This window comes from Streptomyces sp. LX-29, from assembly GCF_029541745.1.
Lineage (GTDB): Bacteria > Actinomycetota > Actinomycetes > Streptomycetales > Streptomycetaceae > Streptomyces.
In genome coordinates, this window is sequence record NZ_CP089746.1 from 7,810,006 (window position 1) to 8,040,691 (window position 230,686).

Sequence of the window (230,686 nt, forward strand, 5' to 3'; positions counted from 1 at the left end):
AGGCCGGACCGCACCCGGCCGTCGCGGTGGGGGTCCAGGAGACGCTGGACGACCTGGGCGCCGCCGACGCCGTGGTGCTCGGCACGCTGCGCCGCGGCGAGGGAGGGATGAGCCGCTTCCTGACCTCCGTGGCACGGTACTTCGTCGCCGGCGGCCGGGTCGACTGGTCCCCGGCCGTGGGCCGGCGGGCGCGCGGCCGCGACGGCGTGCCCCTTCCGACGTACGCGTTCGAACGGAAGCGGTACTGGCTGGAGCGCCGGCCCGACGCGGCGGCGGACACCGCTCCCGGCCGGGGCGTCCACGACGGCCCGCTGTGGGCCGCGGTGCGACGCGGCGACGTGGCGGGCGTGGGTGCGCTCCTCGGCGTCGACGCGGGCGCCCCGCTGAGCGCGCTGGTTCCCGCCCTGGAGGAGTGGCGCCGGCGGAGCCACGACCGCGAGGTGATCGACAACTGGCGCTATCGCGAGGTCTGGCGGCCGACCGACGGCCTCCCCACCGGGACGCACCGCGGCGGCTGGCTGGTGGTGGAGGCAGGAGAGGCGCCGCCCGCCGTCGCCGAGGGGCTGGAGCGTGCCGGGGTGAGGCTGGCCCGGGCACGGCTCGACGACGACGGCGCGGACCCCGCGGCCCTGGCGGAGCGGCTGGCGGCCGGGCTGGGACCCGAACCGGATGTCGAACGGGTGCTGCTGGCGGTCGGTGACGGAAAGGTCGCCGCCCTGCTGCCACGGCTCACCGAGGCGCTCACACGGCTGCCGGTGGACGCCCCGCTGTGGTGTCTGACCAGCGGAGCCGTCTGCGTCGGCGGCGACGAACCGGTGTCGCCGGGGCTCGGCCGGGTGTGGGGCGCGGGCCGCCGGGCCGCGCTGGAGACGCCGGAGGTCTGGGGCGGCCTGGTCGACGTGCCGGCCGCGCTGGACCGCAGGGCCGTCGCGCGGTTGATCGGCGTGGTGCGCGGCACCGAGCCGGAATGCGCCGTCCGTACGGCGGGTGTCTTCGTACGCCGCCTGGTGCGGGCCCCCTTGGGCGGGGCGGCCCCGGAGCGACCGTGGCGGCCGCGCGGCACCGTCCTCGTCACCGGCGGCGCCGACGGCTTGGGCGCCCACACCGCCCGCTGGCTCGCCGCGCGCGGTGCCGAGCACCTCCTCCTCGTCGACACCCGCGGCACCGGGCCCGGGGCCACCGACGAACTCCTCGACGAACTGGCCGGGACGGGAGCCCGGGTGACCGCCGTGACCTGTGCCACCATCGACCGCGAGGTGCTGTCGGCACTGGTGGCTGGCGTTCCCGCGGCGTATCCGCTGCGCGCCGTCGTGCACACGGCCACGACGCCCGAAGACGGCGGCGCCGCGACGGCACGCCAGCTGCACGAACTGACCCGAGGTGCCGACCTCGACGCCTTCGTCCTCTTCACCTCGGTCGCCCCGCTGCTCGGCGCCGCGGGCGACAGCGGACACGCCGAAGCGGAGGCGCTGGTGCGCCACCGGCGCGGGCTGGGCCTGCCGGGCCTCTCGGTGGCGTGGGGCGCCTGGGGCGCCTGGGACGACGTTCCCGGCGGTTTCTGCGACGACGCCGGCCTCGACCGCGCTCGCCCCGTCGACGACGCTCGACCCGTCGACGACACCCGGCCCGTCGACGGCGCCCCGACGGCAGGAGATCCGGCGGACGACGGTGACACGCCGGGACGAGCCACCGTACGTGACGACGGCCGTGACCCCGCCGACCTCGCGGATCCGGCCGACACCGCCGCCGAGTCCGTCGAGTCCGGGGAAATCGTAGAGTCCGTCGCGTCTGCCAAGTCTGCCGAAACCGTCGAGTCCGTCGGGTCGGCCGACTCCGTCGAAAAGGCCGGCGCGGCGGCGGGCGTCGAGGCGGCGCCGCGGTCGCGGCGCCACGCCCTGCCGCCCATGAGCCCCCGCCTGGCCCTGGAGGCGCTGGCGCAGGCCCTGGACCACGGGGAGACGTGTCTGACCGTGGCCGACATCGACTGGCGACGCCTGGCGGAGACGGCGACCGGGGGCCTCGCCCCCCTCGTCGGCGAGATCCCCGAGGCGCGGGCGGCCTGGGAGGCCGCCGGCGGCGGTGCCGACGCGCCCGGCGGACCGCTCCGCGGGCGGCTCGCCGGGCTGGAACCGGCCGAGCGGCGGAAGGCGTTGGTGGAGCTGGTCCGCACGCACGCGGCCGCCGTCCTCGGCCACGACACCGCCACGGCGGTGCCACCCGAGCGGGCCTTCCGCGACCTGGGCTTCGACTCGCTGACCGCCGTGGAACTACGCAACCGGCTGAACGGCGCCACCGGACTGACGCTGCCCGCCACCGTCGTCTTCGACTACCCCAACCCCGCCGTACTCGCCGGGCGCGTCCGGCGGCTGCTGTTCGCCGAGGACGCCGCGGACGCCGAGGACGCCGCGGACGCCGCGGCCGACGCCGCCGCGCCGAGGATCCGCGAGACGGTGGGGGCGGACGAGCCGATCGCCGTCGTCGGCATGGCCTGCCGCTTCCCCGGCGGGGTCCGGTCCGCCGAGGAGTTCTGGGAACTACTGACCGCGGGGCGGGACGCGATCGCCGACTTCCCCGTCGACCGGGGCTGGAACCTGGAGTCGCTCTACGACCCGGACCCGGACCGCCCCGGCACCTCGTACGCGCGCCAGGGAGGCTTCCTCCACGACGCGGCGGACTTCGACGCCGGGTTCTTCGGGATCAGCCCGCGGGAGGCCCTGGCCATGGACCCGCAGCAGCGGCTGCTCCTGGAGACGTCCTGGGAGGCGCTGGAGCGGGCCGGCATCGACCCCGGGTCGCTGCGCGGCAGCCGCACCGGAGTCTTCGCCGGGCTCGCCCTCCAGGACTACACGGAGGTGGTGCGGCAGGGCGGACAGGAGCTCGAAGGCTACGCACTGACCGGCGTCTCGGGCAGTGTGCTCTCCGGCCGCCTCGCCTACACCTTCGGGTTCGAAGGACCCGCCGTGACGGTGGACACGGCCTGCTCGTCGTCGCTGGTGGCGTTGCACCTCGCCGGCCAGTCGCTGCGGTCGGGGGAGTGCTCGCTGGCCCTGGCGGGCGGCGCGACGGTGATGTCCACACCGGCCGCGTTCGTGGAGTTCTCCCGACAGCGCGGACTCGCCGCCGACGGCCGGTGCAAGGCGTACGCGGCCGGGGCCGACGGCGTCGGCTGGTCCGAGGGCGTGGGCGTCCTCCTGCTGGAGCGCCTCTCCGACGCGCGACGCCTGGGCCACCGGGTGCTCGCCGTGGTCCGCGGCAGCGCGGTGAACCAGGACGGGGCGAGCAACGGGCTCACCGCGCCCAACGGCCCCGCTCAGCAACGGGTGATCCGCCAGGCGCTGACCAACTCCGGCGTCACCGCCGCCGAGATCGACGCGGTGGAGGGGCACGGCACCGGGACCACGCTCGGCGACCCGATCGAGGCGCAGGCGATCCTCGCCACCTACGGACAGGGCCGTGCGGCGGACAGCCCGCTGTGGCTGGGCTCGGTGAAGTCCAACATCGGGCACACCCAGGCGGCGGCCGGAGTCGCCGGCGTGATCAAGATGGTGCTTGCCCTCCGCCACGAGCTGTTGCCGCGGAGCCTGTACGCCGCCGACCCCTCACCCCACGTGGACTGGTCCACCGGCCGGGTCCGGCTGCTCGACGAGCCCGTCCCCTGGCCGCGGAACGGGCACCCGCGGCGCGCGGGCGTCTCCTCCTTCGGCGTCAGCGGCACCAACGCCCACGTCATCCTCGAACAGGCCCCCGAAGAGCCGACCGTGGGCTTCGGGGAGGCCCCCGAGCGGGGCCGGGCGCCCGAAGAGCCGATCGGGGCCTCGGTGGAGTCGACCGTGGGCTCCGGGGCGTCGACCGTGGCCTCCACGGAGACGACCGTGGGGGCCGAACGTCCGACCGCGGTGCCGCCCCCGCTGGTCCCGTGTGAGGTCTCCGCCCGCTCCGCGAGCGCGCTGCGCGGGCAGGCACGCAGGCTGCGAGAGCTGGTCGCCGGCGACCAGCCCCTGGAACTCGTGGACGTCGCACGGGCCCTGGTCACCGAACGCTCCGCCTTCGAACGCCGTGCCGTGATCCTCGCCGAGGACCGCGAGGCGCTGGTCCGCGGCCTGGACGCCCTGGCCGAGGGCGCCCCGGCCCCCGATCTGGTCGAAGGAGACGGGCCCGCCACCCCCGAGGGCGCTTGCGCGCTGCTCTTCGCGGGCCAGGGAACCCAGCGCGCCGGCATGGGCCGCGAACTGTACGCCGCGTTCCCGGCATACGCCCGGGCGCTGGACGCCGTGCTCGCCGCCCTGGACGACCACCTGGACCGACCGCTGCGCCCGTTGATCCTCGCCGCGTCCGGCACCGAGGAGGCCGGCCTCCTGGACCACACCCGCTACACCCAACCGGCGTTGTTCGCCGTCGAAGTGGCGCTCTTCCGGCTGCTGGAGTCCTTCGGCGTCCGCCCTGACTTCCTCATCGGCCACTCCATCGGCGAACTGGCCGCCGCCCACGCGGCCGGCGTGTTCAGCCTGCCGGACGTCGCCCGCCTGGTGGCGGCCCGCGGCCGGCTCATGCAGGAGCTGCCGCCCGGCGGGGCGATGCTGGCCGTGCGCGCCACCGAGGACGAGGTCGCGGCCGCCCTCACCGGACGCGAGGCGCTGGTCTCCGTCGCGGCGGTCAACGCACCGGAGTCGGTCGTCGTCTCGGGCGAGGCGGGCGCGGTCGACGAGCTGGCCGCCGAGTTCACCGCGCGCGGCCGCAGGACCCGGCGGCTGCGCGTCGGCCATGCCTTCCACTCTCCGCTGATGGAGCCGATGCTGGACGAGTTCCGCCGCGTCGCCACCACGGTGAGCTACGCGGAGCCGGCCGTCGGCGTCGTCTCCAACGTCACGGGTCGGCTCGCCCGCCCCGGAGAGCTGACGCACCCGGACTACTGGGTGCGGCACGTCCGCCAGGCGGTGCGGTTCGGCGACGGAGTGGCCTGGCTGCGCGACCGCGGCGTCCGCACCTTTGTGGAGCTGGGCCCGGACGGCACGCTCTCGGCTCTCGTACGGGAGTGCCCGAAGCCGACGGCGGAGCCCCGGCCCATCGGCGGCTCAACGGTCTCGGCGGTCCCGGGGGTCCCAGCGGTCTCGGGGGTCCCGGCGGTCCCGGGGGTCCCGGAGCGGGACGGGGCCGTGACGGCACCGGCGCCGGACGAGACCACGGTGGCAGCAGCGCGGCACGAGAACGTGGCGGCAGCCGTGCGGGACGAGAACGTGGCGGCAGCCGCGTGGGACGAGGTGGTGGTGGCGCCGGTACTGCGCCCGGAGCGGCCCGAGGCGCACAGCCTGCTCTCCGCCGTCGCCCGCGTCCACCTCGGGGGCGTCGCCGTCGACTGGCCGGCCGTCATCGGCCCCGCCGCCGCGGGGTCCGCCGGCCGGCGGGTCGAGCTTCCGACATACGCCTTCGACCACCGCCGCTACTGGCCGCGGGCCCGACACGCCGTGACCGACCTGGCGGCCGCCGGCCTCGGCGCGGCCGACCACCCCCTCCTGGGTTCCGCCGTGGAGCTGGCCGGGACCCAGGACCTGCTCTTCACCGGCCGGCTCTCGCTGCGCACCCACTCCTGGCTGGCCGACCACGCCGTCTTCGACACCGTGCTGCTGCCCGGTACCGCCATCCTGGAGCTGGCCGTCCGCGCGGGCGACGAGGTCGGCTACGGCACCCTGGACGAACTCGCCCTCCAGGTCCCGCTGGTGCTGCCCGAGCGCGGCGCGGTCGTCGTACAGCTCCTCCTCGGCGCCCCCGACGCCGCCGGCCGACGCTCCTTCACCCTCTCCTCGCACCCCGACGACGGGGCCCCGTCGGCGGCGGAGAAGCCCTGGACCTGCCATGCCACCGGCGTGTTGGCCCGCGGCGCCGACACGCCCGACCGTGGCACGCCCGACCGCGACGCCCCCGAACCCGAACCGTCCACCACCCCGGACGCGTCCTGGCCGCCGCCGGAGGCCGAACCCGTCGACCTGACCACCTGGTACGCCGACCTGGCCGGCGTGGGTCTCGGCTACGGCCCGGCGTTCCAGGGGCTGCGGGCGGCCTGGCGGCGCGGGGACGAGTTCTTCGCCGAGGTCGCCCTGGACGAGGAACGCGCGGCGGACGCCGCACGCTACGCCCTCCACCCGGCGCTGCTCGACGCGGCGCTGCACCCGGTGGTCCTCGGACTGGACAGCGGCGCCGTCGGCGGCCCGGAAGGCCGCGGCTGGCTCCCGTTCTCGTGGAACGGGGTGACGGTCGGCGCCGCGGGCGCCTCGTCGCTGCGGGTCCGGCTGACTCCGGCCGGACCGGAGACGATCGCCCTGCGGGCCACCGACGCCACCGGCCGGATGGTGGCCGAGGCGCGGTCGTTGGTCTTCCGGCCGGTCACCGCGGAGCAGCTTCGCGGCGCCGCCACCGCCCATCACGAGGCGCTGTTCCGCCTGGACTGGTCGCCGCCGGCCGCCTGGCCCCCCGCGCCCGGCGCCGCGGGATCGGTGGCGGACACCCGCTGGGCGGTGGTCGGCCCTCGGCCGCCGTGCCTGGGCGACGCCCTGGACACGGCCGGGGCCGCCTGCCGGGTCTACCCCGACCCGGCCGCGCTCGGCGCGGCCCTCGCCGCCGGTCACCCGGTACCGGATGTCGTGGTGGTCTCCTGCCGCGTGTCCGACGCCGACCGCGGCGATCCCCTCGACCACCCCGACTGCCTGGACCACCCCGACCGCCTGGACCACCCCGACCGCGTTGACCACCTCGATCACCTGGCCCCCCTCGACCACCCCGGCTGCTTGGACGGCGCGCCCCGCACCACGGCGTCCGCGCTGCGCGAGGCGTCCACGAGTGTGCTCGGCCTGCTGCAGTGGTGGCTCGACGACGACCGCCTCGCGGACTCCCGGCTGGCCGTCGTCACGCGGGGAGCGGTCGCCGCGACGGCGGAAGACGACGTGCCCGACCTGACCCACGCCGCCGTATGGGGGCTGGTGCGCTCGGCGCAGAGCGAACACCCCGGCCGGTTCCTGCTGGCCGACACCGACGACACGGACGCCTCGGGGCGAACCCTCCCGGAAGCCCTGCTGTCCGGGGAGCCGCAGTTCGCCCTACGTGAGGGCGTCCCGCACCGGCCCCGTATGGCGCGTGTGCCCGTCACCGCGCCGGACGCGGGACCCCAGGACCACGAGGGGCCCCGGGACCGCCAAGACCGCCAGGACCGCCAGGACCGCCACGACGGTCAGGCCGCCGAGAACCGCCAGGGCTCTCAGGACTGCCAGGAGTCGGCGGTCGACGCGGATCCCGGCCGGGCCGGGGCCCGCGCGCCCCGCCCCTGGGACCCCGACGGCACGGTGCTGATCACCGGCGGCACCGGCGTCCTCGGGCGGCTGGTGGCCCGGCACCTGGTGACGGCCCACGGCGTACGGCACCTGATGCTGACCGGTCGCCGCGGACCGGACGGCGACGGAGTCCCCGAACTCCTGGCCGAGCTGGCCCGGCTGGGCGCCGAGGCCACCGTCCACGCCTGCGACATGACGGACCGTGCCGCGGTCGCGGCCCTGCTGGACGGCGTCCCCACCGGGCGCCCGCTCCGTGCGGTGATCCACATGGCGGGCGTGGTCGACGACGGCGTCCTCACCTCGCTGACGCCGGAGCGCATGGACGCGGTGCTGGGAGCGAAGGCGGTCGGCGCACTCCACCTGCACGACCTCACCAGCGGCGGCGAGCTCGACGCCTTCGTCGTCTTCTCCTCGGCCGCCGCCAGCTTCGGCAGCCCCGGCCAGGGCAACTACACCGCCGCCAACGCCTTCCTCGACGCGCTCGCCCGCCACCGGCGCGCCCGGGGCCTGCCGGGCCAGTCGCTCGCCTGGGGACTGTGGGCACAGGACAGCGGCATGACCGGTCACCTCGGCGTCACCGACCGCGCCCGCATGGCCCGCGGCGGACTGGCCCCCCTCGGCGTCGACCAGGGACTGGCCCTGCTCGACACCGCACGCACCGTCGACGAGGCGGTGCTGCTGGCCACCCCCCTGGACTTCCGGGCCCTGCACGCGCAGGCCGCGGCCGGCGGACTGCCACCCCTCCTGCACGGTCTGGTCAGGACGCCCACCCGGCGCGCGGCCGCCGAGGCCATCGCCCCCGACGCGCCCGCCGCGCTGCGCCAGCGGCTGGCCGGCCTGCCCGGTGCCGCCCGTACCGAGGTGCTCCTCGAACTGGTCCGCGTCCACGCCGCCACGGTCCTGGGCCATGGCACCGCCGACACGGTCGACGCCGCGGGCGAGTTCCGAGAGCTGGGATTCGACTCCCTCACCGCGGTGGAGCTGCGCAACCGGCTCAGCGCGGTCACCGGCCTCCGCCTCGCCACCACCCTGGTCTTCGACCATCCCAGCCCCGCGGAGCTGGCCCGGCACCTGGCGGAGCAGCTGGCCGTCGAGCCCGACGCCGCCGCGGAGGAGCCGGCCCGACCGCGCTCCCACGGCCCCCGGCACCGGGACGGAGGCGCCGAAGCGACCGTCGAGTCCCTGTTCTGGACGGGGCACGACACCGGCCGCATCCACGAGGCCGTACAACTCCTCTCGGCGGCCTCCGTCTTCCGGCCCGCCTTCGACGCCGGCTCGGCCGACGCGGTCGCCCCGCGGTTCGTGCGGCTCGCCCAGGCCGCGACGGGCGACGGCGACGACACCCCGTCCGCGGGCGCGCCGACGCCGCCCATGCTCATCTGCCTCCCCACCGTGGCCGCGATCTCCAGCGCCTACCAGTACGCGCGGTTCGCCGCCGCGCTCCAGGGACTGCGCGACGTCTGGTACGCGCCCGCGCCGGGCTTCCTCGTCGGCGAGCCGCTGCCGGCCGACGTCGACGCCGTGACCGGCATGTTCGCCGACGCCGTGCTGCGCTTCACCGACGGCGCCCCCTTCGCCCTCGCCGGTCACTCCGCGGGCGGCTGGCTCACCTGGTGTGTCACCAGCCGGCTGGAGCGCGACGGAGTCTTCCCCACGGCTGCGGTGGCCCTGGACGCCTATCTGCCCGACGAGGGGATCGCTCCCGTCGCCTCCGCGCTGACCAGCGAGATCTTCGACCGGGTCACCGAGTTCGTCGACGTGGACCACACCCGGCTCACCGCGATGGGCGGCTACTTCCGCATCTTCTCCGGCTGGACCCCGCCCCGCATCGACACCCCCGCGCTCTTCCTGAGGGGGAGGGACGGGGCACAGCAGCCGCCGGCCTGGGGCACGCCCCACACGGTCGAGGACATCGCCGGTGACCACTTCACCATGCTGGAGGGGCACGCGGAGGCCACCGCCCGATACGTCCACCGATGGCTGGAGGAGATCGCCGCCGGCCGCTGACGCCCCCACGGCCGACCCCCCCCACCCCGCCGGCGGACCATCCCCCCGCCCCCCTCCCCGGCGGGCCGGCCACCCCATGAGGAGCCCCAGAGCAGCCAGACACCCCGGAGGAACGGTGGACGCACCGACCAGCCCCCGCGCCGCCAGCGAGCGCCCCTACGACCCCATCGACCTGTCCTCTCGCGCCTTCTGGGAGCGGACCGCCGAGGAACGGGACGCCTCCTACGCCGTCCTGCGCGCCGAGCGGCCCGTCTCCTGGCATCCGCCGCTCGAGGAGAGGATGTTCCCGGACCCGGACGACTCCGGATTCTGGGCCGTCGTACGCCATGAGGACATCGTCACCGTCAGCCGTCGCCACGACCTGTTCGTCTCCGGAGCCGGGGTGCTCTTCGAGAACATCCCCGAGGAACTCGTCGACGGCTCGCAGTCCCTGCTCTCCATGGACCCGCCACGCCACACCAGGATCAGGCGGCTGGCCAGTGGCGCGTTCACCTGGCGCCAGCTGACCCGTATGGGGCAGCGGATCAGCTCCCACGCACGCCGGATCGTCGACGACCTGGCCGCGCGCCCCGACGGCCGGGCGGAGTTCGTCGCGGACTGCGCCGCACTGCTGCCGATGCGCGTCATCTCCGACGTCGTCGGCATCCCCCACGACCAGCAGGAAGCCATGGCCGCGTCGGTCGCCGAGGGGCTGAGCGCCGCCGAAGGCACCCCGGACGGCGGCACTCCGGCCGAACGTATCGTCGAAGGCAACCGCGCGCTGCGCCGCATGGCACTCGAGCTGGCCGGCCGGCGCCGCGAGCGGCCCGCCGACGACCTGATGACCTCGCTCGTCCAGGCCGAGATCGACGGGGAGCGGCTGACCGACGACGAGATCGCCGACTTCTTCCTGGTGCTGTGCATCGCCGGCAACGACAGCACCACCCAGGCCATCGCCCACGGCCTGCGGCTCCTCACCGCCCTCCCGGCACAACGCGCCTGGCTGCTGGCCGACTTCGACGCCCGCATCGACACGGCCGTGGAGGAGATCCTCCGCTACGGCACGCCCGTGATGACCTTCCGCCGCACCGCGGCGACCGACACCACGCTCGGCGGCCGGGACATCGCGGCCGGCGACAAGGTCGTGATGTTCTACGCCTCCGGCAACCGCGACGCCGCCGTCTTCCCCCGCCCGGACCGCTACGACCTCGGCCGCGCCCCCAACCCCCATCTGGCCTTCGGCGGCGGTGGCGCCCACTTCTGCCTGGCCGCCCAACTGGCCAGGGCACAACTGCGGGTCCTCTTCCGGGAACTGCTCGGCCGGCTGCCCGACATCGAGGCCGGCGAGCCGCGCTTCCTCACCGGCACCGCCATCCACGGTGTGACCCGGCTTCCCTGCCGGTTCACCCCATCGCCCCAGGGCACCGCGTGACACCTGTCGAACAGGCCCCGACGCCGCGCGCACAGGCGCACCGCGCACGGCCGCCGGGCGCGGAAAGTGCTGGGGTGGATAGGGGGTTCTTCGGGCGGAATGCCCCCTCCTAGGCTCGACTCCATTGGCAGAGACCCCGACACGGCACAGCCATGACCGTGCACGCCGCGTCGGGAATTGCTGGCCCACTCCGGGCCCCTGGGGCCCGATCCCGATAGGAGTCCCGCGATGCCTGCCCCTCTCCCCGTCCCCGACGCGCCCGGCTCCTGGCCGGCCCTGGGCCATGTGCCGCAGCTCCTCCGGCGGCCGCTCGCCTTCATGCGCTCCCTCACCGACCACGGCGACCTGGTCAGAATCCGGCTCGGCCACAAACCCGTCTACGTCGCCACCCATCCCGACCTGGTCCGGTCCATGCTGGTCACCGACGCGCACGGCTACACGCGCGGCATCGGCCACGCCAAGGCGCTCGCCTTCATCGGACCCATCCTGGTGGCGACCACCGGCGAGCCGCACCGCCGCCAGCGCCGCCTCATGCAGCCCTGCTTCCACCGGGAACGGATCGAGAGCTACGTCTCCGGAATGTGCGCCGCCGCCGAGGCGACCGCCGATTCCTGGTCCGCGAACGACGTCGTGGACATGCTGCCCACCATGACCGACCTGGCCACCGCGATGATCACGAAGTCGTTGTTCTTCTCGGACCTGGGCGCGCAGGCGGAAAAGGACCTGCGGAAGGTCGGCAGCTCCATTCTGCACGTGGCCCGCATGAGCGCCGTTCTCCCGGGAATCTACCGGCGGCTGCCGACGGCCGGAAACCGGGAACTCCCCCCGGCACAGGCCGTCATCGAACGCACCATCGCCGCGTACCGCGCGGAGGGCCGCGACCACGGCGACATGCTCTCCATGCTGCTGCGCACGACGGACGCCGCCGGCGTCGGCCTGACCGACCGGGAGATCCGCGACGAGATCATGGGGCTCGCCATCACCGGCATCGGCGGACCCGCCGCCATCGCCTCCTGGATCTTCCACGAGCTCGGTCAGCACCCCGACATCGAGCGGCGGCTGCACGAGGAGCTGGACACCGTCCTCGACGGCCGACGACCCGGCCACCAGGACCTCGCCCGGCTGACCTACACCCAGCGGCTCGTCAAGGAGGCGCTGCGCAAGTACCCGGGGTGGGTGGGCATGCGACGCGCGTGTGAGCCCGTCCGGCTGGGCGAGCACGAGCTCCCCGCCGGCACGGAGGTCATGTACAGCGCGTACGCCCTCCAGAACGACGCCCGCTGGTACCCGGACCCCGACCGGTTCGACCCCGACCGCTGGGACTCCAAGCGGAGCGTGGGGCGGGTCAAGAAGGGCGCCTGGGTGCCGTTCTCGGCAGGGGTCTACAAGTGCATCGGAGACGGCTTCACCGAGATGGAGACGGCCGTCGCGGTCGCCGTCATCGCCTCCCGCTGGCGGCTGCGCCCGGTGCCCGGGCGCGACGTCCGCGCCGTCCACCAACACACCCACGTCGTCCCGGGCCGCCTGCGCATGATCGTGGAACCCCGGAGCGCCGCCCGGAAGACCCGCGCCCCGCACCTGGCGCCGCAGGTGAGCAGGTGAGGAACGCCCGCAGACGACCGGCGCGCCGCCCGCGGGTCACGACCCCGCGCGGTTGAGGACCGGCGCGGTTGAGGACCGGCGCTCCGCCGGGGCCGCACACGCCCCCGCGGAGCGCCCAACGACCCGGAGGCGAACGCCGGACGCAGCCATCGCGCGGGAGCGGTGCGGCACGCCGGCAGGCGCGCCGCGCGACCGGCGCTCGCCTCCGCCTCCCACCCGCGCGCCGAGCCGCCACGGGTCGGCCGCGGGTCGGACCACCCCGGGCCCGACCCACTCCGACCCACCCCGGCCCGTCCCCCCGGGGCCTGACCCCTGGGCGGCCTGATCACCCCGGCCGGATGCTCGGCTCGCGGGCCCCGACCGCCCGGCCCGCCTCGACCGAGACCCGCACGGCGGATCTCTCCGCGCTCGTCCCGGTCAGGGGCGCCACGGCGGCGGGGCGACGACCTCCACGACGGCCGCGGCGATACCCAGACCGGGGCCCGAGCCCGCCAGCAGGATGCGGTCGCCCGGACCGGTCCGCCCGGTCGCGAGCAGATGCTCGAAGGAGACCAACTGGTCGCTGGCCATCAGATGCCCCACCCGCCGGCCGAAGTCCCAGGTGGACCGCTCCAGCGGGAGCCCCAGGGAGGCCAGCCAGGCGTCCACGAGGTCCCGCCCCGCGTGTGCCGGCACCACCCAGGCGAGGTCCTCGACGCCGATGCCCGCCTCGTCCAGGGTGACGGCCATCAGTTCGCGCTGCGCCTTCATCACCATCAGCATCCAGTCCGCGGGCGCCTCTCCGGTCGCCAGGAACTCCGCCTGCCGGGCGCCCAGGTCGAGGGGCAGGGCGCGGGCCGAGGCGGCCGGATCCAGCGGCTGCGCCCCCCGGTGCAGGGCCTCGAGCTCGGGCACCGCCGTGGAGTTGACCGACAGGAGCCGCGCGAAGCCCGGCTCCCGGGTCAGCACCGCGGCCGAGGCGCCGTCCCCCAGCAGATAGCCCGGGCTCGCCCGCCAGCGGTCCACCAGCGGAGGGCCCATGTTGTCGGCCGCGGTGACCAACGCCGCCTCGCCGCCGCCTCCGCGGAGATACGCCGCCGCCAGTTCAAGGGCGCCGAAGACCCCGTTGCACCCCTGCCGGACGCCGACCGCCAGCAGATCGCCGCCGACCGCCTCCCGCATCACATACGAGTGCGGCAACCAGCCGTCGGGGCCGCAACGGTAGCCGTCCGCGTAGAGCAGCAGGCCGAGCGCCGACACCTCACCGCCCCAGCGCTCCAGGGCCGACCGGACCGCCCGTACCGCCATCTCCGGCGCCGAGGTGTAACCGGCCACGGCGGCTCCCAACAGGCCGGACCGCTCCACCTCCGCGGCCTCCAGCAAGCCCGCCTCGACCGCCTCACTCACACTCACCCTGTCGGGCAGATACGTTCCCACAGCCGCGATGTGTACATCCGGGGTGCGCACCTGTGCCCCCTCCTCTCGATGCAGCGATACGTCGATACGTCGATCCATCGGTAGCGCGACGAGGACTCGCCACGGTGGTCAGTAGCCCGCCGGCGGGCGGAAGAAGTCGGGCAGTCGGTCCGGGGCGCCACCGTCCAGCAGAGAGAAGAGGATGTGCGTGCCGGTGTAGAGGCCGATGCACACGTTGGCGCCGCCCACCACCGCCAGCAGCCGCGCCCACGGCCGTACCCCCCGCGGCAGCAGTCCCGCCCCCGACTCCAGACAGGTCTCGTCCCGCGCGTTGCGGAAGTGGCGCATCGCCCCCAGCGCCGCCCCGAACAGCGCGGACGCCACCATCTGGTACAGCGGGAACTGGTACCAGGCGCCGCTCCAGAGGGTGAGCTCCGGAACCGACCGCGTCCACACGGAGATGCCCACGAAGGAGATCAGCGGCTCACAGAGGTCGAACACCATGACGAGCAGGAAGCCGAACCCGACCAGCCGCGCCACGCCCCACCGCGGCCGGCGAGCGGCGGCCATGCCGATCCCCTTGCTACAGGCCACGGCCGCGATCAGGGCGGTCATGCAGATGCTCAGCGTCGCCAACGGCAGCTCCGCCTCCCGGTGGGGTCCCGCACTCTGCCAGCCGGGCACATAGGGACCCCACGAGGCGACCGCGCCGAACACGTTGACGTTCGACGCGAGCACCGGATTGACCCAGTTCATCAGGGGGCTCTGCCAACTCGCCAGCAGCAGCCCGATGAACAGCAGGGCGTCGAAGGTCAGCCGCCGTCGGGCCCGGCACCGCCGGTACAGGTACACCGCGAGGACCAGCACGCCGAGCACCGAGGACAGCGGCACCAACACATCGGCCGGCCGCGTCGCGTCGCCACCGCCCACGGCCGCGGGCGCCTTCTCCAGCCGATAGCCGCCGTCGGCGAACCACGAGGTGAAGACGTACACCTGGAGCCCCAGCACCGCGGCGCCGACAACGGCCCACAACACCACGGGCAGGGTGCACAGCCGCAGGCCGTGAGCGGTCTCCGCCCGCCCGGCGGCGGCCGGCCGCCCTTCGTCGACGAGGTCGGTCATACCTCTCTCCTTCTGCCGCTACGAGAACCGCTACGAGAACCGCTACGAGAACCGCTACGAATGCCGCTCCGGGCGCCGGCACAGGCGCCCCTACGAGCAGGAGGGGTCCTGCTGGCCGTGCGCCAGGCCGATGAGGTCGTCGAGGTCCATCTCGTCGATCGAGCCGGACGCGATCGTGACCGGGCCCGTGCCCGGATCCGTGCCCGGATCCGCGGCGTGGACCGGCGCGGGGTCCGGGGCGCGGCCCGGGGCGCCGGGGGCGGGAGCGACCTCCGCCAGCTCCAGCAGCACCCGCAACACCCCCGCCTCCCGCAGCCGACCGAGCGGAATGGACGCCACCGCCGTCCGCAGCTCCTCCTCGCTGAGACCCCACGTCGCCGACGCCTCCACGTCGCCCCCGCCCCCGCCCTCGGCGCCGGCGTCCGATCCGGTCACCGGCAGCAGCCGGGCACGCAACTGCTCCGCCAGCGCCGCCGGGGTCGGGAAGTCGAACGCGAGGGTCGCCGGCAGCCGCAGACCGGTCGCGGCGGTCAACCGGTTGCGCAGCTCGACGGCGGTCAGCGAGTCGAAGCCCAACTCCCGGAACGCCCGATCCCCGGGGACCGCCGCCGTCCCGTCGTGGCCCAGCACCGCCGCGGCATGCGACCGCACCAGGCGCGTCAGGACCTGCGTCTGCTCCCTGGCACCGCGCCGAGCCAGGCGCTCCACGAGCGAGGCCGCGGCGCCCGGCGCGTCGTCCTCGCCGGCCGCCCCCGAACGGGCCGAGACCCGCACCAGCCCGCGGAGCATCGCCGGCACCTCGGACCCGGCGGAACGCGCCCGCAACGCGCCGAGATCGAGCCGAGCCGGAACCAGGAACGGCTCGTCCGCCGCCAACACGGCGTCGAACAGCGCCAGCCCCTCCTCCGTCGACAGTGGGACCATCCCGCCGCGATGAATCCTGGCGTGGTCGGAGCCGTCCAGATGGCGTGTCATGCCGCTGCCCCGCGCCCACAGGCCCCACGCGAGCGAGACCGCGGGCAGCCCCCGCGCCCACCGATGCTGCGCCAACGCGTCCAGCACCGCGTTGCCCGCCGCGTAGTTGCCCTGCCCCGGAGAGCCGAGCACGGCCGCCGCCGAGGAGAACAACACGAAGGCCGCCAGCTCCATCCCCCGCGTCAGCTCGTGCAGATGCAGCGCCGGAGCCACCTTGGCGCGCAGCACCGCGTCGACCCGCTCCGGCGTCAGCGAGGGGATCGTCCCGTCGTCCAGAACGCCCGCCGCGTGCACCACCGCGGTCAGCGGATGCCGATCCGGTACCCCGGCCAGCAGGCCCGCCAGGGCCTCCCGGTCGGCGACGTCACAGGCGACGACGGATACCGTCGCGCCGAGCGCCGACAACTCGGCCGCGAGCTCCCGCACACCCTCGGCCGCCTCACCCCGGCGGCCCGCCAGCAGCAGCCGCCGCACGCCGTGCGCCACGACCAGATGGCGGGCGACCAGCCCGCCCAGGACCCCGGTACCACCGGTGATCAGCACGGTGCCCTCCGGATCCAGCGCGCCCGGGGCCGTGCCGCCCGAGCCGGACCCCTCCTCCCGGACCAAGCGCTCCAGCCGCGGCACCCGTAGCTCACCCGCGCGGACGGCCAACTGGGGCTCCCCGACATCAGGCGCGGCGAACAACAGATGAGCCGAGACGTCGAGCCCGTCCCAGTCCACCAGCACGATGCGGCCCGGATTCTCGGACTGCGCCGAACGGATCAGGCCCCACACCGCGGCGCCGGGCAGATCCACCACATCCTCGTCCCGCTCGACGGCGACCGCCCCGCGCGTCGACACGACCAGTCGCGTCTCGGCGAAGCGATCGTCGGCCAGCCACGCCCGCACCACGCGCAGCGCACGATGCGCGGCCGTGTGCACGGCCGCCGCGTCGCCCTCACCACCACAGGGCAGCAGAACCACATCGGGAACCGGGTCGCCACCGCCCTCCACGGCCTCCACCAGCGCGGCCCAGTCGTCATGGCGCCGAACCCCCAGCCCGTACGGGTCCTCGCCGACGACGGCGAAGACGGCGGGGAAGGCGTCGGGAAGCGGTGGATCGGACGCGGGTGGCGACACCGGGGACCACACCGTACGGAACAGCGACTCGTGGAACTCCGAGCCGAGAGCACGCATCTCCCCGGCCGACACCGGCCGCAGCGCCAGCGCGTCGACGGAAGCCACCGGCCGCCCCACCTCGTCGAACGCCTCGATGGCCACCGCCTCACGGTCGGCGAGCGGGGAGAGCCGCACCCGCAGCGCCTCGGCGCCCGGGGCGTGCACGGTCACCCCCCGCCACACGAACGGCAGTCGCGCGGCCGGGCGCTCCTTCGGCCGTGCGACCCCCGGCACGCCGTCCCCCGCCGCGCCGAGACCCAGGCCGAGCGTGTGCAGCGCCGCGTCCAGCAACGCGGGGTGGATACCGAACCGCCCCGCCTCCTCGGCCTGCGCCTCGGGGAGCCGCACCTCCGCGAGGAGATCGGCGCCGTGGCGCCAGGCGCCACGCAACCCCTGGAACGCCGGGCCGTACGCCAGCCCCGCCTCCGCCAGCAGCTCGTAGAGCGCGTCCAGGTCGACGGCCCGAGCCCCCGCCGGCGGCCACACGCTCGCCGCCGCGCCCTCGGTCCCTCCCGTGTCGGTCACGGCGCTCAGGGTGCCCGTGGCGTGCCGCGTCCACGGACGGTCGGCGTCGTCCCCGTCCTCCGTACGGGAGGCGTCGCCGTGGACGCGGGAGTAGGCGGCGAACTCCCGACGGCCGTCGTCGTCCGGTGCCCCGACGCTGAGCTGCACATCGACCCCGCCCCGCCGCGGGAGGAGCAGGGGCGCCTGGAGGGTGAGTTCCTCGATGAGCCGACAGCCGACGTGTGCACCGGCTTGAAGGGCGAGATCGAGGAAGGCGGTGCCGGGCAGGAGCACGGTGTCGCCGAGGGCGTGGTCCGCGAGCCAGGGGTGCGTACGGAGCGAGAGCCGGCCGGTGAGCAGATGGCCGTCACCGCCCGCGATCCGGACCACTGCTGCGAGGAGTGGGTGGGTGGTTTCGTCGAGTCCGGCGGTGGTGGGGTTGGTGGTGTGGGGGTGGGAGTGGAGCCAGTAGCGCTGGTGTTGGAAGGGGTAGGTGGGGAGGTCGGTGGGGTGGGGGGTGGGGGTGTGGTGTTGGTAGTGGTGGTGCCAGTTGATGGTGTGGTGGTGGGTGTGGGCGTGGGCGAGGGCGGTGAGGAGTTGGTGGGTGTCGTTGTGGTTTCTGCGGAGGGTGCTGATGACGGTGGTGGGTGGACCGGTGTGGTCGGTGTGGTCGGTCTGATCGGTCTGGCCGGTCTGATCGCGTTCGGTGTGGGTGGTGTCGTGGAGGGCGGGGGTGAGGGTGGGGTGGGGGCTGATTTCGATGAAGGTGGTGTGGCCTTGTTGGTGGAGGGTGTGGATGGTTTCGGTGAAGCGGACGGGTTGGCGGAGGTTGCGGTACCAGTAGCGGGCGTCGAGTGTGGTTCCGTCGTGGGTTTGGTTGTCGACGGTGGAGTGGAAGGGGGTGTGGGTGGGTTGTGGGGTGATGTTTTGTAGTTGGGTGAGGAGTTGGTTTTGGAGGGGGTTGATGTGGGGGCAGTGGGAGGCGTAGTCGACGGGGATGCGTTTGGCGCGTACTTGTTCGCATGCGGTGATGGCGTGGGCGAAGACGGGTGAGGTGTGGAGGAGGTTGAGGCCCATGCCGGGCCATTGACCGCCTTGGCCGGGGAAGACGAACACGATCCGGCCTGGGGCCGTGGTCGTGGTCGTGGTGGGGGGTGTGTGGTGGAGGGTGGGGTGGGGTCGGCCGGTGGCCAGGGCGTCCAGGCCCTGGAGCAGTTCCTCGCGGTCCGAGCCGATGACCACAGCACGATGCTCGAAGACCGACCGGCGGGCGGCCAGCGAGTAGCCGATGTCGGCAAGCCTCGGCCCGGTTCCGGCGGAGGTTGCGGCCAGGTAGCGATGGAGCCGGCGCGCCTGAGCCCGCAGCGCCTCGGGCGACTTCCCGGACACCGGCCAGGGCAGCGGAACGCTGCCGGACTCCTCGCCGGAGCCCGCGCTGCCCCGCTCGACCGCGGACGCCTCAGCCGAGGGGGTGTGGGCGTCCCGCTCGGAGTCGACCGCCGACTCGGGGGGCGCCTCCTCCAGGATCACATGGGCGTTGGTGCCGCTGACGCCGAACGACGACACACCGGCCCGCCGCGGACGCCCGTTCCGCGACCAGGGCAGCGCCTCGGTCAGCAGCCGCACCGCGCCCGAGGCCCAGTCCACATGCGGCGAGGGCTCCGACACATGCAGGGTCGGCGGCAGCAGCTCGTTCCGCAGCGCCATCACCATCTTGATGACCCCGCCCACGCCGGCCGCCGCCTGCGCATGCCCGATGTTGGACTTCACCGAACCCAGCCACAGCGGCCGTCCCTCGGGCCGGTCCCGGCCGTACGCGGCCAACAGGGCCTGGGCCTCGATCGGGTCGCCGAGGACGGTACCGGTGCCATGCCCCTCGACCGCGTCGATCTCGGCGGGCGACAACGCCGCGCTGGCCAGGGCCTGTCGGATGACCCGCTGCTGCGAGGGACCGCTGGGAGCGGTGAGGCCGTTGCTGGCACCGTCCTGGTTGATCGCGCTCCCACGGACCACGGCCAGGACGCGATGGCCGTTGCGCCGTGCGTCGGAGAGTCGCTCCACGAGGATCATGCCGGCGCCCTCCGCCCAGCCGGTGCCGTCCGCGGAGGCGGAGAACGCCTTGCAGCGACCGTCGACGGACAGCCCGCGCTGGCGGGAGAACTCGATGAACGTCGCCGGAGTGGACATCACCATCACCCCGCCGACGAGCGCCAGCGAACACTCCTCCGTACGCAGCGCCTGGCAGGCCATGTGCAGGGCCACCAGGGATGACGAACAGGCGGTGTCCACCGACACCGCGGGCCCCTCCAGCCCGAAGGTGTAGGCGATACGGCCGGAGGCGACGCTCCCGGAGCTGCCCGTCAGGGCATAGCCGGCCGCGGCCGTCGGCACCTGCCGCACATGTGCCGCGAAGTCCTGCACGTTGATGCCGGCGAAGACCCCGGTCTGACTGCCGCGGAGGGTCTCCGGGGCGATTCCCGCGTGTTCGAGGGCCTCCCAGGAGACCTCCAGCAGCAGCCGCTGCTGCGGGTCCATCGCGAGCGCCTCGCGGGGACTGATCCCGAAGAAGCCGGGATCGAAATCGCCCGCGTCGTAGAGGAACCCGCCATGGCGGGTGTAGCAGGTGCCCTGGTGGTCGGGGTCCGGGTGGTAGATCCGCTCCAGGTCCCAGCCGCGGTCCGTGGGGAACTCGGTGACGGCGTCCGTACCGGCGGCGACCAACTGCCACAGGTCTTCGGCCGACCGCACTTCCCCCGGGTAGCGGCACGCCATGCCGACGATCGCGATGGGCTCGTCCGGGTCGGCCACCCGAGTCCGCGCCGGCGGCGACGTGGCCGCGCGCTCGTCGTCGCCCAGCAGCATCATGCGCAGACGGGCAGCGCAGGCGGCGGGACTCGGGTGGTCGAAGACCAGCGTCGTGGGCAGGGACAGCCCGGTGGCGGCCGAGACACGGTTGCGGAACTCGACGGCCGTCAGGGAGTCGAACCCCACGTCGCTGAAGGCGCGCTGGGCGTCGATCGACTCGGGCCCGTCATGACCGAGGACGGCGGCGGTGTGGGTGCGCACGATGTCGAGGAGAGCCCGGTGCTGCTCATCGGCCGAGCACTGCACGAGACGCTCCCGGAGGGAGTCGACCGAGGGGCGGTCGGATCCCTTGTCGAGCAACTCTCGAACCTCGGGGATGTCGTCGATGAGCGGTGCCGGCCGCCGGGCGCTGAAGGTGGCGGCGAAGTCCGGCCAGTTGACGTCCGCGGTGACGGTGGTGGTGTCGGGGCGATGAGCGAGGGTGTGGGCGAGTGCGGTGAGGGCGAGTCCGGGTGGGATGGCGGGAAGGCCGTGGCGGCGCAGCCGGTCCCGGGTGTCGCCCCCCGCCGCCATCCCCTCGCCGTCCCAAGGCCCCCAGGCGATGGAGGTGGCGGGGAGTCCCTGGGCGTGGCGGTGCTGGGCGAGGGCGTCGAGGTAGGCGTTGGCGGCGGCGTACGCGGCCTGGCCGGCACTGCCCCAGGTGCCCGCGATCGAGGAGAAGAGGACGAAGTGCTCGATCGTGTCGTGGTCCCGCAGCAGCTCGTGCAGGCGTGCCGCGCCGGCTGCCTTGGCCCCGGCCGTCGAGGCGAGGTCCGCCGTCGTCGTCTCGGCGATCGACGCCCCCAGGTTGACCCCCGCGGTGTGGATGACGGTGGTGAGGGGGTGGGTTGGGGGGATGGTGTTGAGGAGGTTGGTGAGTTGGGTGGGGTTGGTGGTGTCGCAGGGGGTGATGGTGACTTGGGTGCCGAGTTGGGTGAGGTGTTGGTGGAGTTGGGTGGCGTTGGGTGCGTGGGGTCCTTGTCGGCTGGTGAGGAGGAGGTGGCAGTGGGGGTGGTGGGTGGCGATCCAGGTGGCGATGTGGGTTCCGATGGCTCCGGTGCCGCCGGTGATGAGGACGGTGCCGTGGGGTGTCCAGGGCTGGCGGTCGTCGCGGGTGGTGGGCGTGGATGGCGTGGTGGGGGTAGTGGGGGTGGTGGTACGGATGAGGCGTCGGCTGAGGAGACCGCTGTCACGGATGGCCAGTTGGTCTTCGTTGTGGGTGGTGGTGAGGGTGTGGGTGAGGTGGGTGAGGTGTTGGGGTGTGAGGGTGGTGGGGAGGTCGATGAGTCCGCCCCAGTGGTGGGGGTGTTCGAGGGCGGTGGTGCGTCCGAGTCCCCAGATGAGGGCTTGGAGGGGGTGTTGGAGGGTGTCGGTTGGGTGGGTTGTGGTGGCGTTGTGGGTGAGGCACCACAGGGGTGCGGTGAGGGTGGGGTGGGTGGTGAGGGTTTGGATGAGGGCGAGGGTGAGGGCTGTTCCGGTGGGTACGTGGGGGTGGTCGGGGTGTGGTTCCTCGTCCAGGGCGAGGAAGGAGAGCACTCCGCTGACCTTGGACGCGTCATACCCCGCCAGAGCCGCGGAGAGCTGTTGACCGAGGGCCCGCGGTTCGGCGCGGGTCTCGTCGAGAAGCACATCGATCGTATGGGCGCCGTGATCCCTCAGAGCGCCGAGGACGGCATCCACATGCGGATGCCCGGACTGCCGAGCGGGCACGACGACCAGCCAGTCGCCTGGCGGCCTCCGACCGGCGTCCGCGAGCGTGATCGGTTTCCACATCTCGTGATAGCGCCAGTCGGCGGTGACGTCACGATCTTTGGCGGTGTTCGTGTCGAGCCAGTAGCGCTGGTGTTGGAACGGGTAGGTGGGGAGGTCGGGGAGTTCGGTTGTGGTGGGTGGTGGGTGGTGCCAGGTGGTGGGGTGTCCGTGGGTGTGGAGGTGGGCGAGGGCGGTGTGGGTGGTGTGGGTTTCAGGGTGATCGGGATGCAGGAGGGCGTGGGCTTGGATGCCGTGATCGGGGAGGTTGTGGTGGGTGAGTGCGGTGAGGGTGGAGTCGGGTCCGAGTTCGAGGTAGGCGGTGGTGCCGTGGGTGTGGAGTTGGTGGGTGGTGTGGGGGTAGTGGACGGGGTTGCGGGCTTGGTCGGCCCAGTAGTCGGGGGTGGTGGGGTCCGCGCCGCCCGGGGGTGCTGGTGATGAGGGGGGTTGGAGTGAGGGTGTGGGTGGTGTCGTGGCTCGTGGAGGAGTGGGTCCATGTGGGGGGAGAGGGAAGGCTGGCCTTGGAGTGGGGTGACCTTCCGGCCTGGGCCCTGACGATCTCCTCGACGGTGTTCCGGTCGCCGCTGATGACGAGGGAGGTGGGAGTGTTGATCGCGGCCAGGGATACCTGGTGTTCGCGTCCTGCCAGGTGTTCTTCGATTTCCTCGGTGGTGGCGTGGAGGGCGGTCATGGCGCCGGTTGGGGGGAGGGTTTGCATGAGTCGGGCGCGGGTGGTGATCAGTCGTGCGGCGTCGGGGAGGGAGAGGATGCCGGCCAGGTGGGCGGCGGTGATCTCTCCCAGGGAGTGCCCGGCGTAGAAGTGCGGGGTGAGCCCGTACCCGTCGGTGACCAGACGATGCAGGGCGACTTGCAGGGCGAAGAGGGCGGGCTGGGTGTATCCGGTCTGGTTCAGCAGCCCGGCGGTCTCATCGGATCGGCCGAAGAGGACGTCTCGTAGCGGATGCTCCAGGTAGGGGTCCAGGTGCCCACACGCCTCGTCCAGCGCCTCCGCGAACAGCGGGAACGTCTCATACAGTTCGGCACCCATGCCAGGGCGTTGCGTGCCCTGTCCGGAACACAGGAAAGCGAGCTTCCCGGCCCCTGTGGCCACACCGCGTACGACCGATGAGTCCTCTGCATCCGATGCCAGAGAGTCCAGCCCGCGCAGGAAGCCGTCCCGGTCCGGGCCCAGGAGCACGGCTCGGTGCTCGAAGAGGGCGCGACCGGTGGCGAGCGTGTGACCGATGGCGTGCAGGTCCTGCGGCTCGGGGACGTCGGGGGTGCAGGTGAGGTACTGGTGCAAGCGCCGAGCCTGGGCCCTCAAGGCCGGCTCGGACTTCGCCGACACCACCCAGGGAAGCGGCGTCGTCGGAGCTTGCTCCCGCGCAGGGCCTGCCGTCGGAGGTGCCTGCTCCACGATGACGTGCGCGTTGGTGCCGCTCACTCCGAACGAGGAGACCCCCGCCCGCCGGGGTCGCCCCGTCTCCGGCCACGACACCGTCTCCCGCAGCAGCCGCACCGCACCCGCCGACCAGTCCACGTGTGGCGACGGCTCATCCACATGCAAGGTACGCGGCAAGGTCCCGTGCTGGAGCGCCATGACCATCTTGATGACGCCCGCCACGCCGGCCGCCGCCTGCGCGTGCCCGATGTTGGACTTCACGGAGCCGAGCCACACCGGCCGGTCCATGGCGCGCCCCTGCCCGTATGTGGCGAGCAGGGCCTGGGCCTCGATCGGGTCGCCGAGCGTCGTACCCGTGCCGTGGCCCTCCACCGCGTCGACTTCGGCGGTGGTCAGACCCGCGGTGGCGAGGGCCTGTCGGATGACCCGCTGCTGGGAGGGGCCGTTGGGGGCGGTGAGTCCGTTGCTGGCGCCGTCCTGGTTGACGGCGCTGCCGCGTACCACGGCGAGGACGCGGTGCCCCAGCCGACGGGCGTCGGACAGTCGCTCGACCAGGAGGATGCCGACGCCTTCGCCCCAGCCGGTACCCTCCGCCGTGGCGGAGAAGGCCCGGCAGCGGCCGTCCGTGGACAGCCCCCTCTGCCGGGCGAACTCCACGAAGGTGGTGGGGGTGGACATGACGGTGACGCCGCCGGCCAGGGCCATGGTGCACTCACCGGACCGCAGGGCCTGGCAGGCCAGGTGCAGCGCGACCAGTGACGAGGAGCAGGCCGTGTCGACGGTGACGGCCGGGCCTTCCAGCCCGAGGGTGTAGGCGATGCGCCCCGAGGCGATGCTGCTGGAGCTCCCGGTGAGCACATAGCCCTCGACCGACTCCGACGACCGCTCCAGGTGGATGGCGTAGTCCTGGGAGTTGATGCCCGTGAAGACGCCGACGGCGCTGCCCTGGAGCGAGGGCGGTGCGATGTGTGCGCGCTCGAGTGCCTCCCAGCTGGTCTCGAGCAGGAGTCGCTGTTGCGGGTCCATGGCGAGGGCTTCGCGCGGGCTGATGCCGAAGAAGTCGGGGTCGAAGTCGGCCGCGTCGTGGAGGAATCCGCCCTGCCGTGTGTAGCAGGTGCCCTGCCGATCGGGGTCGGGGTGGAAGAGCCCGTCGAGGTCCCAGCCGCGGTCCGCGGGGAAGTCCGAGATCGCGTCCTGTTCGGCGAGGATCAGCTGCCAGAACTCCTCGGGCGTACGCACACCCCCGGGGAATCGGCATGCCATGCCGACGATCGCGATGGGCTCGTCGGCCGTGGCGCGGGGAGCGGCCATCGCCTGGGCCGGTGCGTGGCCCGTTTCCGCACCCACCAGCTGGCCGCGCAGCCACTGGGCGAGCCTGACCGGGGTGGGGTGGTCGAAGACGAGCGTGGTGGGCAGCCGGAGTTCGGTCGCGGCGGCCAACCGGTTGCGCGCCTCGACGGCCGCGAGCGAGTCGAAGCCCAACTCCCTGAAGGGGCGTTCGGCCGGGACGTCGTCCACTCTGCCGTGCCCCAGGACCGCTGCGGTGTGTGCGCGAACGAGCTGGAGCAGCATGTCCTGTTGCTCCTCGGAGCTCCGGCCGGCGAGCTGTCGGTGGAGGGCCGTGGCCGGCTCTTCGCCCGCGGCGCCCCCGGAACCCGACGTACGAGCCTCCGGGATGTCATCGAAGAGGGGCACGGACTCGCCGGTGTGGCTCAGCGTGACGCTGAGCTTGCCCCATTCGATGGCGGCGATGATCTGGTGCGGTCGTCGCCTGTCGGCCACGGCCTGCGCCAGCGCGGTGAGTGCCTGCTCGGTGGGCATCGGCGGCAGGCCCCGCCGCACCATGTGTGCGGCCTTCTCGGCATTGGCCAGGCCGCCCTGCTCCCACAGTCCCCAGGCGATGGAGGTGGCGGGGAGTCCCTGGGCGTGGCGGTGCTGGGCGAGGGCGTCGAGGTAGGCGTTGGCAGCGGCGTAGTTGGCCTGTCCAGGGCTGCCGAAGGTGGCGGCGGTGGACGAGACCAGGACGAACGCCTCAAGCGGCAGATCCCGGGTGAGGGTGTGCAGGTGATACGCGGCGCTCGCCTTAGGAGCCAGCGCTGCGGCGAGATGGCCGGAGGTCTGCGCGCTGAGCGTGGCGTCCTCGAGGACGCCCGCGGTGTGGATGACGGTGGTGAGGGGGTGGGTTGGGGGGATGGTGTTGAGGAGGTTGGTGAGTTGGGTGGGGTTGGTGGTGTCGCAGGGGGTGATGGTGACTTGGGTGCCGAGTTGGGTGAGGTGTTGGTGGAGTTGGGTGGCGTTGGGTGCGTGGGGTCCTTGTCGGCTGGTGAGGAGGAGGTGGCAGTGGGGGTGGTGGGTGGCGATCCAGGTGGCGATGTGGGTTCCGATGGCTCCGGTGCCGCCGGTGATGAGGACGGTGCCGTGGGGTGTCCAGGGCTGGCGGTTGTCGCGGATGGTTGTGGCGGGGGTGGTGGGCGTGGCGGGTGTGGTGATTCGGGTGAGGCGTCGAGCGTGCAGGCCCGTGGGGCGTAGGGCGAGCTCGGTTTCGTTGTGGGTGGTGGTGAGGGTGTGGGTGAGGTGGGTGAGGTGTTGGGGTGTGAGGGTGGTGGGGAGGTCGATGAGTCCGCCCCAGTGGTGGGGGTGTTCGAGGGCGGTGGTGCGTCCGAGTCCCCAGATGAGGGCTTGGAGGGGGTGTTGGAGGGTGTCGGTTGGGTGGGTTGTGGTGGCGTTGTGGGTGAGGCACCACAGGGGTGCGGTGAGGGTGGGGTGGGTGGTGAGGGTTTGGATGAGGGCGAGGGTGAGGGCTGTTCCGGTGGGTACGTGGGGGTGGTCGGGGTGTGGTTCCTCGTCCAGGGCGAGGAAGGAGAGCACTCCGCTGACCTTGGACGCGTCATGCCCCGCGAGGGCGTCGGCGAGTCGCTGCCCCAGGCATGCGGGATCCGCGGCAGCCAGGTCGAGAGTGAGTGTCACCGGCTCCGCGCCGCGATCGCGGAGGGCCTCGACAACGGTGCCGACGTGTGGGTGCTTGCTCTCCTGCGTCGGGACGGCGACCAGCCAGGTGCCGAGCGGCCGCGCACCTGCCTGTGGAGGAGTGAACGGCGTCCATGTCTCGCCGTAGCGCCAGGAGTCGATGACAGCCTGCTCGCGTTGCTGCGTACGCCACCGGGACAGGGCCGGAATCACCGTTGTCAACGACGCGTCCCGGTCGACCGCCAACGCGGAGGCGACCGCGTCGACGTCCTGCTGCTCCAACGACTCCAGGAAGCGGACGTCAGCGGTGTCGTGGGGCCTGATGGGGGTGGTGTCGAGCCAGTAGCGGTGGTGTTGGAAGGGGTAGGTGGGGAGGTCGGTGTGGTGGGGGGTGTGGGGGTGGTGTGTGGGGTGGTGCCAGGTGGTGGGGTGTCCGTGGGTGTGGAGGTGGGCGAGGGCGGTGTGGGTGGTGTGGGTTTCGGGGTGGTCGGGGTGGAGGAGGGCGTGGGCTTGGATGCCGTGATCGGGGAGGTTGTGGTGGGTGAGTGCGGTGAGGGTGGAGTCGGGGCCGAGTTCGAGGTAGGCGGTGGTGCCGTGGGTGTGGAGTTGGTGGGTGGTGTGGGTGTAGTGGACGGGGTTGCGGGCTTGGTCGGCCCAGTAGTGGGGGGTGGTGGGGTCACCGCCGTCGGGGTTGCTGGTGATGAGGGGGGTGTGGGGTGGGTAGTAGGTGAGGGTGTGGGTGGTGTCGTGTAGCTCGTGGAGGAGTGGGTCCATGTGGGGGGAGTGGAAGGCTGCGCTGACCTGGAGGGGGGTGACCTTCCGGCCGCGGGCCCTGAACTGTTCGGCGATCTCCTCGACCGTGTTCCGGTCGCCGCTGATGACAAGGGAGGTGGGGGTGTTGATCGCGGCGAGCGAGACGTGTTCCTCCCGGCCGGTCAGGTGCTCTGTGATCTCGTCTTCGGTGGCGTGGAGGGCGGTCATGGCGCCGGTTGGGGGGAGGGTTTGCATGAGTCGGGCGCGGGTGGTGATCAGTCGTGCGGCGTCGGGAAGGCTGAGGATGCCGGCCAGGTGGGCGGCGGTGATCTCTCCCAGGGAGTGCCCGGCGTAGAAGTGCGGGGTGAGCCCGTACCCTTCGGTGACCAGACGATGCAGGGCGACTTGCAGGGCGAAGAGGGCGGGCTGGGTGTATCGGGTCTGGTTCAGCAGCCCTGCCAGCTCATCGGATCGGCCGAAGAGGACGTCTCGTAGCGGGTGCTCCAGGTAGGGGTCCAGGTGCCCGCACGCCTCGTCCAGTGCCTCCGCGAACAGTGGGAACGTCTCATACAGTTCGGCGCCCATCCCGGGGCGTTGCGTGCCCTGTCCGGAACACAGGAAAGCGAGCTTCCCGGCCCCCGTGGCCACACCGCGTACGACCGATGAGTCCTCTGCATCCGATGCCAGAGAGTCCAGCCCGCGCAGGAAGCCGTCCCGGTCCGGGCCCAGGAGCACGGCTCGGTGCTCGAAGAGGGCGCGACCGGTGGCGAGCGTGTGACCGATGGCGTGCAGGTCCTGCGACTCGGGGACAGAGGCGAGGTACTGCCGTAACTGGCGGGCTTGGGCCTTCAGCGCTGGCTCGGACTTGGCCGACACCACCCACGGCAACACCGGCCCCGCACTCTCACCCGCACCCTCATCCGACGTGGGCTCCTCCGCCACCGGCGCCTGCTCGAGGATGGCGTGTGCGTTGGTGCCGCTCACCCCGAACGACGACACACCCGCCCGCCGGGGTCGCCCCGTCTCCGGCCACGGCACCGCCTCAGTCAGCAGCCGCACCGCACCCGCCGACCAGTCCACGTGTGGCGACGGCTCATCCACATGCAACGTGCGCGGCAGCACCCCCTGCCGCATGGCCATCACCATCTTGATGACCCCACCCACACCCGCGGCCGCCTGAGCGTGCCCGATGTTCGACTTCATCGAGCCGAGCCAGAGTGGCCGGTCCGCGGGTCGGTCCTGCCCGTACGTGGCGAGCAGGGCCTGGGCCTCGATCGGGTCGCCGAGCGTCGTCCCCGTCCCGTGCCCCTCCACCGCGTCGATCGCGTCCGGTGGCAGATCGGCATTGGCGAGTGCCTGCCGGATGACCCGCTGCTGGGAAGGTCCGTTCGGGGCCGTGAGCCCGTTGCTCGCCCCGTCCTGGTTGACGGCGGTTCCCCGTACGACGGCCAGGACCCGATGCCCCAGCCGCTGCGCGTCGGAGAGCCGCTCCACCAGGACCATGCCCACGCCCTCGCCCCAGCCGGTCCCGTCCGCAGTCGAGGAGAACGCCTTGCACCTGCCGTCCGGAGCCAGCCCGCGTTGCCGGGAGAACTCGACAAAGGCCGTGGGCATCGACATGACGGTGACGCCGCCGGCCAGGGCCATGGTGCACTCACCGGAGCGGAGCGCCTGGCAGGCCAGATGCAGCGCGACCAGCGAGGACGAGCAGGCCGTGTCCACGGTGACAGCGGGGCCTTCCAGCCCGAAGGTGTAGGCGACACGTCCCGAGGCGACACTGCCCGCGCTGCCGTGGACGATGTACCCCTCGAAGCCCTCCGGAGCGGTGGGGAAGCGCTGCGCGTAGTCGTGGTACGCCACTCCCGCGAAGATCCCGGTCCGGCTTCCGCGTACGGAAGAGGGATCGACACCGGCCCGTTCGAAGGCTTCCCAGGAGGTCTCAAGAAGGAGCCGCTGTTGGGGATCCATGGCAAGGGCTTCGCGCGGGCTGACGCCGAAGAAGTCGGCGTCGAAGTCCGCCGCATGGTGGAGGAAGCCGCCCTGCCGCGTGTACGACGTTCCGAAGTGGTCGGGATCCGGGTGGTAGAGCTCCTCCACATCCCAGCCGCGATCGGTCGGAAACCCGGAAACGGCGTCCTGACCCGATGCGAGGAGGTCCCAGAGCTGTTCCGCCGACCGCACGTCTCCCGGATAGCGGCATGCCATGCCGATGATGGCGATGGGCTCGCCCACATCGACAGCCGTTTGGGCGATATGGCTCACCGTCTCGCCGTGCGAGCCCAGGAGTTGACTCCATACATGCTCTACGAGTGCTGTGGGGTTCGGGTGGTCGAAGACGACGGTCGAGGGCAGGGCCAGGCCGGTGGTGTCGCCCAGACGATTGCGGAGTTGGACAGCGGTCAACGAGTCGAAGCCGAGTTCCTTGAACGCGCGCTCGGCGTGGATGGTCTCGGAGCCTCGATGCCCGAGAACGGCCGCGATGTGTGAGCGGACGACCTCCAGGAGGGTCTCCCGCTGCTCGTCGGGGGACAGCCTCGCCAGCTTTCCGCGGAGTGCCGTACTCGCCGACGGGCCGACGGGTGCGGGTGAAGGCATGGATTCGACCAGGCCGCCACGTGGCTCGGACGGGTGGATCCAGTAGCGGTGGTGTTGGAAGGGGTAGGTGGGGAGGTTGGTGTGGTGGGTGGTGTGGGGGTGGTGTGTGGGGTGGTGCCAGGTGGTGGGGTGTCCGTGGGTGTGGAGGTGGGCGAGGGCGGTGTGGGTGGTGTGGGTTTCGGGGTGGTCGGGGTGGAGGAGGTGGTGGGCTTGGATGTGGTGGTCGGGGAGGTTGTGGTGGGTGAGTGCGGTGAGGGTGGAGTCGGGGCCGAGTTCGAGGTAGGCGGTGGTGCCGTGGGTGTGGAGTTGGTGGGTGGTGTGGGTGTAGTGGACGGGGTTGCGGGCTTGGTGGACCCAGTAGTCGGGGGTGGTGGGGTCCGCGCCGCCGGGGTTGCCGGTGATGAGGGGGGTGTGGGGTGGGTGGTAGGTGAGGGTGTGGGTGGTGTCGTGTAGCTCGTGGAGGAGTGGGTCCATGTGGGGGGAGTGGAAGGCTGCGCTGACCTGGAGGGGGGTGACTTTCCGGCCTTGGGCCCTGAACTGTTCGGCGATCTCCTCGACGGTGTTCCGGTCGCCGCTGATGACGAGGGAGGTGGGGGTGTTGATCGCGGCCAGGGATACCTGGTCCTCCCGCCCCGCCAGATACGGGGTCACCTCCTCCGCACTCGCCTCGATAGCGGTCATGGCACCCGTGGCGGGGAGGGACTGCATGAGCCGGCCGCGGGTGGCGACCAAACGCGCGGCGTCGGGCAGGCTCAGGATCCCCGCCAGGTGGGCCGCGGTGATCTCCCCGAGCGAGTGCCCGGCGTAGAAGTGCGGGGTGAGCCCGTACCCCTCGGTGACCAGACGATGCAGGGCGACCTGCAGAGCGAACAGAGCCGGCTGGGTGTATCCGGTTTGGCTCAGCAGCCCTGCCGGCTCATCGGATCGGCCGAAGAGGACGTCTCGTAGCGGGTGCTCCAGGTACGGGTCCAGGTTCCCGCACGCCTCGTCCAGCGCCTCCGCGAACAGCGGGAACATCTCGTACAGTTGAGCACCCATGCCGGGGCGTTGCGTGCCCTGCCCGGAACACAGGAACGCCAGCTTCCCGGCACCCGTAGCCACACCACGTACGAGACCCTCGTGCTCCTCGCCGGAAGCCAGCGCCGCAAGCCCACGCAGGAACCCGTCCCGGTCCGGGCCCAGCAACACCGCACGATGAGCGAAACGTGCACGCCCGGTCTCCAACGCATGACCGACAGCCGTCAGATTCAGCTCCGGTCGTGCCAGCACATGCTCACCCAGCCGCCGCGCCTGTGCCCGCAACGCCTCTTCGGACTTCGCCGACACCACCCACGGCAACACCCACCCCACACCCGCACCCTCACCCTCGTCCGACGCGGGCTCCTCCACCACCGGCGCCTGCTCGAGGATGACGTGCGCGTTGGTGCCACTCACCCCGAACGACGACACACCCGCCCGCCGCGGCCGACCCGTCTCCGGCCACGGCACCGCCTCCGCCAACAACCGCACCGCACCCGACGACCAGTCCACGTGGGGCGATGGCTCCTCCACATGCAACGTACGCGGCAACACCCCATACCGCATCGCCATCACCATCTTGATGACCCCACCCACACCCGCAGCCGCCTGCGCATGCCCGATATTCGACTTCACCGACCCCAACCACAACGGACACCCCACCGACCGATCCCGACCATAAGTCGCCAACAACGCCTGCGCCTCGATCGGATCACCCAACACCGTCCCCGTCCCATGCCCCTCCACCACATCCACATCCCCACCACCCACCCGCGCACTGGCCAACGCCGCCCGAATCACCCGCTGCTGCGACGGACCATTCGGCGCCGTCAACCCATTACTCGCCCCGTCCTGGTTGACCGCACTCCCTCGCACCACCGCCCACACCCGATGCCCCAACCGCCGCGCATCAGACAACCGCTCCACCAACAACAAACCCACACCCTCAGACCACCCCGTACCATCCGCCCCCGCCCCGAACGCCTTACACCGCCCATCCACCGACAACCCCCGCTGCCGCGAAAACTCCACCAGGAGGCGGGGAGTGGACATGATCGCCACTCCGCCGGCCAGGGCCATAGAGCATTCGTCGGCTCGCAGCGCCTGGCAGGCCAGGTGGAGGGCGACGAGCGAGGACGAGCAGGCGGTGTCGACGGTGACCGCGGGGCCTTCCAGGCCGAAGGTGTAGGAGATGCGCCCCGAGGCGATGCTCGCGGCGCTTCCGGTGACGATGAACCCCTCCGCCGCCTCCGGGGGGCGTGGGGCGTGCCCGACGGGGTAGTCCGGCGGGTTGATGCCGGTGAACACGGCCGTCCGGCTGCCACGCAGGGAGGCCGGATCGATGCCGGCGTTCTCGAAGGTCTCCCAGGCGGCCTCCAGGAGCAGCCGCTGCTGTGGGTCCATCGCCGAGGCCTCGCGCGGCGACGTCTCGAAGAAGTCGGCGTCGAAGTCGGCGGCGTCGTAGAGGAATCCGCCCTGCCGGGTGTAGCAGGTACCGGGGTGGTCCGGATCCGGGTGGTACAGCCGCTCGGCATCCCAGCCACGGTCGGTGGGAAAGGTACCGATCGCATCCGTCTCCGACGCGATGAGGTGCCAGAAGTCCTCGGCCGAGCGCACGCCGCCGGGGAAACGACAAGCCATTCCGACGATGGCGATGGGCTCCTGCTCGCGTTCTGTGATCTCGTAAAGGCGGCGCCGAGTCCGGTCCAGATCCGCGGTCACCCGCTTCAGATAGCCGAGGAGCTCGTCTTCGTTGACCACGGGATCACTTCCTTGAGTGTCCTTGGACACGGGTGATTCGGGACAGAGGCTCAGGGGCGAGGCTCAGAACAGGGCTCAGGGCCAGCGCTCAGGGGGACAGCGCCCACGGACAGCGCTCAGGACAGACCGAGGTCGTTCCTGATGAAGTCCAGGACCTCAAGAGCCGTCGCCGAGGCCAGCCGGTCCGCGCCGTCGCTGTCCCTGTCGTTGTCGTTGTGGCTGTCGCCGGGGTGGGCGGTGCCGCCGGACTCGTTCCATCGCAGCAGCAGGGACTGCAGCCGGACGGTCACCCGGGACCGGGCGGCGTCGTCCTTGCCCACGCGGGAAAGCGCCGCTTCCAGGCGGTCCAGCTCCGCCAGCACGGGGGCTACCGTCTCCACGCCGTTGGGCACCACCTGTTCCTTGACGTACGCGGCCAGCTCGGCGGGGGTGGGGTGGTCGAAGGTGAGAGTCGCGGGGAGTCGGAGACCGGTGGCGGTGTTGAGCCGGTTCCGGAGCTCGACGGCCGTGAGGGAGTCGAAACCGAGGCTACGGAAGGGGGACTCGGGATGCACGGCCTCGGGCTCGTTGTGCCCCAGGACGACCGCGGCGTGCGAGCGGACCAGCGCGAGCAGGATCTCGAGCTGCTCCGCCGCGTCGTGGTCGCCGAGCCGGGTGCGTAGGGCCGCCGGCCCGGCGTCCGCCGTCGGCCCCGCCCGGCGCGTGGTCTGGCCGGCCAGACCGCGGTACATCGCCGGCATCGGCTGGGAGTCGGCCCGCGCACGCGCAACATCGAGACGTGCGGGGATGACGAGCGGGCGGTGATGGCCGAGGGCCGCATCGAAGAGCGCCAGCGCCTGCCCGGTGGTGAGCGGCTTGATGCCGAGGCGGCCCAGTCGGCTCTGGTCGGTGTGGTCGAGGTGGCTCGTCATTCCGCTGGCCTGTTCCCACAGCCCCCAGGCCAGGGAGATCCCCGGCAACCCACAGGCACGCCGATGCTGAGCCAGCGCATCCAGACAAGCGTTGGCCGCCGCATAGTTCCCCTGCCCCGGCGAACCGATCACACCCGCAGCGGAAGAGAACAGAACGAACGCAGCCAGATCCAAGTGACGCGTCAACTCATGCAGATGCCACGCACCATCCACCTTCACCGACAAGACCGCATCCAGATGACCGGCGGTCAACGAACCCAACGTCGCATCCTCCAACACCCCCGCCGCATGAATCACAGCAGTCAACGGACGCTCCACCGGAACCCCCGCAAGCAACTCCGCCACCGCCTCACGATCACCCACATCACACGCCGCCACCACCACCTCAGCACCCATCTCCCTCAGCTCAGCCACCAACTCCTCCACACCAGGCGCCTCCACACCACGACGACTCACCAACAACAGCCGCCGCCCCTGCCCCGTAGCCACCACATGCCGCGCCACAGCCCCACCCAGCACCCCCGTACCACCCGTAATCAACACCGTCCCCTCCACATCCCACCCCACCGGCAACATCAACACGTTCTTTCCCACATGCCGCGCCCGCTGAAGATGACGAAACACCTCCGGAGCCCGACGAACATCCCAACAAGTCAACGGCAACGGCTCCAACACCCCATCCTCGAACAACCCCAACACCACCCGCACAATCTCCCCCACCCGCCCCGGCCCCGCCTCCAACAGGTCAAACGCCCGATACACCACCCCCGGACACTCCCGCCCCACCACCCCCGCATCACGAACATCCGTCTTCCCCAACTCCAAGAACCGACCACCACCACCCCCAGCCACCAACCGCAACGACGCATCCACGAACTCCCCCGCCAAACAGTTGAGGACCACGTCGATCCCACAGCCGCCACCCGCCGACGCGAAACGCTCCTCGAACTCCAACGTACGAGAAGAAGCAATACGGTCATCCGGGATGCCCTGAGACCGCAGCACATGCCACTTCCCGGGACTGGCCGTCGCGTACACCTCGGCTCCCAGATGCCGCGCCAGCTGCACAGCCGCCATGCCCACCCCGCCGGCCGCCGCATGCACCAGCACCGACTCGCCCGGCTCCAACCCCGCCAGATCCACCAACCCGTAGTACGCCGTCGCGAAGACCACGGGGACCGCCGCAGCCTCCGCGAACGACCACCCCTCGGGCACCCGCACCAACGACGCCCGCTCGGCCACCGCCACCGGGCCGAACGCGTCACCGAACACCCCCATCACCCGATCCCCCACACGCAGATCGGACACCCCCGACCCCACCTCGAGTACGACCCCCGCACCCTCACTGCCCAATCCCCACTGACCCGCCACCATCCCCAAACCGACCAGCACATCACGGAAGTTGACCCCGGCGGCCCGTACCGCCAACCGCACCTCCGACGCTCCCAACCCCACACCACCCGCGTCACACCCCACCGCGGAGAGACCGTCCAGGCTGGCCGAGCCGCGGCACGCCAGCCGCCAGCCGTCCGGCTGCCGCGGCAGGGTGAGGACACCGTCGGCGCCGTCCCCCAGCCGCACCAGGCGCGGGGCCAGGGCACGGCCGTCGCGCAGGGCCAGCTGCGGCTCGTCGAGACCGAGCGCGGCCAGGAGGGCGGCACGGGACTCCTCGGACCCATCCACGTCCAGCAGGGTGAAGCAGTCCGGCTGCTCCGTCTGGCCCGCGCGCACCAGCCCCCAGACGGCCGCGGCGGCCGGGTCCGTCACCTCCTCGACGGGACCGGCGGCCACCGCGCCGGAGGTGACCAGCACCAGCCGCACGCCCGCCAGCCGTTCCTCGCCCAGCCACCGCTGGAGCAGCTCCAGAGCCTGCCGGGTCCCCGCCCGTACGGTCCTGGCCGTGTCCGCGGTGGCGATCGCGCAGGACGCCCTGCCGAGGGCCGGGCGTTCGACCTCGGTGCGTTGGCCCACGGGCCGGGAGTCGACCGGGCCTGCGGCGGTGGCCGGCACATGGGGGCAGACCGCGATGACCACGTCCGGTACGGGTTCGCCCGCGTCCACCGCCCGCAGCAGGTCGTCCAGGTCGGCGAAGCGGGCGAGGTCCGCCGGTTCCGTGAGGTCCGTGGAGTTCGCGGGGTCCGCGAAGCCCGTCCGACCGGCGACGGCCGAGGCCTCGTCCCCGGGCCGGTCGGCGGGAGAGCCGCCGAGACCCGGGCGGTCGGCGGGAGGGCCGCCGACATCCGGCCTGTCTTGGGGGGAACCGATGCCCTTCGGCCGATGGAGGGCCGAGCCGTTGACGCCCGACCGCCGTTCTTCGCTCGGTTGCCCGGTGACGCCCGTTGGCCCGTTGACGCCCGTTGGCCCCTTGCCGGAGCTTGTCGCCGCGAGCGCGGGGACCAGTCCGAGGGCGTCCGCCCCGATCAGCACGCACCGTCCCGCCGTCGGCGTCGGTGTCGGTGTCGGTGTCGGCAGCGGGATGTCGACCCAGTCCACGCCGAACAGCGCGTCGCGTACGGCGGCGTCGGGCGACCGCAGGGCCTCCCGTGGCACCGGCCGCATGGTGAGCGAGTCCACCGAGGCCACCGGGTGGCCGCTCTCGTCGGCGACGGTGACGGCGACCGTCTCCGGGCCGAGCCGCCGCAGCCGGACCCGCAGTGCCGCCGGACCGGCCGCCCGCAGGGAGACCCCCTGCCAGGCGAACGGGAGCCCGCGCTCCGGTCCGCCCGGGGCGGCGGCCTCCGTGCCCAGCGGTGGCACCAGCCACATGGTCTGCAGTGCCGCGTCGAGCAGGGCCGGGTGCAGCGCGAACCGGGACGCGTCCCCGGCCGGCTGTTCCGGCAGACAGACCTCCGCCAGTGTCTCGTCGCCGTACCGCCAGGCGGCGCGCAGCCCCTGGAAGGCCGGTCCGTAGACGAAGCCCGCCTCGGTGAACCGTTCGTACAGCTCGGAGACGTCCAGGGGCTCCGCCCCCACCGGCGGCCAGGCTCCGGTGCCCGCCGCACCGAGGACCGCGTCGTCCGCCAGGCCGATGTGGTCCTCGGCGTGCGCACCGGTCGCGCGGTCGGCGCCGCCGGCAGCGGTCACGGTGCCGCTGGCAGCAGTCACGGTGCCGCTGGCGTGCCGTGTCCACCGGTCGGCCGTCGGCGCACCCGCCTCGCCCCCGGTGTCGTCGGCCGGGCGGGCGTGGATGCTCAGCTCATGGCGCCCGGAGTCGTCGGACGCGCCCACCGTCACCTGGAGCACCACCTCACCGCTGTCGGAGAGGGGGAGCGGGGCGTGCAGGGTCAGCTCCTCCAGCCGGTCGCAGCCGACCTGGGCCGCCGCCCGCAGCGCCAGTTCCACGAAGGCGGTGCCGGGCAGCAGAAGGACATCGCCGATGGTGTGGTCGGCCAGCCAGGGGTGCGTGCGCGGCGAGAGCCGTCCCGTGAGCAGCCAGCCCGCACCTTCGGCGAGACCGATCGCGGCCCCGAGCAGCGGGTGCTCCGCCGCGTCCAGCCCCGCGCCGGTCACATCGCCGCTCGTGGCCGGGGCCGGAAGCCAGAAGCGTCGGCGCTGGAAGGGGTAGGTGGGCAACTCGACCTGACGCGCCGCCGGCTGGGGTCGTCGGTCGTAGTGGCGGTGCCAGGACACACGCGCGCCGTGGGCGTGGACGGTGGCGAGCGCGGTCAGGGCGCTGCGCGACTCGCACCGCTCCGGGTGGAGGAGCGCGGCGACGGTGGGGGAGTGGTCGGCGAGGTTGTGGTGGACGAGGGTGGTGAGGGTGGTGTCGGGACCGAGCTCGAGGAACGTCGTCACACCTCGGGCGTGGAGTCGTTCGACGGCCCGTGCGAAGTGCACGGTACGCCGGGCCTGGAGGGCCCAGTACGCGGCCGTCCACGGAGCCTCGTCCCGGCCGTCGGCGCCAGCGTCGACCCGGTCGTCCTCGTCGTCCTCCGCCCCGGTGACGAGAGGTGTGTGCGGCCGGTGGTACGCGAGGGTCTCGGCGATGCGCTCCATCTCCGGACGGAGGGCGTCCATGTGGGGGGAGTGGAAGGCGCCGCTGACCTGGAGCGGGGTGACCTTCCGCCGCTGGGCGCGGAAGGACTCGGCGAGGTCGTGGACGGCGGTGCGGTCACCGGTGACGACCAGGGAGGAGGGGGAGTTGACGGCGGCGATGTCGACCCGGTCCGCCAGGCCCGCCAGCCGCGGCCGCACCTCCGCCTCGGTTGCCTGGACGGCGATCATGGCACCGGTGGTGGGAAGGCCCTGCATGGCGCGGGCGCGGGCCGCGACGAGCGCCGCGGTGTCGGGCAGGTCGAGGATGCCCGCCAGGTGGGCGGCGGTGAGCTCCCCCAGCGAGTGGCCGGCCAGGTAGTCCGGGGTCAGCCCGAACTCCTCGGCGACGAACCGGTGCAGCGCGGTCTGCACCGCGAAGAGTGCCGGTTGGGTGTACACCGTCTGGTGGAGCAGCGCCGACGCCTCACTCGTCTCGTCGGCGAACAGCACCTCCAGCAGCGGGCGATCCAGGTACGGGTCCAGATGGGCGCACACCTCGTCCAGCGCTCGGGCGAAGACCGTCGACGTACGGTAGAGGCCCAGGCCCATGCCCGGCCGTTGGGTGCCCTGGCCCGAGCAGACGAACGCCAGCTTCCCCCGTCCGGTGGCCGTGCCCCGGACGACCCCGCCGTGCGGCTCACCTGTCGCCAGGGCGTCGAGGGCGCGCAGGAGGTCGTCGCGGCCGGCGCCGAGGAGTACGGCCCGGTGCTCGAACAGCGCCCGGCCCGTGGCGAGGGAGCACCCCACGTCGGCGACGTCGAGGTCGGGGCGGTCCGCCAGATGGGCGCGCAGCCGCCGGGCCTGAGCCCGCAGCGCCTCCTCGGACCTGGCGGACAGGGCCCAGGGAAGGGGCAGCGGATCGGAGGAGGCGACGGGGTGCGCGGCCGCGGCCGCATCCGTGCCTGTCTCTGCGGCCGCATCCGTGCTCGTATCCGTGCCTGTCTCCGCAGCCGCATCCGTGCTCGTATCCGTACCTGCCTCTGCGGCCGTGGACGGGGCCGCGGCCGTGGTGGCCACCGTGCGTGAGTCGGCCCACGCCGGGGCCTGCTCCAGGATGAGGTGGGCGTTGGTGCCGCTCACCCCGAACGAGGAGACGCCCGCTCGTCGCGGTCGCCCCGTGTCCGGCCACGGCCGGTCCTCGGTCAGCAGCCGCACCGCCCCCGACGACCAGTCCACATGCGGGGAGGGCTCGGACACATGCAGGGTGCTCGGCAGCAGCCCGTGCTGGAGCGCTGCCACCATCTTGAGGACCCCGGCGATCCCGGCCGCCGACTGGGTGTGACCGATGTTGGACTTGACCGTGCCCAGCCACAGCGGTCGGTCCGCCGGGCGGTCCTGTCCGTACGTGGCCAGCAGGGCCTGCGCCTCGATGGGGTCGCCGAGCGTCGTCCCTGTCCCGTGGGCCTCGACCGCGTCCACCTCGGCGGCCGTGACTCCGGCGCCGGCCAGGGCGGCACGGATCACCCGCTGCTGCGCCGGTCCGTTCGGGGCGGTCAGGCCGTTGCTGGCGCCGTCCTGGTTGACCGCGCTGCCGCGGATCACCGCCAGTACCCGATGGCCGTTGCGCCGGGCGTCGGACAGCCGCTCGACCAGCACGATGCCCACGCCCTCGCCCCAGCCGGTGCCGTCGGCGGTGCCGGAGAACGCCTTGCACCGGCCGTCCGGCGCCAGTCCTCGCTGACGGGAGAACTCGACGAAGTTGAACGGAGTGGTCATCACGGTGACCCCGCCCGCCAGCGCCAGCGAGCACTCGCCGGCTCGTAGCGCCTGACACGCCAGATGGAGCGCCACCAGAGAGGACGAGCAGGCGGTGTCGACGGTGACCGCCGGACCCTCCAGCCCGAGGACGTACGAGACGCGTCCCGAGGCCACGCTGTTGTTGCTGCCCGTCAGGGCGTAGCCCTCCGACAGCCCCGGCGGCGCCTGCCGCAGCTGCGCGGTGAAGTCCTGCGCGTTGCTGCCGGTGAACACGCCGGTCGGGCTCGATCGCAGGTCCTGCGGGTTGATTCCGGCCCGTTCGAGGGCCTCCCAGGACGTCTCCAGGAGCAGCCGCTGCTGCGGATCCATGGCGAGCGCCTCGCGGGGGCTGATGCCGAAGAACTCGGGGTCGAAGTCTCCCGCGTCGTGGAGGAAGGCGCCCTGCCGGCTGTACGAGGTGCCCGGCCGGTCGGGGTCCGGGTCGAAGAGCCTCTCCAGGTCCCAGCCACGGTCGGTGGGGAAGTCCCCGACGGCGTCCCGGTGCGCGGTGATGAACGCCCACAGATCCTCGGGGGAGCGGACGCCGCCCGGGTAGCGGCAGGCACAGCCGATGATCGCGATGGAGCCCTCGAGCGTTCCGTCCGTGCGGAGGGCGCCGGATCCGTCGACCGTGCCGGTGCCCGCCACGTCGAGCGTGCCGGGCTTTGCGAGCGTCCCGCCGCCGGCCGCGACGAGCGTGCCGATGCCGCCCGCGTCGGGCGCGTCCGGTTCCGCCAAGAGGCCGCGTTCATCGGTCGCGGCTGGGCCGTCGCCGGTGATCGCGCCGCCCCGCCGCGCACCCGGCCCGCCGCCGTCGACGGCCGCGGCCGCTGGGGAGGCCGCCGCGCCGGCCGCGCCCTCGGGAGCCGGTGCGGTCAACTCCGCGAGCAGATGTGTCGCGAGCCGGTCGGGCGTCGGATGGTCGAAGGCCAGCGTGGTCGGCAGCCGCAGGCCGGTGGCGGCGGTCAGCCGGTTGCGCAGCTCGATCGAGGTGACGGAGGTGAAGCCGAGATCCCGGAACGCCCGGTCCGTCGCCATCGCCTCCGCGGAATCGGAGTGCCCGAGGACGGCGGCCGTATGGGAGCCGACGAGGTTCAGGAGCGTATGGCGCCGCTCGGTGGAACTCTGGCCGGCGAGCCGGGCACGCAGCTGGGCGACGGGATCGGAGACACCGTCGACCACACCGTCACCGGAGGCGCCGGCCGTCCGCGGCGTGGACCCGCCCGGCACGAGGTCGCGGGTGTGCGGGGCGGGCGGGAACCTCCGCCAGTCGACGTCGGCGACGACCAGTTGGGCGTGGGGCGAGACGACGGCCCTGTCCAGAGCCGCCAGCGCCAGCCGCGGCGCCATGGGGAGAAACCCCCGCTTGCGCAGGTACGCCTGTGCCGTGTCGGTGCTCGCCAGTCCCTCGCCGTCCCAGTTGCCCCAGGCGATGGCGGTCGCGGCGAGCCCCAGCGCCCGGCGGTGCTGGGCGAGGGCGTCGAGATAGGCGTTGGCGGCGGCGTAGTTGGCCTGGCCCGCGGCGCCGAACGGCGCCGCGACCGAGGAGAAGAGGACGAAGGCGTCGAGGGGGAGGTCCCGGGTGAGGGCGTGCAGATGGTACGCGGCACGCGACTTGGGACCGAGGACCGTCGTGAGGTGGCGCGGGCTCTGCGCGCTGAGCGTGTTGTCGTCGAGGACGCCGGCGCTGTGGATAACCGCGGTCAGGGGGCGTTCCGGGGGGATACTGGTGAGGAGGTCGGCGAGGGCCTCGGGATCCGCGGTGTCGCACGCGGCGAGGGTGGAGGCGGCGCCGAGGGCGGTGATCCGCTCGCGCAGCGCCTCCGCTCCGGGCGCGGCGGCGCCGCGGCGGCTCACCAGCAGCAGATGACAGTGGGGGTGATGCTCGGCGATCCGCAGAGCGAGCTGGGAACCGATGGCTCCGGTGCCGCCGGTGACGAGGACGGTGCCGCGAGGCGTCCAGGAACGGGTGCCGCCCGCCGCGGCGACCGAGGTGATGCTCCTGGCGGCGCGGATGGTGCGGCGGGTGCGGAAGCCCGTGCGGCGCAGGGCGAGCTCGTTCTCGCCGTGGTGGGTGGACAGGGCTGCGGCGAGGTGGCGCAGGCTCGGTTCGGTGAGGGTGGCGGGCAGGTCGATGAGTCCGCCCCACAGCTCGGGGTGTTCGAGGGCGGTGGTGCGTCCCAGGCCCCAGACCATGGCTTGCAGGGGGTGATCGAGGCGGTCGCCGGGGCCGGTGGCGACCGCGTCCCGGGTGAGGCACCACAGCCGTGCCGCTCCGTCATCGCGGTTGATCAGGGCCTGGATCAGCGCGAGAGTCAGCGCGGTGCCGGCCGGGACCTCCGGATGGAGCGGATGCGGGGTCTCGTCGAGCGCCAGCAGCGAGAGCACACCTTCGACAGGGATGTTCCCGTCGGCGAGCGCCCTGGCGAGCCGCCGGCCGAGGAGCGCGGGGTCGACGTCCGTGTCGTCGAGGAGGAACGGGGTGGTGGAGAGTCCCTGGCGGGACAAGCCGTCGAGGAGGCCGCGGACGAGCGGGTCGTCGGCCTGACGTGTCGGTACGGTGACCAACCAATTGCCGCCCGGTGACAGTGGACGGGTGCCGGACAGGCTGACCGGCTTCCAGAGATCGCGGTAGGTCCAGCCGTCGGTGACGGCCTGGTCGCGCCGTTCAGCGCGCCACGCCGAAAGGGCCGGCACCAGCACGTCGAGCGAGGCGCCCGGATCGACGCCGAGCAGGGCGGCCACGGTGTCGGGGTCCCCGCCCTCGACGGCCTGCCAGAAGTGGCCGGTCGTGACGTCCCTGTCCGGGCTCTGGGCAGGTGCCTTGGCCTCGGCGGCGCCACGCTCGACACCGCCGTCGCCGTGCAGCCAGAAGCGTTGCCGTTGGAAGGCGTAGGTGGGGAGGTCGACGGGGTGCGCAGTGGACGTGTGATGGTGCTGGCGGTAGTGGTGGCGCCAGTCGACGGTGTGGTGGTGCACGTGGGCCTGGGCGAGGGCCGTGAGGAGCTGACGGGTGTCGTCCTCGTTCCTGCGGAGGGTGCTGATCACAACGGCTGGCACGAGCCTGTCGGCGCTCTCGGCGGGGTCGACGCCCTCGGCGCCCTCGGCGACGTCAGCGTGTTCGGCTGCGTGGGAGTCGGTGCCGGTGGCGCGTTCGGTGGTGTCGTGGAGGGCGGGGGTGAGGGTGGGGTGGGGGCTGATCTCGATGAAGGTGCCGTGGCCCTGATGGTGGAGGGCGCGGACGGCGTCGGTGAAGCGGACGGGATTCCGCAGGTTCCGGTACCAGTACGCGCCGTCCAGCTCCGTCCCTTCCAGGGGCCGGTTGTCGACGGTGGAGTGGAAGGGGATCCGGTGCGGCTGAGGGGTGATGGTGGCGAGCTGGGCCCGAAGTTGGTCCTCGACGGCGTCGATGTGGGGGCAGTGCGAGGCGTAGTCGACCGGAATCCGCCTGGTCCGCACGCCGTCACCCTGGAAGTGCCGGAGGGCCGCGTCGAGCGCGTCGGTGTCGCCGGAGATGACGGTGGTGCCCGGTCCGTTGAAGGCGGCGACCCACAGCCGGCCGGGCCAGCGTCGGGCCAGGACCTGGGCGACCGTATCCGCGGGTTGGAGGATGGAGGCCATGCCGCCTTTGCCGCGCAGCGCCTGGAGCGTCCGGGAGCGGAGGGCGACGACGGCGGCGGCGTCGTCGAGGGTGAGGACCCCCGCGACATGGGCGGCGGCGATCTCCCCTTGGGAGTGTCCGACGACAGCGTCAGGCGTCAGGCCGTAGGACTGGTAGGTCCTGGCGAGGGAGACCATGAGGGAGAACAGGACCGGCTGGACCACGTCCGCGCGGTCCCACACCGGATCGTCGGCCGGCCGGTGCAGGACGTCGATCAGGCCGCGGTCGACATGCGGCGCCAGCGCCTGCTCACACGCGGCGATGGACTCGGCGAAGACGGTGGAGGTCTCCAGCAGTCGCAGCCCCATCCCGGGCCACTGACCGCCCTGGCCGGGGAAGACGAACACCACCCGCCCCCCGGCGTCGGTCGATCCACCGGCCGGACCGGCCCCGGCCGCGGCGTCGGGCATGGCGGTGACCACGCTGGCGGTCGGCTCTCCGGAGGCGAGGGCGTCCAGACCGTGCAGGAGGTCGGAGCGGTCCCGGCCGATGATCACGGCACGGTGTTCGAGGGCGGATCGACCCGCGGCCAGTGTGTGGCCCACGTCCGCCGGATCCAGGTCGGGGGTGCCGGCCAGGAAGGCGCGCAGCTTACGCGCCTGAGCATGCAGCGCCGCGCGCGACCCGGCCGAGACCACCCACGGCAGGGTGCGCGGAGTGGTCGGCTCCTGCGCGGCGGTCTCCTCGGGGGGGGCCTGTTCGAGGATGACATGGGCGTTGGTGCCGCTCACACCGAAGGAGGACACGCCCGCGCGCCGGGGGCGTCCCGTCTCCGGCCACGGTTCCGCCTCCGTCAGCAGCCGTACCGCCCCCGTCGACCAGTCCACGTACTCGGAGGGCTTGTCCACGTGCAGCGTGCGCGGCAGGACGCCGTGCCGGATGGCCTGCACCATCTTGATGACCCCGATGACACCCGCGGCCCACTGGGTGTGCCCGATGTTCGACTTGACGGACCCGAGCAGCAGCGGCCGGTCCGGCGGTCGGTCCTGCCCGTACGTCGCGAGCAGCGCCTGGGCCTCGATCGGATCGCCCAGCCTGGTGCCCGTGCCGTGGCCTTCCACCGCGTCGACATCGGCGGTCGACAGTCGGGCGTCGGCCAGGGCGGCCCGGATGACGCGCTGCTGCGAGGGGCCGTTGGGGGCGGTGAGACCGTTGCTGGCGCCGTCCTGGTTGACGGCGGAGCCGCGCACCACGGCCAGGACGCGATGCCCCAGCCGGCGGGCGTCGGAGAGCCGCTCCAGCAGCAGCATCCCCGCGCCCTCCGACCACCCCGTGCCGTCCGCCCCGGCGGCGTACGCCTTGCAGCGGCCGTCCGCCGACAGGGCGCGCTGCCGCGAGAACTCGATGAACATGCCGGGCGTCGACAGCACCGTGGCCCCGCCGGCCAGAGCCAGCGAGCATTCCCCCGACCGCAGCGCCCGGGCCGCCAGGTGCAGCGCGACCAGGGACGAGGAGCAGGCCGTGTCCACCGACAGCGCCGGCCCCTCCAGGCCGAAGACGTAGGAGATCCGGCCGGACGCGGCGGCGCCGAGGTTGCCGGTCAGCAGATAGCCCTCCAGCTCCTGCGACGCCTGGTGCAGACGGGGGCTGTAGTCGAGCGGGGCGACGCCGACGAACACCCCGGTGCGGCTCCCGCGCAACGACCGGGGGTCGATGCCCGCCCGCTCGAAGACCTCCCACGTGGTCTCCAACAGCAGTCGGTGCTGCGGATCCATCGCCACGGCCTCACGTGGGGCGATCCCGAAGAACTCGGCGTCGAACCGGTCGGCGGCGTGCAGGAAACCGGCTTCGCGCTGATAGTGCCTTCCGTGCCGCGCCGGGTCCGGGTGGTAGAACTCCGCCGGGTCCCACCCGCGGTCGGTGGGGAAGGGAGAGAGCGCGTCGGTGCCCTCGACCACCAGGTCCCACAGCTCCTCGGGAGTGTCCGCGCCCCCGGGGAAGCGACCGGCCAAGCCGATGACGGCGATCGGGTCCTCCGTCGCCTCCGCGGCATCCCCGCCCGGCGGGCCGCCCTGACCGGCCGCGTCCCCGTCGAGGACGCTCTGCCGCCCGAAGAGCGCGTCGTGCAGGTGGTCGGCGACCGCGGCGGGGGTGGGGCGGTCGAAGGCGAGGGTGAAGGGCAGGACGAGTCCGGTGGCGTCGTTGAGCCGGTTCCGCAGACCCACCGCGGCCACGGAGTCGAAACCCGAGGCGATGAAGGTCTCGTCGTCCGCGATGACGGGAGCGACCGCGGACCCGGACTCGCCCGCGCGCCCCAGCACCCGGGTCGCCTGCGCGCGGACCAGTTCGCGCAACCGCCGCTTCCGCTCCGCGACGGGGAGCGGGGCCAGCTCGTCCACCAGAGCGCGCTGGTCGAACTCCTCGGCTTTCGCGGCGGCCGAGGCACCCGCGGAGCGGGTGGCGCCGTCGCGGCCGTGGGAGCCGCCGGCCCCCGCCGCCTCGCCGGATCCCGCGGCCGCGGGCAGGTCGACGCGCCGACCGCCCGGCACCGAGAAGGCCGCCGCGGGGTCATCCAGGGCGCCCCGCACATACAGTTCGGCCAGCGCGGTGTGGAAGCCGTCCATGCCGGTGCGGTCGCGATGCAGCGTCGGGGCGATGACGACACGCTCACCGCCGACCACCTCCTCGGCGATGGCCTGTATGGACATGGCCAGCGTCGGGTGCGGGCTCAGCTCCACGAAACAGCGCTTCCCCTGCCGCAGCACCTCCGCCATCGCGCTCGCGAACCGGACCGTCGAGGCGATGTTGCGGTGCCAGTACGCCGCGTCCAGGCCCGTCGTCTCCAGCGGCCCCCCGGTGACGGAGGAGTGGAAGGGCACCCGTGCGGGCCCCGCGGTCACGGAGCCCAGCAGGCCGAGGATGTCGTCCCTGAGACAGTCGACGAACGGAGAGTGCGCGGCGATGTCGATCGCCACCCCGCGAGCCCGGACCCCTGCCCGTGTGAGCTCCTCCCTCAGCTCCTCCGTCGCCTGCCGATCCCCGGAGACGACAGTCGCCATGGGGCCGTTGACGGCGGCGATCGCGAGCCTGCCGGGCCAGCGCCGCAGCAGGGGGGCGAGCTGATCCTCGGGCCAGGCGACCGCGAGCAGGGTGCCCGAGCCCGCCATCGTCGTCTGCGCCCGACCGCATCCGATCACCACGCGTGCAGCGTCGGGCAGCGACAGGGCGCCGGCCACGTGCGCGGCGGCCATCTCCCCGATGCAGTGCCCCACGACCGCCGACGGCTCGACGCCATACGACCGCCACATGGCGGCCAGCCCCACCATGACGGCGAACAGCGTCGGCTGCACCACGTCGGTCCCCTCCAGCGGCGGCGCGCCCGGCGCGCCCCGCAGCACCGCCTCCGGTGTCCAGTCCACGTGCGGCGCGAACGCCTCGGCGCAGGCGTCCATGGACCGCCGGAAGGCGGGGGAGGTCGTCAGCAGGTCCGCCGCCATGCCGGGCCACTGGGTGCCCTGCCCCGGGAAGACGAACACCACGCCGCCGGCCACCGCGGTCGCCGTGCCCCGGATGACCCCGGGGTGCTCCTCGTCGCGGGCCACCGCGTAGAGCCCCCGCAGGAGGCTCTCCCGGTCCGGCCCGAGCACCGCCGCACGGTGCTCCGCCGCCGGGCCGGCCGTCGCCAGCGTGTGACCGATGTCCTCGGGCCGCAGCAGCGGATGAGTGGTGACGTGATCGTGGAGCCGCCGCGCCCACGCCCGCAGGGCGGCGCCGGTATGCCCGGAGAGGATCCAGGGGGAGCCGACGACTGCGACATCACTCTGGGGCTCAGGCAACGGGACCGTCTCCAAATCGACAGAGGAATCAGAGGAAGCAGTCGGATAATCAACAAAGAGAGCACATGCGCCGGCTTCGGATTTCCGCTCCGTGATCGCACCGCGACGGAACCCAAGGATTTATACGCCAGCGAACTGGATATCGGCTCGCCCCCGACTCGACGGCACCTCAGGCGCCGGTGGAGCCCGCATGTTCCCCGACTGATCCCGTTGTGCCGAGCCGTGACGCCCGCTACACCTGGAAGCCCTTGTGACGTTCGCGGGTATGGTCGCCTTCCCGCTGCCCTGCGCGGGGAGGCGCGGTGGACTTCGACTGGAGTGCCGAACAACACGACCTCTACACATCCGTCCTGGCCGGGGCGCGGACGGCCTTCCCCGAGGACACGGCCCGCGCGGACACGGCGTACACCCGTGCGCAGTGGTCGCGACTGGCCCCGCTCGGACTGCTCGGAGCGAGTGTGCCGGAAGACCGGGGCGGCCGCGGGCTCGGGGCGCTGGACAGTGCGCTGGCCTTCGAAGCCGCCGGCCGGGGCTGCGTGAACACCGGCATTCTGTTCGCGGCCGCCGCGCATCTGTTCTCCTGCGCCATGCCGATCCTCGAATTCGCCACCCCCGGAACGTGCCGGCGGCTGCTGCCCGACATGTGCTCGGGGGCACTGATCGCGGGGAACGCGATGACCGAGCCGGACTCCGGATCGGACGTGTCACGGCTCGCCGTGACGGCGCGGCGGGTCGCCGACGGATTCCTGCTCAGCGGCACCAAGAGCTTTGTGAGCAACGGCCCCACAGCCGACCTCTATGTGACCTACGCGACCACCGACCCGAGGGCCGGCCACCTGGGAATCACCGCATTCGTCGTCGACCGCGCGGCACCGGGCGTGGCGGCGGGGGAGCCGCTGGACAAGATGGGCCTGCTGTCATGCCCGGCCGGACCGGTGACGTTCGATCGCTGCTTCGTACCGGACGAGCAGGTCCTCGGCGTCCCCGGACAGGGCGGAGCGATCTTCCAGCACTCCATGCGCTGGGAACGGTCCTGCCTCTTCGCCGTCTACCTCGGGGTACAGCAGCGGCTCCTCGACCGGTGCGTGGAACACGTACGCCGCCGCCGGCAGTCCGGCCGCCCGCTGGCCGAGTTCCAGTCCGTGGCCAATCGCGTCGTCGACATGAAGCTGCGGCTGGAGAGCGGCCGGCTGCTGCTCTACCGGGCCTGCGACGCCCTCGACCGCGACGACCAGGACGCCGCGTTGTGGGTGTCCCTGTCCAAACTGGCCGTTTCCGAAGCGGCCGTGGCCAGCGCGCTGGACGCCGTCCAACTGCTCGGTGGGCGCGGCTATCTGCGGGACGAAGGCATCGAGGCCGCGCTCCGGGACGCCGTGCCGACCACCATCTTCTCCGGCACCTCGGAGATTCAGCGCCAACTGATCGCGAGGGCGATGGGACTGTGAACCTGCACCGACTGGTGGCCGAAGCGGCCGCCCGCACCCCTGAGGCCCCGGCGATCCGCGACATGACCGGGAGCATCAGCTACTACCAACTCGACGCGCTGGCCGACCAGTACGCCGCCGCGCTCCTCGACCACGGGATCCGGACCGGGGACCGGGTGCTGCTGTGGACCGGCAAGAGCGCCGACGTGGTCGCCGTCATGCAGGCGGCACTGCGCATCGGCGCCGTCTACGTCCCCGTCGCCTCATCGAACCCGATCGGCCGGGTGCGCCGCATCGCCGCCGACTGCCGCCCCGCGCTGCTGGTGACCGAGCTCGACGCCCCGCCGGACACCGCGACGCTGGAAAGCCTCGGCGTGCCCGTGGCCGACTGCGCCGCGCTACGCGCCGTCGCCGAACCCGGGCGCCGCCCCGAGCACCACCGCGGCGCCCCCGACGACCCCGCGTACATCCTCTACACCTCCGGCTCCACCGGCGAGCCCAAAGGAGTCTGCCTGAGCCACCGCAACGCCCTGGCCTTCGTCGACTGGGCCGCCGCCGAGCTGCGGCTGCGGCCCGAGGACCGGCTGGCCAACCACGCGCCGTTCAACTTCGACCTCTCCGTCTTCGACCTCTACGGCGCCTTCCGCGCCGGGGCCTCGACCCATCTCGTCCCCGACACCCTGGCCTACGCCCCCGACCAGCTCACCGAACTGCTCGACCGCCGGCGGATCACGATCTGGTACTCGGTGCCGTCCGCGCTGCTGCTGATGATGCGCGAGGCCCGGCTGCTCGAGTGGGGCCCACTGTCCCTCCGCGCCTGCGTCTTCGCCGGCGAGCCCTTCCCTCTGGAGGACGCCCGGCGGCTGCGCGCCGCCTGGCCGCAGGTCCGGCTGCTCAACTGGTACGGCCCGACCGAGACCAACGTCTGCACCTCGTACGAGCTCACCGCCGCCGACCTCGACCGCACCACCCCGCTGCCGATCGGCACCGCGTGCTGCGGAGACGACGTGCGGCTGGAGCCCCGGCCGGACGGGACGGAGGAGATCGTCGTGGACGGGCCGACCGTGATGCTGGGCTACTGGGGTCGCCCCCCGCACCACGGACCGTACCGGACCGGCGACCTGGGGCGGCGCGACCCGCACGGCACCCTGGAGTACCTGGGCCGATACGACGACCTGGTGAAGGTGCGCGGCCACCGGGTCGAGCCCGGCGAGGTGGAGGCCGCCCTGTCGTCCCACCCCGCGATCGACAGCGCCGTGGTGCTGGTCTCGGGAGCCGGCGGCCACGAGGCGCGCATCCACGCCGTCGTCGTCCCCCGACCCGGACACCACCCGGAGCTGCTCGACATCAAGCGGCACTGCGCGGCACTCCTACCCCGATACATGATCGTCGACACGGTCCATGTGGTGGCGCGCCTGCCCCGCAACCCCCACGGCAAGACCGACCGACGAGCACTCGTCGAAGCGCTGCTGGCCGACACGCTCAAGCGAGACTCAGGAACGGTCGGAGAGAATGGCCGCGTCTGACGGTCCCACAGCAGCTCCCGACCCCACCCGGCGTATCAGGAGACACAGGTGCCCGACAGCGATCGCACAACCCTGCTGAACCAGCTCTTCGCCTACGTCAGGGACGAACTGGTGGGCGACGCGACCCTCACACCGAAAATCACCCCCCAGACCCCGCTGCTCGAATGGGGAATCCTGGACTCGGTGCGCACCGCGCGCCTGCTGGCCCATCTGCGCGACAACCTCGATGTCCGGGTGCCACCCACCCACATGACGGGGCACCACTTCAAGGACGTGGCGAGCATCGCCGACCTCGTCTGGTCGCTCCGCTCCCAGCCCGCCTGACCCGTCGACGGAGCCCGCATGCACGTCACCGACGATATCGACATCGGCATCATCGGCGGTGGCCCCGCCGGCTCGACCGCCGCCTCCTACCTCGCCCGGGCCGGGCTGTCCGTCGCCGTCTTCGAAAGCGAGCTCTTCCCCCGGGAGCACGTCGGAGAGTCCCTGGTCCCGGCCACCACACCGGTCCTCCTGGACATCGGCGCCATGGAGAAGATCGAGGCGGCCGGCTTCCCGAAGAAGTACGGGGCCGCGTGGACCGCGGCGGGGACACAGGGCGTCGACCCGCTGGACTTCCGAGTGGAGGGCCACGGCCTGGGCGTCGCCCAGGTGCTGTTCAACGAGCGGGAACAGCTGGGCGTCGACCGCGACCACACCTTCCACGTGGACCGCGGCGAGTTCGACCTCATCCTGCTCAAGCACGCCCAGAGTCTCGGCGCCAAGGTCTTCACCGGGGTCCGGGTCCGCGAGGTCGACTTCGCCGACCCCGACCACCCGGTGCTGCGTGTCGCGATCGGCCCGGCGCGAACCGACATCCCCGTGCGCATGGTCGTCGACGCCAGCGGACGCGGCACCCTGCTCGGCCGACAGCTCAAGGTCAAGGTTCCCGACCCGGTGTTCAACCAATACGCCGTGCACACCTGGTTCGAAGGACTCGACCGACGGGCACTGGCCGAGAGCCGGCAGCAGACCGACTTCATCTTCATCCACTTCCTGCCCCTCGCCGACACCTGGGTGTGGCAGATCCCCATCACCGAAACCATCACCTCAGTCGGCGTGGTCACCCAGAGAGCGCGCTTCAGGGCCGCCAAGGACGACCTGGAGGGCTTCTTCTGGGACTCGGTGGCCAGCCGCCCCGAACTGGAGCGCGCCCTGCGACCCACCCGGCGGGTGCGCCCCTTCAAGGCCGAGGGCGACTACAGCTACGGCATGCGCCAGGTCGCCGGCGACGGGATGGTGATGATCGGCGACGCGGCCCGGTTCGTCGATCCGATCTTCTCCAGCGGCGTCAGCGTCGCGATGAACAGCGCCCGACTGGCCTGCAAGGACATCATCGCCGCCGCGGCCGCCGGCGACTTCCGCGCCCCACGGTTCGACACCTACGTGAACACCCTGCGGCGCGGCGTCTCCAACTGGTACGAGTTCATCTCGATCTACTACCGGCTCAACATCCTCTTCACCGCCTTCGTACAGGACCCCCGCTACCGCATCGACGTCCTGAAACTGCTTCAGGGCGACGTCTACAACGACGCGGAGCCCGCGGCGCTGCTCGCGATGCGCGAGTTCGTGGCGGCGGTGGAGGACGACCCCACACACCTGTGGCACGACCGACTCGGCAACCTCAAGGTCTCCCCCGAGGCCAAGTGCCTGTTCTGAGGTTGGCGCAGCCCGCCGCCGGACATCCCCGGCGGCGGGCTGCGTCGTAGCACCGACTGCGCCGTACCGGCAGTGGAGGGAAGGACACCCCACGGCTGGTACGGAGACACGTCAGTACGCGGCGGGAGGACGGAAGAAGTCCGGCAGGTCAGTGGGCGGGCTGCCGTGGTTCCAGGCGAACAGCATATGACCCACCGCGTACGCGACGTAGGCCACATTGGTGACTCCGGCCACCGCCAGCAGCCGCAGCCATGTGGTGCGCCGCCACGACAGCTCGCCGACCCCACGCTCCGCCAGCGTCTCGCCCCGCTCGTTCACGGCCAGCCGCAACATGGCCAGCGCGGCGAAGTACGTGCCGGCCGTGACGAGTTCGTACACGGGGAACTGGTACCAGGTGCCGCTGAAGAGCGTGAGCTCGGGCGTCGCACCCGACCAGATGAAGAACCCCAGCGCCGGAAGGAACGGCTCCGAGGTGGCGGTGAGCACCATCCCCAGCAGAACGGCGAATCCCATCAGGCGGATCGGCCGGATCCCTGGACGGCGCTTCGCCAGCCACTGCACGCCGGCGCCCACGACGATGGCCGACAGAGCCGTCCCCAGACCCGCGACCAGCGCATGCCACGGCATCTCCGCCTGCTGATGCTCCCCCGGCCCCTGCCACCCCGGGACGTACGGAGCCCAGGAACTCGTCGCCATGAACTGATTGGTGTTCACGGTGATCACCGGGTGGAACCAGTTCAGCAGGGGATCCTGCCAGGCGCTCAGCACACAACCGATGACCAGCAGGAGGTCGAAGGTGGCCCGCCGTTGGGCACGGGACTCCCGCACGAACTTGACGGTCAGCACCACCACGGGCACCACCGTCAGGAGCGGGACCAACACACCGATCACTTCCATGGTGGTGCCGAAGCCGGAAGACTCGGGCGCCTTGTCGATGTGTGTGCCGTCGACCAGCCAACTGACCAGGACGTACGTCTGCAACACCACGAAGAACGCGCCCAGACACGCCCAGACCACGACAGGCGGCACCCGTCGACCACGGCGACCCGGCGCGGCAGGCGAGGGGCCGGCATCCGCCCGCACCACCCTCTGCCCCGGCGGAGAGGGCGACTGCGTCTCGGTCGTTGCGTCTCCCGCGTCCGGTACGGAAGCCTGATGGCTGCTCATACTTGTCCTCTCCTTGATGACGACGCTGCCTCGAGCTTTCGGCCCTCTTCTGAGCTCAGAACGTCGAGTCGAGCCAGCAGTCCACCGACTCGGCCGTGGCGAAGGCGTGTTCCTGCATGATGGTGAAGTGGTCGCCGGCGACATCCATGGGTGTGTGAGGGAACTCCCACATGGGTCGCCACTCCTCCTGACTCGAGACCTCCGACATCTCGTCGGCCACCCGGTCGACACCCCGTAGGCACAAGGTGGGCATGGAGGTCGCCTGCGGCACATGGTTCGCGAAGAGCCGCAGATAGCAGCCCATGGCGGTCAGCCGTGTGTCGTCCATCCGCAGCCCGAAGATCCGCTCCGTCTCGAACATGCCGTTGGCGAGCTCTCGGGCGAGAGTCACCATCGACGCGCTTCCGTACGCATAGGTGTCGATCAGGACCAAGGCCGCCGGGGGCCTTCCGATGGCTTCGAGGTGAACGGCCAGCGCATGTGCGACCAGCCCACCACCGGAGTGACCGACGAGGACGAAGGGCGTGTCACCGACACAGTCGAGTGCGAGCTTGGACTCGAACTCCATCAACGCTTCCATGGACGCGGGGGTGCTCTCCTCCGCGGCGAAACCAGGCAGCGGAAGGAACCACATGTCTCGCACCCCACGGAAATAAGATGCGAAGCGCGCGTACTGGTTCGGGCTGGCCACGGCGGCCACGGTGGGAAGGCAGAGCAGGGACGGCTGCACCGCCCCCCGCGCCAGCCGCAGGGGGCTGGGCGCTGGCCCCATGTCCGCCACGGATGCGAACCCGGGGCGGAAGTAGGAGGCAGCACGCATGAGCTGCATGCCGCGCGGCACTTCGTCGAGGTCGTGGGCACGCCGGAAGAGCGAAGCCAAGGAGTGCGGCAGAATCTCCGCCGACTCCGATGGCGATGCCCCGGCCGAGAGGTTCGCCTCGGCCCCGCGCACCGGCCCCGTGGCGCTCTCAGCCGTGCCTTCACCGCCTGGATCGGCCGCCGTCCCGGAGACATCGAGTACGGCCTGGAGGTGGCGTGCGAACGCCGTGGGGGTCGAGTGGTCGAAGACCAGGGTCGCTGGCAGACGCAGTCCGGTCTCTCCGGCCATCCGCTTGCACAGCTCCAGGACGGTCAGGGAATCGAAGCCCGCTTCCATGAACCCCACGCTGGGGTTGATCGCTTCATAGGAAGCATGCCCGAGTGCGACCGCCGCATGGGTGCGGACCAAGTGGAGCAGCGTTTCGGTCTGCTCAGAGGCAGCCATCCCGGCCAGCTTGCGCCGAAGGCGAGCGGGTGCCTCGTGCCTGTCGGTTGGTGTGTCGGGGTTGGTGGTTTCGGTGGCCGCCGCGATGGCTTCGGGGATGTCGGTGATGAGTGGGCTGTGGCGGATGGAGGTGAATGTTTCGGTGAAGCGTTGCCAGTCGATGTGGGTGATGGTGAGGAAGGTTTCGTCGTGGTCGAGTGCTTGTTGGAGGGCGGTGATGGCGAGTTGGGGGTCCATCGCTCGTACGCCGCGGCGGTTGAGTTGTCGGGTGGAGGTTTCTTCGGCTGCCATGCCGGTGTCGGCCCAGGCTCCCCAGGCGAGGGAGGTGGCGGGGAGTCCTGTGGCGCGTCGGTGGTGGGCGAGTGCGTCGAGGTAGGCGTTGGCGGCGGCGTAGCCTCCTTGGTCGCCTCCGCCCCATACGCCTGCTCCGGAGGAGAAGAGGACGAAGGCGGTGAGGGGGGTGTCGCGGGTGAGTTCGTGGAGGTGTTGGGCTGCTTGGACTTTGGGGCGGGTGACGTGGGCGAGGTCGGTGAGGGTGGTGTGGGTGAGGGGTGCGTAGTGGGCGGTGCCGGCGGTGTGGATGACGGCGGTGAGGGGGTGTTCGGGTGGGATGGTGGTGAGGAGTTCGGTGAGGGCGTGGCGGTCGGTGGTGTCGCAGGCGGTGATGGTGACGTGGGCGCCGAGTTCGGTGAGTTCGGTGTGGAGTTCGGTGGCGCCGGGTGCGTGGGGTCCGCGGCGGCTGGTCAACAGCAGGTGGGGGGTGTACGGCGAGTTGGTCTTCGCCCTTCCACGGGCCCTGATCACCGGGTGGAGTGCTGGTGAGGTGGGTGTGGGCGGTCTGGCCCGTGGTTGGGGTGGGTGTTGCTGGTGGGTGTGGTGGTGGGGATGTCGATGAGGCCGCCCCAGCGGTGGGGTGTTCGGGGTGACGCGGCCCAGTCTCCAGTCCAGGGCGAGGAGCGACAGCACGCCGACGGTGGGGTGTTCGGTGGTGTGGGTGCGGAGGTGTTGGGCGAGTGCTTCCCGGTCGGTGGTGTGGGGGTCGATGTGGGTGGCGTGGGTGGGGGTGCCGAGCTGGTCGAGGGAGCTCAGGCAGGCGGTGACCGCGTCGTGGTCGGCCTGGGCGGTGGGGATGATGACGAGCCAGGTGCCGTCGACCGCGTCAGTGGTGTGTGGGGTGGTGGGGGGTGGTGTGGGGAGGGGTTTCCAGGTGATCTTGTAGCGCCAGGTGTCGAGGGTGTGGCGTTCGCGTTGGCGTTGGTGCCAGCCGGAGAGCATCGGTAGAACGGCGCTGAGGGAGTCGTGTTCCTGGTCTGTCACGTTCAGGGTCTGGGCCACAGCGGTCAGGTCCTGGCGTTCGACCGCCTCCCAGAACCGGGCCTCCACACCATTCCCTTCCGCATCCACGCGAGTGGACGCGGCCGCGCTCGCAAGCCAGTACCGCTCACGCTGGAACGGGTAGGTGGGCAGATCTACCCGTTGTGCTGTGGTGCTGTTGAAGAGATGGCTCCAGGTCACTTGGAGGCCGTGAGCGTATGCCTCGGCGACAGAGGTCAGGAAACGCTGCGGACCATCCTCATCACGCCACAAGGTGCCGACGATGATGGGTCGGACAGCATCATCGGAAGCGGGTGTTGCCGTGACGACGTCGTGGATGGTGTGGGTGAGAACGGGGTGCGGGCTGGCTTCGATGAAGGTGTGGTGTCCCTGGGCTGCCAGGGTGTGGAGGGCGTCGGCGAGCCGGACGGGTTGGCGGAGGTTGCGGTACCAGTAGCCCGCGTCCATCTCCCGCCCCGTGATCCACTGGCCGGTAACGGTGGACAGCAGAGGGATGGTGGGTACGACCGGGGTGATAGCGGTCAGGGCGTCGCGGATCTCGTCCTCGACCGCTTCCACCTGCGGGCCGTGGGAGGCGTAGTCGACGGGGATACGCCGGGCCCGAATATCCTGCTTCGCGCAATCGGCCAGGAGTTCCTCTACCGCTTCCGGCTCGCCGGAGATCACGATGTTGTGGGGGCCGTTGATGGCGGCGATGGCCAGTCGGCCGGTCCACGCCGTCAGTCGTTCCTCGACTTCTGTCTCTGGTAGGGATACGGAGGCCATGGCGCCGTGGCCGGCCAGGCGGGCGAGGGCGCGGCTGCGGAGGGCGACCACGGCTGCGGCGTCGTGGAGGGTGAGTGCGCCGGCGATGTGGGCTGCGGCGATCTCTCCTTGGCTGTGGCCGATGACGGCGTCGGGGTGGATGCCGCATGCCTGCCACATGCGTGCCAGGCCCACCATGACCGCGAACAGCACCGGCTGGACGACATCCACCCGCTCCAGCGAGGCCGCGCCATCCGCCTGCCGCAACACCTCACCCAGCGACCAGTCCACATGAGGCGCCAGAGCCTCCTCACACGCTTCGATGTGCTCGCGGAACACCGAGGAGGAGTCGAGCAGGTCGGCGGTCATGCCCGCCCATTGGGAGCCTTGGCCGGGGAAGACGAACACCGTCTTGCCCGCGGGGCCGACCACCCCGCTGATCACCTTCTTGGCTGGTTCCCCGGAAGCGAGTCGCTGGAGTCCGGCGAGGAGCTCCTCGCGGCCTTGCCCGAGAACCACGCCACGGTGCTCGAACACTGTCCGGGTGGTGGCCAGAGACCATCCGATGTCCGCCGGAGCGAGCTCAGGATCCCGTAGAACATGCTCTCGCAGCCGGGCCGCTTGGTCCCGTACCGCGCCCTCGCTCCGTCCGGAGACAAGCCAGGGCACCATGTCCGCTCGCAGTACTGGACTCCGCTGCGCGTCTTCTCGGCCGGCTGGTGCTCGGCCGCTTGGCTGCGGTGGTACGGGGGGTTCTTCGAGGATGAGGTGGGCGTTGGTGCCGCTGATGCCGAAGGAGGAGATCGCGGCACGGCGGATGCGGTCGGAGCAGGGCCAGGGCCGTGCTTTGGTGAGCAGGGACACGGCTCCGGCGGACCAGTCGACATGGGGGGTGAGTGCGTCGACGTGAAGGGTCTGGGGCAGCGTCTCGTGGCGCAGGGCCATGACCATTTTGATCACTCCGGCGACACCGGCGGCGGCCTGGGTGTGCCCGATGTTCGACTTCAGCGACCCCAGCCACAGGGGCTGTCCCACGGGTCGGTTCTCGCCGTAGGTGGCAAGCAGGGCCTGCGCCTCGATCGGGTCCCCGAGGGTGGTGCCGGTGCCGTGGGCTTCCACGGCGTCCACTTCGAGCTCCGTCAGGCCGGCGTTGACCAGGGCCTGGCGGATGACCCGCTGCTGGGACGGGCCGTTCGGTGCGGTCAGACCGTTGCTGGCCCCGTCCTGGTTGACCGCGCTACCTCGTACGACCGCCAGGATCGGATGGCCGTTGCGCTCAGCCTGGGACAGTGGCTCAAGGAGGAGCATGCCCGCGCCCTCGGACCATCCGGTGCCGTCCGCGCAGGCGGCGAACGCCTTGCACCGGCCGTCGGTGGACAGTCCGCGCTGTCGGCTGAACTCCACCAGTCCGAACGGTGTGGACATCACCGTCACACCGCCGGCCAGCGCCATGGAGCACTCACCGGCCCGCAACGCCTGACACGCCAGATGCAGGGCGACCAAGGAGGATGAGCATGCGGTGTCGATGGTGACGGCCGGGCCCTCCAGGCCCAAGGTGTAGGACAGCCGGCCAGAGGCGATACTGCCAGCGGTTCCGTTGCCGACATAACCCTTGAGGTTCTCCGGAATGGTCTGTGGGAGCGCGGCATAGTCGTGGTAGATCACTCCGGTGAAGACACCCGTGGAACTGTTCTTGAGCGAGGTCGGGTCGATACCCGCGCGTTCCACGGCCTCCCAGGAGGTCTCCAGTAGCAGTCGCTGCTGTGGATCCATTGCCAGCGCCTCGCGTGGGGAAATACCGAAGAACGCCGCGTCGAACTCGGCCGCGTCATGCAGGAAGCCGCTTTCACGGACGTAGAGCGTGCCGGGGCGCTCGGGATCGGGGTCGTAGAGGCCGTCCAGGTCCCAGCCGCGATCCGTGGGAAATCCCGAGATGGCGTCGGCACCCGCCGCGACCAGTTCCCACAACGCCTCGGGAGACGAGGCTCCGCCTGGAAAGCGACAGGCCATTCCCACGATCGCGATCGGCTCCTGCTGTTTCGACTCGACTTTCATGAGACGTTGCCGGGTCTCGTGAAGGTCGGCCGTCACCCACTTGAGATACTCGACGAGCTTTTCGTCATTCGCCATCTGAAATCAACCCCACTCCGGGTGTCAGGTGCGTCGAGGGATCAGCTGCTGGTTCGGCGGAATTCCTTGTCGATGAATTCGAGAACCTCGGTGGCAGAAGCCGAGTGAATCCTTTCCGAAACGGCGCTCGCCTGAGTGTGCTGGTGATGGCCGGCCAGCTTCGAAAGGATTCCTTGAAGCCGGATCCGTACCTTCGTCCGGACGTCCTCTTCTGTGTCGGGTGACGTCGCGACTTCTTCCAACTGGTCGAGTTGGTCGAGCACCAACGCTGAGGTCTCCGCGGACTCGGGGAAGAGCTCTGTGCACAGGTGGTCGGCGAGCGTGGTCGGGGTGGGGTGGTCGAAGAGGAGGGTGGAGGGCAGGCGGAGTCCGGTGGCTGTGCTGAGTCGGTTGCGTAGTTCGACTGCGGTGAGCGAGTCGAAACCGGACTCGGTGAAAGCGCGGCTCTTGTCGATCGCTTCGGGGTGCGGATGACCGAGAACCGCGGCGGCATGGGTGCATACGGTGTCGAGCAGCGCGGCGACGCGTCGGGGAGGGGCGAGCTCCGCCAACGACTGATACATCGCGGAGGCCGTGCCGCCTTGATCAGCAATGGCCGCTGTTCGGCGGGGTGTGTTGATGAGTTTGTGGAGGAGTGGGGGGAGGGTGCCTGTGGTGGCTTGTTGTCGGAGGGTTGGTGTGTGGAGGTGGATGGGGAGGAGGAGTGGTTGGTTGGTTTGGGTGGCGGTGTCGAGGAGGGTGAGTGCTTGTTGGTCGGTGAGGGGGTTGATGCCGGAGCGGTTGATGCGGGTGTGGTCGGTGGTGTCGAGTTGGCTGGTCATGCCGCTGGTGGTGGCCCACAGGCCCCAGGCGAGGGAGTGGGCGGGGAGGTGGTGGGTGTGGCGGTGGTGGGCGAGGGCGTCGAGGAAGGTGTTGGCGGTGGCGTAGTTGGCTTGGCCTGGTGCTCCGAAGACGCCGGAGGCGGAGGAGAAGAGGGTGAAGTGGGTGAGGTTGGTGTGGTGGGTGAGGTGGTGGAGGTTGAGGGTGGCGTCGACTTTGGCGCGGAGGACGGTGTCGAGGCGGTGGGGGGTGAGGCTGGTGAGGATGCCGTCGTCGAGGGTGCCGGCGGTGTGGATGATGCTGGTGAGGGGGTGTTCGGGCGGGATGGTGGCGAGGAGTTGGGAGAGGGCGTGGGGGTCGGCGGTGTCGCAGGCCGCGATGGTGACGTGGGCGCCGAGTTCGGTGAGTTCGGTGTGGAGTTCGGCGGCGCCGGGCGCGTCGGGTCCGCGGCGGCTGGTCAACAGCAGATGCGAGGCTTGGCGGTGGGTGGCGAGGTGACGGGCGACGAGAGATCCGAGGGTGCCGGTTCCGCCCGTGATGAGGGTTGTTCCTGCGGGGGTGGCCTGTGATGAGGGGGCAGGTGGCAGGGTGAGGACCACCTTGCCGATGTGGCGGGCCTGACTCAGGTGTCGGAACGCTTCGATTCCGCGACGGACGTCCCAGGTCCTGGTCGGTAGCAGCGTCAGCGCCCCGTCCTCGAAGAGCGACAGGATCTCGTTGAGCATGTGTTGTAGTCGTTCGGGGGTGGCTTCGCCGAGGTCGAAGGGGCGGTAGGTGATGTTGGGGTGTGTGGTGGTGAGGTGTTGGGGGTCTCGGAGGTCGGTTCGGCCCATCTCCAGGAAGTGGCCGCCGTGGGGGAGGAGGTCGAGTGAGGCGTCGATGAGGTCGGTGGTGAGGGCGTTGAGGATGATGTCGACGCCGTGGCCTTGGGTGGTGGTGAGGAAGTGGTCGCGGAAGTCGGTGGTGCGGGAGGAGGCGATGTGGGCGTTGTCCAGTCCCATGGTGTGGAGGGTGTGCCATTTGGTGGGGCTGGCGGTGGCGAAGACTTCGGCGCCGAGGTGTTGGGCGAGTTGGATGGCGGCCATGCCGACGCCGCCGGTTCCGGCGTGGATGAGGATGGATTGGCCTGGGCGTAGGTGGGCGAGGTCGATGAGGGCGTAGTAGGCGGTGAGGAAGACGATGGGGATGGAGGCTGCTTGGGGGTAGGTGAGGGTGGTGGGGATGGGGGTGATGGTGTGGCGTTGGGTGATGGTGGTGGGTCCGAAGGCTGCGGGGAGGAGGCCCATGACGCGGTCGCCGGGGTTCAGGTCGGTGATGTCGGGTGCGGTTTCCAGGACGGTGCCGGCGCCTTCGACGCCGATGGGTCCGGCGCCGGGGATCATGCCCAGGGTGTTGAGGACGTCGCGGAAGTTCACTCCGGCGGCGTGGACGGCGATGCGGACCTGGCCGGGGGTGAGGGGTTGGGTGGCTTCGGGGAAGGGGATGAGGGCGAGGTTGTCCAGGGATCCCTTCGCGGTGCTCTCCAACCGCCATGGCGTGTCGGCGGGTGGGGTGAGGAGCCCTGCCTGGGTGCTGCGGATCAGCCGCGGGGCGTGGAGGGTGCCGTGTCGCAACGCCAGTTGAGGTTCGGTGGTGGTGAACAGGGCGGTGGGGATACGGCTGGTGGAGGCGGGATGGGTATCGAGGTCGAGGAGTTGGAAACGGTCGGGGTGCTCGGCCTGCGCGGAACGGATCAAACCCCACACCGGTGCGTGGGCCAGGTCGGGGGCAGGCTCATCGGGCCCGGTGGTGATCGCGCCTTGGGTCACGATGACCAGCCGCGTAGCAGCCAACCGCGGCTCGGCCAACCACGCCTGCACCCAGCCAAGCAACCGATACACCACCGCCCGAACCTGCCCGGCCGTCTCCCGCGCCGCGACCGCCCACCCCGGCAGACCACCACCAGCATCACCGTTGTCGTTGTCGCCACCGGTGTCGGGGCTGGTGTGGGGCTCGGTGGTGGTGTGGTGCCAGTCGTGGACGGTGAGGATGGCGGTAGAGGGCGGGGTGGCGCCGGTGTCCAGGGCGTGGAGGAGGGTGGGCATGTCCTGGTAGGTGTCGACGGGGACGCCCCCTGTGCCGGGCAGGGCGGTGGCCAGGCCCAACGAGTCATCACCGACAACAACACAGTGCCCCTGCCCAGAAGTGGCCACCCCTGTGGAGGGCAACGCGGTCCACTCCACCTGATAGAGATGATCACGCGAGGTGGCAGGTCGGGCCGCCTGGAGCTGCTCGGGAGTGATCACACGAGTGACCAACGTGGCAACCGACACCACCACAGCACCCGCGGCATCGGTCATCGTCAACGACACCGCATCCGCAGCCGTCGGAGTCACCCGCACCCGCACAGCCCCAGCCCCAGCCCCAGCCCCAGCAGCGTGCAACGACACCCGCTGCCAGGAGAACGGCAACCGACTACCCCCCACACCCCCCGACACCCCCACCGGAACCAACAACCCCATCGCATGCAACGCCGCATCAAACAACGCCGGATGCACCCCAAAACCACCCACAAGCTGCGCCTGGTCCTCGGGGAGAACGACCTCAGCGAACACCTCATCACCCACACGCCAAGCAGCCCGCAAACCCCGAAACGCAGCGCCGTACTGAAGGCCATGACCGGCGAGACGGTCGTAAAGATCGGTGACGGGGAGGGGCTCGGCGTCGCGCGGCGGCCATGTTCCGTCCAGCGGCGCGCAGGTGGAGGCGACCACGGGGGTCTCACTGGCGAGAGTCCCGGTGGCGTGGCGGACCCATGGCAGGCTCTCATCGACATTCTCACCGCTGACCGGATGCACCCGCGAGTGGATGGTGAGCGTGCGTCGCCCGTCGTCGTCGGGTGGATCCAGGGTGAGCTGGAGTTGCACACCCGCCTGATCAGGGAGAACGAGCGGAGCGTGGAGGGTGAGCTCCTCCAGATGGGGGCAACCACTCTCGCCACCGGCGTGCAGCGCCAGCTCGACAAAGGCCGTGCCCGGCAGCAGGACCGTGTCCATCACCGCGTGATCAGCCAACCACGGATGCGTGGCCAACGACAGACGCCCGGTGAACACAAACCCATCGGACCCCGCCAACTGGACAGCCGCACCCAACAGCGGGTGCCCCGACTCCTCCAGACCCGCCGCAGACACATCCCCCTTCTCCGCAGGAACATCCAGCCAGTAGCGCTGGCGCTGGAAGGGGTAGGTGGGTAGGTCGACCCGCTGGACCTTGGTGCCGGTGTAGAGGTGTTCCCAGGTGGTGGGCAGGCCGTGGGTGTGGGCTTGGGCGAGGGAGGTGAGGAAGCGGCGGGGGCCGTCCTCGTCACGGCGCAGGGTGCCGATGACCAGGGGCTCGACAGCATCGGTGGCGTGGGTGGGGTCGAGGGTGTCGTGGATGGTGTGGGTGAGGACGGGGTGGGGGCTGGTTTCGATGAAGGTGTGGTGTCCCTCGGCTGCCAGGGTGTGGAGGGCGTCGACGAGCCGAACGGGTTGGCGCAGGTTGCGGTACCAGTAGCCCGCGTCCATGTCCGGCCCCGTGATCCACCGGCCGGTGACGGTGGACAGGAGAGGGATGCTGGGCGAGGTCGGGGTGATGGACGCCAGGGTGTCGCGGATCTCGTTCTCGACTGCTTCCACCTGGGGGCCGTGGGAGGCGTAGTCGACGGGGATGCGGCGGGCGCGGGTGTCCTGCTTGGCGCACTCGGCGAGGAGTTCTTCCACCGCTTCCGGTTCGCCGGAGACGATCACGGTGTGGGGGCCGTTGATGGCGGCGATGGCCAGTCGCCCCTGCCAGGCGGCCAGTCGTTCCTCGGCCTCGTCAACTGACAGGGATACGGAGGCCATGGCGCCGTGGCCGGCCAGGCGGGCGAGGGCGCGGCTGCGGAGGGCCACCACCGCCGCGGCGTCGGCCAGGGACAGTGCACCGGCTACATGGGCTGCGGCGATCTCTCCTTGGCTGTGGCCGATGACGGCGTCGGGGTGGATGCCGCATGCCTGCCACATGCGGGCCAGGCCCACCATGACCGCGAACAGCACCGGCTGGACCACATCCACCCGCTCCAACGACGCCGCACCATCCGTCTGCCGCAACACCTCACCCAGCGACCAGTCCACATGAGGCGCCAGAGCTTCTTCACACGCTTCGATCTGCTCGCGGAAGACCACTGAGGAGTCCAGCAGGTCGATGGCCATGCCCGCCCATTGGGAGCCCTGGCCGGGGAAGACGAACACCGTCTTGCCCGATCCAGTGCCGCTGCTACCACTGATCACATGTCCGGCCGGTTCCGCGACGCTCAGCTTCTCGAGGCCGTCGAGCAGCTCCTCCCGGTCGCGGCCGAGGACGACGGCGCGGCGTTCGAAGGTGGTGCGGGTGGTGGCCAGGGACCAGCCGATATCCATCGGGTCCAACTCAGGGCGTTCCTGTACGTGGGCCCGTAGCCGCGCTGCCTGGTCCTGTACCGCGCTTTCGCTCCGTCCGGAGATCAGCCAGGGCACCACCTCCGATACCAGCACCCGCACGGGCTTCTGCCGCTCACCTCCCCGCTCGGGTGGTGTGGAGTCGGTCGGCTTCTCGGAGGTGGGGGGTTGTTCGAGGATGAGGTGGGCGTTGGTGCCGCTGACGCCGAAGGAGGAGACGCCCGCTCGGCGTGGCCGGTCGGTGCGGGGCCAGGGCCGGTCCTCGGTGAGCAGCGACACGGCTCCGGCGGACCAGTCCACGTGCGGGGTGGGCGCGTCCACGTGCAGCGTCTTCGGCAGCAGCTCATGGCGCATGGCCATGATCATCTTGATGACGCCCGCCACACCGGCCGCGGCCTGGGTGTGACCGATGTTGGACTTCAGCGAACCGAGCCATAGTGGCTGCTCGGTGGGGCGGTCTTGACCGTAGGTGGCCAGCAGGGCCTGGGCCTCGATCGGGTCCCCGAGGGTGGTGCCGGTGCCGTGGGCCTCGACGGCGTCGACGTCGGCCGGCGTGAGGCCGGCGTTGGCCAGGGCCTGGCGGATGACCCGCTGCTGGGATGGGCCGTTCGGTGCGGTCAGACCGTTGCTGGCCCCGTCCTGGTTGACCGCGCTGCCTCGTACGACCGCCAGGATCTGATGGCCGTTGCGCTGAGCCTGGGACAGCGGTTCTAGGAGGAGCATGCCCGCGCCCTCGGACCATCCGGTGCCGTCCGCACCCGCTGCGAACGCCCTGCATCGCCCATCCACTGACAGTGCTCGCTGCCGACTGAACTCGATCAGCCCCAGAGGTGTGGACATCACCGTCACGCCGCCGGCCAGTGCCATGGAGCACTCACCGGCCCGCAACGCCTGACACGCCAGATGCAACGCCATCAGAGACGACGAACAGGCGGTGTCGATGGTGACGGCCGGACCCTCCAAGCCCATGGTGTACGCGACGCGGCCGGAGGCGATGCTGCCGGAGGTGCCGCTTCCCACGTACCCTTCGAGCTCCTCGGGGATGGTCCGGATGCGTGCGGCGTAGTCGTGATGGATCACTCCCGCGAACACGCCTGTCGAGCTGCCCTTGAGCGTGGTCGGGTCGATGCCGGCTCGCTCGATCGCCTCCCAGGACGTCTCCAGCAGCAGTCGCTGCTGAGGGTCCATCGCCAGTGCCTCGCGCGGGGAAACCCCGAAGAACGCCGGATCGAACTCGGCCGCGTCGTGGAGGAACCCGCCTCCGCGAACATAGAACGTGCCAGGCTTATCGGGATCGGGGTCATACAGTTTCTCGAGGTCCCAGCCGCGATCGGTCGGGAACCCTGCGATCCCGTCGCCGCCCGTCGCCACCAGGTCCCACAAGGCCTCGGGAGACGTTGCGCCCTGCGGAAAGCGGCAAGCCATACCCACAACCGCGATCGGTTCCTCCGCGGACGCGGAGGTACTCACCACCGGGGCCGTCACACGCTGGGCCCCCAACAGTTCCGTGCAGAGGTGGTCGGCGAGCGTGTGAGGGGTGGGGTGGTCGAAGAGGAGGGTGGAGGGCAGGCGAAGTCCGGTGGCTGTGCTGAGTCGGTTGCGGAGTTCGACTGCGGTGAGCGAGTCGAAACCCGACTCGGTGAAGGCACGGTCCGGCTCCACGCTCTGGGGGCTCGAATGGCCCAGTACGGCTGCCGCGTGCCCACGTACGACTTCCAGAAGTGTGCTGACGCGCTTGGGGTGAGTGAGGCCCGTCAGACGTTGGTGGAGTGCGGAGGATGAGGTGCCGCTGATTGCTGTGGCCGCTGTTCGGCGGGGTGTGTTGATGAGTTTGTGGAGGAGTGGGGGGAGGGTGCCTGTGGTGGCTTGTTGTCGGAGGGTTGGTGTGTGGAGGTGGATGGGGAGGAGGAGTGGTTGGTTGGTTTGGGTGGCGGTGTCGAGGAGGGTGAGTGCTTGTTGGTCGGTGAGGGGGTTGATGCCGGAGCGGTTGATGCGGGTGTGGTCGGTGGTGTCGAGTTGGCTGGTCATGCCGCTGGTGGTGGCCCACAGGCCCCAGGCGAGGGAGTGGGCGGGGAGGTGGTGGGTGTGGCGGTGGTGGGCGAGGGCGTCGAGGAAGGTGTTGGCGGTGGCGTAGTTGGCTTGGCCTGGTGCTCCGAAGACGCCGGAGGCGGAGGAGAAGAGGGTGAAGTGGGTGAGGTTGGTGTGGTGGGTGAGGTGGTGGAGGTTGAGGGTGGCGTCGACTTTGGCGCGGAGGACGGTGTCGAGGCGGTGGGGGGTGAGGCTGGTGAGGATGCCGTCGTCGAGGGTGCCGGCGGTGTGGATGATGCTGGTGAGGGGGTGTTCGGGCGGGATGGTGGCGAGGAGTTGAGAGAGGGCGTGGGGGTCGGCGGTGTCGCAGGCCGCGATGGTGACCTGAGCGCCGAGTTCGGTGAGTTCGGTGCGGAGTTCGGCGGCGCCGGGCGCGTCGGGTCCGCGGCGGCTGGTCAACAGCAGATGCGAGGCCTGGTGGTGGGTGGCGAGATGGCGTGCGACGAGGGAGCCGAGGGTGCCGGTTCCGCCCGTGATGAGGGTTGTTCCTGCGGGGGTGGCCTGTGATGAGGGGGCAGGTGGCAGGGTGAGGACCACCTTGCCGATGTGGCGGGCCTGACTCAGGTGTCGGAATGCTTCAATGCCGCGACGGACGTCCCATGTGGTGATGGGCAGGGGTTGGAGAGCGCCGTCGTGGAAGAGCGACAGGATCTCGTTGAGCATGTGTTGTAGTCGTTCGGGGGTGGCTTCGCCGAGGTCGAAGGGGCGGTAGGTGATGTTGGGGTGTGTGGTGGTGAGGTGTTGGGGGTCTCGGAGGTCGGTTCGGCCCATCTCCAGGAAGTGGCCGCCGTGGGGGAGGAGGTCGAGTGAGGCGTCGATGAGGTCGGTGGTGAGGGCGTTGAGGATGATGTCGACGCCGTGGCCTTGGGTGGTGGTGAGGAAGTGGTCGCGGAAGTCGGTGGTGCGGGAGGAGGCGATGTGGGCGTTGTCCAGTCCCATGGTGTGGAGGGTGTGCCATTTGGTGGGGCTGGCGGTGGCGAAGACTTCGGCGCCGAGGTGTTGGGCGAGTTGGATGGCGGCCATGCCGACGCCGCCGGTTCCGGCGTGGATGAGGATGGATTGGCCTGGGCGTAGGTGGGCGAGGTCGATGAGGGCGTAGTAGGCGGTGAGGAAGACGATGGGGATGGAGGCTGCTTGGGGGTAGGTGAGGGTGGTGGGGATGGGGGTGATGGTGTGGCGTTGGGTGATGGTGGTGGGTCCGAAGGCTGCGGGGAGGAGGCCCATGACGCGGTCGCCGGGGTTCAGGTCGGTGATGTCGGGTGCGGTTTCCAGGACGGTGCCGGCGCCTTCGACGCCGATGGGTCCGGCGCCGGGGATCATGCCCAGGGTGTTGAGGACGTCGCGGAAGTTCACTCCGGCGGCGTGGACGGCGATGCGGACCTGGCCGGGGGTGAGGGGTTGGGTGGCTTCGGGGAAGGGGATGAGGGCGAGGTTGTCCAGGGATCCCTTCGTGGTGCTCTCCAACCGCCATGGCGTGTCGGCGGGTGGGGTGAGGAGCCCTGCCTGGGTGTTGCGGATCAGCCGCGGGGCGTGGAGGGTGCCGTGTCGCAAGGCCAGTTGGGGTTCGGTGGTGGTGGACAGGGCGGTGGGGATGCGGCTGGTGGAGGCGGGGTGGGTGTCGAGGTCGAGGAGTTGGAATCGGTCGGGGTGTTCGGCCTGCGCGGAGCGGATCAAACCCCACACCGGTGCGTGGGCCAGGTCGGGGGCCGGCTCGTCGGGCCCGGTGGTGATCGCGCCTTGGGTCACGATGACCAGCCGCGTGTCAGCCAACCGCGGCTCGGCCAACCACGCCTGGACCCAGGCAAGCAACCGATACGCCACCGCCCGAACCTGAACTGCGGTTTGCTGTGCGGCTTGCAGCGGTGTGGTGTTGGCGAGGTCGCTGGTGGTGCTGGGGTCATGCCAGTGGTGGACGGTGAGGATGGCGGTGTCGGGTGGTGTCGCGCCGGAGTCGAGGGCGTGGGTCAGGGCGGTGAGGTCGGTGTGGGTGTCGACGCGTGTTCCGCCGGCGTTCAACACGGTGGCCAGGTCTAGGGGGTCGTCACCGACGATGGCCCACTGCCCGGTCGGGGCGATGGGAGCTTGTGTGGAGGGGAGGCTGGCCCACTCCACTTGGTACAGGTGATCGTGGGCCGAGACGGGGCGGGCCGCGTGGAGTTGTTCTGATGTGACAGGTCGGGTGACGAGCGCTTGGACGGTGGCCACTGGCGCCCCGGTGGGATCCGCGACCGTCACCGCTACGGCGTCCCCGGCGGCGGGGCTCACCCGTACGCGCAGTGCGGTGGCTCCTGTGGTGTGCACGCGGACGTGCTGCCAGGAGAAGGGCAACCGACTGCGTTGGCCGGGCTCCGTGCCGGGTGAGAGGGTGAAGCCGACGGCATGCAGGGCGGCGTCCAGCAGCGCCGGGTGCACGGCGTAGTGGTCGGCATGGTGGGTGTGCTCTTCGGGCAGGGCGACCTCAGCGAGGATCTCCTGTCCTCGCCGCCAGGCGGCTTGCAGACCCCGGAAGACCGGACCGTATGTGAAGCCTCCGTCGGCCAAGCGCTCGTAGAAGTCGGCAGTCGGCAGGCACACGGCATCGGCCGGAGGCCAGCTACCCGTCATCCCACTATCGATGACGTCCTGCTCTGAGCCGTCGTTGACCACGATGCCGGCCGCGTGGTGGACCCAGGTGCCCTGGTCGGATGTGTCGCCGGAGCCCGACACCCGTGAATGGATGGTGAGGGCGCGTCGCCCGTCGTCGTCGGGTGGGTCGAGAGTGAGCTGCACCTGGACGCCCGCCTGCTCGGGCAGCAGAAGAGGGGCGTGCAGGGTGAGCTCTTCCAGGTGGGGGCAACCGACCTCGGCCCCGGCGTGCAGGGCGAGTTCGACGAAGGCTGTGCCGGCAAGGAGGACGGTGTCCATGACGGCATGGTCCGCCAGCCAGGGGTGGGTACTGACGGAGAGCCGCCCGGTGAAGACGTACCTGTCGCTGTCGGCGAGTTGGACCGCCGCCCCCAACAGCGGATGACTGGTGCTCCGCATCCCTGCCGCTGACACATCCCCCGCGAGGGGGGCGCTCTCCAGCCAGTAGCGCTGGCGCTGGAAGGGGTAGGTGGGTAGGTCGACCCGCTGGACCTTGATGCCGGTGTAGAGGTGTTCCCAGGTGGTGGGCAGGCCGTGGGTGTGGGCTTCAGCGAGGGAGGTGAGGAAGCGGCGGGGGCCGTCCTCATCGCGGCGCAGGGTGCCGATGACGATCGGCTCGGTGGCGTGGGTGGGGTCGAGGGTGTCGTGGATGGTGTGGGTGAGGACGGGATGGGGGCTGGTTTCGATGAAGGTGTGGTGTCCCTCGGCCGCCAGGGTGTGGAGGGCGTCGACGAGCCGGACGGGTTCGCGGAGGTTGTGGTACCAGTAGCCGGCGTCCATCTCCCGCCCCGTGATCCACCGGCCGGTGACGGTCGACAGCAGCGGAATGCTGGGAGCGGCTGGGGTGATGGACGCCAAGGCGTCGCGGATCTCGTCCTCGACCGCTTCCACCTGCGGACCGTGGGAGGCGTAGTCGACGGGGATACGCCGGGCCCGAATATCCTGCTTGGCGCACTCGGCCAGGAGTTCTTCCACCGCTTCCGGCTCACCGGAGATCACGATGTTGTGGGGGCCGTTGACGGCGGCGATGGCCAGTCGGCCGGTCCACGCCGTCAGTCGTTCCTCGACTTCTGTCTCTGGTAGGGAGACGGAGGCCATGGCGCCGTGGCCGGCCAGACGTGACAGGGCACGGCTGCGGAGGGCGACCACCGCCGCGGCGTCGGCCAGGGACAATGCACCGGCGACGTGGGCTGCGGCGATTTCGCCTTGGCTGTGGCCGATGACGGCGTCGGGGTGGATGCCGCATGCCTGCCACATGCGGGCCAGGCCCACCATGACCGCGAACAGCACCGGCTGGATGACATCGTCTCCTTCGAGGGAGGGCGCGCCGTCGGTCTGCCGTAGGACCTGGCTCAGCGACCAGTTCAGGTGAGGCGCGAAAGCCTCTTCACAGGCATCGATCTGCTCCGCGAAGACCGCCGAGGTTTCGAGCAGATCGGCCGCCATGCCCGCCCACTGCGAACCCTGTCCGGGGAAGACGAAGACCGTCTTGCCTACCGCGGCGGTAGCGCTGCCGGTGACGACCTGACTTGTGGGGTCACCAGTGGCCAGCGCGTGAAGTCCGTCGAGCAGTTCGTCGCGATTCCGACCGAGGATGACGGCGCGGTGCTCGAACACCGCGCGGGTGGTGGCCAGGGACCAGCCGACGTCGAGCGGTTCAAGGTCCAGGCGGTTCTGCAGATGGGCCCGTAGCCGGCTCGCCTGTTCGCGCACCGCCCGCTCGCCACGTCCGGAGACGAGCCAGGGCACCACTACGGGGGCCAGCACCGGCTTGTGCCCCTCGTCGCCCTGGCTGGGAGGTGCGTGGTCTGCGCGGTCTTGCTGTGTGGGCGGTTGCTCGATGATGACGTGGGCGTTGGTGCCGCTGACGCCGAAGGACGAGACGCCCGCCCGGCGCGGCCGGCCGGCGGGGGACCACGGTCGTGCTTCAGCGAGCAGGGAAACGGCTCCGGACGACCAGTCCACGTGGGGGGAGGGCGCGTCCACGTGCAGCGTCTTGGGGAGCGTCTCATGCCGTAGTGCCAGGACCATTTTGATCACGCTGGCCACCCCGGCGGCGGCTTGGGTATGACCGATGTTCGACTTCACCGACCCCAGCCACAAGGGCTGCTCGGCGGGGCGGTCGGCGCCATAGGTGGCCAGCAGGGCGTGTGCCTCGATCGGGTCGCCCAGCGTGGTGCCGGTGCCGTGCGCTTCGACGGCGTCGACATCGGCGGCGGTGAGTCCGGCGTTGGCGAGGGCCTGGCGGATGACGCGCTGCTGGGACGGGCCGTTCGGGGCGGTCAGCCCGCTGCTGGCTCCGTCCTGATTGACCGCGGTGCCCCGTACCACCGCCAATACCGGGTGGCCGTTGCGCTGCGCCTGGGACAACCGTTCCAGGAGCAGCATGCCCGCACCCTCCGCCCAGCCGGTGCCGTCGGCGCTCGCGGCGAACGCCTTGCACCGCCCATCGGGAGCCAACCCCCGCTGTCGACTGAACTCGACGAAACGGAAGGGCGCCGACATCACCGTCGCTCCGCCGGCCAGGGCCAGGGAGCACTCGCGAGCCCGCAACGCCTGACACGCCAGATGCAGGGCCACCAGGGAGGAGGAACAGGCGGTGTCCACCGTGACCGCCGGCCCTTCCAGCCCCAGGGTGTAGGCCACCCGGCCGGAGGCGACACTGCTCGCGCTGCCGGTTCCCAGGTAGCCTTCGAGGCCGTCCGGGACGCTCTGGATCCGTGTGGCGTAGTCATGCCCCGCATAGCCGACGAAGGCACCTGTTCGGCTGCCTTTGAGGGAGGCCGGGGAGATCCCGGCTCGTTCGATCGCCTCCCAGGACGTTTCCAGAAGCAGCCGTTGCTGTGGGTCGGTGGCCAGTGCTTCGCGTGGAGAGAGGCCGAAGAATGCTGGATCGAAGTCGGGCGCTTCGTGGAGGAACCCGCCCTCTCGGACGTAGGACTTACCCGGCTGATCCGGATCAGGGTCATAAAGTCCCTCGAGGTCCCAGCCGCGATCGGTCGGGAACCCGGAGACCGCGTCCCGGCCGGCTGCCAGCAGCTCCCAGAACGCTTCAGGGGAGGACGCCCCGCCGGGGTAGCGGCAGGACATGCCCACGATGGCGATCGGTTCGGTTGAGGCCGCGATCAGGTTCTGGTTTCTGCGGCGAAGCCTGTCGATCTCCTTGAGGGATGCCCGCAGGGCATCGGCGACCTTCTCACCGGATGAAGTCACCATGATTAGAACTCCCCCTCCGCATCAGAATGAGGTGTCTCAAGCGCCATTTCGACGAGGCTGTCGAGGTCCATCGCGTCGAGCGTTTCCGTCTGGTCATGGCTGGCCTGGGCGCGTGCTTCCCTGCGTTTGTCGACGAGTTCCAGCAGGGGTGCCAGCAAGCCTGCCTCCCTCAACGTCTCCAGGGGGAGTGACGCCATGGCTTCGCGAACGTCGGACTCCGTGCCCGCGGACAGGGGATCGGCGTCGTGAAGGTGGTCGTTGTCCTTCCCGGCGTTCGGGCAGAGGTCCGGGAAAGCGGCGGTCATGACGTGGTGGGCGAGGGCGTTCGGGGTGGGGTAGTCGAAGATCAAGGTCGTGGGCAGCTGGAGCCCCGTGGCCGCGGCCAGTCGATTCCTTAGATCCACTGCGGTCAGCGAGTCGAACCCTGACTCCAGGAAGCCGCGGTCGCCTGGCACCGCTTCCGGATGAGGAAGTCCGAGTGTGGTGGCGGCGTGGGTTTGGATGAGGTTGAGGAGGGTGGGGTGTCGTTTGGTGGGTGGGAGGGTGGTGAGTTGTTGGTGGAGGGTGGTGGGTGTGGTGGGTTGGTTGGTGTGTGGGGTGGGTGGGTTGGTGTGTGGGTTGTGTTGGTGTGTTTCGGGGATGTCGGTGATGAGGGGGTTGGGGTGGGTGGTGGTGAGGGTGGGGGTGAGTTGGTTCCAGTTGATGTTGGCGATGGTGGTGATGGTGTTGGGGGGTGTGTGGGTGAGTGCTGTGGTGGCGAGGTGGGGTGGGAGTGGGGTGAGTCCGTGGCGTTGGAGGTGTTGTTGGGTGGTGGGGTTGGCTGCCATGCCGGTGTGGGCCCAGGGTCCCCAGGCGATGGAGGTGGCGGGGAGGTTGTGGGTGTGGCGGTGGTGGGCGAGGGCGTCGAGGTAGGCGTTGGCGGCGGCGTAGTGGGCTTGTCCGGGGCTGCCCAAGGTGGCGGCGGCGGAGGAGAAGAGGATGAAGGTGGTGATGGGGTGGTTTTGGGTGAGGTGGTGGAGGTTGTGGGCGGTTTGTTTTTTGGCGTGGAGGGTGGTGTTGAGTTGGTGGGGGGTGAGGTTGGTGAGGGTGGCGTCGTTGAGGGTGGCGGCGGTGTGGATGACGGTGGTGAGGGGGTGTTGGGGTGGGATGGTGTTGAGGAGTTGGGTGAGGTCTTGGGGGTTGGCGGTGTCGCAGGCGGTGATGGTGACGTGTGCGCCGAGTTCGGTGAGTTTGGCGTGGAGTTGGGTGGCGCCGGGTGCGTTGGGTCCGCGTCGGCTGGCCAGCAGTAGGTGGGGGGCGGTGTGGTGGGTGGCGATGTGGTGGGCGATGTGGGTGGCGAGGGCTCCGGTGCCGCCGGTGATGAGGGTGGTGCCGTGGGGGTTCCAGGGTGGTGTGGTGTGGGTGGGTGGTGGTGTGGCGTGTTGGAGTCGGGGGGTGTGGAGTCCGTTGGGTCGGATGGCGAGTTGGTTTTGTTTGTGGGGGTGGTTGGTGGGTGTGGTGATGTGTTGGAGGGTGGTGGTGATGTGGTGGTGGGGGTAGTTGGGGGTGGTGGGGTGGTCGATGAGGCCGCCCCAGTTGTGGGGGTGTTCGAGGGCTGTGGTGTGGCCGAGTCCCCAGATGAGGGCTTGGGTGGGGTTGTTGAGGGGGTCGTGTGGTCCGGTGGTGGTGGCGCTTTGGGTGATGCACCACAGGGGGGTGTTGGGGTGTGTGGTGTTGAGGGTTTGGATGAGGGTGAGGGTGGTGTGGGTGCCGTTGGGTGTGGCGGTGTGGGTGGGGTGGGGGTTTTCGTCGAGTGCGAGGAAGGAGAGGATGTGGGTGGGGGTTGGGGTGGTGTGGGTGAGTTGTTGGGTGAGGGTTTGGGTGTTGGTTGTGGTGGGGTTGATGGTGATGGTGTGGTGGGGGATGTTGTGGTGGTTGAGGGTGTTGGTCCAGGTGGTGATGGGTTCGGTGGTGGTGGGGTTGGTGGGTGTGATGAGGAGGATGTGGTGGTTGGTGGTGAGGGGTGTGGGGGGTGGTGGTGCGGGTTTCCAGGTGGTGGTGTAGCGCCAGGTGTTGATGATGGTGTGGTCGCGTTGTTGGCGGTGCCATTGGGCGAGGGTGGGGAGGAGGGTGTTGAGGCTGGTGTGGTGTTCGGTGTTGTGGAGTTGGAGGGTTTGGGTGAGGGTGGGGAGGTCTTGTTCTTCGATGGCTTGCCAGAAGCGGGAGTCGATCCCACCCCCAACAGCGGTGAGCTCCTGACCTGTCGCCGACACATCTCCCTTCTCCGCAGAACCTTTCAGCCAATAGCGCTGGCGTTGGAAGGGGTAGGTGGGGAGGTCGACCCGTTGGGGTTCGGTGTCTGTGAAGGCTTGTTCCCAGGTGATGGGTAGGCCGTGGGTGTGGGCTTGGGCGAGGGCGGTCATGAGGGTGTCGGTTTCGGGCCGGTCGCGTCGCAAGGTGGGTGCGATGACAGTCGCCTTGAGTGCCTGTTCCTCGTGGTCCACATCTGTGTTGTGGAGGGTGGTGTGGGCGAGGGTGGTCAGGACGGCGTCGGGTCCCAGTTCGAGATAGGTGCTGGTGTCGTGCTCGGCGAGCCATTGGAGTCCGTCGTGGAATCGGACGGTGGCTCGGGCTTGTTCGGCCCAGTACTGGGGTGAGCAGGCTTGTTCGTCGGTGAGAGGCCGGCCGGTGAGGTTGGAGACCACCGGTAGCCTGGGCGGCTGGAACGACACCCGCTCCAAGGTGGTTTCGAACTCGTGGAGCATGGGGTCGATGTGGTGGGAGTGGAAGGCGTGGCTCACCCGCAGGGGCGTCGTCCGACAGCCGGCCTCACGCCAAGTGTGGCGTAGCGTGTCGATGGCGTCTGTGTCGCCGGAGACCACCATGGCGGTCGGCCCGTTGACCGCCGCCAGCGACACCCGCCCCTCAAAGCCTTCGTGCTCCAGGGCTTGGCGTACGGTCTCCTCACGGGCCTCGACCGCCAGCATCGCTCCACCGGCCGGCAGGTCCTGCATCAGCCGGCCGCGGGCGGAGACCACGGTGCACGCGTCGGGCAGGGACCACACCCCGGCCACATACGCGGCCGCCACCTCACCCACCGAATGACCCAGCAGGTAGTGCGGGGCCAGGCCCCATGCTTCCAGCAGGCGGAACAGCGACACCTCCAACGCGAACAACCCCGCCTGCGTATACACCGTCTCATCCACCAACCCCGAGCCACCCACCCCCGGCCCACAATCACCGGACCCGGATCCACCGACCTCCGGGTCGGTGAAGACCACCTCCCGCAACGGACGCTCCAAGCCTGCGTCCAGGAACCCGCACACCTCGTCCCACGCCCGCGCGAAGACAGGGAACCGCTCATACAGCTCCCGCCCCATCCCCACCCGCTGCGCGCCCTGTCCCGTGAACAACAACGCCAGCCGCCCACCCCCACCCACACTCGTGCCCGAAGCGCCACCGCTTGAGGTGGCGGCGATGGCGGTGGCGGTGGCGGTGGGGACGCTGCCGGTGATGACACGATCGGCCGGCTCGCCAGTCGCCAGCTGATGGAGGCCTTCCAGCAGCTCCTCCCGGTCCCGGCCCAGGACCACGGCGCGGTGCTCGAACGACGATCGGGTGGTGGTCAGTGACCAGCCCACATCGGCTGGTTCCAGGTGGGGCTGTGTTTGGAGGTGGCCGCGCAGCCGTAGTGCCTGGTCTCGCACTGCGCTCTGACTTCGTGCGGAGAGCAGCCAGGGAATCACCGTCGGGGCCGACCCTGTTTCCCGGCCTGTCACGCGGTCGGTCGTCGGCTCGTCTTCTTTCGGTTTGGTGGGCTGGGGTTCTGTGGGGGTGGGGGGTTGTTCGAGGATGAGGTGGGCGTTGGTGCCGCTGACGCCGAAGGCGGAGATGCCGGCCCGGCGGGGTCGTTCGGCGCGTGGCCAGGGCTGTGCTTCGGTGAGCAGGGATACGGCTCCTGCGGACCAGTCCACATGCGAGGTGGGGGTCTCCACGTGCAGGGTCTTGGGGAGCAGCTCATGGCGCATCGCCATGACCATTTTGATCACTCCGCCGACACCGGCGGCGGCCTGGGCGTGGCCGATGTTGGACTTCAACGATCCCAGCCACAAAGGCCGGTCGACGGGCCGGTCCTGGCCGTAGGTGGCCAGCACGGCCTGTGCCTCGATCGGGTCTCCCAGCGTGGTGCCGGTGCCGTGCGCCTCCACCACATCGACGTCGGTTGCCTCAAGGCGCGCGTTGGCCAGGGCCTGGCGGATCACCCGCTGCTGAGACGGACCATTCGGCGCGGTCAGACCGTTGCTCGCCCCGTCCTGATTGACCGCACTCCCCCGCACCACCGCCAAGACCGGATGACCATGACGCACCGCCTGCGACAACGGCTCCAGGAGGAGCATGCCGACGCCCTCTCCCATCCCGGTCCCGTCCGCACTTTCGGCGAACGCCTTACACCGCCCGTCCGCGGCCAACCCCCGCTGCCGACTGAAGCCGATGAACACGCCTGGCGTGGAGATCACCGTCACACCGCCGGCCAGGGCCATGGAGCACTCGCCGGCCCGCAACGCCTGGCACGCCAAGTGCAACGCCACCAACGACGACGAACATGCGGTGTCCACCGTGACCGCCGGACCCTCCAGGCCCAGGGCGTAAGCCACCCGGCCCGACACCACACTGGCGAGGTTTCCGGTCATGAGGTGTCCTTCGGAGACCTCCGGCGTCGTGGGCCATCCGGCCGCGTAGTCATTGCCGGTCGAGCCTGTGAAGACACCAGTCTGGCTGCCCTTGAGCGAGGTCGGGTCGATGCCCGCGCGTTCCACGGCTTCCCAGGAGGTCTCCAGCAGCAGCCGCTGCTGCGGATCCATAGCCAGCGCCTCGCGCGGCGAGATCCCGAAGAACGCCGGATCGAACTCGCCCACGTCACAGACGAAGCCGCCGGTACGCGCATAGGACTTACCCGGCTGCTCCGGATCCGGGTCGTAAAGCCCCTCCAGATCCCACCCGCGATCGCTGGGGAACCCGGAGATCGCATCAGCGCCGGCAGCCAACACTTCCCACAACGCCTCCGGAGATGTCGCGCCCCCTGGGTAGCGGCAGGCCATCCCCACGACCGCGATGGGCTCCGTCGACGTGGTGGTTTCCGCCGCGGTCCTGGTGAGCGTGGTCTGAGCCTGTTCGGGCGCATCGCCCATCGCCTTCGACAGTTCAGTCGCCAGATGGCCGGCGAGAGCGCTTGGGTTGGGGTAGTCGAAGACGAGAGTCGCAGAAAGGCGGAGGCCGGTGGCTGAGCCCAGTCGGTTGCGTAGTTCCACTGCGGTGAGTGAATCGAAACCCGATTCCGTGAACGCCCGCTCCACGTCCACGGCTTCGGGTTGCGGGTGTCCGAGCACGGCCGCGGCGTGCGTCCGCACCACGTCCAGGACGGCAGCCGTACGGTCGGGACCCGGCAGCTCAGCCAGTTGCTGACGCAGCGCGGAGAGTGCGCCACCGGCGTCGGCGCGCGTGGTCGTGGCGCGGCGAGGAACGGACACCAGCTTCCGGAGCAGTGGTGGCAGGGCGCCGGCTGCGGCCTGTGTCCGCAGCATGGCCGTATCGAGACGCAGAGGCAGCAGCAGCGCTTCGTCGGTCCGAGTCGCGGCATCGAACAGGGACAGACTCTGGTCGACGGACATGGGGGTGATACCCGCGCGCGCCGTCCGGGCCACATCGGCTCGGGCCAACCGGGCCGCCATACCCTCGGGCTGCTCCCACACGCCCCAAGCCAGTGAAACGGCGGGCAGACCAGCGCTTCGTCGATGCTGTGCGAGTGCGTCGAGGAAGACGTTCGCCGTTGAGTAATTGGCGATGCCCGGCCCGCCGAAGACGCCGGAGGCGGAGGAGAAGAGGGTGAAGTGGGTGAGGTTGGTGTGGTGGGTGAGGTGGTGGAGGTTGAGGGCGGCGTCGACTTTGGCGCGGAGGACGGTGTCGAGGCGGTCGGGGGTGAGGCTGGTGAGGATGCCGTCGTCGAGGGTGCCGGCGGTGTGGATGATGCCGGTGAGGGGGTGTTCGGGTGGGATGGTGGCGAGGAGTTCGGAGAGGGCGTGAGGGTCGGCGGTGTCGCAGGCCGCGATGGTGACCTGGGCGCCGAGTTCGGTGAGTTCGGTGTGGAGTTCGGCGGCGCCGGGCGCGTCGGGTCCGCGGCGGCTGGTCAACAGCAGGTGGGGGGTGTGGTGGTGGGTGGCGAGGTGACGGGCGACGAGGGAACCGAGCGCTCCCGTACCGCCGGTGATCAGTACCGTGCCCTCAGCGGTGTCCGACGGGCCCGAGGTGCCGTCCGCTTCCGTCTGGCCATCCGCGCCGTGGTGCGGAAGACGGGTGAGTCGGGGGGCGTGGAGTGTGCTGTGGCGGAGGGCGAGTTGGGGCTCTGTGGTGTTGAGGGCGGCTGTGGGGGCGTGGGTGGTGGAGGTGGGGTGGGTGTCGAGGTCGAGGAGGTGGAAGCGGTCGGGGTGTTCGGCTTGGGCGGAGCGGATCAGTCCCCATACGGGTGCGTGGGCGAGGTCGGGGGCGGGGTCGTCGGGGCCGGTGGTGACGGCGCCTTGGGTCACGATGACCAGTCGGGTTCCGGTCAGGCGGGGTTCGGCCAGCCATGCCTGTACCCAGGTGAGGAGGCGGTGTGCCACCGTGCGGACCTGCTCGGCTGTCTCTTGAGCTGCCACGGCCCACTCGGGCGGATCCCCATCGCCGCGGGTGGCGGTGGCGATGTCGGCACCGGTCTCGTTTTGGGGGTGGCGGGTGTGGGTGTGGGTGTGCCAGTGGTGGACGGTGAGGATGGCGGTGTCGGGGGGTGCCGCGCCGGAGTCGAGAGTGTGGATCAGGGCGGTGAGGTCGGTGTGGGTGTCGACGGGGGTTCCGGTGGCGGTCAGCGCGGCGCTCAGGTCGAGGGGGTCGTCATCGATGACGGCCCACTGCCCGGTGAGGGTGGTGGTGGGCGGTGCGGAGGGAACGGCGGCCCATTCCAGTTGGTACAGATGATCGTGGGTCGGGACGGGGCGGGCGATCCTGATCTGCTCGGGGCTGACCGGGCGAGAGACCAGGCCATCGACGGTGGCCACCGCGGTCCCCATGCCATCGCTGATGATCAACGCCATCGCATCCGGCGCCACGGGCGTCAGACGCACGCGCAAGGTGTCCGCACCGGCCGTTCGCAACCTCACCTGGCGCCAGAGGAAGGGCATCCTCGCGGGCATCGACAGGTCCGGAGGTTCGCCGCCGCTCGCCTTCCCGGCCGGAATAGCAGCATGGAGAGCGGCGTCGAGCAACACCGGATGGAGCTGGAACTGGTGCGCCTCCGTATGCCCCGCGGGGAGGGAGACCTCGGCGAAGATGTCATCACCACACCGCCAAGCGGCCTTGAGCCCCTGGAACGCGGGGCCGTACGTGAAGCCCCGGCCGGCCAGGCGCTCGTACAGGTCGGCCGTCGGCATCCGTTCGGCGCCGGCGGGGGGCCATGGTTCGTTCGTGCCGGTGCCAGCGAGGCCGCTGTCGGGGCTCTCGACGGACAGGATTCCGGTCGCGTGCTGAAGCCAGGCCCCTTGTTCGGACGTATCGCCCGGGCGCTGCACTCGAGAGTGAATGGTGAGTGTACGTCGGTCGTCGTCGTTAACCGCGCTGACAACGAGCTGGAGTTGGACGCCCGAGTCCTCGGGGACGACGAGAGGGGCGTGGAGGGTGAGTTCCTCCAGCTCGACGCAGCCGGTTTCGGCTCCAACATGCAGCGCGAGTTCGACAAACGCTGTGCCAGGGAGAAGGACCGTGTCCATGACGCAGTGGTCGGCCAGCCAGGGGTGGGCGCTCAGGGAGAGCCGCCCTGTGAAGACGTACCCACCGTTTTCGGCGAGCTGCACCCCAGCCCCCAGCAGTGGGTGACCGGCCTCCTCCAGACCTGCGGCTGAGACATCCCCCGCGGGGGTGGCGCTCTCCAGCCAGTAGCGCTGGCGTTGGAAGGGGTAGGTGGGTAGGTCGACTTGTTGGGGTTCGGTGCCTGTGTAGAGGTGTTGCCAGGTGATGGGGAGGCCGTGGGTGTGGGCTTGAGCGAGGGAGGTGAGGAAGCGGCGGGGGCCGTCTTCGTCGCGGCGTAGGGTGCCGATGACCAGGGGTTCGATGGTGTCGGTGGTGGCAGGGTCGGAATCGGTGGGGTCGAGGGTGTCGTGGATGGTGTGGGTGAGGACGGGGTGGGGGCTGGTTTCGATGAAGGTGTGGTGTCCGTCGGCTGCCAGGGTGTGGAGGGCGTCGGCGAGCCGGACGGGTTGGCGGAGGTTGTGGTACCAGTAGCCAGCGTCCATGTCCGGTCCTGTGATCCACTGGCCGGTGACGGTGGACAGCAGCGGAATGCTGGGAGCGGCTGGCGTGATGGACGCCAGGCTGTTACGGATTTCGTCCTCGACCGCTTCCACCTGGGGGCCGTGGGAGGCGTAGTCGACGGGGATACGGCGGGCCCGAATGTCCTGCTTGGCGCACTCGGCGAGGAGTTCCTCCACCGCTTCCGGTTCTCCGGAGACGATCACGGTGTGGGGGCCGTTGATGGCGGCGATGGCCAGCCGGTCCTGCCAGGCGGCCAGTCGTTCCTCGGCCTCGTTCACTGGTAGGGATACGGAGGCCATGGCGCCGTGGCCGGCCAGGCGGGCGAGGGCGCGGCTGCGGAGGGCGACCACCGCCGCGGCGTCGTGGAGGGTGAGTGCGCCGGCGATGTGGGCTGCGGCGATTTCGCCTTGGCTGTGGCCGATGACGGCGTCGGGGTGGATGCCGCATGCCTGCCACATGCGTGCCAGGCCCACCATGACCGCGAACAGTACCGGCTGGATGACATCCACCCGCTCCAGCGAGGCCGCGCCATCCGCCTGCCGCAACACCTCCCCCAGCGACCAGTCCACATGAGGCGCCAGAGCCTCCTCACACGCTTCGATGTGCTCACGGAACACCGAGGAGGAGTGGAGTAGGTCGGCGGCCATGCCGGCCCATTGGGAGCCTTGGCCGGGGAAGACGAATACGGTTTTGCCGGTGGGGGTTGTGGTGTTGCCGGTGATGACGTGTGGGGCGGGTTCGGGGGTGGTGAGGGTGTGGAGTCCGTTGAGGAGTTCGTCGCGGTCGCGGCCGAGGATGACGGTGCGGTTTTCGAAGCTGGTGCGGGTGGTGGCGAGTGACCAGCCCACGTCGACCGGGTCCAGCTCCGGCCGGTCTTGGAGGTGGTGCCGTAGTCGTACCGCGAGATCCCGTACCGCTGCCTCACCCCGCCCGGAGATCAACCACGGCACCACGGCCGACTCCAGCACCGGCACCGGAGGGTCCGCTTTGTTGGGTTCCTCGGGCTCGTTGGCCTCTTCTCGTACCGTGCTGTCCGGAGCTTGTTCGAGGATGAGGTGGGCGTTGGTGCCGCTGACACCGAAGGAGGAGACGCCCGCCCGACGTGGGCGTCCGGTGCGGGGCCAGGGCCGGGCCTCGGTCAGCAGCGATACGGCCCCGGCGGACCAGTCCACATGCGGGGTAGGGGCGTCCACGTGCAAGGTCTTGGGCAGCAACTCATGCCGCATGGCCATGACCATCTTGATCACCCCAGCCACACCGGCCGCGGTGCCCGTATGGCCGATGTTCGACTTCACGGAGCCAAGCCATAGTGGCTGCTCGGTGGGGCGCTCTCGGCCGTAGGTGGCCAGCAGGGCCTGGGCCTCGATCGGGTCTCCGAGGGTGGTGCCGGTGCCGTGGGCTTCGACGGCGTCGATGTCGGCCGGCGTGAGTCCGGCGTTGGCCAGGGCCTGGCGGATGACGCGTTGCTGGGACGGGCCGTTCGGCGCGGTGAGGCCGTTACTCGCCCCGTCCTGGTTGATGGCGCTGCCGCGGACGACTGCCAGGATCGGATGGCCGTTGCGCTGGGCCTGGGACAGCGGTTCCAGGAGCAGCATTCCCCCGCCCTCGGCCCAGCTGGTCCCGTCCGCCCCAGCCGCGAACGCCTTGCACCGCCCGTCAGCAGCAAGCCCTCGCTGTCGGCTGAACTCCACGAACACACCCGGTGTGGCGATCACCGTCGCTCCGCCGGCCAGCGCCATGGTGCACTCGCCGGCCCGCAGCGCCTGGCATGCCCAGTGCAATGCCACGAGCGAGGAAGAGCATGCCGTCTCCACGGTGACCGCCGGCCCCTCCAGGCCCAGGGTGTAGGCCACGCGGCCAGAGGCGACACTGGTCATGCTGCCGGTCAGCAGGTAGCCCTCGACACTCTGCGGCGCCACATCGAGGCGCGGGGCGTACTCCTGCGCCGCGATACCCGCGAACACGCCGATCTGACTGCCCTTGAGCGAGGTCGGGTCGATGCCCGCGCGTTCTACGGCTTCCCAGGAGGTCTCCAGCAGCAGCCGCTGCTGCGGATCCATCGCCAGCGCCTCTCGCGGCGAGATCCCGAAGAAGGCAGGGTCGAACTCGGCCGCGTCATGGAGGAACCCGCCCTCACGTACATAGGACATTCCAGGCTGGCCTGGAGTCGGGTCGTACAGCCGCTCGATGTCCCAGCCACGATCGCTCGGGAACTCCGAAATGGCGTCTGCACCCGCCGCCGTCAACTTCCACAACGCCTCCGGAGACGACGCTCCACCCGGGAAACGACACGCCATGCCGACCACCGCGATCGGCTCCTCGGTGCCGGTCGCCGACGTGCCACGTGTGGGACGGTCCACATCGGTATGCGTGCCATGAAGTTCGGCCTCAAGATGCTCCGCGAGGGTGGTGGGGTTGGGGTAGTCGAAGATCAGGGTGGTGGGCAGCGCGAGTCCGGTGGCTGTGCGAAGCCGATTGCGCAGGTCCACGGCCGCGACGGAGTCGAATCCCAGCTCCTTGAAGGCACGGCCTGGCTGTACCGACTTGGAGCTGCTGTGTCCGAGCGTGGCCGCCGCATGGCGGCACACCAGTTCCGTGAGCATGCGCTGCTGCTCAGCCTTGGAAGCGCCTGACAAGTGTTGCTGCAGTTCGAGAAAGGCGTCAGAGGTGGTGGTGCCTTCCTGAGCGGCTTGCAGCATCTGCTGCGCTGCCTCGGGCACGCCGCTGATCAGCGGGCTGGGCCGAACAGAGGACACCCGAGAAGCGAACTGTTGCCAGTCCAGATCCGTCACGACCACAGCGGTCTCGTCATGACTCACAGCCTGTTGCATGGCACTCAACGCGAGCTCGGGATCCATGCGCGGCGTGCCCAGCTGACTCAGCTGCTCCTCTGAACCGCCGTGGTCCTCGCTTCCCCTTGTCGCCGTCCACTTGCCCCAGGCGATGGAGGTAGCGGGAAGCCCGGACGCCCGCCAGCAGTGGGCCAGCGCATCCGTGTAGGCGCTGACTGCAGCGGACGGTGCGTGATCCGTACCTCCGAAGATCCCGACGGTCGAGGAGAAGAGGACGAAGGCGGTGAGGGGGGTGTCGCGGGTGAGTTCGTGGAGGTGTTGGGCTGCTTGGACTTTGGGGCGGGTGACGTGGGCGAGGTCGGTGAGGGTGGTGTGGGTGAGGGGTGCGTAGTGGGCGGTGCCGGCGGTGTGGATGACGGCGGTGAGGGGGTGTTCGGCGGGGATGGTGGCGAGGAGTTCGGTGAGGGCGTGGCGGTCGGTGGTGTCGCAGGCGGTGATGGTGACGTGGGCGCCGAGTTCGGTGAGTTCCGCCTGTAGCTCGGTGGCGCCGGGTGCGTCGGGTCCGCGGCGGCTGGTCAACAGCAGGTGGGGGGTGTGGTGGTGGGTGGCGAGGTGGCGGGCGATGTGGGTGCCGAGGGCGCCGGTGCCTCCGGTGATGAGGATGGTGCCGTTGGGGTTCCAGGGTTGTGGTGTGGGGGTGGGGTGGGGGGGGGGGGGGGCGGGTGAGGCGGGCGGCGAGGACGCCTCGGGGGCGTACGGGGGGTGGTGGGGGGAGGGGTTTCCAGGTGATCTTGTAGCGCCAGGTGTCGAGGGTGTGGCGTTCGCGTTGGCGTTGGTGCCAGCCGGAGAGCATCGGTAGGACGGCGCTGAGGGAGTCGTGTTCCTGGTCTGTCACGTTCAGGGTCTGGGCCACAGCGGTCAGGTCCTGGCGTTCGACCGCCTCCCAGAACCGGGCCTCCACACCATCCCGCTCCCCATCCACCCGAGTGGAGTGGAAGCCGCCGCGCTCGCAAGCCAGTACCGCTCACGCTGGAACGGATAGGTGGGTAGGTCGACTCGTTGAGCTTGAGTCCCTGTGTAGAGGTGTTCCCAGGTGATGGGGAGGCCGTGGGTGTGGGCTTGGGCGAGGGAGGTGAGGAAGCGGCGGGGGCCGTCCTCATCGCGGCGCAGAGTCCCGATGACCAGGGGTTCGATGGTGTCGTTGGTGGCGGGGTCGGAATCGGTGGGGTCGAGGGTGTCGTGGATGGTGTGGGTGAGGACGGGGTGGGGGCTGGTTTCGATGAAGGTGTGGTGTCCGTCGGCTGCCAGGGTGTGGAGGGCGTCGGCGAGTCGGACGGGTTGGCGGAGGTTGTGGTACCAGTAGCCGGCGTCCATGTCCGGTCCTGTGATCCACTGGCCGGTGACGGTGGACAGGAGAGGGATGCTGGGAGCGGCTGGCGTGATGGACGCCAGGCTGTTACGGATTTCGTCCTCGACCGCTTCCACCTGGGGGCCGTGTGAGGCGTAGTCGACGGGGATACGCCGGGCCCGAATGTCCTGCTTCGCGCACTCGGCCAGGAGTTCCTCCACCGCCTCCGACTCGCCAGAGACGATCACGGTGCGGGGGCCGTTGATGGCGGCGATGGCCAGTCGCCCCTGCCAGGCGGCCAGTCGTTCCTCGGCCTCGTCCACTGACAGGGATACGGAGGCCATGGCGCCGTGGCCGGCCAGGCGGGCGAGGGCGCGGCTGCGGAGGGCGACCACCGCCGCGGCGTCGTGGAGGGTGAGTGCGCCGGCGATGTGGGCTGCGGCGATCTCGCCTTGGCTGTGGCCGATGACGGCGTCGGGGTGGATGCCGCAGGCCTGCCACATGCGGGCCAGGCCCACCATGACCGCGAACAGTACCGGCTGGATGACATCCACCCGCTCCAGCGACGCCGCGCCATCCGCCTGCCGCAACACCTCCCCCAGCGACCAGTCCACGTAAGGTGCCAGAGCCTCCTCACACGCTTCGATGTGTTCGCGGAAGACCACTGAGGAGTCCAACAGATCGGCCGCCATGCCGGCCCATTGGGAGCCTTGGCCGGGGAAGACGAATACGGTCTTGCCGGTGGGGGTTGTGGTGTTGCCGGTGATGACGTGTGGGGCGGGGTCGGGGGTGGTGAGGGTGTGGAGTCCGTTGAGGAGTTCGTCGCGGTCGCGGCCGAGGATGACGGTGCGGTTTTCGAAGCTGGTGCGGGTGGTGGCGAGTGACCAGCCCACGTCGACCGGGTCCAGGTCCGGCCGGTCCTGGAGGTGGTGCCGTAGTCGTACCGCGAGATCCCGTACCGCTGCCTCACCCCGCCCGGAGATCAACCACGGCACGACCCCGGATTCCAAGACCCGCTCGCGTCCTTCATTGCCCATGTCGGAAGGCGTGCCGCCGGCTGGTTCTTCGACCTGAGATGGCTCCTCGAGGATGAGGTGGGCGTTGGTGCCGCTGACGCCGAAGGAGGAGACGCCCGCGCGGCGGAGCCGGTCGGTGCGGGGCCAGGGCCGGGCCTTGGTCAGAAGCGACACGGCCCCGGCGGACCAGTCCACATGCGAGGTGGGCGCGTCCACGTGCAGCGTCTTGGGCAGCAGCTCATGCCGCATCGCCATGACCATCTTGATCACCCCGGCCACACCGGCCGCGGCCTGGGTATGGCCGATGTTCGACTTCAACGACCCCAACCACAAAGGCCGGTCCGCGGAGCGATCGCTGCCGTAGGTGGCCAGCACCGCCTGGGCCTCGATGGGATCGCCGAGGGTGGTGCCCGTGCCGTGAGCTTCGACAGCGTCTACATCGGCTGCCCTCAGATCCGCGTTGGCCAGGGCCTGGCGGATGACGCGTTGCTGGGACGGGCCGTTCGGCGCGGTGAGACCGTTGCTGGCCCCGTCCTGATTGACCGCGCTGCCCCGCACGACCGCCAGCACCGGGTGGCCGTTGCGGCGGGCTTGCGACAGTGGTTCAAGGAGCAGCATCCCCGCGCCCTCGGCCCACCCCGTGCCGTCCGCGCTCTCGGCGAATGCCTTGCACCGCCCGTCCTCCGCCAGCGCACGTTGTCGGCTGAACTCCACGAAGCTGAAGGGGCTCGACATCACCGTCACGCCGCCGGCCAGGGCCAGGGAGCACTCGCCGGAGCGCAGGGCCTGGCAGGCCAGATGCAGGGCTACCAGCGACGACGAACAGGCGGTGTCGATGGTGACGGCCGGGCCCTCCAGGCCGAACGTGTAGGACAAGCGGCCTGACATGACACTGGTCGCGTTGCCCGTCACGACATAGCCTTCGACGCCGTCGGCGGCCTCATGGAGACGTGGGGCGTACTCCTGCGCCGCGGCACCTACGAAGACACCGATCTGCTTCCCGTGCAGCGAGGTCGGGTCGATGCCCGCCCGTTCCACGGCTTCCCAGGAGGTCTCCAGCAGCAGTCGCTGCTGCGGGTCCATCGCCAGCGCCTCGCGCGGAGAGAGACCGAAGAAGGCAGGGTCGAACTCGGCCGCGTCGTGCAGGAAACCCCCCTCGCGCACATAGGACTTGCCCGGCTGGTCAGGGTCGGCGCTATAGAGCTTGAGGAGGTCCCAGCCACGGTCGGTCGGAAAGCCCGAGACGGCGTCGCCGCCCGCGGCCACCAGGTCCCACAGAGCCTCCGGAGACGACACGCCCCCCGGGTAGCGGCATGCCATCCCGACGACCGCAATCGGTTCGTCCGGTGAGGAGAAGGTCACGGCGAGCGGTGAAGCCGGGCTGCTGTGGGTGTCGAGAAGCTCAGCACACAGATAGTCGGCCAGAGCGGTAGGCGTCGGATAGTCGAAAACCAAAGAGGTAGGTAGCTGGAGGCCGGTGGCCGCGGCCAGCCGGTTGCGTAGTTGCATGGCTGTGAGTGAGTCGAAGCCGAGCTGGCTGAAGGCACGGTCGCCGCGTACCGCTTGGGAGTTGGGGTGCCCGAGTGTGGTGGCGGCGTGGGTTTGGATGAGGTTGAGGAGGGTGGGGTGTCGTTTGGTGGGTGGGAGGGTGGTGAGTTGTTGGTGGAGGGTGGTGGGTGTGGTGGGTTGGTTGGTGTGTGGGGTGGGTGGGTTGGTGTGTGGGTTGTGTTGGTGTGTTTCGGGGATGTCGGTGATGAGGGGGTTGGGGTGGGTGGTGGTGAGGGTGGGGGTGAGTTGGTTCCAGTTGATGTTGGCGATGGTGGTGATGGTGTTGGGGGGTGTGTGGGTGAGTGCTGTGGTGGCGAGGTGGGGTGGGAGTGGGGTGAGTCCGTGGCGTTGGAGGTGTTGTTGGGTGGTGGGGTTGGCTGCCATGCCGGTGTGGGCCCAGGGTCCCCAGGCGATGGAGGTGGCGGGGAGGTTGTGGGTGTGGCGGTGGTGGGCGAGGGCGTCGAGGTAGGCGTTGGCGGCGGCGTAGTGGGCTTGTCCGGGGCTGCCCAAGGTGGCGGCGGCGGAGGAGAAGAGGATGAAGGTGGTGATGGGGTGGTTTTGGGTGAGGTGGTGGAGGTTGTGGGCGGTTTGTTTTTTGGCGTGGAGGGTGGTGTTGAGTTGGTGGGGGGTGAGGTTGGTGAGGGTGGCGTCGTTGAGGGTGGCGGCGGTGTGGATGACGGTGGTGAGGGGGTGTTGGGGTGGGATGGTGTTGAGGAGTTGGGTGAGGTCTTGGGGGTTGGCGGTGTCGCAGGCGGTGATGGTGACGTGTGCGCCGAGTTCGGTGAGTTTGGCGTGGAGTTGGGTGGCGCCGGGTGCGTTGGGTCCGCGTCGGCTGGCCAGCAGTAGGTGGGGGGCGGTGTGGTGGGTGGCGATGTGGTGGGCGATGTGGGTGGCGAGGGCTCCGGTGCCGCCGGTGATGAGGGTGGTGCCGTGGGGGTTCCAGGGTGGTGTGGTGTGGGTGGGTGGTGGTGTGGCGTGTTGGAGTCGGGGGGTGTGGAGTCCGTTGGGTCGGATGGCGAGTTGGTTTTGTTTGTGGGGGTGGTTGGTGGGTGTGGTGATGTGTTGGAGGGTGGTGGTGATGTGGTGGTGGGGGTAGTTGGGGGTGGTGGGGTGGTCGATGAGGCCGCCCCAGTTGTGGGGGTGTTCGAGGGCTGTGGTGTGGCCGAGTCCCCAGATGAGGGCTTGGGTGGGGTTGTTGAGGGGGTCGTGTGGTCCGGTGGTGGTGGCGCTTTGGGTGATGCACCACAGGGGGGTGTTGGGGTGTGTGGTGTTGAGGGTTTGGATGAGGGTGAGGGTGGTGTGGGTGCCGTTGGGTGTGGCGGTGTGGGTGGGGTGGGGGTTTTCGTCGAGTGCGAGGAAGGAGAGGATGTGGGTGGGGGTTGGGGTGGTGTGGGTGAGTTGTTGGGTGAGGGTTTGGGTGTTGGTTGTGGTGGGGTTGATGGTGATGGTGTGGTGGGGGATGTTGTGGTGGTTGAGGGTGTTGGTCCAGGTGGTGATGGGTTCGGTGGTGGTGGGGTTGGTGGGTGTGATGAGGAGGATGTGGTGGTTGGTGGTGAGGGGTGTGGGGGGTGGTGGTGCGGGTTTCCAGGTGGTGGTGTAGCGCCAGGTGTTGATGATGGTGTGGTCGCGTTGTTGGCGGTGCCATTGGGCGAGGGTGGGGAGGAGGGTGTTGAGGCTGGTGTGGTGTTCGGTGTTGTGGAGTTGGAGGGTTTGGGTGAGGGTGGGGAGGTCTTGTTCTTCGATGGCTTGCCAGAAGCGGGAGTCGATCCCACCCCCAACAGCGGTGAGCTCCTGACCTGTCGCCGACACATCTCCCTTCTCCGCAGAACCTTTCAGCCAATAGCGCTGGCGTTGGAAGGGGTAGGTGGGGAGGTCGACCCGTTGGGGTTCGGTGTCTGTGAAGGCTTGTTCCCAGGTGATGGGTAGGCCGTGGGTGTGGGCTTGGGCGAGGGCGGTCATGAGGGTGTCGGTTTCGGGCCGGTCGCGTCGCAAGGTGGGTGCGATGACAGTCGCCTTGAGTGCCTGTTCCTCGTGGTCCACATCTGTGTTGTGGAGGGTGGTGTGGGCGAGGGTGGTCAGGACGGCGTCGGGTCCCAGTTCGAGATAGGTGCTGGTGTCGTGCTCGGCGAGCCATTGGAGTCCGTCGTGGAATCGGACGGTGGCTCGGGCTTGTTCGGCCCAGTACTGGGGTGAGCAGGCTTGTTCGTCGGTGAGAGGCCGGCCGGTGAGGTTGGAGACCACCGGTAGCCTGGGCGGCTGGAACGACACCCGCTCCAAGGTGGTTTCGAACTCGTGGAGCATGGGGTCGATGTGGTGGGAGTGGAAGGCGTGGCTCACCCGCAGGGGCGTCGTCCGACAGCCGGCCTCACGCCAAGTGTGGCGTAGCGTGTCGATGGCGTCTGTGTCGCCGGAGACCACCATGGCGGTCGGCCCGTTGACCGCTGCCAGCGACACCCGCCCCTCAAAGCCTTCGTGCTCCAGGGCTTGGCGTACGGTCTCCTCCTGGGCCTCGACCGCGAGCATCGCTCCACCGGCCGGCAGGTTCTGCATCAGCCGGCCGCGGGCGGTGACCACGGTGCACGCGTCGGGTAGGGACCACACCCCGGCCACATACGCGGCCGCCACCTCACCCACCGAATGACCCAGCAGATAGTGCGGGGCCAGGCCCCATGTTTCCAGCAGGCGGAACAGCGACACCTCCAACGCGAACAACCCCGCCTGCGTATACACCGTCTCATCCACCAACCCCGAGCCACCCACCCCCGGCCCACAGTCACCGGACCCGGATCCACCGACCCCCGGATCGGTGAAGACCACCTCCCGCAACGGACGCTCCAAGCCCGCGTCCAGGAACCCGCACACCTCGTCCCATGCCCGCGCGAAGACAGGGAACCGCTCATACAGCTCCCGCCCCATCCCCACGCGCTGCGCGCCCTGTCCCGTGAACAAGAACGCCAGCCGCCCACCCCCACCCACACTCGTGCCCGAAGCGCCACCGCTTGAGGTGGCGGCGGTGGCGGTGGGGACGCTGCCGGTGATGACCCGGTCGGCCGGTTCGCTGGTCGCCAGCTGGTGGAGGCCTTCCAGCAGCTCCTCCCGGTCTCGGCCCAGGACCACGGCGCGGTGCTCGAACGACGATCGGGTGGTGGCCAGCGACCAGCCCACATCCGCCGGCCGAAGCTCCGGACATGCTTGGGTATGCGTCCGCAACCGCACCGCCTGCTCCCGCACGGCGCCCTCATCGCGTCCGGAGAGCAGCCAGGGAATCATCGTGGGGGCTCGCACCGGGTCCACCGCACGCTTCGGATCGGTGGCCGTTGGTTCGGTCGTGTCCGGATCCGACGCTTCCGAGGGCAGTTCATCGGAAGCTGGAGGTTGCTCGAGAATGAGGTGCGCGTTGGTGCCGCTGACGCCGAAGGAGGAGACCCCGGCGCGACGAGGCTGATCTGTAGAGGGCCAGGGCTTCGCTTCGGTGAGCAGGGATACGGCTCCTGCGGACCAGTCCACGTGTGGGGTGGGCGCGTCGACATGCAGCGTCTTGGGCAGCAGCTCATGGCGCATCGCCATGACCATTTTGATCACCCCGGCCACGCCGGCGGCGGCCTGCGTGTGGCCGATGTTGGACTTCACCGACCCCACCCACAGAGGTCGCTGCGCGGGGCGGTGCCGACCGTATGTCGCCAGCAGGGCCTGGGCCTCGATGGGATCCCCGAGAGTGGTGCCGGTGCCGTGGGCCTCCACCGCGTCGACATCGTCCGCGACGAGACCCGCGTTGGCCAGGGCCTGGCGGATCACCCGCTGCTGGGACGGGCCGTTCGGCGCGGTCAGCCGACTACTGGCCCCGTCCTGATTGACCGCGCTGCCCCGCAGCACCGCCAGGACCTGATGGCCGTGGCGTCGAGCGTCCGACAGCCGTTCCAGTACGAGCATTCCGGCGCCTTCGCCCCAGCCGGTGCCGTCCGCACTGGCGGCGAACGCCTTGCACCGTCCGTCCGCGGCCAGTCCTCGCTGCCGACTGAACTCCAGAAAGACGCCTGGCGTGGACATCACCGCCACGCCGCCGGCCAGCGCCATCGAGCACTCGTCGGCCCGCAGTGCCTGGCATGCCAGGTGCAGAGCCACCAAGGAGGAGGAACACGCGGTGTCCACCGTGATGGCCGGGCCCACCAGCCCCAGGGTGTAGGCCACCCGGCCCGACACCACACTGGTCGCGTTGCCCGCGAGTAGATAGCCCTCGACTTCCTCGGGCGCCTCACTCGAATTCGGGGCATAGCCCTGGGAACCGGCTCCGGCGAAGACACCGGTCTGGCTGCCCTTGAGTGAGGCCGGATCGATGCCCGCCCGCTCCAGGGCCTCCCAGGCCGTCTCCAGCAACAGCCGCTGCTGCGGATCCATCGCCAGCGCCTCACGCGGCGAGATCCCGAAGAACGCCGGATCGAACTCGCCCACGTCATAGACGAAGCCACCGGTACGCGCATAGGACTTACCCGGCTGCTCCGGATCCGGGTCGTAAAGCCCCTCCAGATCCCATCCGCGATCGGTTGGAAACCCGGAAATCGCATCGGTGCCGGCGGCCACGACCTCCCACAACGCCTCAGGAGAGGTTGCTCCTCCTGGAAAGCGGCAGGCCATCCCCACCACGGCAATCGGCTCGGTCGACGCGGTGACAAGCTGTTGGTTCTGCTGCCGAAGCTTCTCGTTCTCCTTGAGAGACGCTCGTAGTGCTTCGACGACCTTGTCACCAGATGAAGTCACCGTGATCTCCAAAAATCCGAATCCGCGCCATATGGGAGTGGCAGATTTCCGATAGTCGGGATTTGAATATCGATGGGGGATCGCTTGTTCTGGCCGGTTCGGCCGGCGTTCAATGGTGAGTAGTGGAACCGGTGGTGAGCAGGCTCTCGGCATGAGGGCGTGCGAATGCCGTCACCGAGCGATGGATTGCCTCTTCAGGTTGGCGGGAGCACAGAGAACTGGCAACCCCTAAGATCCTTGAGAATTCCTAGAACTGCGTGAACGGCCCCTTCGGGAGATGTGGCCATGACGATATGATCCCGCGCGTTCATGGCTCCGCGGATATGAACGCATGTGCGTTCACTCGTCGACTTGAGGTTCCGTGGTAACAGGTATTGAGGTAGGGGGGATTAAGGGGTTGAGGCGGTCAAACCGCGTCGATACCGTCAAGGCCCTGTGCCCGCCTGTGAATACGTAGTTCATGCTGACGGTGAGCCTCATGAAGTCGGATATCTTGCGCCAGAGCCTCATTACTCGGACGACTGTGCTCGCCTCCGCATCTGTGACACCTGTGAACGCTCATGAAGTGAGCATGCGTGCATGTGAGTTCCATGGATACCGAGGTGCTCTCTATGGGTGATGCTGACGTGGTAGCGAGTGAGATCCACGGGCTGGCGGACGAGGCCATCGCCGTCGTCGGACTGTCTTGTCGGCTTCCCCAAGCACCGGATCCGGCCGCTTTCTGGCGAATGCTCACAGCCGGTGAGGACGGCATCGTGCAGGCACCAGAGGGCAGGTGGCACGCGGAGGCACTCCTCGACGGAGACGTGTCCGCGGCCGGCCCGGGAAACATGCGGCGAGGTGGCTTCCTGGACCGGATCGACGAGTTCGATTCCCGATTCTTCGGCATCTCGTCACACGAGGCCGCCGCAATGGATCCGCAGCAGCGCCTGGCCCTGGAGCTGAGCTGGGAGGCGTTGGAGAACGCGGCAATCGTCCCTGAGACTCTCAAAGGTCGCCCCGTGGGCGTGTTCATGGGGGTGATCTGGGACGATCACGCCACCCTGCTACACGGGGAGGGCGCGTGGGCGCCTTCCCTCCCCGCCGCCACCACGCTGCGGCGCAGCGTGACGGCCAACCGTGTGGCCCACACCCTGGGAACGACGGGCCCGAGCTTCACTGTGGACGCGGCTCAGTCGTCATCGCTTGTCGCAGTCCATATGGCCTGTGAAAGCCTGCGCAGGGGAGAGGCGACACACGCGATCGCGGGCGGCGTGCACCTCATGCCCCGTTCGGAGAACGCCACCCTCGGCATGGCCGAGTGCGGAGGTCTGTCACCAGACGGCCGTTGCTACACCTTCGATGCCCGAGCCAACGGCCACGTGCTGGGCGAGGGCGGCGGCATGGTCGTACTCAAACCACTCTCCCAGGCGCTCGCGGACGGAGACCGCATCTGGTGTGTGATCCTTGGCGGCGCGGTGGACAACGACGGCCATGGCCCTTCAGCCGCACGCCCCGCGTCGGCCCAGCAGGGTGTGCTGCGTACAGCCTGTCGGCGCGCCGGCATCGATCCCACCGATGTGCAGTACGTGGAGCTACACGGCACGGGCACCCAAGCCGGTGATCTGGCCGAGGCAACCGCTCTCGGCGCCGTCATGGGCACCGCGAGGCCAGCGGAACGCCCCCTGCTGGTCGGGGCGGCCACCACCAACGTAGGTCACCTGGAGGGGGCGGCAGGCATCGTCGGCCTGCTGAAGACCGCCCTGTGTATCAGACACCGGCAACTCCCACCGAGCCTCAACTACGAGTCGTCGAACCCGCGGATCCCGATGGACGACCTGCGACTGCGGGTGCAGACGCAGCTGAGCCCGTGGCCGGATGAGTTGCGACCGCTGCTGGCCGGAGTCAGCTCCTTCGGCATGGGCGGGACCAACTGCCATGTCGTGGTGTCCGACCGGATTCCGACGTGTGTACCGAGTGCCCGGGTGACCGGTGCACGGGCTCAGGCTGCCCTTGATGACAAGGACGGGAGCCGCCAGGGGCACGAGGAGCACCAGAGGGCGGGGAAAGGAGAAGGGCAGCAGGAGTCGGAGAGCCCTCGTGTGCTTGAGACGGGGCCGGTGCCGTGGCTGGTCTCCGGGCGCGGCCAGAAGGCGTTGCGCGACCAGGCCCTCCGACTGCGTGCCCATGTGCAGGCTCGTCCCGAGCTACGGCCGGCGGACGTGGGCTGGTCCCTGGCCACCACCCGGACGCATTTCGAGGACCGAGCCGTGATCCTCGGCCAGAGCCAGGACGAGCTGGCTGATGGACTGCGAACCCTCAGCGTCGGCGAAGCGTCCACTGACCTGATCACCGGGACCGCTCGTGCCGTCGTGGACAAGACCGTCTTCGTCTTCCCAGGGCACGGTTCGCAGTGGGCGGGTATGGCTGCTGACCTGCTTGAGTCGTCTGAGGTGTTCACCGGGCAGATGGACGCCTGTGAGGAGGCTCTGGCGCCGTATACGGACTGGTCGTTGCGGCAGGTGCTACGGCAGGCGGACGGTGCGGCGTCGCTGGAGCGGGTGGACGTGGCCCAGCCCGCGTTGTTCGCGGTCATGGTGGGTCTGGCACGGATGTGGCAGGCGAGTGGGGTCCAACCCGCCGCCGTCATCGGCCACGGCCCAGGTGAGATCGCGGCGGCACACATCGCAGGTGCGCTGACCCTACGGGATGCCGCGGCGGCGGTCACCCTGCGCGGCCGGGCCCTGGCACGACGGGCGCGTGGCGGCGCGACGGCCTCACTGTCTCATCCGGTGGCAGAGGTCGAGCGTGAGCTCCGCGACGGCCTGGCGCTCCTGGCCCCGGAGACCCCGGACATTCCCCTGTTGTCGACGGTGACGGGGGAGTGGGTCAGCGGACCGGTCATGGACGCCGCGTACTGGCAACGCAATCTTCGCCAGCCGATGCGGTTCTCCGATGCGGTACGCACACTGGCCGCTGATGGATACCACGCCTTCGTGGAAGTCAGCCCCGACTCCGTCCTCGCGGACAGCATCCTCGACGCTCTCGCCGACCGCCACACTGAGCAACCCGACCCCGACCCCGACTCCGACCCGGGCCCCGGCTCCGGGGGCGACTTCGGCCCCAATCCTGGCGTCGGCTCCGACTCCCACCTCGACTCCGGCGGCGCCGTGCGACCGCTGGTCATCGGCACTCCGCGCCGGCACGAGGACGGGTCCCGTCGCTTTCTGACCTCGCTGGCCCGGGCGCATGCCCACGGCGTCCCCGTCGCCTGGGACCGCGTCATCTCCGGAGCCACGGAATCCCGGGTGGAACTGCCCACGTACGCCTTCCAACGCCAGCGCCACCGGCTCGATCCGCTCGCCCTGGATACCAGCGTCTCTGGGCCCGGTAGTGAAGCCGATACGAGCGCCGCCGAAACCGGCACCGACGCTGCGGGGGACCGGTCTGCCGACGGAAGTGTCACCGCTGTCTCGTCCTTGCAAGAACGGCTGCGCGCCGCGTCGGCGGCCGAGCAACACCGGATTCTGCTGGACGTGGTCGTCACCGAGGTGGCCGACATCCTCCTGTACGACCGTCCGGGTGAAGTGGATGAGAACCTCACGTTCAACGAGTTGGGCATCGATTCGCTGACAGCAGTAGCCCTGCGTGACCGCGTGGGAGACACCACAGGGCTGCGGCTGCCCGCCAACCTGGCCTTCGACTACCCCACCCCCACCGCGCTGGCCGACCGTCTGCGGGTGGAACTGATGGGTGCTGAGGACGAGGCGATGCCGCACGCGGAAGCGTCCGCGCCGCCGGCCGATGAGCCGATCGCGGTGGTGGGGATGGCGTGCCGCTATCCCGGCGGGCTGTCCTCTCCCGAGGCGTTGTGGGATCTGGTGGCGGCGGGAGGCGACGCGATTTCGGGGTTCCCGACCGATCGCGGCTGGGACCTGGAGGGACTGTACGACCCGGAGCCGGGGCAGCCGGGCAAGTCCTATGTACGCGAGGGAGGGTGCCTGCACGACGCGGCCGAGTTCGATCCTGCCTTCTTCGGAATCTCCCCGCGCGAAGCGATCTCGATGGACCCCCAGCAGCGGCTGGTCATGGAAGTCGCCTGGGAGGCGCTGGAGCGCGCGGGTGTCGATCCGGCCTCGCTCAAGGGCAGCGAGACCGGTGTCTTCGTGGGTGCCGCGGCACAGGAGTACGCCCCGCGTCTCCACGAAGCCGAGGACGGCATCGGGGGCTATCTGCTGACCGGCAACATGATCAGTGTTGCCTCCGGCCGGGTGGCTTACACCCTGGGCTTGGAGGGCCCGGCGGTCACCGTGGAGACGGCGTGTTCGTCGTCGTTGGTGGCGTTGCATTTGGCGTGTCAGGCGTTGCGGGCTGGTGAGTGTTCGTTGGCGTTGGCGGGTGGGGTGGCGGTGATGTCCACTCCGGGGGTGTTTGTGGAGTTCAGTCGGCAGCGGGGGTTGGCTGCTGATGGGCGGTGTAAGGCGTTTGCTGAGGGTGCGGATGGGACCGGGTGGGCTGAGGGTGCGGGTGTGCTGTTGTTGGAGCCGTTGTCGCGGGCGGTGCGTCATGGTCATCCGGTCTTGGCGGTGGTGCGGGGGAGCGCGGTCAATCAGGACGGGGCGAGCAACGGTCTGACCGCGCCGAACGGTCCGTCTCAGCAGCGGGTGATCCGCCAGGCCCTGAGGCACGCGGGTCTGTCCCCGCGGGATGTCGATGTGGTGGAGGCCCATGGCACCGGCACGACGCTGGGAGACCCGATCGAGGCGCACGCCATCCTGGCTACTTACGGTCAGGGCCGGCCCGTCGACCGGCCTTTGTGGTTGGGGTCGTTGAAGTCGAACATCGGTCATACCCAGGCCGCGGCCGGTGTGGCCGGGGTGATCAAGATGGTCATGGCGATGCGCCATGAGCTGCTGCCCAAAACGCTGCACGTGGACGCGCCCACCTCCCATGTGGACTGGTCCGCCGGAGCGGTATCGCTGCTGACGGAGGCCCGGCCCTGGCCCCGCACCGGACGCCCACGTCGGGCGGGAGTCTCATCCTTCGGCGTCAGCGGAACCAACGCCCACGTCATCATCGAGGAGCCATCCATGCGCGAAACACGAGCCGGCGGCACGCCTTCCGATGAGGGTAAGGAAGAGCACGAGCCGGTATTGGAATCCGGGGTCGTGCCGTGGTTTATCTCCGGGCGGGGCGAGGGCGCGTTGCGGGACCAGGCGATGCGACTACCGGCGCATGTGCAGGAGCATCCGGAGCTGAAGCCGCTTGATGTGGGCTGGTCCCTGGCCACTACGCGCACGGCTTTCGAGCATCGTGCGGTCGTCCTAGGCCGCGACCGCGAGGAGCTGATCGAGGGGCTTCGACGACTGGCGGCGGGCGACCCCACTGGGCAGGTGGTTACGGGCAGCGCCACGGCTTCGGCGGGTAAGACGGTGTTCGTCTTCCCCGGCCAGGGCTCCCAATGGGCGGGCATGGCGGCCGATCTGTTGGACTCCTCTGCGGTCTTCCGTGAGCAGGTCGAAGCGTGTGAGGAGGCTCTGGCGCCTCATGTGGACTGGTCGCTGGGTGAGGTGTTGCGGCAGGCGGATGGCGCGGCGTCGCTGGAGCGGGTGGATGTCGTCCAGCCGGTACTGTTCGCGGTCATGGTGGGCCTGGCCCGCATGTGGCAGGCATGCGGCATCCACCCCGACGCCGTCATCGGCCACAGCCAAGGCGAGATCGCGGCGGCCCATGTAGCGGGTGCTCTGTCGCTGCCCGACGCCGCGGCGGTGGTGGCCCTCCGCAGCCGTGCCCTGTGCCGTCTGGCCGGCCACGGCGCTATGGCCTCCGTGTCGCTGTCGGTGGACGAGGCCGAGGAACGACTGGCTGCCTGGCAGGACCGGCTGGCCATCGCCGCCATCAACGGCCCCCGCACCGTGATCGTCTCCGGAGAACCGGAGGCGGTGGAGGAACTCCTCGCCGAGTGCGCCAAGCAGGACACCCGCGCCCGCCGCATCCCCGTCGACTACGCCTCCCACGGCCCCCAGGTGGAAGCGGTCGAGGACGAGATCCGCGATGCCCTGGCGTCCATCACCCCGGTCGTACCCACCATCCCTCTGCTGTCCACCGTCACCGGCCGGTGGCTCACGGGGCCGGACATGGACGCCGGCTACTGGTACCGCAACCTCCGTGAACCCGTTCGGCTCGTCGACGCCCTCCACACCCTGGCAGCCGACGGACACCACACCTTCATTGAAGCCAGCCCCCACCCCGTCCTCACCCACACCATCCACGACACGCTCGACCCCGCCCACGCCACCGATGGTGTCGAGCCCCTGGTCATCGGGACTCTGCGCCGTGATGAGGATGGTCCGCAACGTTTCCTGACCTCCGTCGCCGAGGCATACGCTCACGGCCTCCAAGTGACCTGGAGCCATCTCTTCAACAGCACCACAGCACAGCGGGTGGATCTGCCCACCTATCCGTTCCAGCGTGAGCGGTACTGGCTTGCGAGCGCGGCGGCTTCCACTCGGGTGGATGGGGAGCGGGATGGTGTGGAGGCCCGGTTCTGGGAGGCGGTCGAGCGCCAGGACCTGACCGCTGTGGCCCAGACCCTGAACGTGACAGATCAGGAACACGACTCCCTCAGCGCCGTCCTACCGATGCTCTCCGGCTGGCACCAACGCCAACGCGAACGCCACACCCTCGACACCTGGCGCTACAAGATCACCTGGAAACCCCTCCCCACACCACCCCCCACCACTAACACGGTCGACGGCACCTGGCTCGTCATCATCCCCACAAACCAGGCCGACCACGACGCGGTCACCGCCTGCTTGAACTCGCTCGACCAGCTCAGCACCCCCACCCACGTCACCCACATCGACCCCCACACCACCGACCGGGAAGCACTCGCCCAACACCTCCGCAACCACACCGCCGAGCACACGATCACCGGTGTGTTGTCGCTCCTCGCCCTGGACGAGACGCCTCACCCCGACGAGCCGGACGTGCCCGCGGGAACAGCCGTAACCCTCGCCCTCATCCAAGCCCTCACCGACACCGACACCACCGCCCCCCTGTGGTGCGTCACCACCAACGCCGTCACCACCGACCCCACCGACGCCCTCACCCACCCCACCCAAGCACTCATCTGGGGACTCGGTCGCGTCACCGCCCTCGAACACCCCCACCGCTGGGGCGGCCTCATCGACATCCCCACCACCCACACCCAAACCCCAACCACCGGGCAGACGGCCCACACCCACCTCACCACCGCACTCCACCACGCCACCAACACCAAGACCGCTGATCAGGACCCGTGGAAGGGCGAAGACCAACTCGCCGTACGCCCCCGAGGCGTCCTCGCCGCCCGCCTCACCCGCGCCCCCCTCCCCAACCACCCCACACCACAACCCTGGAACCCCAACGGCACCATCCTCATCACCGGCGGCACCGGCGCCCTCGGCACCCACCCATCGCCCCACCTCGCCACCCCACCACCACACCCCCCACCTGCTGCTGTTGACCAGCCGCCGCGGACCCCACGCACCCGGCCACCGAACTCCACACCGAACTCACCGAACTCGGTGCTCAGGTCACCATCACCGCCTGCCACACACCGCCGCTCGACCGACCTCGCCGCCACCCGCGACCTCCCCCTCACCGCCTTCGTCCTCTTCTCCTCCGGAGCAGGCGTATGGGGCGGAGGCGACCAAGGAGGCTACGCCGCCGCCAACGCCTACCTCGACGCCCTCGCCCACCACCGACGCGCCACAGGACTCCCCGCCACCTCCCTCGCCTGGGGAGCCTGGGCCGACACCGGCATGGCAGCCGAAGAAACCTCCACCCGACAACTCAACCGCCGCGGCGTACGAGCAATGGACCCCCAACTCGCCATCACCGCCCTCCAACAAGCCCTCGACCACGACGAAACCTTCCTCACCATCACCCACATGGACTGGCAACGCTTCACCGAAACATTCACCTCCATCCGCCACAGCCCACTCATCACCGACATCCCCGAAGCCATCACGGCGGCCACCGAAACCACCAACCCCGACACACCGACCGACAGCCAGAGCGTCGCCTCGGACCAACTGTGTCGACGCCTAGCGGAACTGTCGGCCCCCGAACAGCTCGAAACACTCCTGGACCTGGTGCGGACCCACGCCGCCGCCACCCTGGGCCACTCGTCCCACGAGGGGATCGAGGCGGGGCGCGCGTTCAGGGACATGGGCTTCGACTCGCTCACCGCCGTGGAACTGCGCAACCGACTGCGCACGGCAACCGGACTCGCGCTGCCCACCACCCTGATCTTCGACTACCCCAACCCCACCACCCTCGGCAATCACCTGCGCGATGAGCTCCTGGGACGACGGCCTGCCGTCACCGCGCCCGCCTTGCTCACTCCGGTCATCGATGAACCGATCGCCGTGGTGGGGATGGCGTGTCGGTACCCCGGGGGTATCTCCTCGCCCGAGACGCTGTGGGATCTGGTGGCGGCCGGGACCGACGCGATCTCCGGGTTCCCCAGCGATCGCGGATGGGACTTGGAGGGGCTGTACGATCCCGACCCGGACAGCTTGGGTACGTCCTACGCGCGTGAGGGTGGGTTCCTCTACGACGCGGGCGAGTTCGATCCGGCGTTCTTCGGGATCTCTCCGCGTGAGGCGTTGGCGATGGACCCGCAGCAGCGGCTGCTGCTGGAGACGGCCTGGGAGGCATTGGAGCGGGCGGGCATCGATCCGGCCTCACTCAAGGGCAGCCAGACCGGTGTCTTCGCTGGTTCCAGCAGCGGTGACTACGCAACAACCCTGAGCAAGGCACCGGCTGAAGTCGAGGGCTATCTGCTCGCGGGCAACGCGACGAGCGTGGTGTCGGGCCGGGTGGCTTACACCCTGGGCTTGGAGGGCCCGGCGGTCACGGTGGACACCGCGTGTTCGTCGTCGTTGGTGGCGTTGCATTTGGCGTGTCAGGCGTTGCGGGCTGGTGAGTGCTCTATGGCCCTGGCGGGTGGGGTGGCGGTGATGTCGACGCCGGGGGTGTTTGTGGAGTTCAGTCGGCAGCGGGGGTTGGCTGCTGATGGGCGGTGTAAGGCGTTTGCTGAGGGTGCGGATGGGACTGGGTGGGCTGAGGGTGCGGGTGTGTTGTTGTTGGAGCCGTTGTCGCGGGCGGTGCGTCTTGGTCATCCGGTCTTGGCGGTGGTGCGGGGGAGTGCGGTCAATCAGGACGGGGCGAGTAACGGGCTGACCGCGCCGAATGGTCCGTCTCAGCAGCGGGTGATCCGCCAGGCCCTGGCCAACGCGCGCCTTGATGCAACCGACGTCGATGTGGTGGAGGCGCACGGCACCGGCACCACGCTGGGAGACCCGATCGAGGCACAGGCCGTGCTGGCCACCTTCGGCCAGGACCGGCCCGTCGACCGGCCTTTGTGGCTGGGATCGTTGAAGTCCAACATCGGCCACGCCCAGGCCGCCGCCGGTGTCGGTGGAGTGATCAAAATGGTCATGGCGATGCGCCATGAGCTGCTGCCCAAGACCCTGCACGTCGACGCGCCCACCTCGCATGTGGACTGGTCCGCAGGAGCCGTGTCCCTGCTCACCGAAGCACAGCCCTGGCCACGCGCCGAACGACCCCGCCGGGCCGGCATCTCCGCCTTCGGCGTCAGCGGCACCAACGCCCACCTCATCCTCGAACAACCCCCCACCCCCACAGAACCCCAGCCCACCAAACCGGAAGAAGACGAGCCGACGACCGACCGCGTGACAGGTCGGGAAACCGGGTCGGCCCCGACGGTGATTCCCTGGCTGCTGTCCGCACGAAGTCAGAGCGCAGTGCGGGACCAGGCACTACGGCTGCGCGGCCACCTCCAAACACAGCCCCACCTGGAACCAGCCGATGTGGGCTGGTCACTGACCACCACCCGATCGTCGTTCGAGCACCGCGCCGTGGTCCTGGGCCGGGACCGGGAGGAGCTGCTGGAAGGCCTCCATCAGCTGGCGACTGGCGAGCCGGCCGATCGTGTCATCACCGGCAGCGTCCCCACCGCCACCGCCACCGCCATCGCCGCCACCTCAAGCGGTGGCGCTTCGGGCACGAGTGTGGGTGGGGGTGGGCGGCTGGCGTTGTTGTTCACGGGACAGGGCGCGCAGCGGGTGGGGATGGGGCGGGAGCTGTATGAGCGGTTCCCTGTCTTCGCGCGGGCGTGGGACGAGGTGTGCGGGTTCCTGGACGCAGGCTTGGAGCGTCCGTTGCGGGAGGTGGTCTTCACCGACCCGGAGGTCGGTGGATCCGGGTCCGGTGATTGTGGGCCGGGGGTGGGTGGCTCGGGGTTGGTGGATGAGACGGTGTATACGCAGGCGGGGTTGTTCGCGTTGGAGGTGTCGCTGTTCCGCCTGCTGGAAGCATGGGGCCTGGCCCCGCACTACCTGCTGGGTCATTCGGTGGGTGAGGTGGCGGCCGCGTATGTGGCCGGGGTGTGGTCCCTGCCCGACGCGTGCACCGTGGTCTCCGCCCGCGGCCGGCTGATGCAGGACCTGCCGGCCGGTGGAGCGATGCTGGCGGTCGAGGCCCGTGAGGAGACCGTACGCCAAGCCCTGGAGCACGAAGGCTTTGAGGGGCGGGTGTCGCTGGCGGCGGTCAACGGGCCGACCGCCATGGTGGTCTCCGGCGACACAGACGCCATCGACACGCTACGCCACACTTGGCGTGAGGCCGGCTGTCGGACGACGCCCCTGCGGGTGAGCCACGCCTTCCACTCCCACCACATCGACCCCATGCTCCACGAGTTCGAAACCACCTTGGAGCGGGTGTCGTTCCAGCCGCCCAGGCTACCGGTGGTCTCCAACCTCACCGGCCGGCCTCTCACCGACGAACAAGCCTGCTCACCCCAGTACTGGGCCGAACAAGCCCGAGCCACCGTCCGATTCCACGACGGACTCCAATGGCTCGCCGAGCACGACACCAGCACCTATCTCGAACTGGGACCCGACGCCGTCCTGACCACCCTCGCCCACACCACCCTCCACAACACAGATGTGGACCACGAGGAACAGGCACTCAAGGCGACTGTCATCGCACCCACCTTGCGACGCGACCGGCCCGAAACCGACACCCTCTTGATCGCCCTCGCCCAAGCCCACACCCACGGCCTGCCCATCACCTGGGAACAAGCCTTCACAGACACCGAACCCCAACGGGTCGATCTCCCCACCTACCCCTTCCAGCGCCAGCGGTATTGGCTGAATGGTTCTGCGGGGCTGGGGGATGTGTCTGCGGCGGGTCTTGAGGTGTCGGGGCATCCGTTGTTGGGTGCGGCTGTTCAGTTGGCGGGGTCCGATGGGTTTGTGTTCACTGGGCGTCTATCGTTGGCCACGCATCCGTGGTTGGCTGATCACGCGGTGATGGACACGGTCCTGCTGCCTGGCACGGCCTTTGTCGAGCTGGCGCTGCACGCCGGTGCCGAGAGTGGTTGCCCCCATCTGGAGGAACTCACCCTCCACGCTCCGCTCGTCCTGCCAGATCAGGCGGGTGTGCAACTCCAGCTCACCCTGGATCCCCCCGACGACGACGGGCGACGCACGCTCACCATCCACTCACGCGTCGAGCTGCCCCGGGACGGCATTCTGGAGGAGACGAGCGGGTGGGTCCGCCATGCCACGGGAGTTCTCACCACAACCGCCCAGAATGCTGCGCCGGTCCGGGCACCGCTGGACGGGATGTGGCCCCCTTCTGACGCCGAACCCATCGATCTGACCGGCCTCTATACCGGCCTGGCCGAAGCCGGATTCGACTATGGCCCCGGCTTCCAATGCCTCCAAGCCGCCTGGCGGCGCGGTACGACAGTCTTCGCCGAGGCCACCCTGGCCGAAGATCACGCCCACGAGGCCGGCCAGTACGCCCTGCATCCGACACTCCTGGCCGCCGCCCTGCACGCCGCCACCTTCGCCGCCGCCCCCGAGAGCCGGTCGACGTCCGAACGCCACGACCGGCTGCCGTCTTCTTGGCGGCGTGTTTCCTTGCATGCGAAGGGCATGGGCGCCTTGCGCATGTGTCTGACTCCCAGCGGACCGGACACGGTCGCCGTAACTGTCACTGATGGCCGCGGCGCACCAGTGGCCGAAGTCGCTGGCCTTGTTACTCACCCCGTCACTTCCGAACAGCTCTTGGCTACCTGCCCTGCCACCACGCACGATCATCTGTACCAACTGGAATGGACCGCCGTTCCCTCCGCACCGCCCACCACCACCCTCACCGGGCAGTGGGCCGTCATCGATGACGACCCCCTCGACCTGAGCGCCGCGCTGACCGCCACCGGAACCCCCGTCGACACCCACACCGACCTCACCGCCCTGATCCACACTCTCGACTCCGGCGCGGCACCCCCCGACACCGCCATCCTCACCGTCCACCACTGGCACACCCACACCCACACCCGCCACCCCCAAAACGAGACCGGTGCCGACATCGCCACCGCCACCCGCGGCGATGGGGATCCGCCCGAGTGGGCCGTGGCAGCTCAAGAGACAGCCGAGCAGGTCCGCACGGTGGCACACCGCCTCCTCACCTGGGTACAGGCATGGCTGGCCGAACCCCGCCTGACCGGAACCCGACTGGTCATCGTGACCCAAGGCGCCGTCACCACCGGCCCCGACGACCCCGCCCCCGACCTCGCCCACGCACCCGTATGGGGACTGATCCGCTCCGCCCAAGCCGAACACCCCGACCGCTTCCACCTCCTCGACCTCGACACCCACCCCACCTCCACCACCCACGCCCCCACAGCCGCCCTCAACACCACAGAGCCCCAACTCGCCCTCCGCCACAGCACACTCCACGCCCCCCGACTCACCCGCACCTCACAAGTGAGCGGGCAGACCGAGGCGGGTTGGTCGGCCGGGTCTCAAGGCACCGTGCTGATCACCAACGGCACCGGCACCGGCACTGTTGGATCCCTGCTTGCGCGCCATCTCGTGGCCCACCACGACGTACGCCATGTGCTGCTCCTGAACACCGACAGCGAGCGGGCCTGCGACGCCGCAGAACTACAGGCTGAACTGACTGATGCGGGCGCTCACGTCACTATCAGCACCTGCGACGCCACCGACGCCCATGCCCTGGCCGACCTTCTCGCCACTGTCCCCGTAGAGCACCCGATCACCGCGGTCATCCACACCGCGGACGCGGCCGATGTCGTTGGTGCGCTGGAGGGCGGTGGCCTCAATGACCTGACCTGCGAGGGCCTGGACGCTGTCCTGCGGGCGAAAGTCGACGCCGCGCTCAACCTGCACCACCTCACACGCCACGCAGACCTCGCCCACTTCACCCTCTTCTCCTCCGCCTCCGGCGTCTTCGGGGCACCGGGCAAGGCCGATTGCGCCGCCGCCAACACCTTCCTCGACGCCCTCGCCCACCACCGCCACACCCACCACCTGCCCGCCCGTTCCCTCGCCTGGGGACTCTGGGCCACCACCAGCGGCACGATCAACCAACTCGACACCACCGGCCCAACCCACCTCAACCGCTCCGGCATCCACCCCCTCAGCGACCAACAGGCACTCACGCTCTTCGACACCGCCCACACGACCCCGCACCCCTTCCTCCTGCCCATCCACCTCGACTCCGCGGGCCTACGCGACCGAGCGACTCAGATCGCCCTCCATCCCCTGCTCCGGAGTCTCGTCCCCACTCGACGTGGCTCCGCCGCTCCAGCCCGACCCACCGCCGCCAACGCCGACAGCCTTCGTGTCAGCCTCGCCCCCCTTGCCGCACCGGAACAGCACGAGCTCCTCCTGGACATCGTCCGCACGCACGCCGCCAACACCCTCGGGTACGCGTCACCCCATGACCTTCAGGCGAGTCGTGCCTTCGCTGACCTGGGCTTCGATTCCTTCACCGCCGTCCAGCTCCGCAATCGGCTGAGCGACGTCACCGGGCTGCGGCTGCCCGCCGGCCTGCTCTTCGACCACCCCACCCCGGAGGCGCTGGCCGTTCACCTATGTGTCGAGCTTCTGGGGGACCGAGGCGAGAAGGCTCCGCTGGTTCCCGAGGTCGCCGCGGTGGTGGCGGAACCGATCGCAGTGGTCGGCATGGCATGCCGCTTCCCAGGGGGAGCCTCGTCTCCCGATGCGTTGTGGGACCTGGTGGCCGCCGGAGCCGATGCGATCTCGGGCTTCCCCGTCGATCGCGGCTGGGATGTCGAACGACTCTATGACCCAGACCCCGGGCGGCCTGGCAAGTCCTATGTACGCGAGGGCGGATTCCTCCATGAGGCGCCTGAGTTCGACGCGGCCTTCTTCGGGATCTCGCCGCGTGAGGCGCTGGCGATGGATCCACAGCAGCGACTGCTGCTGGAGACCTCCTGGGAAGCCGTGGAACGCGCGGGCATCGACCCGACCTCGCTGAAGGGCAGCCAGGTCGGTGTGTTCGCGGGGGTCGCGTCCCAGGAGTACGCCCCACGTATCCAAGAGGCGCCGGACAGCGTCGAGGGCTACTTGTTGATGGGCAATGTGACCAGTGTCGCCTCTGGTCGCGTGGCGTACACCCTGGGCTTGGAGGGCCCGGCGGTCACGGTGGAAACAGCGTGTTCGTCATCGCTGGTGGCCCTGCATCTGGCCTGCCAGGCCCTACGTACTGGCGAGTGCTCCATGGCCCTGGCCGGCGGTGTCACGGTGATGTCGACGCCGGGCGGATTCGTGGAGTTCAGCCGGCAGCGAGGACTCGCCGCCAATGGGCGGTGCAAACCGTTCTCCGCGAGCGCGGACGGGACCAGCTGGTCCGAAGGCGCGGGCATGCTCCTGTTGGAGCCGTTGTCTCAGGCTGAGCGTAACGGCCACCCGATTCTGGCAGTCGTACGGGGGAGTGCGGTCAACCAGGACGGGGCCAGCAACGGTCTGACCGCGCCGAATGGTCCGTCTCAGCAGCGGGTGATCCGCCAGGCCCTGACCAACGCCGGTCTGGCGACGAGCGATATCGACGCGGTGGAGGCCCACGGCACGGGCACCGCGCTGGGGGACCCGATCGAGGCGCACGCCCTGCTGGCCACATACGGTCAGGACCGCCCCGCCGAGCGGCCCCTTCGACTGGGGTCGCTGAAGTCGAACATCGGTCACAGCCAGGCTGCCGCCGGTGTGGCCGGGGTGATCAAGATGGTCATGGCACTGCGGCGAGAGGTGTTGCCGAAGACCCTGCACGTCGATGCGCCCACGCCGCATGTGGACTGGTCCGCCGGAGCGGTGAGCCTGCTCACCGAAGCGCAGCCCTGGCCACGGACCGATCGGCCCCGTCGCGCGGGGATCTCCTCCTTCGGCGTCAGCGGGACCAACGCCCACCTCATTCTGGAACAGTCTCCCACCTCCGTCGAGCCACCTGGGTGGGCTTCTGACCAGGCAGGCGAGGGGGACACAGGGGCGGAGTCGGCGCGGGAGCCCTCCTCGGAGCCGATGGTGGTCCCGTGGCTGATCTCCGGACGCGATGAGGGTGCCGTGCGGGAGCAGGCGGTGCGGTTGCGGGCGCATGCGCAAGCATGTCCGGAGCTTCGGCCGGCGGATGTGGGCTGGTCGCTGGCCACCACCCGGTCGTCGTTCGAGCACCGCGCCGTGGTCCTGGGCCGAGACCGGGAGGAGCTGCTGGAAGGCCTCCACCAGCTGGCCACCGGCGAACCGGCCGACCGGGTCATCACCGGCAGCGTCCCCACCGCCACCGCCGCCACCTCAAGCGGTGGCGCTTCGGGCACGGGTGTGGGTGGGCGGCTGGCGTTGTTGTTCACGGGACAGGGCGCGCAGCGGGTGGGGATGGGTCGGGAGCTGTATGAGCGGTTCCCTGTCTTCGCGCGGGTGTGGGACGAGGTGTGCGGGTTCCTGGACGCGGGCTTGGAGCGTCCGTTGCGGGAGGTGGTCTTCACCGACCCGGAGGCCGGTGACTCGGGGTTGGTGGATGAGACGGTGTATACGCAGGCGGGGTTGTTCGCGTTGGAGGTGTCGCTGTTCCGCCTGCTGGAAACATGGGGCCTGGCCCCGCACTACCTGCTCGGCCACTCGGTGGGTGAGGTAGCGGCCGCGTACGTGGCCGGGGTGTGGTCCCTACCCGACGCGTGCACCGTGGTCACCGCCCGCGGCCGGCTCATGCAGAACCTGCCGGCCGGTGGAGCGATGCTCGCGGTCGAGGCCCAGGAGGAGACCGTACGCCAAGCCCTGGAGCACGAAGGCTTTGAGGGGCGGGTGTCGCTGGCAGCGGTCAACGGGCCGACCGCCATGGTGGTCTCCGGCGACACAGACGCCATCGACACGCTACGCCACACTTGGCGCGAGGCCGGCTGTCGGACGACGCCCCTGCGGGTGAGTCACGCCTTCCACTCCCATCACATCGACCCCATGCTTCACGAGTTCGAAGCCGTCTTGGAGCGGGTGTCGTTCCAGCCGCCCAGGCTGCCGGTGGTCTCCAATCTCACCGGCCGGCCTCTCACCGACGAGCAAGCCTGCTCACCCCGGTACTGGGCTGAACAAGCCCGAGCCACCGTCCGATTCCACGACGGACTCCAATGGCTCGCCGAGCACGACACCAGCACCTACCTCGAACTGGGACCCGACGCCGTCCTGACCACCCTCGCCCACACCACCCTCCACAACACAGATGTGGACCACGAGGAACACGCGCTCAAGGCGACTGTCATCGCACCCACCTTGCGACGCGACCGGCCCGAAACCGACACCCTCATGACCGCCCTCGCCCAAGCCCACACCCACGGCCTGCCCATCACCTGGGAACAAGCCTTCACAGACACCAAACCCCAACGGGTCGACCTACCCACCTACCCCTTCCAACGCCAGCGCTATTGGCTGAATGGTTCTGCGGGGCTGGGGGATGTGTCGGCGGCGGGTCTTGAGGTGTCGGGGCATCCGTTGTTGGGTGCGGCTGTTCAGTTGGCGGGGTCCGATGGGTTTGTGTTCACTGGGCGTCTGTCGTTGGCCACGCATCCGTGGTTGGCTGATCACGCGGTGATGGACACGGTCTTGTTGCCGGGGACGGCCTTTGTCGAGCTGGCGCTGCACGCCGGTGCTGAGAGTGGTTGCCCCCATCTGGAGGAACTCACCCTCCACGCTCCGCTCGTCCTGCCTGATCAGGCGGGTGTGCAACTCCAGCTCACCCTGGATCCCCCCGACGAAGGCGGGCGACGCACGCTCACCATCCACTCGCGGGTGCAGGGCTCCGACGACGCATCCGAGCAGGGCACCTGGCTTCAGCATGCCGCTGGGGTTCTGACCGCCGACAGTTTTGGTGACCACGCGGCTGAGGCCGGCGAGGACTCGTCATGGCCCCCGGCTGATGCCGAGCGGATTCCGACTGACGACTTCTACCAGCAGTTGGCCGACCTCGGGTTCGGCTATGGCGCTGCGTTTCGGGGTTTGCGGGCTGCTTGGCGTGTGGGTGATGAGGTGTTCGCTGAGGTCGTTCTCCCCGAGGACCAGGCGCAGCTTGTGGGTGGTTTTGGGGTGCATCCGGCGTTGTTTGATGCGGCGTTGCATGCGATGGGGTTGTTGGTTCCGGTGGGGGTTTCGGGGGGTGAGGGGGGTAGTCGGTTGCCGTTCTCCTGGCAGCGGGTGTCGTTGCACGCTGCTGGGGCTGGTGCTGTGCGGGTGCGGGTGACTCCGACGGCTGCGGATGCGGTGTCGTTGACGATGACCGATGCCGCGGGTGCTCTGGTGGTGTCGGTTGCCACGCTGGTCACTCGTGTGATCACTCCCGAGCAGCTCCAGGCGGCCCGACCTGCCACGTCGCGTGATCATCTCTATCAGGTGGAGTGGACCGCGTTGCCCTCCACAGGGGTGGCCACTTTGGGGCAGGGGCACTGCGTTGTTGTCGGTGATGACTCGTTGGGCCTGGCCACCGCCCTGCCCGGCACGGGTGGCGTCCCCGTCGACACCTACCAGGACATGCCCACCCTCCTCCACGCCCTGGACACCGGCACTACCCCGCCCTCTACCGCCATCCTCACCGTCCACCACTGGCACCACACCAGCACCGACACCAGCGGCGACAACGACGACGGTGATGCTGGTGGTGGTCTGCCGGGGTGGGCGGTCGCGGCGCGGGAGACGGCCGGGCAGGTTCGGGCGGTGGCGTATCGGTTGCTTGGCTGGGTGCAGGCGTGGTTGGCCGAGCCGCGGTTGGCTGACACGCGGCTGGTCATCGTGACCCAAGGCGCGATCACCACCGGACCCGACGAGCCGGCCCCCGACCTCGCTCACGCACCGGTGTGGGGTTTGATCCGCTCCGCGCAGGCCGAACACCCCGACCGTTTCCAACTCCTCGACCTCGACACCCACCCCGCCTCCACCAGCCGCATCCCCACCGCCCTGTTCACCACCACCGAACCCCAACTGGCCTTGCGACACGGCACCCTCCACGCCCCGCGGCTGATCCGCAACACCCAGGCAGGGCTCCTCACCCCACCCGCCGACACGCCATGGCGGTTGGAGAGCACCACGAAGGGATCCCTGGACAACCTCGCCCTCATCCCCTTCCCCGAAGCCACCCAACCCCTCACCCCCGGCCAGGTCCGCATCGCCGTCCACGCCGCCGGAGTGAACTTCCGCGACGTCCTCAACACCCTGGGCATGATCCCCGGCGCCGGACCCATCGGCGTCGAAGGCGCCGGCACCGTCCTGGAAACCGCACCCGACATCACCGACCTGAACCCCGGCGACCGCGTCATGGGCCTCCTCCCCGCAGCCTTCGGACCCACCACCATCACCCAACGCCACACCATCACCCCCATCCCCACCACCCTCACCTACCCCCAAGCAGCCTCCATCCCCATCGTCTTCCTCACCGCCTACTACGCCCTCATCGACCTCGCCCACCTACGCCCAGGCCAATCCATCCTCATCCACGCCGGAACCGGCGGCGTCGGCATGGCCGCCATCCAACTCGCCCAACACCTCGGCGCCGAAGTCTTCGCCACCGCCAGCCCCACCAAATGGCACACCCTCCACACCATGGGACTGGACAACGCCCACATCGCCTCCTCCCGCACCACCGACTTCCGCGACCACTTCCTCACCACCACCCAAGGCCACGGCGTCGACATCATCCTCAACGCCCTCACCACCAACCTCATCGACGCCTCACTCGACCTCCTCCCCCACGGCGGCCACTTCCTCGAAATGGGGAAGACGGACATTCGGGAAGCAGACCGGCTGGCCGTCACCCATCCGGGGGTCATCTATCGCGCCTTCGACCTGAGCGAGGCTGCGCCTGAGCGGCTGCAGCAGATGCTCAACGACGTCCTGTCGCTCTTCGAGGACGGGGCGCTGACGCTGCTGCCGACCAGGACCTGGGACGTCCGTCGCGGCATCGAAGCGTTCCGACACCTCGGCCAAGCCCGCCACATCGGCAAGGTGGTCCTCACCCTGCCACCCACCACACCCACGGCCGCCCAGGCACACGGCACGGTCCTGGTCACCGGTGGCACCGGCACCCTCGGTTCCCTCGTCGCCCGTCACCTCGCCACCCACCACCACACCCCCCACCTGCTGTTGACCAGCCGCCGCGGACCCGACGCACCCGGCGCCACCGAACTCCACACCGAACTCACCGAACTCGGCGCCCAGGTCACCATCGCGGCATGCGACACCGCCGACCCCCACGCCCTCTCCGAACTCCTCGCCACCATCCCGCCCGAACACCCCCTCACCGGCATCATCCACACCGCCGGCACCCTCGACGACGGCATCCTCACCAGCCTCACCCCCGACCGCCTCGACACCGTCCTCCGCGCCAAAGTCGACGCCGCCCTCAACCTCCACCACCTCACCCACCACACCAACCTCACCCACTTCACCCTCTTCTCCTCCGCCTCCGGCGTCTTCGGAGCACCAGGCCAAGCCAACTACGCCACCGCCAACACCTTCCTCGACGCCCTCGCCCACCACCGCCACACCCACCACCTCCCCGCCCACTCCCTCGCCTGGGGACTCTGGGCCACCACCAGCAACATGACCAGCCAACTCGACACCACCGACCACACCCGCATCAACCGCTCCGGCATCAACCCCCTCACCGACGAGCAGGGGCTCACACTCCTCGACGCGGCTCACACCACGCCCCACCCCCTCCTCCTTCCGCTCCACATCAACTTCACCGCACTACGTCGACTGGCCAGCCCCCACCCTCTGCTCCGTCACCTCCTCCCGACCCGTCGGGCATCCGCCACAACCGGGGACAGCTCCAACTCCGAGAGTCTCCAGAGCCAGCTCGCCACCCTCCCGCCGGCCCAACAGCGTCAGGCCCTGCTCGATCTCGTCCGTACTCATGCGGCCAACACCCTCGGACACACCTCGCGCCAAACCGTCCAGGAGGACCAGCCCTTCACACAGCTCGGTTTCGACTCGCTCACCGCCGTCGAGCTGCGTAACCGGCTCACCACAGCCACCGGGCTGCGGCTGCCCGCCACTCTCCTCTTCGACCACCCCACTCCGGCGGCACTGGCCGACCATCTGGGCACCGAGCTCCTGGAGACACGCACTGATACGGCCCTGCCGGTGCCGCGCGCGGCCGTGTCGGAGGAGGAGCCCATCGCGGTGGTCGGTATGGCCTGCCGCTTCCCGGGGGAAGCCTCGTCTCCCGAGGGCTTGTGGGAGCTGGTGGCGACTGGCGGGGACGCGATCTCAGGATTCCCGACCGACCGTGGCTGGGACCTCGACGGGCTGTATGACCCCGACCCTGACAGGCCAGGGACGTACTACGTCCGCGGCGGCGGATTCCTGTACGAGGCGGCTGCGTTCGACCCGACCTTCTTCGGGATCTCTCCGCGTGAGGCGCTGGCGATGGATCCACAGCAGCGACTGCTGCTGGAGACCTCCTGGGAAGCCGTGGAACGGGCAGGCATCGACGCCACTTCGCTCAAGGGCAGCCAGACCGGCGTCTTCACCGGAGTCGCCTACCACGACTACGCCACAGGACTGCGCGCCATTCCCGAGAATCTCGAGGGATATCTGGGGAATGGCACCGCGGGCAGTATCGCCTCGGGCCGCGTGTCCTACACGCTGGGGTTGGAGGGCCCGGCCGTCACCATCGACACCGCCTGTTCGTCGTCGATGGTGGCGCTGCATCTGGCCTGCCAGGCCCTGCGCTCCGGCGAGTGTTCCCTGGCCCTGGCCGGTGGCGTGACAGTGATGTCCACGCCCTTCGGTTTCGTGGAGTTCAGCCGGCAACGTGCGCTGGCGGAGGACGGGCGGTGCAAGGCGTTCGCGGCTGGGGCGGACGGGACCAGCTGGGCCGAGGGCGCGGGAATGCTGCTCCTGGAACCGCTGTCCCAGGCCCAGCGCAACGGCCATCCGATCCTGGCGGTCATCCGCGGGAGTGCGGTCAATCAGGACGGGGCGAGTAACGGCCTGACCGCGCCGAATGGTCCGTCTCAGCAGCGGGTGATCCGCCAGGCCCTGGCCAACGCAGGTCTCACGCCGGCCGACATCGACGCCGTGGAGGCCCACGGCACCGGCACCGCCCTCGGGGACCCGATCGAGGCCCAGGCCCTGCTGGCCACCTACGGCAGCGATCGGTCCGTGGACCGGCCTTTGTGGTTGGGGTCGTTGAAGTCGAACATCGGTCATACCCAGGCCGCGGCCGGTGTGGCCGGGGTGATCAAGATGATTATGGCGATGCGGCATGAGTTGCTGCCCAAGACCTTGCACGTGGACGCCCCTACCCCGCATGTGGACTGGTCCGCCGGGGCCGTGTCGCTTCTGACCGAGGCCCGGCCCTGGCCCCGCACCGACCGACCCCGCCGCGCGGGCGTCTCCTCCTTCGGTGTCAGCGGCACCAACGCCCACCTCATCCTCGAACAAGCTCCGGACAGCACGGTACGAGAAGAGGCCAACGGGCACGAGGAACCCAACAAAGCGGACCCTCCGGTGCCGGTGCTGGAGTCGGCCGTGGTGCCGTGGTTGATCTCCGGGCGGGGTGAGGCAGCGGTACGGGATCTCGCGGTACGACTACGGCACCACCTCCAGGACCGGCCGGACCTGGACCCGGTCGACGTGGGCTGGTCACTCGCCACCACCCGCACCAGCTTCGAAAACCGCACCGTCATCCTCGGCCGCGACCGCGACGAACTCCTCAACGGACTCCACACCCTCACCACCCCCGACCCCGCCCCACACGTCATCACCGGCAACACCACAACCCCCACCGGCAAAACGGCATTCGTCTTCCCCGGCCAAGGCTCGCAATGGGCCGGCATGGCGGCCGATCTGTTGGACTCCTCTGCGGTCTTCCGTGAGCAGGTCGAAGCGTGTGAGGAGGCTCTGGCGCCTCATGTGGACTGGTCGCTGGGGGAGGTGTTGCGGCAGGCGGATGGTGCGGCGTCGTTGGAGCGGGTGGATGTGGTCCAGCCGGTGCTGTTCGCGGTCATGGTGGGCCTGGCCCGCATGTGGCAGGCATGCGGCATCCACCCCGACGCCGTCATCGGCCACAGCCAAGGCGAAATCGCCGCAGCCCACATCGCCGGCGCACTCACCCTCCACGACGCCGCGGCGGTGGTCGCCCTCCGCAGCCGCGCCCTCGCCCGCCTGGCCGGCCACGGCGCCATGGCCTCCGTATCCCTGTCAGTCAACGAGGCCGAGGAACGACTGACTGCCTGGCAGGACCGGCTGGCCATCGCCGCCATCAACGGCCCCCGCACCGTGATCGTCTCCGGAGAACCGGAGGCGGTGGAGGAACTCCTGGCCGAGTGCGCCACGCGCGATATCCGCGCCCGGCGTATCCCCGTCGACTACGCCTCCCACGGCCCCCAGGTGGAAGCAGTCGAGAACGAAATCCGCGACGCCCTGGCGTCCATCACCCCCACCTCGCCCAGCATCCCTCTGCTGTCCACCGTCACCGGCCAGTGGGTCACAGGACCGGACATGGACGCTGGCTACTGGTACCGCAACCTCCGCCAACCCGTCCGGCTCGCCGACGCCCTCCGCACCCTGGCAGCCGAGGGACACCACACCTTCATCGAAACCAGCCCCCACCCCGTCCTCGCCCACACCATCCACGACACCCTCGACCCCACCGATTCCGACCCTGCCACCACCGACACCATCGAACCCCTGGTCATCGGCACCCTACGCCGCGACGAAGACGGCCCCCGCCGCTTCCTCACCTCCCTCGCCCAAGCCCACACCCACGGCCTCCCCATCACCTGGCAACACCTCTACACAGGCACCGAACCTCAACAAGTCGACCTACCCACCTACCCCTTCCAGCGTGAGCGGTACTGGCTTGCCAGCGCGGTCGCTTCCACTCGTGGGGATGGGGAGCGGGATGGTGTGGAGGCCCGGTTCTGGGAGGCGGTCGAACGCCAGGACCTGACCGCTGTGGCCCAGACCCTGAACGTGACAGACCAGGAACACGACTCCCTCAGCGCCGTCCTACCGATGCTCTCCGGCTGGCATCAACGCCAACGCGAACGCCATACCCTCGACACCTGGCGCTACAAGATCACCTGGAAACCCCTCCCCACACCACCCCACACCACTAACACGGTCGACGGCACCTGGCTCGTCATCATCCCCACAAACCAGGCCGACCACGACGCGGTGACCGCTTGCTTGCACTCGCTCGACCAGCTCGGCACCCCCACTCACGTCACCCACATCGACCCCCACACCGCCGACCGGGAAGCACTCGCCCAACACCTGCGCACCCACAGCACCGAACACCCCACCGTCGGTGTGTTGTCGCTCCTCGCCCTGGACGAGACACCTCACCCCGACGAGCCGGACGTGCCCGCGGGAACAGCCGCGACCCTCGCCCTCATCCAAGCCCTCACCGACACCGACACCACCGCACCCCTGTGGTGCGTCACCACCAACGCGGTGACCACCGACCCCACCGACACCCTCACCCACCCCACCCAAGCACTCATCTGGGGACTCGGCCGCGTCACCGCCCTCGAACACCCCCACCGCTGGGGCGGCCTCATCGACATCCCCACCACACCCATCGGCAACACCCACACCACCGGGCAGACCGCCCACACCCACCTCACCACCGCACTCCACCACGCCACCAACACCACCCGCACCACCAACGACAGCCGGGACCCGTGGAAGGGCGAAGACCAACTCGCCGTACGCCCTCGAGGCGTCCTCGCCGCCCGCCTCACCCGCGCCCCCCTCCCCAACCACCCCACACCACAACCCTGGAACCCCAACGGCACCATCCTCATCACCGGCGGCACCGGCGCCCTCGGCACCCATATCGCCCGCCACCTCGCCACCCACCAGCCCACCCCCCACCTCCTCCTCACCAGCCGCCGCGGACCCCACGCACCCGGCGCCACCGAACTCCACGCCGAACTCACCGAACTCGGCGCCCAGGTCACCATCACCGCCTGCGACACCACCGACCGCCACGCCCTCACCGAACTCCTCGCCACCATCCCCGCCGAACACCCCCTCACCGCTGTCATCCACACCGCCGGCACCGCCCACTACGCACCCCTCACCCACACCACCCTCACCGACCTCGCCCACGTCACCCGCCCCAAAGTCCAAGCAGCCCAACACCTCCACGAACTCACCCGCCACCTCCCCCTCACCGCCTTCGTCCTCTTCTCCTCCGGAGCAGGCGTGTGGGGCGGAGGCGACCAAGGAGGCTACGCCGCCGCCAACGCCTACCTCGACGCACTCGCCCACCACCGACGCGCCACAGGACTCCCCGCCACCTCCCTCGCCTGGGGAGCATGGGCTGACACCGGCATGGCGGTCGAGGAAACCTCCGCGCGGCAACTCAACCGGCGTGGTGTGCGGGCGATGGACCCCCGGCTGGCCATCACCGCCCTTCAACAAGCACTCGACCACGACGAGACGTTCCTCACCATCACCCACATGGACTGGCAACGCTTCACCGAAACATTCACCTCCATCCGCCACAGCCCACTCATCACCGACATCCCCGAAGCCATCGCGACCACCGAAACCACCAACCCCGACACACCGACCGACAGCCAGAGCGACGCCTCGGACCAACTGCGTCGACGCCTAGCGGAACTGTCGGCCCCCGAACAGCTCGAAACACTCCTGGACCTGGTGCGGACCCACGCCGCCGCCACCCTGGGCCACTCGTCTCCCGAAGCCGTGGCGGTCGAGCGGGGCTTCCTTGAATCGGGATTCGACTCGCTCACCGCCGTGGAACTGCGCAACCGACTGCGCACGGCAACGGGACTCGCGCTGCCCACCACCCTGATCTTCGACTACCCCAACCCCACCACCCTCGCCCACTATCTGCGGGGGGAGTTTTCGGATCTCGACGACTCCGCTTCTGGACGATCGGGCTCGCGCTCCATGCCGGATTCCGGAGCCTCGGGTGAGGAAAACGAGCTTCGCGCGGCTGTGGCCTCCATTCCCGTGTCCACACTTCGGCGGGCAGGTCTGCTGGAAGCCCTGCTGGGACTCGCTGACAACGAAAAGAAGAATCTCGCTCCGCGCTGGAAGGGAAAGTCGGAGGTGATCGATTCCATGGACGTCGACAGTCTCATCCAGATCGCCATGGGAGACTCCGAATCGTGATCCGTCCCGGAGAGAAGAGTCGGATCAGTGCGCCCCCGGAGGGAAACGGCGGCCGGGTCCTTCGCACCGTTCGCCGCTGACATTCCCATCAGAACTCAAGTCGGAAGTCAAGTCGGAACTCAAGTCACGGACGAGCGGGTTCTCGCAGTATGTCTGCGTACCCCGGCCACATGGATGATCGAGGAGATCGATGTGACGCACAGGAATTCTCCCGGTGGAGCCGAAGTCGGCGCCATGTACGACCAGCTGCAGTCCTTTTCCGAGCGCCTCTACGCGGGGAAGAACATTCACTTCGGATACTGGACGGACTCGCAGGATCGCAGCAGCGCTCTGGAAGCCCAGGACAGGCTCACCGACATGATGGTGGAACGAGTGCCGCTCACCTCGGCCGGTCGCTTCCTGGACGTCGGATGTGGCGTGGGCGGCCCGGCGGTGCGCTATGTGCGGGCCACGGGGGCCTACCTCGCCGGCGTGAACGTCAGCGCCGGCCAGATCGCGGCGTGCGAGGAGCTGGCGCGCAGTGAACAACTACAGGAACGCATGGAATTCCACCTGGCGGACGCCACAGAGAAGCTGCCGTTCGACGATGCGTCGTTCGACGCCGCCTGGGCTCTGGAAAGCTTCCCGCACATGGACCGGGCCGCCGCGCTGCGGGAGATCTCCCGTGTGCTGCGCCCCGGATCCCGGTTGGCTCTGACGGACATTCTCCGGCCGCGGGAGAGCGCCGCGGGGCTCGACGACGTCATGAAGGAAGTGCGGCGACAGTGGATGATCACCCTTGTCAGCCAAGGGGAGCTGCTGGGACTTCTGGACGACGCGGGGTTCGATCTCGTGGAGCTGCTCGACATCCAGGCGAACACCGAACGGAATGGCGAACTCGTCGCCCAGCAACTCCGAGAGACCTATGGCGAGGAAGCGATGGAGGACCTGCCGGGTGCCGCAGACGTACCCGGCGTCTATGTGATGGTCACCGCTGTCAAACGATGAGGTGTGCTCTCGACGGGATCCGACGACGCCATCTCTACGAGCGGTACGAAGCTGGAAAGCTGAAAAGTGAGAAGGCAAGGAGGAGTGCAGGCGCGATGGTGCAGCGAACCGGTGTCATACCCCCTGTGTTGTGGATGCTCTCGGCCGCGGACCAGAACGCGCTGGCAGCCCGGGCGAGTCGTCTCGAGCGGTATCTCACCCACGAGCCGGACTGGCGGCCGGAGGACGTGGGACGCACCCTCGCCAGGACCCCGCTCGACGGAGGAACACGCGCCGCGCTGGTCGCGGACGACCGCGAGGGCTTCCTGGAACGGCTGGCGGCGCTCGCCGAGGGCCGCGGGGCCCCCGGACTGGTCGAGGGTGAGGGAGCCGGAGGCTCGGTGGCGTTCGTGTTCCCCGGGCAGGGCGCCCAGTGGCCGGGCATGGGGGAGGAACTGCTCGGCTTCTCGAAGGTGTTCCGTGGCCGGATGGACGACTGCGCCCAGGCGCTTGAGGCGTTCACCGACTGGTCGCTGATGGACGTGGTGCGTGGCGCGCCCGGCGCACCGGGCATGGAGCGGGCGGATGTCGTCCAGCCCGTGCTGTTCGCCGTGATGGTGTCCCTGGCTGCGCTGTGGGAGGACTACGGCGTTCGGCCGGACGCGGTGCTCGGCCACAGCATGGGTGAGGTGGCCGCGGCCGCCGTCTCCGGCGCCCTCTCGCTGGAGGACTCCGCCCGGGTGGTCGCGCTGTGGAGCCAGGCACAGGCGACGCTGGCGGGGCGCGGGGAGATGATCTCGGTTCTGGCGCCCGCCGACGAGGTCGAGCCGCTGCTGGACCGCTGGGGCGGTCGCCTGGTGATCGCCGCCGTCAACGGCCCCGGCTCGCTGATCGTCTCCGGTGACGCCACCGCCGCCGAGGAACTGCTGTCGGAGCTCCCCGCCGTGGGCGTGCGTGCCCGGAAGATCGCGGTGGGGCTCGCCGCGCACTCCCCGCAGGTCGACGACATCGTCCCGCGGCTGCGCGCGGACCTGGAGCCGATCCGCTCGCGTACGGCGAAGCTCCCGTACTACTCGGCCCTCAATGGCGAGCTGCTCCCGGCCCCGCGGCTCGACGCCGACTACTGGTGTCGCAACCTGCGTGGCACCGTACGGTTCGAGCAGGCCACCCAGGCCGTGCTGCGGGACGGGTACGCGTTCCTGCTGGAGGTCAGCCCGCACACCGTGCTCACCTCCGCCATGCAGGCGTGCGTCGAGGCGCGCGGCGGCCGCGCCCTGGTCTGTGGGACGCTGCGCCGCGACCAGGGCGGCGCCGCGCGGTTTCTCACCTCTCTCGGCGAACTCTGCGCCCACGGTGTCGCCGCCGACTGGGAAGCGGTCCTCGCCGAACACGGCGGATGCGCCGTCGAGCTGCCCCTCGAGCCGGGCGCGGCGAGCGAGCCCACGAGCGGGCCGGCCGGGACTCCGCCGCGGGACCGGCTGGCCGGGTTGTCGGCGCGCGAGCGGCGCGCGGCGCTCCGGGCGCTGGTGGGGCGGGAGGTGGCGGCGGTGCTGGGTCGGCCGGGCGCGGTGCGCGAGGGCCGGTGGTCCATCTCCTTCGCCGAGCTGGGCCTGGACTCCGTGACGGCGGTGGAACTGCGGAACCGGATCGGCGCGGCGGCGGGTCTGCCGCTGCCGGCCACGGTGGTCTTCGACCATCCGACTCCGGAGACGCTGGCGGACTTCCTCTGTGCCGAACTGACCGGCGTCGGCCCGGACCCCGTCAGGGAGCCGGTGCGGGCGGTCGTCACCGAGACGGCTGATCCGGTGGCGATCGTGGGGATGGCGTGCCGCTACCCCGGAGGTGTGTCCAGCCCCGAGGAGCTGTGGCGGCTGGTCGCCGACGGCACGGACGCCGTGACGGCGTTCCCGGACAACCGCGGCTGGGACGTCGCCGGGGCGTACCACCCAGAACCGACCGCCCAGGGGCGCTACTACCAGCGGGAAGCGGGGTTACTGCACGACGTGGACCAGTTCGACGCCGCGTTCTTCGGCATCTCACCGCGGGAGGCGTTGGCGATGGACCCGCAGCAGCGGCTGCTGCTGGAGACCTCCTGGGAGGCGATCGAGCGGGCGGGGATCGACGTGCCGTCGCTGCGGGGCAGCCGGACCGGGGTGTTCGTCGGCGCGATGACCATGGACTACGGCCCCCGTCTGGACGAGGGCTCCGACGCCGGCGGCCATCTGCTGACCGGCAACACCGGCAGCGTCGCGTCCGGCCGGCTGGCCTTCACCCTGGGGCTGGAGGGGGCGGCGATCACCGTCGACACCGCGTGCTCCTCGTCCCTGGTGGGACTGCACCTGGCCGTCCAGGCCCTGCGACGGGGCGAGTGCGGGCTGGCGCTCGCCGGAGGGGCGACCGTCATGTCCACGCTGGGCATGTTCGTGGAGTTCTCCCGGCAGGGCGCTTTGGCCCCCGACGGCCGGTGCAAGGCGTTCGGTGCCGGAGCCGATGGCTTCGGCCTCGCCGAGGGCGTGGGGATGCTGCTGCTGGAACGGCTGTCCGACGCCCGGCGCAACGGCCATCCGGTGCTCGCGCTGGTGCGGGGATCGGCCGTCAACCAGGATGGTGCCAGCAATGGTCTGTCGGCGCCCAACGGGCCGTCGCAGCGGAGGGTGATCCAGGAGGCGTTGTCGAATGCGGGGGTGTCAGCTGCGGACGTCGATGTGGTGGAGGCGCACGGGACCGGCACCAGGCTGGGCGACCCGATCGAGGCGCAGGCGCTGCTGTCGGCTTACGGGCAGGGCCGCCCCGCCGACCGGCCGCTGTGGCTGGGGTCGCTGAAGTCCAACATCGGCCACACCCAGGCCGCGGCCGGTGTGGCCGGTGTGATCAAGATGGTGGAGGCGCTCCGCCGTGGGGCGCTCCCGCGGACGCTGCACGCCGACGATCCCTCACCGTACGTGGACTGGTCCTCCGGCGCGGTCAGGCTGCTCGACGAACCGAGGGCCTGGCCGCGGAACGGACGGGTGCGCAGGGCCGGGGTGTCGTCCTTCGGCATCAGCGGCACCAACGCCCACGTGATCCTGGAGCAGGCGCCGCCGGAGCCCGACGCCCCCGCGGTCGAGGAAACGGACCGTGCGGTGGTGCTCGCTCCGGACGTGCTGCCGTGGGTGCTCTCCGCGAAGACGGAGGAGGCACTCCGGGAGCAGGCCCGCCGGCTCCTCCGCACCATGCTGGCCGAGTCCACGCCGCGCCCCGAGGCGGTGGCACGCTCCCATGCCACCACACCGACACGGAACCACCACGGTGCGGAGGTGGGCGGGGACGGGGGCGCCTGAACGGTCGGGCGGGCGGCGGACGGAAGCAGAGGGCGGAGGCGGAGTCGGAGGACAGAAGCGGAGGGCGGAGGGCTGCGGCCACGGGCGGGCAGCCCGGCCGCCGCCGACCCCGACCCGCGGCGCGCTGTCGCGGGTCCGTATGACAGGAGCCGGTTCGCCGGCTCCTGTCATCGTGTCGGCCGTCGTTTCGGCTGCCGTTTCGGCCGCTGTTTCGGTCGTTGTTTCGGTCGTTGCTTCGGTCGTTGTTTCGGTCGTGGGAGGGGGGAGTGCCCACGGGTTCCCTGGTTCCCTTCGGCCATGGCGAACGGCCCGCTCACCGCCGAGAGAGACGCGGCGGTGAGCGAGCCGTTAGCGGGTCCTGGGCGGTGTCGGGCCAGGGGAGAGTGGTGGGGGTCAGCGCTCGTTCCGTGCGGCGGGCGCGTCATGACGGGCGCGTCCGTTGCTTCCCGTGGGAGTGATCGGGGCTGCGGCGGCGCGTCGTGTTCCCGCGCGTTCCGGTGTGCCCCCCAGGTCAGCGTCGGCGGACTCGTAGAACTGCTGGGCCCAGCGTCGGATGAGCATGATGGGGCCGTCGCCCGTCGCGATCTTCGGGCGTTCGATCGGACGTCGGTTCGCCCAGATCTCATAGTCCTGCTTCACCTGCCTCTTGGTGATGAAGCGGACCAGGTGGGAGAGGGCCGGCGCGAGGGCCGCCCCCATACGCGATTCGATGCGAGCGGAGGTCGCCAGCCTGAGATGCATCCGACCGGGGTCTTCCGGTGTGAGCGCCGCGACCTGCGCCAGCTGGACGCCGAGTTCCGGAACCGACACCAGAGAGGAGACGATCCCGACGCCGCTGCAGGTGAACTCCGCTTGCCCACGGATGTCCTTGAGCGACCCGAGCCGGTGCAGGCCCCGCTCCTTGAAGAACCCGAGCTCCTCGACTCCCGACAAGTCCACGGCCACCCTCACGAACGGGCCCTCGGGTTCCGTCGACACCAGGTTGATCTTCGTGTTGTGCACGGGCCCGAAGTGCCCGACGTCGATGAGGTTCTCGACGAGGTCGTGCGGGTGGCCCGAGGAGGTGATCTGGAACGTGGTCGGTTTGGTGAACCCCTCACTGGGGAGCGTCACGGGCTCCCAGGTCGGAGCGGAACCGCTCTCGTGGTGCCACGCGAAGACCAGACCGTTGGCTTCGATGACGGGGACGTGGGTCAGGGAGGCCCGGGGCGGAGGCTGCCCGTAGGGCGTTCGCACGCAATTGCCCGCAGGGCCGAAGGAGAAGCCGTGGAAGGGACAGACGATCGTCTCGCCCTCCACGCGCCCACCGTGCCCGAGGTGGGCGCCAAGGTGCGGACAGTACGGGTGGACGGCGCGCAGTCGGCCGCGGCGCGTGCGGTAGACGACGACGTCCTCACCGGCGAGCCGTCCGGTGAAGATCCGACCGGGTGTCACCTCGTCGCCGCAGGCGACGGGGAACCAGCCGTTGGGGTAGCGATGGGTCGCGGTCGGCATCGGCTTCATGACTCTTCCTTCCTCCGGCCATGTGTCACGCCGGGAGCGAGTGGCCACGAAGCCGCGCTTCCGCACGTCGTCACCTCTGCCGGGTGAAGTGGTGGCAGGCCGGGGGTGCCGGACGCGAAGGGCACGGTCCGTGACACGTGCCCTTCCGGCACGTGCCCTTCCATGACACGTTCAGCGGCCTTATGGGGCAACACGATCGTCACGAGCGCTTGGAGCACACCACCGGTCCCCGGTGCGTAGGTTCCGCGGGCGTCGGCGTTCCCCGCCTCCGTCCGCCCCCCATCGCACCCCTACCGAAGACGGTGTCCCGGCGGAGGAGAGAGAGGCCACCCGTGCGTACTCGCACGTCGGATGTCATGGTCGACGGCGGCCGAATCGCGCGCGGTCGTCGGGTTGTTAGGGTTCCTTGATCGTGTCGCGTCGGACCCTCCGGCGCGACCCGTACGGTGAGGGGATCCGACGTGTTATTCCGCAAGACGCTGCTCGACTCGCACGGTTTCGGCGCCGGTCGCGTCGAGAGGACACTGGACGGCGACGGGCACGACCGCGCCCGGTTCGCCCGGTGACGCGGGCACGGTTCCGGGTCGTGGCGACGGACCTGGACGGCACCCTGCTGCGGTCTGACCGGACCGTTTCGACGCGCACTCGAGCCGCGCTCGCGCTGGCCGTCGGAGCCGGTGCGCGCCATCTGGTGGTCACCGGGCGCTCCGCCGCCTCCTGCCGTCCGGTCTTCACCGCGATCGGGTACCAGGGTCTCGCCGTGTGCGGTCAGGGCGCACAGTTGTACGACGCCACCGCCGACCGGATCCTCACCAGCGCCGCGCTCGACCGGGGTCTGGCGCGCTCGGTGGTGGACCGGACCGAGGAGGCACTCGGCGGGGCACGACTGGAACTGGCGGTGGTCACCGCCGCGCCCGTCAATCGCTTCGTCGTCACCCCGAACTTCGCCGACACGGTCCGGCCCGGCTGGGGAACGGTGCGGCATCGCGACGAACTGTGGGCCGGGCCCATCGAGAAGGTGTTGTTGCGCCACCGGGAGCTGCCGGATGAGGTGGTGGCCGCGACGGCACGGCGGATCGGCGGCGCCGAGGTGTCGGTCACCCACTCGGAGAAGGGGCTGATCGAGGTGCTGCCCGCCGGAACCACCAAGGCGTCCGGGCTGCAGAAGGCCGCCGAGCGGCTGGGCTTCGGACCGTCGGAGACCGTCGCCTTCGGCGACATGCCGAACGACATCCCGCTGCTGACCTGGGCCGGGTACGGCGTGGCGATGGGCAACGCCCACCCCGACCTGCGCGACGTCGCGCACGAGGTGGCGCCGTGCAACGACGAGGACGGGGTGGCCGTGGTCCTGGAGCGGCTGTTCGCGGGGCGGGACGACGGCGTGGCCGTGCCGGACGCCGTCGTAGCCCCTCGGACCCTCGCCGGGTAGCGGGGCGGGGCCCTGAGGGCGGCGGGTCCCCGTCCCTCAGGCCCCGAACGCGAAGTCCTCGCGGGCCCCTCGCCCGGTGGGCGAGGGCCCCCGTGGTCGACGGCGTGTCAGTTCTTCGCCGAGACTGAGGCCGCGGCCGAGGCCGGGGCCTGGGCCGGGTTCTGCGCCGCGTCCTGCGCCGCGTCCTGCGCTGCATCCTGCGCCGAGTCCTGGGACGGGTCCTGGGACGAGTCCTGGGACGGGATGGAGCCGAGGACTCCACCGTCGATGACCAGGTCCTGACCGGTGATGTAGGAGGCGTCGGACGAGGCCAGGAAGGCCACGGCGGACGCGACCTCGTCGGCGTGGCCGAGGGCACCCAGCGGGATGTCGGCGACGATGCGGGCCTCCGCCTCGGGGTCGGAGTTGAACTCGCGGTACATCTCGGTGTCGATGTAGCCAGGGCTCACCGAGTTGATCCGGATGCCGCGCGGGGCGAGTTCGGCGCCCATGGTGCGGGCGAGATTGTGCACTGCGGCCTTGCTGGCGGCGTAGACGGATGCGACGGGCAGCCCGCGGTGCAGCGTCCAGGAGGCGTTGAGGACGATGGAAGCGCGGTCCCGCAGCAGCGGCAGCGCCTTGGTGACGGTGAAGAAGACGCCCTTGAGGTTGACGTCGATGGTGTGGTCGAAGTCGGCCTCGGTCATCTCCTCGCTCGGCTTGAAGACCCCGACCCCGGCGTTGGCGAACACCGCGTCGAGGCCGCCGCGCCAGGCGCCGACGCGCTCCATGAGCCTGTCGAGATCGGCGAGGGAGGCCACGTCCGCGCGGACCGCGAGGACTCGATCCGGCGCGGCGTCGAGGCGGGCCACGGCCGCGTCCAGGCGCGCTTCATGGCGTCCGGTGATGACGACGTACGCGCCCTCGTCGAGGAGTCGGCGGGCGGTGGCGAACCCGATGCCGCTGGTGCCACCGGTGATCAGGACGGTCTTGTCTGCGAATCGCTTCATGTCGTGATCTTCGAACGCGCCCGGCGTCGCTGACAGGGCCGGCTACTCCTGGTTGTGTCACCACCACCTTCGGCGGCGCGCGCCCAGCCTGACACCGGGCCCGCGCCGCCGTGCCCGTTGAGCCGGCGCCGTCGCGCACGGGGTTCGAGCTGCCGTGCCTGTCGAGCCGGCGCCGTCGCGCACGAGGTTCGAGCTGCCGTGCCTGCCGAGCACGCGCCGTCGCGCACCGCCGTGCCCGTTGACCCAGCGCCGTCGCGCACCCGGCCCGTGCCGCCGTCGCCCGTCCGCTGAGCGTGTGTCTCCGGCGGGCACCGGATCCCGCCGTCGACCACCGGACCCGCCGCACGGCTAGCCGGCCGCTGTCCGCCACTCAGAGGCCAGGAGGGACCACACCGCCAGGTCCTGGCGCTCCCCGTGCAGCGGGAACACCTCGCGCAGCACTCCCTCACGGGTCATGCCCAGGCGCTCGGCGACGACGTTGCTTCGCAGGTTGTGCGGCGCGGCCCGCCACTCGACGCGGGCCATGCCGCGCACCCCGAAGGCCCAGTCGATCATCCGCCGGGCGGCGGCCGTGACCAGCCCGCGGCCCTGGGCCTCGGGGGCGATCCACACCCCCAGTTCACAGACGCCCGACGGCACGTCGAAGATGCGGAAGACGGTGCCTCCGATCAGGGCGCCGTCGAGCCGGATGGCGAAGAGCCTGCCCTCGTCGTTCCGCTGCGCGTCGGCGTACCGCTGGAGGAAGTGACGGGCGCCGTCCACGTCGGTGATGGAGGTCGCCCAGGGCAGCCACGGGGCCAGGTGGGCGCGGTGGCGGTCGATGAAGGTGGCGAACTCCGCGGCCTGCCAGGGCTCCAGGGAGCACAGTTCCGCGCCGGCGGTGAGGGGCGAGCTGAGCACAACACACTCCGATCGTGGGAAACGCGACACGGGGCCGTAGCGTCGGCGTAGTGCATGCCAAACGTTTGTTACGTACCCTGGGTGGCACTATAGGCGGCACCACTCCGAGGAGGAAACGCATATGCCGGCACGCGGCGACCACGAGGCCAGACGCCGAGACGTCTCGGAGGCGGTGTGGCGGGTGCTCGGTGAGCGGGGCTTCGACGGGCTGACGTTGCGTGCCGTCGCCGCCGAGCTGGGCGCCTCGACCGGCCTGGTCAGCCACTACTTCCCGAGCAAGCGCGCGCTGATGGAACATGCCTTGGAGGTCGCTGAGGACCGCACCGCCCACCGTCCCCGGCGGACCCCGCCCAGCCCCGGACTGCCCGCGCTGCGCGCCGCCCTGCTCGACGTGCTGCCGCTGACCGAGGAGATGACGCGGATGAGCCGGGCCTGGGTCAGCTCCTGGGACGCCGCCCTCGCCGACCCGGACCTGGGTGCCGGTCAGGCCGCACGCCACCGACGGTGGCGCGCGGCCCTCCGCGAGCACATCGAGACCGCGCAGCGGCTCGGCGAACTCCCCACGGCCGGCGACCCCGAGGACCTGGCCGCCACCGCGGCGGCCTTCGCGCACGGGCTCGTCGTCCACGCCCTGTTCGAACCCGGGCGCTACCCGCCGGAGCGCCAGACGGCGCTGCTCGACCGCTTTCTCGACGGCTTCTCGCGATGAGGGATCTCCCGATGAGGGCTTTCACGCGATGACGGCTTCCCTCGATCAGGGCGTCACCCGGTGGCGACACGGGTAACGAAGGACGCACGCGGAAGGACGCACACGGAAGAGGCGCACGCGGAAGTGAGCCGCGGCTGGTGTGCCTTGCCGCCGCGCCGCTCCGGGTGCGTCAGGCGTCGAGTGGCTTGGTGGCCGTTCGCGAGGACGTAGTCCAGGCCCTCCAGTCCCGGCGCAGCGTCTGCGGGTCGCTCCAGGCCCTCGCGTGGGGCGTCGAGACGTCCGCCCCATGCCCCACTCGCGCATGACGCCGAGTCGCGCGGGGCGCGAGTCCCAGGTCACCGGGGGCTGAGAGGGCGGGGAGGCCGTGGGGTAGAGTCCCTGACCCACTGGGGGAAGTGGCCATGCCAAGTCGGCGATCGGCATGACTTTCATCAGTTTCTGTCATCCGGCCGATGCCGAGAGGTCTCCGGACGACGGGGGTCGAACGGCAGTGGGCGAGGAAACGACATCATGCACAGGGACAACGCATACACACCCGACCTGGTGACCGCGGCGCAGGCCGGAGACCAGCGGGCGCGGGAGCGGCTGGTGGCCGAGTACCTCCCGCTCGTCTACAACATCGTCGGCCGGGCTCTGGACGGCCACGCCGACGTGGACGACGTGGTGCAGGAGACGATGTTCCGCGCGCTCGACGGACTCGCCGGCCTGCGCGAGCCGTCCAGCTTCCGGTCCTGGCTGGTCGCGATAGCGATGAACCAGATACGCCGTCGCTGGGCCGACCGACAGCAGGTGGCCGCCGCCTCCCTCGACAAGGTGACGGAGACCCCCGACCCCACCGGCGACTTCGTCGACCTGACGATCCTCCGACTCGGCCTGTCCGGCCAGCGCCGCGAGGTCGCCGAGGCCACCCGCTGGCTGGACAAGGACGACCGCGACCTGCTGGCGCTGTGGTGGCAGGAGGCGGCGGGCGGGCTGACCCGCACGGAGCTGGCGGTGGCCCTGGGCGTCACCCCACAGCACACCGCCGTACGCGTCAAACGCATGAAGTCCCAGCTCGAAGTGGGCAGGGTGGTGGTACGCGCGCTCGCCACCGAGCCCCGCTGCGCCGAACTGGCCTCCCTGATCGCTCCCTGGGACGGCCGCCCCCAGCCGGTATGGCGTAAACGCATCGCGCGTCACGCCCGCGCCTGCATAGCCTGCTCCGGACACTGGTCCAACCTCGTCCCCGCCGAGGGGCTGTTGGTGGGCATGGCGCTGGTCGTCCCGGTCACCGGCCTCGGTTTCGGCTTCCCACCCGGCCTGTCCGACCCGACCGCGCTGGCTGCCGCGCAGACGACGCTGCCGTCGGCGGACCTCGCGGGCGCCCCCGTCCCGGCCGGAGCTCCGGCCCCGGCCCACGCCGGGCCCACGACCGACGGGGCGACGCCCGCCGGGCCCGCGACCGACGCCGGGCCCGCGACGGATGCCACCCCGCCCGCCGGACCCGCCACCGACGGGGCGTCACCCACCGGGGCATCACCCACCGGGGCCACACCCGACGGAGTCCCGGCCGTCCACGCCGCGTCCGGTAGCAGCCGGCTCAAGGCGTCCGCGGTGGTCGTCGGCGGCGGAGTGATCGGCGGCGTGCTGCTCGCTCTGCTGTGGCCGGTCAACGAGCGCCCCGCCGAACGCGCCCCGGTGGCGGCTCCGCAGCCCTCCGCGACACCGGCCAGGACCACGGCCGCCAAACCCAGCCCCAGTCCGCGCCCCTCCAAGACCGCGACCCCCAAGCCGAAGCCCACACCGGCCGCGACGAAGGCGAAGGCCAGTCCCCGCCCCACCCCGACCCCGAAGCCCACCCCCGCCTCCGCGGAAGAGCGGCTCACCAGCCTGGTCAACGCCCGGCGGGCGCAGGCCGGTTGTGGCCCGCTGCGCATCGACCCGCAGCTGAGCGAGGCCGCCCGTAAACACGCGCGCGACATGGTGGACCGCGGTTACTTCGACCATGTGAGCCCTGAGGGCACCCAGCCCGACGCGCGGATCTCGGCGGCCGGGTACGCATGGTCGTCCTGGGCCGAGAACCTGGCCCAGGGCAGTCCCGAGCCGGCCGCGGCCGTCGAGCAGTGGATGGACGGCTCGTACCACCAGGAGAACATGCTGAACTGCCGCTACCGGGACACCGGTGTCGCCGCCGTGTCCGGCCCCGACGGCACGGTGTGGGTCCAGGACCTGGCCGGACCGGCCTGAGCCCACACCGCCGCCGCACGGATCACGGGACGTCGGCCCCGTCGCCGGTCACAGCTTCGTGGCGAAGTTCTGCACCCACCAGGGGCCGTTGCCGCTGAGGTTCACCCCGACGCCGAAGTCCTTGTACCCGCAGTTGAGTATGTTGGCGCGGTGACCGGGGCTCTTCATCCAGTCCCGCATGGCCGTGTCGGGGTCCTTCGGGCCCTTGTGGATGTTCTCGCCCCATGCGCCGGGGCGGTAGCCGGCCCGCTTCATCCGATCGCCGGCGCTGGTGCCGTCCGGGCTGGTGTGGTCGTAGTAGTTGCGGGCCGCCATGTCGTCGGCGTGCGCCTGGGCAGCCGCCTGCACCCGGCTGTTGACGCGCAGCGGGGAGCACCCGGCCTTCGCCCGCTCGGCGTTGGCGAGCGTGACGATCCGCTGCACATATCGCGCGGCCTTGCCCGCGGGCGGCCGGCTCGAGCTCGTGGGGCGGGGTGCCGGAGTCTTCTTCTTACGCTGCGAGGTGTCGGGGGAGCCGCTGCCGCCGGCGCCGCCTCGCGTGGTGTCACGGGTCCGCGCGACCGTGGGCGCGGCCGCGGTCGGGGAGGGTGTGGCCGGAGCGCTCGCCGAGGGCTTCCTCGACGGCTTCCCCGACGGCTTCTTCGGCTTCTTCGTCGCCTTGCGGGTGGCCGAGGCCGACGGCGAGGGCTTCGCGGAGGGGGCGGTGGCCGTCGCCGAGGGGCGCCCGGCGGCCGGGAGTCCGGTGGAGGCGTCCCGTACGGAGGCCGCGGCCGGGCTCTCGTCGTCCGAGCCGCCCGTGCCGCTCACCGCGTAGGCGCCGCCCCCGACGGCGGCGAGCGCCAGGGCCCCGGCCACCATCGGCCCGAGCCCCAGCCGGCGCCCGCCCCGACGCCCGCGCCGGCCGCCCGCGCCCGTGGCCCGCCGCCGGCCGCCCGTCCCGGCCGAAGCGGTGTCGGGGCCCGCCACCGGCTCCAGGAACCGGGTGTGCTCGTCGTGATCGTTGTGGTCGTGATGCAACGCTGCTCCGCTCTCCGCCGTACGGGGTTGTCCGTACGGGTCCTGCGTGCGGCTGAGCCCGCACGGCGCCGGTCGGTCCGGCGTATGGGAGAGCGGGTGGGTGTGCGTTGATAACACTTTTCCGCAGAGAAATCGGCGAACGTCAGCGGGCGAGCGGATCCTGACGGGGCGCGGTGGCCGCGGTGGCCGCGGTGGACTGCCGTGGACCGCGGTGGAACGCCGTGGGGCTGGCGGACGGGCCGGGAGGCCGCGCCGGGAGCGTCCCGGCGCGGCCCCACGGACATGGCGGCCCCACGGACATGGCGGCCCTACGGACATGGCGGCCCTACGGACATGGCGGCCCTACGGACACGGCTGACCGCGGACCGGCGGACCCGCTAACGGGGCGGACCCGCGGACCCGTGGACCGCGAACCCGTGGACATGACGGCCCATGAACATGGCGGCCCGTGAACATGGTGGACCGGCGGACCCGCCCGCGTGGGGCCCCGTCAGACCACCGCGCCCGAACCCGCGCGGGACCGCCGGCGCGGTGCGGGCGGGGTCGGGGCCGGGCCCGGGTGGTGTGACTCCAGGGCCACGGCGATCGGCGTGGCCGTCATGACGGTCGAGCACACCCCGAACACCACCCCGGCGAGCAGCGCCAGCGAGAAGTCGGCGAGCGAGTCGCCGCCGAGGACGGCGAGCGCGGCGAGGACGAACAGGACGCCCATACCGGTGTTGACGGTACGCGGCAGAGTCTGCAGGATCGCGCCGTCGGCGGCGGCCTCCAGCGCGCCGACGCTGTCCCGCGTGCCGGCGGACCTCAAACCGCCGGCGGCTTCGCCCGCGGCGGTGGAACGGTGCCCGTCGGTGGTACGCGTGCCGGCGGACCCCGGCCCGCCGTTGGCCTCGCCCGCGGCGGCGGAACCGTGCCCGTCGGTGGTTGCCCGCGTGACGCCGGAGTCCTGCGGGCCAGCGGCACCCCTCCCGCCCGTGGAGCCCTCAGCCCCGGCCGGCTTCCGTGCCGCGGCGGCGCGCCGTGTCTCGCGGATGCGGTCGAAGACGACGACGGTGTCGTTGACGGAGTAACCGACGATCGTCAGCAGCGCCGCGAGGAAGACGCTGTCGGCGGGCTTGCCCAACCAGGCGAAGAGACCGACCACCAACAGGACGTCCTGGACCATCGCCAGCACCGCCGCCGCGGCGAAGGTCCAACGGAAGCGCACGCTGAGGTAGACGAGCTGGGCCGCGACCGCGACGCCCAGCGCGATGAGTGCCTTGTCGCGCAGCTCGCTGCCCAGACTGGGCCCGATCCGCTCGTCGCGCTCGACCGTGACCTCTCCGCCGTGCGTCGCGAGGGACGTCTCGATCCGCTGCCGCTCGCGGTCGGTGATCTCGCCGGTGCGGACGATGATGTCGCCGTCGCCGGACGTCTGGACGACGGCCCGCGGGAAGCCGGCACCGCTGACGGCGGCACGGGCCCGGTCCACGTCCACGGGACGACTGGTGGCGTACTCGACCATGCGACCGCCGGTGAACTCGACGCCGAGCTGAAGTCCGCGCACGCCGATGCCGGCCGCGGCGAGCGCCAGCAGACAACCGCTCAGGGCCAGCCAGCGGCGCCTGTGGCGTGTCGGACGCGGCCCACGGCGGGCGAGGAAGGCCCGCACCCGCCCGGTCGAGGCGAGGCCGGCCAGACCGCCCGGCCGGCGCCGAACGGCGTCGTGCCGCAGCGCCCAGTCGGCGAGCACCCGCGTGATGACCAGCGCGGAGACCATGGACGCCAGCACCCCGATGGAGAGGGTGACGCCGAATCCACGCACCGGGCCGGTGGCGAAGAAGAACAGAAGCCCGGCGGCGAGGAGCGTGGTGACGTTGGAGTCGAGGACCGCGTTCCATGCCTTGTCGAAGCCCCGGTGTAGCGGGCCGCGCAGATCCGGCAGCCCCCGCGAGCGGGCGGCCCGCCGCGCGTACTCCTCCCGGGTCCGCTCGAAGACGAGGACGTTGGCGTCCACGGCCATGCCGATGGCGAGCACGAAGCCGGCCAGGCCGGGGAGGGTGAGCGTGGCCCCCACGGCCACCAGGGCGGCGTACGAGATCAACCCGTACAGGGCGAGCGCCACGGTGGCCAGCGCGCCGAGCAGCCGGTAGACCGCCGTGACGAACACCGCCGTGCAGACGAGGCCGATGACCGCCGCGGTCGCACTGGCCCGGATCGCCTCGGCGCCGAGCGTCGGGCCGACGGTGCGCTGTTCGACGACCTCGACCGGGACCGGCAGCGCCCCGCCCTTGATGAGCGCCGCCAGCTCGCGGGCCTCGCCGCCGCCGAAGCCGCCGGTGATCTGGGTACCGCCGCCGCGGATCCCGGTCTCGCACGGGACGCTCCGCTGCATGGCCGGTGCCGAGATGACCCGGTCGTCGAGGACGATGGCGACCCGCCGGGCGGGGTCGCCGGGCGCGGCACACGCGGCCTCACCCGTCACCCGGGCCCAGCTCCGCTCGCCGGAGCCACGGAAGGCGAGGTCGATCGTCCAGCCGTTGCCGCCCTGGGCGTCGTAGCCGGCCTCGGCGTCCTTCACGTCCTTGCCCGTGAGCGCCGCGGGGCCCAGTCGCAGCAGCCTCCCCGGGGCGTCGGGGTCGGGCAGGGAGCGTGCACCGGCGGGCGCGGCCGCCTCCCGGCCGGTCGCGCCCGCTTGTCCGCCGGGGGCGTTCCGCGCTCCACCGTCGGCGTCCGGGGCGGAGCCGACCACCGGATGGAAGGTCAGCCGGGCGGTGCGCCCGATGACCTCGACCGCCTTCTCGGGGTCCCGTACACCGGGCAGTTCGACGACGATACGGCGCTCTCCGGAGCGGGCCAGCGAGGGTTCGGCCACCCCCAGCGCGTCGACCCGCTGGCGCAGCACCTCCAGAGTGCGGTCGGTGGCCGCGGAGTCGGCGTGGGAGTCCGGAGCGTCCCGGGTCTCCAACATGATCTGGGTGCCCCCGCGCAGATCGAGGCCGAGGCGGGCGGGCGTGGTCAGGGCGAAGTACAAGGACGCGGCGACGACGGCGAGCGCGACCAGCGCACGCCACAACGGGGCGCGTGATGACATGGGTTCTCCACTTCACGACATACGGAGGCGGAGCGTTCGGCCACCGGTACGCGCCGGCGGCCCGGCGGCGCACGGTCGTGCGCCGCCGGGCGGGCCGGAGGGCGGAGGCCGACGCTCGGGGCGTCAACTGCTCCGCGTGAAGGGAGGGCCGCGGGGGCGGCGGGGGGAGAAGGGTGCGGCGGGCGGCGCCCGTTCCCGGCGCGGCCCGACGACCTCGCCGCGCACCAGCGGGAACGGCACGGCACGCGCCACCGGCCCCGGCAGCGTCGCCGGCGGACCGGTCGGCCGCTGGTGTTGGGCGGTCAGATGCGCGTCGACGGCCGAAGCCCGCGGGTGTTCCGACGACGAGGAGCGGGCGTGCGAGGGCCGAGCGTGCGAGGACCGGTCGTGCGGCGGCGCGGGATCGGCGACGCGGAGAACCGGGGAGAGCGGGGAGGCGGGGGAGGTCGGAGAGAGCGGGGAGGTCGGGGCTGACGCGGCGCCGGCCGCCGTGCCCGGCGTCGCTCCGGTCAACAGCAACACCAGGGCCCACACCCCGGCCAGCGCCAGGGAGACGAGCCGCGGAGGGGTCCGCCGGGTGCGGTCGCTCACCCGGCCTCCCGTCCCCTGGCGCGTCCGGTCCGCGCGTCTGTCGTATGCCTGCAGTCAGTCTGCCGTATGTGTGCCGTCTGCGTGCCGTGCCGCTGTGCCCGCTCGGCGCGAGCGCGCGGCCGAGGAGGTCGCGCGATCGATCGGCCCACGGTGTGGCCCTGGCCCAGCTTAGCGCCGACACGCCGGGTGCCCGTGCGATGCCGGAAGCGGCACCGTACGGGCACCTCGTCGGGGGCGGGAGGTCGGCCCGGAGGCCCGACCCCGGGGACGTCAGCAGACGAAGTCCGGGCTGTTGGCCCAGAACGCCAGGTGGGACCAGGTCTGCGCACCGATGACGCCGTCGACCGTGATATCCGCGCAGGTCTGGAATCGGTGCGTGGCTTGCTCGGTGACCGGCCCGAATACCCCGTCGGTGGCGAGGTTCGTGTTCGTCAGTGAATTGTTCAAATAACACTGCGCCTGCATGACGGCTGGACCGGAGGAGCCCCGCTTTATCGTGGGGCGGGTTTTGGTGTGGTTGCAGATTTCGGTGGCCACGGCGATCGATCTCCGATTCTCGGTGAATGACGCTGTCGTCCGGTGACGTCGCATGGAGCGGTCGCCGCTCCCGCCGCCTCACGCCGCCTTGGCGTCGAAGTACGGGTACGGCACGCGCAGCTTGTCCCAGGACGTCCGTCCGGGCCAGCCGTCCGCGTCCGCGCCCGAGTAGCCCAGCTTCCGCTGCCACAGGGAGTAGGACTTGCGGTGTTCCTCGTTCCACTGGGTCTGGCCGCCGTACGGACCGTAGGCGGAGCATCCCTCTTCGATCAGCCGAGTGGCCATCATGCCGATGATCGGGCTGTTCGGTAGACCCTTGAACCAGTCCCCGCCGGGGAAGGGTATGAAGCCGGTGGACGCCTTTCTGACCAGGAGGCGCTGGCCCACCTTGATGACGTTCGGATTAGGGATGTTGTTCCAGGCCTGCAGCTGTTCCACGGTGGTTCCGTACTGCTGCGCGATGCCCCAGAGCGTGTCACCCGTCTTGACGGTGTAATAGGTGTCTTGATTGCTCATACTCTGAGACTAGGCGCCCCTAATGAGGTCCGCACGTTCACGTATTCGGGTTACTCGCGGCAGGGAGGACCGATGACGACAAAGGACGGCGCATCGGAATACGAGGTCCAGAGAACCCGTGCGTGGGCCGGGTTTCTCGTGGTGGCGCTCGGCGATCTGGCCATCGCGGTCGCCGCGATCTGGGGGGTCGACAATGTCGACAGCGCACAGTCCGTGGCCATCCTCAGCAGCGCGTTCACCGCGATCAGCACCATGACCACGGCCTACTTCGGCATCCGGGCCGTGACCAACGCCGCACAGGCGCATGCGAAGGCGCCCCCTGCGGCTCCTCCGGAGGCCGCTCCCGTGGAGGTCGCTCCGCCGGCGGAGGGGCGCAGGTCGTCCGGCGACTCCTCCTGACCGCCGTGAGTTCCTCCGTGCCGCGGGGTACTGACCGCCGTCAGTCCTCCGCGCCGCGGGGTTCGATACGGAAGCCGAAGGCGGCGGTGCCGGGGTCCAGCGCCGTCACCCCGCCGTCGACGGTGAGCACCGCGCCGTTCACGAAGGACGCGGCGGGGGAGAGCAGCCAGGAGATCGCCTCGGCGACCTCCTCCGGCTCGCCGGGGCGGCGCGCCGGGAGCAGCCGGGTCGCCTCCTCGTACGCCGCCTCGACCCCGTCGTCCGCCCGGCCGGTCTCCGCCGCGAAGCGGGCCATGCGCCGGTCGGCCATCTCGGTGCGCACCCAGCTGGGACAGACGGTGTTGGCCCGCAGGCCCCGCGGCCCGTAGTCGACGGCGAGCGAGCGGCACAGCTGGAGCAGCGCGGCCTTGGACGTCGCGTACGCCGCGTTGCCCACGCCGTTGCGCAGCGCGGAGACGGAGGCGACGGCGACGACCGAGCCGCGCGCCTCCAACAGGTGCGGAAGCGCGGCGCGCAGCAGCAGGAAGGGGCCGGTGAGGTTGGTCCGCAGCACCGTCTCCCAGTCCTCGTCCGTCAGGTCGCCCACCGCCCCGCCGCGGCCGACGCCCGCGTTGAGCACGACTCCGTCCAGCCGCCCGTAGGCGGCGACGGCCGCGTCCACGAGCCCGGCGACCGCCGCGGGGTCGCCGGCGTCGGCGGGGTGCGCCAGCGCCCCTGTCTCCTCGGCGATCTGTCGCAGCGGCTCCGGCCGCCTCCCGGACACCACGACGCGGTGCCCGGCCGCCGACAACAGCCGCGCGGTGGCGGCCCCGATGCCGGTTCCACCGCCGGTGACGAGGAAGACTCGCTGCTCCGTCATGGTCGTTCGGCCTCCGAGGTGATCGCGTACGGACCCTGTGATGGTACGTCCGGCCCGCCGCGGGGTGGAGGCGGCCTCGCGGGCTCGGTGGCCCGGTCGGCCGCGGCTGTCCGCGGCGACGCGAACTACGGCGTGACAGGCACCGGTTGCAGCACCTACGGACAACCCGACCCGCGCATCGCGGAGTTCATCTCCCGGGCCCTCGGCAACGCTCACACGGTGGTCAACGTGGGTGCCGGCGCGGGCGCTTACGAGTCGCACGGACACGAGTCGCACGGACCGGCCGGGCGGCAGATCACCGCCGTGGAGCCCTCGGCTTCCATGCGCGCCCAACGGCCCGCCCAAACGGCTCGCCCACCTTCCGCCCGGCCGCCCCGCACCCGCGCACCGCACCGGCCCCGGCCGCTCCGCCGGGTGGTCGGAGTAGCATGGCCGTCCATGACCGAACCCGACTTCCTCCGCACGGCCCAGACCTTCTACGACACCGTGGCGACCGACTACGCCGACCACTTCCGGGACGTCCTGGCCGCCAGGCCCCTGGAGCGGGCGCTGCTCGCCGCCTTCGCCGAGCTCGTACGGGCCGCGGGCGGGGGCCAGGTCGCCGACGTCGGATGCGGTCCAGGCCTGGTGACGGGGCATCTGCACGGGCTGGGGCTGAACACCTTCGGGATAGACCTGTCGCCGCGGATGGTCGCGCTCGCCCGACAGGCCCACCCGGAGCTGCGCTTCGAGCAGGGCTCGATGACGGCGCTGGACCTGCCGGACGAGACCCTCGACGGCCTCGTGGCGTGGTATTCGATCATCCACGTCCCGCTGGACCGGCTCCCGGAGGTGTTCGCGGAGTTCCATCGCGTACTGGCTCCCGGCGGACGGCTGCTGCTCGCCTTCCAGATCGGCGACGAACCCCTCCATCTGGAGCGGCCGTTCGGCCACCCCGTGGCGCTCGACTTCCACCGGCGGCAACCGGACCACATCGCCGAGCTGCTGCACCGGTCCGGGCTGACGGTGTTCGCCCGGCAGCGGCGCGAGCTCGACGAGACGATCGGCGACACCGCCCCGCAGGGCTTCCTGCTCGCCCGCAAGCCCGTCGCCGACGACCGACGATAGGTTCCAGGCATGGAGCGCATGCGAAGGACACTGAGGTCGGACGAGGTCGTGGAGCGGATCCGCGACGACATCGCCGAGGGACGGTACGGGCCGGGCGACCGGCTGCCCCACCCCGAGAGCCTCGCCGAGGAGCTACGGAAGCTCACCAAGGCCGTCGAGGCCGCGTACCGGCGGCTGGTCGAGGAAGGGGTGCTGGTCGAGGGACTGCTGGAGCCGGGCTACTTCGTCGCGGATCCGGAGCTGGACCCCGACGTCCACGCCACCATGCGAGCGGTGCGCTCCGTCCAGCTCCAGCTGGGGCGGCTCGACCGGCGGCTGACCGAACTCACCGAGCGGGTGGAAGCGGTGGAGCAGGGCCTGCGTGAACGGCGCCGTGCCGGCGACGGGCGCCCCTCCGACCCGCTGTACTGAGCGGCCGGGCGGGCGGGAGCGGCGCCGCGCCCAGGCGTGCTCGGACATGAGTGGTGTTCGGGCATGGGTGGTGTTCGGACATGGGTGGTGTTCTGACATGGGTGGTGTTCGGGTGCGGACGTCGTGTCGGGCCGCCGGGAACGGGTCCCGGCGGCCCGAGGCTCAGCGGCCCGACCGACGCCGCGGTCAGAGCTCCAGCATCGCGGCGATCACCGAGCGCCAGTCCTCACCCGGCCGTGCCACCAGCTCCTCGGCGAGCGCCTCGGCGCGGTAGCGGTGCCGGTGCAGCAGTCCCGGCGCCGGCTCGGGCGCGGGCACGATCCGGCTCGGGCTGTCCAGCAGACGGATCAGCTCGTGCGCGAACTCCGCCCAGTCGACGTGCCCGCCGATGGCGTTGACGGTGCCGTGCGCGGGCCGTTCGACACAGCTCACCAGGGCCCGCGCCAGCGCGGCGGCGTGCACCCACGGCGCCCCGGACCAGGTGTGGCCCGAGGCGGGCACCGCCCCGGCGGCGGGCAGCACCACCGGATCCCCGGCCCGGGCCGCCTGGAAGAGCGTGCCGGTCGCGCCCCAGCGCAGCTGGTCGCGCAGCCGGGGGTGGGCACCCCACACGATGGGCGCGCGCACCACGCTCGCCCCACCTCGGCCACCCGTGCCCGCGGCTTCCCACAGCATCCGCTCGCACTCCAGCTTCGCCCGCCCGTACGCGCTGAGCGGCTCCTCCGAGGGGGTGTCCTCGGCCACCTCCACGACCGACGGCCGACCGTACGCGTCCACGCTGCTGACGAAGACGAACGCACCGCGCCGCCAGCCGTCCAGCAGTGCCCGCATCGCCGCGACGTCCACCTCCGGGGAGGTGAAGGTGCAGGCGGCGTGGATGACGGAGTCCACGCCGTCGACCGCGGCGCGCAGGCTCCCGAGGTCGGCGAGGTCGCCCTGGACCACCTCGACCCCCTCGGCCGCCACCAGGTGCGCCGACTCCGGCCGCGCCAGCGCCCGGACGGGCCGCCCGCGGGCGGCCAGCTCCCGCAGGACGAACGCCCCCACCCCGCCGGTGCCGCCGGTGACCAGGACCGTGCCGGCGCGGGCGGGCGCGGTGGACGCGGTGGTACGTTCGGCCGCGCGCTCGACCGCTGGCCGAGCCCGTCCGTCCAGGAGCGCGCCGAGGGCCCGCGGTGTGCGGTGCTCCAGCACGTCGAGACCGGTCAGCGGTGCCCGCAGCCGCTCCCGGAGCCGTTCGGCCACCCGCACCGCGAGCAGGGAATGGCCGCCGAGCAGGAAGAAGTCCCCGTCGGGGCCGGGGCGTTCGCCCAGCAGCTCGCCGAAGACCTCCGCCACGACGGAGACCGAGGGGCTCGGCTCCCCGTCCCGGGCCGACGCCTTCGCCGATGCCGATGCCGATGCCGATGCCGATGCCGGTTCCGGTTCCGGTGCCCGGTCCGGTGCGTGCGGCTCGTCCGGGCCCACGGGTTCCGGCGCCCCGACGGTACGCGACAGCCGGCGCCCCGGATCCTCCGCCGCCGACTCCAGCAGCCCCGCGAAACGACCCAACAGCGCCCCCGCGGCGGCCGCGTCGAGCCGACCCCGGTCGTACCGCACCAGGCAGCGCGGCCCGGTGCCGTCCGTGCCCTCGTCGACATAGAGACCCAGGCCGAACTTGGCCCCCTCCAGCTCGATGTCGAGCGGCGTGCACACGGCGTCGGCCAGCCGCAGCCCACAGGGTGGCCCGAGGAGGTCGACGGTCACCCCCACCAGCGGCTCTCCGGTGCTGTCGCGGACGGCGGCGCCGAGCCGCTCCACCATGAGGTCGAAGGGGACGTGGCGGTGTTGCTGCGCCTCCAGCAGCGCGTCCCGTACCCGTGACAGCAGGGTGGAGAAGTCGGCGGCGCCCGACAGGTCGGGGCGGATGGGCAGGGTGTTGACACACAGCCCCACCAGGTCGCGCGCCCCCGCGAGATCGCGGTGGCTGCTGGCACAGCCGATGACCAGGTCCTCTTCGCCGGTCGCCTCCAGCAGCGTGGCGAAGGCCGCGGCGAGCACCACCGTGAACAGTGTGGCGCGGTGCGCACGGCCCGTCGCGCGCAGTCCGTCCAGGGCCGCCGCCCCCAGCGGCGCGGCGAGCACCCGCGCCTCGCCCCGGCCGTCGGCCGCCGCGCGGGGCAGTGGGACGGGCCGGGCGCCCGCGAGCCGCTCCGCCCAGTACGCCAGTCCGGTCTCCAGCGCGGGTGAGCCGGCCCGCTCGCGCCGGGCGAAGTCGGCGTAGCGCGGTGCCGTGCGCGCGGCCGCGTCCCCACCGCCACGGGCCTCCGAAGCCCCATGGACCTCGGCGCGACCGTGAGCCTCGGCGCGACCGCGAGTCTCGGCCCTGCCGTGGGCCTCCGCACTCCCGTGGGCGGCGCCGGTCCCCGCGTCGGCCGCGGGCCGCTCCCGCTCCGCGCGGTAGCGCTCGTCGAGCTCGCGGGCGATGATCTCCACCGAGCCGCCGTCCACCGCGATGTGGTGGAACGTCAGCAGCACGGTGTGGTCGTCGTCGGCGTGCCGCAGGTGCAGGACCCGCGGCAGCGGGCCCGCGGCCAGATCGAAGGGGCGCGCCGCCTCCTCGCGCAGCAGCCGCTCCGCCGTGTCCCCGGAGGTCGTCACCGTCCGTACCGGCACCGGTCGTGCGGCGGTGACCTCCTGGTACGGCTCGCCGTCCGGCCCCTGGCCGTAGCGCGTCCGCAGCACCTCGTGGTGCCGCACCAGCCCGGTCACCGCCCGGGCGAACGCCTCGGCGTCGAAGGGGCCGCGCACCCGTGTGGCCAGCGGCACGTTGTAGACGGCGCCGCCCTGACCGAGGCGCTCCATCAGCCACATCCGGTGCTGTGCGTGGGAGAGCGGCGCGATGCCGGGCGCGGATCCGCCCGGGGCCGTCGGCGCCGCGGCCGGATCCGTCGTCCGCGCCGGGGCGTCGTTCGCCTGTGCCGCGCCGTCGTTCGTCAGCCGCGCCCGGGCGTCGGCGCTCCGCCGACGGGCCAGCCGGAGCAGCGCCTCCTGTCGGGAGGTCTCGGCGGCGGTGCCGCTCATCGTGCGTCTCCCGTCACGTCCGCGGCGACCGGCGCCTGCTCCTCGGCGGCTTCCGCCTCCGCCCCGTACGCCCCGATCAGTTCCCGCTCCACCAGCACCGCGTGTGCGGCCACGGTCGGCGCCGCGAAGAAGGCGGCGAGGGTCAGTTCGACGCCCAGCTCCTGGCGCAGGTCGTCGACGACGCCGAGCGCCAGCAGCGAGTGTCCGCCCAGGTCGAGGAAGTCGGCGGCGGGACTGGTGACCTCGCACCCCAGCGCCCGGCCCCAGGCGTCGGCCACGGCCTGCTGCACGGGGGTGAGCTCCTCCCACACGGACGGCGGGCCGGGGTCCTCGGCCGGCTGCGCGGAGCCGGGCACCGCGCGCTCGGCGAGGGCCTGCCGGTCCACCTTCCCCCCGCCGGACAGCGGCAGGGCGTCCACGACGGACCACGTGTTGGGGATCAGATGGGCCGGCAGCCGGGCGGCCAGGTGGGCGCGCAGCTCCGTCGCGGCCGGACGCCCGGAGCCGGCGGGACCCTCCAGCCCGTCGGGCAGGGCGGGCACCACGAAGGCCACCAGGCGGGCGTCGTCGTCGCTGGGCCGCGCCACCGCCACGGCGGCGTCCGCCACACCCGGGTGGGTGCGCAGGGCGTGCTCGATCTCACCGGGCTCGATCCGGAACCCACGGATCTTGACCTGCTCGTCGACGCGCCCGTGGAAGTCCAGCGTGCCGTCCGGGCGCGCCGAGACCAGGTCTCCGGTGCGGTAGAGCCGGCCGGCGGAGGCGTGCGCGACGAAGCGCTCGGCCGTGCGCTCGGGCTGCCCGAGATAGCCCGCCGCGACGCGGGGGCCGCCGACCCACAGCTCACCCCGGACGCCCGGGGGCACCGGCTCGCCGCGCTCGTCCAGCACCCGCGCCGTGGCACCGGCCACCGGGCGGCCGATCGGCGGCGGGGCGTCACAGTCCGCGTCGCGCACCCGATGGCCGGTGGCGAAGGTCGTGGTCTCGGTCGGTCCGTAGGCGTTGACCAGCTCCAGCCAGGGGTGGGCGCGCAGGACGGCACGCGCGTGGCGGGCGGCCATGGCCTCGCCGCCGACGACCACCGCGCGGAGGACACCGAAGACCGACGAGCGGCGAGCGGCCAGATGGTGGAAGAGCGCGGTGGTCAGGAACGCCACGGTGACGCCCAGTCGTTCCACATCCCGCGCCAGGCGTTCCAACGACTGCCGGCCGCCGGTGGAGACGGCCACCGCGGCGCCGTTGGCCAGCGGCATCCACAGCTCGAAGGACGAGCCGTCGAAGGTCAGCGCCGAGTGGCAGAGCACCCGGTCGCGTACGCCGACCGTCAGCCCGCCGGGCGCGGAGGCCAGCCACGCCGCGCCCCGCTGGGTGATCGCCACGCCCTTGGGACGGCCGGTCGAACCAGAGGTGTACATCACGTAGGCGAGCGCGTCGGGGTCGGTCGTGACCGGGGTCGGGAGATCGTCGGACGCGAGGTCGGGCTCGTCGTCCGCCCGCGCCCCGTCCGCCGACCGCTCTTCCGCCGACCCGTCCTCCGGCACCCCGTACGCCGTCAGCACCAGCGCCTCGGCGGCCGGTATGCCCGCCCCCTCCAGCAGCTCCTTGTGGCCCACGGTCAGGGCGACCCCGGCGTCCGCGCGCATCGCGTCCGTACGGGACCGCGGGTACGCCGCGTCCAGCGGCACATAGTGGCCGCCGGCCCACCACACGGCGAGACCGGCCACGACCACGCCCACCGAGTGCGGCAGCAGGAGGCCGACGGCGGTGCCCGGCCCCACGCCGCGCGAGCGCAGCGCCCCGGCCAGCCGGCGGGCGGCGGAGGCCAGTTCCGCGTAGGTCATGGTCACCTCGCCGTCGGTGACCGCCAGCGCGGACGGCGTCGTGCCGGCGTGGTCGAGCACCCGGGCGAGCACTCCGCGCGGCTCGGGTGAGGCCGCAGCGGCGCCGCGAACGTCCGCGACCGCGACCGCGCCCGCGGCCTCCCGGACGGGCGTCGACGCATCGACTCCCCGCGCGGTCGGCATCGGCGCCTCCGCGCCGTCCCGGTCCTCCCGGCGGGGCTCCACCCGGGAGTCCACCAGGGCCGCCAGGCCGCGCAGATCGGGCTGGCGCAGCACCTGCGGGGCGCGCAGCCGCACCCCGAACCGCTCCTCCAGAGCGACCAGGAGCCGGCCGGCGGTGAGCGAGTCGCCCCCCGAGGCCAGGAAGTTGTCGCCGGGACCCAGCTCCGGCCTGCCGAGCAGGGTCCGACAGACCTCGACGACCACCGCTTCGGTGCCCGTGCTCGCACCGGCTCCGGCTGCGGCCGCCGGAGCGGACTCCCGCTCCGGCCGCTGCCCGGCCAGCAGCGCCGCCCGGTCCACCTTGCCGTTGGCGTCGAGCGGGAAGGCGTCGACGAACCGGACGGCCGACGGCTGCGCCTGCTCGGGCAGCCGACCGCGCACCGCGTCCAGCAGCTCCGCCGCGGTCGGCGGCTCGGCGCCGGGCACCGGCCGTACGAAGGCGATCAGCCGGGTGTCGCCGCCCGCCGGAGTCTCGGCCGCGACGACCGCGCGCAGCACCCGCGGGTCCTCCTCGAACGCGGCCTCCGTCTCGGCCGGTTCGATCCGAGCGCCGCGCACCTTCACCTGGTCGTCCAGGCGGCCCAGGAACTCCAGCACGCCGTCCGGCCGCATCCGCACCCGGTCCCCGGTGCGGTAGACGCGGTCGGTGCCGGTCACCTCCGCCGGCGCGGCCACGAAGCGGCGGGCCGTCAGCTCGGGATCCAGATAGCCGGTCGCCAGCCCCACGCCGCCGATGCGCAGCTCGCCCGGCTCACCGCGCGGGACGACCCGCCCGGCGGGGTCGGTGACGCAGACGACGGTGTCGTCCAACGGCGCGCCGATCGGCGGGGCGCTGACGGCCGCCGCCCCGTCCGCGGGCTCCACGGCGTGCGTGGTCGCGACCACGCACGCCTCCGCGGGGCCGTAGGCGTTGTCGACGCGCGCGGTGACATCCCGGCCGGGCCGGCGGCGCAACCGGTCCCCGCCGATGGTGAGGTGACGCAGCGCCGGGAGCTCCGGCCAGGGACGCTCCAGCACGATCTCCGCCAACGGGGTGGGCAGGATCGCCACGCTCACCCCGGCCCGGCGCCACCAGGAGGTCAGGGTCTGCGGGTCCCAGCGGACCTCGTCCGGGGCGACGGCCAGCGTGGCTCCGCTGGTCAGCGCGGTCCACAGCTCCAGGATGTGCGGGTCGAAGGAGACGCCGACCAGGAGGCTGTGCCGGTCCCCGGGCCGGCAGCCGGTGCGCGCCGCGTACCAGCGGATCCGGGCGGCGAGCGCCGTCCCCGGCACCGCGACGGCCTTGGGCACTCCGGTCGAACCCGAGGTGAGCATCGCGTAGAGGGTGCCCTCGGGCACCGCGGGACGCTCGGCACCGGACGCGGCGGGGTCGGTGGCGCGGCCCGCGGCCGGGTCGGTGGCCGCGATCGTGGCGGGGCCCCCGGTCGCGGAGGCCGGGGCGGGGTCGGCGGCGGGGACGTGGGCCGGGAAGGCGGCGACGACCTCCGCCGCCGCGTTGGCGCCGGCCGTGGGCAGCGGCAGGGCCAGTCGGGCCCCGGTCGCGTACCCCTCGGGGAGCGTGTCGGGCGCCGTGACCAGGCAGGCGACGCGGAGCCCACCGGTCACCACGGCCAGCCGGCGCTCACCGGGGCGCGGCCCCAGCGGAAGGTAGACGGCGCCCAGTCGGGCCACGGCGACGGCCGTGGCGACCAGCGCGGCGGAACGGTCCAGACAGACGGCCACCAGGTCGCCGGGGCGCACCCGGCCGCGCAGCGCGTCGGCCGTCCGCTCGGCCAGGACGTCGAGTTCGGCGAAGGTCCAGCTCAGGGCGCCGTCTTCGACGGCGGGCGCGTGCGGGGCGCGCTGGACCCAGTGGGTGTACCGGGCCAGGACGTCGTCCCAGCCGTCCGCGGGGGCGGAGCCGCCGTACGCCACGGAGGCCAGGGGGGTGTGCGGTGAAGTGGTCATGATTCCTCTATGGGCGACGCCGGAAGGCGGCGTCGAAGGGTGAGGCCGGGAAAAGGAGGGGGCGGCGTCGCGAGGGCGCGACACCGGAGACGACGGGGCGTCGGACGGCGCGTGGGACCGGGTGCGGGTTCGGCCCGGGCCCACGGGCTCGGCTCATGAAGGCAGCGGCGCCCGTGACACGGGCGCGGCCCATGTCCCTGGCGCGGGCTCAGCCCAGGCCCATGGCGCAGGCTCAGCCCAGGACTGCCCAGGGCACGAGCTCAGCCCAGGCCCATGGCGCGGGCGATGATCACCTTCTGGATCTCCGAGGTGCCCTCGATGATCGTCATCATCCGGACGTACCGGTACAGGAACTCCAGCGGATGGCCGCGCACCCACCCCGTCGCCCCGTGCACGCGCAGCGACCGGTCCACGATGCGGACGGCGGTCTCGGAGGAGGTCAGCTTGGCCAGCGCGGCGTTCTCCGGAACCTCCGCGCCCTCGTCCACCAACCGCGCGCACGCCATCGTCAGCAGCTTGGCCGCCTCGACCTCGGCGCGGCTGGTCACCAGGTGCTCCTGCACATGCTGGTAGGCGCCGATGCGCTCCCCGAAGGCCCGCCGCTCCCGCGCGTACCCGACCCCCAGCTCCAGGGCGTACTCGGCGAGGCCGTTGCACATGGCGGCCACCACCAGCCGGCCGCGCGAGAGGCTGTCGATGCCGTGGCCGAGCGCGGCGCCGACCCCGGCAGGCCCCCCGATGACGGCCTCGGCCGGCAGCCGCACCTCGTCCAGCACCAGCTCGAACAGCTCCTCACCGGACATGCCGTCGTAGCGCTGGCCGATCCGCAGCCGGGGGTGGTCCATGTCGACGACGAACGCCGTCGGCCCGCCGGGCGCGGCGGCGTCGTCCGCGCGCGCCACGACGATGGCGAAGTCCGCGTGTCCGGCGTTGCTCACGAAGGTCTTGCGGCCCGAGAGCACCCAACCGCCGTCCGGCTGACGGGTGGCGGTGGTGGTGAGGTGGAAGGCGTCCGACCCGGCGTTCGGTTCGGTCAGCGCCAGGCAGCGGGTGGCCTCGCCCCGCACCAGTGGCTTCAGATAACGCTCGATCTGGTCCGGGGTGCCCTGGCGCAGCAGCGGGCTCGGGCCGTCGGACCCGGCCAGCGCGTACGGGGCCAGCGGGCAGCCGCTGCGGCCGGCGGCGTGGTGCAGCTGCACCACGGCGCTGAACGGCATGCCCGCACCGCCGAGTTCCTCGGGGTGGTCACCGGCGTAGAAGCCCAGCTTCGCCGAGCGGCGGCGGACATAGCCGCGCAGATCGGCGGGGGGAAGGTCGCCGCTCTCCGGCAGCTCGGCCGCCAGCGGCACCAGCTCGCGGCGGACGAACGCCGTGAAGGCGTCGACGATCTCACGGTGCTCCGTCTCCAGGACGGACGAGGGCGTGGTGCTGGTCAGGCTCATCGGGTCGTCTCCGTGAGGGCGCGGGCCTGGTCGGCGAGGACGGGGTTCTGGAACAGCAGCCGCAGCGGGGGACGGACGCCCAGCCGGGGCTCCAGCCACGCGGCGAGCTGGGCGGCCAGCAGGGAGTGCCCGCCGACCTGGAAGAAGTGCGACGACGTCGAGAACCGGTCATGGCCCAGCACATCCCGCCAGCCCTCACTCAGCAGCGCGACGGCCGGGTCCGCGGGACCGCCGTCGGAGCCGTCGGCGGCCGACGCCGATCCGCCGTCCCCCGTGCCCTCCGTGCGTGCCTCGGCGGCGAGGCGGGTCAGCGCGCCGCGGTTCGGCTTGCCGCCCGGGAGCAGCGGCATGGTCTCCAACCGGATCCAGCGCGCGGGAACGAGCGCCGCGGGCAGCCGCGCGGACAGCGTCTTGTGCAGCAGCGCCTGGTCGGGCTCCGCGCCGCCGTCGAGGAAGCCGGTCAGGCAGGGGCCGCCGGCCGCGTCCCGGTCGAGGACCACCGCGCAGGACCGGCCGCCGAACTCGGTGGAGGCCGCGGCCTCGATCTCCTCCAGCTCGATGCGGTACCCGCGCAGCTTGATCTGGTGGTCCCGGCGGCCCAGGAACCACAGCAGGCCGTCACGGTCCCGGTAGCCGAGGTCGCCGGTGAGGTAGACCCGCTCACCGCCGAGCGCCGGCACCGCGACGAACCGGGCCGCGGTGGCCTCGGCCGCCTCGGCGCCGCCCAGGTAGCCCCGGGCGAGCCCGGCCCCGGACACGGCGAGTTCGCCGACCGCGCCCGGCGGCAGCGGGCGCAGCCCCGCGTCCAGGACGTGCACCGTCATGCCCGGCAGCTCGGTGCCCAACGGGACCTCGGCCTCCGCCCCGGCCTCGACCGCCGCGGCGGAGACCTCGTGCACGGTGGAGGTGATGGTCGCCTCGGTCACCCCGTAGGCGTTGAGCACCGCCGCGTCCGTGGCGGCCAGCACCTCGCGCAGCGCCGCGGCGGGCAGCCGCTCACCGCCCACGACCAGCAGCCGCGGCTCCCACAGTCCGTCGGCGAGCGCCTCGCACAGCTCCTCGCGGACGGCGAGCAGATAGCTCGTGGGCAGGTTGGCCACGGTGACCCGGCGGGCCGCCAGCACGGCGATCAGCTCGGCCGCCGTCGGGACCTCGCGCTGCGGGACCACCAGGCACGCCCCCGCCAGCAGCGACGGCAGCACCTCCTCCAGGGCCACGTCGAAGGAGGGCTGGGCGAACAGCAGCACCCTGTCCCCAGGGCTCAGCGCGAACCGCCCGGCCACGGTCGTGGCGTGGTGGGCCAGCGCGGCCCGGCCGACGGCGACGGCCTTCGGCAGCCCCGTGGAGCCGGAGGTGTGGATGACGTACGCGGCGCCGTCGACGCGCTCCACGGCGTCGGCGGGCGCGGCCGCGGGGAAGGCGCCGTCCGCGTCGAGCAGCGCGACCGGCACCGGCCCCTCGGCGGGGAGGGAGAGCGCGCTCTGCCGGTCGGTCAGGACCAGTGCCGGGCGCAGCCGGCGCAGCAGCGTCTCCAGCCGGTTCGTCGGGTCGTTCGGCGACAGCGGGCTGTAGACCGCCCCGGTGCGCAGACAGGCGAGCAGCGACACCACCGTGTCCACCCCGCGCGGCAGCACCGCCGCCACGGGCTGTCCGGCGCGCACGCCCGCGGCACGCAGCCGCCCGGCCAACTCCTCGACGAGTCGGTCCAGTTCACCGTAGGTGATCTTCCGGGCGCCGCTGAGCAGGGCGACGAGACCGGGCTCGGCCCGGGCGGCCGGGTCGAGGACCGCTTCCACCTCCGGCGTCGTGTCGACGTCGGCTGCCGTGTCGTTCTCCGACGCCGTGGCGGCGTACGGGCCCGTGGCGGCGACGCTCGTGACAGGGGCCGAGGCGTCCCGCGGGGCGACCGGCGCCGGGGCGAGGCCGGCCAACGGCGCGGTGGGGGAGTCCAGATAGGCGCCCAGGAGATCGAGGAAGCGCTCCGAGAGCAGCCGGGTGGCGCCCTCGTCGAACAGATCCCGGTCGTAGTCCCAGACCAGCGTCATGCCGGCGACGCCCCGGCGCGGGCCGACCGTACGGCGGTCGTCGGGGATGAGGACGAGGTCCAGGTCGAAGCGGGTCGTCCCGGTGTTGAACCCCTCGAACAGCGAGACGTCCAGCCCCGGCACCTCGATCTCCGGCAACGCCGCGTCATGGGCGCTGAACATCACGCTGAACAGGGGGTTGTCCGCGCCCGTGGTGTGCAGGCCCAGCTCGCGGGTGAGCAGCTGCACGGGCACGTCCTGGTGCGGCAGCCCGCGGATGAGGCCGTCGGTGACCTCGTCCACCGCCTCGTCGGCGCCGGCCGCCGGGTCCAGCCGCAGCCGCAGCGGGATGGTGTTGACGAACATGCCGGCGGTCTGCTCGAACCCTTCGGGGCGGTTGCCCACGGCCGTGCCCACGACGAGGTCGGCGCGTCCGCTGTGGCGGCGCAGTAGTTCGGCGAAGAGCGTCAGCAGCGTCGAGAAGGGCGTGTGGCCCTGGGCGCGGCTGTGGGCGCGCAGCCGCTCGGCGAGCTCCGCGTCGATGGTCTGCCGCAGTTGGCCGCCCGCGTGCCGGCGGCGCGCCCCCGGTCGGGCGAGGCCCGGCAGCGGCAGGTCGAACGAGGCGTCGGCCAGCTCGCGCCGCCAGTGCGCGAGGCCGGCCTCCCGGCGCGCCGCGCGGTCGCCGCCGTCGGCGGCCGCGACGTGGTCGCTGTACGAGGGGGCGGACGGCAGGGCGACCGACTCGTTGAGGACGCGCCCGCGGTAGACGGTGAACACGTCCCGGAGCAGGATCGCGAAGGAGTGCCCGTCGTGGACGAGGTGGTGCTCGACGTGGATGAGCCGGTGGTGCTCGGGGCCGAGGCGGACCAGGCACCAGCGCAGCAGCGGCGCTTCGTAGGTGTCCAGCGGCGTCTCGGCCTCGGAGCGCAGCAGCTCGGCGAAGGCGGCCTCGGGGTCCTCGGCGTCACCGAGGTCGAGCGTGCGCAGCCGGGGCGCGCAGTTCTCCCGGACCCGCTGGCCGGGCAGTCCGCTCGGGGAGTCGACGAGCTCCAGGCGCAGCCCGGGGTGTCGGTCCAGCGAGGCCGCCAGTCCGTCCCGGAGCGCGGCCTCGTCGAGGGCGCCCCGCAGATCGATGGTGGCGGTGAAGTTGTAGGCGCGGCTGCCGGGGAGCATCTGCTCGTGCAGCCAGACGATCTCCTGGGATGTGGAGAGTCCGAACATGGTCAACCTTTCCGATCGGTAGGTCGTCGGTGGGGGTTCCGGACGCCGCGCGTCGGTCGGACGGCACGGGCCGGAGGGGCGGTGCGGCGAGTGGGCCGGTGGGCTCAGTTCGGCCGCGTCGGTGCGGCGGCCGCCAGGGGCGCCGCAGTGGTACGGGGGTCGGAGGGATCGGGTTCACGGCCAGAGGCGGGGGCGGGGGCGGCGCCGGGGGAGGGGGACGGCGGAGCCGCGCGGTCGTCGCGCGGCGCCGGGTCGCGGCGCTCGGGAGCCCCGTCCCCGTGCTCGCCCAGCGCGGCGACCAGCGCCTCGAAGGCGTCCTCCGCGCGGTGGTCGGGGACGACCGCCCGGTCCCAGGCCATGCGGACCAGCAGGTCGGCTCCGTAGGAGACGGACACGGCGAACGGAGCCTGGAGGGGGCGCCCGTCGAGGTGGATCTCGCGCCCGACGACGCCGCCGAGCCGCAGCGGCGGCCGGCGGTGCAGGTCCTCGAAGGTGACGAGCCCGTCGAGCCGCCCCGACCAGGGCACCCGGGCCCGCCGGGCCGCGTGGACCACCTCGTCGAACGGGGCGTCGGCGTGGTCGAGGTCGTCCCACCAGACGGAGGCGCGTGCGGTCCGGTCCAGGTCGTCGGCCGGGTGGGGGACGGTGTTGAGGAAGCAGCCGAGCACCGGCGGCGCCGCGGCCGGCCGCCCGCCCCACGGATAGCCCAGGGCCGGCACCGAACGCCGTCCGTGGAGCGTCCGCGCGGCGGAGACGCAGGCGTCGAGCACGGTGGGGAAGGCCGCGGCCCGAGCGTCGCCGCCGAGCGCCAGCCTGCGCCCCGCGGCCCCGGTGACCGCGGGGCCGCCCGAGCTCACGGGCGCGGCCCCCTGGACCGGGAGCGGGTCCGACGGCGGTTGGAGCGCTGCCAGGCGCTCGGCCCAGTACCCGAGGGAGGCCGCCGCGGACGCCCGCTCCTCGGCGGCGAGTTGGAGCCGCACGGCCTCGGCGTACGCGGACACCCCGTCGGCCAGCGTCTCGGCGGACACGTCCCGCGGCCCGAGGCGGTCGCGGTAGGCGGCACCCAGGTCCGCCATGATCTGGCCCAGCGACTGTTCGTCGCAGACGGTGTGGTCCATGACGATCGCCAGGATCTCCCGCCCCCGGCCGCCGTCGCCGGCTTCGGTCTCGACGCCGGTGCCGGCGGCTCCGGCTCCGGCACCGGCGGCTCCGGCCCCGGCCCCGGTGGTTTCGGCGTCGGCGGCGAGGAAGAGCCGCAGCGGGGGCCCCGCCGCGGGCCAGTCGCCCAGGGCGGACAGCAGTGCGTCGGCGGCACCTTCCCCGGGGCGCGGCCGCACCCGGCGCACCTCGGCGGCGGGTGTGCCGATCACCTGGACCGGCACCCCGCGGCGCACCAGCGGGCGGGCCCGCAGCGCCGGGTGTGTGGCGGCCAGGTGCCCGGCGGCCGCGTGCAGCCGTTCCGGGTCGACCGTCCCCGCCGGGAAGGTGAAGAACAGCGGGACCAGGGTGGGGCGGCCCTGCGGGTGGAGCCGCTGGGCCAGGACGAATCGCCGCTGTGCGCCGGTGACCGGCAGCGGCGTGCCGTCGAAGGCGCCGGCGCCCCGATCGAGGGCCTCGAAGCGGGTGAGATAGGACGAAGTGATGCTCGTGGGCTGCACGATGACCTCCCGCGCGCCGGATGGCGCGACGGCTCGTGGACAGAAGAAGGACGCGAGGGGGGCGAGACGTGACATGCGTGAGGGGCGAGCGGACGGGCACCCGCGTGAGGGGCAGGGGCGCTCGCGAAGCGGTGGACCGCCGAGGGGGAGAGGAGATCGTGGGAGGAGAGTCGCGGTGACGGGCACCTCAGCCCGTCGCGGCGGCCGGGGCCGCCGGCAGGTCGCGCAGCCGGCGCAGCGGCGACAGCAGGAGGGGCACCGGGACCAGCAGGATCCCCGTGGCGCAGACCCAGACGGCGGAGCGCGGCCCGGCCGTCTCGGCGATGGCGCCGCCGGCGAGGGCGCCCAGCGGCATCGTGCCCCAGACCACGAAGCGCAGGGTGGCGTTCATCCGGCCGAGCAGCTCGTCGGGGCAGAGCAGTTGCCGGAAGCTGACCTGGGCGACGTTGTAGACGACGGCGCCGAAGAAGACGACCGCGGAGCCGAGCGCGAACCAGATGGCGGCGGCGCCCCGGCCGGCCAGCGGCCACAGTAGGGCGAACGGCCCGCTGAGGACGGTCGACAGCCAGATGACGCGTGCCTGCCCGACCGCGCGGGCCAGGGCGCCCGCGCACAGCGCGCCGGCCAGTCCGCCCACCGCCGAGACGGACATCATCAGCCCCATGGCGCCCGGCGCGAGTTCCAGCACGCGCACCAGGAACACCGTCTGGACGGCGACGAGCATCGCGGTGAAGAAGTTGGCGACCGCGGTGGCACAGGCGATCATGCGCAGCACCGGATGCCGGAAGACGAAGGCCAGCCCCTCGACGATCTGGGCGCGCAACGACGCCTGCGCGGCGGGTGCGGGCGCCGCCTCACGGGTGCGGATGCCCCGGAGGAAGAGGGCGGAGGCCAGATAGCCGAGGGCGTCGGCCAGCAGGGCGAACGGCGCCCCGAGGAGCTGTACCAGACCGCCGCCCAGCCCCGGACCCGCCACCTGCGACGCCGAACGCGCGGCCTCCAGCGCCCCGTTGCCCGCCACCAGCTGCTCGCGCGGCAGCAGCGTCGGCAGGTAGCTCTGGTGCGCGACGTCGAAGAAGACGGTGGCCACACCGGTCACCAGGGCGACCAGGTACAGCTGCGTCATGGTCAGGGCCCCGGCCCAGGCGGCGAGCGGCAGGCTGGCCATCGCCAGGGCCCGGACGACATCCGCGCGCAGGAGCACCGGCAGCCGCCGCACGCGGTCCACCCAGGCCCCCGCCACCAACCCGACCAGCAGAAACGCGGCCGTCTCGGAGGCGGTCAGCAGCCCGGCCTCCATCGGGGAGGCGTCGAGTTCGACCACGGCGACCAGCGGCAGCGCCACAAGGGTCACCTGGGCGCCGATCTGACTCACCGCGGCGCCTGCCAGCAACAACCGGAAGTCGAAGCGCCGTAAGGGGCTGCCGTCCCGAGGCTTTATTAACAACACTTGACAGACATTTGGGGATGACGCCCGGACCAGTCAAAAATGACGGATATTTTTGGTCATTTACGCCCGCGATCCAGGCAACTTCGGTCGACCGAAAAGCGAACCGCACACACCTGTAACGTTAACGTCACCCGCAGTGATTCGCGGCTCACGAGTCCTTCGGCGTCTCAAACGACTCAATCCGGCGATCTGGGGGCGGTTGCTTGATTGTCCGATAATCGGTGCCCATGGGTCGCTGAACGATCACCGCGCGGGCTCTCTCGGCGGCACTCGGCGCCCGCGGCCGGGCGTCCGTGGGCGCCGGAATCACCCGCGAGCGCGGGTGTCGCGTCACTCCGCGGTGGAGCGGCCGCTGCCCGCCAGCCCCGCGGCCCGTGTCGCGTGACCGTCGGTGATCTCATGTGCGCCGAGTCCGAAGGCCACCAGTCCGGCCGACACCTCGCGGATCACGTGCTCGGCCTCGCTGTACGGCGGCTGGAAGGAGGAGCCGCACTCGATGGTGAACCCGAACACCTTGGTGGCGCCGGGGTTGGCGATGTGTCGGCTGAACGCGTAGTCGTCGCTGGTGCCGGAGGTGGGGTAGAGGCCGTACGCCTGCTCCACGCCGTAGTCCACCGAGCGCACCGCGAACACCGCGTCGTTGATCCGCTTCCCCAGGCGGCCGAGGATGTCGAGGTTCTGCGCGGTGAGGTACTCGCCGATGCCGTCGTTCGGCCGGCCGCGGACCCCGTCGAGGGCCGGGTTGGTGAAGTTGTCGCCGGGCGTGGTGCTCTGGTTCTGGTCGTCACCCCATATGTGCAGGATGACCGGGACCGCGCTGTGGACGTCGATCAGCCACCGGATGCGCGGGAAGGCGTCGAGCGCCCAGCCGACGTTCTGCGTCTCGGGCTCCGAGCCGGCCGAAGGGCCCCGGTAGACCTGGGGATCGCAGGGGTCGGCCGAGGTCCGGACGCCCGAGTCGGCGGCGAACTTCGCCGAGTGGTCCCACAGGAAATCGAAGTTCCGGTTGAGGTCGACCCCCACGCAGGAGGGGGCCGTGTGCCCGGCGGGGGCGGGCCGGCGGTTCTTCCGCCACATCCCCACCGTGGTCTGGCTGTGCGCCCGGCCGTCGGGGTTGACGCAGGGGAAGAAGAACAGGTTGAGGGTGTCCAGCAACCCCTCGATCTGCCCCGCCGTGAACGACGACCCGCCGTAGGAGAGCCCCGTGCCGTTCGCCCGCGCTTCCAGCAGGTCGGCGGCGAGTGAGACCAGCGCGTCGGGCGGCACCCATTCACGGGCGTGCACCCCACCGAGCACCAGCACGCCGTCCACCGCTTCGGCGGCGTGCGCTCCGACGCGCAGGAGCGAGGTCGTGCGTCCCTCATGCGTGGGGTACGGCGGGACGACGATCTCCGCCATCCCGGGGTAGGCGCCCTCCAGGCTGGTGAGGGCCGACTCGATCTCGGCCACGTTGAGATACACCGCTCACTCCTTTCGTCCCAGGCCGTGCGGAACCGCCCCGCGGCTCGCGTAGCGGTCGCCGTGGCCGACCTCCCCCTTGCGGGCGGTCCAGTTCTCGGTGACGTTCTCCACCGGCATGATGGTCACGGCCGGCGCCGACCGGGCCGAGCGGGCCCGGTCGAGCTGACCCTGCTTCAGATAGAGGTCGATGCCGACGCCCTCTCCCGAGGGCCGGGCGACGGCCCGGCAGCCGACGTCGGGCCCCACCTCGTCGATGAACGCCCGGAGCTCCTCCGTGGTCCGGGCCACCACATGGCATCGCAGGACCGGCTCCTCCGCCGGAGGTTCTTCGCTCATGGTCATGTCCCTGTGTGCATTCGTCGGCGAGCTCGACTACGGGGGCGCGCCCGCCACGCCGCGGCGGTGCGCGTCCCCCGTCACACGGCCGTGGCGGCGAGCAGCACGGCTTCGCCCGCGTTCACGCGGCCGAAGCCGTAGTCGTCGTTGTGCCCGGCCGGGTAGGCCACCCCGCCGATCTGGTCGGCGGAGTCGCGCATGATCGCGCGCAGCTGGTCTCGGGTCAGCTCGGGATTGACCGACAGCGCCAGCGCCGCGCAGCCCGCCGCGCACGGCGCGGCGTAGCTGGTGCCCGTGTCGGCGGCGTAGGCGTCGCCCGACTCGGTGCTGAACACGCCGACCCCGGGGGCGATCAGTTCGACCTCCGGGCCTCGGGCGGCGTTGTCCTCGAGGTCCTTGCGGGTGGACCGCACCACGGCGATCACATCGGGATGCGAGACGACCTCGTCCTTCATGACGTCGACGTTCCTGCCGTTGCTCGCCGCCCAGAAGATCGCCAACCCCTTCCCCTGGCGGCCGCCCGCGGCGGCGCCCTCGAGGGCGAGCTCCAGCGTGCTGGTCAGGTCCCAGTCCGCGCCGTTCGGTCCCAGGCTGCAGACGAGGACGTCCGCCCCGTCCGCCGGGTCGGCCTCGGGGAGCTCCATCGCGGGGTTCGCCGCGTAGGCCACCGCGCGGGCGAGCGTGGTCTGGGTGTCGACCTGGTCCTCCAGGCACGCCAGCAGCGTCAGCTCGCAGTCGGGGGCCGCGCCGACGCCGCCGAGTCCGTTGTCGCGCCGCGCCCCGACCATGCCGGCGCAGAAGGTGCCGTGGTCGCTGTCCGGCATGCCCGCGGTGCCCTGCCGGAAGGTCGCTCCCGCCACTCCGCTGCGGTAGAAGCCGGACATCGAACCCACTCCGGCGGCGAGGTCCTCGTGCCCGGTGTCGAAGCCGGTGTCGATGACCGCGACGCGGAGGCCGGCTCCGGAGGTGCGGTCCCAGGCCGGCTCGATGTTGACGTCCGCCCCGGCGGTGCCGCCCGCGGCTCCGGTGTTGTGCCACTGCCACTGCTCCGGGTACCGGGGGTCGGTCGGGGCCGACCGCGGCGGCACATGCTCCACGAAGGAGGGCTCGGCGAAGACGAAACTCCCGTTCTCGTGCAGGGCGGTCGACGCCGCGAGCGCGTCCTCGGCCGTCGTGGTGCGCACCTCGTAGAGGTTCTCCGCGAAACCGAGCTTGTTCACCACCCGGAGGCCGGCCGCCTCCAGCTCCCGCTCCGCCTCGGCCGGCGAGAGCGAGGGGACCAGTTGGACGTTCAACAGGTCGGTGGCGATGCCGACCCTGCCGTTGGGGCGCCGGATCACCTTACCGACCGCCGTCGCCCCGGGCAGGCCCTCGCCGGCGGCCAGCGTCTCGCGGGCGCGCGCACTGGGGGTGATGAACTGCCAGCGGGCCCGCGCGAAGGCCGCGGTGGTCTCCTCGTCGATGTGGGCCTCGCGCAGCGCTCCGCGGGCGCTCGTCCCCAGGTCCGCCCCGGGGGCGGCGGCTCCGCGGGCATCTCCGTCGACGCGGACCGCGATCACGTCGTCCAGTTGTTCCACCTCGACCAGACGGTCACGGTGGTAGTACCGGCGCATCATGCCCACCTCACTGGTGCTTGGTAGTTGAAAATACGGCAAAGTGATTGAAAAATACGGCAAATTGGCCTAAATGCCTTCTCTTCCAATGTGCTCGCCGTCCAGGCCGGGGTCAACCCCGACCCCCGGGGTCGTACCCCGGACCCCGGCCCCGACCGCCCGGGATGCCCTGGCTGTCGTCGGTCGCCGTCGACCGCCGGTCACGGCCGCGGCCAACCGCCGGTCACCGCGGCCGGGCCGCCTCGACCCGGTGCGGATGGACGAGGATGTCGTACGAGCGGGCCAGGGCGGTCACGGGGTCCTCGGGCGACAGCTCATCGAGGCGGGCCCTCGGTGGCGTCGTGGGCGGCCGGGGGTGACGCCGTCGCCCCGGGTCCGGCACGCCCGCCGTCTGCCGCGGTCATCGACAACTCCGGCCGGGAGCGGCTCACTTCCCGTCATCGCGGAGACCGTCGTGCCGTAACACCGGCGGCCGGGCGTCGGCTGTTACGGCGCCGTCGATAGCCGGGCCCCGCCGTTGGCGGACCTCGACGGTTCCGGTCGCGGCGTTTCCCCGTATCGCCGTCCACGCCCGCGGCCGACCCGGTTGATCGTCGGGGGTTTTCGGCCATGTCTGTCATGATTCGTCCCCTCGGCGTGATCTCATCTCCTCACGGAGGTGGCCAGGTGAGCAGTGGAGACCGACAGCGGGACGCCGATGCCCGGAGGTTCGCTTCGCGGCGGTGGGTGGTGGCCGCCGCCCTGGCGCCGGTGGCGGCCGGGGCCGCGGCCGGGACGGCCCTGTCGTCCCGGGCGGACGCGGGCGATTCGGCTGGAGCGCGCCGTCGCAAGCTGATCGAGCCCGTGCCGACCACCGACGCCGACTGGAGGGGCGTCGCCGGCGCGTTGGGCCGGGTCGGCAACATGATGCGCGGCACCGTCTACCACACGGGCTTCCCCCGGCGGGACCTCAGCGTGGCCTCCCATGGCGTCCCCGTCGCGCCGGCGCTCGCCCTCGGAACCCATGTGGGCTTCGTGCGCTACGCCGACGGCCACACCCTGATGATGGGCGACGTGGTGGTCGAGGAGGGAGAGCTGCAAGAGGTGACCGCGGCCCTCCAGGAGCACGGGATCGAGCAGACCGCGATCCACAAGCACCTGCTCTCCCAGGCGCCCGACGTCTGGTGGACCCATGTCCACGCCCACGGCGGCGACCCGCTGGTCCTGGCCCGCGGGCTGCGCGCGGCCCTCGACCGCACCGCCACCCCGCCGCCGCTCCCCGGGGAGCCCTCGGCCCGCGTGGACCTGGACCGCGAGGGGATCGACGCGGCACTGGAGGCCAAGGGCTACGCCGAGGACGGCATCTACAAGTGCCTCTTCGTCCGGCGCGAGCAGATCACCGACAACGGCATGGTGCTGCCACCCGGGTTGGGCTCGACCACGGCCTTCAACTTCCAGCCCCTGGGCGGCGGCCGCGCCGCGCTCAACGGTGACTTCGCCATGGTCGCCAAGGAGGTCCAGAGCGTCCTCAAGGCCCTGACCCAGGGCGGCGTCAACGTCGTCGAACTCCACAACCACGGACTGACGGACGAGCCGCGTCTGTTCTTCGTCCACATCTGGGCGGTGGACGACGCCGTCAGGCTGGCCCGGGTGCTGCGCGGCGCCGTGCGGCTCACCAACGTCGTGCACGCCGGCGACCTCCCCGTCGCCGCCATGTGAGCGGAGCCTTCGGGGCCTGGTGAGCGGGGCCCGTCAGGGGAGATGGGGGTGCGGGGTCTCCGGCCCGCTCCGGTCGTCGCAGACCAGCAGCAGTACGGCGGCGCGCTCGGCGCTCAGCGAGCGGACCTTGTGCGGGGCCGTGGCCCGGAAATAGACGGAGTCCCCCGGCCCGAGCTCGATCGAGCGTGAGGGGAAGAGCAGCTCGGCCCGGCCCTCGTGAACGAAGAGGAACTCCTCGCCGGGGTGGTCCCGGAACGGCACGGGGCCGGCGTCGTGCGGGGGCCGCAGCATGAACGGCGTCATGCGCTTGTTGCTGGCCTGGAGCGCGATGCCCTCGTAGTGGGAGCCGGCCTCCTGGTCGGGGGTGAGCGGCCGGCGTTCGTGCGCCCGGGTCACCGTGACGTCGGTGAGCTCCTCGGCGTCGGCGAACAGGGTGTCGAGGGGGACGTCCAGGGCGCGTGCCAGCGCGGCGCTGATGGCGATGGAGGGCGTGCTCTGGCCGCGCTCGACCTTGGACAGATAGCTCTTGGTCACTCCGGCGCGCTCCGCGAGGACTTCGAGGGTCATCAGCCGTTCCTTGCGCAGCTGTCGTACCCGATTGATCACCGCGTCGTCCCTTCGTGCCAGCCCGCTGCCCCGCCGCCCCGTCGGCGGTGAGCGGTCAGGCGTGCATCCTAACCGCCCTCTTCCGGTCGTTTCCGGGCCCGAACGTCGGGGGAGTGGTGACCGTTCACCCGAGGAGGCGACCTTCCTTCAGGAAACCTTGTGTCATATAGTGATGCAAGTTTCCTGCCCGGTGGTGGCGCCGTGGAGCGTGCCGCCGGCCGACGGGGCCGCCGGAGGACCGGCGCCCGGAAGTGGAGGAGCAGACCATGGCGACGACACTGCGAGAGGCGAAGGCCGCGCTCGTCGGCCGCGCCGAGCGACAGATGCGCGAGCACTTCGCCGACTCGACCCTGACCACCCGTCAGAAGCTGGCCCTGACCTGCCGCATCCTGTTCGACGGCGGTCATGACTCGGGGCTCGCCGGCCAGATCACCGGCCGCGGTACGGAGCGCGGAACGTACTACACCCAGCGGCTCGGCCTCGGCTTCGACGAGATCACCGAGGACAACCTGCTGCTGGTGGACGAGGACCTGAACGTCCTGGAGGGGAAGGGCATGCCCAACCCCGCCAACCGCTTCCACTCCTGGATCTACCGCGTGCGCGAGGACGTCGACTGCGTCGTGCACACCCACTCGCTGCACACGGCCGCCCTCGCCATGTTGGAGGTCCCGCTGGAGATCTCCCAGATGGACACCACGCCGCTGTACGACGACTGCGCCTTCCTGAAGGACTGGCCGGGCGTCCCCGTGGGCAACGAGGAAGGTGAGATCATCTCGGCGGCCCTCGGCGACAAGCGGGCCATCCTCCTCGCCCACCACGGCCAGCTCGTCGTCGGCCGCACCGTGGAAGAGGCGTGCAACCTGGCGATCCTCATCGAACGCGCCGCCCGGCTGCAACTCCTGGCCATGGCGGCGGGGACGATCCGACCCCTGCCGCCGGCGCTGGCGCGCGAGGCACACGACTGGACCTCCACCGACCGCCGGAACCAGGCGAACTTCGCCTACTACGCGCGCCGCGCCCTGCGCAACCACCCCGACTGCCTGACCGAAGGGACGGCCGTGTGATGTCCGTGCCCCCGCTCGCAGGGATCATCTCCTACCCCGTCACCCCCTTCCGCCCCGACACCGGCGAACTCGACCTGCCGGCACTGCGCGGGCTCGTCGACCACCTCGTCGACGCGGGCAGCCATGCCGTCGCCCCCCTCGGCAGCACCGGCGAGAGCGCCTACCTTCGGGAGGGCGAGTGGGACGCGGTCTGCGAGACCACCCTCCAGGCCGTGGCCGGCCGGGTGCCGACGCTCGTCGGTGTCGCGCACTGGAGCACCGAGACCACCGTGCGCCGCGCCCGCGTCGCCGCCCGCAACGGTGCCAGCGCGCTCATGGTGCTGGCCCCGACCTACTGGAAGCTGACCGACGCCGAACTCGAACGGCACTTCGCGACGGTGGCTGCCGCCACCGACCTGCCGGTGATGCTCTACAACAACCCCGGCACCAGCGGCGTCGACCTGCTGCCGCACACCATCGTCGCGATCGCGGAGAAGATCCCCAATCTCACCATGGTGAAGGAGAGTTCCGGCGACGCCGCCCGCATCCGCGCCATCCGAGAGCTGTCCGGCGATGCCCTCTCCGTCTACAACGGCAGCAACACCCTCGCCCTCGACGCGTTCCGAGCCGGCGCCGTCGGCTGGTGCACCGCCGCACCCTGTCTGCTGCCCCGATGGTGTCTGGAGCTCCACGCCGCGGAGCGCGGAGGCGCGGCGGACCGGGCCGACGCCCTGTGGGTGGCCCAACTGCCCTTCCTGAGGTTCATCGTCCGTCACGGCCTGCCCCGGGCCGTCAAGGCGGGGCTCGAACTCCAGGGCCGCCCCGCCGGTCCGCCGCGACCCCCGCTGCTGCCCCTCGAGTCGGGGGACCGGGAGCACCTCCGCGAGCTGCTGGAGCGGCTGGCCTCCCACCCGCTGTTGGAGAGCGCGGCCTGAGTCGAGCGTGGTAATCTCCCGCCGCGGGGCGGCTCCGCAATGTGCTTCCTTCTCACTTCTTCTCCTAAAAGAATCCGAGCGCATTCACTTCCCGCCCCGCACCGTGTCGTCCTGACGCCCCGACGGGTGCACAGGCCCCCCCGACCATCACCGCGTGCGGCCGGACCCCGCCACGAGTCCGTCTCCCCGCACGGACAAACGCGCGTGCGGCCGTCCGTTCGACTTGGTACCTTGCGCGTCGCGAGTGGTCGACCGTCGGCTCCCCTCCCACATGAGGCGACCACCCCACCCTCGCCCCGCACCGCGCGGTTCGTACGGCCCGGAGCCGCCGACCTCGCGCCACCCCTCGGCGGACCGCCGGGACCAGGAAGGGAAGGCCATGACGGCAGCGACCGCCTCGACCCGTACCACCGGCGCCCGCCGCGGCCTCGCGGCCACGCTGCTCGCCCGCCGCGGCGCCGTCTACCTGCCCGCGGCCGCCGGCCCACGGCCGGGCACCGAGCCCCACCCCCTCGTCGCCGCCGGGGTCACGCTGCTGGAGGTCGAACTCCTCGACCGCGGCTGGCTGACCGCCCCCGGACTGCGCCACGCCCTCACCGCGCTGGACCCCGAGACCCTGGCCGCCGAGGGCCGCGCCCTGCTCGCCGACCTCGACCACGCCCTGGGTGCGGACCGCGACCACACCCCGCTCTTCCGGGACTTCCCGGAGTCCACGCCCGCGGACACGGTGGCCTTCTACGCCGACCGCGTGCGTTCCCTCCTCCTCCAGGCCCCCGAGCAGCCCTGCGTGCACTGCGGCGCCGAGACCACCGTCCGCGCCCTGTCGCCGTGCGCACACCTGGTGTGCGCCGCGTGCTTCGACGGCGCCGACTTCTCCGCCTGCCCCCTGTGCCACCGCCGCCTCGACGCCCGGGACCCCTTTCTGCGTCCGGAGCGCACCCGCCGCCCCGCCCACCCGGACCGCGCCCTGCCGGCCCGGCTGCGCGTCCTCCACCACGGCGGCGACCACACCGCCCGGACGGCCGACGCGGGCCGCGAACTGGCCACCCTGCTGGGCCGCACCGGGGCACTGAGCCCCCAGGACACCGACGACCTGCACGCGCTGCTGACCACCCGGGAGCGCACCGAACTCTCCTGGCTGCCCACCGCCGTTCCGGCCCGCGAGACCAAGGCCCGCGTCCTCGCCTGGCTGCTCGCCGACCCGGCCGCGCACCCGGTGACCATCCCCGCGGCCACCGCGCTCATCGACACGGCCACCGACATCCTGCGACTGGCGGTCGCCCTCTCCGGAGGAGACGCCGGCCTGGTCGCGGTGGGTCGCTTCGGCCCGATCGCCCGCCCCCTGCGCCGGGCACTCCTGGCAGCCCTCGACCGACTCGACCCGACGCTGGCCGTCGAGGACATGCGCCGCCACCCACGGGAGTGGAAGCACCTCGCGGAGCGGCTCCACGCCTTCGAGTACGCACGGCGCTACCCCCAAGCGACCCTCGCCGTCGCGGCGCTGCGCGACACACGCCTCACCGACGACGCCCTCTCCGCCCGACTGCGCGCCACCGCCGCGCACACCCCGTCGGCCCGCGCGGACGGGGACCGGCTGCGCCTCCCGCACTGGCCCGCCCGGGTCGAGGCCGCCCTTGCCGCGGCGGACGTCGACACCGCCGTCGCGTTGCTGACCCTGCGCCCCGGACAGCTGCTGCGCCGTCTGGACCACCTGCTGCGGCTGGCGGACGAGGACGGCGTCGAGACCGTGCTGACCGCCGTGCGGGAGGTGGCCGGCCGGGTCTCCCCGGCGGTGCTGCTGTCCGCCCTCGGCGCGCTCCGTACCCGCGCCCGAAAGGGCGACGAGCGCGTCTTCTTCCCCAAGGGCGGCCGCGCGCAGACGCATATCGTCCCCGACGAGCGGGCTCCTCTGCCCGCCGAGGCGGTGGCCCGCGCGGTCGACACCCTGACCGCGGAGGTGCTCCGACGCGCCGGCACGCTGCCCCCCGTCGAGCTCGCCGTCGTCGACGCCGCCCTGGACGGCCTGGTCGCGCCCTTCGCGGAGCGCACCGCCTCCCGCGCCCTGGTGACGCTGCCCCGCGGCAGCGAACTGCCGATCCCCGCCGGCCGCACCCTGCGGCTCTTCCTCCACTGGACGGAGAGCGACACCTCCGGCGTCACCGACCTCGACCTCTCCGTCGCGCTGTTCGACGCCGCCTGGAAGCACGTCGGGACCTGCGACTACTCCAGCCTCCGGTACGCCGACGACGCCGCCGTGCACTCCGGCGACCTCACCAGCGCCCCCGCGCCCGACGGCTCCACCGAGTTCGTCGACCTGGACCTCGACAAGCTCGCCGCGGCCGGCGTCCGCTACCTGGTCACCGTGGTCTTCTCGTACAACAGCGTGCCGTTCGACCTCCTCGCCGACGCCTTCGCCGGGCTCATGGTCCGCGACGAACCCGGCGCGACCGGGCCGGCGTTCGACCCCCGCCAGGTCGAGCAGCGCTTCGACCTGACCAGCCCGTCCAACGCCAGCGTCCCCATGGTCGTCGACGTGGCCGGCCGCACCATGCGATGGCTCGACGTCGCCAGCGGCGTCACCGGCGACCACCACGCGGTGCACCGGCACGCCGACGAGCTGACGACCCTCGGCCACGGCCTCACCGGCCTGTTCACCTCCGGCGCCCGCGTCGGCCTCGGCGAGATCGCCACCTGGCAGGCCGCGGCCCGCGCGCGCACGGTCGTCGTCCGGCACCTCGACGGATCGCGGAGCGTCTACCGGCGGCGCGCCGCCGAGGACCCCGCCGCCTTCGCCGCCCGCATCGGCACACCCGCCACCGACGAGACGCCCGCCCCGGACCTCGCCACCGCCCACCTCGCCTACCTGCTGCGCGGCGACGTCCCGCTTCCGCGGGGCGCCGAGGCATACGCCCTCCACCCGGCCGACCTGGACCCGCGCACGGTGCGCCTGCTGGCCGCCTCCGACCTCGTGACGGCGCTCTCCGCGGGCTAGTTGAGAGGCAGGCCGCAGGCCGGAGCGCCGCCGACCGGTCCGAACATCGGTTTGGCCTCCGGCGGCTGTGGGCAGGGTGGAGACGACACCGCGACGCGCGACGGGGGCCGCCGGGTGGAGTCGACACGGGGGCGCGCCATGACGGCTGCGTGGAGCGAACCGCCGCGGCCCGAGCGGCGGCCGGAGCTGGACGCGATCCGCGTCCTGGTGGTGGTCGGGCTGGTGTTCTTCCACTCGGCACTGGTGTTCGACACGCGCGACGACTTCTACGTGAAGAACTCCGAGACCACCGACGCCACCATGGTCCTCGCGGGACTCGGCGTGGTGTGGGCGATGCCCATGCTCTTCCTGATCGCGGGGTTCGGCTCGTGGCACTCGCTGCGCCGGCGCGGCCCGGCGGGGTTCGTGGTGGAGCGACTGCGGCGGCTCGGGGTGCCGTTGGTGTTCGCCACGCTCACGATCATCCCGGTGCCGCAGTGGCTGCGGCTCCGCGCCGCCGACCCCGGGTACCACGAGTCCTACCTCGACTTCCTGCCGGACTTCTACGACGTGCGGCCGGACCCGGCCGACGCTCCCTTCCTCCTGGAGGGCGCGTACTTCGAGACCGGACACCTCTGGTTCGTCGTGCTGCTGCTCGCTTTCTCGCTGGCGGTGGTGCCGCTGGCGCACTGGCTCGCGCACGGCCGCCGGCGGCGGATCGTCGAGTGGCTGGCCACCGCGGCACAGCGGCGCGGCTCGACGCTGCCGCCGGCCGCGCCCCTGGCCGTCATCAGCGCCTTCGTCGGCCTGGAGGAGGCCTACGCGGGCTGGAGCCGTTGGGCGTACCTGCTGTTCTTCGGCTACGGGCTCGTGCTCGCCGCCGACGAACGGTTTCGGGCGGCGATGCGCCACGACGCGCGGGCCGCGGCGGTGCTCGGCGCGGCCCTGTTCCTCGGCGGTCTGCCCGGGTTCCTGTCGGCCGACGACCCCTTCACCGACATGACCGGTACGGCGATCGGCGCCCGCGCCCTGTACGGCGCCGCGGGCTGGTGCTTGCTGGTGGCGATCCTGGGCTCGCTCGACCGCCGCCGCCTGGCACGGGCACGGGAGCGGGCTGCGGGCTCGGCGGTGACCCAGCCGGCCGGCCGGGGCCGCAGGCTGTACGGCTATCTGTCGGCCGCGGTGCTGCCCCTGTACGTCCTTCACCAACCGATCGTGGTGGCGGTCGCCTACGGCGTGGTCGGCTGGGACGCGCCGATCGCGGTCGAGTACACCGTGATCGTCGCGTCCTCGTCGGCCTTGACCCTGGCCGCGTACGACCTGCTGGTCCGTCGGACCAGGGTGACCCGGTTCCTGTTCGGGATGCGGGAGCCTGGCCCTCGGCTCTACCCGAGGAAGGCGGCCTCGCCGCACGGCCGGCAGGGGAAGACGTAGCCATGGCCCCCGCCGCCGACGTTCGCCGAGGTGGCGAACTCGTCCCCCTCTTCGAGCTCGGCCGTGAGGGTCATGCGGGCGGCACAGGAAGGAGCCGGGGGTCTCACCGGCGAACAGGAAGGCGCGGTGGGCGCCGGACGTGGGGTCCCAGCCGTCGCACATGCCGGGGTCGTTCCGGCAGCAGAACACCGTGACCACGCCCGCGTCGACGGGCAGCTGGGCGAAGCAGCATGGTCACACCCTGGGCGCCCCCCGATCACCTCGGCCGGCCACCCGACGAGGGCGGTGTGATCGCCGACCGCACCCGCGGTCACTGGATGTTCAGGCGGATGGCGTGGGCCGGGTCGGTCGGGCAGACGAAGACGCGGAGCTCGCCGAAGCGTCCCACGGTGACCTCCGGGCCGTCGTGGCTGCTGTCGACCGTGAGGAACAGCCGCATCCGGGCGCCGCAGGAGCCGCAGTCGATGGGCGTGAGGTCGGTGAGGTGCCAGCTGGGCCAGCCGCCGAGCTTCCAGCCGGGCCGGCAGGCCAGACCGCGGTCGTACTCGACGCCGCGCGCCTCCGCCCAGTGGCAGCCCGCGTCGTACAGCTCCTCGGGAAGCTCGTCCACGTCCGGCAGGTCGGCGACCTCCATCGGGTCGAGAAGACAAGGGCGCGGCAGATAGCCGTCGTGGGCGCGGTCCGGTCGCGGTGGGGCCGGCACCGCGTCGACGCCGGACGACGACCGGTAGCGCAGCTCGACGGTGGGCCCCCAGTAGCGCGGCTGGCCCGGCGGCTCGCTGTGGTCGTTCGGGCACCACAGCAACTGGAGGACGTCCGCCCCGCCCGGCCAGTGGGCGCCCGGCACGTCCCGGGCGTGCAGCTGGAGCACGGGCACCATCGGCACACCGGGGCCCGAGGCGTCCTCCACGTAACGCGTCCGCTCCCAGGTGATGAGGTCGAGCCCCGACGCGCCGGCCATGATCTCCCGCTGGACGCGGGCCTCCTCCTCGGTGACCTGGTAGGACCGCCCCGGATTGCGGCGACGCCACTCCTTCCTGCCCCGGTCGATACGCTGCCAGGTCTCGCGCTCCTCCTCCGTCAGCTTCTCGCGCACCAATACCAGATGGGGGGCGCGGCACAGCGGCCACGGCTCGTCCTCGGGCCACAGCAGCGGACCGCCCACGGAGCTGTCCCGGAGGCCGGGGGTGCCCTCCGTGGGCCGGAGCAGCGTCGCCGATCGCACATACGGGGCGAAGGCGGGTATGGCGGCGGTCAGGGACGCGACGGACGCGGACAAGGGCGCACCTCTCTCCGGTGGTTCTCGGGCGGGATCAGATCATGCCGGAGGGGTGTGACGGCCGCGGACCCGCCTCGCCCGGACCGACGGGCGAGTCGGGGGTGTCACAGGGAAGCCGTGAGAGGGGAGTCGTGAGGAGGGTTGTCACAGGGAAGCCGTGAGGAGGGTCTCCGCGACCGCCGTACGGGCGTAGAGGACCGAGCGGCCGGCCCGGTGGGCGCTGACCATGCCGGCGCCGCGCAGCGCGGCCAGGTGCTGGGAGACGCCGGCCGTGGAGATGCCGGTGCGGCCGGCCAGTTCGGTGGTGGAGGCGGGGGCCTCCAACTCGGTCAGCAGTCGGGTCCGGGAACGGCCGAGGACGGCGCTGATCGCGTCGACCCGGGGCATCGGCCGGCGCTCCCACAGGGTGCCGGTGCCGCGCGCGGGGTAGGCGAGCTGCGGCGGGTTGGGCGGGCTGGTCCAGGTCAGGATCCGGCCGACGAAGACCGAGGGGATGAGCAGCAGTCCGGTCCCCACGGTCTCCCGGGAGATGCCGCAGTGCCGGCGGGCCATCCGGAGCGTGTTGTCGTCCCAGCTCACCGTGGAGTGCAGGTCGTTGAAGAGCTGTCCCGCCCCCTGCTCGGCGACCTGCCGGGCGCGGTGGAAGACCTCGGCGTCGAGCACCGCCCGGATCCTCGCCCAGTAGGGCGCGAGGGCGAGCTCCCAGTAGGTCTCGATCTCCTCCGTCACCCGGGCCAGCCCGGCCTCCGGATCGGCGCGCAGGGCCGCGCACGGCGCGGTGGCGCGGCCCAGCGTGTCCAGATCGGCCCGCACCCGCTCGGCCGGGGTGGCGCGGATCGCGGCCAACTCCGCGGCGAGCGTCGGGGTCGGCTCGGTCGGGAAGGGGGTGAGGAAGTCGCAGAGATAGCGGTCCGGCGGGATGAGCTCGGACAGCCAGCCGGAGTCCAACCCGGCCGCGGCCACCCGGGGCCGCACCTGCTCGACCCAGCCGCGGTGCACCGGGTGGGCCACGCCGGAGACGAGCAGCCGGAAGCTGGTCGCCACCTCCCACATCGGCGAGATCGCAAAGCGGGTGAGTGCCAGATCGTCAGCGGAAAAGGCCAGTTCGGAGAACACCGACAACCCCCGTCATCCGGTTTGATTAAGGTGCAGCTTAATCAATGGTCCGCTGTTCGCGGCGGGCGCAGGATCGCGCCATGCTCTCCACCTTCAGCGGACTTCCGCGCACCGCCTGGATCGTCTTCGCCGGGACCGTGGTCAACCGACTCGGCTACCTGGTCACCCCGTTCCTCGTCTTCTACCTGGGCTCGCGCGGACTCTCCACCGCGCAGATCCCCTACGTCCTGGGCGCGTTGGGTGCCGGAAACCTCATCGGCCCCATGGTCGGCGGCCTGCTCGCCGACCGACTGGGCCGCCGGCGCACCATGCTGGTCGGGCTGGTCGGGACCGCCGCCGCACACGGCCTGCTCTTCGCCGCCCCGAACATCGCCCTGCTGGCGGCCGCGGCCGTGCTCCTCAGCGCCGCCGGCACCATGGTCGGCCCGGCGGCCGGCGCGCTGCTGACCGACGCCGTCGAACCGGAGCGCCGCCGCTCGGCGTTCTCGCTGTTCCACTGGGCGATCAACATCGGCACCGCGGTGGCCGGAATGCTCGGCGGGTTCCTCGCGGAGCGCGGCTACTGGCTGCTGTTCGCGGTGGACGTGGTGACTTCGCTGAGCTACGCCCTGATCGTCGCCCTCCTGCTGCCGGCCGAGCGCGAGGCGCCGGCCCGCGCCCAGGGCGGGGCCGCCGAAGGAAAGGGAAACGGCGGTGGATACGGGGTGGTCCTCCGGGACCCGCTGATGCGGGCCCTGCTGCCGCTCCTCTACGTCGGAATGGTGATCTACACGCTCACCGAGGTCGCGCTGCCGCTGGCCATCCGCGACCACGGCCTCCCCACCACCGCGCTGGGGCTGATGGCCACGCTCAACGCGGTGCTCGTCGTCGCCCTCCAGCCGGTCGCCACCACCCTGCTGGGCCGCTTTCCCCAGCTCTCCGTGCAGATGTGCGGCAGCGTCCTCGTCGCGCTCGGCGTGGCCCTGACCGGTGTCGCCTCCACCGTGTGGGCGTACGCGGGAACCGTCGTGCTCTGGTCGCTCGGTGAGGCGATGGTCGGCGGCGTCGCCGGCTCGATTGTGGCGAGCCTGGCCCCGGAGGACGCCCGCGGCCGCTACCAGGGCAGCTACCAGTGGACGTGGGGCGCCGCCCGGTTTACCGCGCTGGCGCTCGGCACGACCGTCTACGCGACGGTGGGCCCGGCCGTCGTGTGGTGGTTCAGCGCCGTCGCCGGAGTGGCGGCCGCCCTCGCCCTCGGCGCCCTGGCACCCGCCGTCGCCCGGCGCACCGCCGTCCCCGGAGCGCCGGCTGCCGCCGCGGCACCCGCCGCCGACGAGGTGGTCGAGGTGCCCGCGACCCTTGCGCCCCCCGCGACTGCCGCGATCACCGCGACCGCTGGAGCCTCTTCCGCCGAGCCGGCCCGTGCCGCCTGCTGAAAGACGCGCTCACGCGGCCGGGACACGGCGCCCGTCCGGATCGCGCGCGGACCGGGGCCCCCTCCCGCCGGGCGTCGGCCCACGACGCCGGGCCACCCGTACGGGTGTGGCGGGGTGCCGGCGGCGGGAGCGGGGTGGAGGCTGGCCTCATGACCGCCAAGCTGGTCGTCTACCCACCCGACGAGAACGGGCGGCGCCGGGTGCGCTACGAGGGAAGCGACGTCGGGGTGGCCCAACGCCCCTCCGATGTCACCGCCTTCGCGGCCGCCGCCGGGAGGACGGGCGTGGAGCACCTGGACCTCACCGACCCGAGGTGTGTGGAGTGGCGGGGAGGCGGCCCGGAGACGTGGGCGAAGGCGCCGAGGTGAGCCCCCGCGACGCTCCGGAGAGCCCTGGACGCTCCCTGACAGGCGGGTCCTGACAGGCGGGCCCTGGACGAGCGGGCCTACGGACGGCCCCTGACGGACGAGCCATGGACGGAGAGGCCCCGGACGAGCAGGCCCTCACGCCCCGGACGAGCAGGCCCTGACACCCCGGACGGGCAGTGGCTGACGCCCCGGACCCTCCCCGTACCGCACGGTCCTGACTAACGGCCGGCGGTCTCCGTCGCCGGCTCTTCGGCCGACGGTGACCCGTCCGACGGCGCCTCGTCCGACGGCGCCTCGTCCGACCGCACCCCGCCTGACGGTGACCCACCCGAGGCCGGCCCCTCCGACGGGGGCTCCGCCGCGGCCGTCACCGGACCGCCGAGCCGCGCGTGGTCCCGCTCCGCCCAGCGCACCACCGGCCCCGTCGCCAGCCCGGCCGCCAGGAACAGCGCCCCGAGCAGCAGCCAGCCCGCGACTCCCCAGGCCACCAGCAGCGTGGTGAGGAGCAGCGGTCCCAGGGTGCGCGCCACCGGGACGCCCGTACCGAAGAAGCCCTGGTACTGGCCGACCTGGTGAGCCGGCGCCAGGTCGAAGCTGATCTGCCAGGAGCCGGCCGACTGGAGCATCTCGGCCACGAGTTGGAGCACCGCGGCCGCGACCAGCACCACGGCGGCCGCCCACACCGGCATCCCCGCGGCGGTCAGCGCGAAGACGCCACACGACACCAGCATGATCAGGCTGGACCGCCACACGGCCCGGGAGGCGGTGCGCAGGTCGGTCACCGCCTGGGCGGTACGGACCTGGAAGAGCATCACGCCGAGGGTGTTGAGGATGAACAGCGCCGAGACCAACCAGCTCGGCGCCTCGGTGCGTTCCACGATCCACAGCGGGATGCCCAGGCTGAGCAGCGGCATCCGCAGCAACAGAACGGCGTTGAGGACGGTCAGCGTGGCGTACGGGCGGTCCCGCACCACCGCGAACAGCGGCTCGCCGCCCGTACGGGCCGGGACCGGGGCGACGGCCGGCAGCCGGAGCAGCACCGCCGCACAGAGCAGGAAGGCCACCGCGTCCAGGGCGAAGACCGTGAGATAGGCCCGCCGGGTGCCCTCGTGCAGGGCCAGACCGCCCAGGGCCGCGCCGACGGCCAACCCGGCGTTGAGCGTCGACTGGAGGTGGGCGAGGGCACCGGTGCGGGCCGAGCGTTCCACGAGCCCGGCGAGCAGCGCCTGGCGGGCCGCGGCCAGACCGCACTGCGCGGTGGCGTACAGACAGACGGCGACGAGGAACGGCACGAAGGACCGGATGAAGAGGAACGAGGCGACGGAGGCGCTGGTGGCGAGCGCGAACAGCACCGCCGTTCCGCGCGGTCCCCGGCGGTCGGCGAGCGCGCCCAGCGGTACCCCCGCCACGGAGCCGACCGCCCACGCCAGGGTCAGACCGAGGCCGATCTGGGTGGCCGAGAGGCCCACCACGCGGGTGAAGTAGAGCGCCGAGCACACGTAGAAGGCGCCGTCGCCGATGGAGTTGGCCAGCTGCGCCGCGGCGAGGACGCGCGGCGCGCCGGCGGGCGGCAGGAAGCGTAGCGACACAGAAGAACCCCCGAGCGCGGCGGCCGTGTGGCCGCCGCTTCACTGACTGATGATCAACAACCTTATGGAGTCGATGATCTGGTGAACAGGTCCGTGTCGGCGGGTGGTGACGAGACGAGACGTCTTGCGTGAAGCGTGGGCAGGGGGTAGTGTTGCCACTCGTGAACAAGACGGATCGTCTCGTCTCGCTCACCTTCCCCGTTCCCTAGCGAAGGAGCGCGCTCTTGCGCACTGCCCCTGCCGGTACCCAGATCGTTCTGACCGACGTCACCAAGCGATACGACGACCGCGTCGTCCTCGATCGCGTCATCTGCGGCGTGCGGCCCGGCGAACGGGTCGGCGTGGTCGGTGACAACGGCTCCGGCAAGTCGACGCTGCTCCGGCTCCTCGCCGGTCGCGAGCTTCCGGACAACGGCACGGTCACCGTCCGCACCCCCGGCGGTCTGGGCCACCTCGCCCAGACCCTGGACCTCCCCGGCACCGCCCTGGTCCGGGACGCGATCGATCTCGCGCTCGCCGAGCTCCGCGCGATGGAGCGCCAAATCCGGGCGGCCGAGACCCGACTGCACCTGGCCGGGGCGGCGGAGGTCGACGCGTACGGGGCGCTCGTCGCCGCGTACGAGGCGCGCGGCGGCCGCGACGCCGACCGCGGCGTGCGGGCCCTCCTGCACCGGCTCGGCGAACGCCGTGCCCTCGAGCTCGACCGGCCGCTGGGCACGCTCTCCGGCGGACAGCGCTCCCGGCTGGCGCTCGCGGCCACCCTGGCCGCCGACCCCGAACTGCTGTTGCTGGACGAGCCGACCAACGACCTCGACGACGAGGCCGTGGCCTGGCTGGAGGAGCGCCTGCGGGCCCACCGCGGCACGGTCGTGGCCGTCACACACGACCGGGCCTTCCTGGACCGGATCACCACCGCCATCCTGGAGGTCGACGGCGATCTGCGCACCGTCCACCGCTATGGGAACGGCTACGCCGGATATCTCACGGCCAAGGCGGCGGCCCGAGCCCGCTGGGCGCGGGAGCACGAGGAGTGGCAGGCCGAGACGGCCCGCGCGGAGCGGCTCGCGGACGGCGCCATCGGGCGGCTGTCCGAGATTCCGCGCAAGGCGCCCGCGGCCTTCAGCGGGGCAGGGGCCTTCCGGGCGCGCTCGCGGGCGCACGGCGCGATGAGCCGCGTCCGCAACGCCCGGGAACGCCTCCAGCGCCTCACCGAGAACCCGGTTCCGCCGCCCCCACGTCCGCTGCGCTTCGCGGGTCGGTTCGAGGCCGCCGGGACGAACACGGCGGTGGAGCTGGCGGGGGTGCGGGTCTCCGGCCGGCTGGCGCTCGACCGCCTCCGCGTCGAGCAGGGACGACGGCTGCTCGTCACCGGCCCCAACGGCGCCGGCAAGTCCACCCTGCTGCGGGTGCTGGCCGGCGAACTCGCCCCCGACTCCGGGACGGTGAGCGCCCCGCGCCGGGTCGGCCTGCTGCGTCAGGACGACCGGGGCTGGGTGGAGCGACGGTCCGTCGTGGAGGCGTACGGAGAGGCGTACGCCGAACGGGTCGTGGCCCTGGGCCTGCTCGCCCCCGCGGACCTGACCCGGCCCGTCCGCACCCTCTCGGCCGGCCAGCGCCGCAAGGTGGAACTGGCCCGGCTGGCGGCCCTGCCGCTGGACCTGCTGCTGTTGGACGAGCCGACCAACCACCTCGCCCCGGCGTTGGTGGAGGAGGTGGAGGCCGCCCTGGCGCGCTACCCGGGCACGGTGGTGCTGGTCACCCACGACCGACGGCTGCGCGCCGCCTTCAGCGGGCAGCGGCTGGAGCTCGCCCCTCCCGGGTCCATGCGCTCGGAGTCGGGCATCGGTGCCGGCCCGCGCGGCTGGTCGGCGCCTCGGCACTCCTGATCGGTATCGACTCCAGAAGTCTCTTCCTGCTCAACATGAGGAAAATCGCGCCCGAATTGAGGCAACCTCTGGCGTTCGTTCCCCGTCATCGGGGACGCGGGGGAGCGCCCAGGGATCCCTGGGGTTCCTGAGCAAGGCAGAAAGCAAGGAGAACGATTGTGATCCGTGTCCCGCGCTTGGTGACCGCCGGTACGGCGGCACTCGCGCTGGCCGTGGGTTTGCCGGTGCTCGCGTACGCGCAGCCATCGGCCGAGCCCATATCGTCCACCCCCCAGGCACACTCCGACGACAGGCTCCCGGAAGGCTGGCAGCTCACCGGCAGCGGCGCCGACAAGCAGTTGGTGTGGCGCTCGTCCGACCGGGTGCCCATGGGCGACGCCCGTGTCGAGTTCCACGCCGGGGGCAAACTCCTCGGCCGACCGACGGCGGACAAGGACGGGCGCACCTTCCGGCTGCCGCTCGCCGAGGCCCCCACCGGGTCGATGACGGAGCTTCAGGTCCTCGCCGGAGGGCGCCGCCTCGACGCGGCCGCCACCGACGCGGCCCCCGGCGGTCCGCGCCCGATCGCGCCCGCCGCTCCCGCGGCCCCGCTGCCGGCGAACAAGGTCGACCCCGGCAAGCCGGGCAAGTACCGCACCGCCGGCGGCGAGTACGGACTGAAGTCCGTGCGACTCCCCGGCTTCCCGGCCCCGGTGGAGATGCGCGCCACGGTGGTCGGCCCCGTCGACGCCCCCGGCCGCCGCCCGGTCGCGCTGTTCCTGCACGGCCGCCACTACACCTGCTACAACGCCAAGGGTGAGATCGAGGGCGGGTGGCCCTGCAGGACCGGTATGAAGTCGGTGCCCAGCTACCGCGGCTACCTGCACGACCAGAAGCTCCTGGCGTCCCAGGGCTATGTGACGGTGTCCATCTCCGCCAACGGCATCAACGGGCAGGACGACAACGCCGAGGACGGCGGCGCACAGGCCCGCTCGTCCCTGGTGCGGCAGCACCTCGGCGACTGGGCCGAGTGGGCGGCCGACCGCTCCAAGGCCCCGGCCGTCGTCCGCAAGGTGGCACCGGCCGACATGGACCGGGTGCTGCTCGTCGGACACTCCCGCGGCGGCGAGGGCGTCAACCGGGCGGCGCTGGACAGCCTCGCCCAGCCGCCCGCCGGCGAGGACGGGTACAAGGGCCCGGTGCGCTGGAAGGTCCGCGGCACCGTCCTGATCGGGCCCACCATCTTCGGTCAGAACCCCGTCCCCGACGTGCCCTCCACGACCATCCTGCCGGGCTGCGACGGCGACGTCTCCGACCTCCAGGGCCAGATCTTCGCCGACGGCACGCGCGGCGTCAGCAGCGGCACCGCCCTGCACAGCTCGGTCTACATGGTCGGCGCCAACCACAACTACTTCAACACCGAGTGGACCCCGGGGCAGGCGCAGGCGCCCGCGGACGACGACTTCTGGGCCGGTGACAAGCCGGACTCGCTGTGCTCCGCGGGCAAGAAGACCCGGCTGACGGCCAAGCAGCAGCAGAAGGCCGGTTCCACCTACATCGCCGCCGCGGCCCGGCTGTTCGTCGCGGGCGACGACAAGGTGCGCCCGCTGCTGGACGGCTCGAACCTGCGCGCGCCCTCGGCCGATCCCGCGCGGGTGTACACCCACGCCGTCGGCGCGAACCGCATGCCCCTGGTCGTGCCGGACCCCTCCGCCGCCTCCGTCACCGGCGGCAAGATGTGCCTGCAGGTGGACCACTCGCCGGCGGCCTGCCTGCCGCCGACCACGAAGGGCGCGTCGCCGCACTTCGCCGGCTGGGCGATGTCGCCCGAGCCGGGCCGCCACGCGATCGCCATGGGCTGGCCGAAGGCGGGCTCCACGACGCGGGTGAGCCCGAACCGCCCGGTCTCCGTGAAGGGCGCCCAGTCCCTCGCCCTGCGGGTGATCGTGCCGCCCAACACCAGCGGCACCGAGCTGGAGGTCGCGATCACCGACGCCTCCGACCGACGGGCGAAGCTGGGCAAGGTGCGCGTCGACGGTCTGCCCGGCACCGACCGGACCGCGTCCTACTGGGCGCGCGAGGTCCGGGTGCCGCTGACCGCCGCGGTCCGCGCCAAGCTGGACCTGAAGCAGGTCAAGACCCTTGAGCTGACCTCGCGGGGCGGCAAGGGGAAGGCGTGGCTGATGGACGCCTGGGGCTGGCGCCCCGGCACCCCCGCCGTGCGCCCGGCCGCGCTGCCGCGCGTCGACCTCGGCCGGCTGAAGGTCAAGGAGGGTGACTCCGGGACCCAGACCCACCGGATCCCGGTCCGGGTCTCCGGCAAGGGCAGCGGCACGATCCGCCTGTCCGTCATCGACGCGAAGACGGGCAAGGCCACCTCCCGCGTCGTGACGGTCGAGGCCGGCAGCCACGACGTCGACGTGCCGATCACCGTGCCGGGCAACACCCGCTACGGCTCCGAGGCCACGCACAGCGTCTTCGCCAAGGCGGTGCGGGGCGCCGTGGTCGGCTCCTACGCGGGCGGACTGACCGTCCAGAACGACGACCCCATGCCCAAGATCACCGTGGAGCCCGTCGCGGACCGCGTCACCGAGGGGCAGAAGCTGAGCTGGCGGGTGAAGCTGTCCCAGGCCGCCGACCTGGAGATCGAGGGCGGGTTCAGCGTCCTGCCGGTCAAGGGCGGCACCGAGCTGTCCACCGTGGACGTCGACAAGACCTGGCTGGAGACGGCCCTCGACCAGAAGCCGAACCCGGCCCGGCCGCTGTCCAAGGCGGGCGACGACCCGACCCTGCGGATGTCCATCCCCGCCGGCAAGCTGAGCACCGTGGTGTCCGTACCCACCGTCAAGGACAAGCTGACTGAGAAGGACGAGTCGCTGCGGCTGCGGCTGTTCACCTTCGACGAGCACTGGGAGACGCACCCGGGCGTCGAGGTGACCGGCACGGTGCGGAACGTGAAGTGAGGCGCGCCGGCCCGTCCCTGAACACCGGACGCGCCCCACACCTCTGACGAACGATGCCACCGGTCCCCGAGGGACCGGTGGCATCGGCGTGTCACCGCGCCGTGCGAGCGGCCGCCTCCGCGGGCCGGGCACCCCCCACGGTCCCCGAGGGGCGCGTCCCGTCACGGCCCCGAGGGGGCGCGTCCCGTCTGGAACCGAACGCGGCGCCCCGACGTCCCTTGCCCGCGAGCAAGTGATCACAGCGAACGGTGGTCACCTGAGTGGTCACATGAGTGGACGGGTGGGAACCGCGGATGCGCGCGAACCGGAACACGAACCGACGTCGGTCGGGCACACGGATGCGGCTGGCGACCGTCGCGGCGCTGGGCGTGGTGCTGCTCTCCGGATGCCTCGGGGACGACACCGGCGGTGGCGCGCCCGAGACGTCCTCGGCACCCGAGCCCCGCACCCTCCACGACGCCGGGGGCGACGGAGTGCCGCGCTTCCGCGTCGCGCTGCCCGCCGGCCTCCGGATCGAGGACGGCTTCTCCCCGCCGGCGGCACCCGGCACCCCGGCCGCCTGCCGCAAGGCGCCCCGGCGAGCCATGGACGGGAACACCCCGCAGCTGTCCTGGTTCTCGGTGCCCACCGACTGCGAGATCGACGCGCAGGCCAATCGGAACCCCGCCAACGGGCGGCACCCGCGCTACCGGACCGTCGCCGACATCCCACCCGCGGTGGACAAGACCGCCCGCACGGTGCGGACCCCGCTGGGACCCGCCCGGGTCTTCACCCAGCGGTACACCCGGTGCACCCAGACGTGCGACCACTTCGACGAGCCCCTCGCGGTCATCACCCTGGACAAGCCCGCCGATCCCCGGCACCCCGCGCTCGTCTTCACCTCGGAGCACGGCGAGTTCTCCGAACGCGACCTCGTCCAGCTCATCAGCCGGAACATCACACCGCGATAGCACGTCAGTCTTCCCCAGCCCCCCATTCAGGCGCCGCTGCGCCCATTGCTTGCGCCGCGCATCCGGAGTGTGAGTAACATCCCGCACCAACAACGGCAACCGGAAGGTGAGGCGTCGTGCCAGAACCCACCACGTTGAAGGAGCAGTACGCGGCCCAGGTCGCGGCAGACATCACACGCAACGAGGAGGAACGGGAGCGCCTCAGCGCGGAGATCGCCGCGCTTCAGGACCAACTGGGGGCCCTCCAGAAGGACCACGACGTGTTGGTGAGCATGCAGCGCACCCTCACGGGTGGTTCGCCGATTCCGTCGAAGTCCCGACCGACCGGCACCGCCAAGGGGCGGGTGGCGAAGGTCCCGCAGGCGAAGGCCCCCCAGGCGAAGACGCCGGCGACGAAGGGCAAGCGCGCCAAGGCGGCCGTCCCCAAGGCCCGTTCCGCCAAGAACCCCGGCCGGGCGCGGTCCAACGGCTCGGGGAGCGACGGGCCCCGGGCCACGCTGGGCGAACTCGTCACCGCCCATCTGACCGAACGGGTCGAACCGCAGTCGGTCGCCGAGATCACCAACGCGCTGGCCGAGAGCCACGCGGAACGCAAGGTGCACGCCACGGTGGTGCGCAACACCCTGGAGTCGCTCGTCGCCCAGGGCAAGGCGGAGCGCAGCAAGCAGAAGCGGTCGGTCTTCTACACCCTGGTCCGGGAACCCGCCGTGCGGCAGCACCAGCCGGAGGGTGAGCAGAGCGGCGAGGAGAAGCCCACCGAGCAGCCCGCCGCCGCCCACTGACCGAGCCACCTCCCGGGCCGGTTCCTCGCCGTCATGCGCCCTCGGGCATCATGAACCGCCATGACACGGGCGAGTGAACTGTCGGAGCTGCTGGGCCGTGCCGGACTGGATGTGATCGGCGACGCGAGGGACGAGGGCGTCATCCCGCCTTCGGCCGCCTGGCGCCCGATCATCGCCGTCACGGCCGAGCCGACGGTGGCCGTCCGGAGGGACCGGCCCGACCTGGTCGCCGAGCTCAACGCGGAGTGGCACCGGCTCGCCGTCGCGCACCGGATCATCGACGACGACGGTGCCTTCCTCATCAGCGTCGCCGGCGACTGGCCGGGCCGGTCCTCCCCGTACTGGACCCGGGTGCGACTCACCGCGCGCTGGGACCTCGCCGGTGTCCTCGGAGACCGCCCCGGGAAGCCGGAGTTCGTCACCGCCGCCCCCGACGGGGAGGCCCTGCTGGGGGCCACCACCGAGGAGTACGAGACCTGGCTCGTCGTCGTGGACCGGGTCACCGAACGCCGGGAGGCGGCCGCGCGGGCCGCCGCCCGGGAGACCCCGGAGCAGCGGGCCGCGGCCTGGGCGGTCCTCTCCCGAGGGCCGCGCCCCCGTGGACGCCTGCGCGAGGCGTGGGCCAACGGACTCGGGGGCCATGCCGCCGCCCCCGACGACGTCCGACACGACCTGCTGGGCCTCAGCCACCGCCTGCTGTGGCGACCCCTGCCGGCCCCCCTCGTGGACGCCGCCATCGACCACCCCGACGCGAAGGTGCGCGAGCTGACGGCCGAGGTCCAGCCGAACCTCGACGCCCGACAGTGGGCCCGACTGATCCTCGGCGAGGCCGACCCCCGGCGCCGCTGGATCCTCACCCTCCACGCGGCGGACCGGCGCGCGGCGCTGCCCGAGACCGCCCATGTGACGCTCGCCGCCGACCCGTCCGCCCGGGTCCGCGAGGAGACCGCCCGCCTCCCCGGCCTGCCCGTCGAGTCGCTGGCCACCCTGGCCGCCGACCCCGACCCGGCCGTCCGGGCCTCGGCCTGCGGGAACGGCTGGGCGCGGCTGCCCGAGCCACACCGGCGCACGCTGCTCTCCGACCCCGACGACCGGGTCCGCGCCACGGCCCTGTTGCTCCACCACCGCGACCATCCGATGTCGCGACCGGTCTTCGACACCCTGGACCACCGCGACCGGGCCGCCGAGTCCTGCCGGCTGGAGCGCGGACTCGCCGAGCACCTGTGCGCGCACGAGGAACCCGCGCTGCGCGCCGCTCTCGCGGCCAACCCGCACCTCGCGCCCGACCTGCTGGCCCGCCTGGCCCACGACACGGATCACGGCGTCCGCTTCGTCGTGTCCCTGCGTCCCGACCTCACCGAGGAACAGCGCGCCGCCATCCCGGTCGACGTCGACCCCCACGGGCTCCGGCACGCACTGCCCTGGGTCGTGGCGCTCCACCACGACCCGCGGGCCATGCGCCGGCTGGCCGCCTCATCGCATCCGCTGGTGCGCGGCAGCGTCGCCCGCGCCAGGCACCTGCCACCGGACGTGGTGGAACGCCTCGCGCGCGACGAGGACCGTGTCGTGCGGCTCTTCCTCACCGAATCCTGCGACGACGCCCCCGCGGACCTGCTCCTGGAGGTGTGGCGCTGGTGGAACGGGAGCCTCAGCCACCCCGGCCGCCCGCGCACCCACCCGAACTTCCCCCGCCGCGGACTCCTGCGGTACGCCGAGGATCCGAACCCCCGCATGCGGCAGTTGGCCCTGGACGACCCGGACGCGACCGCCGAGCTGGTGGAGCGCTTCAGCCGCGATCCCCACCGGGAGGTGCGGCTGCGCGCCGCGACCGATCCCCGGCTGACCCCCGCCTCCGCGGTACGGCTCCTCGACGATCCGCGCCTCGAGGTGCGCCGCGCCGCCGCCCGCCATCCTCGACTGCCGGCCGGGGTGCTGGCACGGCTGCTGTGGAACGTCGACCTCGCGGAGGACGCGGCCCGGAACCCGGCGCTGCCGGTCTCCGCCATGCGGCGGATGGTCCACCGGCTGCGGACGGAAACCGGCGCGGGCGCCCAGCCGTGAGCCGGGACGGCGAACCCACCGGGGCGTGGAGGGTGCCCGACCTGGTGGAGCGCCCGCGCGTCCGCCGGCTCACTCGTCCTCCGGCATGGGGGCGGGCCGGGCCTCTCGCATGCGTTCGGGTGTCCAATAGCCCTCGGACGTGCCGGGGTCCGGCCGCACGTCGCTGCTGGTGGAGCCCGGAGCCGGCGGAGGCTGCGGAGGTTTGGGCGCGGCCGCCGCGGTGCGCCAGGCGACCAGCGCGACCACGGCGGCGAGCACGGCGGCGGCCGTGCCCCACCACGGCAACCGGTTCGCCCTGCCGCGGCCGCGGCCGCGGTCGTGGAGTCGGGCGGGTGTGGCGTGGTGGGGCCGGCTCATGGCACTGTCTCCTCGTCGGAGGGTCAGGTGACGCTACCCTGCGCGTCGACCATCGCCTTCACCGCGTCGTCGAAGTACGGGGTCCGGTTCCAGCCGTCCGTGGCGAGCGTGCTCATCACGCCGTTGACGGAGCCCAGCCCGGTGAGCGGGTTGTAGTCCCGCAGCCAGGGGCCGCCGCTGGAGCCGCCACCGAAGTTGCACTGCATCTCGCGCCGGCCGTCGGTGACCGGACGGGTGACGCCCGTGCACCACGACTGCACCTCTCCGTCGGAGAAGTTGCCCGGGTAGCCGAGGATCGTGATGGCCTGGTCGGTGGGGAAGTTCCAGCTCAGCCCGTGACCGCCGGTCACGTCGACGACCTTGCTCCCGTTGAGCGTGAAGGTCGTCACCACCGCCACGTCCCGGCGCAGGTCGGAGTCGTTGATCCAGGCGTCGAAGGTGCGGAACTGCTGGGCGGAGAAGAGCCCGAACGGGGTCACGCCCTCACGGTAGCGCGGCGCGTAGGTCCAGTTGGTCATCCAGGTGCCGCCGCCGCCCTGGTGCACACAGTGGCCCGCGGTGATGAGCATCTGCCGCGACGGGCTGCTGAGGGCGCTGGCCGAGCACACGTAGTCGAGCCCGTCCCCGGGGTCGGTGAAGAACACCTTGCCGACCGCGGCCGATTCGGTGAGCTGCGCCGCGGCCTGTGCCTGTGCCTGGGGCTTGGCCTGGTCCTGCTTCTGGGTCTTCGGCTTGGCCTGTGCCTGGGGCTTGGCCTGGTCCTGCTTCTGGGTCTTCGGCTTGGCCTGTGCCTGGGGCTTGGCCTGCTCCTGCTTCTGGGTCTTCGGCTTCGCCTGTGCCTGGGGCTTGGCCTGGCCCTGCTTCTGGGTCTTCGGCTTGGCCTGGGGCTTGGCCTGGCCCTTCTCCTGGGGCTTCGGCTTGGGCTTGGCCTCCCTCTGGGGCTCCGCCGCTGCCGGGGGCGCGCTCGCGTCGGTACTGCCCTGCCGTGCGTCGGCGGGCGGCGTCGACTCGGCCTTCGCGCTCTGGCCCGACGCGCCCGGCGCCATGTCGACGCGGTCGAGCGGTATGGCGTTCTTCATCCGCTCGGGCGTCCAGTAGCGCTGCAGCGCCTCGGCGGCGGTCGGTGAGTCGATCACCTCGCCATTGGCCATCCGCGGGGCGGGGCTGGCCGTGGTCTCGAGGGGCGGCACGGGGTCGGTCGGGTCGGGCGTGGCCCAGGCGGTCGCCGGACCGGTGAGCGCCAGGATGGCGGCCGTCGCCAGCGGAAGGACCGCGAGTCTGATACTTCGCACGGGTTTTGCTCCTTTGATCGAGGAGGGCAACGCGCGGCGGAATGGACCCGCACACCCCGTCGCGTCCTGCGGGCCTGCCCGGGGCGCCGATCAATGCGGACGTCCCCGGCGCGGGCTCGAGTTCCGAGGGCGCGGGTCGAACGGGCATGAACCACGTTCACTGCCGGTGTGCCGCGTTGCGGGAGCACGTTGCGCGCGACACGAGAGCGCTACAACGTGACACACCGACATCATGTGATCGCGCACGGTGGCCCGGCTTGGTGGGCTGCTCCGGACGAGTGATCGCGGCCTCCCGCGCGCCGGCTGCCGGCACCGGGCGTCCCGGGCCGCCGCGGTGCGCCCCGTCCCGGGAAACGCCTGGTGGGGGCGTGGTACGCGCCGTCGCCCGGGACGGTCGCAGGAGTGGTGTGCGGTGCCCGGGGGCGCGCCGAGGGGCCGGGAGCGGCTGCCGGCTCGTCCACGCGGCGGCCGCGGCCGGTCGGCGACCGGCCGGCCGGGTGGTGGGTGGTCGGCCGCGTCCCCGTCGTGGGCGCGCATCGACACCCCCGCGACCGGGCAGGGATGTACCGCCGCGGCGGCCGAACGGGAGGCTCTTGGTGGGTACGGACCGGCACGGACAGACGATGACCCGCACCGGCGCCGACGCGGCGCGCCACTACGAGAGCGCGCTGGACCATCTGCTCTTCTTCCGCGAGGAGGTGGACGCGGAGGTGCGTGCGGTGCTCCGCGACTCGCCCCGTTCGGTCATGGGCAACGTCTTCGCCGCCTACCTCGGACTGCTGGGCACGGAGGAGACCGCCGCGGCCGACGCCCGCGGCGCGTTCGAGGCGTTCCGGCGGGAGGTGGACCCCGCGCGACTCACCTCTCGGGAGCGCGGGCACCTGGAGGCCGCGTCCTCCTGGCTCGCGGGCGACATCCACCGCGCTGGCCGCCTCCTGGCCGAGGTGAGCGTGGCCTGCCCGCGGGACGCGCTCGCCCTCGCCGTGGGCCATCAGATCGACTTCTTCACCGGCGACGCCGTGCTGCTGCGCGACCGCATCGGCGGCGCCCTCTCCGCCTGGGACGCGGACGATCCGCACTACGGGCCGCTGCTCGGCTGTTACGCCTTCGGCCTGGAGGAGTCCGGCCACTACCAACGGGCCGAGCAGGTGGGCTTGGAGGCCGTGCAGCGCAACGCCCGCGACGTGTGGGGCATCCACGCCGTGGTGCACGCCTACGAGATGCAGGGGCGCTTCGAGGACGGCATCCGCTACCTGGACGCCCGCGCCCGGAACTGGGCGGACGGCAACTACCTCACCGTGCACAACTGGTGGCACTACGCCCTCTACCTTCTGGAGTCCGGGCGCACCGACCGCGTGCTGGAGGTCTACGACACCGCCGTGCACCACGAGGACTCGTCCGACGCGGCGATGGAGCTGCTGGACGCGGCCTCGCTGCTGTGGCGCCTGCACCTGGCCGGCGTCGACACCGGCGACCGGTGGAGCACCCTGGCCGACGCCTGGGCGCGGCGGCGGGACGGCGCGTACTACGCCTTCAACGACGCCCACGCCGTCATGGCCTACGTGGGCGCCGGCCGCCTCTCCGACGCCGAGGCCCTCGTCCGGGACCGGCAGGACTGGGTTCGGCGCGCCGACCCGGGCCTGTCCAACGTCTCCATGACCGTCGACATCGGCCTGCCGGTGTGCCGGGCCCTGGTCGACTACGGGCGCGGCCGCTACGACGAGGTCACCGAGCTGCTGCTTCCGCTGCGCCGCCGCCTCCACGCCTTCGGCGGCAGCCACGCCCAGCGGGACGCGCTGCAGCGCACCCTGGTCGAGGCCACCCTGCGGGGCAGCCGTCCCGACCTGGCCCGGACCCTGCTGAGCGAACGCGTCAGCCTGCGCCCGCGGTGCCGCTACGACCGGCAGGCCCAGACCCGCCTCGCCGGCCGGCTGGGCGGATGACCGGCGGCGCCGCGTCGGCCGGCTCCGACACCCAGGGCGACGTCCGTGCCGGCGCTCAGGGCGCCGTCGGCCGGTTCGGCTGGATCAGGTCCCAGCGGTTTCCGTACAGGTCCCGGAAGACGGCCACCGTGCCGTACGGCTCGCGCCGGGGAGCCTCCTCGAACACGACCCCGGCCGCCCGCATCCGCTCGTAGTCGCGGTCGAAGGCGTCGGTGTTCAGGAACCAGCCGACCCGGCCACCGGTCTGGTCGCCGACCCGGGCCGCCTGTTCGCCGTTCGCGGCCCTGGCCAGGAGCACCGCCGCCTCCCGCGCTCCGGGCGGAGCGACGACCACCCACCGCTTCGCGTCGTCGATCCGGGTGTCCTGCAGGAGCTCGAAGCCGAGGACGTCCCGATAGAAGGCGATCGCCGCGTCGTAGTCGCGCACGACCACGGTCACCAGTCCGAGATGAGGCATCCGGCGATGATGTCAGTGCGTCGGCCGCACGCGCCACCAGGCCCGGGGGGGCGATGGTGCGCGAGCACGGCGCCGGACCCGGCCGTCAGTCGAACCGAATGTGCCTGATCCCCGTCCAGGCGCGTCGCAGCCGTCCGCGCAGCTCTCCGTCCGAGTTCGGGCTCAGCGCCAGACCCGCCGAGGCGGCGACGCGCTCGGCGACCTGCGGGACCGTCAGCCGATCGGTCCACAGATGCTCGGCGAACTCCTCCCCGCGCAGGCGCTCCAGACAGACGTCGAGCTTGGACACCGCGAAGCTCTCCCGACGCAGCGCGGTGTCCTTGCCGGCGACGAGCCCGATCGCGTGTCCGAGGCCGCGCTCACGCAGTCGGCGCAGCACCGTCTCCCGCTCGGCGAGCAGGGCGAAGTGCCTGACCTCGTGGCCGCATTCGCGCAGCCGGCCGACGGTCTCCTGGAAGTACTTCGGCTCCACGACCGTCATCGGCACGATCACCACCCCGTCGTGCCGGCGCAGTGTCAGGTCCAGCACCTCGAAGACCCCCTGCCGCCACGCCGCGAGGTCCTGGAAGTCCCCGCGCAGGCTCCGCGGCAGCGTCCGGTGGAGTCCGAATCCGACGTGTTCGGGATCGCAGACGATGCTGCCGGGGAGCCGGCGCCGGATCTCGTACGTGGTCTGCGTCTTGCCGCCCCCGAAGGGGCCGTTGATCCATAAGAGCATGGTCCGATCCTACGGGGGCACGCGGGCCGAGCCCGCGGCCGTCGAGGGGGTGGGCGGAAAGTAGGGTGGATCGCCCCCGTCGACGCGGCGGGGTGGAAACGGGGGAGGGGCGAGATTGGACATCCTGAGCGAGGCGCTGAGCTCGATGCGGACCGGGCAACCCACGTCGGTGCGCACCGAAGGCCGAGCGCCGTGGGGCCTGCGGCTCCCCAAGGTGGCGGGGGCCGGTTTCCACGTGGTGCTGCACGGCAGGTGCTGGCTGGTCCCCCTCGACGACACACGACACCTCGCGCCGCTCGACCTGAGCACGGGTGACGTGGTCTTCCTGCGGGACGGCCGGGACCACATCCTCGCCGACCACCCCGACACGCCGGCCGAGGCGGAGCAGCCCCACCACTACCGTCCGGGATCCCCCCTGGGCACGGTGAGCCTCGGCGGCGACGGGCCGCTCACCCGTCTGCTGTGCGGGAACTACCACCTGGACCAGGGGCGCCCCCACCCCCTGGTGCGTCAACTCCCGGAGGTCGTCCACCTCAGGACCGGGCAGGGCCGCCACCCCGAGTTGAACGCCGCGATCGGCCTGCTCGCCGCGGAGTTGGAGAACCCGCGCATCGGGTCGGCCGGCATCGTCCCCACACTCATCGACTCGCTGCTGCTCTACATCCTGCGGGGCTGGCTGGAGGAGCAGCCACCCGCGACGGCCAGGGGCTGGGCCGCCGCCCTGGGCGACTCGGCGGTGGCGCCGGCCCTGGCGGCCATCCATGCGGACCCTTCCGTCCCGTGGACGGTCGAGTCACTGGCCGAACGGGTGGGCCTGTCCCGCGCGGCCTTCGCGCGGCGCTTCACCACGCTGGTCGGCGAGCCGCCCATGGCCTATCTGACCCGCTGGCGCATGACGACCGCCGCCAGGCTCCTCCGGGAGTCCAAGGCCCCGCTCACCGCGGTGGCCGCCCGGACCGGATACGGCTCGGAGTACGCCTTCGCCAAAGCGTTCAAGCGCGAGTTCGGGCAGGCTCCCGGCGGCTACCGCCGACAGTCCCGGGCCGCCGCCTGAGGAGCCCGAGGTCCGGTCTGCCGCCGGAGAGCGGGAGGCCGGCCTCCGCATGACGGTCCGTCACCGTGGGCGTCACCGCGAGCCGCATCACGTGCCACCGCGGGCGCACGGAAGGTTCTCCCGGGGCGTTGTCAGTGGTCGATGTCATGATCGGTCGAGTGGAGGTCAGTTCATGACCTGACCCGGGAACGAGGCAGAGGAGCGTTTCGGTGCGCATCGTGATCAGTGAGTTCATGAGCCTGGACGGCGTCGTGCAGGCGCCGGGCGGCCCGGAGGAGGACACCGACGGCGGGTTCGCCCACGGCGGCTGGTCGCACCCGTTCTTCGACCCGGAGGTGGTGGGCGGCGCCTTCGACGACGCGTTGCGCACGGCCGAGGGGCTGCTCTTCGGACGCCGCACCTGGCGGACGATGGCCGCGGCGTGGCCGGAGCGGGCCGGCGACCCCTTCGCCGACCGGATGAACGCACTCCCGAAGTACGTCGTCTCCGGCACCCTCGGCGACGACGAGGTGAGGGCGTGGGAGAACACCACCCGCATCCCCGGCGACGAGGCCGTCGCCCGGCTGCGGAGGCTGCGCGCGGCCGACGGCGGAGACCTGCTGGTCATGGGCAGCCCCACGCTGGTGCGCACCCTGCTCGAAGAGGGCCTGGTCGACGAGCTCCGACTCATGATCATGCCGGTGCTGCTGGGCGGCGGAAAGACGATCTTCCCGGGCGACGGTGGGCTGCGCACGCTGGAGCTGGTCTCCACGGTCGCCAGCGGCGCGGGTGTGCAGGTGTGCACCTACCGCCCGGTGGCCCAGGCGTCGGCCTGACACTCCGGCGGGCGGCCCCGACGGAGCGCGTACGACGCGCATGCGGGGCGGACCGGTAGCGGCCGCGCATGACGCACGTGAGGCGGCCCGGCGGCGGCCCCGACGAAGCGCGCATGGCGCATGCGGGGCGGCCCGCCGGCGGCCCGGGGGTCTCAGCCGCGTCGGATGCGACGGACCAGCCGGGACAGCATGAAGTACAGCACCGTGACGACCGCCCAGCCTGCCAGGAACTGCATGGCCAGGGGCTTGTCGCCCTCGCTCCACAGGATGGCCGTCAACCCCGGGCCGCCGATCCACCAGAGGAACACGATGATGGCGACGACCGCCCCGGCGACGGATTCGGCCAGTTCGCCGAGGACCTCCTTGACCCAGTCCAACATGACTACCTACCCCCGTGCGGATGAAGTGGTTTCTTGATCAACTGTAGGAGTGTAAAGGCAGGTGTCGGCGCCTCCGAGCGGCCCGGATCCGCCCATGAAGATCACTGAGGCGACCCGCCGCCGGTAGGGTGGCCCGTCGTGGACGCAGCCATGGGAAACGAGATGGTCGCCGTGCCTCCGGGGCGGGTGACGCTGTCCGACCGACGGACACGGCGCGGTTGGTCGGTCGACGTCGCGCCCTACCGGCTGTCGGCGTTCCCGGTCACCCAGGCGTGGTACGCGCGGGTCACCGGCGAGCGGCCGAGCGCCGCCCACGGGGACCTGCTGCCCGTCGAGGGGGTGTCCTGGTGGGACGCGGTCCGTTTCTGCAACGAGCTCTCCCGCCAGGAGGGGTTGACGCCCGCGTATCGCCTGCGCCCCGCCGCCGAGGAGATCGAGTGGGACGCCTCCGCCGACGGATACCGGCTGCCGACCGAGGCCGAATGGGAGCACGCGTGCCGTGCCGGAAGCACCGGCCCACGGTACGGGGAGCTCGACGACATCGCATGGCACCGGGACAACGCCGACGACCGGATCCACGCCGTGGGCGGCAAGCGCCCCAACGCGTGGGGCTTCCACGACATGTTGGGCAATGTCTGGGACTGGTGCTGGGACGTCTACGACGCCGAGGTCTACGGCAGCTACCGGGTGCTCCGCGGCGGCGGTTGGTCCGACCCGCACTGGAGCTGCCGGGCCTCGGTGCGGCGTCGCAGCCATCCGACCTTCCGGATCGACGACGTGGGGTTCCGCGTGGCGCGCTCCGCGCCCCCCGCCCGACCGTAGCCGCCGCACCGACAGGGCGCGGGACCCGGACGTCCGGGTGCCGCCTTCGACCACCCCGCCGCGCCGGCTCCCCGCCGGCCGCCGCGTGGGCGGCGACCCACCCTGTCCGAACATCGCCACGCGGCCTCCCCTCGACGCCGGACCCCGCCCATCATGAGGGGCGCTGTGTCCTGAGACGTGCACCAGGGAGGGGAAGCCCGTGCGGGACGAAACGCACGACTACATCGTGGTGGGGGCGGGATCGGCGGGCTGCGTCCTGGCCGCGAGGCTCAGCGAGGACCCCGGCGTCCGCGTCCTGCTGCTGGAGGCCGGTCCCACCGACGACGCCCCGGAGATCCGCATACCGGCCGCGTTCGGAAAGCTGTTGCGCACCGGGTACGACTGGGACTACACCACCGAGCCCGAGCCGGGGCTGGACGGCCGCCGCCGCTACCTCCCGCGCGGTCGGATGCTCGGCGGCTCGTCGTCCATGAACGCGATGATCTACATACGCGGCAACCACCGCGACTACGACGCCTGGTCCGACGCCGGCGCCAAGGGATGGAGCTGGGACGAGGTCTTCCCCTACTTCCTCCGGGCGGAGGACCACCACGCCGGCCCGTCCCGCTGGCACGCGGCCGGTGGTCCGCTCACCGTCAGCGAGGGCCGCTCCCGCAGCCCGCTCATGGCGGCGTACGTGGAGGCCGCGCGGGAGGCCGGCCACCGGTTCAACCCCGACTTCAACGGGGCCGAGCAGGACGGCGTCGGCTTCTACGAACTCACCCAGCGCGACGGGCTGCGCCACAGCACGGCCGACGCCTATCTGCGCCCCGCCATGGAGCGGCCGAACCTCACGGTGCTCACGGGGACCTGCTGCACCCGCCTGCTCTTCGCCCGGGAGCGCGTCGTGGGCGTGGCGGCCGAGCGCTACGGGAGCCCGCTGGAGCTCCACGCCGAGCGTGAGGTGGTCCTCGCGGCGGGCGCCTACAACTCCCCGCAGCTGTTGATGCTCTCCGGTATCGGGGTGGCCTCGGAGCTGGCGGCCGTCGGCATCACCCCCCGCGTCGACCTGCCCGTCGGCGAGAACCTCCAGGACCACCCCCACCTGCCCCTCATCCACCTCACCGACACCGAGTCGCTGCTGACCGCGGAGTCGCCGGAGAACGTCGCCCTGCTGGAGTCCGAGGCCCGCGGCCCGCTCACCTCGAACGTGGGGGAGGCGGGCGGTTTCGTCCGCACCGTCGACGGGCTCGACGCGCCGGACGTGCAGCTCCACGCGCTTCCGGCCATGTTCCACGAGGAGGGCCTCGGCGCTCCCCGTATGCACGGTTTCCACCACGGCGCGGTGCTGCTGAACACCACCAGCCGCGGCAGGGTGACCCTGCGCTCCACCCTGCCCAGCGCCAAGCCGCGCGTCCTGCACAACTACCTCACCACGGAGGAGGACCGCGCGGCGGCGGTGCGGGCCCTGCGGCTGCTGCTCGACATCGCCGGCCGACCGGCCCTGCGGGCGCACCGACGAGCCGACTTCCTGGTGCCGCGCTCGGACGGCGACTCCGACCTCCTCGACTTCGCCCGACGCGAGCTGCACAGCCTCTACCACCCGGCGGGCACCTGCGCCATGGGCACGGTGGTCGACGAGGCGCTGCGGGTCGACGGGGTGAGCGGGCTACGGGTGGCCGACGCCTCGATCATGCCGACCCTCGTGCGCGGCAACACCAACGCGCCCACCATCATGATCGCGGAGAAGGCCGCCGATCTGATCCGCGGCAGGGCCGCCCCCGTCGCCCCGGCGCCGCGGTAACTCATTGAGTGAGCGTCATATCCCGCTGTCCACGGGGTGGTTCGTCGACCTTCCGCCGGGCCGCGTCCGGTCGTGACCCGGCCACTCGGCCATGGGGATCGGCCACTCGGGCGGGCATGATGACCGCATGAATGATCGTGAAGAACTGCCGATGGCGGTGGACGCGGAAACGCTGCTCACCCTGGCCGACGAGTACCACGACCGCACGGGCCGGGCCTGGGGGACCCGCGAGGTCGGCGGACACCTGGTGAAGGTGTACTCCCTGGAGGCCCCGGGCCGCACGGTCACGGAGCGGGACGCGGCCGAGGCGCTGCGGATCGCCGCGGGCCATCTCGAACTGGGGCGCGCCCGCGGGTCGCTCGGACTCGCCGTCGTGATCCTGCACGCGGGCGGCGACGGCGACTACGTCCTCGTCCACACCTGGATCGAGGGGTACATGTCCGACCTGGCCGTCTTCACCGGCCCGGCCGCGCGGCCCGACCTGCTCCGCCCGGGCCGCGCCGGCCTCGCTCCCTGTGTCTGGGAGGCGGCCGTGCTGGCTCATGAACGGGACGCCTTCGCCCGTCACATCCTCGGCGGAGGCGGCGCGCTCCCGGACCGACTGGTCGCCTGGGGGGCGGACACCCTGAGCGGAAGCGTGCGCTGACGGAACGGTGGGCGGGAGCGGCGGCTGACGTCACCGTGCCCGCCCGCCCTGTGAACGCACCCTTCTCGCATGGTTTGCACTAGTGCAAATAAAGATTGAAGCTAGTTCAAAAACTGGCTAGGGTTCTGGCCATGGCTGCGAACATCACTGCGAAGACCCCTGCGCCGACCACCCTGACGGGTCGTCACGTACGTCTCGTTCCCCTGACCATGGACCACCTCCCCGACCTCTTCGTGGCGGGCGGCGGCGACGACGAGGTGTGGCGATGGCAGGGTGGTCCCACCCCACAGACGCAAGAAGAGCTCGGCGCGAAGCTCGCCGAGCTCCTCGAGCAGTCGGAGCGGGGTGAGTTCGTCCCCTTCGCCGTCATCCACCGCGACAGTGGTCGGACCGTCGGCTGGACCACCTACACGGCGATCGACACGGTCCATCGGGGGCTGGAGATCGGCTGGACCTGGTACGGGCGCGCGTACTGGCGCACGGCGGTCAACACCGAGACGAAGCTCCTGCTGCTGGACCACGCCTTCGAGGAGCTGGGCATGGAACGCGTGCAGTTGAAGACCGACCACATGAACCACCGCTCACAGGCCGCCATCGCCCGTCTCGGCGCCCAGCGCGAAGGGGTGTTGCGGCGGCACCGTCTCCGCCCGGACGGCACCTGGCGGGACAGCGTCTACTTCTCCCTCGTCAGGGAGGAGTGGCCGGCCGCTCGGGCGCGCCTCGCCGCCCGGCTCGACGCCTGACACCGTCGGACCGCGCGCCGTCCGTGACGGGCTGGCGCGGCCGATCGACCCGGTACAGATAGTGGGTGCGGTCGTCGACGGGGTTGTCCGGCTCCAGCTCCCCTTCCGCGACGCGCCGCAGCCCCGCCTTCTCCAGTGCCCGCCACGACGCCCGGTTGGCCGCGACCACCGGCACCAGCACGCACCGGCCGCCGGGAGCTCCACCCAGGTGCGCTCGACCATCGAGCGGATCATCGTCGTCCCGATGCCCCGACCGACGTGCTGCCGATCGCCGATCAGGTAGTCGATGGTGACCGCCTCGTCGGGCACCGGGGCGAGGGCCGCCAAGTCGGCCAGGTAGTCGGGGTGGTCGGCCAGTCGGCACCGCTGGACCAGGCCGATCGGTCGACCGTCGAGCAGGACCAACAGATCCTCGGAGGGTTCCTCGCCCCTGGCGGCGGGGCCGAAGTCGCGGGCCACCGCCTCCGCCGAGGTCTCGTGGTTCCACCACCGCGCCACATGCGGCTGTGCCAACCATCGCCTCAGCAGCGGGAAGTCCCGCTCCTCCAGTCGACGGAACGAGATCGTCGGCGGACACCCGCGATTCCCCATCACCGACCTCCCCACAAGATCCCGCGTCGCCTCCGGTGTCGCGTCTCGTAAGATCACGAGGGAGACACTCCGTCACCATACCGACGGAGCACAGCGGGGGAATGCGAAGAGATGAACGAGAAGGACTTCCTGGCCGAGCGCTTCGAGGAGCACCGTAGCCACCTGCGCGCGGTCGCCCACCGGATCCTCGGCTCGTCGAACGAGGCCGACGACGCCGTCCAGGAGGCATGGCTCCGACTGAGCCGCGGCGACAGCGGCGACATCGCCAACCTGGGCGGCTGGCTGACCACCGTCGTCGGTCGGATCTGCCTGGACATGCTGCGCTCGCGCACCTCGCGCCGTGAGGACTCGCTGCCGGATCACGAGTCCGCCGACCCGCTCCCGAGGAGCGAGGAGGCCCCGGTCAATCCCGAGCAGGAGGCGCTGCTGGCCGACTCCGTCGGCTCCGCGCTGTTCGTCGTCCTCGACACGCTGACCCCCGCCGAGCGGCTGGCCTTCGTGCTGCACGACCTGTTCGCCGTGCCCTTCGACGACATCGCCCTCATCCTGGACCGCACCCCCGCGTCGACACGCCAGCTGGCGAGCCGGGCCCGCCGCCGGGTTCAGGGAAGGCCGGTCGACGCGGCCGCCGAGACCGACCACACCCATCGCCGCGCGGTCGTCGACGCCTTCCTCACCGCCGCCCGCGGCGGCGACTTCGACGCCCTGCTCGCCGTCCTCGACCCCGAGGTCGTCGTCCGCGCCGACCGGGCCGTTCCGCTCCTCGGCGGGGCCGACGAACTCCGCGGCCGCTCCTCCGTACTCAACGCCTTCCTGGGTCGGGCCCAGGAAGCGCGCACTGCCGTGCTGGACGGCTCCGTGGACGCCGCCTTCGTCCCCGGCGGCCAGGTGCGCGGCGCCCTCCACTTCACCATCGTGGACGGCAGGATCACCGCCATCGACCTCGTCGGCGACCCCGCCCGACTGGGCCGCCTCGCGGTGCAGTTGCTCGACGCCTGACCCCTGTCGATCGGACGCCCGACCCCTGCCGCCCTCGGGCGGCAGGGGCCTCTCCACGGCGGATGCGGGGACGCGTCGTCGGGGCGGCATCCCGCGGTCCCTGCGCCGCGCTCGCGCCTCGCGCCTCGCGTCGCCCGCGCTCGCGCCTCGCCGCCCCGGCATGCGACCCCGCCCCGGGCCTCGTGCCGAAGAACCGGCGGCGCGACGGAAGTCGGCGCGGATCACCGACCGTCGCCGCGGTGTCGATCGCTCCCGCCCGTCGCCGTGGTGACACGCCCGCCCGGATCTATCCCGCCTCGGGCTTCCGCAGCGCCGCCGCGACCAGTCCCTGGATCTCCTCCCGCGGCACATGTCCGCCGCTTACCAGACGGTCGAAGACCAGCCCGTCGACGCAGGCCAGCAGGGTGAGGGCGCGGCCCTCGACGTCGGTCACGCCGTGCGCCGCCAGGAACTCCCGCACGGCGGTGTGCGCCGCGTTGTCCCTCGGCAGCAGGATCTCCCGCAGCTCGGGCTGATGCACGCTCTCGACGGCGCAGGCGTACCGGGCGAGGGAGCGTCGGCGTCCCGAATCGGTGAGCCGCCGCTCGGTGAAGGCGGCGATCCCGTCGATCAGTTCGTCGGCGTTCCGCGGCGTCGGCATCGCCTCCCCGATCGCCTGGAGTTCGGACTGGTCGCGTTCGACAAGCCGCCGCACCAGCGCGGTGAGAAGCGCCTTGCGAGTGCGGAAGTAGGCCGATGTGGTGCCGGACGGGAGGTCGGCCTCCCGGTCGACGGCGCGATGGGTCAGGCCCCGCATCCCGTGGTCGGCGAGCACGGTGATCGCCGCGTCGGCGAGAACGGTCCGTCGGTCTGTGGTCACCCCCCATTTCTACACCGGTAGAAGCCGCGCGTTACTCTCCTTCTACAGCTGTAGATTCTACAGCTGTAGAAAACGCGGGTCATGGCAGGGGAAAGGGGCCACGGCATGGGCACCAACGCGGTAGTGATCGGTGGCGGCATCGGCGGGCTGGCGACCGCGATCGGCTTGCGGCGCATCGGCTGGCGGACGACGGTCCTGGAACGCGCCCACGTCCTCGACGACGCGGGCGCCGGCATCTCCCTGGCGGCCAACGGCATCCACGCCCTGGACGCCCTCGGCGTCGGCGAGGTGGTGCGCGAGGCCGCCCGCCACCAGTACACCGGTGGCACACGCACCCCCGACGGCCGCTGGCTGGCGAGGATGGACGGCGTCGCACTGGAGCGCGAGCTCGGCACGTCGATCGTCGGCATACCCCGCGCCACGCTGCACCGACTGCTGCGCGCGGCCCTGCCCGAGGAGTCCCTCCGCGCGGGAGCCGAGGCCACCTCCCTCGACCGCTCCGACCCCGAGCGGGTGCGCGTGGTCTGCGGCGACACCGTCCTCGACGCGGATCTGGTCGTGGCCGCCGACGGAGTCGGCAGCCGGATGCGCACCCTCCTCTTCCCCGATCACCCGGGCCCCGCCTACAGCGGGTCGACCGTGCTGCGCGCCATCACCGAGCACCCCGTCGACCTGCGGACCGACTTCGAACTGACCTGGGGGCGCGGCGCCGAGTTCGGCCACCTCGCGTTCGCCGACGGCCGGGCCGAATGGCACGCCGTCCTCAACGCGCCCGCGGGCGTGCGCCACCCGGACCCGCTCGCCGAGGTGCGCTGGCGGTTCGCCGGCTGGCACCACCCCATCCCCGCGCTGCTCGCGGCGACGCGGCCCGAAGCCGTCCTGCACCACGACGTCAACGAGCTGGCCACGCCCTTGCCCCGCTACGCCGTGGGCCGGGTCGCCCTGCTCGGCGACGCGGCCCACGCCATGATGCCGAACCTCGGCCAAGGCGCCTGCCAGGCGCTGGAGGACGCGGTCACGCTCACCGCCGCGCTCACCGCGGAGCCCACGGTCGCCTCCGCCCTGAGCCGCTACGACGCCGAGCGGCGCCCCCGCAGCCAGGCGATCGCCCGCGCCGCTCGGCAAGCCGGCCGACTGGGACAGCAGCTCGACCATCCGTTCGCCGTCGCCGTCCGCAACGCCGCGATCAGGATGACCCCCTCCCGCGTCACGGTCCGCGCGATCCTGCGCCACGCCGCATGGACGCCCCCACGGCTCGGCTGACGGCCCCTGAAGCCTCCGCACGGCGCCGAAGGCGGCTCGGCTGACGGCGTCCGGAGCCTCCCTCCGTGCGACGCCGACGCTCGGCTCGACCCGACCGCCCGCTCCGCGCCAAGCGGACGGGTGGGGACCGTCGCCATGTGCCGCGCGCGGCCGCACGACCGTCGTGAGTTCCGTGCGGCCGAACGATCACCCCCATGTTTCGGCGCGCGGCCGAACGGCCGTCGCCATGGGCCGCGCGCGGCCGCACGACCGTCTTCACGTTCCATGCGGCCGAACGATAACCCCCACGTTTCGGCGCGCGGCCGCACGGCGGGACGAGGAGGTGCCTCGCCGACCGCCCCGGCGACGCGTCGGTCCCCGCGGTGGCCCGTCGACCCCGCGCCATGCGGCGTGCCGCGCCAGGCATGATCCTGGTGGCATGGGTGATGGGTCCGGCGGCGAGCGCGCGGGCGGACAGCGCCTGTGGCCGGGGTTCCCCGCGCGGTACGCCGGAGCGGCCCGCCGGGCGGCCCGGGTCACCGTCGCCGCCACCAGCGGGTTCTACCTGTTCCTGTACGGCCTGGAGCTGCCGGTCGCCGCCCCGTACGCGCTCTTCGGGGCCGTCGCGATGGCCGGGCTGTCCCGGATCCCCGGGACCGGGCGGCAACGGGCCGCACTGCTGCTGCGGCTCCTGCCGGCGGCGTGGCTGCTGGTCGCCGCCGGCACCTTCCTCGCGGTACGGACCTGGAGCGCGGTCGCCGGGATGCTCGTGATCGGCTTCGCCCTGGCCTTCGTGGCCGTCGGCGGCCCCCGGCTGGGTGGCGCGGCGCCCGGCATGCAACTGCTGTACATCCTGCCGTCGTTCCCGCCGTACGCTCCGGAGACGCTGCCCGAACGACTGATCGGCACCACCGTGGGGCTGGCGCTGCTGATCGCCGCGGAGGCCGTGCTCTTCCCCGACCCGCCCACCGTGCCCTACCGCGAGCTCGCCGCCCGGGCCGCCGCGACCGCCGCACGCTGCGCGGACCAGCTGGCCACGGCCCCGTACGCGCTGAGCGGAGCCGCTGAGCGGGACGCCCTGAGCGCGATCCGGTCGCTTCGGCCCTCCCACGTGCCGGAGGCCGAGCGGCCCGCCGGGCCCGGGGTTCGGGAACGGGCACTGGCCCAGACCGGGCTGGCCACCCGCGCCCTGCTGGAGCGGCTGCGACGGCTTCCCGGCGGTGGCAGGCCGCATGGGCCGCCGGGGCCCGAGCGGCCACCGGTGCTCGCCCAACCCCCGGTGCTCGCGCAGGTGGAGCGGGCCGCCGCCGAGATGGTGGCCCTGCTGCGCGGCACGCTGCCCGCCCGGTCACCCCGCCGGGCCCATGAGTCGCTGCTGCGCACCAGAAGGGAACTGGCCACCGTCGACCCGGGCCCGGGCACGCCGGCGATGCTGCGCCGACACGCCGCCCTGTTGGAGATCGCGGACGCCGCGCTGGCCGCGTCGACGGCCGCGGACCTCTCGGTACGAGGCCGGGCCGCGGCCCAGGGACTCCCGCCGGACCGCTTCTGGTACGCGCGGATGCGCACGCCGCACCTGTGGTGGCGCCGCCTGGTGGGGCACGCGGGCCAGCGCTCCGTGTTCTTCCAGAACGCGGTCCGGATCAGTCTGGCCCTGGCCGCGGCCCGGACGGTCGCCGGCCTCGACACCCTGCCCCACGGCTTCTGGGCGATGCTGGCGACCCTGACGCTGACCCGGACCACCGTGGTGGAGACGCGGCACACCATCCAGCGGGCGCTGGCCGGCACGCTGATCGGCGCGGTCGTGACGGCCGGACTGCTGACGCTGGTGGGCGCCGACACCGTCGTGTACGCGGCGACACTGCCGCCGTTGCTGCTGGTCACCTTCACGCTCGGCCCGGTTCGCGGGGTGGGGTGGGCGCAGGGCCTGTTCACGGTCGTGGTGGCCCTGGTGTTCGCCCAGTTGGTGCCGGTGACATGGCAGCTCGCCGAGGTCCGGTTGCTGGACGTGCTCATCGGGAGCGCGATCGGCGCCGTCCTGGGACTGCTGGCGTGGCCGCGCGGCGCACACGAGGAGATGCGGCGCTCGGTGGCCGTCCTGCTGCGGGGCACGGCCGAGGCCGTGGTGACGACGACGGCCGCGGTGGCGGTGGGCGGGGTGCGCGAGCCGTTGGCGGCGCCCGGTCAGCGCTCGCTGCAGCACTTCCTGATCCTGGCCGAGTCGGCATTCGCCCAGCTCCAGAGCGAGCCGCACGACCACACCGGCGTAGGCGGACCCGCGGGCTCCGGACAGCCCGCGGTGGCGTCTCGGTCGCCGACCGAGTCCGGGCGGTTCGCGGCCCCTGTTCCGACAGAGACAGAGACGCAGCCAAAGGCCCGGCCTGGGACAGATACGGAAACAGGGCCCCGGACAGAGACAGAGCTCGGGACAGGGACAGGCGCCGGCGTCGGGACAGAGACGAAGGCCGGGGTCGGGGCCGACGAACCGAGCGCGCCGCTCCAGCCGGTCGAGGCGCCGCTGTCGCCGGACTGGCAGGCCGCGCTGATGGCCGGACACCACACCCTCTGGGGCGCGCAACGCCTGCTGGAGCCTTCGACCCCGCTCGACGGCGCGGCGCCGCCGTGGGTGGCGCCCCCGCTGGACCCGGAGTCCGCGGCGGCCGTGACCCGCCTCGGCGACCGGGTCGCGGCGCGGATGCTCCTCGTGTCGGCGGCCCTCGACCCGGGTGGCGACACCCCGTCCGCACCGGCCGCGGCGATACGCGACGCCACGGACCCCCGCGACACGGACCCCGCCGACGCGCCACGGGTCTACTACGCGACGGTGTCGTGGCTGGACTCCCTCTCCGCGGACCTGAAGCGCATCGGCCGGGGCGGGCGCGGTTGAGCGCAGGAGCTCGCCCGCGCGGCCCCCGACCGCGCCCGGTCAGGTGCCGGCGTAGCGGCGGGGGACGTTCGGGCCGGCTGGATGAGAGACGTCCACGGCGACGTCAGACGTCTTGAGCGACCACAGCGCACAACCACGGAGACCGGAGCGAAAACCGTTCGACAGACGGGGCAGGGAGGCACTGTGATGGCTCTCCCGCCTGCCACACGGAGCAGGCCCACCAAGGGAGTTGCCCGTTGGCGACCGAAAGCACCCGGGAAGCGTGTCCACCGATCGACGGCGCGCTGGCCCGGCGCCTGATCGACACGCGGTTCCCGCGGTGGGCCGGGCTACCGCTGCGGCCGGTCGAACCCGCCGGCTCGGACCATGTGATCTACCGTCTGGGGCGGGAGCTGTCGGTCCGCCTGCCCCGTCACGAGGGCGCGGCCGGGCAGGCCGAGAAGGAGTTCCGGTGGCTGCCCCGACTCGCCCCGCGGCTGCCGTTGGCGATACCGATTCCGGTGGCCGTGGGGGAGCCCGCGTTCGGCTACCCGTGGCCCTGGGCGGTGTCCCGCTGGCTGGACGGCGAGACCGCCACCGCCACGGCGCTCGGCGACTCCGTCGAGACCGCCGAGGACCTGGCGAACTTCCTCACCGCCCTGCAAGGGCTCGCGCCGGAGGGCGCACCCGACGAGCTGGCCGGACGCCCGCTGGCCGACCGGGACCACGCCACCCGGGCCGCCATCGCGACGTGCGCCCACGCGTTCGACGCCCGGGCCATGACCGCTCTGTGGGAGGCGGCGCTCCAAGCGCCCGCATGGCACCGGCCCCCCGTCTGGTTCCACGGCGACTTCCACACCGGCAACCTGCTCACCGTCGACGGGCGCCTGAGCGCGGTCATCGACTTCGGCGAACTCGGCTTCGGCGACCCGGCGCGCGATCTGACCATCGCGTACACCCTCATGTCGGCGAGGAGCAGGGCCGCGTTCCGCGCCGCGCTCGACGTCGACGACGCCACCTGGACCCGCGGCCGCGGCTGGGCCCTGTCCACCGGCTTGAACGCCCACGTCCACTACGCCGACGTCAATCCCCGGGTCGCCGCACAGACCACACGCCAGATCGAACAGGCCCTCATCGGCTAGTGACCTGAGTCAGAGATTCTTCGGCAGTAGGCGGCGACTTTGTCGAGGATCTCGTCGGCGGTCTTGGTCCAGACGAACGGCCGTGGGTGGTCGTTCCAGTCGGCGAGCCAGGCCCGGATGTCGCGTTCCAGTGCCTGGACGGAGCGGTGGACGCCCCGCTTGAGCTTCTTCTGCGTGAGCTCGGCGAACCACCGCTCCACCAGGTTCAGCCACGAGGAACTGGTGGGCGTGAAGTGCAGGTGGAAGCGCGGGTGGGCCAGCAGCCACTTCTTGACCGCGGGTGTCTTGTGGGTGACGTAGTTGTCCAGGATGAGATGGACCTCGAGGTCCGCGGGCACCTCCTTGTCGAGCTTGGCCAGGAACTTCTTGAACTCAACGGCCCTGTGCCGGCGGTGGAGAGAGCCGATCACCTTGCCGGTGGCGACCTCAAGAGCGGCGAACAGGGTGGTGGTGCCGGCGCGGACGTAGTCGTGACTGCGGCGCTCAGGGACTCCGGGCACCATCGGCAGAACGGGCTGAGACCGGTCCAGGGCCTGGATCTGCGACTTCTCGTCCACGCACAGAACCAGGGCCTTCTCCGGCGGATCGAGGTAGAGGCCCACGACATCGCGGACCTTGTCGATGAACAGGGGATCTGTGGAGAGCTTGAACGTCTGCGACCGGTGAGGCGCCAGCGCGAATGCGCGCCAGATCCGCGAGATCGCCGACTGCGACATCCCTGTGGCCGCCGCCATGGACCTGGTCGACCAGTGGGTGGCGTTCTTCGGTGTCTCTTCCAGCGTTTTGACGATGACCCGCTCGACGTCCGCGTCGGTGATCTTCCGTGGGACACCAGGCCGGGGCTCGTCGGACAGTCCATCCAGGCCACGTTCGAGGAAGCGTCGCCGCCAGGTGCGGACCGTGTCCGGAGTGACCTGCAGTCGACGGGAGACCTCCATGATCGAGTGCCCTTCGGCGCACTCCAGCACGATCCGCGACCGCTGGGCCAGCGCTTGAGCCGTCGTGCGGCGACGCACCCAGCCTTCCAGCACAACCCGCTGGGCATCGGTCACCGACAACGGCGGAATCTTCGGACCCGGACGACTCATACCAAACCAACGACGAATCTCCGACTCAGGTCACTAGCCGGGGAGCGACGAAGGCGACCGCCGGTCACCAGAGCTTGTCGATCTCACCCGGGTACACCTCGATGCGGCTGTCGTGGAACGAGGCCCGGGCCTGCCGGGCCGCCGGCGAGAAGAAGTCGGCCATGGTCACCTTGTCGAAGCCGGGCTGATCGCTGGGGAACGGGGTGTGCGGTGTCCCGCCGACGAGCACCGCGCCGGGCAGGGCCTGCCAACCCGCGCTTTCGTAGAACGCCTGGAGCGGGCGGTCGCAGGTGAACAGCCCCAGGTCCAGGCCCCGGGAGCGCATCGCCTCCCGGGCCGCCGCCACCAGGCGCCGGCCGTGCCCGCGACCCCGTGCCTCGCGCCGCGTCACCACGGTGCTCAGCCCACCGGCGGCGAAGCGCTCGCCCGCGTGCACCAGCTCCTTGGCCAGGATGTCCAGCGCCGCCAGCACCGTCCCCTCGTCCACGAGCAGCATCGACCAGGGCCGCAGCGCGGGATCGTGCACCGTCGCGTCGACGGCGACCGACTCGCCCGGCGCGGACGGCCACGCCTGCTCCTGTATCTCCCGCACCTGCACGCGCAGTTCGGACGGGGTCGCCTCCTCGGCGAACGAGAGAATGTGCATGCGCCGATTATTCCGGCCACCCGTCAGATGAGCGCAACCGACCCCGCACCGCCTCCACGCGGCGACGACCGCCCCGGCTGCACCGCCGCCCGTCCACCCACCGGCCGCGCGCCGAGGAGTGATCGCCCCATGCCGCGCGCCCACGCAGGGCTGGCTCATCTCGGGGCCGCCCCTCGCGCCCGACCCCCCCCCGTGTGGTCGGCTGATCCCGTGGAAACCATCTGGACGAGTGTCGTCGCGGTGATAGGTACGTTGTCGGGTTCGGTGATCACGCACGCCTTCCAGGGCCGCGCGTCCCGACGTAGCGAGCTGTTCGCACGCTCTGAGGCGCTTCGGCAGGAACGCATCGCCACGTACAGCGCGTTCGCGGCGGCGGCGGAGGAGTACCGGCGCGGTCAGGCCGAGCGGTGGTACCACAAGCTCGAGGACCCCGGCGGGGAGGCGTTCCTCAGGGCGCGCGACGAGGCACACCGCCTTCGCACCCTGACACGACAGGCGCTGTACCGGGTCAGGCTGCTCACCGACGACCAGGACGTGGTCCTCGCGGCTGAACGGGCCTACGCGCGCACCACGGAGGTGTCCAACGCACAGGATCAGACGGACCGGGACACGCGGGACACCCGGGCGAGGGAGGCCATCGAGGCGTTCGTGTCCCGCGCCTCGCCCCTGCTGCGCTGAAGGCGCGCGACGTCACACGGTCGTCGTTCGCCGTGGTTCCGGTCAGTCCGGGCCGGCGGTCTCTCCGCGCGCGGCGTCCCCGGCGTGCCGGTTCGGGCGGCCGTAGTCGAGCCAGGCACGTTCCCACTGGCGGGTCAGTGCCGGGTAGACGATGAGGTACCGGAACGGAAGGATGGCGGCCATGTAGAGCCGTCCGAACAGTCCGTTGGGTTTGACCAGCGCCGCCATGCGCAGTTCGTATCCACCGTCGTCGGTCGGCACCCAGCCCAGGTGCATGATGTCGTGGACGGTTTTGTTGCCCAGCTCGCGGGCCGCTTCGTCGTCGAGCTGGTACACCTCGGAGAACGGGTCGGTGCAGGGGACGGCGTCGTTCGCGGTCTGGGCGAGGTCGAGCGGGAGGCGGTCGCACAGTGAGGCGACCCGCCCACCCAGGCCGGCCTGGGGGGTGTCCCAGCCGAGCAGGGCACCGAGCTTCCAGCGCACCGCGAACAGGAACCGGACCGCGGCGGGATCCTTTCGGGTGTCGTAAGCCGTCTTCAGCGCTTCGACCATCACCGGGAAGTCGTCGGGCCCGGCGTCGGGCGCGCGGAAGGACCACACGTCCTCGATCCGGAAGTCGTGGGTGAACTCGTGGATCCGCCACGGCTGTGCGGTGTGGGCGGCTTTCGGGATTCGCATCGGTCATTCCTTCCGAGCCGGTGTTCCCTGTCGGTCGGGCCGGGTGGGGCCGGGACCCGGCGGTGATCGTCGCCGGCCGTCCGCGCATCGATCTCGCGGCGGATCGACGCGGACGGGCGCGCCAGCTCGCGGCCGCACCAGAGAACACGGAACCGCTAGTTCTGGAACCGTTGGTTTCGATACTTCTGGTTCCGTATGATGCACCCATGTCTGCTCGCAAGCAAGCTCGCAACCAGGGGGGCCGCCCCCGAGACAGCCGCGTCGACGAGGCCATCGCCTCCGCCGTTCGAGAGCTGCTGACCGAGGTGGGATACGCGCGGCTCACGATGGCCGAGGTGGCCGCGCGAGCCGGCGTGGGCAAGGCGGCGATCTACCGGCGCCACGCCACCAAACAGGAGATGATCTTCGACGTCCTCGTGCCGGATCGGTTCCTGGCCGTGGCGCCCGACCGCGGATCGCTCCGCGCCGACCTGGCCGCCGTGCTCGCCGAGATCGCGGCCACCATGGCCTCGCCGCCACAGGGGACGGTCCCCGGCCTGCTGGCCGATGTCCACGCCGACCCCGCACTACGCGACCGGTTCGACGAGAAATACCTGGGAGCCCAGCGCCAGACCCTCACGGAGATCCTGGACCGCGCTGCCGCACGCGGCGAACTCGCCACCCGCCCCGACCCGGCCACCCTCAACGCCCTCCTTGTCGGACCTGTCTTCGCCTGGCTGTTCCTGCTGTCCGAATCCCCCGACCGACTCCCCGCCCTGACCTCCGCACTTCTCGACGCGACACTCGCCCTCACCAGCCCCGGATCCCCCGGCGCCCCAGACACCTCCGGCAGTGAGATCGCGACGCGTCCAGGTCCGCGAACGTGAGCGCTCCACGGCCGGCCACGCGGCAGGCTGGTCGTACGCCGCCCACCCCTTGGCTGCCACCTTCACCTGCTGCGCCGTAGCGCTACTCGGCACTTCGCGGCAGCGCGGCTCCAAGCGGCCCGCTCCGCCGTCCCGAAGGAGCGGGGAGAGACCAGGGTGCGGTGCGTCGGCCGCTGAAGGTCCCCTGTCAGTGCCTCGCTTTAGGCTGCCGGGCATGGGCAGTTCGGGCCGCGACCGCATGAGCACCTCGGTGTTCCACGGGCGTGCCCGACGTCTCACGGATCTGATCGACGAGTCCCCATTCGATCCACACCTGTAGCATCCACGCCGTCCGCTGAAGACCCACCCGTGACAGAAGGCAGAGATACCCACCGTGTTCCAGGAAACCCCGATCTACGTTCGGCTCGTCGCCGAACGAGGCGACGTCCCAGCCGAGGTGCGCAACGAGGCCGAGCGGATACACCGGGACCTGGCCCGGGTGATCGTCCTCTCGGCTCCGCCCGGAGCGGGCGTGCCACCGCATGGCGCACCCCTGCGATAGTCCCCGCCACCCTCCCCGCAGTCCCCCCACTCGCGTGCATGTGCAGACCGCCTGACGCTGTTCGCCGGAGAGCCGAACCCCACGATCTCCGTTCCCGTAGCCGCGTCGCGCACAACCGCACACCCCGGCTGGTCCCCACCCCGCCGGGGGAGTCGGGAGGGCGGGCACGAGCCGCCGCGCCTGGGGTGAGGCCCGGTCAGCACGCCGCCGCATGCCGGGAGGAGCCGCCGCCGATGACCGTCACGGCAAGCAGTCCTCGTGCAGCTCCCCGCCGAAGGCGTTCCGCGCGTGCGTGTGCATGCGCCGGCCGTACGTCCGGTCCTCGGCCAGGGCGGAGTAGCCGCGGCCCTGACATGTGATCAGTCCGGCGGTGTCCGCCAGGTAGACGTCCAGTCCCGGATACATCAGCTCGATGCAGGGGATGTCGTCGACGTCCAGGGCGAAGACCGGGTACTCCCCGTGATCGTCGGGCTCACCGGTGGCCAGGACGCGACGGGAGTCGGACCCGCCCGGCAGGAGGAAGCACTCGTCGAAGCGAGCCGACAGCGCGTCATAGACCCCTCCCCAGCCGTCGCCGAGGGTGTCGCGCGCGAGCCGTCCGAGCGGGCGCGGCGTGAAACGGCGGTCGGGACCGATCCAGCCGAACCGACGGAAGAACCCGCCGTCGAACGCCAGCCAGCGACGGAGGCTGGGCGGCAACGGCCGCCCGCTGGGGAACGTGGCGGTGGCCAGCACATCGGCGGGCACCGGCTCCGGCGGCCCGTCCAGCCACGGCCCCGCCCACGGGGCGTAGTCGAGGATCAGTCGGTGCGGTTCCGCCTCGACGGAGGCGATGACGCGCTCGGTGAGGGCGGCGCCATGGTCGACGGTAGGGGTTGTCATGCTCTGTGCCGTCCCGTTCGCGGGTTGTCCACCAGTACTCGGTCGGCCCGACTGTACGAGCCGGCACCGACAGCGGGACGTCGTCGGTCCGCACCGCCGAGGCCGGCCCGTAGCCGACCGGGAGCCCCCGGTCGGCCGCTGACGGCGTGTCGGCCGTGTCCGCCGGGCGGCACCCTCGATCCCGCGCACCGGCACCGGCACCGGCGCCAGTGGGCACCCGGGCCGGTACCGGTGCTCCGCGTGGGCGAAACCTGCGTGAGTCGTGGCGTGTCGGGCAACCGAGATCTCGTAGTCTCCGGGCAGAGAGGTGTTGGGTCCGATGCGAAGCGTGGGCGTGGAGGAAGAGCTGCTGCTGGTCCACCCGGAGACCGGGGAACCACAGGCCGTGTCCGGCGCCATTCTGGAGGCCACCGCCCGGGACGTCGCCTTCGCGGCGGAGCTGCAGCGCGAGCAGCTGGAGTTCGCGACCGAACCGCACCGGGCCATGGCGGACCTGGCAGTGGACGTACGACGCCGGCGGCAGGCGGCGGCCGAACGGGCCCGGGAGGTCGGGGCACAGGTGGCGGCCCTGGCCACCTCGCCGTTGGAGGTGGCGCCCACCGTCGGGGAGGGCGAGCGCTATCAGTGGCTGGCGAGGGAGTTCGGCCTGACCACGCAGGAGCAGCTGACCTGCGGCTGTCACATCCATGTGAGTGTCGAGTCGGACGAGGAGGGTGTCGCGATCATCGACCGGATCCGCCCCTGGCTGCCGCCGCTGCTCGCCCTGAGCGCCAACTCCCCGTTCTGGCAGGGGATGGACAGCGGATACAGCAGCTATCGCAGCCAGGTGTGGAGCCGCTGGCCGTCGGCCGGCCCGACGGAGGCATTCGGGTCCGCCGAGAGGTATCACCGGCGGGTAGAGGCGATGCTCGCCACCGGCACTCTGCTGGACAAGGGAATGCTCTACTTCGACGCGCGCCTCTCCCACCGCTATCCGACCGTCGAGGTGCGGGTGTCCGACGTGTGCATGGAGGTGGACGACACCGTGCTCGTCGCGGCGCTGGTGCGCGGCCTGGTGGAGACGGCCGCTCGCGGCCGACTGGCCGGGGAGCCCGCGCAGGAGATCGGTGTCGGGGAACTTCGGCTGGCCTCGTGGCGCGCCGGGCGCTCGGGGCTCAGCGGTGACCTGGTGGATCCACGGACCGGGAGGCCCTGCCCGGCCGGAACCGTGCTCCAGGCACTGCTGGACCACACGGTGGACGCGCTCGAGGACATCGGCGATCTGGAACTCGTCCGGGACCGCCTCGGAGAGGTGCTGTCCCGGGGCAACGGGGCCCAGCGGCAGCGCGACACCTTCGGCCGCACGGGCGACCCGCGGGCCGTCGTGGCGGACGCGGTGCGGCGGACGTCGGCCTGACGGCCGCAGGCGCGGGACGGACCACTGACCGGCGGGACCGAAACCGGGGGAGGGGCCGGCAAACTCAGCGGCGACGTCCGAAGGGCGGGGGCGGGCGGTACGGGGCGCTCGGCGGTGGTGGCACAGGGGGGTTAACACCACCGTGCGGCAGGGGGGTAACAGCATTCCCCCGCATCGGCCGCTCAGCGATGCTGGTCCCACAGACCGGTCGCCCCCACCAGCCCGCCCTGAGCTGGTGGTCTCCCACCACCAGTCCGCCCCGAGCCTCAGTGGTCTCCCACCACCAGCCCGCCCCGAGCAGGTGCCTCCCGTCACCAGAGCGCCCCTCAGCCGGTCGCCTCTCCCGCCAGCCCGCCCTGGGCCGGTGGCCTCCCACCAACCCAACCCGCAGGAGATAGGTCGTGTACGAGCACGAAAGCCGCAGGTTCCGCTTCTTACGGCGGCAGCACGGCCCCCGGCGTACCGCGAGATCGGTCACCGGCGCACGAGGGGCGAACGAGCGGCCCGACAGGCCGAGGACGGAGCTGCCGCGCGCGCCACGACGCGCCGCCGCCGCCGTCCGGCCGGTCGGGGGCGTCGTGGCGGCGCTGACGGCCACCCTGCTGACGACGGCCCTCGCGACGCCCGCCTCCGCCACCGTCACCGCGACCGAGCCGAGGACGGCCCCGCAGGGCGAGCACCGGGCCACCCAGCGGGCCATCGACGCGGAGGTCGGGAACGGGGTGCTCGGGGTGATCGCGGTGGCTCGGAAGGGGCGCGACACCTGGACCGGACAGGCCGGCACAGCCGACCTGCAGAGCGGTGCGCCACGGCGGTCCGAGGACCGGTATCGGGTCGGCTCGATCACCAAGACCTTCGTCGCCACGGTGATGCTCCAGCTGGAGGCGGAGGGGAGGCTTGGCCTGGACGACACCGTCGACCGCTGGCTGCCCGGCCTGGTCCGCGGCAACGGGCACGACGGTCGCCAGATCACGCTGCGTCAGATCCTCGGCCACACCAGCGGGATATCCAGCTACACCGAGGATCCGGATTTCCAACGGAGCGCGTTCGGCACCGACTTCCTCCGACACCGCTACGACACCTGGACACCGCGGAAGATCGTCGAGCTCGCGATGACCCACCGGCCGGACTTCCCGCCTGGATCCGGCTGGCACTACTCGGACACCAACTACATCCTCGCCGGCATGGTGATCAACAAGGCTACCGGTCATTCCTACGCCCAGGAGATCGAGCGCCGCATCCTGCGCCCGCTGCGTCTGAACGCCACCGAACTGCCGGGAACCGAGACTCGAATACCCAAGCCCAGCGGCCGCGCGTACTCGAAACTGACCGGAACCCTCGGCGGGCGTCCGGAGCCGGGCAGCGTGACGTACGACGTCACCGACCTCAACCCCTCCCTCGCGGGCGCGGCGGGCGAGATCGTCGCCACCGCCGAGGATCTCAACCGGTTCTACCGGGCTCTGCTCTTGGGAAAGCTCCTCGGGCCGCGCCAACTGAAGGAGATGACCACGACCGTGCCCGTCGGCGCGGGATCGAACGTCTCCTACGGCCTCGGTCTGATGAAGCTGACGACGCCCTGCGGCGACCTGTGGGGCCACAGCGGAGGAATCCAGGGCTCCTCCTCGCAGACCCTGACGACCGCGAACGGCGAGCACGCGCTGTCGATCAACTTCAACAGCGACTGGAGTGGCACCTTCGACCACATCGTCGAGGCTGAGTTCTGCGGGACGTGACCCCGAGTGCGGCCTCCTCGGGATCGCGGTGCCTCCCCCGTGCCCGGGTCGCCTGCCCGGCCGGGCAGGCCGCCGCCGGTGGCGACGAGATCGGTGGCTCGGCTGGCGACGAGGGCACCGGACGAGGGCACCGGGGGAGGGGGTGGAATCCGATGGGCCGCGGCTATGCGAGGTGGGACGATGGAGCCATGCGGTCTGATGGAGCCATGCGGTCCGATGTCTCGCTTCACCCCCTAATGGGCAGTGATGCGGGGCACCGCCAGGCCCACCCCGGCCCATCGAGGCCCTGAAAGAGACTGCGGGCCCCGCATCACTTTCTCGTGACGGTGGTCGGTTCCGGAGAAGCCGTACACACCCCCTGGGACTGGATCCCTTGGTCAAGAGCCGGCCTCCGGGACCGTCCACTGTCACGAGTTCACGCCTCCACCGCATCCGGTCCGATGATCGGATCGTTGAGGTTTGTGGTCCGAGCCGCCCACAGGGGTCACCTCTCATCACGCCTGGAGTCACCGAGCTCTGGAGCAGACCGAGGGCCCTGATGGCCGCTGGGGTCACGAACGGCTGATCGGATGCAGGGCCATCGAGCCCTTCCATTAGGGAGACGCGTGCCCCCGCACGGCTGCGACCAGCAGCACGCCCCCCGACCGAGAGGACGAACACGACACGATGACCGTCACCTGCGGAATCGACTGGGCCAGCGACCACCACGACGTCGCCCTGGTCGACCACGAGGGAACCCTGTTGGCAAGGGCCCGGATCACCGACGACTTCGACGGCCTGCACCAGCTCCTCGAACTCCTCACCACCCACGGCGACACCGCCAACGCCCCAGTCCCCGTCGCGATCGAGACCTCCCGCGGCCTCCTCGTCGCCTGCCTCCGCGCGACCGGCCGGCCCATCTACGCGATCAACCCGATGGCCGCCGCCCGCTACAGAGACCGCCATGCGGTCACCCGCAAGAAGTCCGACCACCTCGACGCCATGGTGCTCGGGAACATCCTGCGCACGGACAGGGCCGCCCACCGGCCTCTGCCCGACGACAGCGAGCTCGCCCAAGCGATCGCCGTCCTGGCCCGCGCCCAGCAGGACGCGGTCTGGGACCGCACCCAGGCGGGCAACAAACTTCGCTCCCACCTGCGTGAATACTTCCCCGGCTTCCTCGCGGCCTTCCAGCACAACCGCGAAGGGATCAGCAGCAGCGTCGCCCGCGCCGTGCTGGCCGCGGCCCCCACTCCCGACCAGGCAGCCAAGCTCACCCGCGCCCAGCTGCGCGCGCTGCTGAAGAAGGCCGGCCGCCAGCGCGGCATCGAGGCAGAAGCCGAACGACTGCGAGACGCCCTGCGCATCACGCAGATGCGCCAGCCCCACCAGGTCGAGCAAGCCATGGGACGCCAGGCCATCGCCCTGCTCAGACAGCTTGATGCCGCCTGCATCAGCGTCGACGACCTTGCCGAAGCGACGGTGGAGTCTTTTGATGCGCACCCGGACGCCGAGATCATCACCAGCTTTCCAGGGCTCGGGTCACTCACCGGCGCCCGGGTGCTCGCCGAGATCGGCGACGACCGATCCCGATTCACCGACGCGAAAGGCCTGAAAGCCTTCGCCGGAGCCGCACCGGTCACCCGGGCGTCCGGCAGAAGCCTCGCGGTCATGGCCCGCAGGGTCAAGAACCAGCGTCTGGCCTCGGTCGGCTACGTCTGGGCGTTCGCCAGCCTGACTGCCTCCCCAGGCGCCCGCGCCCACTACGACCGGCGACGAGCCGACGGAGACCGCCACACAGCCGCCCAGCGCAACCTCTTCAACCGCATGCTCGGCTGCCTCCACCACTGCCTCACCAAGCGCACCCCCTACGACGAACTCACCGCGTTCCCCACCCCGCCGACCCCACAACTCACCATCGCTGCTTGACAGATCAACTGCATCGGATGTCTTGACCGGGCTCTTCTCGAGGAGTTGCGGCACGTCGCCGTGGCGGATGCCGATCCCCGCGAGGTGATGCCGCCGGTCGGCGGGCCGGATGGCTGGACGCTCGAACGTCAGGCCGCGTTTCTGCGGTTTCATGAGTCGAGAGCGCTGGCTGTCGAGCCTGTGGAGACCACCTTCGCCGTCGTCGTGGGCGAGCGGGTGGTCGGAGCCGCCCGGCTGTGCCCCATGGAGGAGCCGGCCGGGGCGGTGGAGGCCGGGGTGTGGATCGGCCGTTCCCATCGTGGCGCCGGCGTGGGCGGCGCTGTCCTCAAGCAGCTTCTGGACCGGGCCCGCGCGGAGGGGATCGGTACGGTGTGCGTGAGCACGGCACCGGAGAACACGGCTGTCAGACAGCTGATGGCCCGCATGGGTGTGGAGCTCGTCCGTGAGGGAGACGTGCTCACGGGGTGGATGGACCCGTCCGCGGTGGTCCAGCCGTAGCTCGGGTGAACCACGGGAGCGCGCCCGGTGGCTGGCCGGAGGCCGGGGGCGCCGGGACGGTTCCGTCGTCGACGCGCACAGCCCTGCCACACCACCTTGAGTAAAGGTACTGGGTACAGTGCATTACTGAATTCCGCGATCGAAAGCGGTTGAGTATGGCGGTGGTGCGAATGGCCGGCATTCTGAGGGCGGCGGTCGACGACGATGCCGAGACGTGTGCTGGGGAATACGCGTGATGGCGGCACCGTCGGCCGCGACGGAAAAGGCCGCTGAACCTCTCGTCTCGCCGGTCAGCTCGCACAACGAGTGGGACCCGCTGGAGGAGGTCATCGTCGGGCGCCTCGACGGCGCGACGATCCCCTCCAAGCATCCGGTCGTGGCCTGCAACCTCCCACCCTGGGCGGCGCGATTGCAGGGCCTCGCCGCCAGTTGCAGGTATCCGCGCAAGATGGTCGAGGAGGCCCAGCGCGAACTCGATCAGTTCATCGCCCTCCTGCGGTCCCTCGGCATCACGGTCAGGCGCCCGGACGCGGTCGACCACGGGCAGCGCTTCGGCACCCCCGACTGGTCGTCGCACGGTTTCTGCAACACCTGTCCGCGTGACAGCATGCTCGTGATCGGCGACGAGATCATCGAGACCCCGATGGCATGGCCGTGCCGCTATTTCGAGACCCACTCCTATCGCACGCTCCTCAAGGACTACTTCCGGCGCGGAGCGCGCTGGACGGCGGCTCCCAGGCCGCAGCTCACGGACGCACTGTTCGAGGCGGATTTCACCGTCCCCGCGGACGGCGAGCCCATGCGCTATATCCTCACCGAGTTCGAGCCCGTATTCGACGCCGCGGATTTCGTGCGCGCCGGGCGGGACCTGTTCGTGACGCGCAGCAACGTCACCAACGAGATGGGCATCTCCTGGCTGCGCCGCCATCTCGGACCGGGATATCGCATCCATGAGATCGAGAGCCGTTGCCGCGCGCCGATGCACATCGACACGACGTTCATCCCGCTCTCGCCCGGCAAGGCACTGATCAACCCCGAGTACATCGACGTCGACCGCCTGCCCGACATCCTGAAGTCCTGGGACATCCTGGTCGCTCCCGAGCCCAACCCGATCGACGAGCGCGTGCTGAGGATCACCTCCATGTGCGGCAAATGGCTCAACATGAACGTTCTCATGGTCGACGAGAAACGGGTGATCGTGGAGCGGCACCACACCGATATGCTGCGCGCCCTCGAGAGATGGGGATTCGAACCGATCCCGTGCGACCTGATGCACTACGCGCCGTTCGGCGGCTCGTTCCACTGCGCGACGCTCGACATCCGTCGCCGCGGCACGCTCGAGTCCTATTTCCCTTGATCCGCCCCGTGCTCGCCGACCGCGGTCGGAACGACAGCAGGCACACGAGGTCAAGCCCGGGACGGACCCGGGTTCGGGTCCGGGATGCCGTCCCGTTTGCGGCGGAACTCGGCGGCGTCGGCGTGGTTGCCGAGGGCTGCCAGGATGTCGGCGAGGACGGTCAGGGCCCGCTTCAGCACCGGTATGTAGACCGGCTGACGTTCGGCCACCGACCAGTACGTGTCCACGGCGCCGACGGCCGCCTCCGACGCCGACGACAGGTCGACCGTCGCGCGCAGCCGCATCTCGGCGTAGCGGAGCTGCCGGCGGGTGAGCTCGGCCAGATGGGCCTCCGGATCCGACGCGGCCAGCGGCCCCAGGAGATCAAGGCTCTCCTGGCTGGCCGCGAGCATCTCGCCGACACGGCCCAGCGCCGCGAGCTGCTCGGCGGCGGCGCCCAGGGACATCGCCAACTGTGCGCCGTACGCGGCCGAGCCGCCCACGACGACCAGCTGTCGGTACCGGCCGACGGCCTCCCCGAGCAGCTCCAGCGCCTCGGCGGGCCGCCCCAGGGCGGAGTGGCGCAGACCCGTGTTGAAGAGGGAGGCCGCGAGGAGGGGGATGTACGCGCGGGGGTTCTCCTGGGCGAGCCGGCGGTGGAGCTCCAGCGACTCCCGGGCGGGAGCGACGGCGTCGGCGGGCCGGAGCGCCTCGGCGAACCGGGCACCCAGGTCGTTCAGGGAGACGGCAAGGACGGGCACGTACGCGGGCTCGTCCCCGGCGAGCTCCCGGAGGATGTCGACGGCCTCCTGCCGTGGCGATATCGCCTCCTCCCGTCGGCCACCCGCCGACAGCAGGTCGGAGACGCGGGCGAGGACGTCGGCCAGCCGGGGGAGGTGTCGGTCGGGGTCGTCGGCCGCGAGCCGACGGTGCAGCGCGAGCGCCTCCTGAGTGACGGCGAGCGCCTCGCTCCGCCGGGAGAGGCTCTCCAACCGCCGGCCGAGGTTGCTCAGCGCGTCCCCGAGGTGCGGGCGGAACACGGCGGGATTCGCCTTCTCCAGCCCGCGGTACAGCTCGACGCACTCCAGGCTGGGCGCCAGGGCCTCCTCGTCGCGGCCGAGCCGGGCCAGGGTGAGGCCGATTCCGCTGAGCGTCGCGGCCAGCCCGGGAAGTTCGGTCTCCGGGGCGGCCGCGACGAGGGCGCGGCCGTACTCCAGGGAGCCCTCGTACAGCCGCAGCGCGTCCTCGGGTCGGCCCTGCTCGGAGAGGAGGGAGGCGAGCCGCCGCGCCGCCGCCGTGTAGTTCGGCAGGTGTCGCGCCGTCCGCTCGGCGTGGCCGCTCCTGACGGCCTCCTGGTACAGGAGGAAGGCCGATTCGGCGTGTTCGAGGGCCTGGTCCGGCCGGCCCAGGCGCTCCAGCAGGGCGGAGAGTGTGCCGGTGGCGTGGGCGAAGGGGGCGAGATAGCGGTCCCGGTCGCCCTGGGCCAGGCTGCGGAGCACCCGCACCGCCGTGACGGCGGGCTCGGTCGCCTCCTCCAGCCGTCCCGCGTCCGCGAGCAGCTCACTGAGGTGGCTCAGGGAGACGGCGTGGTTGTGCAGGTCGACATCGGTCGGCTGACCGGTCGTCACGGCCGCACGGCCGTACTCCACCGCCGTGGTCTCGACGTCGACGGCCTCCCGCCCGCGCCCCGCGTACGACAGCCGGATGGCCAGGGTGTGCAGGGCCTCGGCCCGTTCGCGCGGGTCGCCGGTGGCGGCGAGCCGGCGCCGGGTGACGCGCTCGGTGAGCACCGCGTACCCCGCGTCGATCTCGACGTGCCGGGTGTTCCCGGTGACGGACCTGAACCTTCGCTCGATGCCCTCGACCATGTCGAAATCGAGCGTGTCGATCCCCGCGAGCGAGGTCAGCGCGCCGCTCCCCGCGTCGAGCGCGAGCTCCGGATCCCCCCTCAGCACCGGGAAGAGATGCCCCTGCCCCACGTGTGGCCACCGGCCGGCCGCCTCCGCGAGGAAGGTCACGGCACGCGGCGTCCAGGGCGCCGCGGCCCCGTCTCCGCCGCGGGCCAGCAGCGAGGTCACCCCGGAGGCGGCCCAGGGGTCGGTGGCGTATCCGGTGACGGGGCTGCCGGGCAGGGTGAGCGCGAGGAAGTCCTCGGCGAGACGGTCGGGCAGCAGGGGGTGGAGGACATGGGAGCGGCTCGGGTCGGTGGGCGGATAGCAGACCGCGTGGTCGCCCAGCAGTTCGTCGGCCGCCATGTCCGGCACCAGCCCGGCGAGCACGGCACGGCCGACGTGCCGGGTCACCGGCCCGGTGAGGACGGCCGTGAACACGGCCCGCGCCATGAGGCGGTCGGGGGTGCGATGGGGCAGCCCCGAGTCCGCGTTCTCATGGAGCTGCCGCCAGTTCTCGTGCTCGCGGTCGAGCAGGTACGCGGTCAGTCCGACCATGTCGCCGGGCGCCCGACACCCCCGCGCCCGCGCGTCCACGGCGACCAGCGCGGCCATCTGCACGGCGAGCGTCAGCCCGAAGTCGTCGTGGCCGAGCGGCCCCGGCGGAGCGATGGACCCGACGTCGGGGAGTTCGGGGTAGCGCGCGGCGAAGCAGTCCCGGGCGGTGGTGAACATGCGACCGCGCTCGTCCCCCTCCACGGGCAGCGGGCGCAGCGGCTGATCGGAGGTGTCGATGTTCTCGCGCAGCCGGTTCAGCTGTCCGCGCACGGCCGGCCAGCCGTGCGCGGACCGGCCGATCAGCAGGATCCGGGCCGGGACGCCCTGGCGTAGCAGCCGGTTGTGGAACAGCCAGCTCAGATGCGAGGCGGGCCACCGGTCGGCGTAGTCGACGAGGACGAGAACGCCGGTGTGCCCGTCCAGCCGCAGGTCCTGGCTGCCCTCCGCGGGCGGGGCGGTGTCGGTGCCGTGCACGGCGGTGACGACCTTCCAACCGGCCGCCTCGGAGTCGGCGGCGAGTCGTGTCGCCAACCGGGTCTTGCCCTGCCCGCCGGGCCCGTGCAGCCAACGGACCGCTTTGTGGGAGCGCTGCTCACGCCAGGCGATCAGGTCGCCCAGCTCGGCGTCCCGGCCGGTGAAGTCGACGACTTCGGCTCGCGCGTCGAGCATGCGGCTGGGCTGGGCCCGGAGCCACTCGCCGTCGAGGCCGGGAACCCTCTGATGCGCGAACAGCAGATAGACCGGGGTGCCGGTGCCGAAGACGTGGATGTCCGCGCCGATGGCCCCGTACGCGTGCCCGTTCTCCGCCCGGATCTCCTGCCGCATGGACACGGGTCCCTCAGCCTCGGTCACCGCTTCCCCCTCATATCCGCCCGGTGACCCGCGTGCCCCGCCTCCCGGGTGACGGCGCGGCCACCGGTGTGGCGGCCCCGACCACCACCAGCCCCCTGGTGACGCAGTCTCCCTGACGCCCCACCACCGTTCAAGATCAGTGACTGTCAGTGGGCTCGTGCATCATCGTTCCCATGACACAGAGCACCGTCGACCCGTTGCACACCCTCGCCCGCGAGCATCTGCCCGAAGAGGTCGCCGAGCGGTGGGTCGGCCTGCTGCGGCCGGGCCTGCGCCTGGAGAAGGCCGCGGGTGCGGGGCCGGGGCGGGGTACGGGCACGGCCGGGGAGACGAGTCCGGTCGTCGGCCGGCTCGGCGGGTTGCCGGAGCTGCCCGAGGGCGAGACGTGGCCCGTGTGGGAGGGGCACGGCCCGCTGGCCTTCGTCGCTTCGCTCGACTGCGCCTCGCTGCCCTCCACCGCCCTCGACATCGCCCTGCCCGCCGACGGCACGCTGGCCTTCTTCCACTTCGACGGGCAGGTGGACGGCGGCCGCGCGATGGTGGCACCCGACCACCCCGACAGCTGGGCGGGCGCGCGCGTGCTGTACGTGCCGGCGGGCGTCCCCGTCGCCGAGCGGGCGGCACCGGAGGGCATCCGGCCCTACCCCGTGGTGCCGCTGACGGCGCGGATGGAGACGACGGCGCCGTGCGCCTGGCACCCGGTGGTCTCCCAGGAGTTCGCGCCGATGTCCGAGGACCACCCGGTGTGGGACGAGGACTTCCAGGACGCCCTGGCGGAGCGGCTCGAGGGCACGGAGCACCGCATCGGCGGCCACGCGCACCCCGTGCAGGGCGCGGTGGAGTACGAGGTCGCCCGTGGCGCCCTGGGCAGCCCGCCGTGGGACGACCCCCGCATCCAGGAGGAGGCCCTGCGCTGGGTGCTGCTCGCCCAGTTCGACACCGATGACGACGCCGACATGATGTGGGGCGACTGCGGCGCCCTCTACTGGCTGATACGCCCCGAAGACCTGGTCGAACGCCGCTTCGACCGCGCGATGTTCACCTGGCAGTGCTGCTGACCGCGGACGGCGTCCCCCCGTCGGTCGGGAGCCGGGACCGTCGGCCGGACCCTGTGCCGGCGGGTGCCGGTGCGGCACCGGTGTGCCGGTCCGGTCCCGTCGCCATCGTCCAGCAGAGTGCGCGGTCCGGGGCAGGCGGCCGACTCCGACCCGGCAGAGTGCTATATCCACTTTTGCATGGATAGTCTATGACGTGTGATCAAGTCTGGACGGCAACGGCTCCGTCGTGGCCACGGCCGGCGACGGCTCATCCTGCTGTCACCGGTCATCCTGACCATTGTCATCGCCAGCCTGGCGTACACCACTCCCCGAAGCATGGCCTTCAGCCGCCTCCTGCCGGCGGCGCCCGCTCTCGCCGCCGCCATGTGGCCCGTTCTCCCCACCGTCCTGCTGGGGACGGTCTGCCTCTTCCTCATGATCGGCCTCGGCATCGTCTTCCCCGACCTGGGGACGGGGTACACGGCGGCAGGGATCGTCGCGGTCACCGTGGCGGCCGCGTACGGGAGCCATGTCCGGCTCCAGCGGGAGCGGACCCTCTTCCAGGTCCGGCTCGTCGCCGACGCGGCGCAGCAGGTGGTTCTGAGCCCTATGCCGCGCCGCTTCGGGGCCGTCGAGATCGAGGCGCTGTACCTCGCGGCCGCGGCGGAGGCCCGCATCGGCGGCGACTTCTACGAGGTGGTCGACACGCGGTACGGCGTCCGGCTGCTCGTCGGCGATGTGCGGGGCAAGGGCCTCCCGGCGGTGGGGGCGGCAGCGGCGATCGTCAACGCCTTCCGGGAGGCCGCCTACGACGAGGCCGACCTCGTCAGCATCGCGCGCCGGCTGGAGGCCAGCAGCACCCGCTACAGCGCGGCCTTCGCCCGCGAGGGCCTGTTGGAGCGCTTCGCCACCGCCCTGCTCGTCGAGATCCCTCCGGAGGGCGGCCGTATCGACATCCTCAACTGCGGACACCCGCCGCCGCTGCTCCTGGACCGTGCGGAACTCCGTGTGCTGCGGCCCACCGCACCCTCGCCGCTGCTCAATCTCGCGGACCTGATCGGCGATCACTACAGCATCGACACCTTCGATTTCGGCCCCGGCGACCTGCTGCTGCTCTACACCGACGGGGTCGTCGAGGCCCGTGGCCGCGACGGCGGCTTCTTCTCTCTGGAGACCTGGATGGCCGGGTGGGCCTCCGCCCGGCCCCGCGAACTGCTCGACGCTCTCCACCGCGACCTCGTCCACTTCAGCGGAGGAAACCTGAACGACGACATCGCGGCCCTCGCCGTGCGCCTGGACGAAGCTCCGGAGCCGCGTCACGGTGAGCGGGATCAGTCCGCGTGACCGCGCCCCCTCGCCCCTTCGTCGTCCGACCGGAGCGCGATCGAACCGGGACGCTCACGCCGACCCGCCGCCGCGGCGTGGCGGGAACAGCGGCAAGGCCCCCTACGGGTGGCGGAGCGGCCGCGGCTCGATGGCACCCGCCTGATCGGTGAGGAGCACCACCGAGGGGGTGCCATGTCTCACGGAGCCCGCCGCACGCCGGGGACGACCGCGTAGGCACGGACGGGGAAGGTGCCGAAGCCTCTGACCCGGGGCGCGGCCGCGTGCAGCCGAGCGCCGTGGCGTGGGAGGTGGTCCAGACGGGTGAGGTGCTCCAGCACCGGGATGCCCGCGTCGAGCAGGACGGAGTGCGCCGGGCGTGCGTCGCCCCGCATGTCGTCGATGTTGGCGCTGTCGATGCCCACCAGTCGGGCGTCGGCTTCGGCGAGCGCCCGCGCGCCGTCTCCGGTGAGGTAAGGCGCGTCCCGGCCGTACGCCTCGGTGCCGAAGTGCCGGTCCCAGCCGGTGTGCAGCAGGACCGCCGCACCGGCCACCTCGACGCCGTCGAACGCGTCCGGGCCGATCCCGCGTTCGCCGTTCGGCGGCCCGGGCACCACGACGACCGGCAGGTCGGCGACGGCGTCCAGCGGCAGGTCGGCGAGGTCCGCCCGGTCGGGGTAGCGATGGAAGGGACTGTCGAGGTAGGTGCCGGTGTTGCCGACCATGCTGATCCGGTCGATCGCGAACTCCGTGCCCGCCTCGTAGTGGGCGCGGGACGCCTTTCGCGTCAGATGCGGGGTGATGACCGGGCCGGGCAGCCCGGGGAGGGTGACCATGCCTTCGGTGATCACATGGCTCAGGTCCACCAGTCGGGAGGGCGCCCGGACCTCGCGGTCCCGTTCGGCGGCCGCGGTGCCGGGGCACAGGCGCACGCGGTCGGCCGGCCCCAACCGGAGGGCCGCCACGAGCAGTTCGACGACCTGCCGCTCCGGCAGGTCGGAGCGCGGAACGTCCAGCGGGAAGCCCCGCACCCGCAGGGAGCCGCCGTCGGCCAGGGTCACATCGGCGTCGATCAAGGTGGAGTGGTCGGTCATGACCCTCATCCTGTGTCGACCGCGCGTCGAGCGCCATCGAGTCCTTCTTCAGTCGATGTGTAGCGTCACTGCATGCAGATCGATCCACGGCGGCTGGCCGTGCTCCGCGCGGTGGCCGACTCCGGCGGCGTACTGGCGGCGGCGAGCATCCTCCATCTGACCCCGTCCGCCGTCTCGCAGCACATCGCGCGACTGGAGGCGGAGACGGGTGTGACCCTGCTGGACCGGTCACGGCTCGGCGGGCGCCGGACCGTCGGGCTCACCGCCGCCGGACGCCTGCTGGCCGGCCACGCCCGGCGGCTGACCGAGGTACTGGCCGACGCCGAGCGGGACCTCAGCGCCCTGACCGGGCAGGTGACCGGCCCGGTCGCGGTCGGGGCCTTCGTGACGGTACTGGAGAACCTGGTCGCCCCGGCGGCGGCCTCCCTCGCCGCCACCCACCCGCGGATCGAGGTCCGCATCCGGCAGATCGAGCCGGAGCCGGGGCAGAGCGCCCTGCGCTCGGGCGCCCTGGACCTGCTGATCGTCGAGAGCGACGCCGCGGATGGCCCCGCCGAGGTCTCCGGAGCGCGCGCGGTGCACCTCCTCGACGACCCCTACCGCATCGCCGCCCCCGCCTCCTGGGGCCCGGTGGCGGACCTTCAGGCGCTCCTGGACCGGCCCTGGCTGAGCGGGCCGCCGGGCTCGGTCGCGCGGCGAGCCCTCGACCGGGTCGCCGCGCAGCACCGCACGCCGCTCAGGCGCGTCCACGAATGCCTCGACTTCTCCGCCACGCTGGCGGTCGTGGCATCGGGCCTGGCGGCGGCCGTGGTTCCGGCGCTGGCCCTGGCGCGCCGCGACGAGGGCGCCTTTCAGCTGCTGGACGCTCCGATGCTCGGTGCACGCCGCCTGGACCTGCTGCACCGCCCGGACCGCCATGAACCCAGCCCGGCCGCGCGCCTGGTCATCCAGGCCATTCGCGCCGTACGCTGACCGCGCTCCGAGCCCCTCGGTCGGTCGGGATCGCCACATCGCCGGGCGATCCGCGGCCCCGGCGCGACGGCGTGGCCGCCGCCGCGGTGGGCCCACCGGGGCTCGGACTCCCGCGCTCAGTCCGCGGCGTGACCCTCGCACACCGCACGACCGGACCCGGCGTGACCCCGGCCCCCTCCGCCTCCACGGCTCGCCCTCACTGCCGGTACCCGCTCAGGAAGCGCCCGATCCGGCTGATCGCCGCGTCCAGGTCGTCGGCGTAGGGGAGGGTCAGGATCCGGAAGTGGTCGGGGCGCGGCCAACTGAAGCCGGTGCCCTGGACGACCTGGATCTTCTCCCGAAGCAGCAGGTCGAGCACGAACTTCTCATCGTCGTGGATCGGGTGCACCTTCGGGTCGATGCGCGGGAACGCGTACAGCGCGCCCTTCGGCTTCACACACGACACGCCGGGGATCTCGTTCAACTTCTCCCAGGCGCGGTCGCGCTGTTCGAGGAGGCGGCCGCCCGGGGCGGTCAGCTCCTTGATGGACTGGCGGCCGCCGAGCGCGGCCTGGATGGCGTACTGGGCCGGGGCGTTGGCGCACAGCCGCATGGAGGCGAGCATGGTCAGCCCCTCCAGATAGCTGCGCGCGTGCTGCCGGGGCCCGGACACCACCAGCCAGCCGGAGCGGAAACCCGCCACCCGGTGCGTCTTCGACAGCCCGCAGAACGTGAGCACGACCAGGTCGGGGGCGAGGGTCGCGGCGGAGTGGTGCACGGCGTCGTCGTACAGGATCTGGTCGTAGATCTCGTCCGCGAAGACCATCAGCTGGTGGCGGCGGGCGAGTTCGAGGATGCCTTCCAGGATCTCCTTGGGGTAGACCGCGCCCGTCGGATTGTTGGGGTTGATGATGACCACGGCCTTGGTGCGATCCGTGATCTTGGAGGCCATGTCGTCGAGGTCCGGATACCAGTCGGCCGACTCGTCGCAGACGTAGTGCACGGCCTTGCCGCCGGCGAGGGTGGTGACGGCGGTCCAGAGCGGGAAGTCGGGGGCGGGGATGAGAACTTCGTCCCCGTCCTCGAGAAGGGCCTGCACGGCCATGGAGACCAGCTCGGAGACGCCGTTGCCGAGGAAGACGTCGTCCACCGTGACATCCGTCAGGCCGATCGCCTGGTAGCGCTGGGCGACGGCGCGGCGAGCGGAGAGCACCCCGCGCGAGTCGGTGTAACCGTGCGCCTTGGGGAGCATCCGGATCATGTCCTGGACGATCTCCTCGGGGGCCTCGAAGCCGAACAGGGCCGGGTTCCCGGTGTTCAGGCGCAGCACGCTGTGGCCCGCCTCCTCCAGCGCGTTGGCGTGCTCGATCACCGGGCCCCGGATCTCGTAGCAGACCTCGCTGAGTTTGCTCGACTGCCGGAACTCCATGCCGTGCCCTCCTTGGTCCCGGGTCCCCGCTTCTCGGGTCCCACGGGCCTCGTCCGTACCTCAACCGTGATGCTTGGTTTTACCAAGTGTGAGCTTGGAAAGTCCAACATCTTGTCTAGACTGCGCTGTATGCCGCCACGTCAGCCACGCCGTCGAAGCTACGACCAGTACTGCGCCCTTGCCCGCACCCTGGACGCCGTCGGGGACCGCTGGACCCTGCTGATCATCCGGGAGCTGCTGGCCGGACCGCGCCGGTACACCGACCTCCACGCCGACCTTCCCGGCGTCTCCACGGACGTGCTCGCCACGCGACTCAAGGACATGGAGGCGCAGGGGCTCGCGACGCGCCGAAAGCTCCCGCCGCCCGGAGCCGCGACGGTGTACGCGCTCACTCCGCGTGGGGCCGAGTTGCTGCCCGTGCTGACCGCGCTCGCCGAATGGGGCACGCCCGATCTCGCCGAACGCCGGGCCACCGACGCGCTGCGTGCGCACTGGTTCGCCCTGCCCCTCCGGCGCCGCCTTCCGGCGACCGAGGTCCCGGCCGTTGTCGACGTGGCCCTGGACGAGGGCGTGTTCCATGTGCGCCTCGGAGGCGAGGGGCCGGCGTACGGCGACGGGCCCGCCGAAACGCCGGCCGCCCGCCTCGTGCTCGACGCCGACACCTGCCACGAACTCTGCGAGGGGGCGCTCAGCGTGGAGCAGGGCGTCAAGGCGGGCCGGATCGAGGTGCTCGGCGACGGGCCGGTCGCCGCCGCGCTGCGCGGCGAGTGATCCGAACCGCGCGGGCGCGCCCTGGTGCCCCCACCCGCCTCGGCCGCTCAGCGCGTCGCGAGGTCCACGATGCGCTGGATCAGGTCCGGATAGGTCCAGCCGGACCCGGTCGCGGCGAGGGGCAACAGGCTCGTCGCCGTCAGCCCCGGGAGCGCGTTCACCTCGAGGCACCTCGGCGCACCGCCGGCGTCGCAGCGGAAATCCGTGCGCGAGTAGGTGCCTCCACCGAAGCCCAGGGCCCGGTGCGCGCGGAGGGCCGTCTCCTGCAGTCGGGAGGCGAAGTCCCCGGGGACCCGGGCCGGACACACCTCGCTGACCGCTCCGGGCTGGTACTTCGCCGTGTAGTCGAACAACGGCGTCGTCAGCTCGATCTCGACCACGGGGAGCGCCTGACCGCCGACCACGGCCACGGTGAACTCCCGCCCCGAGAGGAACGGCTCCACCATCAGCTCGACGTCATCGGAGCGGGGGTGCCCCTCGGTCGCGATCCGCGTCAGCTCGGCGAGCGAGTCGACCCGGTGGACCGACACGCTCGAACCGTCCGCGACCGGCTTGACCACCGCCGGGCCGGCCGCCACCAGCCGCCGCACCTCACCCGGGACCTCACCCGCCGCAGGCCGCCACAGCACCCGCTCGGTCACCGGCACCCCCGCCGCATCCAGCACCGCCTGCGCCCGCCCCTTGTGCCAGGCCGCCGCGCAGACCGCGCTGCCCGCACCCGTGAACCGCACGCCGGCCATCTCCAGCAGCGCCTGCACATGCCCGTCCTCGCCCCAGCCGCCGTGCAGCGCCAGGAAGACCAGCTCCGCGCCGCGCAGCAGCTCCAGGACCGGACCGCCGGTCAGCGCGGCGTGCATGCGCTGCCGCATCCGATGCCGGTCCGGGAGGGACGGCGGCTCCTTTCCCACCGCCACCCCGTCGACCGCGTCCCCGGGGCGTAGCGGCCCGGCCAGGACCGGCACCGCCGCGGCCGGGTCGACCAGCACCACCTCGTGTCCCCGCTCCAGCAGGGCGCGGGTCACCGACCAGCCCGAGGCCAGGGAGACGTCGCGCTCCGGACTCTCTCCACCGCACAAGATCACAACACGCATACCGATTTCGTCACCTGTCTCCGGCCTGGTTCGCGGCTGCCTCTGGGCCGGCCGGTCGGCTCAGACGCTGCGTGGAGGGGGCGGTCAACCGGTCGTCACACCGGTCTCATCCCGCCGAGTTCAAGATCATCAGCTTGTCCGGGTTCGGGAGGGCCACGAAGCCGACCTTCGCGTAGACCGCGTGGGCGTCGAGCGTGGAGAGCATGACGCGATTGAGGTGGTAGGGCGCGAGGTGGTCGCGTACGGCGCCCGCCAGCCAGGTGCCGAGCCCCCTCCCGCGGTGCGCGGGGGCGACGTAGACGTCGCACAGCCAGGCGAAGGTCGCCGAGTCGGTGACGACGCGCGCGTAGGCGACCTGAGGGCCGGCGGCGTCGTGGACGGCGAAGTTGAGAGAGCCCCGCACCGACTGCTCGACGGCTTCCCGACTGCGCCCCAGCGCCCAGTACGTGTCCGTCGAGAGCCAGTGGTGCACCAGGTCGATGTCGATACGGCTCGGATCCGTGGAGAGCTCGTAGCCGTCTTCCCTGCTAGTGATCATGCTCAGGAAGCGTACACGGCGTTACTTGGATATTCCAAGCAATGACTTGGAATATCCAAGTAGATATCTCCTGGATGGTCCGCGTCCTGGTCAGCCGGCGTGCGACAGGTCGCGCCGGGTGACCACGAGGATGGCCATGTCGTCCTCGTGTTCGCCCTCGGTCCAGCGGCCGACATCGTCGGTGAGGGCGTCCACCAGCGCGTCGGGGTCCCTGAACCGCCGGCGCATGCGGCGCGAGGCGACCGGGTCGTAGAAGGTCCCCCGCCTGTCCCGCGCCTCGGTGACGCCGTCCGTCACCAGCAGCAGCGACGCCCCCGGAGGCAGCCGCACCACATCGGCGGCAACGGGGTCGGCAGGCGCGATATCGCCCAGCCCCACCCCGAGAGGCAACTGCGGGACGGTCGGGTCGAGCCGTACGAGCCGGCCGTCGTGCGCCAGATACGGGGGGGGATGCCCCCGGTTCACCAGGCTCACCACCTCACCGTCGGCGGACACCTCGGCCAGCACGGCGGTGGTGAAGCCCTCCGTGGAGATCACCGGGCCGCCCTGGGCCGCCGCCCTGGCCATCGCCTCGTCCATCCGCCGCCCCAGGGTGTCCACCGTGGGAGCGTGTTCGGCCTCCTGGCGGAACGCGCCGATCGCGACCGCCACCGCCGCGACGGCCGCGATGCCCTTGCCCCGCACATCCCCGATGATCATCCGCACCCCGAACGGCGTCTCCTGCACCGCGAAGAGATCGCCGCCGATCCGCGCCTCGGCATGCGCCGCCGTATACCCCGCGGCCACGGCCAGCGGCCCGACCACCCGCGGCGGGTCCGGAAGCACCGCCCGCTGGGCCGCCTCCGCCACATCCCTGGCAAGCGCCAGATCACGGCCTTGCCGCGCGATGAGCCGGTTGACCGCGAGCGCCAGTACGCCGATCGTGCCGACCACGGCCAGATCGACGAGCAACGGCGTCGCCGGGCGTCCGCGCTCGATGTCCACCGCCACCGAGACCACACACGTGACACACACGACGGCGAGCGCGGAGCGGAAGGAGAGCATGGCACCCGCGACGAGCGGGGCGGCGGCCAGCAGCGGAAGTCCCGTGTACGGCTGGGGCGCGAAAAGGTTCAGCAGCACGCCGACCACGAGGACCAGCGCCGCGAGCACCCACGGCACCTTCGTGAGCGTGGGGTGCAGGACTTTCACAGTGCATCTCCTGCTGCCGAGCCGCGCTCACGACCAGAAGAAACGGAGCCGACCGCACGGTCTGCCCTTACCACACCACTTTCACACTTCCGATGACTTCACATATACGCCTCGCGAGCCGAACGCGCGCGTCGCCGGCACCCCCCCCCGTGTCGACGACATGACCCGCGCCGACAGGTGGGGGACGATCCCACCGACGGCACGCCCCACCGGAGATGCCTGGACGTGCCGCCTTTCGTACACCCGGTGTTCACCGCGCAACCGTGTTCCGGTCCGGTGAGTCTCACCTTCCAGATCACGCGAACCACGCTCCGTGCGTCATCACGCGAACCACGCTCCACGCGTCCTGGGAGGAACCATGCGCATCCGTGCGCTCTGTACCACCGCCGTCAGCCTCGCCGCCGTACTGACCGGCGGCGTCGCCACCGCCGTGGACGGCCCGCGGCCGAACGCGGACGGCGCCCGGCCCCACGCGGCCAAGGCGCCGGCGTCCGTGCGGGAGGACTTCGACGGCGACGGCTACCAGGACCTCGTCACCGCCGCCCCGGGCGGCGCCGTCGCCGGGCGCGCCGAGGCCGGCTACATCGTCGTCAGCTACGGGTCGGCGACCGGTCTCAAGGCCGCGCGCACCACCGTGATCAGCCAGAACACCGCGGGGGTGCCCGACGCCGCGGAGAGCCAGGACCACTTCGGCCAGCGGCTGGCCGCCCGTGACCTCGACGGGGACGGCCTCACCGACCTCGCCGTGGCCTCGGACGAGCGACTGGACGGCATCGGCAACCACGGCTCCGTGACGGTGCTGTGGGGCCGCCGGGGCGGCCTCAGCGGCAAGGGCGCCGCGGCCGTCCAGGCACCGGCCGGCTCCAGCGGCTGGTGGGTCGGCGACGACCTCACCGCGGGCGACTTCGACGGCGACGGCCGCTCCGACCTGTTCATGCGGCACGGCGCCGACGGCGAGCAGCGCTCCGTGCTCTTCGGCCCGTTCGACCGGTCCGGGGCGCCCGCCAGGGAACAGCGGCTCAACATGTTCTTCTCCGACAACGACCTGTGGATGGTCACCGCGGGCGACATGACCGGCGACGGCATCGACGACCTCGCCACCTTCTACGCGTTCGAGGAGCACGCCGAGGGCGGCAGGTTCTGGCGCGGCACCCCCTCGGGCCTCTCCACGGAGCCCACCCCGCTCGGCTCGGCGGCGGCCGCCACGGTCGGCGACTTCGACCGCGACGGCAAGGGCGACCTGGCGACCCGGGTGGTCCCGGGCGGCATCCTGGAGGACCTGCCCTACGACGCCGGCACCGTCAAGATCTATTACGGGACGTCCAGCGGCCCCAGCAGGACCCGGACCACCACCATCACCCAGAACACCGCCGGCGTTCCGGGAACCAGCGAGAAGGGCGACCAGTTCGGCGCCCGACTGGACGCCGGCGACGTCACCGGCGACGGCTACGCGGACCTCGCCGTCGGCGTGCCCTTCGAGGCTGTCGGGAGCAAGTCGGCGGCCGGTTCGGTGGTGCTGCTCAAGGGTGGCCGCGGCGGTCTCCGCGGCACCGGCGCACAGGCATTCGACCAGGACACGCGAGGCGTTCCGGGTGTCGCCGAGGCCGGTGACCGCTTCGGCGGCGCCGTTCGGCTGCTGGATGTGACCAAGGACGGCAAGGCCGAGCTGGCCGTCTCCGCCCCCCGTGAGAACCGCACCGGATCCGTGTGGTCGCTGCGCGGCACCGCCGCCGGCCTCACCGCGACCGGCTCCGTCGCCCTGAGCCCCGCGGACGTGCACGCCCCCACCGGGACCGGCGACTTCGGTTCCCGCTTCGCCAACGAGAACGACGTCTTCCTCTACCCGCCGAGCTCCTGAGCCCGGGCTCACCGGGTGAGCGACCCGAAGCCGCTCACCCGGTGAGGGCCGGACACCGCTCACCCGGTGAGTACCCGGAACCGCTCACCGGGTGAGCACCCGACACCACTCACCCGGTGAGCCCACACCACGACCCGCCTCCTGCCTTCCACCCCCGCCTTCGCGGTGGCCCGCCGAGGGCACCCCGCGAAGCGACCCCGGCAGTACGCTGATCATCTCGCCGTAGTGCGAAGTGGAAACCGTTCTACGTTCACTCAGTTGGGGGTTGGTTGTCATGGCGGACACGCTTACGTCCGCGGTTCCGGGTGCGGGGGGCGTCGCGGATCGGAGCCGTCTGGAGGTGCTGGCGTCGGTCGAACGGCGCGTGCTGTGGCTGTCGACGGCGATCATCGACCACGCCAATCGGGTGCGCCCCAACCCGGACGGGCTGAAGGTCGGTGGTCACCAGGCGTCCTCCGCGTCGATGGTCTCCATCATGACGTCGCTGTGGTTCCACGACCTCGACGCGCGGGACCGCGTGTCGGTCAAACCGCACGCCTCGCCGGTGCTGCACGCGATCAACTACCTGCTGGGCGAGTTGGACGAGCGCTACCTGACCACGCTGCGGTCCTTCGGCGGCCTGCAGAGCTACCCCAGCCGCCTCAAGGACCCCGACCCGGCGGACTATTCCACCGGGTCGGTCGGCATCGGCGCCACCGCGCCGATCTGGGGAGCCATCGCCCGCCGCTATGTGGAGGGCCACTTCGGCGGAGCGGGGACCGGGCGGCAGTACTCCCTGATCGGTGACGCCGAACTGGACGAGGGCGCCTGCTGGGAGGCGCTGCAGGACCCGGCGGTCGCGGGGCTGGGGGAGGTGGTGTGGATCGTCGACCTCAACCGGCAGTCCCTGGACCGCGTCGTTCCCGAGATCGCCGCGGGCCGGCTGGAGGGGATGTTCACCGCCGCCGGCTGGCAGGTGATCACGCTCAAGTACGGACGACTGCTGCAGGAGCTGTTCACCCGCCCGGGCGGTGCCGAGCTGCGCACCCGGCTGGACACCATGGGAAACCCCGAGTACCAGCGGCTGCTGCGCTGCACGCCCGAGCAGTTGCGCGAGCGCCTGCCCGGCACCGGTACGACGGCCGAGCCCATCGCCCGGCTCCTGTCCGCACTCGACGACGCGACGCTGCACGCGGCGCTGCGCAACCTCGGAGGCCATGACCTCCAGGCCCTGCTCCATGCGTACGACGGCATCGACGACACCCGCCCCACCGTCATCTTCGCCTACACCGTGAAGGGGCACGGCCTGCACAGCGAGGGCCATCCGCAGAACCACTCCTCGCTGATGTCGGCCGAGCAGATGCGGGAGCTCGCCGCCCGCCTGGGCACCGACCTCGACGCCCCGTGGACCGCCTTCCCGGCGGACAGCCCGGAGGCCGAGCTGTGCGCCCGCACCGCCGCACGGCTGCGCCGCCCCGCCTTCCCGCCCCGGGAGCCGCCGGCCGTGCCCACCGACATCGGTCGCACCCCCACCGGCACCGGCAACACCCAGCAGGCGCTGGGCCGTGTCCTGCTCGACCTCACCCGCCAGGCCCCCGAGGCGGCCGGGCGCATCGTCACGGTGAGCCCGGATGTCAGCTCCTCCACCAACCTGGGCGGCTGGCTCAACAAGATCAAGGTGTGGTCCCCCACGGAGCGGCCGGACTGGTTCGCCGACGACGCTGAGACCATCCTGCACTGGCGGGAACACCCCACCGGACAGCACATAGAGCTGGGCATCGCCGAGACCAACCTCGTCGGACTGCTCGGAGAGCTGGGCACCACCTGGAGCCGCTGGAGTCAGCCACTGCTGCCCATCGGTGTCCTGTACGACCCCTTCGTCAACCGGGCCCTGGAGCCGTGGTCCTTCGGCATCTACGCCGGAGGCCAGTCGATCCTGGTCGGCACCCCCTCCGGGGTGACCCTCGCCCCCGAGGGTGGCGCGCACCAGTCCATCACCACCCCGTCGCTGGGCATCGAGCAGCCCGGGTGCGTCAGCTACGAACCCGCCTTCGTCATCGACACCGAGTGGTGCCTGCTCGCCTCCCTCGCCCAGCTGGGCCGCCCCGACGGGCAGTCGGCGTATCTGCGCCTGTCCACCCGCCCCGTCGACCAGCAGCTCGCCGCGGTACCCGCCGACCCCGCCGCCCGCGAGCGCCGCCGCCGTCAGAGCGTCGCCGGCGCCTACGCCCTCCGCCGCCGCTCCCGGCCGGTGCTGACCATCGCGGCGATGGGGGCCACCGTCCCCGAGGCGCTCGCCGCGGCCGAGCGCCTCGACGCCCTCGGCCACCCGACGGACGTCGTCTGCGTCACCAGCCCGGATCTGCTCTTCCGTGCGACGCGGGCGCGGCGAGGGCGTGAGGAGGGCCCGTCCTGGATCCTCGACCAGGTCTTCCCCGCCGACCGGGCCACCCCGCTGGTCACCGTCGTGGACGGCCACCCGCACACCCTGGCCTTCCTCGGCACGGTCAACAACGTGCCGGTGCAGACACTGGGTGTGTCGCGCTTCGGCCAGAGCGGCACCATCGACGACGTCTACCGCTACCACGGCATCGACGCCGACTCCATCGTCGGCGCCGCCCTGGACCTCGCCGACCTCTGACCGTACGCCTCCGGTGCCGGATCGGCGCCTCGTCCCGTCCGCGGGTACGGGACGCCGATCCCGCCGTCGCCGGGGCGACGCCAGCCGGCCGCCGCCAGGCACTCGCCGGTCACCCGCGGGGTTCCCGCCGTGTCAAGTCGAGACGGCACGCATTGCTCCATACGGGGTGAATGCGCATATCTGTCCGCTGAGCGGATGACGCGCCCCCGAGGCGGCGACAGAGTGGCCTTGAGGGGGCGCGACCCGCTCCGAAGTCGGGCCGCGGCTTTCCGACCATGACGGAGGCGGCACATGTCCGAGAATCAGCGGGAAGGCCAGCCTGGCGCCCTGTCCACCCCCGACTGCGGCGACAAGGACGACGGCGACAGGTTCTACCTCTGGCTCAAGGTGAAGAACTGGTCGCAGAAGCCGCTCGGCTCCTGCAACCCCATCATGAGGCTTTACGGGAAACCGGAGTGCGCCGTGATGAGCGGCGGAGCGGACGACGACCTCCTGCTGGTCCCCACCGCGCGCGTCAAGGGAATCGAGTGCCGCGACGTCTGGAACACTCCCGACCTTCACTACTGGAACACCGCGTGGGAATACGTGGAACTCAAGATGAGCGCCGCCGGAACCGGCCTGGGGATCAACTCGGCGGCCGACCGAACCGAGGACCAACTGCACATCCACATGGTCGCGTTCAACCCCTACGCACGGGACCATCTGGAGAAGAACGTGAGCAAGCTCGCCACCAAACCGGATGACTGGGCGAACAAGGTTCTCCTCGTGCCGGGCCACGACCCCAAGGGATCACAGGATCGCTCCTATCGGGGGCTCTACATCAAGGAGTCCATCCCCGAGAAGGACAACCTCTTCTACCTTCTGGCCAAGCACGTGCCCGGCGCGGCCAACCGCATGGCAGGACAAACGCTGATCGTGATTCCGGGATCGCAGAATCCCGGATTCTACGTGCTGAACAGCGAGCCGACCCTGAGCCCCGGCCCCGGAACCGGCACCTGCGACTACATCCTCAGGTGCAAGTAGCCGCACCCGCCGCGGCAGCGGGCGCATGCTCCCGGGCGTTCGGTTGAGGGCGCCTCCTAGCGCGGTGTTCCGGGCCGGGGTCGGGTGAGCAGGTTGTGGTCGAGGGCCTTGATGACGGCGTGGGTGCGGTCGTTGACATCGAGTTTGGCGTAGACGCGAAGCAGGTGGGTCTTGACGGTCGCTTCGCCGATGGTGAGCCGGGTGGCGATCCGGGTGTTGGTGAGGCCGTCGGCGACGGCGTGCAGGATGTCGGTTTCGCGCGGGGTCAGCGCGGGGGGCGTGGGTTGGCGTATACGGGCCGTGAGGCGTTGGGCGACGCGGGGGGCGAGCACGGTTTCGCCGCGGGCCGCGGAGTGCACGGCGTCGGTGAGTTGTTCGCGTGTGGTGTCCTTGAGGAGGTAGACGATGGCCCCCGCCTCCACGGCACGTTCGATTTCGACGTCGGTCTCATACGTGGTCAGGATCAGCACCCGAGTGCCGGCGTCCCCGGCGACGATCTCGGCGGTGGCGGATGTTCCGTCGAGCACGGGCATCCGCAGGTCGAGGGGGCCACGTCGGGTCGTAGCCGCTGAACGAGCTCGACACCGGCGCGACCGTCGCCGGCCTCGCCGACGATGTCGATGCTGGGCTCCGAGGCGAGGAGGGCGATGACGCCGGCGCGCATGACGGTGTGGTCGTCGACGACGACGATGCGGACGGTGTCTCGTGCGGAGTCCCGCGTCGTGTCTGCCATGTCATTCCCGGCCCTTCGTGGGGAGGTGGGCGAGGAGGCGGGTGCCTTCGCCGGGGGAGCCGCCGGTCTCCTCGATCCGCAGACGGGGGTGGGCGGCCTGGGCCTCGGCCGTCTGCGCGCGCAGCGGCTCGACGTGCTTCTTGCCGTCCAACTCGGGGCCCTTCAAGGTCACATCGACCCGCATCGCCGTGCCGTCGGCGGAGCGCACCGGCGCGGCCACCGAGAGGACTTCAGGCAGGCCCCGCATGCGCTGGGACACCTCGTGTGCGGCGGCCCGGGCGGCGGCCTGATCCAGGCGCCCGGTGCCGGGCCTGGCAGTGATCAGTACCCGTTCCAGCGGCTTCTGCTCCAGACCCCCCTCGGCCGCCATGGCCTCGCCCCGACCCGCCTCGCCGATGCGGAAGTCCTCACTGCTCGCCGCGTTGACACCGGCGCTCATCCCGGCGCCGAGGCACAGAGCGACGAAGAGGAACCAGCCGGCGATGGCGCGCCAGGGATGTCCAGCGCTCCATCGGGCCATGCGTACAAGGAGATTGGTCATGCGTTCATGCTGGTCGGCGGGGTGCCGCGGCCGACAGCCTAGACCGGTGGAACCTGTTGTCCACCGATCGGTGGACCCGACCATGAAGCGGAAGCGCCGTCCGCCGGACCGGAGGTCTCGGAGCCTACTCTCGCCGCCGCGGCCAGGTAGGCCAGCACCAGGGGCCGCTCGTCGTCCCGGCGGGCGGCCACCGCCAGATGGGAGGGGGAGATGCCGCGGACCGGTACGGCGATCACATGGTCTCGGACGAGCAGTGGAGCGTTACCGGTGGCCAGCAGCGCCACACCCTGGCCGTTGGCGACGGCCTCATGGGTCTCTTCGGCGCTGGCCACCACGCCGCCTATCCGTGGCGCGTGGCCACCTCGGGCGTCCAGGGCCAGCCAGTAGTCCCGCAGCGGGCCGGCCTCCGGGGGAAGGGCGAGGAAGGGCTCGTTGAGGAGATCGGCGAAGTCCACCGCTCCCTCGCGATCGGCCGCGGCCCGCTCCGCCAGGGGGTGCCCCAGCGGGAGCGCCACCAGGCGTGGTTCCCGGGCAACGACGACGTACCGGTAGCGGTGGCCGTCGGGGAGGGGAAGCCAGACGAAGGCGACATCGCTGGAACCGTCCGCCAGCCCGGCGCCGGGGTCGGCCCAGTTGACCTGCCGCAGGACGGGGCGTGCGTCCGGGTGCTGGGAGACCAGCCGGGTCCTCAGGGCGGGCAGCAGCCCGCGGCCTGGGCTGGTGGACATGCCGATCACCAGCGTGTGGCGCTCGGCGGCCCTGGCCTCCTCCACCGCCGCCGCGGCGGCCTCCCACGCGGCCAGTACGCCGCGGGCGTGCGGCAGCAGGGCTTCCCCTACCGCGGTCAGCCGCACCGCCCTCCGGTCCCGGTGGAACAGCCTCGCGTCCAACTGCTTCTCCAGCATCCGTATCTGCTTGCTGAGCGCGGGCTGGGAGACGAACAGCCGCTCGGCCGCCCGCGTGAAGCTCAACTCCTCGGCGATCGCGGCGAAGTAGCGCAGATCGCGTCCATGGACATCCATAACTCATGGCTATCACAACAGATCTTGGACGCGATCGTTGATCACGACGAAGGATGGGGGCTGTCGGCGGGGAGGTCCCGGACGACGGTGGACGAGGGAGACGAAGAGATGACCGAGAACAGCAAGGTCTGGCTGGTCACCGGCGCGAGCAGCGGTTTCGGGCGAGCCATCGCCGAGGCCGCCCTCGCCGCCGGTGACACGGTGATCGGTACGGCCCGACGGCCCGAGGCGCTGGCCGACCTGGTCGCCGCGCACCCCGACCGGGTGGAGGCGATCAGCCTGGATGTCACCGACGGCGAGCGGATCGACGCGGTGGCCGGTGACGTTCTGGCTCGCTACGGGAGGGTGGACGTGCTGGTGAACAACGCCGGCCGCACCCAGGTGGGTGCCTTCGAGGAGACCACCGACCAGGAGCTCCGCGACCTGTTCGAGCTGCACGTTTTCGGACCGGCACGGCTGACGAGGGCGTTGCTGCCGCAGATGCGCGAGCGGGGCAGCGGATCGATCGTCAACATCAGCAGCTTCGGCGGACAGATGTCCTTCGCCGGCTTCTCCGCGTACAGCGCCACCAAGGCGGCGCTGGAGCAACTGTCGGAGGGCCTGGCCGACGAGGTGGCCCCGTTCGGCATCAGGGTGCTCATCGTGGAGCCCGGGGCGTTCCGCACCAACCTGTTCGGCAAGGGCGCGGCCTACTTCTCCCAGGAACACCCGGCGTACGCGGAGAAGGTCGGCGCCACCCGGAAGCTGGTGCAGGGCGGCGACGGCACCCAGCCCGGAGACCCGGCGAAGGCCGCCGCGGCGATCCGGCTGGCCTTGGACGCCGAGAACACGCC

The 230,686-nt window shown here is 71.7% G+C and carries 103 protein-coding genes and 3 pseudogenes (2 of these 106 running past the window's edge); 54 read left to right on the forward strand and 52 right to left on the reverse strand.

Annotated elements, in window-relative coordinates; translation table 11 throughout:
• The 3 genes from LRS74_RS32125 to LRS74_RS32135 all read left to right on the forward strand — a co-directional run.
• Window positions 1-9,326, forward strand: the 3' portion of a protein-coding gene (locus LRS74_RS32125; RefSeq protein ID WP_277744305.1) for a type I polyketide synthase. It extends 7,468 nt beyond the left edge of the window; only the last 9,326 of its 16,794 coding nucleotides appear in the window; its start codon lies off the left edge, out of view; the stop codon is at window positions 9,324-9,326.
• A gap of 115 nt (window positions 9,327-9,441) precedes the next feature.
• Window positions 9,442-10,737, forward strand: a complete 1,296-nt coding sequence (locus tag LRS74_RS32130; protein WP_277744306.1) for a cytochrome P450 — start codon at window positions 9,442-9,444, stop codon at window positions 10,735-10,737.
• 228 nt (window positions 10,738-10,965) lie between these two features.
• The gene (locus LRS74_RS32135; protein WP_277744307.1) at window positions 10,966-12,339 is read left to right on the forward strand and encodes a cytochrome P450; all 1,374 of its coding nucleotides are present in this window, start codon (window positions 10,966-10,968) and stop codon (window positions 12,337-12,339) included.
• Window positions 12,340-12,756: 417 nt separating this feature from the next.
• Here the strand turns inward: LRS74_RS32135 and LRS74_RS32140 are convergent, their stop codons facing one another.
• From LRS74_RS32140 to LRS74_RS32160, 5 genes are all read right to left on the reverse strand, one after another.
• A complete protein-coding gene (locus LRS74_RS32140; protein ID WP_277744308.1) occupies window positions 12,757-13,725 on the reverse strand; it encodes a ketoacyl-ACP synthase III family protein in 969 nt (322 codons plus the stop codon).
• A 138-nt stretch (window positions 13,726-13,863) separates the two neighbouring features.
• The gene (locus LRS74_RS32145; protein ID WP_277744309.1) at window positions 13,864-14,856 is read right to left on the reverse strand and encodes a spirocyclase AveC family protein; all 993 of its coding nucleotides are present in this window, start codon (window positions 14,854-14,856) and stop codon (window positions 13,864-13,866) included.
• Window positions 14,857-14,946: 90 nt separating this feature from the next.
• A complete protein-coding gene (locus tag LRS74_RS32150) occupies window positions 14,947-21,969 on the reverse strand; it encodes a type I polyketide synthase (RefSeq protein ID WP_277744310.1) in 7,023 nt (2,340 codons plus the stop codon).
• A 334-nt stretch (window positions 21,970-22,303) separates the two neighbouring features.
• Window positions 22,304-32,584, reverse strand: a complete 10,281-nt coding sequence (locus LRS74_RS32155; protein ID WP_277744311.1) for a type I polyketide synthase — start codon at window positions 32,582-32,584, stop codon at window positions 22,304-22,306.
• 116 nt (window positions 32,585-32,700) lie between these two features.
• The gene (locus LRS74_RS32160) at window positions 32,701-46,704 is read right to left on the reverse strand and encodes a type I polyketide synthase (protein ID WP_277744312.1); all 14,004 of its coding nucleotides are present in this window, start codon (window positions 46,702-46,704) and stop codon (window positions 32,701-32,703) included.
• A 302-nt stretch (window positions 46,705-47,006) separates the two neighbouring features.
• Between LRS74_RS32160 and LRS74_RS32165 the strand changes: the two genes are divergently transcribed.
• From LRS74_RS32165 to LRS74_RS32180, 4 genes are read left to right on the forward strand one after another with little or no spacing between them, the layout of a single operon-like run.
• Window positions 47,007-48,149, forward strand: coding sequence for an acyl-CoA dehydrogenase family protein (locus tag LRS74_RS32165; protein WP_277744313.1), 1,143 nt, complete (start codon window positions 47,007-47,009; stop codon window positions 48,147-48,149).
• Window positions 48,146-49,654, forward strand: coding sequence for an amino acid adenylation domain-containing protein (locus LRS74_RS32170; RefSeq protein ID WP_277744314.1), 1,509 nt, complete (start codon window positions 48,146-48,148; stop codon window positions 49,652-49,654). The genes LRS74_RS32165 and LRS74_RS32170 overlap by 4 nt, the downstream gene beginning before the upstream one ends.
• A gap of 48 nt (window positions 49,655-49,702) precedes the next feature.
• A complete protein-coding gene (locus LRS74_RS32175) occupies window positions 49,703-49,978 on the forward strand; it encodes an acyl carrier protein (RefSeq protein ID WP_277744315.1) in 276 nt (91 codons plus the stop codon).
• A gap of 18 nt (window positions 49,979-49,996) precedes the next feature.
• Entirely contained in the window at window positions 49,997-51,352 is a 1,356-nt protein-coding gene (locus tag LRS74_RS32180) for an NAD(P)/FAD-dependent oxidoreductase (protein ID WP_277744316.1), read from the forward strand.
• A 111-nt stretch (window positions 51,353-51,463) separates the two neighbouring features.
• On the opposite strand, the gene LRS74_RS32185 is transcribed toward LRS74_RS32180, so the two are convergent.
• The 5 genes from LRS74_RS32185 to LRS74_RS32205 form a co-directional block, all read right to left on the reverse strand.
• Window positions 51,464-52,381, reverse strand: a complete 918-nt coding sequence (locus tag LRS74_RS32185) for a spirocyclase AveC family protein (RefSeq protein ID WP_277744317.1) — start codon at window positions 52,379-52,381, stop codon at window positions 51,464-51,466.
• A gap of 193 nt (window positions 52,382-52,574) precedes the next feature.
• Entirely contained in the window at window positions 52,575-57,992 is a 5,418-nt protein-coding gene (locus LRS74_RS32190; protein WP_277744318.1) for a type I polyketide synthase, read from the reverse strand.
• Between the two features lie 41 nt (window positions 57,993-58,033).
• A complete protein-coding gene (locus tag LRS74_RS32195) occupies window positions 58,034-71,176 on the reverse strand; it encodes a type I polyketide synthase (RefSeq protein ID WP_277744319.1) in 13,143 nt (4,380 codons plus the stop codon).
• A 2-nt stretch (window positions 71,177-71,178) separates the two neighbouring features.
• Window positions 71,179-82,947, reverse strand: a complete 11,769-nt coding sequence (locus LRS74_RS32200; RefSeq protein ID WP_347178204.1) for a type I polyketide synthase — start codon at window positions 82,945-82,947, stop codon at window positions 71,179-71,181.
• Window positions 82,948-83,202: 255 nt separating this feature from the next.
• Window positions 83,203-90,951, reverse strand: a complete 7,749-nt coding sequence (locus LRS74_RS32205) for a type I polyketide synthase (RefSeq protein WP_277744320.1) — start codon at window positions 90,949-90,951, stop codon at window positions 83,203-83,205.
• Between the two features lie 611 nt (window positions 90,952-91,562).
• Here LRS74_RS32205 and LRS74_RS32210 point away from each other — a divergent pair.
• The 3 genes from LRS74_RS32210 to LRS74_RS32220 all read left to right on the forward strand — a co-directional run bounded on the left by LRS74_RS32210 (window position 91,563) and on the right by LRS74_RS32220 (window position 120,754).
• A complete protein-coding gene (locus LRS74_RS32210) occupies window positions 91,563-116,468 on the forward strand; it encodes a type I polyketide synthase (protein ID WP_277744321.1) in 24,906 nt (8,301 codons plus the stop codon).
• A 174-nt stretch (window positions 116,469-116,642) separates the two neighbouring features.
• A complete protein-coding gene (locus tag LRS74_RS32215; protein WP_277744322.1) occupies window positions 116,643-117,455 on the forward strand; it encodes a methyltransferase domain-containing protein in 813 nt (270 codons plus the stop codon).
• Window positions 117,456-117,550: 95 nt separating this feature from the next.
• The gene (locus LRS74_RS32220; RefSeq protein WP_277744323.1) at window positions 117,551-120,754 is read left to right on the forward strand and encodes a beta-ketoacyl synthase N-terminal-like domain-containing protein; all 3,204 of its coding nucleotides are present in this window, start codon (window positions 117,551-117,553) and stop codon (window positions 120,752-120,754) included.
• 393 nt (window positions 120,755-121,147) lie between these two features.
• Here the strand turns inward: LRS74_RS32220 and LRS74_RS32225 are convergent, their stop codons facing one another.
• On the reverse strand, window positions 121,148-122,257 hold the full coding sequence (locus tag LRS74_RS32225; RefSeq protein ID WP_277744324.1) for an aromatic ring-hydroxylating dioxygenase subunit alpha: 1,110 nt from the start codon (window positions 122,255-122,257) through the stop codon (window positions 121,148-121,150).
• 586 nt (window positions 122,258-122,843) lie between these two features.
• On the opposite strand from LRS74_RS32225, the gene LRS74_RS32230 reads away from it, so the two are divergent.
• A complete protein-coding gene (locus LRS74_RS32230; RefSeq protein ID WP_277744325.1) occupies window positions 122,844-123,686 on the forward strand; it encodes an HAD family hydrolase in 843 nt (280 codons plus the stop codon).
• 107 nt (window positions 123,687-123,793) lie between these two features.
• Here LRS74_RS32230 and LRS74_RS32235 read toward each other — a convergent pair whose 3' ends face one another.
• Window positions 123,794-124,675, reverse strand: a complete 882-nt coding sequence (locus tag LRS74_RS32235; RefSeq protein ID WP_347178180.1) for a glucose 1-dehydrogenase — start codon at window positions 124,673-124,675, stop codon at window positions 123,794-123,796.
• Between the two features lie 348 nt (window positions 124,676-125,023).
• Complete coding sequence (locus LRS74_RS32240) at window positions 125,024-125,575, reverse strand: GNAT family protein (protein WP_277744326.1); 552 nt, start codon at window positions 125,573-125,575, stop codon at window positions 125,024-125,026.
• Window positions 125,576-125,696: 121 nt separating this feature from the next.
• Here LRS74_RS32240 and LRS74_RS32245 point away from each other — a divergent pair, with 121 nt between their 5' ends.
• Complete coding sequence (locus LRS74_RS32245; protein ID WP_277744327.1) at window positions 125,697-126,284, forward strand: TetR/AcrR family transcriptional regulator; 588 nt, start codon at window positions 125,697-125,699, stop codon at window positions 126,282-126,284.
• Between the two features lie 510 nt (window positions 126,285-126,794).
• Complete coding sequence (locus tag LRS74_RS32250; protein WP_277744328.1) at window positions 126,795-128,510, forward strand: sigma-70 family RNA polymerase sigma factor; 1,716 nt, start codon at window positions 126,795-126,797, stop codon at window positions 128,508-128,510.
• 48 nt (window positions 128,511-128,558) lie between these two features.
• Here the strand turns inward: LRS74_RS32250 and LRS74_RS32255 are convergent, their stop codons facing one another.
• The 5 genes from LRS74_RS32255 to LRS74_RS32275 all read right to left on the reverse strand — a co-directional run bounded on the left by LRS74_RS32255 (window position 128,559) and on the right by LRS74_RS32275 (window position 134,244).
• On the reverse strand, window positions 128,559-129,527 hold the full coding sequence (locus LRS74_RS32255) for a CAP domain-containing protein (protein WP_277744329.1): 969 nt from the start codon (window positions 129,525-129,527) through the stop codon (window positions 128,559-128,561).
• A gap of 490 nt (window positions 129,528-130,017) precedes the next feature.
• Window positions 130,018-132,600, reverse strand: a complete 2,583-nt coding sequence (gene secD, locus LRS74_RS32260; RefSeq protein WP_277744330.1) for a protein translocase subunit SecD — start codon at window positions 132,598-132,600, stop codon at window positions 130,018-130,020.
• Between the two features lie 123 nt (window positions 132,601-132,723).
• A complete protein-coding gene (locus LRS74_RS32265; protein WP_277744331.1) occupies window positions 132,724-133,191 on the reverse strand; it encodes a hypothetical protein in 468 nt (155 codons plus the stop codon).
• A 270-nt stretch (window positions 133,192-133,461) separates the two neighbouring features.
• Entirely contained in the window at window positions 133,462-133,728 is a 267-nt protein-coding gene (locus LRS74_RS32270; RefSeq protein ID WP_277744332.1) for a peptidoglycan-binding domain-containing protein, read from the reverse strand.
• 78 nt (window positions 133,729-133,806) lie between these two features.
• Window positions 133,807-134,244: a peptidoglycan-binding protein gene (locus tag LRS74_RS32275; RefSeq protein ID WP_277744333.1), complete on the reverse strand. Its 438-nt coding sequence runs from the start codon at window positions 134,242-134,244 to the stop codon at window positions 133,807-133,809.
• A gap of 72 nt (window positions 134,245-134,316) precedes the next feature.
• Between LRS74_RS32275 and LRS74_RS32280 the strand changes: the two genes are divergently transcribed.
• Entirely contained in the window at window positions 134,317-134,643 is a 327-nt protein-coding gene (locus LRS74_RS32280; protein WP_277744334.1) for a hypothetical protein, read from the forward strand.
• Between the two features lie 40 nt (window positions 134,644-134,683).
• On the opposite strand, the gene LRS74_RS32285 is transcribed toward LRS74_RS32280, so the two are convergent.
• The gene (locus tag LRS74_RS32285) at window positions 134,684-135,502 is read right to left on the reverse strand and encodes an SDR family oxidoreductase (protein ID WP_277744335.1); all 819 of its coding nucleotides are present in this window, start codon (window positions 135,500-135,502) and stop codon (window positions 134,684-134,686) included.
• 438 nt (window positions 135,503-135,940) lie between these two features.
• Here LRS74_RS32285 and LRS74_RS32290 point away from each other — a divergent pair, with 438 nt between their 5' ends.
• Both LRS74_RS32290 and LRS74_RS32295 read left to right on the forward strand, forming a co-directional pair.
• Complete coding sequence (locus LRS74_RS32290; RefSeq protein ID WP_277744336.1) at window positions 135,941-136,609, forward strand: class I SAM-dependent methyltransferase; 669 nt, start codon at window positions 135,941-135,943, stop codon at window positions 136,607-136,609.
• A 9-nt stretch (window positions 136,610-136,618) separates the two neighbouring features.
• Complete coding sequence (locus tag LRS74_RS32295; protein WP_277744337.1) at window positions 136,619-137,020, forward strand: GntR family transcriptional regulator; 402 nt, start codon at window positions 136,619-136,621, stop codon at window positions 137,018-137,020.
• Window positions 137,021-137,206: 186 nt separating this feature from the next.
• Here the strand turns inward: LRS74_RS32295 and LRS74_RS32300 are convergent, their stop codons facing one another.
• The 9 genes from LRS74_RS32300 to LRS74_RS32340 all read right to left on the reverse strand — a co-directional run bounded on the left by LRS74_RS32300 (window position 137,207) and on the right by LRS74_RS32340 (window position 155,301).
• Window positions 137,207-140,083 (reverse strand): condensation domain-containing protein, encoded by a 2,877-nt coding sequence (locus LRS74_RS32300; protein ID WP_277744338.1) that lies wholly within the window; start codon window positions 140,081-140,083, stop codon window positions 137,207-137,209.
• Window positions 140,080-144,093: an amino acid adenylation domain-containing protein gene (locus tag LRS74_RS32305; RefSeq protein WP_277744339.1), complete on the reverse strand. Its 4,014-nt coding sequence runs from the start codon at window positions 144,091-144,093 to the stop codon at window positions 140,080-140,082. The genes LRS74_RS32300 and LRS74_RS32305 overlap by 4 nt, the downstream gene beginning before the upstream one ends.
• Before the next feature lie 260 nt (window positions 144,094-144,353).
• Window positions 144,354-145,535: an acyl-CoA dehydrogenase family protein gene (locus LRS74_RS32310; protein ID WP_277744340.1), complete on the reverse strand. Its 1,182-nt coding sequence runs from the start codon at window positions 145,533-145,535 to the stop codon at window positions 144,354-144,356.
• Window positions 145,532-148,780, reverse strand: a complete 3,249-nt coding sequence (locus LRS74_RS32315; RefSeq protein ID WP_277744341.1) for an amino acid adenylation domain-containing protein — start codon at window positions 148,778-148,780, stop codon at window positions 145,532-145,534. Before LRS74_RS32315 ends, LRS74_RS32310 begins: the two co-directional genes overlap by 4 nt.
• Window positions 148,781-148,884: 104 nt before the next feature.
• On the reverse strand, window positions 148,885-150,438 hold the full coding sequence (locus LRS74_RS32320; protein WP_277744342.1) for a non-ribosomal peptide synthetase: 1,554 nt from the start codon (window positions 150,436-150,438) through the stop codon (window positions 148,885-148,887).
• 187 nt (window positions 150,439-150,625) lie between these two features.
• Window positions 150,626-151,888, reverse strand: a complete 1,263-nt coding sequence (locus LRS74_RS32325) for an MFS transporter (protein WP_347178181.1) — start codon at window positions 151,886-151,888, stop codon at window positions 150,626-150,628.
• 330 nt (window positions 151,889-152,218) lie between these two features.
• Window positions 152,219-153,349, reverse strand: a complete 1,131-nt coding sequence (locus tag LRS74_RS32330; RefSeq protein ID WP_277744343.1) for a M14 family metallopeptidase — start codon at window positions 153,347-153,349, stop codon at window positions 152,219-152,221.
• A 3-nt stretch (window positions 153,350-153,352) separates the two neighbouring features.
• Window positions 153,353-153,685: a hypothetical protein gene (locus LRS74_RS32335; protein ID WP_277744344.1), complete on the reverse strand. Its 333-nt coding sequence runs from the start codon at window positions 153,683-153,685 to the stop codon at window positions 153,353-153,355.
• Window positions 153,686-153,765: 80 nt separating this feature from the next.
• Window positions 153,766-155,301, reverse strand: a complete 1,536-nt coding sequence (locus LRS74_RS32340; RefSeq protein WP_277744345.1) for a S8 family serine peptidase — start codon at window positions 155,299-155,301, stop codon at window positions 153,766-153,768.
• Between the two features lie 663 nt (window positions 155,302-155,964).
• On the opposite strand from LRS74_RS32340, the gene LRS74_RS32345 reads away from it, so the two are divergent.
• Window positions 155,965-156,996: a DUF1259 domain-containing protein gene (locus LRS74_RS32345; RefSeq protein WP_277744346.1), complete on the forward strand. Its 1,032-nt coding sequence runs from the start codon at window positions 155,965-155,967 to the stop codon at window positions 156,994-156,996.
• A 33-nt stretch (window positions 156,997-157,029) separates the two neighbouring features.
• Here LRS74_RS32345 and LRS74_RS32350 read toward each other — a convergent pair whose 3' ends face one another.
• Window positions 157,030-157,602, reverse strand: coding sequence for an XRE family transcriptional regulator (locus LRS74_RS32350; protein ID WP_277744347.1), 573 nt, complete (start codon window positions 157,600-157,602; stop codon window positions 157,030-157,032).
• A gap of 266 nt (window positions 157,603-157,868) precedes the next feature.
• Here LRS74_RS32350 and LRS74_RS32355 point away from each other — a divergent pair, with 266 nt between their 5' ends.
• The 4 genes from LRS74_RS32355 to LRS74_RS32370 all read left to right on the forward strand — a co-directional run bounded on the left by LRS74_RS32355 (window position 157,869) and on the right by LRS74_RS32370 (window position 163,985).
• Window positions 157,869-158,666 (forward strand): aldolase, encoded by a 798-nt coding sequence (locus LRS74_RS32355; protein ID WP_144385240.1) that lies wholly within the window; start codon window positions 157,869-157,871, stop codon window positions 158,664-158,666.
• Window positions 158,666-159,580, forward strand: a complete 915-nt coding sequence (locus LRS74_RS32360) for a dihydrodipicolinate synthase family protein (protein ID WP_277744348.1) — start codon at window positions 158,666-158,668, stop codon at window positions 159,578-159,580. Before LRS74_RS32355 ends, LRS74_RS32360 begins: the two co-directional genes overlap by 1 nt.
• Window positions 159,581-159,959: 379 nt before the next feature.
• Window positions 159,960-162,572, forward strand: coding sequence for an MXAN_6230/SCO0854 family RING domain-containing protein (locus tag LRS74_RS32365; protein WP_277744349.1), 2,613 nt, complete (start codon window positions 159,960-159,962; stop codon window positions 162,570-162,572).
• Window positions 162,573-162,710: 138 nt separating this feature from the next.
• Window positions 162,711-163,985, forward strand: a complete 1,275-nt coding sequence (locus LRS74_RS32370) for an acyltransferase (protein ID WP_277744350.1) — start codon at window positions 162,711-162,713, stop codon at window positions 163,983-163,985.
• A gap of 310 nt (window positions 163,986-164,295) precedes the next feature.
• On the opposite strand, the gene LRS74_RS32375 is transcribed toward LRS74_RS32370, so the two are convergent.
• On the reverse strand, window positions 164,296-165,264 hold the full coding sequence (locus LRS74_RS32375) for a hypothetical protein (RefSeq protein WP_277744351.1): 969 nt from the start codon (window positions 165,262-165,264) through the stop codon (window positions 164,296-164,298).
• A 144-nt stretch (window positions 165,265-165,408) separates the two neighbouring features.
• The gene (locus tag LRS74_RS32380; protein WP_277744352.1) at window positions 165,409-166,317 is read right to left on the reverse strand and encodes a winged helix-turn-helix domain-containing protein; all 909 of its coding nucleotides are present in this window, start codon (window positions 166,315-166,317) and stop codon (window positions 165,409-165,411) included.
• A 143-nt stretch (window positions 166,318-166,460) separates the two neighbouring features.
• Here LRS74_RS32380 and LRS74_RS32385 point away from each other — a divergent pair, with 143 nt between their 5' ends.
• Window positions 166,461-167,795, forward strand: a complete 1,335-nt coding sequence (locus LRS74_RS32385) for an MFS transporter (protein WP_277744353.1) — start codon at window positions 166,461-166,463, stop codon at window positions 167,793-167,795.
• A gap of 149 nt (window positions 167,796-167,944) precedes the next feature.
• A complete protein-coding gene (locus LRS74_RS32390) occupies window positions 167,945-168,163 on the forward strand; it encodes a hypothetical protein (protein WP_277744354.1) in 219 nt (72 codons plus the stop codon).
• A 218-nt stretch (window positions 168,164-168,381) separates the two neighbouring features.
• On the opposite strand, the gene LRS74_RS32395 is transcribed toward LRS74_RS32390, so the two are convergent.
• A complete protein-coding gene (locus LRS74_RS32395; protein WP_277744355.1) occupies window positions 168,382-169,752 on the reverse strand; it encodes an MFS transporter in 1,371 nt (456 codons plus the stop codon).
• 251 nt (window positions 169,753-170,003) lie between these two features.
• Here LRS74_RS32395 and abc-f point away from each other — a divergent pair, with 251 nt between their 5' ends.
• The 5 genes from abc-f (at window position 170,004) to LRS74_RS32420 (ending at window position 178,373) form a co-directional block, all read left to right on the forward strand.
• Window positions 170,004-171,638 (forward strand): ribosomal protection-like ABC-F family protein, encoded by a 1,635-nt coding sequence (abc-f, locus tag LRS74_RS32400; protein WP_277745034.1) that lies wholly within the window; start codon window positions 170,004-170,006, stop codon window positions 171,636-171,638.
• Between the two features lie 158 nt (window positions 171,639-171,796).
• The gene (locus tag LRS74_RS32405; protein WP_277744356.1) at window positions 171,797-174,580 is read left to right on the forward strand and encodes a hypothetical protein; all 2,784 of its coding nucleotides are present in this window, start codon (window positions 171,797-171,799) and stop codon (window positions 174,578-174,580) included.
• 338 nt (window positions 174,581-174,918) lie between these two features.
• Window positions 174,919-175,530, forward strand: coding sequence for a hypothetical protein (locus LRS74_RS32410; protein ID WP_277744357.1), 612 nt, complete (start codon window positions 174,919-174,921; stop codon window positions 175,528-175,530).
• Window positions 175,531-175,646: 116 nt separating this feature from the next.
• Window positions 175,647-176,312, forward strand: coding sequence for a hypothetical protein (locus tag LRS74_RS32415; protein WP_277744358.1), 666 nt, complete (start codon window positions 175,647-175,649; stop codon window positions 176,310-176,312).
• 60 nt (window positions 176,313-176,372) lie between these two features.
• Window positions 176,373-178,373, forward strand: a complete 2,001-nt coding sequence (locus tag LRS74_RS32420; RefSeq protein WP_277744359.1) for a PE-PGRS family protein — start codon at window positions 176,373-176,375, stop codon at window positions 178,371-178,373.
• Between the two features lie 69 nt (window positions 178,374-178,442).
• On the opposite strand, the gene LRS74_RS32425 is transcribed toward LRS74_RS32420, so the two are convergent.
• Together LRS74_RS32425 and LRS74_RS32430 are read right to left on the reverse strand one after the other, a co-directional pair.
• The gene (locus LRS74_RS32425; protein ID WP_277744360.1) at window positions 178,443-178,730 is read right to left on the reverse strand and encodes a hypothetical protein; all 288 of its coding nucleotides are present in this window, start codon (window positions 178,728-178,730) and stop codon (window positions 178,443-178,445) included.
• Between the two features lie 23 nt (window positions 178,731-178,753).
• On the reverse strand, window positions 178,754-180,022 hold the full coding sequence (locus LRS74_RS32430; RefSeq protein WP_277744361.1) for a hypothetical protein: 1,269 nt from the start codon (window positions 180,020-180,022) through the stop codon (window positions 178,754-178,756).
• A gap of 623 nt (window positions 180,023-180,645) precedes the next feature.
• Between LRS74_RS32430 and LRS74_RS32435 the strand changes: the two genes are divergently transcribed.
• A complete protein-coding gene (locus tag LRS74_RS32435) occupies window positions 180,646-181,965 on the forward strand; it encodes a tetratricopeptide repeat protein (protein ID WP_277744362.1) in 1,320 nt (439 codons plus the stop codon).
• A gap of 55 nt (window positions 181,966-182,020) precedes the next feature.
• On the opposite strand, the gene LRS74_RS32440 is transcribed toward LRS74_RS32435, so the two are convergent.
• Both LRS74_RS32440 and LRS74_RS32445 read right to left on the reverse strand, forming a co-directional pair.
• Complete coding sequence (locus LRS74_RS32440; RefSeq protein ID WP_277744363.1) at window positions 182,021-182,422, reverse strand: VOC family protein; 402 nt, start codon at window positions 182,420-182,422, stop codon at window positions 182,021-182,023.
• An 85-nt stretch (window positions 182,423-182,507) separates the two neighbouring features.
• Window positions 182,508-183,140, reverse strand: a complete 633-nt coding sequence (locus tag LRS74_RS32445) for an AAA family ATPase (protein WP_277744364.1) — start codon at window positions 183,138-183,140, stop codon at window positions 182,508-182,510.
• Window positions 183,141-183,255: 115 nt separating this feature from the next.
• Here LRS74_RS32445 and LRS74_RS32450 point away from each other — a divergent pair, with 115 nt between their 5' ends.
• Entirely contained in the window at window positions 183,256-184,194 is a 939-nt protein-coding gene (locus LRS74_RS32450; protein ID WP_277744365.1) for an AraC family transcriptional regulator, read from the forward strand.
• Between the two features lie 209 nt (window positions 184,195-184,403).
• Window positions 184,404-185,009: a dihydrofolate reductase family protein gene (locus LRS74_RS32455; protein WP_277744366.1), complete on the forward strand. Its 606-nt coding sequence runs from the start codon at window positions 184,404-184,406 to the stop codon at window positions 185,007-185,009.
• 152 nt (window positions 185,010-185,161) lie between these two features.
• On the opposite strand, the gene LRS74_RS32460 is transcribed toward LRS74_RS32455, so the two are convergent.
• Window positions 185,162-185,389, reverse strand: a complete 228-nt coding sequence (locus tag LRS74_RS32460) for a hypothetical protein (protein ID WP_277744367.1) — start codon at window positions 185,387-185,389, stop codon at window positions 185,162-185,164.
• 138 nt (window positions 185,390-185,527) lie between these two features.
• Here LRS74_RS32460 and LRS74_RS32465 point away from each other — a divergent pair, with 138 nt between their 5' ends.
• The 4 genes from LRS74_RS32465 to LRS74_RS32480 all read left to right on the forward strand — a co-directional run bounded on the left by LRS74_RS32465 (window position 185,528) and on the right by LRS74_RS32480 (window position 189,383).
• Window positions 185,528-186,211 (forward strand): SUMF1/EgtB/PvdO family nonheme iron enzyme, encoded by a 684-nt coding sequence (locus LRS74_RS32465; RefSeq protein ID WP_277744368.1) that lies wholly within the window; start codon window positions 185,528-185,530, stop codon window positions 186,209-186,211.
• Between the two features lie 199 nt (window positions 186,212-186,410).
• Window positions 186,411-187,994 carry a GMC family oxidoreductase N-terminal domain-containing protein gene (locus LRS74_RS32470; RefSeq protein ID WP_277744369.1) on the forward strand — a complete coding sequence of 528 codons (1,584 nt, stop codon included), beginning with the start codon at window positions 186,411-186,413 and terminating at the stop codon, window positions 187,992-187,994.
• A 127-nt stretch (window positions 187,995-188,121) separates the two neighbouring features.
• Entirely contained in the window at window positions 188,122-188,640 is a 519-nt protein-coding gene (locus LRS74_RS32475; RefSeq protein WP_277744370.1) for a hypothetical protein, read from the forward strand.
• Between the two features lie 143 nt (window positions 188,641-188,783).
• Window positions 188,784-189,383 carry a GNAT family protein gene (locus tag LRS74_RS32480; protein ID WP_277745035.1) on the forward strand — a complete coding sequence of 200 codons (600 nt, stop codon included), beginning with the start codon at window positions 188,784-188,786 and terminating at the stop codon, window positions 189,381-189,383.
• Between the two features lie 249 nt (window positions 189,384-189,632).
• Here LRS74_RS32480 and LRS74_RS32485 read toward each other — a convergent pair.
• Window positions 189,633-189,974 (reverse strand): annotated as a pseudogene (locus LRS74_RS32485) (GNAT family N-acetyltransferase); the annotation flags it as partial.
• 111 nt (window positions 189,975-190,085) lie between these two features.
• On the opposite strand from LRS74_RS32485, the gene LRS74_RS32490 reads away from it, so the two are divergent.
• Window positions 190,086-190,973, forward strand: coding sequence for a sigma-70 family RNA polymerase sigma factor (locus LRS74_RS32490; RefSeq protein WP_277744371.1), 888 nt, complete (start codon window positions 190,086-190,088; stop codon window positions 190,971-190,973).
• 286 nt (window positions 190,974-191,259) lie between these two features.
• On the opposite strand, the gene LRS74_RS32495 is transcribed toward LRS74_RS32490, so the two are convergent.
• Complete coding sequence (locus LRS74_RS32495; protein WP_277744372.1) at window positions 191,260-191,832, reverse strand: TetR family transcriptional regulator C-terminal domain-containing protein; 573 nt, start codon at window positions 191,830-191,832, stop codon at window positions 191,260-191,262.
• A gap of 105 nt (window positions 191,833-191,937) precedes the next feature.
• On the opposite strand from LRS74_RS32495, the gene LRS74_RS32500 reads away from it, so the two are divergent.
• The 3 genes from LRS74_RS32500 (at window position 191,938) to LRS74_RS32510 (ending at window position 197,082) form a co-directional block, all read left to right on the forward strand.
• Window positions 191,938-193,095: an FAD-dependent monooxygenase gene (locus LRS74_RS32500; RefSeq protein ID WP_277744373.1), complete on the forward strand. Its 1,158-nt coding sequence runs from the start codon at window positions 191,938-191,940 to the stop codon at window positions 193,093-193,095.
• Between the two features lie 418 nt (window positions 193,096-193,513).
• Window positions 193,514-195,961: an FUSC family protein gene (locus LRS74_RS32505; protein WP_277744374.1), complete on the forward strand. Its 2,448-nt coding sequence runs from the start codon at window positions 193,514-193,516 to the stop codon at window positions 195,959-195,961.
• 236 nt (window positions 195,962-196,197) lie between these two features.
• Complete coding sequence (locus LRS74_RS32510) at window positions 196,198-197,082, forward strand: aminoglycoside phosphotransferase family protein (protein ID WP_277744375.1); 885 nt, start codon at window positions 196,198-196,200, stop codon at window positions 197,080-197,082.
• Here LRS74_RS32510 and LRS74_RS32515 read toward each other — a convergent pair.
• Window positions 197,079-198,170, reverse strand: a complete 1,092-nt coding sequence (locus LRS74_RS32515; protein ID WP_277744376.1) for an IS630 family transposase — start codon at window positions 198,168-198,170, stop codon at window positions 197,079-197,081. The two genes, LRS74_RS32510 and LRS74_RS32515, sit on opposite strands and share 4 nt — an antisense overlap.
• Window positions 198,171-198,234: 64 nt before the next feature.
• Window positions 198,235-198,816, reverse strand: coding sequence for a GNAT family N-acetyltransferase (locus tag LRS74_RS32520; protein WP_277744377.1), 582 nt, complete (start codon window positions 198,814-198,816; stop codon window positions 198,235-198,237).
• Between the two features lie 210 nt (window positions 198,817-199,026).
• On the opposite strand from LRS74_RS32520, the gene LRS74_RS32525 reads away from it, so the two are divergent.
• Window positions 199,027-199,494 (forward strand): hypothetical protein, encoded by a 468-nt coding sequence (locus LRS74_RS32525; RefSeq protein WP_277744378.1) that lies wholly within the window; start codon window positions 199,027-199,029, stop codon window positions 199,492-199,494.
• A gap of 42 nt (window positions 199,495-199,536) precedes the next feature.
• On the opposite strand, the gene LRS74_RS32530 is transcribed toward LRS74_RS32525, so the two are convergent.
• A complete protein-coding gene (locus LRS74_RS32530; protein ID WP_277744379.1) occupies window positions 199,537-200,172 on the reverse strand; it encodes a DUF2867 domain-containing protein in 636 nt (211 codons plus the stop codon).
• Window positions 200,173-200,378: 206 nt separating this feature from the next.
• Between LRS74_RS32530 and LRS74_RS32535 the strand changes: the two genes are divergently transcribed.
• A complete protein-coding gene (locus LRS74_RS32535; protein ID WP_277744380.1) occupies window positions 200,379-201,038 on the forward strand; it encodes a TetR/AcrR family transcriptional regulator in 660 nt (219 codons plus the stop codon).
• 781 nt (window positions 201,039-201,819) lie between these two features.
• On the opposite strand, the gene LRS74_RS32540 is transcribed toward LRS74_RS32535, so the two are convergent.
• Window positions 201,820-202,461, reverse strand: a complete 642-nt coding sequence (locus tag LRS74_RS32540; RefSeq protein WP_277744381.1) for a hypothetical protein — start codon at window positions 202,459-202,461, stop codon at window positions 201,820-201,822.
• Window positions 202,462-202,780: 319 nt separating this feature from the next.
• Between LRS74_RS32540 and LRS74_RS32545 the strand changes: the two genes are divergently transcribed.
• From LRS74_RS32545 to LRS74_RS32565, 5 genes are all read left to right on the forward strand, one after another.
• Complete coding sequence (locus LRS74_RS32545) at window positions 202,781-203,857, forward strand: glutamate--cysteine ligase (protein ID WP_277744382.1); 1,077 nt, start codon at window positions 202,781-202,783, stop codon at window positions 203,855-203,857.
• 578 nt (window positions 203,858-204,435) lie between these two features.
• Complete coding sequence (locus LRS74_RS32550; protein ID WP_277744383.1) at window positions 204,436-205,590, forward strand: serine hydrolase domain-containing protein; 1,155 nt, start codon at window positions 204,436-204,438, stop codon at window positions 205,588-205,590.
• A 666-nt stretch (window positions 205,591-206,256) separates the two neighbouring features.
• The gene (locus tag LRS74_RS32555) at window positions 206,257-207,498 is read left to right on the forward strand and encodes an IS110 family transposase (RefSeq protein ID WP_277738979.1); all 1,242 of its coding nucleotides are present in this window, start codon (window positions 206,257-206,259) and stop codon (window positions 207,496-207,498) included.
• Window positions 207,499-207,543: 45 nt separating this feature from the next.
• On the forward strand, window positions 207,544-207,996 hold the full coding sequence (locus LRS74_RS32560; RefSeq protein WP_277744384.1) for a GNAT family N-acetyltransferase: 453 nt from the start codon (window positions 207,544-207,546) through the stop codon (window positions 207,994-207,996).
• Window positions 207,997-208,231: 235 nt separating this feature from the next.
• Entirely contained in the window at window positions 208,232-209,353 is a 1,122-nt protein-coding gene (locus tag LRS74_RS32565) for an amidinotransferase (protein WP_277745036.1), read from the forward strand.
• A gap of 50 nt (window positions 209,354-209,403) precedes the next feature.
• Here LRS74_RS32565 and LRS74_RS32570 read toward each other — a convergent pair whose 3' ends face one another.
• Entirely contained in the window at window positions 209,404-212,604 is a 3,201-nt protein-coding gene (locus LRS74_RS32570; protein ID WP_277744385.1) for a tetratricopeptide repeat protein, read from the reverse strand.
• Window positions 212,605-212,804: 200 nt separating this feature from the next.
• On the opposite strand from LRS74_RS32570, the gene LRS74_RS32575 reads away from it, so the two are divergent.
• Complete coding sequence (locus LRS74_RS32575; RefSeq protein ID WP_277744386.1) at window positions 212,805-213,689, forward strand: YwqG family protein; 885 nt, start codon at window positions 212,805-212,807, stop codon at window positions 213,687-213,689.
• 195 nt (window positions 213,690-213,884) lie between these two features.
• A complete protein-coding gene (locus tag LRS74_RS32580) occupies window positions 213,885-215,012 on the forward strand; it encodes a PP2C family protein-serine/threonine phosphatase (protein WP_277744387.1) in 1,128 nt (375 codons plus the stop codon).
• Window positions 215,013-215,191: 179 nt separating this feature from the next.
• On the opposite strand, the gene LRS74_RS32585 is transcribed toward LRS74_RS32580, so the two are convergent.
• Window positions 215,192-216,085: a cyclase family protein gene (locus LRS74_RS32585; protein WP_277744388.1), complete on the reverse strand. Its 894-nt coding sequence runs from the start codon at window positions 216,083-216,085 to the stop codon at window positions 215,192-215,194.
• Window positions 216,086-216,157: 72 nt separating this feature from the next.
• On the opposite strand from LRS74_RS32585, the gene LRS74_RS32590 reads away from it, so the two are divergent.
• Window positions 216,158-217,057 carry a LysR family transcriptional regulator gene (locus LRS74_RS32590; protein WP_277744389.1) on the forward strand — a complete coding sequence of 300 codons (900 nt, stop codon included), beginning with the start codon at window positions 216,158-216,160 and terminating at the stop codon, window positions 217,055-217,057.
• Between the two features lie 196 nt (window positions 217,058-217,253).
• On the opposite strand, the gene LRS74_RS32595 is transcribed toward LRS74_RS32590, so the two are convergent.
• Complete coding sequence (locus LRS74_RS32595) at window positions 217,254-218,465, reverse strand: pyridoxal phosphate-dependent aminotransferase (protein ID WP_277744390.1); 1,212 nt, start codon at window positions 218,463-218,465, stop codon at window positions 217,254-217,256.
• A 129-nt stretch (window positions 218,466-218,594) separates the two neighbouring features.
• Here LRS74_RS32595 and LRS74_RS32600 point away from each other — a divergent pair, with 129 nt between their 5' ends.
• Entirely contained in the window at window positions 218,595-219,236 is a 642-nt protein-coding gene (locus tag LRS74_RS32600) for a helix-turn-helix domain-containing protein (protein ID WP_277744391.1), read from the forward strand.
• A 47-nt stretch (window positions 219,237-219,283) separates the two neighbouring features.
• Here LRS74_RS32600 and LRS74_RS32605 read toward each other — a convergent pair whose 3' ends face one another.
• From LRS74_RS32605 to LRS74_RS32615, 3 genes are all read right to left on the reverse strand, one after another.
• Window positions 219,284-220,327, reverse strand: coding sequence for a D-alanine--D-alanine ligase (locus LRS74_RS32605; protein ID WP_277744392.1), 1,044 nt, complete (start codon window positions 220,325-220,327; stop codon window positions 219,284-219,286).
• Between the two features lie 106 nt (window positions 220,328-220,433).
• A complete protein-coding gene (locus tag LRS74_RS32610) occupies window positions 220,434-220,865 on the reverse strand; it encodes a GNAT family N-acetyltransferase (protein ID WP_277744393.1) in 432 nt (143 codons plus the stop codon).
• Window positions 220,866-220,955: 90 nt separating this feature from the next.
• Window positions 220,956-222,056, reverse strand: coding sequence for a PP2C family protein-serine/threonine phosphatase (locus LRS74_RS32615; RefSeq protein ID WP_277744394.1), 1,101 nt, complete (start codon window positions 222,054-222,056; stop codon window positions 220,956-220,958).
• Between the two features lie 358 nt (window positions 222,057-222,414).
• On the opposite strand from LRS74_RS32615, the gene LRS74_RS32620 reads away from it, so the two are divergent.
• The 3 genes from LRS74_RS32620 to LRS74_RS32630 all read left to right on the forward strand — a co-directional run bounded on the left by LRS74_RS32620 (window position 222,415) and on the right by LRS74_RS32630 (window position 227,557).
• Window positions 222,415-223,914 carry an FG-GAP-like repeat-containing protein gene (locus LRS74_RS32620; RefSeq protein WP_277744395.1) on the forward strand — a complete coding sequence of 500 codons (1,500 nt, stop codon included), beginning with the start codon at window positions 222,415-222,417 and terminating at the stop codon, window positions 223,912-223,914.
• A gap of 274 nt (window positions 223,915-224,188) precedes the next feature.
• Window positions 224,189-226,534 (forward strand): pyruvate dehydrogenase, encoded by a 2,346-nt coding sequence (locus LRS74_RS32625; protein WP_277744396.1) that lies wholly within the window; start codon window positions 224,189-224,191, stop codon window positions 226,532-226,534.
• 291 nt (window positions 226,535-226,825) lie between these two features.
• Complete coding sequence (locus LRS74_RS32630) at window positions 226,826-227,557, forward strand: CDP-diacylglycerol diphosphatase (protein WP_277744397.1); 732 nt, start codon at window positions 226,826-226,828, stop codon at window positions 227,555-227,557.
• 56 nt (window positions 227,558-227,613) lie between these two features.
• Here the strand turns inward: LRS74_RS32630 and LRS74_RS32635 are convergent.
• The 3 genes and pseudogenes from LRS74_RS32635 to LRS74_RS32645 all read right to left on the reverse strand — a co-directional run bounded on the left by LRS74_RS32635 (window position 227,614) and on the right by LRS74_RS32645 (window position 229,853).
• Window positions 227,614-228,290: pseudogene (locus LRS74_RS32635) on the reverse strand (response regulator transcription factor).
• A 61-nt stretch (window positions 228,291-228,351) separates the two neighbouring features.
• Window positions 228,352-228,831, reverse strand: a pseudogene (locus tag LRS74_RS32640) (MMPL family transporter); the annotation flags it as partial.
• Between the two features lie 38 nt (window positions 228,832-228,869).
• Window positions 228,870-229,853, reverse strand: coding sequence for a LysR family transcriptional regulator (locus LRS74_RS32645; RefSeq protein WP_277744398.1), 984 nt, complete (start codon window positions 229,851-229,853; stop codon window positions 228,870-228,872).
• Window positions 229,854-229,961: 108 nt separating this feature from the next.
• On the opposite strand from LRS74_RS32645, the gene LRS74_RS32650 reads away from it, so the two are divergent.
• Window positions 229,962-230,686, forward strand: the 5' portion of a protein-coding gene (locus LRS74_RS32650; protein WP_277744399.1) for an oxidoreductase. The gene runs 121 nt beyond the window's last position; only the first 725 of its 846 coding nucleotides appear in the window; it begins with the start codon at window positions 229,962-229,964; the stop codon falls past the right edge of the window.

Excerpts from the sequence above, each read along its gene's own strand:
- LRS74_RS32535 (WP_277744380.1), top strand. The coding sequence starts at position 200,379 with ATGTCTGCTCGCAAGCAAGCTCGCAACCAGGGGGGCCGCCCCCGAGAC.
- LRS74_RS32440 (WP_277744363.1), bottom strand. The coding sequence starts at position 182,422 with ATGCCTCATCTCGGACTGGTGACCGTGGTCGTGCGCGACTACGACGCG.
- LRS74_RS32490 (WP_277744371.1), top strand. The coding sequence starts at position 190,086 with ATGAACGAGAAGGACTTCCTGGCCGAGCGCTTCGAGGAGCACCGTAGC.
- LRS74_RS32220 (WP_277744323.1), top strand. The coding sequence starts at position 117,551 with ATGGTGCAGCGAACCGGTGTCATACCCCCTGTGTTGTGGATGCTCTCG.
- LRS74_RS32625 (WP_277744396.1), top strand. The coding sequence starts at position 224,189 with ATGGCGGACACGCTTACGTCCGCGGTTCCGGGTGCGGGGGGCGTCGCG.
- LRS74_RS32305 (WP_277744339.1), bottom strand. The coding sequence starts at position 144,093 with ATGACCACTTCACCGCACACCCCCCTGGCCTCCGTGGCGTACGGCGGC.
- LRS74_RS32250 (WP_277744328.1), top strand. The coding sequence starts at position 126,795 with ATGCACAGGGACAACGCATACACACCCGACCTGGTGACCGCGGCGCAG.
- LRS74_RS32425 (WP_277744360.1), bottom strand. The coding sequence starts at position 178,730 with ATGAGCCGGCCCCACCACGCCACACCCGCCCGACTCCACGACCGCGGC.
- LRS74_RS32300 (WP_277744338.1), bottom strand. The coding sequence starts at position 140,083 with ATGAGCGGCACCGCCGCCGAGACCTCCCGACAGGAGGCGCTGCTCCGG.
- LRS74_RS32545 (WP_277744382.1), top strand. The coding sequence starts at position 202,781 with ATGCGAAGCGTGGGCGTGGAGGAAGAGCTGCTGCTGGTCCACCCGGAG.
- LRS74_RS32310 (WP_277744340.1), bottom strand. The coding sequence starts at position 145,535 with ATGAGCCTGACCAGCACCACGCCCTCGTCCGTCCTGGAGACGGAGCAC.
- LRS74_RS32390 (WP_277744354.1), top strand. The coding sequence starts at position 167,945 with ATGACCGCCAAGCTGGTCGTCTACCCACCCGACGAGAACGGGCGGCGC.
- LRS74_RS32520 (WP_277744377.1), bottom strand. The coding sequence starts at position 198,816 with ATGCACATTCTCTCGTTCGCCGAGGAGGCGACCCCGTCCGAACTGCGC.
- LRS74_RS32505 (WP_277744374.1), top strand. The coding sequence starts at position 193,514 with ATGGGTGATGGGTCCGGCGGCGAGCGCGCGGGCGGACAGCGCCTGTGG.
- LRS74_RS32435 (WP_277744362.1), top strand. The coding sequence starts at position 180,646 with ATGACCCGCACCGGCGCCGACGCGGCGCGCCACTACGAGAGCGCGCTG.
- LRS74_RS32370 (WP_277744350.1), top strand. The coding sequence starts at position 162,711 with ATGACGGCTGCGTGGAGCGAACCGCCGCGGCCCGAGCGGCGGCCGGAG.
- LRS74_RS32555 (WP_277738979.1), top strand. The coding sequence starts at position 206,257 with ATGACCGTCACCTGCGGAATCGACTGGGCCAGCGACCACCACGACGTC.
- LRS74_RS32290 (WP_277744336.1), top strand. The coding sequence starts at position 135,941 with ATGACCGAACCCGACTTCCTCCGCACGGCCCAGACCTTCTACGACACC.
- LRS74_RS32605 (WP_277744392.1), bottom strand. The coding sequence starts at position 220,327 with ATGCGTGTTGTGATCTTGTGCGGTGGAGAGAGTCCGGAGCGCGACGTC.
- LRS74_RS32285 (WP_277744335.1), bottom strand. The coding sequence starts at position 135,502 with ATGACGGAGCAGCGAGTCTTCCTCGTCACCGGCGGTGGAACCGGCATC.
- LRS74_RS32195 (WP_277744319.1), bottom strand. The coding sequence starts at position 71,176 with ATGGTGACTTCATCCGGTGAGAAGGTCGCCGATGCCCTGCGGGCATCC.
- LRS74_RS32215 (WP_277744322.1), top strand. The coding sequence starts at position 116,643 with ATGATCGAGGAGATCGATGTGACGCACAGGAATTCTCCCGGTGGAGCC.
- LRS74_RS32540 (WP_277744381.1), bottom strand. The coding sequence starts at position 202,461 with ATGACAACCCCTACCGTCGACCATGGCGCCGCCCTCACCGAGCGCGTC.
- LRS74_RS32600 (WP_277744391.1), top strand. The coding sequence starts at position 218,595 with ATGCCGCCACGTCAGCCACGCCGTCGAAGCTACGACCAGTACTGCGCC.
- LRS74_RS32145 (WP_277744309.1), bottom strand. The coding sequence starts at position 14,856 with ATGACCGACCTCGTCGACGAAGGGCGGCCGGCCGCCGCCGGGCGGGCG.
- LRS74_RS32595 (WP_277744390.1), bottom strand. The coding sequence starts at position 218,465 with ATGGAGTTCCGGCAGTCGAGCAAACTCAGCGAGGTCTGCTACGAGATC.
- LRS74_RS32235 (WP_347178180.1), bottom strand. The coding sequence starts at position 124,675 with ATGAAGCGATTCGCAGACAAGACCGTCCTGATCACCGGTGGCACCAGC.
- LRS74_RS32295 (WP_277744337.1), top strand. The coding sequence starts at position 136,619 with ATGGAGCGCATGCGAAGGACACTGAGGTCGGACGAGGTCGTGGAGCGG.
- LRS74_RS32610 (WP_277744393.1), bottom strand. The coding sequence starts at position 220,865 with ATGATCACTAGCAGGGAAGACGGCTACGAGCTCTCCACGGATCCGAGC.
- LRS74_RS32460 (WP_277744367.1), bottom strand. The coding sequence starts at position 185,389 with ATGTTGGACTGGGTCAAGGAGGTCCTCGGCGAACTGGCCGAATCCGTC.
- LRS74_RS32630 (WP_277744397.1), top strand. The coding sequence starts at position 226,826 with ATGTCCGAGAATCAGCGGGAAGGCCAGCCTGGCGCCCTGTCCACCCCC.
- LRS74_RS32380 (WP_277744352.1), bottom strand. The coding sequence starts at position 166,317 with ATGTGGGAGGTGGCGACCAGCTTCCGGCTGCTCGTCTCCGGCGTGGCC.
- LRS74_RS32275 (WP_277744333.1), bottom strand. The coding sequence starts at position 134,244 with ATGAGCAATCAAGACACCTATTACACCGTCAAGACGGGTGACACGCTC.
- LRS74_RS32315 (WP_277744341.1), bottom strand. The coding sequence starts at position 148,780 with ATGTTCGGACTCTCCACATCCCAGGAGATCGTCTGGCTGCACGAGCAG.
- LRS74_RS32565 (WP_277745036.1), top strand. The coding sequence starts at position 208,232 with ATGGCGGCACCGTCGGCCGCGACGGAAAAGGCCGCTGAACCTCTCGTC.
- LRS74_RS32570 (WP_277744385.1), bottom strand. The coding sequence starts at position 212,604 with ATGCGGCAGGAGATCCGGGCGGAGAACGGGCACGCGTACGGGGCCATC.
- LRS74_RS32355 (WP_144385240.1), top strand. The coding sequence starts at position 157,869 with ATGGCGACGACACTGCGAGAGGCGAAGGCCGCGCTCGTCGGCCGCGCC.
- LRS74_RS32410 (WP_277744357.1), top strand. The coding sequence starts at position 174,919 with ATGCGGCTGGCGACCGTCGCGGCGCTGGGCGTGGTGCTGCTCTCCGGA.
- LRS74_RS32530 (WP_277744379.1), bottom strand. The coding sequence starts at position 200,172 with ATGCGAATCCCGAAAGCCGCCCACACCGCACAGCCGTGGCGGATCCAC.
- LRS74_RS32210 (WP_277744321.1), top strand. The coding sequence starts at position 91,563 with ATGGGTGATGCTGACGTGGTAGCGAGTGAGATCCACGGGCTGGCGGAC.
- LRS74_RS32590 (WP_277744389.1), top strand. The coding sequence starts at position 216,158 with ATGCAGATCGATCCACGGCGGCTGGCCGTGCTCCGCGCGGTGGCCGAC.
- LRS74_RS32190 (WP_277744318.1), bottom strand. The coding sequence starts at position 57,992 with ATGGCGAATGACGAAAAGCTCGTCGAGTATCTCAAGTGGGTGACGGCC.
- LRS74_RS32245 (WP_277744327.1), top strand. The coding sequence starts at position 125,697 with ATGCCGGCACGCGGCGACCACGAGGCCAGACGCCGAGACGTCTCGGAG.
- LRS74_RS32280 (WP_277744334.1), top strand. The coding sequence starts at position 134,317 with ATGACGACAAAGGACGGCGCATCGGAATACGAGGTCCAGAGAACCCGT.
- LRS74_RS32445 (WP_277744364.1), bottom strand. The coding sequence starts at position 183,140 with ATGCTCTTATGGATCAACGGCCCCTTCGGGGGCGGCAAGACGCAGACC.
- LRS74_RS32365 (WP_277744349.1), top strand. The coding sequence starts at position 159,960 with ATGACGGCAGCGACCGCCTCGACCCGTACCACCGGCGCCCGCCGCGGC.
- LRS74_RS32475 (WP_277744370.1), top strand. The coding sequence starts at position 188,122 with ATGAATGATCGTGAAGAACTGCCGATGGCGGTGGACGCGGAAACGCTG.
- LRS74_RS32135 (WP_277744307.1), top strand. The coding sequence starts at position 10,966 with ATGCCTGCCCCTCTCCCCGTCCCCGACGCGCCCGGCTCCTGGCCGGCC.
- LRS74_RS32515 (WP_277744376.1), bottom strand. The coding sequence starts at position 198,170 with ATGAGTCGTCCGGGTCCGAAGATTCCGCCGTTGTCGGTGACCGATGCC.
- LRS74_RS32360 (WP_277744348.1), top strand. The coding sequence starts at position 158,666 with ATGTCCGTGCCCCCGCTCGCAGGGATCATCTCCTACCCCGTCACCCCC.
- LRS74_RS32645 (WP_277744398.1), bottom strand. The coding sequence starts at position 229,853 with ATGGATGTCCATGGACGCGATCTGCGCTACTTCGCCGCGATCGCCGAG.
- LRS74_RS32180 (WP_277744316.1), top strand. The coding sequence starts at position 49,997 with ATGCACGTCACCGACGATATCGACATCGGCATCATCGGCGGTGGCCCC.
- LRS74_RS32575 (WP_277744386.1), top strand. The coding sequence starts at position 212,805 with ATGACACAGAGCACCGTCGACCCGTTGCACACCCTCGCCCGCGAGCAT.
- LRS74_RS32420 (WP_277744359.1), top strand. The coding sequence starts at position 176,373 with ATGACACGGGCGAGTGAACTGTCGGAGCTGCTGGGCCGTGCCGGACTG.
- LRS74_RS32335 (WP_277744344.1), bottom strand. The coding sequence starts at position 153,685 with ATGAGCGAAGAACCTCCGGCGGAGGAGCCGGTCCTGCGATGCCATGTG.
- LRS74_RS32585 (WP_277744388.1), bottom strand. The coding sequence starts at position 216,085 with ATGACCGACCACTCCACCTTGATCGACGCCGATGTGACCCTGGCCGAC.
- LRS74_RS32340 (WP_277744345.1), bottom strand. The coding sequence starts at position 155,301 with ATGATGCGCCGGTACTACCACCGTGACCGTCTGGTCGAGGTGGAACAA.
- secD (WP_277744330.1), bottom strand. The coding sequence starts at position 132,600 with ATGTCATCACGCGCCCCGTTGTGGCGTGCGCTGGTCGCGCTCGCCGTC.
- LRS74_RS32225 (WP_277744324.1), bottom strand. The coding sequence starts at position 122,257 with ATGAAGCCGATGCCGACCGCGACCCATCGCTACCCCAACGGCTGGTTC.
- LRS74_RS32620 (WP_277744395.1), top strand. The coding sequence starts at position 222,415 with ATGCGCATCCGTGCGCTCTGTACCACCGCCGTCAGCCTCGCCGCCGTA.
- LRS74_RS32500 (WP_277744373.1), top strand. The coding sequence starts at position 191,938 with ATGGGCACCAACGCGGTAGTGATCGGTGGCGGCATCGGCGGGCTGGCG.
- LRS74_RS32385 (WP_277744353.1), top strand. The coding sequence starts at position 166,461 with ATGCTCTCCACCTTCAGCGGACTTCCGCGCACCGCCTGGATCGTCTTC.